Below are 225178 nucleotides of genomic sequence, written 5' to 3' on the forward strand. Positions count from 1 at the left end.
CATTGCGCCCATCGCCATGGCCAGCGAGGCCCCCAGCTTGATCCCTGCCGGCCAGCCGGGCGCCATCTGCCACAAGCCCGTGATCGCCAGCGCCACCGCTGCGGCGAACGCAGCGCACCCCGCAAACGACAGCCACAGGCGGTGGTGCACCAGCCATCCCAGGTGGAAAAGCGCCGCAGCGCTGTTCCAGGTGGGGTCTGCCATGCCCTGATCGTCAAACCGCGCAAACACCCGCAGGTAGCGACCCGCCGAAGCATCGCCCAAAGTGGCGCGGTACAGGCGCGCGGTGGAGCTCTCGTCGGGATCGGGTTGGTCAGGCGTCAGGATCACATCAACCCGCTTCGGTGAACAGTTGATCCCCCGACTGCGGCGGCGTCACACCCAGGTGCCTGTAAGCGGCCAGGGTAGCAATGCGCCCACGGGGTGTGCGCTGCAGGTAGCCCTGCTGGATCAGGAAGGGCTCGATCACATCTTCAATGGTGTCGCGCTCTTCGCCAATGCTGGCTGCGATGTTGTCCAGGCCCACTGGCCCGCCATCAAAGCGGTGGATCACCGCTTCCAGCAGCTTGCGGTCCATGGTGTCAAAACCCTGGGGGTCCACATCCAGCATCGTGAGCGCGCGGTTCGCAATGTCAACGGTGATGCGGCCATCCCCCTTGACATCGGCGTAATCGCGCACCCGGCGCAGCAGCCGGTTGGCGATGCGCGGTGTCCCGCGCGAGCGCCGGGCGATTTCAAAGGCGCCTTCGGGATCGGTGGGGGCCTGCAGCAGGCCTGCGCTGCGTTTGACGATGCGGGTGAGCTCTTCGGCGGTGTAAAACTCCAGCCGGGCCACAATGCCGAATCGGTCGCGCAAGGGGTTGGTCAGCATGCCGGCGCGGGTGGTAGCCCCCACCAGCGTGAAGGGCTGCAGATCCAGCTTGATGCTGCGCGCCGCAGGACCTTCGCCGATCATGATGTCGATCTGATAGTCCTCCAGTGCGGGGTACAGGATCTCTTCGACCACGGGAGACAACCGGTGGATCTCGTCGATGAACAGCACATCGTTGGGCTCCAGGTTGGTCAGCAGCGCCGCCAGATCCTTGGGCTTTTCCAGCACCGGTCCGCTGGTCTGGCGCAGGTTCACACCCAGCTCCTGCGCGATGATGTGTGACAGCGTGGTTTTCCCCAGGCCCGGCGGGCCAAACAGCAAGACATGGTCCAGCGCTTCGCCGCGCATTTTCGCCGCGCCAATGAAGATCTCCAGCTGCTCACGCACCTTTTGCTGGCCCACGTATTCGTCCAGCAGCTTGGGGCGCAAAGCGCGCTCGATCGCCTCCTCTTTGGGAGAAACGGCCGCAGCCGACACCACTCGGGGCGCGGGGGCGAAATCGTCGGTCTGAATGGTCAAGAGTGCACTCGCAGGATCGGTCACAACACCGGCCGTCAAAAGCGCGGCCAGGCGGCTGCCAATCATCTGCCACGCACTATACAGGCCCGCCCGCCGGGCCCGGCGTTCAAGTTGTCCCGCCGCCGTGCCGATGAATGAGGCACAGGCGGCGGTCAAACCCACCCCGGTGCCCCGCCCACCCCTGCCACGCCAAGGACACCCGCCATGAAGCCCTCCACCCTGTCACCGCACCTGCGCCGTGCAGCTGCACTGACGCTCGCCGCCCTGGTCAGCGGCCACACGCCGCTCGGCCTGGCGGGAAACCAGGCCATGGAGTCCGCCCATGCCCCCGCTGCAGCGGCGGCGGCCCACCCTGCGGCCGCAGAACCAGCGGTCCAAGGGGCACCGGCCAAGGGTTCGGACACCATCAGCAAACTCAAAGCCGTCATCGAACGCCATGCCGGCCAGACGGGGCAGGTGTCGCTGCGCATCGGCGATCAGGTGATCGCCTCCAACGCCCCTGAGGCTCACGCCCCGCCGGTCGCGGACGAGCACCATGCCCCCGCTGCCCGGGCCAAGACCCCCGTGCGTTCTCGCGCCAGTCGCGATTACATCCGTGCGCGTGCCGCCGTGCTCAGCGGGCACGCCGCGCCCGAGGCCCAGGGCGCAGCGACCGCTGGCCACGGTGAGGCCCACTGGACCTACGAAGGCGACACCGGCCCGCAAAACTGGGGCAGCATGAAGCCCGACTTCAACACCTGCGACGCCGGTCAGCGGCAGTCCCCCGTTCACATCCTGGAAACCGACGCCATGCCCGGCCCCGCCGAAGTGCTGCGCTTTGATTACCGCGCCAGTGGCGGCAGCGTCGTCAACAACGGCCACACCATCCAGGTGGATTTGCAAGGCGACAACACGCTCTACGTGCGCGGCTCCGCCTACAAGCTGATCCAGTTCCACTTCCACCACCCGGCGGAAGAAAAGGTGAACTACAAGGGCTTCTCCATGGTGGCCCACCTGGTGCACAAGAACGAACAAGGCCAGCTTGCCGTGGTGGCCATTCTGATCGATCCCGGCGTTTCCAACCCCGTGGTGGAGCAGGTCTGGACCCGCATGCCCCTGGACACCAAAGACCGCGTAGGCCTGTCGGCCGGCCTGATCGACATGAACCAGCTGCTGCCAGTCGATCAACGCTACTACCAGTTCATCGGATCGCTCACCACGCCCCCTTGTACCGAAGGCGTCTTGTGGTTGGTGATGAAGCAGCCCATGACGGTGAGCCGCGAGCAACTCAAATTGTTTGCCCACCTCTTCCCGATGAACGCCCGCCCCACCCAGGCGCTCAATGGACGGCTGGTGCGCGAAGCGATGTGAAAAGTTTCGAACATCGCCCTGGTGCAAAATGCAGAACGATCTCCATGCACACCGGTCCCCTACATGAGCATTCGTCTGCTGCAAAACTGCATCGAAAATCGCCACCTGTTCGACCCCGTTCCGGGTTTTGAGTCTCTGGACTTTCGGCACAATCCGCGACCCGGCCTGCGAGAGTTCCAGGTTTTTGACGAAATTTTTGCGGCAGGCGTGCACCGCACGGCAAATATCGTTGGTGCCGTGTCAAGCCGGTTCCATGCCAAGGGCCTGCTGAACGGCCACGACGTTAAACGCTGGATCAATGACCATCCCGGTTACGACGTTTATGTGGTCAACCCACGCCCCCAGAACATCTACCTCTGCTTCAACAATTTTGATCGTGGCCAGATCACACATCAGGACTCACAACTCCAACAGCGGTATCAGGAAGTACTGAACCTGGCAGGGGTCGACCTCGACATCGTGAACGTGGGTCGGCAACACCATGGCAACTACGGTATGTGCAGTTACTGGTTTGGGTCCGAGCGGTTCTGGACAGACATCATGGAGGCGCTTGTCCTACCCGTGATCCGGTTAAGTCGTTCACAGCTGGGAGATGATCTGTATGCGTTCCTCCACGCCCCCACCCCGTACTGGGGTGTGTCCGAGCACCGCGCCGGTGCACTGCCACACCTGCTTGAAAGGGCCACCTCGCTCTTCATCAACACCCGCTTCCAAGCCTCGGCTATCCACTACGCCCGCACACGGGAGGAGATCCTGGCCTGCTGCCTGTATCCTTTCGAGCGTGAACTCGTCGAAACCTTCGGTGATCAAGTGGACGGCTGGGACCGTTCGGGCTGCTATGACGACGCAGCGATGGCCTACTTTCGACATGCCAACCAGCACGCCATGCACGGACGCTTGGCCTACATGACCCGCTTCCCGCTGGATTTTGGCAACGGAGATCCCCGACCCCGGTTTCCATGGTTCCAGCGAAACGCAGTGACAAATACCTGAGGACGCCAACATGAACGCAAGAAGCCTTTTCAGCCTGGGGCGGAGCGTTGTGCTGGGCACCTGGCTGCTCACCGCATGCACCACAGCATTCTTTGCCCAGGAATACCCATCCCGCGGAATCCGTATCGTCGTTCCCTATAGCGCAGGCGGGAGCTCGGACGTGGTGGCACGGGTCGTCGGCGCAGAGCTTGAGCGAAAGTGGGGACAAGCAGTGACGGTAGAGAACCGTCCGGGAGCAGCCGGCAACATCGGATCCACCGAAGTTGCGCGGTCCACCCCTGACGGGTACACACTGTTGATGCAGAACGACACCATGCTGACCAACCTTGCCGTTCATGGGAAGCTTCCGTACCACCACGAAAATGACCTGACACCCATCATGCTATTGGGCATGGGGCCTCTGGCGCTGGTGGTCCACCCATCCATCAACGTCACCAACATGGCGGAACTGCAGGCAGCTCGGGATCAGGTTAACGGCCTGAGCTATGGCTCTTGCGGCATCGGGTCTCCCTCACATTTCGTGATGGAGCTGATCATGGACAAGACCGCTTTGAGCTTCACACAGGTCGGCTATCGGGGTTGCTCTCCTGCGGTCAAGGATGTTCTGGGCGGACATATTCCCATCGCGGTCGTCAGCGCAAATCTCGTTCTCCCCCACGTCCAATCAGGACGCTTGCGTGTCCTGGGTATCTCATCCGCCGAGCGAATGGCCCTTCTTCCCGATATACCAACGTTCCAGGAACAGGGTATGCATCCATTCGATATTTCGACCTGGAAGGCACTCATGGGACCCGCAGGCTTGCCCCTCAACGTGGTCAAAAAGATCACCCACGACCTCACCCGGATCATGGATATTCCTCGCGTTCAGGAACACCTCAAAAACTCGGGCATCGAGCCTTTGCGAGGAGACGCCACTGCCCTAACACATCTGATCCAGGCCGATGCGGTGAAGTACCGTGACATTGCAAGATCAGCACAGATGCAGGCCTATTGAAGCCACTTCACTTCACTTCGCCAGTGACTTGAGCGCCAGCTTGATGCCTTCGCTGACCCCCACATCCTTGGGCAGGGCTCTGAGTGCGAGCGCGGCGTCTTTTTCGCTGTAGCCCAAAGCCATCAAGGCTTGCTGGATATCGCTGGCCGCATCCCCCACGGCCGAGGCACCGCCCAGCGCGCCAAGGTCTGCGCCGAGCTTGCCCTTGAGCTCCAGCAACAGGCGCTCAGCCGTCTTTTTGCCAATGCCCGGTACTTTCACAATGCGCGCGCTGTCTTGCGCGGTCACCGCTTGCGCCAGGTCGGCCACACCCATGCCCGACAAAACCGACAGCGCTGTCCGGGGCCCCACCCCGCTGATCTTGACCAGCTGGCGAAAGGCTTCCCGCTCTTGCGCAGTGCCAAAGCCGTAAAGAATCTGGGCGTCCTCACGCACCACAAAATGCGTCAGCAGCGACACAGCCTCCCCCACCCCGGGCAAGTTGTAGAACGTGCTCATCGGCACATCCACCTCGTAACCCACGCCGTGGCAGTCGATCAGAATTTGCGGGGGATTTTTTTCCAGCAGGATGCCAGTCAACTTGCCTATCATCGGGGGGTCTTCTTTCTTTGCGCGTTCGGGCCCTGCTGATCAAGGCCCCATTCACTGGATTATCCGTTTGATCGTCAAACACACCTTCTCCCCGCCCGACAACACCCGCATGGGCCACCTGTGCGGTCCCATGGACAGCCACATCCGGAGCATCGAAGCGGCTCTCCAGGTGAAAGTCGCCCACCGGTTCGAGCAATTCCGCATCGATGGCCCCAAGGCGAGGGCCAACCAGGCCCTGGAAACCCTGCAGGCCATGTACGAGATGGCCAAAAAGCCCATCCCGGCCGAAACCGTGCAGCTCATGCTGAGTGGCGACACGGCGCTGCCGGCCGGTGGAGAAGACGCCCTGGCCATGCAGACGCGGCGCGGCGAAGTCAAAGGCCGCACCCCGGCCCAGGCCCGCTACCTTGAAAACATGTCCAGCCACGACATCACGTTCGGCATTGGCCCGGCCGGCACCGGCAAAACCTACCTCGCGGTGGCCTGCGCTGTGGACGCCCTGGAGCGCAGTGCCGTGCAGCGCATCGTGCTCACCCGCCCAGCGGTTGAGGCGGGCGAAAAACTGGGCTTTCTGCCTGGCGACCTGGGCCAGAAGGTCGACCCTTACCTCCGCCCGCTCTACGACGCCCTCTACGACCTCATGGGTTATGACAAGGTGGTCAAGGCCTTCGAGCGCCAGCAGATCGAAATCGCACCCCTGGCCTTCATGCGCGGCCGTACGCTGAACCACGCTTTTGTGATCCTGGACGAAGCGCAAAACACCACGCCGGAGCAGATGAAGATGTTCCTCACCCGCATCGGCTTTGGCTCCAAAGCCGTGGTCACCGGCGATGTGAGCCAGATTGATCTGCCCCGCACCCAACTCTCGGGCCTGATCGACGCCGAACGTGTGCTCAAGCGCGTGACCGGCATCTCCATCACGCGCCTCACCAGCGCCGACGTGGTGCGCCACCCCCTGGTCGCCCGCATCGTCGATGCCTATGACGCGCGATCCCCCCATGATGAAGACGCGCCGCCCGCGAAGCGCGCCCGTGCACCCGCCAAGAAAGCCTGATGCCATGGCACTGCCTGCCCTGAGTCTGTCCCTGCAGTTCGGCACCCTGTCGGACCCAGCTCCGCACCGCGCCGCCCTGCCCCGCCACTTCGTGACCCGCTGCATCCGCCACGCGCTGGCCGCCGACGCCGAAATCACCGTGCGCATCGTTGATACCGAAGAAGGCCAGGCGCTCAACAACGGCTACCGTCAAAAAGACTACGCCACCAACGTGCTCACCTTCGACTACGCGGTCGAACCCATGGTCATGGCCGACCTGGTGCTGTGTGCGCCCGTGGTGGCCCTGGAAGCCCGGGAGATGGGCATCCCCCTGGCACAGCACTACGCCCACTTGCTGGTGCACGGGTGCTTGCACGCCCAGGGCTGGGACCACGAAACCAGCGAAGCCGACGCCGATGCGATGGAAGCCTACGAAAGCGAGATTCTCGCCGGTCTGGGCTGGCCAGACCCCTATGCGGGCAAAGCCTGAGTGGCTTGATGGTTGCGGGTCGAACCCCGTTCGCTGGCGCTCAACGAGGGCGCAAACCGTGGGCCTCTACCTCGACGAGCAGGTCTGAGCGGCACACATCGGCCTGCACACACAGCATCTCGACGGCGCCCAGGCGCTCGCGCATCGCCGCCGTCACGGCAGGCGCATCCGCTGCGTCGCGCACATAGACCCGGTACACCAGATCAGACAGGGAGAACCCGCCATCACGCGCGATGCGGTTCGCCTCGAACAGCACCGCTTCCACGTTGTTCAACGACTCCATTGTCTGTGCGACCACGTCCCCCAGATGCAGGGTCTCATGGCCCACGATACTGGCCGTGCCCGAGACGAAAAACAGCGCCTGCCCAGGCAAATGCGCGAGTGCGGCGCGTGAAAACGTGGGGCTGCGTGGGCCGTAAACATCCGGGTAGCGGTAGGCGCTGACCTGCCGGGGATTTTCGATGGGCACCACCGGCGTGGCTCCGGCCATGAAGGCAATGGACAACGGACCGCCGCCCACACCCAGAGCGCAAGCCGCGGGCACCTGCTCGGTCACACTGCGGGCGCAGCGCTCAAAAGCATCGCCCCGACCCAGGTTGAACTGGCGGTAGCGTTCCAGCCCCGCCTGAGCGCCGTTGATGTCGGGAATGTAGTTCCACACCCGCCAAAGATGCGGCAGGCCTTGGGCGTCCAGCAATCGAAAGATTCGGGCATAGGCCAGTTCGCTGATGTGCCGCAAAGCAGCGGTCGAATCGGCCGGACCTTCGCCCACTTCTGGCAGCGCCAGCGCACCAAACAACACCCCGTCGGCCGAGCGGCTCCAGCGAATGCCCTCGCTCTCCCCGGACACCACCGGGGCATCGCTGACCCATGCTTCGTGCCACACCGACCGTGTCCCGTCCAGCAACGGCATGGATACCGCTTGCTGCGGCCAGGAGGCACCCACCGCTGGCGCCGCCACACCCAGACATGCACCACCCAGGACACGCGTCGGATCCAGCGCATCAAGCTCGGTGGCAGAAACAAAATCTAGAGACATGACAACCCTGTTGAGACGTTCGTTGCACAGCACTCGCACTTTGCGCTCTTGCGCTCAGTTCATGTGCAAAGGAATGGTGATGGGTCCATCGTTGACCAGATGAACCCGCATATCGGCGGCAAACCGGCCCGTCTGCACCGTGGGGTGCTGGGCCCGTGCCAGCCCGACGAAGTGGTTGAACAACGCCTCTCCCAGCGCCGGGGACGCCGCACCGGTGAACCCGGGCCGGTTTCCACCCTGGGTGTCGGCCGCCAGCGTGAACTGGCTCACCAGCAAAAGGCCGCCCTGCACATCGTGCACACTGCGGTTCATCTTGCCTTCGTCGTCGCCGAAAATGCGCAACTTCAGGATTTTGCTCAGCATCCGCTGCGCCAGCGCCTCGGTGTCGTTGGGCTCGACGCAAAAGAACACCAACAGGCCCGCCTCGATTTCACCGATCACCTCACCAGCGACCGTCACCCGAGCCTCGCTCACCCGCTGCAACAAAGCGATCAAATCAGGTCCCTCGCTTCGTCAAAGTGCGCCTCCACGTCGCTGGGCAGCAACTGAATGGTGGCGCGCAATCCTGGCACAGCACTCATCAAGGCCTGCTCCACACTGCCGCGCACCGCCGCAGCGCGCCCCAGCGTCCAGGAGGCTGGCATGTGCATGTGCATGTCCACAAACCGGCGCTGGCCAGCCTTGCGGGTGGCGATGTGGTCAAAGCGCACGATTTCGGTTTCGCCGCGTTTGTGTTCAAACCCCGCCAGCGTGGCCTGGATGGTTTCCATGATTTCAGGCTCCAGGGCCTCGTCCATCAGGCCCTGGGAAGAACGCCACATCAGGTGAAACCCCTCGCGCAAGATGTTGATCGCAACGCCAATGGCCACGATCGGGTCCAGCCACAGCCAGCCCGTGACCGACACCAGCGCGATACCGACCACCACCCCGGCCGAAGTCCACACATCGGTCACCAGGTGCTTGGCATCGGCCTCCAACGCAATCGACCGGTGCTCCTTGGCCGCACGGAACATCACCCAGGCGAGCAAGCCGTTGAGCGCGGAACTGGCCACGGACAAGGCCAGACCCCAGCCCACCTTCGTGATGGGCTGGGGATCGATCAGGCGGTTCACAGAGACCCAGCAAATACCCAGCGCGGCCACGATGATCAGAATGCCTTCGAAGCCCGACGAGAAATACTCGGCCTTGTGGTGTCCATAGGGGTGATCCTCGTCAGCCGGACGGGCCGCAATCGTGACCATGACCAGCCCAAAGATCGCACTGGCCAGGTTGACCAGCGACTCCATCGCATCCGACAGCAAGCCCACCGAATCGGTGACATACCAGGCGGTGGTCTTGAGCGCAATGGTGAACACCGCCACCACCGCCGAAACCATGAGCAGACGCTGGGGTGTGAGCAACCGTTTGGTAGCGGGGTTCATGGCATCGCTCTCTCGTTGCGCAGCATGGTGTTCAAGACAGCAACACCCGAGCAAACTTGCGTTTGCCCACCTGCACCACGAACGAACCTGCGTCCAGCTTCAACCCCTTGTCGGCGATCACAATGCCATCGACACGCACCCCACCGCCGTCGATGAGGCGGTTGCCTTCGCTGCTGGAAGCGGCCAGGCCCGAAGCCTTGAGCAAGGCACCAATGCCCATGGGCGCACCAACGAGGCTCACCTCAGGCAGCTCGTCCGGGACGCCACCCTTGCTGCGGTTGATGAAATCCTGCTCCGCGGCTTCTGCGGCCGCCGCGCTGTGGAAGCGGGTGGTGATCTCCTTGGCCAGGGCCACCTTGATCTCCTTGGGGTTGCGCCCCTGAACCACCGACTGCTTGAGCTGTTCAATCGCGTCGAGCGACTGGAAGGACAACAGGGTGTACCAGCGCCACATCAAGGTGTCCGAGATGCTCAAAACCTTGGCAAACATCGTGTTGGCCGGCTCGGTGATACCGATGTAGTTGTTCTTGCTCTTGGACATCTTGTCCACGCCGTCCAGGCCTTCCAGCAAAGGCATGGTCAGGATGCACTGTGGCTCTTGCCCATACTCCGCCTGGAGATGGCGACCCATCAGCAGGTTGAACTTCTGGTCGGTGCCGCCCAGCTCCAGATCGGACTTCAGCGCCACCGAGTCGTAACCTTGCATCAGTGGGTAGAGGAACTCATGCACGCTGATGGGCGTATTCGCGTGAAAACGGTCGTGGAAATCGTTGCGCTCCATCATGCGTGCAACGGTGTATTTGGACGCGAGCTGGATCATGCCGGCCGCGCCCAACGGCTCGCTCCACTCGCTGTTGTAGCGGATTTCGGTGCGCGCCGGATCCAGGACCAGACTGGCCTGCTTGTAGTAGGTTTCCGCGTTGGCTTTGATTTGCTCAGGCGTGAGCGGCGGGCGCGTGTTGTTGCGGCCCGAGGGATCGCCGATCAGGCTGGTGAAGTCGCCGATGAGAAAAATCACCTGATGACCCAGATTCTGGAGCTGGCGCATCTTGTTCAGCACCACGGTGTGCCCGATGTGAATGTCGGGCGCCGTCGGGTCCAGACCCAGCTTGATCCGCAGTGGCATTCCTGTGGTTTCCGAGCGCGACAACTTGCGTGCCCACTCATCCTGCGGGATCAGTTCATCGCACCCACGCAGGGTCACTGCCATCGCTTCACGCACACCGTCTGTCAGGACGTGGGGTGATGGAGGGGGTTTTTGCGAACTATGGTTATCTTTCTCACCGAGGCTCATGCGGGTTTTCCTGTTGCGACAGCCGATGCCTTGGCTATACTTGAAGATGGTCTTGGATTCTAGTGGCGGCGCCACTGTTTCTGCCCCCTGTCGAACGCACGGCATTGCCCAAGCGAGCCGCATGAGCGGAACTTCCGGTGGCTTTTGTGCTTCGTACACGTTTTTGCGTTGCTGGTCCGACCTGCCAGCAACCCACAGGGACTCTATTTTGCATTTTTCTCCACTTCAAACGCTGGCCAAGCTTGTTCTGGCCACGAGCCAAAGTCTTTCCAACCACCCTCGCCGTGTGCTGAGCGGTGTCGGGCTGGTGCTTCTGGGAACAGGCGTCACCGCTTTCGGCATTGCGCCCCTCGCGCCCGATGCCTCGCGCTTGCCGGTCAGCAACATCATTGAGCCCCTGCGCCTTGACGCGTTGTCTACACAGCCTCTGGGCGCAGCCATTCCCTTCACGCTGTTCCGCACCGATACCGTTCGTCGCGACGACAGCTTCCAGAGCCTGCTCAATCGCCTGGGTGTGCAAGACACCGACGCACAAGCTTTTCTGAGCAAGAGCCCAGATGCGGCACGCCTGTTCAATGGCCGCTCCGGCAAGACCGTCACCGTCGAAACCACCGATCGGGGCCAGTTGCTGAAGCTGACCGCCCGCTGGTTGCCCGATGACGAGCGCCTGTTCGAGCGGCTCACCGTCGAATCGCTCAACGGCGGGTTTGCTGCGCGCATCGAAAGCGCCGAACTGGCGGCATCGTCCAAACTCTCCAGTGGCGTGATCCGCAGTTCGTTGTTTGCTGCCACCGACGAGATCAACCTGCCCGACAGCGTGGCCATCCAGCTCGCCGAGATTTTTGCCTCAGAGATCGATTTCCGCCGCGATCTGCGCCAGGGTGACCGCTTCAACGTCGTATTCGAGAGCCTTGAAGCCGATGGCGAAACCATGCGCGCAGGACGTGTGCTCAGCGCCGAGTTTGTCAACAACGGGCGCAAACACGAAGCCGTCTGGTTTGAAGAAGCTGGCCTGAAGGGCGCCTACTTCGGGTTCAATGGTGAAAGCTCGCGCAAAAGCTTTCTCAGCTCACCCCTCGAGTTTTCGCGCGTAAGCAGCGGTTACGGCATGCGCTTCCACCCGGTTCTGGGGCGCCAGAAGGCTCACCTGGGTGTGGACTACGCAGCGCCTACCGGCACCCCTGTTCGCACCATTGCCGATGGCGTGGTGAAGTTTGCTGGCGTGCAGCGCGGCTATGGCAATGTGATCGAAGTGGCCCACAGCGGCAACAAGGTCACCAAGTTTGCCCACCTCAGCCGCATCGGCGTGAAACAGGGACAACGGATTTCCCAAGGCGATTTCATTGGCGCCGTGGGCACCACCGGTCTCTCCACCGGACCCCACTTGCATTTTGAGTTCATCGACAACGGTGCGCACCAAGACCCGTTGGCGATCGCGCGCAAGAGCGAAAACATCCCAATCAGCCCAGCGCTGCGCGCGCGCTTTGATGCCGTGGCTGTGGCACAGCGCCAGCAGCTCGATGCCGCGGCCACCCTGGTCCAGGCCAGCGCCCAGTGAGCTGCTGACCGCGGCGCGTGAGCCGGGTGGTCAGCGGGCCTGATGGGCCGTTCAAGCGCCATCCACAAAAAAAGGGAGCCTTGGGCTCCCTTTTTTTCGACCTTTCGGTCCGCGCCGGCTCAAGCGCCGGAAAGCTTGATCAGGTACTGAAGCTGGAGCCGCAGCCGCACGTGCTGTTGGCGTTGGGGTTCTTGATCACGAACTGCGCCCCTTCCAAGTCTTCCTTGTAATCGATCTCTGCGCCCACCAGATATTGGTAGCTCATCGCATCGATCAACAGTGAGACGCCGTTTTTGGTCATGGTGGTGTCGTCTTCGTTGACCACTTCGTCAAACGTAAAGCCGTACTGGAAGCCTGAGCAGCCACCGCCCTGCACGAATACGCGCAGTTTGAGATCGGGATTGCCTTCTTCGGCCACCAGATCGGCCACTTTGGCTGCAGCACTGTCGGTGAACACCAGCGGCGCTGGCATGTCGGTAGAGGTGGTTTCGGCTAGGGCGCTCATAGGGCCTCCTGAATTCGGTGAGATGCGGGGCACAAGGCTCGCCGCCTTGAACATACGGACTGTCAGCAGTGGGTCGAAAGACCCAGTAATCTACTGGGGGAATATTGAATGCTAACGCAAACGCCGAAAAATTGCATTCAGCTGTTATTTGCCGCCAGCTTCAGTGTGGGTTTATCTTCTGCCACATCACCCGTCATGGGCTTCAGCTGACCGGAAATCGTGGCCCCCTGGTGCATTTCCAGTGCACGGTACGACACATCGCCCTCGACACGGGCCTTGGGCTGGAGCTCCAGCAGGTCAAAGGCAAACACGGGGCCCTTCACATAACCATTGAGAATAACGTGGTCCGCATGGATCTGGCCGGTCACACTGGCCGACTCGCTCACGACCAGAATGCTGGGCTGCTCATCGTTGGCGCGGATATCCCCTACCACTTCGCCGTCCACGCGCAGGCCATCGTGAAAGATCACGTTGCCATCAATGCGGGTGCCTTGGGCAATCAGGCTTTTGATCGGGGGTTGTTTCTTTTTTCCAAACATGAGACTTCTCCAAACGTTGCTTGTGACTTCAGATCTTGACGGTGTACATGGTCTTGACTTCGCGCCCTTGATAAATCTTGGCGGTCACGGTTTTTACCACGGCCTGCTCAGGCACGTCCAACAGACCTTCCTGTCGCAGGTAGCCCTTGATCAGCACGGATTGCGGCTCGGGCGTCTGGGTCATTGACCACGCCTTGCCATCCATCGTGCCGCTGAAAGTGATCTCCAGCGTGCCCTTGAAATCCGGCGCATTTTTGGACGCCTGGATCATCAAGACCTGCCACTTCAGCTGGGTCGCGTCAAGGCGCTCCACCTGCAAACCTCGGATATTGAGATCCCCGCTGCCAGACCCCGGGATCAGGCGCTCAAAAAAACCCAGATCGCTTCGCAGCACCAGGTTGTCTGCCTGAAGCTGGCGTATCTGCATCACCAGCTGCTCTTGAGCTGCCTTTTCTGTTGTGAGCAGGCTCTCAGAGGTATTGGACACGGACTGGGCGCTGGTGAGATCGGCTCGCAAGCCACTCACTTCTTCGCGCAATTGCTCCAGCTCCTGCTTGGCATTGCGATCCAGTCCGGCAATGTCCTTGCCAAACTCGAACGCCCACAAGGCCAGCGCACCCGAAAAGCCGAGCACGATGGCCGCCATGAGCCAGCGAAATGGCCAAGGCAAGGCGCTGCGCACCGAAACACGTGGAGCACTGACCGACAGGCGCCGGCGCAACAGGCGAAATTTCATGCCACAGAACTTTCAGCAGAGGGCAACCAGAAAAGCAAAAACCGCCCCAAGACAAGCTTGAAGGCGGTTTTTGAGACAGGCAACAGGCGATTAACGCTTGCTGAACTGCTTGGCGCGGCGCGCAGAGCGCAGGCCAACCTTTTTACGCTCGACTTCACGGGCGTCACGGGTCACATAACCGGCTTGCGACAGCTGCGGCTTGAGCGTAGCGTCGTAGTCGATCAGGGCACGGGTGATGCCGTGGCGCACAGCGCCGGCCTGGCCGGATTCACCGCCACCGTGCACGTTCACCATGATGTCGAAGGTTTCAGCATGGTCGGTCAGCAGCAGGGGCTGCTTGGCGATCATGATCGAGGTACCACGGCCAAAGTAGGACTGGATGTCCTTGCCGTTCACGACGATCTGGCCGGAGCCTTTTTTCAGAAACACACGGGCGACGCTGGATTTGCGACGGCCGGTGCCATTGTTCCATTCACCAATCATTGCAAGGCTCCTTTAGATATCCAGCACTTGCGGCTGTTGGGCGGTGTGGGGATGCTCGGCACCACCGTACACCTTGAGCTTCTTGATCATGGCGTAACCGAGTGGGCCCTTGGGCAGCATGCCCTTGACAGCCTTCTCGAGTGCGCGGCCAGGGTGCTTGGCTTGCATGTCGCGGAAGTTGGTCGCATAGATACCGCCGGGGTAACCCGAATGGCGGTAGTAAATCTTGTCGGTGGACTTGGCGCCCGTGACACGAATTTTCGCTGCGTTGATGATGACGATGAAGTCACCGGTATCGACGTGAGGCGTATAAATGGCCTTGTGTTTGCCGCGCAAACGGAGAGCTACTTCACTGGCAACTCTTCCGAGGACCTTGTCGGTCGCGTCAATCACAAACCACTCGTGCGTCACGTCAGCTGCTTTAGCACTGAACGTTTTGGTCATGAGTTTCTCTGTATCAAAGAGGGGTTTGGCGGCTCTTTTCCACGGTCGGTGTTTCTCTGCTGGAAACCTCTTAGGTGGGGATTTGCTCGCCAGCACTTCCCGTTTAACCGGTTGACGCTGGCGCGCGCCTTCGTCGCGGAGCCTTTATATTCGCTGCGAAGCCTTCCATTGTACAAAATTTCGCGCCTGCGGTGCAAGAAATCTGTGGCGGGATCCACAAGAGCGATACCATCACCCCACCATGTTCAGTTACCGACACGCCTTTCACGCGGGCAATCACGCCGATGTGCTCAAGCACATCACCGTGATCGCCACCCTGCGCCACCTGATGCAGAAGGAGCCCAGCATCACGCTGGTCGACACCCACGCGGGCGCGGGTTTGTACCGCCTGGATGGCGACTACACCGAAACCGGCGGCGAAGCCAAGGACGGCGTGGTCAAGCTGATGGCCGCCTTCAGGGCCGAGGGTGCTGCGCCCGTCGCCAAGCCGGCCCAGGCCATTGAGGACTATCTGGACCTGATTGCGGGCTTCAACCCTTCGGGCGCCTTGCGGATCTATCCGGGTTCACCCTTTGTGATGCAGACGTTGATGCGCCACGCCTCGCGCGACCGGCTCAAGCTGTTTGAGCTGCACCCCACCGACGGGAAGACGCTGGATGGCAACATCGCCCAGCTGGAAGCGGGCAAGACCATCACCGTCGGGCGACAAGACGGTTTTGCCGGCCTGATGCCCTTGCTGCCGCCACCGCCTTCGGCCACAGGCTCCAGACGCGCACTGGTCCTGGTGGATCCCAGCTACGAAATCAAAAGCGACTACGGCAAAGTGAGCGCCAACATACAAGAAGCGCTCAAACGGTTCCCGACCGGCACGTTCCTGGTCTGGTACCCCATCATTCCCCGCACCGAGGCCCACGATCTTCCGCGGCGCCTGAAGACCCTGAGCAACCAGTCGCAGCGCCCTTGGCTGCATGCCACACTGTCCATCGGACTGGATCCAGCAGACGGACCTGATGACCGGCCTGGCCTCACGGCGAGTGGGATGTTTGTGATCAACCCACCACACACCCTCAAAGCCACCCTGCAAGAGGCGCTGCCGCAATTGTTGACCGTGCTTGGACGTGGGCGGGGCAAAGGGCAAACCCTGGACGTGGGCGGCTGATACCGCGAGGCCTCGTTCCGCGCGGCCTGTCAGGAAGGCCGCGCCAGAACCATGGTCCAGTAGCGGCCATAAGCGCTGCCTGAGCGCTGCACGCAGGCCACGGCCACGTCCTGGTACTGGCCGTTCATGATGTTGCCGCAATGGCCTGGGCTGGCCAGCCAACCGCTCATCACCGCATTGGGATCCGACTGGCCCGCTGCGATGTTCTCTCCAACCGCCCGCCACGCATACCCGGCTGAGCTCACGCGCTGAGAAACGTTGCGCCCGTCCAGTCCGGTATGGGAGAAATAGTCGTTGACGGCCATGTCCCGCGAATGGCTCTCGGCAGCGGTGAACAAGGGGCCATTCCAATTCAGCGGCCCAACAGCAGGATAGGCCGTCCCGCCACAGCTGCGCGCGCTCGCACGGGCTGCGTTGATTCGCCTCAAGAGGTCGGCCTGGAAGCCGGGCAAACCACAGAAACCGTCACTGGCCGAGGGTGCAGGTACAGGCGTTGACGTTGACACAGGCGCAGCCGACGGTGACGCACCCGAAGCCGCAGCCGCCACCGGGCTGCTCGCGACCTCGGTCGAAGGCGAGGCACTCAGGGTAACGCTGTCCGCAGCGGTGTCTGCATCGGGCGCATCGCTGCCACCGCCACAGGCGCCAAGCAGGAACAAAGGCAGCAAAACAGCAGCGGCTGGCCACGCGGGCCGAGACGAAGTTGAGAGAAGTGGGTGGATCATGGGCACCCAATCTAATCGCAGACGGTGCGCACAGCGTAAGCATTTGTTTTTTTCGCGCCTCCTCGGGCAAACCCCGATAAGCAGGCCCAGAATTAACCGACCGATCGGTCGGTTAATTGGATATACTGGATTTTTACCCGCTACCCGGGGCAGGAGTCGATCCATGTACACCCAATCGTTCAACACAAGCGAAGCGCCAGAATTGAAAGCGGTGGCAAAACCTGCCTCAGCCGCAGACGAAGCGTTGCAAAGTCAATTCGACGCCGTCATCGACGCCGACGGCAAGATCGAGCCCCGCGACTGGATGCCGGAGGCGTACCGCAAAACGCTGGTGCGCCAGATCAGCCAGCACGCCCACAGCGAAGTCGTGGGCATGCTGCCCGAGGGCAACTGGATTTCCCGGGCGCCGAGCCTGAAGCGCAAGACCATCCTGATCGCCAAGGTGCAAGACGAGGCAGGCCATGGCCTCTACCTTTACAGTGCCGCCGAAACCCTGGGCACCAGCCGAGACCAGATGCTCGAAGGCCTGCACTCGGGCAAAGCCAAATACAGCTCCATCTTCAACTACCCCACCCTGAACTGGGCCGACGTGGGCGTGATCGGCTGGCTGGTGGACGGCGCGGCGATCATGAACCAAATTCCACTTTGCCGCTGCTCTTACGGTCCCTATGCGCGCGCCATGATCCGCGTCTGCAAAGAAGAAAGTTTCCACCAGCGCCAGGGATATGAGGGCCTGCTGGTGATGATGCAGCGCGGCACACGGGAACAGAAAGCCATGGTGCAGGATGCGGTGAACCGCACTTGGTGGAAATGCCTGGCCATGTTCGGCCCACCCGATGCAGACAGCCCCAACAGCGCCCAAGGCATGCGCTGGGGCATCAAGCGCATCTCCAACGACGATCTGCGCCAGAAGTTCATTGATGCCACGGTTCCGCAGGCCAACGTATTGGGCGTCACCCTGCCCGACCCCGACCTGAAATGGAACGAAGCACGCGGCCACCACGACCACGGCCCCATCGACTGGGACGAGTTCTGGGCCACGGTCAACGGCCACGGCCCTTGCAACAAAGAGCGCCTGGCGACCCGCGTAAAGGCCCACGAGCAAGGGCAGTGGGTGCGCGATGCAGCCTTGGCCCATGCGCACAAACAGCAACAAACAGCACACAAGGAGGCCGCATGAGCACCCCCGCATTGAAAGAATGGCCTCTCTGGGAGGTGTTTGTCCGCAGCAAACAAGGTCTGGAGCACAAACATTGCGGCAGTCTGCACGCCAGCGATGCGCGCCATGCGCTGCAGATGGCGCGGGACGTGTACACCCGGCGGCAAGAAGGTGTGAGCATCTGGGTGGTGCCATCGGCCTCGATCACCTGCAGCGAACCCGACAGCAAAGACAGCTTCTTCGACCCGGCGGCTGACAAGGTGTACCGCCACCCAAGCTTCTACGAGATCCCGGACGAAGTGGGGCACATGTGATGGCGGAAACCATGATCAGTGCCCCACCCAAAGGCGCGCCAAGCGAAGCTGCCCCCATCGACTACCTGCTGCACCTGGCCGATAACGCTTTGGTGCTCGGGCAGCGCAACGCAGAGTGGTGTGGCCATGGCCCCATTCTGGAAGAAGACCTGGCCCTGGCCAACAACAGCCTCGACCTGATCGGCCAGGCACGCTTGATCTACCAACACGCTGCGGCGCTCATCAACGCCGACGAAGAGTTGACCCAGCGCTTCGCACACCTGACGGGAGCCCGCCAGGACGGCCAGATCACCGAAGACACGCTGGCCTACTTCCGCGACACCGCCGAGTTCCGCAACCACACGCTGCTGGAACTGCCGCACCACGGACCACTGGTGGGGTACGCCTTCGCGGAGCGCGACTACGCCACCACCATCGCGCGCAATTTTCTGTACAGCGCGCTCATGGTCCTCGTGTGGCAAGGGCTGCAAGCCTCAGGCGATTCACAGCTCGCAGGCATCGCAGCCAAATCCCTCAAGGAAACGCGCTACCACCTGAGCCACGCCAGCGACTGGCTGGTGCGCTTTGGCGACGGTACCGTCGAATCGCACCAGCGAGCCCAGGCTGCGGTGGATCACTTGCTGCCCTACTGTGAAGCGTTCTGGGCCCGCCACCCGGTGGAAGAAACCGCAGTGGCCAATGGCAGCGGCGTGTGCGTGGTCAACCTGCGCGACGACTGGAACGCCATCGTCAATGAAACACTGGTCGAGGCCACGCTGCAGCGAAACGACACCACGCCCCATGTGGGCTACGTGGCGCAGGGCCATGTGGGTGTGCACTCGGAACACCTCGGCTTCCTGCTGGCCGAAATGCAAAGCCTGGCCCGCGCGCACCCGCAAGGCGTCTGGTGAACGACGGCTCTGACGCCACATGACCCCCTTGACCAATCCCGACACCGATGCGGCCAGCCTGCGCGCCATTGAGGCAGCATTGGTCGATCTGACCGACCCTGAGATTCCGGTGGTCTCGTTGAGCGAGCTGGGCATTTTGCGTGGCGTGCGCCAAGGTGCAGATGGCGTGGCCGAAGTGGTGATCACCCCCACCTACAGCGGTTGCCCAGCCATGGGGCAGATTGAAGACGACATCCAGGCCGCCCTGGCCGCTGCCGGCTTGACCGCACGGATGATCACCCAGCTCTCACCCGCCTGGACCACCGACTGGATGAGCGAGGTCGCACACGAGAAGCTGCGGGCCTATGGCATCGCCCCACCGCAGTGCGGCAGCGCTGGCGACACCAGCCACGGCACCGTGAAGTTCAGCCGCCACGCAGCCCGCACGACGTCCGTGCCCTGCCCCCAATGCGGCTCGCGCAACACCACCGAGACGTCACCCTTTGGATCGACGGCCTGCAAATCGCTCTACAAATGCCTGTCTTGCCTCGAGCCTTTTGACTATTTCAAACCGATCTAGATGGCGATGAACCACCCCTGTGCCGGGCGGCTCCCGTGTCTTGCAGACCGCGTCGCGATCAGAGCCGCCGACTCTTCGCACTGCACAAGCCTGCGACGGCAGGCTTGGAGCCGCAGCGCTCTGGGGGGGGTCGCCCCTGCGCCAGCAAACGTTTCTAACACTGGAAAAAAGACATGACAAGCACAGCTCGATTCCACGATTTGTCCATTTCGCGCATCAGCCCTGAAGCCGCAGGATCGGTGGCCATCACGCTGGCTGTGCCGCCCGAGCAGCGCGAGGCCTTTGCGTTCAAGCCTGGCCAGTTTCTGACCGTGCGGGCCTGCATCGATGGCCAGGAAGTGCGTCGCAGCTACTCGATCAGCAGCCCCAGCAGCCTGCTCACCCGCCAGGGTGAACTCACCCTGGGCATCCGGCCGGTGGAAGGTGGGGTGTTTTCCAACTGGGCCGCCACTTCGCTCAGGGCCGGCGATCGGCTGGCTGCCATGCCGCCCGATGGGCGTTTCACTGTGCACAAGCCGCGCGCCCTGCACCGCGTGGGTTTTGCGGCTGGGTCGGGCATCACCCCCATTCTTTCCATCATGGCCAGCACACTGGAAGCGTCGTCCGATGCCAAGTTCACGCTGGTCTATGGCAACCGCCGCATGGACAGCGTCATGTTCAACGAGGCGCTGCAAGACCTCAAAGACCGCTACCCTGGCCGGTTGACCCTGATCCATGTGCTCTCGCGCCAGGCCCAGGAAGTGCCCCTGCTGGAAGGGCGCATCGACGCTCACAAGGTGCGCGAGCTGACCGAAACGCTGCTGCCGGTGGGCAGCATGGACGAAGTCTTCATCTGTGGCCCCGAGGCCATGATCGAAGCCACAGAAAAGGCCTTGCTGGACGCCGGCGTGCGGCCAGACCGTGTGCACACCGAGCGCTTTACCTCACCCACACTGGAGGCGCTGCCAGCGGAACAACGCAAGGCGGCGGTGCTGGGCCACCCCGCCGTTCGCGCCGAGGGCGAAGTGGCATTGACCGTGGTGCTGGACGGCAAGCCACACCAGCTGCGAATGAACAAAGACGAACACGTGCTGGACGTTGCACTCAACGCCGGTCTCGATTTGCCTTGGTCGTGCCGGGGCGGGGTATGCTGCACCTGCAGGGCCAAGGTCATGGAGGGCAGCGTCACCATGACCAAAAACTTCACCCTGGAGCCCTGGGAAACGGACAAGGGATTTGTGCTCAGCTGTCAGGCCCGACCGACCAGCGACAGCCTGGTGGTCAGTTACGACGAACGTTAGGACGACCGCTTCGACGGGACCAAAAGTCGGGACCTGTCACCCGTCTACCTGGCTTCCAGGCTTCCTGCGTCAAGCTGGAGGCCACGTCGACCAGAGGCTCAGACCGCAGCCACGCCCTGAACCTTCAATCTGACAAGACACAGAAGGTTCTGTTAACCCGTGCCGCCTCATGAGCGATCACTCTCTATCCGTTCTTTATTCCCAACTTGTCACCCAACTTGTCACCCAGCTTGAGCCCCAGCTTGACCTCATCGCCATGGGTTCTCTTGCCATCTGGCAGGGATTGAGCCAGGCGAAATCCCAGCAATTCCTTGGCGTTCAGTTTTTGAAACCATTTCATTTCTGTCTCCTATTGAATCGGGATACACGAATATGTTCACACAAGCCGCTTCAAGCGTCAACGTACTCAATCAGGCTGTGGCGATCCCCTCTGTCGAGTCACCCACCCCGCCCTGCCATTGGGCTGTCTCTGACCATGCCGGTGAGGCCTGCGCTGCACTTGGCAGCTGGGTTTCAGGGGGCAGCACACCATGACCAAAGCTTCGCCCAAGAGCCCCGAAAAATGAACAAACAAGCTTTGTGCCCAGCTGCCAGGCAAAGCCCACCAACGACTGCCGGATGGTCAGCGATAGCCAGCGTTCGTGCGGTCGCTCGCGAGAATCCATCGCCTCGCTTCGTCCATGATCGCTCGCCCCGACGGAGTCAACTGGGCATGCATGTCAACCGTCGCCACGCCTTTGTGAAAATTGTCGCGGTCCAGGTGTGCCGCTGACAAAGCCTGATCACGCTCGTCAGCGCTCAAACAACCGCTGTCCAGCAAGGTCTCCATGGCCCACGCCATACGCGCGGAGACGTAGGTGGCGTGAAAAATGCCGTCCATCGGCCGGGGGTCCGTGCGCAAGGGCGAGTCGTACAACTCATCATCCGGGTTCAGCACCAGCGTCGACTCCCGACTCATGCCGAACAGGACACTGTGACCCGATTCATGGGCAAGAACTTCCGCCACGGCCAGCCGATTTCGATGGTGAAGGGGGTTGAGCATCAGAAGCCCCCAGAACTGGTAGTGTGAGGCCCCGTCGAAGTCTATTGCCCCTCCTGCTGGGGACCGGGCCACGACCACCTCGGACAAAAAAGCAGCGATCTCGGCATGCAACCCGGGCGCGCCCAACGCAAGCAGACTCATCCCCTGGTCCAGGAGCTCACGAAAAGCATCCACCTCAGGCCCCGCGACGGGAGCGAAGATTTTCGCCCCTTCCTCCAGGCGCCAGTCCAGCGTTTGATCAAGCCTTCGAGAGGCCTCGCTTCCCCGACCCTGCACCACCATGCCCGGCCTTCGCGCACCGCACCGACTCAACTCGCTCGCCGCCAGAGCAGCATCGTCAAGCCGCTCGTCAAACAGCGTTTCTCCGAGGTGGAAATACAAACCAAATGCCGAGGGCGGCATCGCATGGCCACCCTTCATCAGTTCGATCGGATGGGCGAGGTTTCGGGATATTTCCGAAGGCTCACAGGCACGCGCAATGTGTTGCAGGCTTTGCAACAAATCTGCCTGCATCTCAGCATCAAGCCTGCGACCGCGTTGGCCACTGGGTTCAAACTGCATTCACACCTCAGAAACTCAAATCTGACAAGCCGAAGATGGCGCGCGCACAAACAACCCTGTTCAGAAGAGCTTCCTCAGGTGTTAAGTGCTTTACCCGGTTTTCTTCCGTCCGCCCCTCCCAGCTTGCTCCCCGGCTTCACATCACCTGGTTGGGTTTTTGTTCCATCGGGCGTGCATTGAGCCAAGCGGAATCCCAACAAGTCATTCACACTCAGCTTTTGAAAAAACTTCATTTGTGCCTCCTGTTGAACCTAAACTTGCACATATGGTTACACGGTCGACTTCACGCGTCAACGCGCTCAGGCACCTGGTGTATGTCACAACCCGTGCACACGCTTACACCTTTGCAGCATGGCCAGCATTGATGCGCCCTCGGGGTGTTGCGGTTCACCAAGCCACGTATGAATCCCTCCTGACGGTACCCAAAGCCTTGCGCGCGACATATGTTCTGACCGATTTCGACCGACTGTCGTCGAGCGAACTTGAGGCAGCTGTCCATCTTTATGACGGGCTGCGCGCTGCCGGACTGCGCGTTCTCAATGACCCACGGCGCTTCCGGCCACGAGCCAGCTTGCTCAAGCACCTGCACCAATTGGGTGTCAACAGCTACACCTGCCACTTGCCCGCAGCAGGTGAATGGCCCGAACGGTTTCCTGTGTTCCTCAGAACGCTGGCCAGCCACCGGGGGGTGCTGAGCGACCTGTTGCAAGACCGTGCCTCGTGTGACGAGGCGCTGGCAGGGGCCTTCCAACTGGGGTATCCGATCAGCGATCTGGTTTTTGTTGAATATGCGGCGACCCCAAACCTGCAGACTGGCGCATTTCAGAAGCTGTCGGCGTTTCGCATCGGAGATCGCATCATCAGAGCCAACACCGTGAACGACTCCCACTGGATGGCCAAAACAGGCGTCTCGGGCTTGGCCACCGACGAGCAGTACCGGCAGGAGTACCTCGAAATGACCGACTACCCGTTGCGCAGCTATGTGATGCGCGTGTTTGACCATGCGGGCATGGACTTTGGCCGCCTTGACTTCGGGAAAACAGGCGAACGATACGAAACATACGAAATCAACACCAATCCCTACATGACCATTCAAGTGGAACATCCCAACGCCGACAGGGCCGCGATGCTGGCCACCATGCTGGAACAGTTGATCACTGCGCTGGACGCCCAGTGCACGGAGGTGGGAAAAGCCTGGGTCACACTGCGTGCCTCTCGCACCCGCATTCCGCGGCTTTGAGCAACCGATGTCAACACACAAGATGACCGCCAGGTACGACACGCTGAGAACCCCTTCAAAGAAGTCAGGCCTCAAGGCCTGGCGACTTCAACGCATCACGTTTCTTGCACTTGGTGCAAGCCAATGGATGCGAGCATTTTCTGCGGGCTTGTTGATCGCGACAACGGGTTGTGCCTTGCCCCCCAGCTCGCACCAGACCAGCCCGCTCAATGCGTCGAGCTGGGCCCAAGCCAATCACCTGCCGAAACCTGCTCAAGGCGCGTACTGGCGCCACCAAGCCATCGGAAACAGGCCCGCTTCGTTCTACACCCCAGAGCATCATGCTGGCCGCCCTGCGCTAAAAGCAAAGAGCGAGCAAGGCGACAGCTTGGTGCGCTTGCCGTTGGCCATCGAAGCCAAAGCGATGGGCGTCCTGCACTTTTCCTGGTTTGTGAATGCGCTCAATCCGCTGAGCGATCTGGCCGACCGGCACCTGGACGACGCCGTGGCCCGGGTCATCATCCAGTTTGACGGCGACCGGGCAGGCTTTTCCCCACGCGATCTGTTGCTGTCAGACATGATGCAGATGGCCACGGGCGAACCGTTGCCCTATGCCACGCTGATGTATGTGTGGGACCACCGCTACCCGGTGGGCACGGTGATTCCACATGCGCGCAGTGCGCGCATCAAGACCCTGGTGATCGAATCAGGCCAAGGGCGCCTCGGACGCTGGGTCGACTTCGAGCGGAATGTCGCTGCGGACTGCGAAGCGGCCTTTGGCAAAATCCCGCAGCGCGTCAGCGGCATCGCCCTGATGACCGACAGCAACAACACCCGCCATGCGAGCGTCGCCTGGTATGGGCCACTGAGCTGGCACCCCGCCCCCGCCCAGCCCTGAGGTCACCTGCGGCTCAATCACCGCGTGGGTGGCCATCGGGACTCGGACTCAGAAGCGCCAGCCGAGACCGACACCGACCAGCACCGGGTCAACTTTGAATTTGCCGATCTCTGCGCCAGCAACGCTGACTTTGGTCCCAATCTGGACCTTCTTCACGTCGATGTTGACGTACAAATCCTTGGCCACTGGAATATCCACACCCACTTGCAAGGCCAGGCCCACGCTGTTGCGCTTGATGTCGACGCCCTCTGGCAAGTTGACCGAGCTGAAGCGCGTGTAGTTGAGACCTGCGCCCACATAGGGCTTGAACCCACCGGCATTGAAGTGGTACTGCACGGTCAAGGTCGGCGGCAGATGGCGCAGCGAGCCGATCTCGGTGGCACCAGCAGAGAGCGTGTGCTTTTGCGGCACGGTAAGGACCAGCTCAGCAGCCAGGTTTGGGCTAAAGAAATAGCTGAAGTCCACTTCCGGCAAGGTCTTGTTGTTGACCGACAGATCCAGACCCGTCGAGTCATTGTTGGCACTGTCCAGGTTCACGGCGCGCGCACGCACCAACAAATCACCGGCCTGAAAGGCTTGCGCCAGCGCGGAACCAGAAGCGAACACAGCCAGGATAACGGTGGCAACGATGTGCTTTTTCGACATGATTTTCTTCAACTTTGTCACGGGAACATTCCCGAGTCCCATTGAAAGAGAAAGGCGCGCCCATCGCTTTGCGAAAGATCAAACCGACGGTGCAACCCGCGCCTTTGAGCCCGCCACCTGACTTCGTCTTGATCCACATCAAAAGCGGGGAAGCGCCCGCCGGAATGGCTCACCGACGCTGACGTTGTTGTGGCTGCTACCGGGAATGTGCACCACCCGCGCCACCCCGGCCGCGAAGCGGCCCACCAAGGCATCGGTGCGTTCGCGCGGAATCACCTCGTCGTGTTCAGCAATGATGACGGTCGTGGGGGCCGTGACGCGCGATGCCAGCACGGCAGAGTCAAATGGATCCAGCAGCAGCCAGCGAACGGGCACCCACGGGAATCGGCCTGCGGCCACCGCGGCAATGCTGTCATAGGGCGTCACCAGAATCAGTTGCGACACCGGATGCTCGCTGGCCAGACGCATCGCGACACCACTGCCCAGACTGCGCCCCAAGACGGCGATATCGGCACCGCCTCCTCCCAATATTTGCCGCACATGCTGGTACAGCACCAGCGCATCGGCATGCAGCGCCGCCTCCGTGGGCTTCCCGGTGCTGCGTCCGTAGCCCCGGTAATGCATCAGGTACAGGGATCGGCCGGGAAACGCAGCAACCAACTCAGCCCAGGTGCCCGACACGTCTTCGGCATTGCCGCCGAAATACAGCAGGGCCGGCGCTTTCGCGAGAATGCGCACCGATATCTGCAGCTCGGCGCCCGACACCGGCAATTGCATACCGGGCACATCAAAGCGCGCGGGCTGCGGCGCATACAGCAGGGACCGCTGGAAAGCGAAGAGCCCGGCACACACCAGAAGGTACAGCAACCCGGCACCGCCCACACAACCGACCAGCAAACGCATCACTGGCCCCCCCTGCGCTGACCCACCGGGCGGATGGGCCACTCAGACATCAGACCGCCGCGAGCGCCTGTTCGAGATCGGCCATCAGGTCGTCGATGTGCTCGATACCGATGGACAGGCGGACCATGTCCTTGCTCACGCCCGCTTTGGCCAGCTCGGCTTCGTTGAGCTGGCGGTGGGTGGTGGAGGCTGGGTGGCAGGCCAGCGACTTGGCATCGCCAATGTTCACCAGGCGGGTGAAGAGCTGCAGCGCGTCCTGGAAACGGGCGCCTGCCTCGATGGCATTGGACGACTTGAGGCCAAAACTGATGATGCCGGAGGCCCGGCCACCCATGTATTTCTTCACCAGGGCATGGTCTTTGTGGTCGGGCAAACCGGCGTAATTTACCCAGCTCACCTTGGGGTGGCTTTTCAGATGGGTTGCAATCTTCAAGGCGTTGTCGCAGATGCGGTCCATGCGCAAGGCCAGCGTCTCGATGCCTTGCAGGATCTGGAAGGCATTCATGGGCGACAACGCGGCACCCATGTTGCGCAGCGGCACGACACGGGCACGCCCGATGAACGCAGCCGCGCCCAGGGCCTCGGTGTACACGACGCCGTGGTAGCTCACGTCGGGCTCGTTCAGGCGTTTGAATCGCGCCTTGTGTTCGGCCCAGGGGAACTTGCCGCTGTCGACAATCGCGCCACCGATGGTGGTTCCGTGGCCGCCGAGGTACTTGGTGAGCGAGTGCACCACGATGTCGGCACCATGCTCAAAGGGGCGGCAGAGGTAGGGGCTGGTCACCGTGTTGTCGACGATGAGCGGCACGCCAGCGGCGTGTGCCACTGCGGCCAGCGCACCGATGTCGGTCACGTTGCCCAGCGGGTTGCCGATGGACTCGCAAAACACGGCCTTGGTGCGCTCGTCGATCAGTTTCGAGAACGCGGCCGGATCGGATGGATCAGCAAAACGCACCTCAATGCCCTGTTGGGGGAAGGTGTGCGCGAACAGGTTGTAGGTACCGCCGTAGAGACGCGAGCTGGAAACGATGTTGTCACCGGCTTCGGCGATGGTCTGGATCGCTGCCGTGATAGCGGCCATGCCCGAAGCCATGGCCAGCGCACCGATGCCGCCCTCAAGCGCTGCTACGCGCGCCTCCAGAACCCCATTGGTCGGGTTCATGATTCGGCTGTAGATATTGCCAGGCACCTTCAGGTCGAACAAATCAGCGCCGTGCTGCGTGTTGTCAAAAGCGTAGGCCACCGTCTGGTAAATCGGCACCGCCACGGCTTTGGTGGTGGGATCTGGGGTGTAGCCGCCGTGAACGGCGATGGTTTCGAGTTTCATGAAGTCTCCTGATGGTTTCAACAAACGATCTGCAGCATGCGCGAGCGGTACCTGCGCCGCCTTTGATTATTCTCGCAGCAACTCCACGCGAACCACGCCGCGCGCGCGCAGACCAAGCGCTTTCATGGCGGCTTGGCTCAGGTCGATGACACGATCTTTGGTGAAGGGGCCACGGTCGTTGATGCGCACCACCACTTCGCGGCCATTGTGCAGGCTCCGCACCCGCACCCGGGCGCCAAACGGCAGCGTTCGGTGGGCCGCCGTGAGTTCGTGCATGTCGAAGGGTTCGCCACTGGCGGTGGATCGGCCCTGGAATCGGCGGCCATACCAAGAAGCACGCCCCCGCTCAATCACCTCACCCGAAACACCGGCCGGCCCCTCGTCGTCCACCGGGCTGTCCCCCTCGGGCCGTGTTTCCAGGCTTTTTGCTGCCTCCAGTTTGAGCCCAGGCTGAGCCACCTGCCCGATGGGAGGCGCCTTGTCCGGCAAAGCCCCGCGACCTGGAACGGGAACGGCACGCATGCCAGAAGGCCGATTGTTGTCCGACGGGCTGACATTGCCGGCATCGTTGGCGCAGCCGCTGAAAGCGAATACCAGCGCAGCGGCTGCCCCGGCGCAGAGTGCCCAGCGGGGCGAGGGCCAATTGATTCGATCAAGCCAGCATCTGAACGGTGTGTGTGTCATCTCTGCTCACGCTCCGAAGAGCACCCATGGACCGGCGGCATCACTAGCCCCACCGGCCACATGAACGCGGGGTCAAGTTTGCTCAAGGCGCTTGGCAATCGCGAGTGTCGCCACACTCTGATTCATGCTGTAGAAATGCAATGCGCCGGCACCGCCCTTGCGCAACTGCTCGCACAGATCGCTCACGACATCCAGACCAAAGGCCTTGATCGAAGCCGTGTCATCGCCGAAACCTTGAAGGCGCAGGCGAATCCAACGGGGGATTTCGGCGCCGCAGGCGTCGGAAAACCGCAGCAACTGGCTGGAGCTGGTGATGGGCATGATGCCGGGCACCACGGGCACCGTGGCACCGCGCTTGGCCGCTTCTTCGACAAAGCGGAAGTAAGCGTCGCTGTTGTAGAAATACTGGGTCATGGCGGCATCGGCCCCGGCCTTGACCTTGCTCACATAGGCCTGCAAATCGGCCTCGGGCGATTTCGCCTGGGGGTGGATTTCAGGATAAGCCGCTACTTCAATGTGGAAATCGCTCCCGGTTTCTTCACGGATGAAGGCCACGAGGTCGCTGGCGTAGTGGAACTCGCCACCCAGGCCGTAACCGCTGGGCAAGTCGCCGCGCAGGGCCACCAGGCGTTTCACGCCCATGGCTTTCAGTGTGGCCAATTCTGCACGCACACTGGCCTTGGTCGCACCGATGCAGGAGAAGTGCGAAGCCGCGTCCATGCCCTCGGTCAGGATTTCACCCACGGTGTCAAAGGTGCCTTGCTGGGTGGAGCCCCCGGCACCGTACGTCACCGAGCAAAACTGCGGCTTCAGGCCATACAGCTGCTGGCGAACCGCGCGCAGCTTTTCAGCGCCCTCGGGCGTCTTGGGTGGAAAAAACTCAATGCTGATGGGCAGGCCCATGGGGAAATCCTCTTGATGGGCGCTCAGGCAGATCGCCTTGCCCAGACAAAAAACTCGCGGTTGCCGTCACCGCCGGTGATGGCACTGTCGAAATAGTCACACAACGTCAATCCGTTGTCTGCGCAGGCCTGCGCGATGCGCTCCTGCACCACGGCATAGCTGGCCGCGTCCTTGACCAGCCCGCCCTTGCCGATCTGCCCGGGTTGCAGCTCGAATTGCGGTTTGACCAGCATCAGGAGCTGCCCGTCTGGTCTGAGCAAGGGCACGATCGCCGGCCAGACCAGCGTCTGGGAAATGAAGGAGAGGTCGCCGACGATCAGATCAAAACCCGCATCGTCCACACCCGCCAGCGCCAGACTCTCAATGCTCAGCTCGCGTGCATTGCATTTTTCGATGCACACCACACGCGGGTTGGCCCGCAAGACCGGGTGCAGTTGTCCTTGGCCCACGTCCACGCCCACCACCTCGGTGGCGCCGGCTTGCAGCAAGCAGTCGGTAAAGCCCCCGCTGCTCTGACCCACATCGAGACAGCGCTGGCCTGTGACATCAATGCCCGTGTGCTTCAGCGCACCTTCCAGCTTCAAGCCACCCCGGGAAACGAAGCGGGATTCACCGATATCCAGCAACTCCAGCTCCACCGTTTCGCGGAGCACTTCGCCGTTTTTGGCCACGGCCTTCCAGGGCGCATCGCCCAAACGCCAGCGCACACCCGCAGCAATCAGGCGCTGTGCCTGAGAGCGAGAAGAAGCCAGGCCACGATCGACGAGCAATTGATCAACGCGCATACAAGAACCAGACCCAAGGAAAAGAAAGCAGCAATCAACAGCAACGAACGGTCCGAAAGCCGCTCGAATCAAGGGCGCAGCGGAACCGGCTTCGCCGGGCCGCCAGCGCCGCCCCCTGGGGGGGGGGTGACGCCGAAGGCGGCGCGGGGGAGTCAGCGTGACTGCGGCGCAGGGGGAACTCAATAACGGTAAGTGTCGGGCTTGTAAGGACCGCTCTTGGACACGCCAATGTAGGCGGCCTGCTCATCCGTCAGCTCCGTCAACATGGCGCCAACCTTTTTCAAGTGCAGTCGCGCAACCTTCTCGTCCAGGTGCTTGGGCAACACATAGACCTTGCCCACGTCATACGCCTCGGGGCGCGTGAACAGCTCGATCTGGGCGATCGTCTGGTTGGCAAACGATGCGCTCATCACGAAGCTGGGGTGGCCGGTGCCACAGCCCAGGTTCACCAGACGACCCTTGGCCAGCAGAATAATTTTCTTGCCGTCGGGGAAGATGATGTGATCAACCTGAGGCTTGATCTCTTCCCACTGGTATTTTTCCAGCGAAGCGACTTCGATTTCGTTGTCGAAGTGACCGATGTTGCAGACGATGGCCTGGTCTTTCATGGCGGCCATGTGCTCGTGGCGAATCACACCTTTGTTGCCGGTGGTGGTCACGAAGATGTCGGCCTTGTCGGCGGCGTACTCCATGGTCACGACCTTGTAGCCCTCCATGGCGGCCTGCAGTGCGTTGATCGGGTCGATCTCGGTCACCCATACCTGGGCGCTCAAGGCGCGCAGTGCCTGGGCCGAGCCCTTGCCCACATCGCCGTAACCGGCCACGCAGGCGACCTTGCCGGCGATCATCACGTCGGTGGCGCGTTTGATACCGTCGACCAGCGATTCACGGCAGCCGTACAGGTTGTCGAACTTGCTCTTGGTGACCGAATCGTTCACATTGATAGCGCGGAACATCAGCGTTCCCTTGGCGCTCATTTCGTTCAAACGGTGCACACCGGTGGTGGTCTCTTCGGTCACGCCCATGATGTGGGCGCTCTTGCGGCTGTACCAGGTGGGGTCCACAGCCAGCTTGGCCTTGATGGCCGCGTACATGATGGTCTCTTCTTCGCTGCCGGGCTTGTCCAGCACCGAGAGATCGGTCTCGGCGCGCTTGCCCAGGTGCAGCAGCACGGTGGCATCGCCGCCGTCGTCCAGGATCATGTTGGGGCCTTCGCCTTCGGTGTTGGCGGGGCCGAAATCGAAGATGCTGTGGGTGTAGTTCCAGTAGTCGGTCAGGGACTCACCCTTGATGGCGTACACCGGCGTGCCGCTGGCAGCGATGGCGGCAGCGGCGTGGTCTTGCGTAGAGAAGATGTTGCAAGAGGCCCAGCGAACGGTCGCGCCCAGCGCTTGCAACGTTTCGATCAGCACGGCCGTCTGGATGGTCATGTGCAGTGAGCCGGTGATGCGAGCGCCCTTCAACGACTGCTTGGCCGCGAATTCTTCGCGGATGGCCATCAGGCCCGGCATTTCGGTTTCGGCGATCTTGATTTCTTTGCGGCCCCAGTCGGCCAGGCCGATGTCGGCGATGGCGCAGTCATTATTGAGGGCGGCAGGGATGCGTGCGTTCATGTTGGTTCGCTCCAGAGAGAGTTGAAGAATCCCTCGGCACACGAATCCAGGCGAAAAAAAGCCCATCGCACGCCAAGTGGATGAGCGTCGTTGCAATGATGTTCCGAGCCTCACGCCCCACGCCGACGTCTGTCGGGGGTGCGCTGCAACGCTCCTCGGATTGAGATATTCTACCAAAGCGCAGCGCAGCGCAGGTGTGTGCGGAAATGCGGGCCTTCCCTAGGCCTCGCTTCCGTTTCAGAATGACGCGCGGGGGATCGCGCACAGGTGCACGCTGCGACCACCAACGCAAGCGACATCCTGACCACCGGGGCCTCCTCCGCGCCTGACGGGCTGGATCCGTTGATTCGCCTGCGCGCCGCAGGATTGTCGGTATGCGCGATCACCGCCCGGCTGGATCGGGGCTTTGGGCCGAAACCGCTCATCGATCGCCATCGATCACTGCAGATCTGTTCGCCTCCATGCACAAACGATAGCGCAGTGGTGAAGCGCATGCCCGAAGGCAGATTGCATGCCACGGTCAGCGCCATCCACACCAAAGGCTGGATCGGCACCCAAGACAAGGTCCGGGGCGCCCGCTGGATCGTGTGGCAACGCCTCGGGCAAGGGCACAGAGAAACAGAACACCTACCCAATCAACGTGCAGGCTTGCGCGAACAAGGCAGTGCAACCTGTTTCTGGCCGACTGCAGAGGTATTGACCGGCGTTGGCTGAGGCTTTGCGGCTTGAGCCGTTTTTTTGGCTGCACTGCAGTCAATGTACTGGTGGGTCGGCTTGAACGCCTGGCTGCGCGGTGCCCCGTGGGCCTCCGCCGATAGCATCAGGCTGACAGCGGCCATGAGGCCGAGTAAGGACAATGGGCATAAAAAGGTGCTGGACATGATCGGCACTCCTTCAACACGACACGGCGGTGAAGAGGGCGTCCGCCGCCGCTACGGACGGAATCGAAGTGTGCGCTTTGTCACGAACAATGCCATCCCTCAAGCTGGGGAAGCGGGCCGACGGGACCCCTACTCTGACGCGGCTGCGGGTGCGGGTGCAGCGCGAGGCCCATCAGAACCCACCGAGAAGCCGGGACGCTGATCACAGAAAGCCTCCCGTCCATGGACCCGGCCAAGCGCAGGACCGAAGCCACGAGGAACAGCCCGTGCTGAGGGCCTTGAACATCAAAATGCGGGCTGCTTGCCTGTTTGTGCCGGTGTCGGGCACCCCTGCGGAGATTGGGCGCTTTCACCACCGGTTGACTCGGCTGTCAGCCATCCCGGTTCCCGGACATGCACAATGGCAAACATCAACACCGCAACCGTGGTGTCCCTTGGCGCACAGTTGCGCCTGGCACCGCCCTATTTTTCGTTCATGCAGCCCCTAGACCAATGGCCTTTGGCCTCCCGCAGCCGCATCCAAGGCGTGCTCACCGACATCGACGACACCTTGACATCCGAAGGCGCCATCACACCCGAGGCACTGAAGGCCCTGGGCGACCTGAAAGCGGCAGGTTTGCATGTCTTTGCCGTCACCGGGCGACCTGCCGGATGGAGCGAGCCGTTTGCCTTGGATTGGCCCATTGACGCCATCGTGGCCGAAAACGGCTCGGTGGCCTTGTGGCGCGGTGAAGACGGCAGCCTGCAAAAAGCCTATTTGCAAAGCGACACCGCCAGGCGCAGGAATTTTGAACGTCTGCTGCACGTGGCCAAAACCGTGCTGACCGCCCTGCCCCATGCCCGCCTGTCCACCGACAGCGCGGGCCGGGAAACCGATATTGCCGTGGACCACAGCGAATTCCAGCAGCTGCCCCCAGAGGACATCGCCCGCGTGGTGCGGATCATGCAGGCAGCGGGTCTCAATGCCACCGTGAGCTCCATCCACATCAATGGCTGGATCGGCGAGCACGACAAAGTCTCAGGCGCGCGCTGGATCATTCAGCAACAACTTGGCCGCAACCTCGACGGCGAGCGCCGCAACTGGGCCTACGTGGGTGACTCCACCAACGATGCGGGCATGTTTCACTACATGACGCACACCGTGGGCGTGGCCAACATCCAGCGCTTTGCCGACCAGCTCACCCACTTGCCGGCCTATGTGACCGAACTCGAGCGCGGCGCCGGTTTTGCCCAGGTAGCGCAGGCCATCCTCGAAGCCCGGTAACCCGGTCACCTCGACCGGGGAGCGGGCATTTCGTCGGGCCTGCGCTGGATTCTGGCCGAAGCGCTGGTGGCTGTTGCGGCGTTGCCTGTCTGGGCAACCGTTGTAAGGCAGCCCTACCGTTTGCCCTGTCAGGCCGATGCGGCGAAGCGCTGGAGCTCGGTGGCCAAGCCCTCGGATACCGCCTTGAACTGCGGTACACCGCGCAGGTTTTTTGTGCATCACCACCCATGCCCCACGCCTGCCACGCCCAGGGTCTCGGCATGATCTGCCCAAAGGCGGGGAAACGGTTCAGGGCGCCGTCGACGAAGCGGCAGCCACGGGCGAGGCAGGCGCCTCCTGGGCGGTATTGCCCGGGCGATCAAGCAAGCGGTCGGCCAGCCCCCCGCCCACCCACATGCCACCCAGCGTGACCCAGGCGGTGACAGCGAAGATGGCCCCCCCGGTCATGCCGGCGCCCACAGCGCAGCCACCGGCCAACATGGAGCCAAAACCCATCAGCATCGCACCGATGATGTAACGGGGCATGGTGTAGGCCCCATTGAAACCTTCGAGCTTGAGGTCTCCACCAACCAAAGCGCCCAAAAAGGATCCCAGGAACACGCCCGGCATCAATCCCAGCCCAAAGGTCCAGGGTTCGCCCGGCTCGGCCAAGACCCGCATGAGCCATTCAGCAGAAGGCCCACTGAAAGTCAAACCTTGTATCTGCACCGGCTCAAACGAATGGTTCATCACCTGATAGGTCCCGGCCCATGCAAGCGCCACCATCAAGCCCGTTCCCAGCCCACCGGCCCACTTCCAGAACGACCATCCGCTGTAGTAAGCAAAAAACAGCGCAGTCACCAGCCAGACAAAGGCGATCACCAAGCCGTCCCATGGCCCAGCGCCCAGCTGTGCCAACAAGCTGCGCGACGGGCCACCGTCGACCACCCACCAGCCCGAGATCACGCCCCGCAAGGGCGACAGAGCGCCGCCCAGCGAAGCCTGCGCCGTGACAGCAAACACCAGTCCCGACAGCAAGGCGCGCAAATTGCCATTGGCCGAAAGCACCAGCAAGCGGCTCGCGCAGCCCCGTGTCATGACCATGCCCGCGCCAAAAATCAAGCCGCCGATCAGCGCGCCCGACATGCTGCCGCGCGCCGACAACTGCCGCGCGGTGCTCACATCCAGATAGCCCAGGATGATGAGCAACTGCACGCCAACCACCGCTGCGCCAAAGGCCAGCAACCACACGGTCAGCTTGTCGCCAAACTTGCCATGCCAGAACTCAATCACCGCGGCACGCAAGCAAAACCGCGAGCGCTGGGCAAAGAAGCCAAAGCCCAGCCCCGCCAGCAAACCGCACACGGCCAACACCGCCGGCTCACCCCAATGCTCTACCCAGCCGACCCAGTCCATAACGGCTCCGATTATTTAAATATGCGCAAATAGACATATTAAAAGGAAACCGAGCGAATGTATTGATCCTGCGCAAGGTCGATCGAAACGGTGCAGCCACCTTGAAAAGGCAGAACGCCCGGTTGGACGGGTCCCCGCAGGGCACTCAGGCGGGGTGAAACGGCGTCTGGTACAGCCAGACCGGCTTGCCATCCACCGCCTCCAGGCGCGCAGTGGGCCGGTAGCCTGTGGCCTCGAACTCCAGGCTCACCAGCCACCGTCCTGCGGGCCATTCGCGTGCGGCCTTGTCCATGGCGCGCGCCATGCTCTCCGGCCGTTGAAACAGGTACACCATGTCAAAGGCCGACCAGTCTTCGGCCCAGATATCGGCCCGCCGCACCTGGGCAAACCGGCAACGCAACCGGCACAACAGCGTGAGCGGCCAGCTCCACTCCAGCCCCACCAGATGGGCTTGCGGGTAGACCCGGTGCAGTTCGATCAAACCTGCGCCCAGACCACAACCCGCATCGGCCACCCGCCCGCCGGCCGGCAGAGACACGGCCTCGGCCAAGCCCTGGAGGGCCAACGAAGGCGTGGGGAACAGCGGCGCATCGCGCCAGGTGTTGAGGGGGTAGAGCACCAGCAACGCCAGCAAGGGCAACAACCACGCCCAGGCGGGCCAGCCCAGAGCCGCGCCGCTGGCCCACAGCGAGAGCGGAAAACCCGCGACCATGAACACACGCCGCCAGGGCGTGCGCCCAGTCCAGGCCAATGCTGCGGACACCAGCAAGGCGAGTCCAAAGGCCACCAGGCTGCCCAAGCCCAACCCGCCCATGAGCAGCAGGTACACGGCCCAGGCCAACGCCCAGGTGAGCAATGCGGGAAGGGGCCAAATCAGTGACATGGCACCCATTGTGGCGTCAATCGGTGCGCAGCGATTGGGGTCTGTTCACACCGTTTCCCAAGTGCGAACAGACATTGGTGCGCCCGAGGATCAGGCTGCGGCTGGCGAATGCCCCAGGACCGCCTTGGCTTCCAGGAATTCACCAAAGGCCACGTCGCCCCACTCACGGCCATTGCCCGACTGCTTGAAGCCACCAAACGGCGCCATCATGTCCACCCCGGCGTTGTTGAGGATCACCTGGCCGGCCCGCAAACGATTGGCCACGCTGTGCAGGGTCGCGGTGTCGGTGCCAGAGATGTAGGCGGCCAGGCCATAGGGCGTGTCGTTGGCGATGGCCACGGCTTCGTCCAGGGTGTCGTAGCCGATGATCACCAGCACCGGGCCAAAGATTTCTTCGCGCGCCACGGTCATCTGGTTGGTCACATCGGCCAGCACCGTGGGCTTCACGAAGTAGCCCTTGTCCAGGCCTTCGGGCTTGCCCACGCCGCCGGTCACCAAGGTGGCGCCTTCGTCCAGACCGGTCTGGATCAGGCCCTGAATCTTGTTCCACTGCGCCTTGGACACCACGGGTCCGATGATGGCGCCACTGTCAGGAGCCCCCACGGTGACCTTTTCTGCGGCGGCCTTGGCCGCTGCCAAAGCCTCTGCCTTGAACGCATTGGGCACCAGCATGCGGGTGGGTGCATTGCACGACTGGCCTGAGTTGTTCATCACTGCACGAATACCGCCGGTCACCGCCTTGGCGATGTCGGCATCGGGCAGGATGATGTTGGGTGACTTGCCGCCCAGCTCCTGGTGCACACGCTTGACGGTGGGTGCGGCGGCCTGCGCCACGGCAATGCCCGCACGCGTAGAGCCGGTGAACGACACCAGATCAATGCCCGGGTGGCTGGCGATGGCCGATCCGACGCCGGGTCCGTCGCCGTTGATCATGTTGAAGACACCGGCAGGCACGCCAGCGGCGTCCATCACTTCGGCCAGAATCTGGGCCGACAGCGGGGCCATTTCAGAAGGCTTGAGCACCATGGTGCAGCCTGTGGCCAAAGCCGGTGCCACTTTGCACATCACCTGGTTCGTTGGCCAGTTCCAGGGGGTGATGAAACCGCACACGCCAATCGGCTCTTTGCGCAACAGCGTGGTGCCACGCACTTCTTCGAAGGCATAGCTTTTCAACACCGCCAGCGCCGTCTTCAGATGGGCCACGCCGATGCCCGCCTGCCCGGTCTTGGCCAGCGCGGCAGGCGCACCCATTTCCATGGAAATGGCCGCCGCAATGTCGGCGTAACGCTTCATGTATTCCTCGATCACGCGCTCCAGCAAAGCCGAACGCTCGGCCACGGTGGTCTGGGAGAAGGAGGTGAAAGCGGCCTGTGCGGCTTTCACTGCTGTGTCCACATCGGCGGCGGAACCCAGTGCAATGCGGGCCACCACGGCTTCGGTCGATGGATCCACCACGTCGTGTGCACGCAGGGTTTCTTGAGGGGCCACCCAGGCGCCGTTGATATAAAACTTGAGCAAGTCTTTCATGGGGAATGTCTCCTGGATTCGTTGAAAAAATGGGGTTCATGGGACAACACCGCAGTGCATGGCGCGGCCGAAACCACGGCCGGGCTGTGTTCCCCATCAATCAACACATCGTAAACACAATTCACCGACCGCTCAGTCGCTTTTGCTCAAACGCCTTCTGTTTTTCGGGCATTGGCGTCCACCACCACCGTGGCATCGCACCCCACCCCAGCAGCGATCCAGCGCTGCGCCAGTCGGCGCAACACCGGGGCCGCCCAATGCCACCGGGACCCCAGCAGACCCGCTGTGTCACTCAATACGCCACACCGGTACAGGGCAGCCGCCTCGTCCCAGCGCAACGCATCGCAAGCCCCCGTTCGCTTGCGGGAAATCACCTGCCCCAACGGGCAGGGCTCGGCAAGACAACATACGCCACAGCCATTGCAGGTTGCGCCCCATGCGGGTTTGGTGGGCGCAGCCACATGAATGTGGATGACTTGGTGGTCAGGCGGCGGCATAGCGGAAAAAACCTCAAGCGCCGCACACCAGTGCCTGTATGGGCGCCGAGCGGTGAAAGAACTTGGCCCAGCCGCAGGCGTTTTCACCTTGGTCATCGGCGATGCGGGTGTCGGCACCTGCCGACAACATGGTTTCGATCGTGGCCAGCGGCGCGAACTGGAGCGCGGTGTGGAACGCGGTCTGCTGCCGGTAGGCAGCGGTCTTTTGATTCACATTGCCACCCGCTTCGACAAGCGCTGCCATGCTCTCGGTGGCGCCCTCGAAAGCGGCGATGTGCATCACAGTCCAGCCATTGAGGTCGTTGTTGTGCAACGAAGCGCCAGCCTGCAGCAACTGCGCCACGGCAAGTGCTGCATCGCGCCGCAGGGCCTGGGTCAGGGGTGTCACGATCTGCTGCTGATCGTTTTCCGCTTGGTGATTGACATCCGCCCCGGCCGCCACCAGCAAACGCACCGTTTCCATCTGATTGCCAGCCGCCGCCAACCCCAGAGCGGAATGACTCGGGCGGCTCGACTGGGTGGCGTTGGCACTGGCGCCCGCCTCCAGCAACAGCGGCACCGACTCCGCATTGAAATGCAGGATCGCTTCGATCAGGAGACCGTCCAGTGCCTGCTGAGAAAAGGGCATGGAACCGCCCATCAGCACGGCCAGCCGCGCGTGGCAACTGGCTTGCACCGCCGCCTGTGCCGTGAGCAGCTGATCACAGGGTTCCGCCAATGTCTGACCGGCTTCCATCAGCGCCGCCTGCAACGCCAGGTGGTTTCCATGCGACGGATAAACCCAGCTCGCACTCGCTTTGCCCGTCTCCGGGTCTTTGCGCGCCGCTTGCACCACCAGTTTCAAGCGCACATCGCCGGTGGCAGGCACGGCCTTGGGCAACGGCAATACAAACTCACCGTTCCGCAGAACGGCGCGCCCCACCTCGCCCAGGTTCACCGTCCACGGCAGGTTTTCGCTCTGGGACAGGGTGTGAAAGCTGCCACCAGCGTCCTGGCTCAGCAGCAGCCCCACACCGGTGATCTGGCAATCGTCTGGCCCTTTGCAGGCGTTGACCGGCATGAGCTGCAGACGGTCAATGCGCACACGCAAAGTGCCCTGCTGCACCTGCGCCGTGCCCTCCAGGTGGGCGCGGTAGCGCCAGTCATCGATGAGCCAGTTGCTGATGGTGATGGGAAACGCCGAGGTGTCTCCTTCGGCGTTGAGCCCTTCGCCTGCCGGCGTGCGTACCGTGTGACCCAGTACTTTCGATTTTTCAGCACGCCCTTGCGACCAGATTTCCGTCACAAAGCGGCTGATCGCCGGTACTTCGCGCAGAACGGGCTGCACAAAATCCCAGGCAAACCAGGCAAAAACACCCCAGGTCAGCAACTGCACGCCACGGCGCACCCAGACCAGCCGGGCCAGTCGGCCGCCTCGGCCCAATTGCCCGCTCTGGGCGTCAGCGGCTTCACGGGGGCTTTCAATCGGGGCCGATCCCCAAGCCCGCTCGTCGCTGTGAAATGTCAGCTCAGTCGCCGTCCCAGGACGGGTCTGGAAATCAAATTGCCAGCTGAGATCATCCCCTTTGAGCACCAGCGTGGCGCGAAAGTCCTTGTCTTGCGTGCTGGGCAAGTCGGCCGGCAGGTTGAACTCAACCTTCACGTCCTGAACCACGATCTCGCCCGCCACCACCGAAGGCACGGTGGTCGCAGGGAAGCTGCCCTCCCACACCCGGCCGAATCCGCTTTGCGGGCCCTTGGCGGTGTCGAGCACCACGTCCAGCGTCCAGATCTGCAGGGCCAACGGCTTGCGCAGGGTGAAGTACGCCGTGGTGGGTACGCCGTGGGGCACCGGGTCCTCCTCCAGCCGCAGGCTCACACCGCCCCCGCGCAAGCGATCTCGCCACGACACGATGGTGGCCCACGCCACCAGCGCGCCGGCGACGACAAACACCGCCTTGAACCAGACCGGGGCACCCTGGTCGGGCACCAGCAGCCCCCAGACCATGGCGTTCCAGATCAGGGTGAACAGGGTCAAAAACCCGGCCCCTGAGCCGGCTCGGGTGCTGCGTTGTGATGGCTTCAAACTCAAATCGGTGTTCCTCTGTTAACGCGCCAGGACCGGCGCCAGCACACACCCAGTGTGTGTGCCCAGCCGAACCACTTCATCGGGTGTGGCCGCTGCCACAATCTGACCGCCCCCCGACCCGCCTTCCGGGCCCAGGTCGATGATCCAGTCGGCTTCGGCCATCACATCGAGGTCGTGCTCAATCACCACCACGCTGTGGCCACCGTCTACCAACCGGTGTAGCACACGGATGAGTTTCTCCACATCGGCCATGTGCAGGCCGACCGTGGGCTCGTCGAGCACGTAAAGCGTGTGCGGCGGTTTCTGCCCGCGCCGGGTCACATCGTCGCGCACTTTGCTGAGCTCTGTCACCAGCTTGATGCGTTGTGCCTCGCCTCCGCTGAGCGTGGGGCTGGGCTGGCCCAGCGTGAGGTAGCCGAGGCCCACGTCTTTCAGCAGTTGCAGCGGGTGAGCGATGTTGGGCATGGAGGCGAAGAAGTCCACCGCCTCGTCCACCTCCATCTGCAGCACGTCGCCAATGCTCTTGCCCTTCCAGCTCACGGCCATCGTTTCGGGGTTGAATCGCGCGCCATGGCAGACCTCGCAAGGCACCTTCACATCGGGCAGGAAGCTCATTTCGATGGTGCGCATGCCCTGGCCTTCACAGCCGGGGCAGCGGCCTTCACCCGTGTTGAAGCTGAAACGGCCTGGACCATAGCCGCGCGCCTTGGCTTCCAGCGTGTCGGCAAACAGCTTGCGCACGGTGTCCCAAAAACCGATATAGGTCGCAGGGCATGAGCGCGGGGTCTTTCCGATGGGGGTCTGGTCGACTTCCAGCACCCGGTCCACCACCTCGGTGCCCAGCACCTTGTCGCACCCGGCCCAGCTGGGGCGCTCGCCCGCGTCCCAGGCCTGGCGACCCGCGAACGTGCTGCGCCGGCTGACGGCCTCGGCCACGTTGGTGAGCAAGACATCACGCGCCAAGGTGGATTTGCCCGATCCGGAGACCCCGGTGACCACCACCAGGCGTTGCAGGGGCACTTCGGCGTCCAGGTTCTGCAAGTTGTGCAAATGGGCGCGTTTGACTTCAATCCAGTGGTTGCCCCGCACAGGCGCAGCCGCCGCCGCTGCCGCCAAAGCGGCCCTCGCCGCGGCGGCCTTGGCGGCTTTGCTTTGGCGTTTCTCACCTTGCTGCACCGCTGGGGTGGTTTCTGCGTCCGGGCCCTGAGCGTCTGGCGAGGCAGCATCCGATTCGTGCGACACCGCTCTTCTGTCCTGCAGCGGGTGCTTCATGGCATGCAGCAGGTAGCGACCCGTGACCGACTCGGGGTTGGCCGACAGGTCGGCCACCGTGCCTTGGGCCACCACGCGGCCACCCCGCTTGCCGGCGCTGGGGCCGATGTCGATGATGTGGTCGGCACGGCGGATGGTGTCTTCGTCGTGCTCCACCACCACCAGCGTGTTGCCCATGGCGCCCAGCTTGTGCAAGGCGTTGAGCAAGATGGCGTTGTCCCGCGCATGCAGCCCGATGGTGGGCTCATCGAGCACATAGCAAACGCCTTGCAGGTTGCTGCCGAGCTGGGCGGCCAGGCGGATGCGCTGGGCTTCACCGCCGCTGAGCGTGGGCGCACCGCGGTCCAGCGTGAGGTAGTTCAGGCCCACTTCTTCCAGGAAAGCCAGGCGGCTTTCGATTTCGGGCAGCAGGTCGCGGGCGATATCGGCCTCGCGCTGCGTGAGCACCGAGCCCTGCATCAGACTCTGCACCCAGCGCCGAACATCGTTCACGGCCATGCGCGCCACCTCCGTGATGCCCATGCCCTTCTGGTCGATCTCGGGGTTGGCGCCAAAGCGCACCGCTCGCGCCTGGGCATTGAGGCGGGTGCCCGAACAGGTGGGGCAAGGCGCGTCATCCGCCACCTCAACATCGGGCTCGGCAAAGCTCTGCTCGCGGCCTTTTTCCTTGTCGTCGCGCACCGAGTCGTCCATGACCTTGCGCTGCTCGCGGGTGAGCGCCAGCCCGGTGCCCACGCAATCGGGGCACCAGCCGTGTTTGCTGTTGTACGAGAACAGGCGTGGATCAAGCTCGGGGTAGCTGGTAGCGCACACCGGGCATGCGCGGGTGGTGGAAAACGCTTCCAGCCTGCCGATGTTCTTCGTGGACTCCCCAGTCTCCATGGCCTCGGCCAGACCGTCCAGCTCGCTCAGGATATGCACTTGCCCCTTGCCCAGCTCCAGCGCCTTACCCAGTTGCTCACGCAACCAGGCCTCTTTGCTGGGGTCCACCAGGCCATCGGCCACGGGCAACTCGATCGTGTGCTCCTTGAACCGGTCGATGCGCGGAAAACCCGTGGTGGGCAAAAACTCGCCATCCACCCGAAGGTGTGTATACCCACGCGGGCGCGCCCAGTCGGCCAGCTCGGTGTAGACGCCCTTGCGGTTCACCACCAGTGGCGAGAGCAGGCCAATGCGCTGCCCTTTGTAGCGCCGCATCACCGCTGCAGCGATGCTCTCCGGGCTTTGCGGCATCACGGCCGCTCCATCGTGCACACAGTGCTGTGTGCCCAGCTTCACATACAGCAGGCGCAGGAAATGCCAGACCTCGGTGGTCGTGCCCACCGTGCTCTTGCGCCCGCCTCGGCTGAGGCGCTGCTCAATGGCCACCGTGGGCGGAATGCCATAGACGGCATCCACTTCGGGCCGACCCGCCGGCTGCACAATGCTGCGCGCGTACGCGTTCAAACTCTCCAGATAACGACGCTGGCCCTCGTTGAACAAGATGTCAAAGGCCAGCGTGGACTTGCCCGACCCGCTCACGCCAGAAATCACGTTGAACTGCCCGCGCGGAATATCCACGCTCAAGTTCTTGAGGTTGTGCTCTTTGGCATTGATGATGCGGATCGCGTTGGGTGCCGAAGATACAGGCCGGGCTTTGGCGGGCGGCAACGCTGCGGGCGCCGCATAGCGGGCCAAGCGCCCCTCGGCCGCTTCGTGCATCTCGCCCATCGACAGCGCATATTCGCGCAGCGAGCGCGCCGTGTGGCTGGTGGGGTGCTTGCGCACTTCCTCGGGTGGCCCTTCGGCCACGATCAGGCCACCGCCTTCCCCGCCCTCGGGGCCCAGATCGATCAGCCAGTCGGCCGAGCGGATCACGTCCAGGTTGTGTTCGATCACCACCAGCGAATGGCCCGCCTCCAGAAGTCGGCGCAGGCTGCGCATCAGCTTGGCGATGTCGTCGAAATGCAGGCCCGTGGTGGGCTCATCGAACATGAACAGCGTGCCCTTTTTGGCAACGCTTTGCCGGCTGGCCGTGGTCGACTTGGCCGCCGCCGCCAGAAAGCCCGCCAGCTTCAGCCGCTGGGCTTCGCCGCCCGACAGCGTGGGCACAGGCTGGCCCAGCTTCACGTACTCCAGCCCCACGTCCACGATGGGCTGCAGGGTCCGGATCACTTCGCGGTCGTTGCTGAACAGCTGAGCGGCTTCGCTTACCGTGAGCCCCAGCACCTCGGCCACATTCATCAGGCGCCCGCCGCGCTCGATGCGAACCTCGAGCACCTCGGGCCGGTAGCGCTGTCCATCGCAATCGGGGCAACGCAGGTACACATCGCTCAGAAACTGCATTTCCACGTGCTCAAAACCCGATCCACCGCAAGTCGGGCAGCGGCCGTCACCGCCGTTGAAGCTGAACTTGCTCGCGGTGTAGCTGCGCTGGCGCGACAGCGGGGCATCGGCGAACAGCGCGCGGATGCCGTCCCATGCGCCCACATAGCTCACCGGGTTGGAGCGCGCCGTCTTGCCGATGGGCGACTGGTCCACGAATACCACTTCGCTCAGGAAGTCGGCACCGAGCAGGCGGTCGTGCGCGCCGGGCGTGTCGGTGGACTTGCCAAAGTGGCGCAACAGTGCGGGCGCCAGCACGTCTTGAATCAAACTGGATTTGCCCGAACCCGACACACCTGTGACCACCACCAGGCGCTGCAAAGGGAAATCCACCGTGACGTTTTGCAGGTTGTGCTCGCGCGCACCTTCGAGAATGAGACGCGGCGTGCTGTCGGTCACCATGCGCTTGAAACCCATGCCCACCTGCTTGCGCCCCCCCAGGTACGCGCCGGTCAGCGTGTCGGCATGGCGGATGCCTTCAGGCGTGCCGTCAAACACGATCTGCCCGCCGCGCTCGCCTGGGCCGGGGCCCATGTCGATCAGTCGGTCTGCGGCCAGCATCACAGCCGGATCGTGCTCGACCACCACCAGCGTGTTGCCGGCGTCGCGCAGCCGCAGCATGGCGCTGTTGATGCGTGCCATATCCCGCGGATGCAGGCCGATGCTGGGCTCGTCCAGCACAAACAGCGTGTTCACCAGCGAGGTACCGAGTGCGGTCGTGAGGTTGATGCGCTGCACTTCTCCGCCGCTGAGCGTGCGGCTCTGGCGGTCCAGCGTGAGGTAACCAATGCCCACATCACTCAGGTAGCGCAGCCGGGTGTTGATTTCTTCAAACAGCAGGCGCAGCGCCAGGGCCTGACCGGCCCCAGTGCCATCTGCCCCGCCAAAGGCCAGGGTGTCACCCAGCGCGCCAAAGAACGTTCGCAACCGGTCCAGCGGCAACAACATCAGGTCGTGCAGGCACAGGCCCGGCAGGGCTTCGAGTTGTGCGCGATGCCATGCCACACCGGCAGGCAGGTAGCGCTTCTCGGGCGGCAACACCGCGTCTGCGTGTGCCTTTGTGCCGATGCGCCACAACAGGCTGTCGGTCTTCAGCCGAGCGCCGTGGCAAACCGGGCATTCGGTGTAGCTGCGGTATTTGGACAAGAGCACCCGGATGTGCATCTTGTAGGCTTTGCTCTCCAGGTATTCGAAGAAGCGCGCGATACCAAACCACTGCTGGTTCCACTTGCCATTCCAGTTCGGCGAGCCCGCCTTCACCCAATGCTGTTGCTCGGGCGAGAGTTTGTTCCAGGGCGTGTCGCGGGGAATGCCCGCGGCTTCGGCGTGGCGCATCAGATCGTCTTGTGCCTCTTTCCAGGCCGGCGTCTGGAAGATCTTGATCGCGCCGCCCCGCAGGGTGAGCTTGTCGTTGGGAATCACCAGGCCGTAATCGACACCGATCACACGTCCGAAGCCACGACAGGTTTCACAGGCACCCACGGCCGAGTTGAACGAAAACATCGACGGCGTGGGATCGCTGTAGCGAATATCGCTTTCCGGGCAGTGCAAACCGGTCGAAAAACGCCAGATTTCGGGCTCGGCTGCCTCCGCTCCCTCCACCGCATCGGGCGCACCCAATACGTACACCATCAGCTTGCCGCCACCACGCTTCAGGCCCGCCTCGATGGCCTCCATCACCCGCACTTGCTCGGCGGTGCCGATGCGGAAGCGGTCGGCCACCACATCCAGCACCTTGACCGACTCGATGCCGTCGACAGGCTTCTTGACTTTAGCCTTGGCCTTGCCTTTGCCCTCGGGCTCCGGGCGCACCGCCCGTTGCACCACGCGCTCCGCCTGCACCCGGGTGTAACCGCTGGCAGACAGCCATTGTTCGATTTCTTCCGCCGTGGTGCTGGCCGGCAGCTCCACGGGGAAAGTCACCACCAGACGCGGATCGTTGAGCGCAGCGGCACGCTGGCGCAACTCGGCGTAGATCGACTCGGGCGAATCGTGCCGCACGGGCAGCGCCGTCTGCCGGTCAAACAGATCGGCACCGCGGGCAAAAAGCAGCTTCAGGTGGTCGTTCAGCTCGGTCATCGTGCCCACGGTGGAGCGGGACGACCGGACCGGGTTGGTCTGATCGATGGCAATCGCTGGTGGCACGCCATCAACCCGGTCCACGGCCGGCTTGTCCATGCGGTCCAGAAACTGGCGCGCGTAGGCGCTGAAAGTTTCCACATAGCGCCGCTGGCCCTCGGCAAACAAGGTGTCAAACACCAGGCTGGACTTGCCCGACCCGCTGGGTCCGGTCACCACCGTCAGCTCCCCGGTTCGGATATCGAGGTCCAGATTTTTGAGGTTGTGCTGGCGCGCGCCGCGGATGCGAATCTGTCCCTGTGACATGCAGAACACTTTCTAAGGTCAATTGACTGAGCCCAAACATTCTAGGCAAGCCGGTTCAACCGGCTGTCTCTGGGGATATCCCGCCGGTCATATGGAACAAACCATGGTGGATCCCTAGCCGGTAAACTGAAAAAAATAGAGGAGACATTCATGCTGAAGAACATCGTCTTGGGGCTTGCCCTGGTCGCGGCTGTGGGCGCAACTCAAGCCCAGCTGCTGATTGGGCAGACGGCCGGGTTTTCCGGGCCAGTGGCGGCGGGGGTCAAAGAGACCACCGATGGCGCCCTGCTCTACATCGACGCCGTCAACGCCAAAGGCGGGGTCAATGGGCAAAAGATCGAGCTGGTTTCACTCGATGACAACTTTGACCCCAAGATCACGGCTGAAAACGGGCGCATTCTGATGGAAGAGCGCAAGGTTCTGGCCATGTTCTTGACACGCGGAACCCCCCACAACCAAGCCTTGTTTCCGCTGCTGGAAAAAAATGGCGTGCCTCTGATCGGCCCGTCAACCGGGGCCATGGTCTTGCACGAGCCGGTCAACCCCTGGGTTTTTAACGTGCGCGCCACTTACCAGCGCGAAGCAGAAAAGTCGGTGGCCTTTCTCACATCTATCGGCTTTAACCGAATCGGCATCGTTCATGCCGATGACTCTTTCGGCAAAGACGCCATTGCCGGCGCGCAAAAGGGCTTCGACAAGGCCAAGCTCCAGCCCTCGATCGTGATCGCAGCCGATCGCGCGAAACCCGACTTCGACGCCATCATCCCGGAGCTGGTGAAAGCCAATGTTCAGGCCGTTGTGTGGATCGCATCGGGCACGGCGGTCTCCAACGGCGTGAGCGCGCTGCGCAAAGCAGGCTCGACCGCCCAGATCGTGACCCTCTCCAACAATGCTTCTTCGGGTTTCATCAAGAGTCTGGGCGAATACAGCCACGGTGTCATCGTGAGCCAGGTCTATCCCAGCGAACGTTCATCAGCCTACGCCATGGTCAACGAGGCTCGCAGCCTCGCCAAGGAGCGCAAGCTCGCAGAGATCAGCCCAGCCATGCTGGAGGGTTTTGCGGCGGCCAAGGTATTGGTCGAAGGATTGCGCCGCGCTGGCAGCAAGCCCACCCGCGCCGGCGTGGCCAAAGCTTTGGAAACCATGCGGCCATACGATCTGGGCGGTTTGAGCATTGACTACTCACCCACCGACCACAGCGGCCTGGACTTCGCCGATTTATCCATCATCGGAGAGCGCGGGAAGTTCCGCCGCTGAAGGGCAGAAGCCGGACGCCATGCGTCCATGGCATCCGGCCAACTGCTTAGCCCCTAGACCCAAATTTGGGTTGGCTCCCCTGAATAGGCGAGCGGCTCAGGCCTTCACAATCAGAACCGGCACTTTGGCGTGGGTCAACACCTTCTGGGCGACACTGCCCAGTATCAGCGCCTTGACGCCCTGGCGGCCATGCGAGGCCATCACGATCAGGTCGCATGCTTCGGCCTTCGCCGTCTCGATCACGCCTTCATAGACCACATTGCGCTCGATGGTGTCCCCGGCAAACGGGACGCCTTCGGCAGCGCACACCTTGCCCAGCGCATCCAGCGCTTTGCCTGCTGCGCTCTTGGCTTCGCTCAGGTAGGCCTGCAGGGCCACGGCCGAGGCATCGCCGATGCCGATGTAGGGGAAGGGATCGATGACATAGACGCCCACCACCTGGCCACCCTGGGACTTGGCCAGCTGCGCTGCTGTGGTGGCTGCGCTGGTGGCAAGCTCAGAGCCGTCGGTGGGAACGAGAATTTTTTGAACATGCGGATCTCCTTGTTATTGGGATTGCAAGGCCATGGGCACCAGCGCCCATCGCACCTCCAACCACAAGTCCATCGTAAGCCCAATGCAGGGAAAAGCCTTGAGCCCGATCAAGAAATGGCTTCGCCACGCTTCTGCGCGTCCACGCCCAAGACCGGGCGCACCCGGTTACCCGCGGCGATGCACGGCCGCAGGCCGGTCCGCAGATCGGTCCCATTCGCCGGCGGCAAACCAGGCATCACCGTCCATGTAGGCTCGCAGCATGGGGAGGGCGTCCAGCCCCCAGAACACCTGACCGTTCAACACCAGCGACGGCACACCAAACAACCCCAGCGCCAGGGCTTCGTCGGTGTTCGTCCGCAGGCGTTGTTTGACCACTTCACTGTCCGGCGCCAGCCAGGGGCGCGCCCGCTCTGACATGTGTTCTTGCAAACAGTCCTTCAGGGCGGCGAGCCGGTCGGGATCCGTCGCGCTGTGCCCCCCCTGCCAGACGTGGTGCATCAGCTGCTCGGTCACCCAGCGATTGGTTTCCCCAGGGCACGGCTCCATGGCACAAGCCAGGCCCAGGCGGAGCAGCGGCAAGGGGTTGAAGGGGTGCTCGGCCGGCATGTCCAGCGCCACGCCGTGGTGGTGGGCCAGCCAGCTGACCTGCCGGTAGGTCCACTCCCGCTTGCCCGGCATCTCGGCCGGGCCCAGCTGACCACGGGCTTTGAGCAGGGCCGCAAACAACACCGGCTGGTAACGCACCCGAACACTGTGCCCCTGCAATGCCTCGGGCAGGCGCTCGAAGGCCAGGTAGGCATAAGGCGAAATCGGGTCGTAGAAGAACCGAATATCGTGCAACACGGAAGAAGGCGGTGTCGGGTTGACTGGCGGAGTGGCTGCAGGTGTCGCGGTCATGGCGGTGGGGAACAGGTTGTTTCAGGCCGCAGGTTCGATCTGGCGGGCTTCGATACGCGCCCACACCTCGCGCTTTTCGGCATCGTCCAGCTGGCTCCAGACTGAAATCTCGTGCAGCGTTCTGTAGCAGCCCTTGCAGCCACCGTGCTGTTCGTCCAGTTCGCAGATCGAGACGCAGGGTGAGGGCACACCCGGCCCGGGGTGTTGGGCTAACGCATCGCGCAGATTGATCAAAGGATCCATGGATCAGGGTGCCTGGGTGGGCTCGGTGACATCGTGCACGGGTGCACGGGTCAGGGTTGTCAAGTTGTCCGGGGTCAGGCGGAACACACCGTGGGGATGACCCGCGGCCGCCCAGATCTCGGTGAAACGGAAGAGCTGGCGATCGATCAGGGTGACCAGCGAGGTGGCGTGTGCCAGTGGAGACACCCCACCGATCGAGAACCCGGTCTTGGCCTTCACAAACTCGGCGTCGGCACGCCCCAGCTTGCCGCCCTCGGCGCAGACCAGGGCCTGCACCTTCTTTTCATCCACACGCAAATCGCCCGACGTCACCACCAGCACGGCCACATCGTCCGACTTGCGACGAAAGATGATGCTCTTGGCGATCTGCCCCAGGGACACGCCCAGCGCATCGGCGGCCTGTTGGGCCGTGCGGGCGGCATCGTTCAGCATCACGGGCGCGTGCGGGTGGCCCGCGGCGGCCAGGGCATCGGCCACGCGTTGCAGCCCTGAGGGGCGTTCGGTGGCGTTCAAGTCAAGGTTTGCAGACATGGTCATGGATGGTAGCAGTGGTGGAGCGACGACCACAGCGCAGGGCCACCCCAAGCCAGGCCCAGCCCCCTCGAGGGGCAGCGACCCGCGAAGCGGCGGAGCGTGGGGGCCAAAAGACCGCAGCGAAGGGCCGCCCCAAGCCAGGTCAGCCCCCTCGGAGGGCAGCGACCCGCGCAAAGGCGGAACGTAGGGGCACAGCGACCGCAGCGAAGGGCCGCCCCAAGCCAGGTCAGCCCCCTCGGAGGGCAGCGACCCGCGCAAAGGCGGAACGTAGGGGCACAGCGACCGCAGCGAAGGGCCGCCCCAAGCCAGGTCAGCCCCCTCGGGGGGCAGCGACCCGCGCAACGGCGGAACGTGGGGGCACAGCGACCGCAGCGAAGGGCCGCCCCAAGCCAGGTCAGCCCCCTCGGGGGGCAGCGACCCGCGCAGCGGTGGAGCGTGGGGGCACACTGCTCATACGGCGCGTTTGACCATCAGCAACGCCGCGCCCATGCCGAACAAAACGCCGCCAAACACCCGGTTTTGCGCGCGCCGCGCTTTGGCGGTGGACAGCCAGCGCTGAGCGCGCGAAGCAAGGAGAGCGTAGCCGTGCATGACGACCACCTCCACCGCGACAGACGTCACCAGCAAGATGAACAGCTGCAGCCACAGCGCGCGGAGGGGATCGATGAACTGCGGCAACACCGCCACCATGAAGACAATGCCTTTGGGGTTTGTGGCATTGGTCAAAAAACCGGTTGCAAAGCGCTCGCGTGTGCTGGGCAGGTGGGGTTGGACGGGCGGCTCGGTCGCCGCCACGGCATCCAGAGACACCGGGGAACGCCACTGCTGCCAGCCCAGCCACATCAGGTAGGCCGCCCCGAGGACCTTCACGGCCGTGAACGCCACGCTCGATGCCAGCAACAGCGCGCCCACCCCGGCGCCAGCCACCAGCAGCACCAGGGCCAAGCCGAGCCCCATGCCCGCGATGGTCACGCTGGTGTGGCGCACACCATAGGCCAGACCATGGCCCAGCGACAGCACCGCAGCCGAACCCGGCGAGAGGGAAATGACCCAGGACGCGGCAAAAAAAGCCACCCAGACGTTGAGGTCCATAAGAAGCGTGTGATGAAAGTGCAAAACCGAGCGGCGCTGAACGCGGCGCTTGGGACATCAGGAAATCAGTCGATCGCCCGCTTGGCCAACAGGGCCCGCGCCACACGCGACCCTGAGGGCCGGCCCAGCTGCTCGCTGATCCAGGCGCCTGCGTCCACCAGGGCGTCGAGGTCGATGCCGGTATCAATGCCCATGCCGTGCAGCAGGTAAACCACGTCTTCGCTGGCGACGTTGCCGGTAGCGCCTTTGGCATAGGGACAACCGCCCAAGCCCGCCACCGATGACTGGAAATTCCAGATCCCCATCTGCAACGCTGCAAGCGTGTTGGACAAGGCCTGGCCATAGGTGTCATGGAAATGGCCCGACACATCGCCCAGCGCGAAGTGTTTCAAGGTCGCCTCGATCGCGGCCTTGACCTTGAGCGGCGTGCCCACCCCGATGGTGTCGGCCACATCGACCCGTTGTATGCCAATGCCCTTCATCAGGCCAGCCAGGTAGGCCACGCGCTCAGGGGCGATTTCGCCTTCGTAGGGGCAGCCCACGGTGCAACTCATGGCACCCCGAACAGCAATGCCGGCGGCCTTGGCCGCCTCCACCACAGGTGCAAAGCGCTGGATGCTCTCGGCGATGGAACAGTTGATGTTCCTCTGGCTGAAAGCTTCGCTGGCGGCTCCAAACACCACGATTTCATCGGGCTTGTCGAGCAACGCGGCCTCGAACCCCTTGAGGTTGGGCGTGAGCACCGAATAGCGCACGCCGGGCTGGCGGGTGATGCCCGCCATCACTTCGTGGTTGTCGGCCATCTGGGGCACCCACTTCGGGCTCACATAGCTCGTGACTTCGATCTCTTTCAAGCCAGCGGCCTGCAATCGGTGCACCAGCTCGATCTTGACAGCGGCTGGCACTGGCTGCTTTTCGTTTTGCAGGCCGTCGCGTGGGCCTACATCGATCAGCTTGACTCGGGATGGCAAAGACATGGAATACCTCTCAAAAATGAACGATTCAGTCGGCCGATGGCTTGCGAGAACGCACCCGCCTGACCCACAGGCGGCGGGAGATCCAGGCCACCGGCAACAACACCAGGAACCAGGGCAGCAAAATCGCAAGCAGCGTGATCAGCTCGGCCACGCTGTCCGACATCACCCGGCCAGCACCGCGCACCGCCGACCAGATCGGGTTGGCCGCCCGGCCTTGAACCAGACTCACCTCTGGGCGGAAAGAAACCTGCACGTTTTGCTGCGTGGTCTGCTGCATCAACAGCTTGAGCTGGGTCGCCTGGCTGTCCAGTTCGGCCTGGGTTTGGGACAGCGCCTGCTGCACCTCCAGCACGTCCGACAGTTTTCGGCTGGCCCCCGCCTGTACCAACAGGGCGCGCAGACTGTCGCGGAACTCGGTGCGGTTCTTGATGTGGGCCTCCACATCGACCACCTGGGCGGTCTTGTCTTCGCTGCTGGTGTTGTGCGAGGCCACCCGGCCCGCCGCCTCGAGTTTGCCCAGCAATTGCGGGGCATCCTTGGGGTTCACACGCATGTCCAGTTCGGCGCCACCGGGCTGATCCGGCAACGCCTTGCGCACGGACGACGACACCACTTCGCAGTCGAGCTGGGCGCAGGTATCGGCCACCGCTTTCCAGGCGTCGGCGATCTGGTCCGCAGGCAGCACCACCTCCAGCGCATGGCGCACCGCAATATGGCGCTGTAGCACCGCGTCACCGCCACCCTGGTCCATCGCCGCAGACAAAGCCGCAGGGGCCTCCGCCATCATCTTGCCCAGCGATTCGGCCGGCGCCGGCATCGCTGCGCTCCGCATGACAGGGCGATCAGCCCGATCCGAACAAGCGCCAAGCGCCAGAGCGAGTGCCACCCCTCCCAAAGCCCATACCGGTGGGCGTCGAAAAAAACCATTCATGGCAGGAAATCCCTTGCGCAAACGCCGCATCCCAAACAAACCCGGTGTTTCATACGCTCAGTAGCCCCGCACCGGGTCTACGATGCCCGCCACGGCCTCACCTCGCTCCAGGGCAGCGATCTTGCCCGCGATCTGGGCAATGGTCTCACTGCGCAGCGTGCGCGCAGAGGTGTGGGGTGACAGGGTGACTTTGGGGTGCGTCCAGAAAGGGTGTTCAGCGGGCAAGGGTTCTGTGCGGAACACATCCAGCGCGGCGCCTGCCAGATGGCCGCTGTCGATCAGCGACAACAGGTCTTCGTCCACCAGATGCGCGCCACGTGCCACATTGATCACATAGCCCCCGGGTTGCAGGCGAGAGAGCGTATCGCGGTTCAAAATGTTTTCGGTGTCTGGGGTCAGTGGCAACAGATTCACCAGCACGCGGCAAGACGCCAGGAAACTGTTGAGATGATCGACACCGCTGTGGCACACCACACCGTCCACCAACTTGGGACTGCGGCTCCAGCCATGCACAGGGAACTCAAAGCTGGCCAGTGCCTTGGCCACGCGTTCGCCCAACACCCCCAGCCCCATCACACCCACAGGAAAATCGGCCCGCTCACGCGGCTTGCGAAAACTCCACTGCCCTTGGGCCATGTCGGCCTCGTACCCATCCAGCTCCCGATAATGGCGGATCACAGCGTGGCAAACAAACTCGGCCATCTGCACCGACATGCCGGCGTCGTCCAGCCGAACCACTTTCGCTTGAGGCGGCAAGCGCAGCTTGAGCAAGGCGTCCACCCCGGCCCCGATATTGAACAACCCCTTGAGCGCCTGCTGCTCGTCCAAAAATACTTGAGGAGGCGCCCACACCACGGCGTGATCCGCCTGCGGGGCGCCAGGCGCCCAGACGTTGACCGTGGCTTCGGGAAACGCCGCGCGCAGGCCTTTCAGCCAGGGTTCAGGTTTGGTGCCGGTACAGCAAAAGGTGATATTCATGCGCCGAGCTTAACGAACGGTCGCTTCAGGGGGTGTCACGCGATTTGCAAGGTCAACAATTCCGAGCCTTCGGCCACCTGGTCGCCTGGCGCGTAAAGCAACTCGGCCACGGTGCCGTCGGCAGGGGCCGCGATGGTGTGCTCCATCTTCATGGCTTCCATGACCGCCAGCGCCTGGCCCTTTTTCACCACATCGCCGGCCTTCACCGCAAACGACACCACCTTGCCCGGCATGGGCGCGGTGAGGCGGCCGCCTTCAGCGGCCACTTCGCCGGCGTGGGCCAGGGCGTCGATTTCGGTGATGACGGTGGCGCCCAGATCACAAAAAACATGCACGAGCTCAGCGCGCTGCCAGGTTTGCACTGTCTGGCGCTGGCCGTTGAATTGCAGGTCAATTGTGTAGCCGCTGTCACCCGCCTGTTCGGCAAACACCATCGGCAAAGCAGCGGCTTCGCCCACGGCCAGCAACAGCTGGCCATCGTGTGCATAGGTGAGCTGGGCCTTCAGCGCTTCGCCCCGGTACTCAAAATCAAAGCGGCGCACAGTCAGGCCGTATGGCCGCCAGCCATCGGTGCGGGAGAAGGGGTCTGTGCCTTCGCCGGCGCGCTCACCCAGCAGCGTCTGGGCCACGGCGGCGGCCACGGCCATGGGTCGGCCCACCCTGTCCTGGTCGAACAGCGCCGAAGCCTCGCGGGGGATCAGGGCGGTGTCGAGTTGCGCGCTCGCAAAAGCCATGCTGCCCACCACATAGCGCAGGAACTGCACATTGGTGGACAGGCCCACGATGCGCGTTTGAGCCAGCGCAGCGTCCATGCGCGCCAGCGCTTCAGAGCGGGTGGCGCCATGCACGATGAGCTTGGCGACCATGGAGTCGTAGAAAGGGCTGATGGCGTCGCCTTCGCGCACACCGTCGTCCACACGAACGGCGCCCCGCTCAAATGTGCTGCACGCAGGCTTGCGGTAGACATCAAGCCGGCCGGTGGCAGGCAGGAACTGGTTGTCGGGCGTTTCAGCGCAGATGCGGGCCTCGATGGCATGGCCCTGGATGCGCAGCGCTTCCTGTTTCAGCGGCAGCGGCTCGCCCGAAGCCACACGCAATTGCCACTCCACCAGGTCAAGCCCTGTGATGGCTTCGGTGACGGGGTGCTCCACCTGCAAGCGGGTATTCATTTCCATGAAGAAAAACTTCATGTCTTCCGGTTTTTCGTAGCCACCAGGCTGCTCAACAATGAATTCCACCGTGCCAGCGCCCACGTAGTTCACAGCCTGGGCCGCCGCCACCGCCGCCGCACCCATTTCGGCGCGCAGCTTGTCCGTCATGCCGGGTGCAGGCGCCTCTTCCAGCACTTTCTGGTGGCGGCGCTGCACCGAGCAGTCGCGCTCAAACAGGTAAACACAATTGCCGTGGGTGTCACCAAACACCTGGATCTCGATGTGGCGCGGGCGCTGCACGTATTTTTCAACCAGCACCGCATCGCTGCCAAAGCTGTTGCGCGCCTCGCGCTGGCAACTGGCCAGCGCCGCCGCAAAATCTTCGGCTTTGTCTACCGCTCGCATGCCCTTGCCACCACCACCAGCGCTGGCCTTGATGAGCACGGGATACCCTATTGCGTCGGCCTCGCGCTGCAGCAGGGCCGGGTCCTGGTCGGCACCGTGGTAACCCGGCACCAGCGGAACGCCCGCCTTTTCCATCAGGCGTTTCGATTCGGCCTTCAGCCCCATCGCCAGAATGGCCGACGAAGGTGGGCCAATGAACACCAGGCCGGCCTGGGCGCAGGCATCGGCAAAAGCATCGTTTTCGCTCAGGAAACCATAGCCCGGGTGCACGGCTTGTGCCCCCGTGTCTTTCGCCGCCTGCAAGATGCGCTCCCATTGCAGGTAACTGTCCTTGGGCGCGCTGCCGCCAATGTGCACCGCTTCGTCACACGCGGCCACATGTTTGGCGTTGGCATCGGCGTCGGAATACACAGCCACGGTGCGCACACCCATGCGCCGGGCGGTGGCAGCCACACGGCAAGCGATCTCACCACGATTGGCAATCAGAATTTTTTTGAACATCAGGCTTCCTTAGGCGCAGCAGAAAACAAAGCGCTCATGCGGCGGAACACCACGCGCAAGAACTTGAATAACATCCAGGTCACGATCCACATCAACACCACCGCGATCACCAGCAAGATGCCGAAGGCCACCGGGTGGTTGGTGGCCAGCCAGACGGCCCCGACCACCATGCCGTCTTCCAACAGGCTCATGCCAATGTTGGTGAAGGGCTCGGGTGAGGTGTTGATGGCCGCGCGGGTGGTGGTTTTGGCGGCTTGCGACGTGGCGGCCAGACCGCCACCGAGCAAGGCGCCCACCAGTGCCATGGTGCCGCCATCGGCACCCAGCGCACCGGCGGCCAGGGCCGCTCCGGCGGGGATGCGGATCACGCTGTTGAGCATGTCCCACAACGAATCCAGGCCCGGGATCTTGTCGGCGAAAAATTCCATGAACAGCATGAAACCACTGCCCGCCAGCATGGCCGGGTGCTGCAGCACATGCAGCCCTTCAGGAAGCGGAATCCAGCCCATCGAACCCGACAAGCCCACCAGAAACACCACAGCGTACAGCCGGAAACCACTGGCCCAGCCCAGCGCCGCAGCGAGTGCGAACAAACCGGGCATGTCGAGTTGCCCAGCGGCCGCGCTCACCCCCGAGGCCACTTGTTCGCCCACGTCGTTGACCGCACCGGTGCCCACGTGCAGGCCCATGCCGTGCAGCGCGTTGACGATGGAAGTCCAGAGTGTGTCCATGGGAGGCGGGCTTTACCGGTGAATCTTCAGCGATCGAGCCAGGCGGGCTTGCGCTTCTGAAGGAAAGACATCACGCCCTCGCGCCCCTCTTCGCTGGCGCGGATGTCGGCGATGCCGGCCACTGTAGACGCGATCAACGAATCGCTGATCTCGCGCTCGGCCACGTCATGCACCAACTGCTTGCAGGCACGCACGGCGTTGGGGCTGGCGCTGGTGAGCGCCTTGAGCAACTCATCCACTTTGGCGTCGAGCGCATCAGCGGCCACCACTTCGTGCACGAAGCCGATGCGGTGGGCCTCTTGGGCGCTGAAGCGTTCGGCGGTGAGGAAATAGCGGTGGGCCGCACGCGCGCCCATGGCACGGATCACATAGGGGCTGATGGTGGCCGGGATCAAGCCCAGCTTCACTTCACTCAGGCAGTAGTTGGCGCTGTCCACGCTCACCGCCATGTCACATGCGGCGACCAGTCCCATGCCACCGGCATACACATCGCCTTGCACACGCGCAATGGTGGGCTTGGGGCATTCGTACATCACGCGCAGCATCTCGGCCAGCTTGGCGGCATCGGCGAGGTTTTCTTCGCGCGTGTAGTCGGCCATGCGGCGCATCCAGTTCAGATCGGCGCCGGCACAAAAGGCCGGGCCTTCAGAAGCCAACACGATCGCGCGTACCGCATCTTGAGCGCTCAGCTCCACAAACGCAGCGGTGAGCCCGGCGATGACTTCGTCGTTGAACGCGTTGCGGATTTCGGGCCGGCACAAGGTGATGCGGGCCACAGTGCCCGAGGTTTCTATGCGAAGCGCTTGGCTCATGATGGTGAATTCTCTGCGGTAGATTCGTCGTGCAGGAGGTAGGCAAAGTCCAACTCAGGCCCGGCATGGCCCAAAGCGGTCAATGCGGCCGTGATTTGGCCCCGATGGTGCGTGCCATGGTTGAACACATGGGCCAGCGTGGCCGCAAACGGCAAAGAGACGGGTACACCCTTCATCGTGGTGTAGTCCAGCGCCTGGTCAAACCGCGCCGCGGGCCAACCGGCGATCAGCGGCGCCCAGTTGGCAGCGCCATCCAAAAGCGTCTGCGCCAATCGCTGGCGATCGGGCTCGGCTTCCATGTCCAAAGTCACACCCTCTGGCGTCACCCCCTGAGCGAACCGGGCGTACCAGATCTGGTGTTCGCCCACCAGCAGGTGGTTCAGCGTGCCATGGATGCTTTTGAAAAACAGGCCAACGTCGCGCCGGTACTCGACCTCGGGAACGGGCGCCAGCGCCTTGAGCAAGCGAGCCGTGGCCCACACGTTGTAGCGCGCAAGACTGGCGAAATGGGCATGTGCATCCATGGTGGTTCCTCCCTGGGGCTTACATGCGGAACAAGCCAAACTTGGTCTCGGGAATCGGCGCGTTCAACGAAGCGGAAAGCCCCAGCGCCAGTACGCGGCGCGTGTCGGCCGGATCGATCACACCGTCGTCCCACAGGCGTGCCGTGGCGAAGTAGGGGTGGCCTTGCACCTCGTACTGCTCCTTGATCGGCGCCTTGAATGCGGCCTCTTCTTCGGCGCTCCATTGCCCGCCTTTGCGCTCAATGCCATCGCGCTTCACAGTGGCCAGCACGCTCGCTGCCTGCTCGCCGCCCATGACCGAGATGCGCGCGTTGGGCCACATCCAGAGAAAGCGCGGCGAAAAGGCGCGGCCGCACATACCGTAGTTGCCAGCGCCGAAACTGCCGCCGATGATGACAGTGAATTTCGGCACGGCGGCGGTGGCCACGGCGGTCACCATCTTGGCGCCGTTGCGTGCGATGCCTTCGTTCTCGTATTTGCGGCCGACCATGAAGCCGGTGATGTTCTGCAGGAACACCAGGGGAATCTTGCGCTGGCAGCACAGCTCGATGAAGTGCGCGCCCTTGAGCGCCGACTCGCTGAACAAAATGCCGTTGTTGGCGATGATGCCCACGGGCATGCCTTCGATGCGCGAGAAGCCGCAGATCAGCGTGGTACCGAAACGCGACTTGAACTCGTCGAACTCGGAGCCATCGACGATGCGGGCGATGATTTCACGCACATCAAACGGCTTGCGGGTGTCGGTGGGGATCACGCCATACAGCTCTTCGGCAGGGTACTTGGGCGCCACCGGATCAATGGTGGCGATGGGCGGCGTCTTGCGCGCGTTGAGGTTTTTCACCGCCTGGCGGGCCAGCGCAATGGCGTGCAAATCGTTTTGTGCCAGGTGATCGGCCACGCCCGAGAGGCGGGTGTGCACATCGCCGCCGCCCAGGTCTTCGGCCGTCACCACTTCGCCCGTGGCGGCTTTCACCAGCGGCGGGCCGCCCAGAAAAATCGTGCCCTGGTTTTTCACGATGATGGTTTCATCGCTCATGGCAGGCACATAGGCGCCGCCCGCCGTGCACGAACCCATGACCACGGCGATCTGGGCGATGCCCTGCGCACTCATGTTGGCCTGGTTGAAGAAGATGCGGCCGAAGTGGTCGCGATCGGGGAACACTTCGTCTTGATTCGGCAGGTTGGCACCGCCCGAGTCCACCAGGTAGATACACGGCAAGTCGTTCTGTTGCGCCACTTCCTGCGCGCGCAGGTGCTTCTTCACCGTGAGTGGGTAGTAGGTGCCGCCCTTCACCGTGGCGTCGTTGCAAACGATCATGCAGTCCACACCACTCACCCGACCTACGCCCACAATCACGCCAGCGCACGGTGCGCTGTCGCTGCCATCGCGGTCGGGGTACATGCCCAATGCCGCCAATGGGCTCAGCTCCAGAAACGGCGTGCCGGGATCAAGCAGCATCTGCACGCGGTCACGCGGCAACAGCTTGCCGCGGCCGGTGTGCTTGGCGCGCGCAGCCTCACCACCGCCCAGGGTTGCTTTCTCGATCTGGGCTTTCAGATCGTCCACCACCGTGCGCATGGCGGCGGCATTGGCCTGAAAATCGGCAGAGCGGGCGTTGAGTTGGGTTTCGAGAATGGTCATTTGAATTTTTCCAGGGTTCAGCGGATCACTGCGCCTTCAGCGCGCCACAAATACTAGCCAGCACACGCCGTGGAACCGGCTTCGACGGGCCACCAGCGGGGTCCCCCGCAAAGGGGCCGAGGATCGCGGCTCCAAGCCTGTTCGCGCAGACTTGGACAGTCCGAAGAGGCACGGCCTCTGGCAGTGTCTCGGCCTGCAAGGCGAGCGAAGCCGCGCAGGGGATTTTCACAGCTCATGCGGTTCGGTCTTCGGCCAAACCCAGCTGTTCTTTCATCGCATCGCGAATCTTGAACTTCTGGATCTTGCCGGTCACGGTCATCGGGAAATCGGACACGAAACGAATGTAACGCGGCACCTTGTAGTGGGCGATCTTGCCTTTGCAGAATTCGCGCAACACCTCGTCGGTCAGCGTCTGCCCAGGCTTGATCACCACCCAGGCGCACAACTCTTCGCCATACTTCACATCGGGCACGCCCACCACCTGCACATCTTGCACGGCCGGGTGGCGGTAAAGGAATTCTTCGATTTCACGCGGGTAGATGTTTTCGCCACCGCGAATCACCATGTCTTTGATGCGACCAACGATGTTGACGTAGCCCTCGGTGTCCATGGTGGCGAGGTCGCCGGTGTGCATCCAGCCTTCGGCATCGATGGCCTCGGCCGTCTTGGCCGGGTCGTCCCAGTAACCATGCATCACCGAATAACCGCGTGTGCACAGCTCGCCACGCTCGCCCGGCATCACGATTTCGCCAGTCTCGGGGTGCACGATCTTCACCTCCAGGTGCGGCTGCACCTGGCCCACGGTCGCCACGCGCTTGTCCAGCGGCGTGTCGGTGCTGCTCTGGCAACTGACCGGGCTGGTTTCGGTCATGCCGTAGGCGATGGTGATTTGAGACAAATGCATGTCGTCTACCACCCGCTGCATCACCGCCGTGGGGCACGGCGAGCCGGCCATGATGCCGGTGCGCAACGTGGACAGATCAAACTCCTTGAAGCGCGGGTGGTCCAGCTCAGCGATGAACATCGTCGGCACGCCGTGCAGGCCGGTGCATTTTTCGTCTTGCACCGTCTGCAACACGGAGAGCGGGTCAAAGGCGTCGCACGGGTAAACGATGGTGGAGCCGTGCGTGAGGCAGGCCAGGTTGCCCAGCACCATCCCAAAGCAGTGGTACAGCGGCACCGGAATGCACAACCGGTCGGCCGGCGTGAGCTTCATGCACTCGCCATTGAAAAAGCCGTTGTTCAGGATGTTGCGGTGCGTCAGCGTGGCGCCCTTGGGGAAACCGGTGGTGCCGCTGGTGAACTGGATGTTGATCGGGTCGGTGGGTTTCAGCTGGGCCGCCGCCTCGGCCACGCGCGGATCGCTGGCGTCGCCCCGCGCCAGCAGGCTGGAAAAACGCATCAACCCGGGCTCGTCGTCACCCTGCCCCGCCACATCGATCCACACCACTGTGTGCAGATGCGGGAGCTGCTGCGCTTCCAGACGGCCTGGTTCGCCGTGTTTCCACTCGGGCGCCAGCTCGCGCAACATGCCCAGGTAATCGCTGCTCTTGAAGCGCGGCATGGTCACCAGCAGCTTGCAGTCGACCTTGTTGAGCGCGTACTCCACCTCGCTGGTGCGGTAGGCCGGGTTGATGTTCACCAGAATCAGGCCCACTTCGGCCGTGGCCAGCTGCATCAGCACCCATTCCGTGTTGTTGTGCGACCAGATCGCCACGCGGTCGCCGGGCACCAGGCCCAGGCCGAGCAAGGCGCTCGCCAGGCGGCGGGCCTCGGTCTGCAGCGCGCTGTAAGTGAGCCGCTGCCCCTGGTGCACACTGACCAGCGCCTCGTGGTCGGGCTGGCGCTTCACCATGGCGTCGAAACAGGCGCCCAGGGTCAACTCGATCAGCGGCACATCGGTGGCGCCTCGGGCCATGCTCGTTGAGAGCGGGGCGGCGTGGGTGGTCGTCGCGGCGGTGGAACGGTTGGCTTCGGTCACAGCGGGTCTCCTCTACTGACGGTGCTTAAAAGCAGCCTGCATGAAACCATGACCGGCCGCAACCCTGCAAGCTTAGGCGCCGCTTGCGATCTTGGGCGGCCAGATGGGTTGCAAATCGCGCCACATATCTGCACACTCCCTGAATGCCCTTATCGCGCTCCGCCTCCAGCCTACGATCTGCCCCCGCCTTAACCCCGATGGCATTTGTGGCTGCCATGGCCAGAGCCTACGCGACACGGGGCCTGAATCCGGCCGGCGCCTTGGCCTTGGCACAAATCGCGCCAGATCAAGTCAACAACCCCGAAGCCCGCATCACCGCCGCCCAGATGGAAGCCATCTCAGACGCTGCCATGCGCGAACTGAACGACGAGGCCCTGGGCTGCTTTCGGCGCGCCTTGCCTTGGGGCAGCTACGGCATGCTGGCCCGTGCCTCGCTCTCGGCTCCAACACTGGGCCTGGCACTCAAACGCTGGTGCCGCCACCACGGGCTGCTGACCGACGACGTCAAACTCAGCATTCAAGCAGACGAAGCCACATCCACCGCCCGCATCGAGCTGCGCGCCGCCCACACCAGCCCGGCCCAGCCCGGCGAGTTTGGTGTGGTCTCGGTACTGCGCAACATCCTGGGCTTCGCCTGCTGGCTGGTGGACTCGCGCATTCCGCTGCTGGGCGCCCAGTTTCCATTTGAGGCGCCCAGCCATGTGGCGTCGTACCAGGTGTTGTTTGATGGCCCCAGCAGCTTCGGCCAAAGCCATGCCGCCCTGGTGTTCGACGCACGCTACCTCGCCCTGCCCATTCGGCGCGACGAAGCCGCCATGAACCAGATGCTGCAACACGCGCTGCCGCTCACCGTGCTCGCCTACCGCCGCGACCGCCTGCTGGTGCAACGCGTGCGCCAAGCGCTGTTGGCACAGCCCGAAGCCACCCGCAACGCCGAAGAACTCGCCGCCCTGCTCAACCTCTCGCCCCGCAGCCTGCACCGCCATTTGTTAGACGAAGGCGCCACGCTGCAAGCATTAAAGGACGACGTGCGCCGCACCCGCGCCATGGAACTGCTGCAACGCAGCCAGCGGCCGATCAAACAAGTGGCCCAGGCCGTGGGGTTTCGCAATGAAAAGAGTTTTAGCCGGGCGTTCAAGGGCTGGACAGGGGTGTCGCCTGGGGAATGGCGGGGGGGAGGGCAATGAAGGGATATCTGCTTCCGACCCATTGCTGATGCAGTTCGCGGGAAATTGGGTGCCGTGAAGCTGCCATTCAACGAGCGGTACCATAAACGCCTGTGGCGACGTCACCAGGCACCAGGTGGAAATCGCTGGAGCCGCGGATTGGTCGTGAAATGCGGCTGGTACATCAACTCGAACCGGTGAAAGGGCATGCAACATGAACGGAACCAAGATCGCGGCCGGCGAGCTCGGCAGGCGGCTCTGCATTGCACTGGTTGCAGTCGCCGCTTTCCAGAGTGCAAAAGCAGATGAGATCCGCATCAAGATGCTGGATACCACCGCTTCAGGGCCTCTTGCCTTTGAGCCGGGCTTCGTGAAAGCCAAGGTCGGTGACACTATCATTTTCGAGCCAATGACAAAGGGAGGACATAGCTCGGTTTCCCTGCTGGTTCCTGCCGGAGCGCATGCTTGGTCCGGTGCGGCAGACAAGGAAATGCGCGTGACGCTGGACACGGATGGAATCTACCTCTATGCGTGCGTGGCGCACAAGATGATGGGGATGGTCGGAGTCATCCAGGTCGGCAAGCCGGTCAACCTGGAGGAGGCGAACAGGGCCGCCAGCATGGAGTCGGCGAAGTTCGTCATGAACAAGGACCGATTCGAAAAGGAGCTGGCCCAAGTCAAGTAGCTGCGCTCCGCTGCATTGATGCCGAGCGACGGATCGCGACGCTGATGCGTTTCGCGATCCGCAGGTACCCTCGACAAACTCCGCCGACAGGTGTTGAAGTTGGGTACCCAAATGGCACAGCAGCCAGCGCAACACTGTGACCAGCAGAACTGGGAAAACGACTCCTGACACTTCAGCTGAGGGCTGAGGGCTGAGGGGTGGATACGGCGGAGGCGTGTTTGAAGGCACCGTGGCGGAATAGAGGCTCCAGATCGATGCTGGGCGTGATCTGGATCAGATCAAACGTGATTGGCCCAGAGTCTGTGGACGCGAGGAAAGACACTCCGTTCTCCGTCACGTGTCCCCGTGTTTGCACGTTCTGGTGGCTTCCCCTGCTTGCTGCCCCAAGGGCGGGACAAACCAAGTCTGTCTGGAAGCTACTCGTGACCATCGACGGCTTCTGGCCGTACCACGACCTTCATACATGACAGCATGGGAACTGTCCCCGCATGGCCCGACCACGGGGACGCATGGCATGTGCCAATACCGACCTGATCACGTGATGAAAACAGTTGACGAGATGCTGAACCTTGCATTGCGGACTTCCGATCAGCGCCACCAAACCAGCGCATGGATTGAGCACGCCAACTCGCCCGAAGCATTTTTCACAATGTCGGCGGCGCTGTGGCAGGCGGTCGAACGGGCCGGCACGGCCAAGGGTGTCGACGATGACTTTAAGCGCCCGACTGCCCTCTGCACCGACAACATCGCAAACGGCTGCGCAACCAGGCGTGCCGACTGCGCAGGCTGATGAAAATGGCTCTCTTGTTTGGGGCGGCTCGCGCAACCGGCCCTGAGCTGGGTACACAGAGAGCCGCTGAGCGACGGCACGACGCTGCGGTCGCGGTCACGCCGATGATCAGCGCTTGACTACCCCTTGGTTGCGCGGTCGCCTTTCGAGGTCGACCGCAGCATGCGCGACAAGGTGGCGTCTTTGTCGATGAAGTGGTGCTTCAGCGCGGCGGCAAAATGAATCACCACGATGACGGCCAGCGCCTTGCCGAACAACCCGTGTACGCCGCCGCTGAACGACTGCAGCCATTCGATCTTGGCCTGCGCCGGGAGCGTAAACAGGCCGAAGACGGAAACAGCCCTGCCACCGAAAAGAGAGCCCACAAGACCCGACACGGGCATCACGACGACACCGGCCAGCAGCATCCAGTGAGCAAACTTCGACGCCATGTCTTGCCAGGCGGGCATGTTCGACGCGGGTGCCGGGAACCCTTTGAGCAGGCGCCAAGTCACGCGCCACAGGCCGAAGATCAAGATCAACACGCCGATGGCTTTGTGGATACCGATCAAAGGCCCTTTGGCCTCGCGCGCCAGGCCGCCAAACTCAAGATAGAGGCCGAACCCAAGCATCCCCATCATCGCGATGGCAATGACCCAGTGGTTGATGCGCGAGGTTGCGCCGTAGGTCAGTTCTTTTTCCATGCGGGTTTTCCTTTTTATGTATGAACCATGAGGTGCTTCGCGGCAACGGCGCGCGCCGTTCGGCGCGCCGCGGCGCCAAGCGTTATTGGCCCGGTGGCCGAGGGAGGGCTGCGTTCAGGGCAGCTTCGGTCACACCGAGGTCTTTTGCGGCAGCGGCCGTGTCGAGCTGCCTCCCCCCGTTTTTCCTGACCGCGCTCAGCAAATCGGTTTGTGAAACCCCCAGCCTCTTGGCCGCAGCGTCAAAACCCGGGGGCGTACCTTGACCCGGCCCCCCTGCACCTGGGCCACCCGGGGCACCCGGGGCACCGATACCTTGCTTGGCATTGGTCGAAAAATTGTTCTTGGCCACCACACCGCTCAAGCAGGTCGGCAGGTTGGGGAATTTGAGCGAAGCATGGTAGTGGTAGGCCCCGTCGGGGACTTCCCGGGTGGGTCCTGTGTGTCCGTTGCAGGCGTCGAGGTTGCTTGGCACTTTGCCATCGCTGTCAACGCTGCCGTAGATCGCATAGCCATCAAACGCATACGCAAACAGGGCATCGGCTTTTTGCGCCAAGGCACAGGAAGCGTCCACATGATCGTGTTCGAACACGGTGTTGATGTCGGTGGACGTGGCATGCCAGTGGTACCAGCCGCCTGGGTCCACATGGCCTCCGCAGGTATCGAGCGCAGGCATGTGCCCGGTTTTCAGCACAGAAGGTGCGTCCGCAAAGATGGGCACGCCATCCAACGCCAACCCGACTTTGGCCACCGTGCCCAGACCGGTGGGCTTGGCGGCTTTCACCGGCGACACCGGCAACAAAACCGTCATTTCCACCGATGTATCCACCGAAGCTGAAAGACAGGAATTGTTCCCCGCGGGCTGGGCCGTGCGAGGGTCGGTGATGTGCACCTTGCCATCGGCGTCATAGAACTTGTAGCCCTGCGTTTCCAGCATGGTCAGGAACTGTTCATCAATGCGGTAGAGACCCGGTTGCTCTCCATCCCAATTCCAGATGCCGCCCTCGTCCGTGAGCGTTTCAGGGCAAAAAGGACCCGTTTTCAGGTTCTTGGGTTGGTATCTGACAACCCATTTCACACACTGGGTTGCCGCGCCGTTTTCCAGCGTGCAATCCACGGTTTCTGGCGCTTTGACCAGCGCATCTTTGCTGATGCGGGTCATGTCAACCCCGCCCGAAGCCACGCCGAACGACGCGGCCAAGGCCACTGCAATCGCGCCTTTGGCGCAAGCCTTGCGGTAGAGGGTTTTCATGGGTTCATTTCTTTGAATGGTTGATGGTTCGGGCGCAGGCTGGCGCGGTTGCCCATCGGGTCGCTTGATGCGGCGCGGGCCAAGGCGGGCATGGTCCGCGACGAATGAGTGGCACAGCGGATTTGTCTGGCTCAGATGGCATGTTTGCCGAAGTGACTCATCAGGCTATTTGCAATCTGGATAGAGATAGCCTAAAAATAAACTGTGCAGGCAATATGAAGAATGGGCGCTATCTGGCCCTTGCCTTGACCGACCCCCGCGGGGACTTGGGCGTGCTTGATCTGGCTGATCTGTCCGAATTTTTTGGGATCGGTTGAATGGCGTGAGCAAGGAGGAAGGGAAAGCTTGCTCCACCTCCCCTGGTTCTTGCACCCTGACATGCATTGAGCAACCCATGGCATTGGCTGCTTCATCGCCAAGCCATCGAGCTGGATGCTTCAAGTTCAGCAAGCGGTCGGACGACGACGCCTATGTGGCTTCAGGCCGTTCAGAGTCGGGAGCGCCACTGAGCCCCCGCGCTCGCCACAATGCAAAAATTGATGATCAAGGCGCGGTATCGCGCCCTGATCAATCACGGCGAATGGTCTTCAGCCTTTGGGCATCAACCACTCTTTTTGCCAGTTGGGCAAAGCAAAAGAGGCCTGGTGCACTTCGGCGTTGTAGTGCTTTCCCTCAAAGGCTTTCACGGGATTTCGCAAAGAAACCCCATCGCGGCTGTAGAGGAAGAAACCAAAATCAGCGCCTGGGTACAGCGGAATATGGGTGTGGTAGACGTCGATGTGCGGCAAGATTTTGGTGCGCTGCATCACCGTGACCAGGTTGTCGCCATCACCGCTGACTTCTTGCAAAAAATCGCCGCCGGTCTTTGACAGATAGATGCTGTCTGAGTCGAGAATCACGCCTGTTTCCGAAACCAGGGAAACCACTTCCGTCAGGAATTGCTCCGTGAACAGGCACGATGATGGACCCACCGGCTCGGTGAGATCGAGCACGATGAGGTCGTAGCGTTTGCCGTCCTTCACGGCCTGGCTGACAAAATTGGCGGCGTTGTCAATGATGAGCGTAACGCGCGGATCGTTGTAGTCGCCGTTGACGGCCAGGTATTCTTTCGCCAGATCCACCACACGCTGGTCGATCTCAACCATGGTGACACTCGTCACAAAATCGTGTTTGAGGCTTTCACGCACGATGCCGCCTTCGCCGCCACCTATGACGAGCACCGATGCATCTTTGCGTTCGCGCCCCAGGAGCGGCACGTGTACAGCCATCTCGTGGTAGATGAATTCATCGGCCTGGCTGGCCTGGATATAACCATCGAGCACAAGCAATCGGCCAAAGGACTGGTGATCGTAGATTTCAATCAGCTGGTACGGGCTTTGCTCAGAATGCAGAAGCTTCACCTCAACCGAGGTGGTGATGCCGTGCCCGTCAGAGCGTTCGTGCCACCATTTGAATTCACTCATGGACTTCGCCTCTTAAAATTTCTTGTACATCGACACGCTCGGCCTCAAAAGCCTCGCGCATGATTTCGATACAAACCTCTGGACTGGTGTCGCCACACATGAACACATCAAAAGCGGCGTAGCGGCTTTCAGGCCAGGTGTGCACCGATATATGGCTTTCAGCGAGCACGGCCACACCACTCACACCATCGGGCTCAAAGCGGTGCAGGTGAATGTGCAAAAGCGTGGCTCGCGATGCTTCAACACACCGGCGCATGGTCTTTTCGATGTACGCAATGTCACTGAGGTGCGACGCGCCATGCAGATCGATCAGCAGGTGAACGCCCGCGTAACGCTTACCGTTGCGGGTGATGAAGTAGTCTTTTTCCTGTGATTGCTGAGAGGCGTCTACCGCGATATCCGTCAATTCCATCCTCGTCCATTCCTTTCATGCTTGCGGCGAACTTGCCCATGGAGCATTGTCGCCAAATGATCGAGAAATTCCATGCTCGCGATACTAAAACCTTTGGCGCACCCAGAAAGCCATGGGCTACACCGGTTTCCGGGAAAGTTCCATACTGAGTCTGCAGGCGCAATCCACCCAGGTGAAACGACGACACAGGCCAAGGCAGTCTGTAAGTATGGCCCAGCTTTGCAAGCCACGCCAGGTGTGAGCCTGTTCGGCTAAAAGGGCCGCAGCCCGACGCGCACAGGGGAGGCGCGCCCGCGCTATCGGGTCGACTCACCCCGCATCGGGTGGACCATCGTTCTTCAGCTCTGCGAACTTGGCCGCCATCGTCGGGTTGCCCCGATTCAGCTTTTTGATGGTCACGTCTTGTGCTTTGTCATTCGCAAGACGAAGGTTCCGATCGGTCCCGAGCAAGGCTTCCTTCGTCTTCTGCAGGTGGTCGATCGACTTGTCGATCTCGTCGATGGCCGTCTGGAAGCGCCGGGAGGCGAGGTCGTAATTCTTCGCGAATGCAGATTTGAAGGTTTCGAGCTCGGTTTCGAAGTTGGTGATGTCGATGTTTTGCGCTTTGACGAGCGCCAGCTCCGACTTGTATTTGAGCGAGTTCAGCGCCGCGTTCCGCAGCAGCGTGATGATGGGCAGAAAAAATTGCGGCCGAACCACGTACATCTTCGGGAAACGGTGGAACACATCGACGATCCCCGTGTTGTAGAGCTCGCTGTCGGGCTCAAGCAAAGAGACCAGCACGGCATACTCGCACCCCTTCTCACTGCGGTCCTTGTCGAGCTCCTTCAGGAAATCTTCGTTTTTGTTCTTCGTCGCGGTGCGGTCGCTTTCGTTCTTCATTTCGAACATGATCGAAACGATCTCGGTACCCGCTTCGTCCGCGTCGCGAAAGATGTAGTCGCCCTTGCTACCTGTGCGTGCGTCGTTGTCTTTTTCGAAATAGGCCCTCGGAAACGCTGTCGAGCGAATGCGGTTGAACTCGGTTTCGCAGTGCTGCTCCAGGGTCTCGCCCACCATTTTGGTTGAAAGGCGGGCCTTCATGTCGCGGAGCCGCTCGATCGCGTCGTCGCGGTCCTTGATCTGTGTTTCGTACTTGTCCTTGAGCGATTTTTCGGCGAGCTGCTTCTCAAGCTCCGCCCGCTCGAGGCCGTTTTTCAGTCCGTCCCGTTCTTTTTCGACCGCAGCGACGGCCTCGTTGATCGCGAGCTTCTGTGCCACCTCGGCGGCGTCGAATCGGGCCTTCAAGCCCTGGACCTCCGCATCCTTCGTCGCGGCAGCCTGCTGCAGTGCGTTCACCAGCTTCGCCTCGGCCAGATCGGAAACGGCCCGCTTGTCATGCTTGGCCTGCTCCAGTTGGTTCGCAAGCGCGTCGCGCTCTTTTTCGACGGCCCCCAGGGCCTCGGCCACGGCGAGCTTCCGGGCGACTTCACCTGCATCGAGCATGGACTTCAGCTGCTGAATCTCCGCGTCTTTGATGGTTGCAGCTTTCTGCAGCTCGCTGGCAACCTTGGTTTCGGCCAGCTCGACGGCGTTCCGCTTGTCTTGCTCCGCCAGCTCAAGGCGATCGTGCAACTGCTGCTCAAACTCGCCGTCGCGAACCTGCTTCAGGATGTCCGCGTATCCGGCTTCATCAATTTTGAAGGCTTTGTTGCAGTGTGGGCAGATGATTTCATGCATGTCTACGGTTCTCCAGCCTTCGTCAGAATCGGCTTGTGCTTTTCAGGGTCAGCCCCGCGCCACTAGCCTTGCCATCCAGCGTTCGGCCGGCGTGAACGAATATAAACCAGACCTTCGGGGCTACAGCTTGGCCGAACGTGGCCTCCAAGCCGACGCAGCCAGCCGGGAAGCGGCATCATCACCCCCCACTGGGCATGCCCTTGGGGCCGTGAGCGGTGGTGGTGGTGACCAGCTTGCGCAGCGCCCCTGGCTGCCCAGCAGGCATCGACCCAAACGGGCCGCACAGGTGGCCATATCGGAGCCTGGTTCGACGGCAGGCCCTGGCCCAGGCGCAGGTCCTCCTACCGGTCAACCCGCCATCACTGCACGGGGCTGAGCGGTGCCAGCGCTCCGCCAGCTTGAACACCTGCATCAGGCACCGCCGAGGTCTGGGCGGTTGACGGCGTTTCCTTGTTTGGCAGCGGCAACTGGCCGGGAGTCAAAGCGACAGGCGCCTGACCTGCGACAGAGGCAATGGGCTGATCCAGTCCCATCTGCGTTAACAAACTTTGCACCACCGCATCCACCTGTACCTGCAGGGCATCGCGAACGGCGCCAGTGGTGTCGGGGTTGAGGCGCGGGCCGATCAGCAGGGCGGGCGCAGGCACCCGCTGGGCGTTGGCGCTCACGCTTTGGGCGATCACGTTGTCGAAAGTGCCCAGCGCCACCAGATCGGCTTTCAAGGAAGCATGGGCGGCTGACTTGGGCAGCAGCCGCATCATGCTGCGCTGGGCCACACCCAGTCCCGCAAAGCCCACGGCCGTCTCAAAGATGCTGTCACCCGATACATTGGGCGAGATCAGCAGCACGTGGCTGGAACCGGTGTTCAGATCGCTGATCTGCTTCATGGCGTCTTCGCGGCGGGTGGCCGACACCTGGGCGCGCTTGACCGTGGAAAACCGCCCGGACGCTTCGAGCGTGGCCACGGCCTTGTCTTCGATGCGGGTGCGCAGCCCCCAGTCGGGCACGCGGGCTTCGCCGAATTCGTTGTTGAACACGGTGGCGCCGCGCCAGGAGAGCTGAACGGTTTCGCCCACCAGGCTGACCACCGTGATGGACTTGCCGCTCAACTGGGCCTGCACCTTGGGCGTGGACACGGTGCCGCAACCCAGCAGCGCCATCGAAACAGAGGCCGCCATCGCGGCCAAAAACAAACGTCGAATCATCAGATCAAATTCCCATGAGAAGTCTTGTGGTTCAGTGCAGCGGTGAGTGCGTCCATGTGCTCAAACACGCGCGCCACGCCCAGGCCCTGAAACGCGTGCCCATGGCCCTGGGGGCAATAGCCCCACACGGTGGCGCCCGCGGCCAGGCCGGCTTGTGCGCCAGTGGCGGTGTCTTCAATCACCAGGCACCGCGCAGGCGGAACGCCCACATGGGCGGCGGCCACCAGGTACACATCAGGCGCGGGTTTGGAGCGCTGCAGGTCGTGACCGCTGAAGATGCGGTCTTCGAAATACGGCGCCATGCCGGCCATCTGGATCTGCATCACCACCTTGGCTTTGTCGGCGCCCGAAGCACAGGCGATGCGCCCTGCCGTGTGGCCATGGGCGGCAATCACCGCTTCCAGCGCGCCCGCCACGTTTTTCAGCTCGGCGCGCAAGCGCTCATCACGCCGGACATAAAAGGCCAGCATCCATGCTTCGGTCAGCGGCTGCCCGGTTTCTTGCTCGATGCGCGCGCGCTCGTCGCGCACGGCCTTGCCAATGAAAATGCGTTCGCATTCGGCTTGGCTCAGCGCCCAGCCCGCTTCGCCCAGCATCTGGCGCAGCACGCCATTGGTGATGGGCTCGCTGTCCACCAGCACACCATCGCAGTCAAACAACACCGCCTCAAATTGAACCAAGCTCAAATCAGGTCTCCATCCACATACAGCCACCGGCCGTCTTCACGTACAAACCGGCTGTGCTCCTGCAGGCGCTGGGCCCGCCCACCCAGCCGCGAGCGCGCCACGAAAGCCACCTCGGCATGGTCTTCACCCACCGACTTGTGCAGCCGAACCTCGAGCCCCAGCCATTTCACGCCAGCCTCCAGCGCCAGCGAAGCGGGTCGCGTGGAAGGGTGCCAGGTGGCCAGCAGGTAGGGCTCCCGGCCCAGAGCAAAGGCGCTGTAGCGGGAACGCATCAGGCTTTCGGCATCGGGCGCAGGGGTGTCGTGATCGAGATAGCGGCCACAACAGGCATCAAAGGCCATGGGTTGCCCCCGGCCATTCAGACGTCCACAAAGGCAAGACGAACTCACGAAGCCTTGCGGGCGGCGTGCCGCGCCTTGTGGGCTTCGAGGGTTTCGGTGGGCGCCCCGGCTTTCACCCAGGCACCAAACCCCCCGTCAATGTGCGCCACATTGCGCATACCCATGTCTTGCAAGGTTTTGGTGGCCAACGCGCTCCGCCAGCCCGCTCCGCAAAACAGCACAAACTCTTTGCTCTCGTCAGCAAACACCGGCTTGAAATAGGGCGACCCGGGATCCACCCAGAATTCCAGCATGCCACGCGGCGCCAGCAGCGCCCCCGGCACGGTGCCCTCACGTTCCAGCTCCCGCGGATCGCGGATGTCCACCACCTGCAGCCGCGCATCGGAAGCCAGACGCTCCGCCACTTGCGCGACCGAATAGGTGGTGATCTGGGCCGTGGCCTCGGCGACCAGCGCCTCGGCGCTTTTGGTGATGGGCATGGTGTGTCTTTCGGGTTTGAACAGGCAAAAGGTCGAATGACAATGGTACCGCCCACCCAGCACCCAACCCGTTTCAATCAGTGTTGCCTCCTCATGGGCGTGACAGGTTGCACAACAGAGAGGCCGCAAGAGCGGAGTGGCTAAAACGCACGATGAGCAAGCCTCACCGTAACGTGTGTCCCAAATCCAGAATGCCACCGGTCTGGCTCCGCCAGTCGGCCTACGTTGCCCCCTTGAAGGGGTGACGGGTCGCGCAGCAGGCCCGGCGCGGGGGTAGACCCACCGCCGGGCCGCCCCAAGGTGAATCAACGCCCTCGGGGGGGCAGCGACCCACGCAGTGGCGGAGCGTGGGGGCCCACCCGCTCTATTTCTTCCAGAATCGGCCCGTGAACAGCACCAGCACCGACAACAATTCCAGACGCCCGAGCAACATGGCAAAGGTCAGCACCCAGATCTGGAAATTGCTCAACACGCCGTAGTTGCTGGCCGGGCCCACTTCGCCCAGACCTGGACCGATGTTGTTGACCGTGGCCACCACAGCCGAGAAGGCCGTAACGATGTCCAGTCCGGTGAACAGCAGCACCATGGTCAGCCCCATGGTGGTGGCGCCATAAATAAGCATGAAGCCAAAGGTCGCCGTCATGACCGACATGGGCAACACCACGCCGCCCAAGGTCACCGGATTCACCACGCGGGGGTGGATGATGCGCACCAGCTCGCGCCGGGCCTGCTTGATCAGCAAGACCATGCGAACCATCTTGATGCCGCCGCCGGTAGACCCTGCGCACGACACAAAGCAGCCCAGGAACATCAGCAACACCGGCGCGAACACTGGCCAGCTGGTGTAGTCGGTTGAGGCGTAACCGGTGGTGGTCGCCAGCGACAGCACATGAAAGGCGCTCGTGCGCAAGGCCTCGGGAAAACTGTCGACCACACCATTGACCGCCAACAGGCTGGCAATCAGCGCTATAGCGGTGAGCAGCACCGCCAGGTAGGTCTGGATTTCGCGGTCCCGCAAGACCGGCATCAGCGAACGGCTGCGCACCATGATGAAGTAACGCAGAAAACTGATGCCCGCCAGCGCCATGAAGACCGTGGCCACGCCCTCGACGGCATGCGAATCAAAGTAACCCATGCTGGCGTCGTGCGAAGAGAAGCCCCCCAGCCCCATGGTTGTGCACATGTGCATGAACGCATCGGCCCAGCTCATGCCAGCCCAGCGGTAGGCCAGCATGCAAGCGGCCGAGAACACAAAATACACCCCCCACAGCCCACGCGCCGTTTCTGAAATACGCGGTGTGAACTTGGCATCTTTCATGGGTCCGGGTGTCTCGGCCTTGTAGATCTGGTAGCCGCCCAGGCCCAACATGGGCAACACCGCCACCACCAGCAGCATGATGCCCAGCCCACCCACCAGTTGCAGGAAGCAGCGCCATACGTTGACCGATATCGGCAGTGCATCCAGTCCATCCAGGGAGGTGGCGCCAGTGGCCGTGAGCGCGCTCATGGCCTCGAAATAGGCCTTGGTCCAGGTGATGTCGGGCACGATGAACATCATCGGCAATGCTGAGAAGGCGGGCAAGACGATCCACACCAGATTCACCAGCAGGAAGCCATCCCGGGCCTGCAGTTCGCGGGTGTGCCTTCGCGTCAGCGCCCACAGCGCCAGACCGCTCAAGGCCGCGAAGGCCATCGCGGCCTCCCACACAAACCGGTACTGCACGTGGTCTTCGCTCCAGGCCCAGGCCAGCGGCACGATGAACACAAAAGCGAACGCGAACAGGATGCGTGAAAAAATGTTGAGAACTGGAAACAGCGAATACATCGTTGAGCGCCTACTTGCGCCAGAAACCGGGCGTGAACAAAACGAGGAAAGACAGCATCTCCAGCCGGCCCAGAATCATGGCCAGGGTGCACACCCAGGTCTGGAAATCGGTCAGGCCGGCGTAGTTGCCGGCAGGGCCGACCTCATTGAGCCCTGGCCCCATGTTGTTGACGCTGGCCACAATGGCGGTGAAGGCCGTGTCAAACGGCATGTCGGTCAAGAGCAGAATCATGGTCAGCCCAATGATCACCCCGCCGTACACCAGCATGAACCCCAAAACGGCGAAAATCGTGCGATCCGGCACCACATGACCACCCAGGGTCACCGGATTCACCGCGCGGGGGTGGATGATGCGCGCCATTTCCCGCCGCGCCTGCTTGAGCAGCATCACCATGCGCGCCATCTTGATACCCGCCCCCGTAGAGCCGGCGCTGGTGGCCACCCCGGACAGCATGATCATGAACAGGGGCGCAAAGACCGGCCAGGTGGTGTAGTCCACGGTTGAATAGCCGGTGGTTGAGGCGACGGACACCACGTTGAACAAAGCCACCCTGAGGGCCTCCGACGGGTCGGTCATGGTGTGTTTGACCAGCAACAGGCCGGCAACGAACACACTGGCCCCAACCGATAACGCCAGCGTGCCGCGCCACTCGGGATCGTTCCAGATTCGGGACGGCTGGCGCTTGGTCAGGGCCACAAAGTACAGCGCAAAGTTGCAACTCGCCAGCAGCATGAACACGATCGCCACCCACTCCAGCGCCGGGGATTTGAAGTAGCCAAAACTGGCGTCGTGAGAAGAAAGCCCGCCCAGGCTGAGCGTGGAAAACATGTGGGTCCAGGCGTCCAGCGCGCTCATGCCCGCCAGCCAGTAACCCAGCACACAGGCCAGCGAAAGCAGGCAATACACCGTCCACAGGCCTTTGGCCGTTTCGGTGATGCGCGGCGTGAGCTTGGCGTCTTTCATGGGGCCCGTGGCCTCAGCACGAAACAGCTGACTGCCCCCCATGCCCAGCATCGGCAGAATAGCCACGGCCAGTACCAGAATGCCCATGCCGCCCAGCCATTGCAGGAAGCAGCGCCACAGGTTGATGGCGCCCGGCAGCTTGTCCAGCCCGGTGAGCACGGTGGAGCCGGTGGTGGTCAGCGCAGAGACCGCTTCAAAATAGCCATCGGTGAAGGACAGCGGCGTGGCCGTGTCGGTGCCGAAGTAAATCCAGAGCGGCAGCGCCGCAAACAGCGGCAAGACCGTCCAGGCCAGGCCCACCAGCAGAATGCCATCGCGGGCCTGCAAGTCCACGTCTTTGCCCACCCGCCACACGGCCGAGCGCATCGCCAGACCGGCCAACAGAGTCACCAGCATGGCCTCCGGGTAAGCAAGCCCGGCGCCGTCGTGCGTCCAAAGTGAGACACCCATGGGCACCAGCATGGTCAGGGCAAAAACCATCGTGATGGCACCCAGCACGGGGAAAATGCGCAGAAAAGGCATGGGGCCGGCGATCAGTGGAAAAGTCAACCGAAGAAAGTGGCGCTTACCTGGAACAGCTTTTCCACCTCGCGCACCAAGCGCTTGTTGGGGATGAAGATGATGATGTGGTCATCGGCCTCGATCAGCGTGTCGTGGTGCGGCATCATGACCACCGAATCCCGCCCCTTGCCCCGCACGATGGCACCAATACGGGTGCCCTTGGGCAGCTTGATCTCCTCGACCCGCCGCCCTACCAGCTTCGAAGTTTTGAAATCGCCGCGCGCGATGCCTTCCAGCGCCTCGGCCGCACCGCGACGCAGGCTGTGCACCGCAGCCACATCGCCCCGGCGCAGGTGCGTGAGCAGCTCACCGATGACCGTCTGGGCCGGTGAAATGGCGATGTCGATCGTGCTGCCCTGCATCATGTCGGCGTAGGCGCGCCGGTTGATCAGCGACATCACGCGCCGGGCCCCCAGGCGCTTGGCCAGCATGGCCGACATGATGTTGTCTTCGTCATCGCTGGTGAGCGCCAGGAACAGATCCATCTCGCCCACGTTTTCTTCCAGCAACAAATCCTCGTCGGCGCCATCACCATGCAGGATCAACATACTGGAGGGCAATTGGCTGGCCAGGTATTCACAGCGTGCTTTATCGCGCTCGATGAGCTTGACCTCACACTGTCCAATCAGGCTGCGTGCAAGACGCAAGCCCACCCGGCCGCCCCCAGCGATCATGACCCGCTGCACAGGTTTGTCGGTGTTGTGAATGGCGTTCAGAACGGGGCGGATCTTCTGCGCATCGGCCAGCACAAACACCTCATCGCCCGCCAGAATGCGCGTGCTCTTGGTGGCTTCCATCTCGGTATCGAGCCGGTACAACGCGACCACCCGCATCTTGGCATGGGGAAAACGGTCTTTGAACTCACCGATGGTATGACCGACCAACGCGCCCCCATGAGCCGCACGCACCACAATCAAACAAGCGCGCTTTTGAGAAAACTCCACCACTTGCAAGGCTTCGGGGTAGCTGATGAGTTGGTGGATATAACGCGTCACCGACTCTTCGGGGCAGATCACGTGGTCCACCGAAAAGCCATTCTTGCCAAGCAGCTCATCGCCTTCGACGAACTCAGGTGACCGCAAGCGGGCGATGGTGGAAGGGATGTTGAACACATCGTGTGCGATCTTGCACACCACGAGGTTTGATTCGTCAGCGGCGGCACAGGCGATCAACATGTCTGCATCGCGCGCACCCGCTTCTTGCAACACCGACGGCTGGATGCCATTGCCCACCACCCCCCGCAAATCCAGCCGGTCCTCAAGCAAGCGCAAGCGTGCCGGATCCTGGTCAATGACCGTGATGTCGTTTTGTTCGGAAACCAGGCTTTCCGCGACGCTTTCGCCCACGCGGCCAGCACCCAAGATGATGATCTTCATGGGGGTGGATGTTACCTGTGAAGTGCCCCCTGCGCCGTGGCGCTGGCGGTTCGGCGGGAACTACAAAGAGCGGGTAATGATGATTTTTTGCACGTCGCTCGTGCCTTCATAAATCTGACACACCCGCACATCGCGGTAAATGCGCTCCACCGGGAAATCGCTCACATAACCGTAGCCACCCAGGGTCTGAATGGCCACGCTGCAGACTTTTTCGGCCATCTCACTGGCAAACAGTTTGGCCATGGCGGCTTCTTTCAGGCAAGGCTGGCCAGCGTCGCGCAGGGCAGCGGCGTGCCAGATGAGCTGGCGCGCGGCTTCGATCTGGGTGGCGCAGTCGGCCAGCCGGAAGCCCACCGCCTGGTGGTTGAACACCGCCGTGCCGAAGCTCTGGCGCTCTTTGGCATAAGCCACTGCCACCTCAAACGCGCTGCGCGCCATCCCCACGCTTTGCGCAGCAATACCGATGCGCCCGCCTTCAAGACCGCCCAGCGCGATCTTGTAGCCCTCGCCTTCGGCCCCGATCAGGTTTTCTGCCGGGATGCGGCAGTTGTCAAAATTGATCTGCGCGGTGTCGCTGCTGTGCTGGCCCAGCTTGTCTTCGAGCCGCGCGACCACATAGCCGGGGGCCGTTGTGGGCACCAGGAAAGCACTCATGCCTTTTTTACCGGCGGCCTTGTCGGTCACGGCCAGCACAATCGCCACGTCACCGTTTTTGCCGCTGGTGATGAACTGCTTGACGCCGTTGATCACATATTCGTCGCCCTCTTTTACCGCGGTGGTGCGCAGGGCAGATGCGTCAGAGCCCACGTGGGGTTCCGTGAGGCAAAAAGCCCCCAGCATCTGGCCCTGGGCCAGCGGCTCCAGCCATTGCTTCTTTTGCTCGGCGTTGCCGTAGCGCATGAGAATGGCGTTGACCGGGCAGTTGGTCACCGAAATCACAGTGCTGGTGCCACCATCGCCTGCCGCGATCTCTTCCAGCACCAGGGCGAGGGTCACGTAGTCCAGGCCTGCACCGCCCAGCTCTTCGGGCACACAGATGCCGTAGGCGCCCAGGGCGGCGAGGCCTTTGTGTACCTCTTTCGGAAAATGATGCTCTTTGTCCCACTTGGCCGCGTGGGGCCAGAGCTCGGCCTGGGCAAAGTCGCGCACTGCGTCGCGGATCATGACTTGGTCTTGGTTCAACAACATCTTGTGGGTCTCGCTTCAAAAAACAGTCAAGGAACGGGCCTCGGGTCACCGGGGCTCGTGGCAGACCACCGCCAGCTTGTTGCCGTCGGGGTCTCGGAAATAGGTGCCGTAGTAGTGCGGGTGGTAATGCGCGCGCAGACCCGGTGCCCCTTCGCTGGCGCAGCCTTGGTCCACTGCCCATTGGTGCGCCATGTCCACGGCGGCTCGGGTGGGCGCCATGAAGGCGGTCATCTGGCCATTGCCCACTTCATGCGCAGCCCCATCGAACGGCTTGCAAATCACAAACAAGGGCCGCTCGCCGCTGGCGCTGTGCCAGCCCGCCCACGGCACTTCGGGCTCATGGAACCTCAGCGGGTGGCCCAGGCTTTGCATCAGCGGTTGGTAAAAGGCCCAGGCGCGCCCGAAATCGCTCACGCCGACAAACACATGGGACAACATGGCCAGCCCTACCAATGCTCGGCGCGGCGGCCATCGTGGTGCAGCAGGCGCCCGTTGTCGGCGGCCGTGACGCTGGCGATGGTCGCGATCAGGCCACGCACGCTGTCGTTCAGGCTCAGCAGCGCCTCGCCGCCACCCATATCGGTCTGCACCCATCCCGGATCCAGAGCCACCAGCGTGGCGCCTGGGTAGTCGAAGCGGGCGCTGCTCAGCGCCATGTTCAAAGCCGCCTTGCTCACCCGGTACAACCAGGCGTTGCCCGCTGCCACGCTGCCGATCTGGCTCATGCTGCTGGACAAGACCCCAAAAACGCCGCCAGCGTTTTCCACCCACGGCACCACCTGCGGGATCACCTGCATGGCCCCAAGCACATTGGTGTGCATCACACGGTCAAACGCCCGATGGGTCGGCGGCGTCAGGGCGCCTGCCCGGTCCATCACGCCAGCCACGTACAGCGCCACATCCAGCTTTTCGCCTTGCAGATCCCGGGCCAGCGCGCTCACGCTGGTGGTATCGGCCACATCCACCCGCAGCGCTTCAGCGCCCTGGGATTGCAGCTGCGCCAGATCGGCATCGCTGCGCGCCGTGGCGATCACACGGTCGCCAGCCTCAAGGTATTGGCGTGTCAGCTCAAGGCCTATGCCACGCGATGCGCCGATGATCAGAACAGTGCTCATGGGAGTTTCCGAAGGAGAAGACGCTTTTTCCAGCGCCACCGCAGAACCGGTTTTGCCGGGCCGCCTTGAGCGCACCCTTGAGAGGGTGGCGTCCAAGGCTGCGCGGGGCTGCTACATCAGTTCAACCGCCATGGCCGTGGCTTCGCCGCCGCCAATGCACAGCGTCGCCACGCCCTTCTTGCCGCCTTGGGCTTTCAGGGCGTGCAGCAGCGTCACCAGGATGCGCGCTCCGCTCGCACCGATCGGGTGGCCCAGGGCGCAGGCGCCGCCGTTGATGTTGACCTTTTCGTGGGGAATGCTGAGCTCGGTCATCAAGGCCATGGGCACCACGGCAAAGGCTTCGTTGATTTCCCACAGATCCACATCGCCCACGGCCCAGCCGGCCTTGGCCAACAGCTTTTTCGTGGCGCCCACGGGGGCCGTGGCGAACCAGTTGGGCTCCTGCGCGTGGGTGCTGTGGGCGACAATGCGAGCCAGCGGCTTGAGGCCCTGGGCTTTGGCGGTGGACTCGCGCATCAGCACCAGAGCGGCCGCGCCGTCGTTGATCGACGAGCTGCTGGCGGCGGTGATGGTGCCGCCGTCCTTCTTGAAGGCGGGCTTGAGGCTGGTGATTTTGTCGAGCTTGACCTTGCCCGGGCCTTCGTCAATTGAGACCACGCGCTCGCCGCTGCGGTCTTTCACTGTGACCGGCGCGATCTCGGTGGCAAACGCGCCGCTTTCGGTGGCGGCCTTGGCGCGGGTGACCGAGGCAATGGCGAATGCGTCTTGCTGCTCGCGCGTGAAGCTGTATTTGGCAGCGCAGTCTTCGCCAAAGGTGCCCATGGAGCGACCGGCTTCGTAGGCATCCTCCAGCCCGTCGAGCATCATGTGGTCGTAAATCTTGTCGTGGCCCATGCGGTAACCACCCCGCCCTTTGAGCATGAGGTAGGGTGCGTTGGTCATGCTCTCCATGCCGCCCGCCACCATCACCGTGGCGCTGCCGGCCATCAGCATGTCGTGGGCCAGCATGGTGGCCTTCATGCCCGAACCACACATCTTGGAAAGCGTCACAGCGCCTGCCGACATCGGCAAGCCACCCTTGAGCGCCGCCTGCCGAGCAGGCGCCTGGCCCTGACCGGCCATCAGGCAGTTGCCGAACAGCACTTCGTCCACCAGCTCGGGATTCACACCGGCGCGCTCTACGGCCGCCTTGATCGCAACGCCACCCAGATCGTGGGCTGACTGGGAGGCGAAATCGCTCTGAAAAGAGCCCATGGGCGTGCGCGCTGCACCGACGATGACGATGGGGTCGTGGGATGGGGTGGTCATGAAAGTCTCCTCAACAGGTTCAAAAAAAGCCAGACAGAATCAATAAAAAAAGGGTCAGCCCAGCAGCGCCTTGCCGGCATGGACATGGAAACGCCGCTCGCGCTCATAGGGAAACACATCGTGCACGTGGCCTGCCACGATGCGCTCTTTGTGTTGCTGCCAGAACGCAGGCTCCAGCAGATCGGCATGGTGTTTCATGAACTCGGCGCGCACGCGCGGATTGCCGAGCAAGAAGGGCGCAAAGGTTTCAGGGAACACATCGCCCTTTGCCACGCTGTACCAGATCTCGCCCGACATTTCCTCTTCTTCGTTGCGCGGCTCGGGCACGCGGCGGAAGTTGCAATCGGTGATGTATTCGATTTCGTCGTAGTCGTAAAACACGACTTTGCCGTGGCGGGTGATGCCGAAGTTTTTCCACAGCATGTCACCGGGGAAGATGTTGGCCGCCACCAGGTCCTTGATGGCGTTGCCGTACTCCACCACGGCCCGGGTCAGCTGCGCCTGGGCCGCGGGGTCATCGGCCCGTATCTGAAAAGCGTCAAAGGCCTCCTGCAGGTAGATGTTGAGCGGGATCATGCGCCGCTCGATGTAAACATGCTTGATCAAGACCTCAAGCTGGCCATCGCCATTGGTGTCAGCGATCTCCAGCTGGCTGGGCGCAAACTTCTCAATCTCTGCGATGAGCTCGTCGGTGAAGCGCTCGCGCGGAAACCCGACGAGTGAAAACTCCAACGTGTCGGCCATGCGCCCCACCCGATCGTGGTTTTTGACCAGCTGGTACTTGCCCCGAATCTGCTCGCGCGAGGTGTCTTTCTGTGGCGGGTAAAAGTCTTTGATGACCTTGAACACAAACGGGTAGCTGGGCAGATCGAACACCAGCATCACCATGCCCTTGATCCCCGGCGCGATGCGGAACGGGTCGGTGCTGTGCCGCATGTGGAACAGGAAATCGCGGTAGAACAGCGTCTTGCCTTGTTTGGCCAGCCCCAGCGCGTTGTAAAACTCGGCGCGTGGCTTGCGCGGCATCATGCCGCGCAGAAACTGCACATAAGCGCTGGGGATTTCCATGTCGACCATGAAGTAGGCGCGGGCAAACGAAAACACCAGCAACAAATCGTCTTCGCCAAACAAGGCCGCGTCGATCACCAGGCGATCGTTGCCATCGTGCAGGATGGGCAGCGCAAACGGCACCTCCTGAAACCCGTTGATGATCTTGCCCACGATGTAGGCGCCCTTGTTGCGGAAGAACAGGCTGGAGAGCACCTGGATCTGGAAGTTGGCGCGCAGCTTCACATGGTCAAACTGCCACTTCATGGCCGACAGCACCAGTTCGGCGTCGCGATCGAGGTCGTCAAAGGGCACACGCAGATCAAAGTCGCGCACCAGTTGCAACACCGAGTCCAGCATGGTGTCGGCCTTGGGGTAATAGGCCAGGTACGTGGGCTTGGCGTTGGGCGCTTCGTTTTCGATGTACTCGGTAGACACCGCCGGGCGCACAAAAATGAAATCGTTCTGAAAGTAAGCGCGCTTGAGGATCTTGGTGGTGACCGAGTTGAAAAAGGTCTCGGCCAGCTCTGGCTGGTGGTGGTTCACCAGCAAGCCGATGTAGTGCAGCTTGACCTGCTCCCACACGTCCATGGCTTGGTTCTGTGCGCCAAACTCCTTCATCAGGCGCTTGACGCACTCCTTGACCCGCAAGTCGTAGAACTCGATACGGTCCCGCTGGGCGCGCTGCTGCCCTCGCCAGTCGCAGGTTTCAAACCGGTGTTTCGCCCGAGCCGACTCGCTGCGGAACAACTGGTAGTGCCGATTGAAGCCGTCCATCATCGCCTTGGCGATGTCGTGGGCAACAGGGGAATCCAGTTGGCGCGGGAACACGGCAGCTTTTGGAAAATGGGTCAGCTGTCGCTGCGCCGCTTGGCGGCCACACCGGCTATCGCAGCCCGGTACACCGCATCCAGGCCGTTGTTGGCGTCGACGGTCATCAGCATGTCCCGCAGCAAACCGTCGCTCAAGGCGTAGACCCAGGCATGCAAGGTCAGAGACTGCCCCCGTCCCCACGCGTCTTGCACCACCGTGGTCTGCGCCACGTTCATCACCTGTTCGATGGCGTTGAGCTCACACAGGACATCCACACGATCGGCCTCTGGCGTGGCCGCGATCAGGGCCGCGTGTTCGTCGCGCACATCTTTGATATGGCGCAGCCAGTTGTCGGCCAGGCCCACCCGCGTGTCCTTGAGCGCAGCCTTCACGCCACCGCACTCGTAGTGCCCCACCACCATCAGATGTTTCACCTTGAGCTGGTCAACGGCAAACTGAATGGTCGATAGACAGTTGAGGTCGGTGGGCACCACCACGTTGGCCACGTTGCGGTGCACAAACACCTCGCCCGGCGCCAGACCCGTGATCTGGTTGGCGGGCACCCGGCTGTCGGAGCAGCCGATCCACATGTACTGCGGGCTTTGCTGCGCGATCAGGTCGGTGAAAAACGTGGGCTTCTCCCGCACCATGGCCGCAGCCCATTCGCGGTTGTGTTCAAACAGGTCTTGAAGCTTGGAGGACATGGGTATTCGGTCGCAATAGAAAGATGGGGCCCATTGTCATGCAGGGGCGCCCTGCTGCCTTCAGCAGGTCTCGGCAAAGAGCTCACGACCGATCAGCATGCGGCGGATTTCGCTGGTGCCTGCGCCAATTTCGTACAGTTTGGCATCGCGCCAGAGGCGGCCCAGCGGGTATTCGTTGATGTAGCCATTGCCGCCGAAAATCTGCACGCCCTCGCCCGCCATCCAGGTGGCCTTTTCGGCCGTCCACAGAATGACCGAGGCGCAGTCTTTGCGCACTTGGCGCACGTGCTCGGTGCCCAGCAGATCGAGGTTCTTGGCCACGGTGTAAGCGAATGAGCGACCGGCCTGCAGCACGGTGTACATGTCGGCCACTTTGCCCTGAATCAGCTGGAATTCGCCGATGCTCTGACCAAACTGCTTGCGGTCGTGGATGTAGGGCACCACGTTGTCCATCACCGCCTGCATGATGCCCAAGGGACCGCCGGTCAACACGGCGCGCTCGTAGTCCAGCCCGCTCATCAACACCTTGGCGCCCATGTTCAGGCCGCCCAGAATGTTCTCCGCTGGCACTTCGACATCCTGGAACACCATCTCACCGGTGTGGCTGCCGCGCATGCCGAGCTTGTCGAGCTTCTGCGCCGTGGAAAAACCTTTCATGCCTTTTTCAACAATGAACGCCGTGACACCGCGAGCGCCCAGCTCAGGCTCGGTCTTGGCATACACCACCATGGTGTCGGCATCGGGGCCGTTGGTGATCCACATCTTGCTGCCGTTGAGCAGGTAGACCCCGCCCTTGTCTTCGGCCTTCAGCTTCATGCTGATCACATCAGACCCTGCGCCTGGCTCGCTCATGGCCAGCGCGCCCACGTGCTCGCCGCTGATCAGCTTGGGCAGGTATCTGGCTTTCTGGGCATCGGTGCCGTTGCGGTTGATCTGGTTGACACAGAGGTTGCTGTGCGCGCCGTAGCTCAGGCCCACCGAAGCGCTGGCGCGGCTGATCTCTTCCATGGCCACCATATGAGCCAGATAGCCCATGCCGGCGCCACCGTACTCTTCAGAAACCGTGATACCGAGCACGCCCAGATCGCCCATCTTGCGCCAGGCATCCATCGGGAACTGGTCGTTCCTGTCGATCTCGGCCGCGCGGGGCGCGATCTCGGCCTGCGCAAAATCGCGCACCGCGTCGCGCAGGGCATCGACGTCTTCACCGAGCTGGAAATTGAGGCCGGGCAAATTGTTCATGGTGTTGTCTCCTGGGGTTCAATCGATGGGTTCAAAGCTTGTTCAATAGGTCTTGGGCACGGGCACCAGCGTCTGCTGCATCACCGCGCAATCCGAGCGTTTGCCGTCGGGGGCCACATGCACCACCTCGGCCGCGGCCACGATGATGCGTTTGCCCGCCTTGCTCACGCGGCCTGTGGCCTCCAGCTCGCCGGCTCCAAAGGCCGCGAGAAAGTTGATCTTGTATTCCACCGTGGTGACTTCCATGCCATCGGGTGCCACGGTCAAAGCGGCGTACCCGCCCGCAATATCGGCCAACGCACCCATGGCGCCGCCATGAAACCCGCCCTGCTGCTGACTCACGCGGTCGGAATACGGCAATGCCAGTGTGACGCTCCCGGGCGAGACGTGCAACAAGCGCACACCCAGATGTTTCATCATCCCCTGGCGGTCCAGGCTGGCCTGCACGCGTTCGCGCAAAGCGTCGTTGGTGGTGGTCGGTTCACTCATGGGTCGCTGGATTTTTGATTGACGTTTACGTAAACGTCAATTATGACCGAAGGCACGTCCAGTCGCCAAGCCCCTGAAGACCCAGGCACTGCCAGTATCCTTCTGAGTGCCATGCCCTTCTCCCTGCCCGCCCCGGTTCACAGCGAACTGACCCTCAAGAAAAGCCGCTTCATCGGCTGTGTGGAGCCCTGTGTGGGCCGCGAAGAGGCCCTCGCCCGCGTGGCCGCATTGCGCGCCGAACACCCCTCCGCCACCCACGTTTGCTGGGCGCTGATGGCGGGCGGGCACTCAGCGGCCAACGACGATGGCGAACCGGGCGGCACGGCGGGCCGACCGATGCTGGAGGTGTTGCGGCACCAGGATCTGGAAGGCGTGCTCGCCACGGTGGTGCGCTACTACGGCGGCATCCAACTCGGCGCGGGTGGCTTGGTGCGCGCCTACACCGACAGCGTGGCACAGGCCCTGCTCACGGCCGAGAAGGTGCCCGTGATTCGACTCACCACCTTGCGTTGCATGGTGCCCTATGCGCTGGAGGGCTGGTTGCGCAGGGAGCTGGACGCGCACGGCGCCCACTTGCTGGACGCACAACACGGCGAAGGCGTTGAGGTGACGCTGAGCCTGCCCGAAGCCAATGCCACTGAACTGACATCACGCATCAACGACGCGAGCCAGGGCCAGGTGGTCTGGCGCAAGACCGACCAGGGCCCTGAGACCGGCTGATTCGACTTGAAGGCTGTTCAACCAGCTCTGGACAAGAACAGCAAAACCAGGCCGAGAGTCGCCGGCACGGTTTGTACATACAGGATCTTGCGCGCCGCTGTGGCCCCACCGTAAATGCCCGCCACCCAGACGCACAAAAGGAAGAACACTTTCACCCCAAAACCTTCGACGCCCAACCACAAGCCCCACAGCATGCCCGCCGCCAGGAAGCCGTTGTACAGCCCCTGGTTGGCGCCCAGCACCTTGGTGGCGGTGGCCAGCTCTTGCGTCAGGCCAAAGGCGCGCAAGCCAGCGGGCTTGTCCCACATGAACATCTCCAGCACCAGGATGTAGAAGTGGATGAGGGCGAGCAGTGCAACAACGAGGTTGGCGGCCAAAAGCATGAGGACTCCTGAAAAACGGTCGGACAACCACCGGCTGGGCCGTTGGCAGGAGGGTCGAGTTTAGGGCGCAGCGCCAGGGCCGGCTTTTTCGGCCTTGGCCAGCAGCGCCCGCGCTTCTTTCTCGTGCACCTTCACCTCATCCAGATTGGCCACGAGGTCGGCCATCTGTTCTTCGAGCTGGCGCTGGTGATCGGCCAGCACGGTGAGGAACTTGCGCAACTGCGGACCGGTGTCGCGCGGACTGTCGTACATCTCGATGATGTCTTTGGCTTCGGTGAGCGACAGGCCCAGGCGCTTGGCCCGCAGCGTGAGCTTCAAGCGGGTGCGATCGCGCGCGCTGTAGACACGGTTTCGCCCGCCCGGGCCGGCACGCTGAGGCTGCAGCAGACCCATGTCTTCGTAGAAGCGAATGGCCCGCGTCGTGAGATCAAACTCGCGCGCGAGATCGCTGATGGTGTAGGTCGGGTTGGTGGCCATGGGCGGGGTTAGGAGCTGTCTGGTGGCGGACACCCGCCAATCGGGGTTGCTCCCTAGAATGAACCAAACAGGTTTGACGTTTACGTTAACGTCATTTCGAATCATCTTACCGGAATCCCACCCCATGACCGCACCCAGCAAAAACCAGCTCGAAGAACGGTTGCATTACCCCTTGGGGGCCACCCTGCCCGAGCCTGGCCATGCGCTGGAGGTGGCGCCCGGGGTGAAATGGATTCGCATGGCCCTGCCCTTTGCGCTGGACCACATCAACCTCTGGTTGCTGCGCGACACGATCGACGGCGTCGAAGGCTGGACCGCGGTGGACTGCTGCATCGACCGCCCCGAGTCGCGCGCGCAGTGGGAGCAGGTCTTCGAGAACGCACTGGAAGACATGCCCATCTTGCGCGTGATCGTGACGCACATGCACCCCGACCACATCGGGCTGGCGCACTGGTTGTGTGAACGTTGGACCTGCCGCCTATGGATGAGCGCCACCGACTACAACGCTGCGCGCATCGGCACTTACAGCACCAACAGTTTTGGCGGCGAGGCCCACGCCCGCTTTTTCGCGTCACACGGTATGTGCGATGCCGACAGCCTGGACCAGATCAAAAAGCGTTCCAGCTACTACCCCAACCTGGTGCCCGCAGTCCCGTCTCAATACCACCGGATCAGAGATGGTCAGACCGTCGAAATCGGTGGCCACGACTGGCAGTGCATCAGTGGCTACGGCCACGCGCCCGAACACATCGCGCTTTACTGCAGCCCACTGGGCGTGCTCATCAGCGGCGACATGGTCTTGCCCCGGATTTCCACCAATGTGAGCGTGTACGACCAGGAGCCCGAAGCCGACTCACTCACCCACTTTCTGGACTCCCTGGACAAGTACCTGCCTCTGCCCGAAGCCACGCTGGTGCTACCGTCCCATGGCAAGCCCTTCACGGGTCTGCACGAGCGCGTCCAGCAGCTCAAAGACCACCACCGCGACCGACTGCAGGAAGTGATCGATGCCTGTAGCGCTCGTCCCTGCAGTGCAATGGACATCATCCCCGTGATGTTCACCCGCGCACTCGACTTGCACCAGATGACCTTTGCCATGGGTGAAGCTGTGGCCCACCTGCACCGCCTCTGGTACACCGGCGAGCTGCGGCGCACCTTGGGCGAAGACGGCATCTACCGCTTCGGCGCAGCGGCCTGAAGCTCACTTGCCCAGCGGAACGGCGGCTTCCTTGAGCGCGCGTCGGCGCTGCACATGGTCGGGCATGACCCGCGCCACCACGTCCCAGAACTGGGGGCTGTGGTCCATGTGGTGCAGGTGGCTGAGTTCGTGCACCACCACATAGTCCAGCATGTCCAGCTTCAAGTGGATCAGGCGCCAGTTGAGCCGGATCGTGCCATCGACGCTGGCACTGCCCCAACGTGTGCCCGCGCTGGAAAGCCGCAGCCGGCCGTACTCAACCCCGAGCTGCGGCGCGAAGTGGTCGAGCCGTTCGGCAAACACCCGCTTGGCCTGGCGCATGAGCCAGGCCTGTGCTGCATCGCGCACCTGGACTTCAGATGCATTGCCCGCCAGCCCCAGGTACAGCACCGCGAGATCACCCGCCTCGGCCGGCGCTTTCAGCTCGGCACCCACCTCTGCGAACCGGTGCGCAGGGTCCAGCTGCAAGCGCACGCGCTGCCCCAGGTAGTCAAACTCAACGCCATCGGCCCACACGGTGCGGGCCTGCGCCAGGTCACTGGCGCGCTGCTGGGCTTTGTGCAGCTTCTCCAGCACCCAGCCTGACTTGTCCCGCAGCAAGGCATCCACCTCGCCCAGCGGCGTCCAGCGTGGTGCGCTGACCGTCAGGCCATCGGCACCGACCGACAAACCGATGGTGCGGCGCTTGCCCCGCTTGAATTCGTAAGCCACTTCGCTGTCGCCCAGTCGCACCTTGCGGTTGGCGCGGGGGTGGTGCCAGGTGGCGGGCTGAAACACATCCGACAGCGGCAGCGCAGGCGGCGCATGGAGGTCTCTGGGCTCGGCCCTCGGGTCAGGCGCAGAAGCGGGCAAAGGCAAGCGCTCAGGCACGGCCGCATCAGGCCCGCCCAAAAAATCGAATGCTATCTGCAACAACTGCTTCATGCCAAGGAGGAGTGGGAAACTTCGAACCAACAACAGGCAAGCCAACGAGAGGAAGCTGAGCCGAGAACGCCGCCGATCCGACTCCGCCGGTCGGCCAGCGTTGCCCCCTGGGGGGCTGAGGACCGCGGCTCCAAGCCTGCCTTCACAGGATTGGACAGGACGAAGAGGCATCGGCTCTGACGATGACGCGGCCTGCAAGGCACGCGCCTACAGAGCGGCGCGGGGGGATTCATACGCACTCGGATCCAGTCGGTGCATTTCCGCTTCGATCCAGGCCTCAACCTCGCGCATCAGCTCATCGGGCTCCCGGCCCGCACTGGGGATGGGCTTGCCAATGGAAAATTCCACCACCCCGGGCTTTTTGACAAAGGCCTTGCGCGGCCAGCACTTGGCCGACGTCACCGCGATCGGAATCACGGGCGCACCGGTGCGGATCGCCAGGCGCGTGCCGCCGCTTTTGTAGTTGCCTTTTTGGCCCCGGTCGATGCGGGTACCCTCTGGGAACATGATGACCCAGGTGCCCTGGTCGAGCAGACGCTGGCCTTGTTGTACCACCTTGACAAAGGCGCGCGCACCGTCGGCCCGGTCGATGTGGATCATGTCCATGCGGGCCATGGCCCAGCCAAAAAACGGTACCTTCAACAGCTCTTTCTTGAACACGAAGGCCAGCGGGTGGGGCATCAAGGCCGCCATGCAAAACGTTTCCCACAGCGACTGGTGCTTAACCAACAACACCGCCGGCGCCTTGGCGTCGGTTGGCAAATTCTCAAAACCGATGACCTTGTTTTTGATCCCCAGAATCACGGTGCCGCCGTCCACGGCCAGCTTGAGCCAGCGCGCGCACATCCAGTAGACCTTGGTGCTGTTCATGAACGGCGCGGCCACCACCACCGCCGTGGCCCAGGGGATCACCGTGATGGCCATGAACAGGAGGTGCAAAACAGCGCGAAGCAGGTTAACGATATACATGTGGGTCAGACGGGCAACTGGGCCCGGAAAAAATTCAAGGGTGGCAACCACCAACGTTCAAGGGGCCCCTGCGGCTGCGGTTGCAGCATCCTGAGCCAGCAACCAGTCGGCAAACGCCGAAAGGTCTTCGTGCACCTGGGTGCTGGGCGGCGCATCGATGGCGGCATCGTCGACTTCGCGCAGGTGTTCGGATTGCCCTGTCAACAACAAATGGGTGGCACAGCCCGCCGCAGCCCCGGCTTGGACATGGCGCAGCGCATTGCCCGCCACCCGCACATCTGCCAGCGGTACCCCAAAACGCTGCCCGATCTGCTCGAAGAGACCGGGCTCGGGCTTGCGGCAATGGCAGCCGTCTTCGGGGGCATGGGGGCAGAAAAACACCGCTTCCAGTCGACCGCCCACCGCAGCCAGCTGGCGGTGCATCTTGGCATGGATCGCGTTCAAAGAGGCCATGTCGAAAAGCCCCCGACCGATCCCGCTCTGGTTGGTGGCGATCACCACCCGCCAGCCGCCCTGGTTGAGCCGTGCCACCGCTTCCAGCGCGCCGGGCAAAGCCTCCCACTCGTCGGGCGACGCCACATAATCATCGCGGCTGCGGTTGAGCGTGCCGTCTCGGTCGAGGATGAGCAATTTCATGCGTGGCTCCTTGAAAATCCGTGACGGTGCGGGGCGGCCAATCAGGCCACCAGACGGGAGAGGTCGGCCACGCGGTTCATCGCTTCGTGCAGCGACTTCAGCAGACCCAGGCGGTTGGCTTTGAGCGCCGCGTCATCAGCGTTGACCATGACACCGTCAAAGAAGGCATCGACCGGACCCCGCAGCGCGGCAAGCGCCTGCAGGCTGGCCGTGTAGTCGCCTGCGTCGAACTGGGCATTGGCACCGGGCACGGTCGCCTGCATGGCGGCAAACAGATTCTGCTCGGCGGCTTCGACGAACAAGCCCGCATCCACCGCAGCGCCTTCGCCTTCGCCTTCGGATTTTTTCAGAATGTTGCCGATGCGTTTGTTGGCCGCAGCCAGGGCAGGCGCTTCTGGCAGCGAGACAAAAGATCGCACTGCGTCAAGGCAGCGGACCATGTCGCCCCAAGCGGGATGGACTGCGATCACAGCATCGACCTCTTGCGCGCTGTAGCCCAAGTCGCGCAGATAGCCCGCGATGCGCTCGTACACAAAGGGCAGCACCAGTTCCTGGGTCTTTGCAGGGTTGGGCACCAGGGCGCCGAAGGCTTTCAAGGCGGCGGCCACCAGCTCGGAAAGATTCAGCGGCAAGCCGCGTTCGATCAGTATGCGCACAACGCCGAGAGCGTGCCTGCGCAGCGCAAACGGATCTTTGTCGCCAGTCGGCAAGTTGCCAATACCAAACATGCCCACCAGCGTTTCCAGCTTGTCGGCCAGTGCCACAACCAAGCCGGTCGTGTTGCGCGGCAACTCGTCGCCGGCGAAGCGTGGCTTGTAGTGGTCTTCGATGGCGAAAGCGATGTCTTCGGTGAGCCCATCGTGGCGCGCGTAGTAGCCGCCCATGATGCCTTGCAACTCGGGGAACTCGCCCACCATGTCGGTCAGCAAGTCGGTCTTCGCCAGTTGTGCTGTGGTGTCGGCGCTTTGGGCCAACACATCGCCGCCAAGTTGCTGGCCAATGGCCTTGGCAATGGCGCGCACACGCTCAACCCGCTCGCCCTGGGTACCCAATTTGTTGTGGTACACCACTTTCCCAAGGCTTTCCACGCGGGAGGCCAGCGTCTTCTTGCGGTCCTGATCAAAGAAGAATTTGGCGTCGGCCAGGCGCGGGCGCACCACGCGCTCGTTGCCCTGAATCACAGCGCTGGCGTCGGCCGGGCTGATGTTGCTGACCACCAAAAATTGGTGGGTCAGCTTGCCCTGCGTATCCAGCAGTGGAAAGTATTTCTGGTTGGCCTTCATCGTCAAGATCAGGCATTCCTGCGGCACATCCAGGAATTCTTTTTCGAACGCACAAATCAACACATTGGGGCGCTCGACCAGGGCCGTCACTTCGTCGAGGAGGGCTTCGTCTTCAATCGGTTTGCATCCACCACCCACCTTGGCGGCGGCCGCGGCGAGCTGGCGTGCGATTTCGGCCTTGCGCTCTTCAAACGAGGCGATCACTGCGCCGTCCTTCAGCAGCGTAGCGGCGTAGCTGTCGGCGTCTTTCAACACCACGGGGTCCACCGCGGCCTCGAAGCGGTGGCCGTGGGTGCTGTTGCCCGAAGTCAGGCCCAGCACCTTCAACGGCACCACGGCACTGCCATGCAAGGCCACCAGGCCGTGCGCCGGGCGCACAAACTGAACACTGCTCCAGCCGGGCATCTCGCAGTCGGTTTCCAGCTGATAGCTCATGACCTTGGGGATCGGCAGCTTGGCCAGCGCCTCGTCCAGCGCTTTTTGCAGACCAGGGGCGAGCGCCACACCAGGCGCGATGCTGTCGTAAAAAAGGGCTTCGGCTTTGCCGTCTTGCGCGCGCTTCAGGCTGGGCACCACCGACGCGTCTGCGCCGAGCGCGCCCAGGCGCTTGAGCAGCGCAGGTGTGGCCTGACCATTGGCATCCAGGCCCACGCTCACGGGCATGAGTTTTTGTGAAACGGCTTTGTCGGCTGCGCGCTCGGCCACCGCGGTCACGTGCACAGCCAGGCGGCGCGGCGAGGCGAAGGCGGTCACCACCGCTTCGGCGCTGGCCAGGCCTTGGGATTTGAGCTGGTCGGCCAGCACGGTGGCAAACGCGTCGCCCAGCTTCTTGAGCGCCTTGGGGGGCAGCTCTTCGACAAACAGTTCTACAAGCAGGTTTTGGGTCGTCATGGTGTTCTCTTCGCTCGCTCAGGCGGCCTTCTTCTGTTCGGCCTTGGCCATCTCGGCCAGCACTTCTTCGCTCCAGGCTTTGGGGGCCATCGGGAAGCCCAGACGGGCGCGGCTGTCGAGGTAGCTGCGGGCCACTTTGCGAGCCAGATCGCGGATGCGCCCCATGTAGGCAGCGCGCTCGGTCACGCTGATGGCCCCGCGGGCGTCGAGCAGGTTGAAGCTGTGCGCGCACTTGAGCACTTGCTCATAGGCGGGCAAAGCCAGCTGCACCTCGATCAGGTGCTTGGCTTGTTTTTCGTGCTCGCCAAAAGCGTGGAACAGGAAATCGGTATCGGCGTGTTCAAAGTTGTAGGCCGACTGCTCTTTCTCGTTTTGCAGGTAGACGTCGCCGTAGCTGAGCTTGGAGCCATCGGCACGCTGGGTCCACACCAAGTCGTAGACATTGTCCACGCCTTGCAAATACATGGCCAGGCGTTCCAGGCCGTAGGTGATCTCACCGGTGGCGGGTTTGCAGTCGATACCACCCACTTGCTGGAAGTAGGTGAATTGCGTGACTTCCATGCCGTTGAGCCAGACTTCCCAGCCCAGGCCCCAGGCGCCGAGCGTGGGGTTTTCCCAGTCATCTTCCACGAAGCGGATGTCGTTCTTCTTGAGGTCAAAACCCAAGGCTTCGAGCGAGCCCAGATACAGCTCCAGGATGTTGGCCGGCGCTGGCTTCAACACCACCTGGTATTGGTAGTAGTGCTGCAGGCGGTTGGGGTTTTCGCCGTAGCGGCCGTCTTTGGGGCGGCGGCTGGGCTGCACGTAGGCGGCCTTCCACGGCTCAGGGCCGAGCGCGCGCAGAAAAGTGGCGGTGTGGCTGGTGCCGGCGCCCACCTCCATGTCGATGGGCTGGAGCAAGGCACAGCCTTGTGCGTCCCAATAGGACTGCAGCTTCAAGATGATTTGCTGAAAGGTCAACATGCGTGCGTGGCCGGGACAAGTCCCGTGCTGAGGGTAATCTGGAGAGGTAGCTGCCCGGCGCCATTCGCCGAGAGCCAAAGGGGGATTTTACGGGCCAGCCCACCGCTCCCGCTCGAGGAGGATCAGTGGGGACCCTGCGAAGGCTTGAGCCTTGACCGTCGCTTGGCAATCCAGGCCCAACCCAGCGCCACGAGACAGAGGCCCCAGATGGGCCATTGACCCCATTGAGAGGCCCAGGCCGCATATGGGGTGAGACCTGTGCGGCCTTCCACTGTGGCGGCCAGCCGGTCGCGGGTGAGGCGCGGAAGGCTGTGGGTGACGGCGCCCCGGTGATCGATGGCCGCAGTGGCGCCGGTGTTGGTCGCGCGCAGCATGGGGCGGCCCAGTTCCATGGCCCGCAGCCGCGAAATTTGCAGGTGTTGATCAATCGCTACCGTGTCACCAAACCAGCCGATGTTGCTCAGGTTGACCAGCACCGTGGGCGCACTGGACGCATCGGCAAACGAGGCCGCGAGCTCTTCGCCAAAGAGGTCTTCATAACAAATGTTGGTGGACACCCGCTGGCCGGCCAGTTCCCAGGGCGACTGCACCTGGGCGCCCCGGGCGAAATCGCCCAAGGGGATGTTCATCATCCGGGTGAACCATCGGAACAGCGGCGGAATGAATTCCCCGAATGGCACGAGGTGGTGCTTGCTGTATTGGTAGAAGCCTGGGCCCCCCCCACTGGCGCCGCCTTGCAGCCGCGTACCGTCGCGTTCACCGTCGAGTGCCTGCACAGCGCGGCGAGCCGAGTCGGCGGTGATGCCCCAGGCCGAGTTGGTGTAGCCCTGCTCGTAGTCACCCAGGGGCAAACCCATGAGCGCCGACACACCAGGCGCCCGGTCGGATACCGGCTGCCGGGCCAGCCCACCCAGCAAGGGCCCCCAGAATTCAGCCGCAGACAGCTGTTGCGGCAGCATGGGCACCGCCGTCTCAGGCGCTACGACCAGTTGTGGCGCGTCCTCGGGGTTCGCTTGCAGCGCGGCCTGGATTTGCTGGGGATACCAGCCCAGCGCCTGCACCACACCCGTGCCCGCTTCAAATTTTTCATCTTGTGCAATATTGCCTTGCAACAACCACACCTTGAGCGTCCCGCTGCTGTCTGTTCCCGATAAAGCCAAGTCGCGCAAGCGATCGGGCATGGCCAGGCTGGCCATCAGCGCCAGGCACAACAGGCCCACCAGCCCGCTCGAAATCCGGCCCGCCCACGAAGCCTGATGGGTCGGTGACCGGGCACCCAGCGTTCCCACTGCCATCCGGTGCACCAGGGCGGCCAAGGCATAGGCCAGAACCGCTGCCACCGCGCCCATGCCATAAACGCCGATCCACGGTGCCCATGCCCCCATCAAATCCACTTGTGCGTAGCCGCCCGCCCCCCAGGGGAAGCCCGTGAGCCACCGCCCCCGCACCCCTTCGGCGAGCGTCCAGGTGGCGGCAAAAAGCAAGGCCTGCCCGCCAACCGAGCGGGGCGCCCAGGCGACGGCGAGCGCCGCTGCGCCCGCATACAGCAGCGCCAATGCCCCAGCCAGTGCCAGCACCGCCAGCACCGCCATCCAGGCGGGCAAACCCCCGTAGGTGTGCAAGGAGACAAACAGCCACCAGAACGTGCAAGCCAGCCAGGCCCAGGCAAAAAGCCATCCGCGCCAGGCGGCCTGTCGCGGCCGGCTTGCATGGCGCAAACCGAGCGCCAGCACGGCGAGGGACAACATTTGCCAGCCCCCGCTGGCCTGCCCCTGGGTTGCGCCGGGCAACAACCAGACACCCGCTGGCCACGCCAGCGAGGCCGCCTGCACAGCCCCCGCGAGCAGACAGAGCAACGCCCATGCCCACGCACCGACGGGCGCAGTGCGGCTGGGCGCCGGGTCACTCAAAGGTGAAAAGGACGATGCCGGATGCAGAGAGCCAAAGAGGCTGCGCATGGGGGAACGTGGCGAAGAAGCGCGGTCACCGCAGAGCGGGACAGCCGCTCAATCGCCTGAAGCCGCCTCAGCGGGCGTGACCTTGAACCACTTCACCGCGCCACCCTTGGTGTGCAGCACAACAAAGTGCAAGCCTCCGGACTCATGGGTTTCCCCCCGCTTGGGCACATGGCCCATGTCATGGGCGATCAGGCCGCCGATGGTCTCAAACTCCTCCATGGCGAGCTTGGCCCCAAACGATTCGTTGATGCGTTCGATGGGTGTATCGCCGCTCACGCGCCAGGTGCTGTCGGCCAGGGAGTAAATGTCGCCCTCATCTTCGACTTCGTCGAATTCGTCTTCGATCTCGCCGACGATTTCTTCCAGCACGTCTTCAATCGTGATCAATCCGGCCACACGGCCAAACTCATCGATCACGATGGCCAGGTGGTTGCGGTTGCCACGGAACTCCCGCAACAAATCGTTGAGGCCTTTGCTCTCGGGCACAAAGGTCGCCGGGCGCAACAAGGCACGGATGTTGAGCTCGGGTGCGCGCTGCAGCTTGAGCAGGTCTTTGGCCAGCAGAATACCGAGGATGTTTTCGCGCTCGCCTTCGTAAACAGGGAAGCGCGAGTGGGCCGTGTCGATCACGATGTGCAGCAACTCGTCGTAGGGCGAGTCGATGTCCAGCAAGTCCATGCGGGGCGCGGCCACCATCACATCGCCAGCCGACATGTCGGCGATGCGCATCACGCCTTCCAGCATGATGCGGGATTCGGCGTTGATGATGTCGTTGTCTTCGGCCTCGGCCAGGATGCCGATCAGCTCATCGATGGAATCTGGGCCGGGGTGGATGAACTCTGCGAGCTTTTGCAGGAATCCACGTTTGTCTTCTTGCCGCAGGCTGCGCTGCGGCCCGGGACTGGGGGGGGTGTCTGCCACTGAAGGAATGCGTTGGTTGTTGTGGGCCACAGGATACCGCAAGCCCGAGATGCCGGACAAAAGCCCCCCCGCGATGACCCGGACAGCGCGGGCATTCCGGGCGACGGATCAGCCCTTCACGCGATCCCGGCTGCCCAGAACCCCCTGGCGCACCGACTGCAGGTAACCCAGGGCTTTCCAGAACTGCCGGGCCTGGGCCTTGAGGTGGTAATCGGTGATGGCCACCTTTTCGTTGAACAGCTCAATCACGCGGGAATCAAAATCCGCGGGCGGCACCCGCAGGTGGCCCTCGCTTTCGGACCCGTCGCGCTGGATCACAGCACCTGCCCTGCGGGCAATCTTCAGCATGGCCGTGTTTTCCGACAAGGCGTGGATGAACAGCTGGCTCACGCCCTCGTTTCGCGCATGCATCAAAGCGCGCTCAAACAGCTGGCGGCCATAACCGCGGCTGCGGGCCGATTTGGCCACCGACACGCCGAACTCAGCGCAACTGTTGCACTGAGGATCCACCGAAAACGCCAGGTGAGCCATGGCGATGAGTTCGAGTTTCCGGTTGAAGATGCCAAACAACTCGTCGCGAACAAAATTGAGCTGGTTCACGTAGCGCAGGATTTGCTCGTCATTGGCAGAGTAACCAAAACGCAGGTAGCGGTCATGGCTGTCCAGCGCCAGCAGGTGCGTGCGGATCCGTTCCAGATGCCCCGGCCCCATGGACCGGATGGGCACCGCCACCCCAGGCGCAGGCGCAGCAGTCGCCAACGCGGCGCCCACAGGCTGCGGCTCTGCGACGCTGGAGGCCGACAGGGACTTGAACCATTGGATGGGATTGAACATAGGGACAATTTAAGGGTTTTCCCTAGATCGGCAAGGTCAGGGGTCTCTAAAGCCGTGAAAACCCGATGGGCGGGTGACTTTTTACCGATCAACGGCCTCCAATTTGTTGCAGTGCAACAATTTGGGCGCCGAGAGAGATCAAACCGGCATCGCTGTGGTGCTCTTGACCCTGTCCATGACAAAACTGGTTTTGCAATCCTGCACGCTGGGGTGTCTCAGCAAGGTTTCCATCATGAAGCGCGAATAGGCCCCCATGTCGGCCACCATCAACCGCAGCTGGTAGTCCATCTCGCCCGTCAGAGCCACGCATTCGACCACTTCCGCCCAAGCCATCACACTGGCCCGAAACTCGTCCATCGGGTTGCGTTTGGCGCTCTCACTGTGTTTTTCCAGACGAACATTGACATAGGCCGTGAGGCCCAGCCCAACCGCCTCGGGACGAATCAAGGCCACATACCGGTCGATCACCCGTGCCTCTTCCAGGCGCTTGACCCTGCGCAGCACCGCGCTGGGTGAGAGCCCGACCGACTCGGCGATCTGGTCGTAGGTGGCTCGCCCGTCGGCCTGCAACAGCCGCAAAACGTGTCGATCAAGCTTGTCAAGTGCATACATATGTCATATTTTGCAGGATTTCAGCGAATATCGACGATCAAGCATCAAAAAACGCAGCAATCGTGATGGAGGCTCCCGATACAGTGGAGGCTGGACGGCGGCCCAAGCTCTGGTGCGCCCTTTCACAACAGGAGACAAGACCATGAACGCCACCCAGCCCACCTCGCTGACCGATCGCAACACCACCTGGGACAACCCCATGGGCACCGACGGCTTCGAGTTCATCGAATACGCCGCACCCGATCCGGTCGCCATGGGCGCCCTGTTTGAAAGCATGGGCTTCCAGGCCATCGCAAAACACCGCCGCAAAGACGTGACGCTGTACCGCCAGGGTGGGGTCAACTTCATCATCAACGCCGAGCCCGACAGCTTCGCCCAGCGTTTTGCCCGCCTGCACGGCCCCAGCGTGTGTGCCATTGCTTTCCGTGTGCAAGACGCCAAGGCCGCTTATGAGCGCGCCATTTCCCTGGGCGCCTGGGGTTACGCGCAAGACGCCGGCCCGGGCGAGCTCAATATCCCGGCCATCAAAGGCATCGGCGACTCCATCATCTATTTCATCGACCAGTGGCGTGGCAAAGATGAGGCGCAAACCGGCGACATTGGCAACATCGGCTTCTTTGATGTCGATTTCAAACCGCTGCCTGGCGCCACGCTGAATCCCATGGGCCATGGCCTGACCTATATCGACCACCTGACCCACAACGTGCACCGCGGCCGCATGGAAGAGTGGTCGGGCTTCTACGAGCGTTTGTTCAATTTCCGCGAAGTGCGCTACTTCGACATCGAAGGCCAGTCCACCGGCGTCAAGAGCAAGGCCATGACCAGCCCCTGCGGCAAAATCCGCATCCCGATCAATGAAGAGGGCAACGAAAAGGCCGGCCAAATCCAGGAGTACCTCGACAGCTATCACGGCGAGGGCATCCAGCACATCGCTATGGGCTCGACCAATTTGTACGACACGGTGGATGCGCTGCAGCTGTCGGGCATCAAACTGCTCAACACCAGCGACACTTACTACGAGTTGCTCGACAAACGCATTCCCGGACACGGTGAAGATGTTGAGGCACTCAAGACGCGCAACATCCTGGTCGACGGCAACCAGGGCGAGCTGTTGCTGCAAATCTTCAGCGAGAACCAGCTCGGCCCCATCTTCTTTGAGTTCATCCAGCGCAAAGGCAACGAAGGCTTCGGCGAAGGCAACTTCAAGGCCTTGTTTGAGACGATGGAACTGGATCAGATCCGCCGCGGCACCTTGAAGAGTTGACCGTCGAGAAAGGGCGCATGGCGTCGTTGCGAGGGCTTGCCGTGGCGCTGCCACTGTCTGCGCCATCGCGCCTCGCCCTGCACCCTTTTCGGCGGTCTTGAGTGGCGTTTCGTTTGCAGAGATTTTGGAGTTCTTATGGCCGTTGCCCCTGTTGTTTATGGCGCCAGCGAGCGCCCGCCGCGTGGCGATTACAGCCGCGCTCTTGACGATTACACCTGCCCACAAAACTGGGGCAACTACACCGAAGCGGATCACGACACCTACCGCCGCCTGTACGAACGGCAGTCCGCTTTGTTGCCCGGTCTCGCTTGTGATGCCTTTATTGAGGCCCTGCCTTCGCTGGGCATCAAGGACCGCATCCCACGGTTCGAAGAGATCAACGAGCGGCTGAAGCCCGCGACCGGCTGGGAGATCGTGGCCGTGCCCGGCCTGATCCCCGAGCGGCCGTTCTTTGACTTGCTCGCCAACCGGCGCTTCCCGGTCACCGACTGGATCCGCAAGCCCGATGAGTTTGAGTACATCGTCGAGCCCGACGTGTTTCACGATCTGTTTGGACACGTGCCCCTGCTGTTCAACCCGGTGTTCGCCGACTACGTGCAGCGCTATGGCGCGGGCGGGCTGAAGGCGCACGACCTCGGGGCCGGCGAACTGCTCTCCCGCCTGTACTGGTACACGATCGAATTCGGCATGATCCAGCAGCCCGATGGCCTGCGCGCCTATGGTGCGGGCATCTTGAGCTCGTCGGGTGAGCTGCGCCACAGCGTGAACAGCCCCGCCCCACAGCGCATCGCGCTGGATCTGGTGCGCTGCATGCGCACCCGCTACAAGATCGACGACTACCAGGCGACCTATTTTGTGATCAACAGCTTCCAGCAGCTCTTCGATCTCACCGCACCCGACTTCGCGCCACTCTACGAAGCCGTGCGCTCTGCGGGTGACATCGCAGTCGACGCAAGCAACGCAAGCGATTCCCGCATCACCCTGGGATGAAACCCCAGCGCCACGTGTGCCGTTGCTGGCACGTGGCGGTTGTCTGCGCCAGCGAGGGTCGCCGTGCTGGCGGGAAACACGATGTTGTCTGTGTGGGAGTACCAGCAAACGAAGCGGCTGTGCACTGACGCACCGTACAGCGCCTGTTCCTTAGCCGCGAGATCAACCAGCCAGGCGTTGCCGGGCTGCATCTGGCGGCCGTTGGTCAAATGGCTGAAATGCGCGAGCCAGGTGCCGTGGTGGGGCGAACCGATGGTGATCACAGCCTCGACCCGTGCCAGCGCGCGCGGATCGCTCGCCAGCCAGGCGCGCGCCGCGAGCCCGCCCATGCTGTGGCACACCAAGACAGGCGGCGCCGAGCCCAGGGCTTCGGCTTGCCGGACTGCGGTTTCAATCAGCGCCACGCCCCTGTCGATCGATCCGAACACCGGCTCCAGATTCACCGAGGTGTACGGCATGCCCAGTTGCCGCAGCGCCTGCATCCAGGGCGTCCAGAAACCGCGGTTGCACACAAAACCATGAATGAACACCGCGGCTGATCCGTCGAAAGCACCGCCGCCATGCGGTTCGCTGTCTGGTAAACGCCGCCACTGAAAGGGCTGCCGCCAGGCAAACACGGCCGGGGCCTCCCGAGCCTCTTGCCACCAGGCTTCCAGCCGTTGGGCCAGCGTTGCGCTCGGCGCAGGGTCGCTCCGGTTCACCCAGGCGGCCAACACAAACTCCAGCGCCAGGACCAGTGCGTAGACCAGCACCACCAGCAGCGCACCCGACAAAGCCCATGCCAAGGATTCGCCCCACATCCAGGCTACCCACCCCCCGGCGGCCAATACCCCCCCCAGAACCAGCGCCTGTTGCATTCGAGCCAGCGAAGAAGCGGGTCGACGATTGCTCACCTGATGAGTCGTGGCTTCGGGTGGATGTTTGAGAGGGCCATTCATCCCTCAACTATCGCACGACGGCCCGCCCTTCATGCAAGCCCGCCTAGAACGGCCACTCTACGGCGGAGGCGCCGACAGGCCTAGACTGGAGGGGTCATGAATGCCACCCCCTCGACCGCTGAAGCCATCCGCGCACAACTCGCCCGGGTCCAACACCTGCGCGATGCCGCAGGGCAGGGACCGATGGCAGCGGCCCTGCAATCTGTGAAAAGGCTTCAAGCCCAGCGCTTCAAAGGTACCTACGCCGATTTCCTGCGCGACCCGCGCTACGCGACCGCCACCCAGTTTTTCCTGGACGAGCTCTACGGCGAACACGATTTCGCCGACCGCGACCAACAATTCGGGCGCATCGCTGGTGCCATCGAACGGTTGTTTCCCGATGCGGTCGGCCAACTGGCCGTCGACTTGGCCGAGACCCATGCCCTGACCGAATCGCTCGACCACCAGATGGCCGAGCATTGGGTGACCGCTCCAGCGGCCCTGCCCCAAGAGGCCAACTACATCCGCTGCTGGCGCCTCACCGGGCGACCGGCCGATCGCACCCGGCAGCTGGCGGTGGTACTGCACATGGGCTCAGAACTGCAGCGGCTCACCCGCATGAAATCACTCTTGTTTGCACTCAAGATGATGCGACAGCCCGCACAGGCAGCCGGGCTGGGCGCCTTGCAACAGTTTCTCGAACGGGGTTTTCTCGCTTTTGCCCACATGCGCGATGCCGCGAGCTTCATGGAAGCCATCGCAGAGCGCGAGTCCGCCTGGATCGAGCACCTGTTCCATGGCGACACCCCCACCTGCCAGCAAGCGCTGTTGGCCGAGATCTCGGTACCCTGAAGGCATCGACCGTTCGGCCGATACTGTGCTTTGGGTGACAGAAACCTAGGGCCAGCCCGGTGTGCCAAGACGCGCCCAGCGGTCAGAATGTTTGCAGCCCGTTTTGTTTGCGAACCCTCTTCATCCCCCAACATGACCTTGCCCACACCCACCGACCGCCCTTGGCTGAACCAGTATCCGGCAGGCGTCCCCCACGACATCGATCCCGAAGCAGAGACTTCGCTCGCTGCCGTGATGGAAAGAAGCCTGAAAGAACACGCCGACCGCCCCGTGAGCGTGTGTATGGAGCAGTGGATGAGCTACCGGGAGCTCGATGCCTACAGCCTGTCGCTGGGCGCTTGGCTGCAGGGATTGGGGCTGAAGCCTGGCGACCGTGTGGCCGTCATGCTGCCCAACATTCCGCAGTTTCTGGTCACCATGGTGGCGGTGGTTCGGGCTGGGTTCACCGTCGTCAACGTCAACCCCCTCTACACGGCACGGGAGCTGGAGCACCAGCTCAAAGACTCGGGCGCCAACGCCATCATCGTGCTGGAAAACTTCTGCGCCACGTTGCAGGAGGTCATCGATGAGACTCAGGTGCAGCACGTGGTGGTGGCCAGCCTGGGTGATTTGCTGGGGACCGTGAAAGGCCGGTGGCTGAGTTTTGCCGTGCGACACCTGGCGAAGATGGTTCCCCCCTACCGACTGCCCATGAATGGCCCCCGCGGCGAGCGCTCCATTGTCAGCTTCACCGACGCACTGGCCCAGGGCCAGGGAAAGGCCCTGAAGCCGAGCGCCGCCAACCTCGACTCCATCGCCTTCCTGCAGTACACCGGTGGCACCACAGGGCTGTCCAAAGGTGCTGTACTGACCCACCGCAACATCATTGCAGCGGTGCTTCAAGCCGAGGCTTGGTTCACCCCGGCCTTGGGCAAGGTGGGCGATGTCCGCAACATCAACAACATCGCCGCTCTGCCGCTGTACCACATCTTCGCCCTCACCCTCAGCCTGGTGACCCTCCGCTGGGGCGCCCACCTGACCCTGATTCCGAACCCCCGGGACATCCCGGGCTTCGTGAAAACCCTCAAAAAGCGGCCCTTCCACATGCTGCCGGCTGTCAACACGCTGTTCAATGGCCTGCTGCACAGCCCCCAGTTCAGGGAGATCGATTTTTCATCCCTGGTCGTGTCCCAGGCGGGCGGTATGGCCGCCACGGAAGCCACGGCCAAGGAATGGCAAAAGGTGACGGGCTCCACCATGGTCGAAGGTTGGGGCATGAGCGAAACCTGTGCCATGGGCACCAACAACCCGGTCAACAGCACGAGCTTCAGTGGCAATATCGGTCTGCCCCTGCCAGGCATCCGCATCGCCATCAAAGACGACGATGGCAACTCTTTGCCGCTGGGCGAATCTGGCGAAATCTGCATCCACGGGCCCAACGTGATGGTGGGCTACTACAACCAGCCCGACGAGACTTCAAATGCCTTCACGACCGACGGCTACATGCGCACCGGCGACATCGGCATCATGGACACCCAGGGCTTTACACGCATTGTTGACCGCAAGAAAGACATGATCCTGGTGTCCGGGTTCAACGTCTTCCCCACCGAGCTGGAAAACGTGATCTCCTCCTGCCCCGGTGTCCTGGAGTGTGCGGCCATCGGGTTGCCCGATGAACGCCAGGGCGAAGTGATCAAGGTCTTTGTGGTTCGCAGCGATTCGACCCTCACCGAAGAACAGGTCGCGCAGCATTGCCACGACAACCTCACCGGTTACAAGCGGCCCAAATACATCGAGTTCAGGGAAGCACTGCCCAAAACCAACGTGGGGAAAATCCTGCGCCGTGCGCTGCGGCCTGAAGCCTGATCTTCGGGGCACGGCGGCCTTCAATAAAAGATCAGGCGCGGTATGTGTCTGGCGCCGAATCCGCTGGCTCCAAGTGAACCTTGTGCAAACAAAGCCCGTCGAGCGGATCGTGTGGATTCTGCCAAGGCTTTTCCGCCAAGGCCCGTCGCCCCAGCTGCAGCCCCGCGTTGGAGCGCAAATTGATCCCACGTGGCGTGAAATCAATGTCTTTCGTCTGGTCATCGCCCGCCAGGTGGGGCGCCATCAGCGCGACGACATGCATCATGGTGTTGCAGCCCCAGGCGCCAAGTTCGCGGGCGTGCTCGCTGTCGGGGACCTGTTGGGCGAGGTCGCGAATAATGTGACGCAGGCGGTGCAGTTGCTTCTGGCGTTCGATGTGCGACTCTGCCCGGCTGGCGAACTGGATGTCTTTCAGTCGGCTCTGAACGTCCGACAGGCTTTGCGGTTCGTCCCCGTGCGGCTCCCAAAGGCGACAGGCAAAGATCAGCGAATCACAGCGCGGCTTGTCGTCGAGCACCACCTCGATGGGTGTATTCGAGTACAGCCCGCCATCCCAGTAGGGATCGCCATCGATGCGCACCGCACCAAAAGCTGGCGCCAGAGCGCCAGAGGCCAGAATATGGTCGGCGCTGAGGCGTTCATGCCGACTGTCGAAATAACGCATCTGCCCGGTGCGCGCATTGACGGCTCCCACCGTGATGCGAGTGGGTGAGCGCGCCAGGTAGTCGAAGTCCACCAGCTCATTCAGCGTATCGCGCAGGGGCTGCGTATCGTAGTAGGCGGCCTTCTCGATACCCAATGACTGGCGGGGATTGAACCAGGCGGGCCAATGGGGTGCGAAGAAGCCTGGAACGCCCTGGACCACCACACCCAGGTTGTGTTGCGTTTGCGCCAGTGCGGCCATCGAGGGCCACAAGGAAAAGGCACTGTGTGCCGCCTGACGCGGTTGAATGCGCTCCCAGAACGTGCGCAGGCGGGGCAATCTCAGCTGGGGAGGGTTGCCGGCGATGAGCGCTGCGTTGATGGCGCCAATCGACGTGCCAATCACCCAGTCGGGCTCCCGGCTGCCTTCGTGCAAGGCTTGATACACCCCGAGATGAAAAGCGCCTACCGCTCCGCCGCCTTGCATCACCATCACAGTCTGCTGGGCTGGGCAAGGCGCTACCGGTGTGTTGGCCGTGACGCCTTTTGGCGACTGCGCTGGGGATGAGGGGCGTGTGCGTGTGCGTGTGGCCATGTCAAGTCACCTTTGATGTATTGGGCTTCAGGTAGTCGTGCAGAACACGGCCATAGGGCAGGGTGAGGTTGGCGATGAAGTGCAGCCCGCCCAACATCTCGCGCACCGGCAGGTCGGCGACTGGCGCATTCACGTGTGGCACCAGGTGCAACCGGGCAGGGCCCGACCAGGCGCCCTGGACCTGGATGTCCGTCAAGTTGTAGGCCACCAGCTGGGCAATGGCCAACTCGCCATCCACATGGGGAATGAGCTTGAGATTGACCTGGGTCTTCTCCATCTTGTGCAGGATGGACTCGGCGCTGCAGGCCTTCTTGCCGCCCACGTCATACAGCAGATGCTGGTGCTTGTAGCCCATGGTACCCACGGCCACCTGCACACCAGCGTAATCCAGCGTGCCGGTGAGTGTGTCGTGCGCAATGCACAGCTTGGGCAGTGCGTGTTTCTTGGGAAAGCCCCAGATCTCGCGTCCACCCGCAATGGGTGGCTCGTCATCCAGGTACATCTGGGCGGTGAAGTTCACGGGCTCGCCCTGGTACAGCGCCGGGATGATGATGCCCGACTCGGTGTAGTCGCCAAACCCGGCCGAGTCGGGCATGCGGATGAACTCGAACAACACGGTGTCCGAACCGTCCGGTTCCAGCGGTTCGGGCAACGCGGCGCGAATGGCCGCCGGGTCGCTCTTGTAGGTGATGATCAGGTACTCCCTATCCACAAAGCGGTAAGGCCCCTTGGGATAAGAGGGCGATGCCATGGGCATCGACGGCAATTGCAAAATGGCTTCGGCGTTCATCGGGGTGCGCTCCTGAACAGATGGCTCATTGGGCCGTCCAACCACCGTCGATGGGCATCACCGCGCCAGTGATGCTGGCGGCAGCATCGGAGCACAGGAAGGCCGCATAGGCCGCCACCTGCTCGATGGTGACGAACTGCTTGGTGGGCTGCGCATGCAGCAATACATCGTCAATCACCTGCCGCTCGGTCAGGCCACGGGCTTTTGCCGTGTCGGGAACCTGCTTTTCCACCAGCGGTGTCCACACATAACCCGGGCACAGCGCATTGGCGGTGATGCCCTGCGTTGCAACTTCCAGCGCCACCGTTTTGGTGAACCCGGCGATGCCGTGTTTGGCCGCCACGTAGGCAGACTTGAATGGGGACGCGACCAACGCGTGTGCCGAGGCGATGTTGAGCACCCGGCCCCAACCCCGTTCCTTCATACCGGGCAGGGCCAGGCGCGTGGTGTGGAAAGCCGCCGAAAGGTTGATCGCGATGATGGCATCCCACTTCTCCACAGGGAATTCATCGACAGGTGCCACATACTGTATGCCCGCGTTGTTCACCAGTATGTCGATCGCGCCGCAAGCACCAATGGCTTCATCCATCATGGCCTGAGTGGCCGCCGGGTCTGACAGGTCGGCACCGCTGTAACGCACCTTCACCCCGTGCAGCTGCGCCAGCTCGCCGCGCAGTTGCTCGATGGCCGCAGCCTCACCAAAACCATTGAGCACCAAGTCATGACCTGCAGCAGCCAGTGCTGTCGCAATGCCCAGTCCAATACCACTGGTGGAGCCGGTGACGAGCGCGGTTTTCCTGAGCAGGCGTGTGTGTGGATGGGACATCGGCAATTCCAATAGGCGGTTGATTGCAAGCCACATGGCCTGTTCCCTTCAGTCGCAACCGGTCACCACATCCTTACACTCGCATCACCACACCATCACACGGCTCCATGCAACTTCGGCAGGCCAGAGGCGATCCGAAGGGCTCGAGCGTCACACCACGCCAGAATGCCACCCGCTCCCGAATCACAGGGACGCGGGACGCGGGACGCGGGATGGGGGTATTTCCAGGCAACGTGCCTGTTGACCCGCCCTGTCACCACGACGCAGTGGCAACTGGCCATGCCTTTGCATGAACACCATGCCGTTCGTGCGGAGTCGCACCTGCGCCATGGCGAGGGCGTTGAATGGCAAGCAAGAACCCAGCATCTGGGCAGGCCGCGACCTGCACATAACCTTCAGGCTGCGGCTATTACAGGTCGATCCTGCTTGCAAAAAATCAGGGCATCCCCGTCGATGTCGTCGCGATGCAAGATGGTGATCACCATGGCCATCGGCAGCAGGGTGAACGAGCCGACCAGGAACCACCGCTTGAAACGTTTCAGCGTCGCTGGAAATCCGGATCAGGTGTTCAGCCCATCCCAGGCGCGGTGGAGGGCTGGGCGCCGCATCCAGTAAAGCCAGCCGAGGCGCGTAGCCACTGTCCTTGAGCGCTTGCCCGGGCGAGACCAAGGCCACCTTGGAAGTTCTTCACCCCGTGTCCATCCAGCCGTCGGCCATGCAGCAGGCGAACGCCCGCATCGGCGGGCAGCGATCTGAATCCGCCGGTATCAGTACCTTACTCGGGTTGAGTTGATGCTGCGCCCGGATCATCGATCACCTCGTCCAGGCGCTCGGAATATGCCTTCATGGCCTTGCGCAGAAAGGGGACATGCAGGCTGAAGTTCTTGCAGCCGTCACACATCATCAGGTGCAGGTTGAGCGACATTTTTTCGACCACCGACAGCTTGCGCTCCTGTGATTCGGAGACCAGGCGGGTGACTTCACGGCAGTTCAGCATGGTGCACCCCCCTGCGCAAACCAGTGGTCTTCCAGACACTCACGCAGGCGCAGTCGCGCCCGATGCAGGATGACATTCAGGTTGGTTGAGGTGATGCCCACTTCGGCGCAGACCTCGCGCGCATCGAGCCCGACGTACTCGCGCATCATGAACACCCTGGCCTGCTGGCCGGGCAGGTCCTCCAGGCACATCTCAAAGACTTTCCAGAACTGCTTTTCCTGCAGGGTTTCTGTCGGGCTGCCCCAGGTGGCAGGCCGCTCATCTGACGCCCACATACCGTGATGGTCGAACAGTTCCAGAAGATCTGCCTCCTCGTCGGTATCACCCATCAATTGGTGTGTGGATAGATGGCGCTGACGTTGCCGAAGGATATCGGTGATCTTGTTCTTCAGGATGGCAAACACCCAGGTCTTGAGGCTGGCCTTGCCAGCGTAGGCCGCCGTGTTTCTGAACGCGCCCATCAGAGCCTCCTGCACCGCGTCTTCGGCCAGCTGTGGGTCCCCCAGCTGCAGGGATGCGAACTTGACCATCTTTCCCCGCAACGCATTGAGTTCGGTCGGATCCACCGCAGGTGCCTGAGACAACACATCCAGAGAACCCGCTGGCTTCTTTGCACCCCCGCTCATGATTCGGCCTTGTTCAACAATTGGTCGCGAGCCGCGCTGTAGCGGGACACAGCGCAGGAAGCCAGAACAACCAGCACCACCTGCTCCCACGCACTGCGCCCACCGGACAAGTTGGCTTCGCCCGGTTTGATCCGGGTGCACACGCAGCCCACCGCGATGGGTTCGAAAAAAATTGTGCCAAAAAAACTGTGCATGAACGGCTCCGACTGAGGGTTGCTTCGCGGCACCTTGTGGATGCGCCAGGCCCCTCCCCGCGATTCTCCCGCAAAAGACCGGGTGCACGGAATCGCCGCACCACGGCATCCAAAAAAGGTTCAAAGCCATACCCGCACTCCATCTGTGTTGAAGGCGTTTGTCGTTGAACTGGCGTCATTCATTACAGACGCAATACGTCTCCACCGGCACATGTGCCGTATCGATGTGCCGAGGAGGGGGTTCACGAGCCCAGTGTAAGGATCGCGACAAGAAAACGACTACATCTATGCAAGCCCACTTTGTTGGCGAGCACCACCGTAAACCAACCCTCACTGAATCAGGAGATCATCATGAGCCACTCTTTCACCCGCCGAAACGCCGCCCAGATCGCCTCGGGCGCCGCCCTCGCCTTGGCCATGGGCGCCGCGCTGACGCTGGCGGCCAGTCCGGCCGCCGCCCAGAGCGCTGACAAGGAAAAGTGCTTCGGCGTAGCCCTCAAGGGCAAGAACGACTGCAAAGCCGGCGCCGGCACCACCTGCGCTGGCACCTCCAAGGTGGACTACCAGGGCAACGCCTGGTCACTGGTGCCCAAAGGCAGCTGCGAAAAGACCGCCTCGCCCACGTCACCCACTGACTTCGGTCAGCTCAAGGAGTTCAAGGAAAAAGCCTGAGCTTCTGCGCGCGACCGCCTGACCTCGGAGACATGACCATGACCCACAATGCTCCCACAGCCGGTTCCATGCCGGTCGCGTGCACCCACATCAGTCCGGCGGATAGCGGACCTTTGCCACAACGGGCCGGTGTCGGTCTCAAGCCCGAGCACTTTTCCCACATTCATGCGCACCAGCCCGACGTGGGCTTCTTCGAGGTGCATGCAGAAAACTACCTCGTGGCTGGTGGTCCCCTGCACCACCACCTCACCCGCATTCGCGAAACCTATCCCCTCAGCATCCACGGCGTGGGCCTTTCCATCGGGGGTGAAGACCCGCTGGATACCAGCCACCTGGATGCCTTGGCCCAACTGGTGGATCGCTACCAGCCAGCCCTGTTTTCCGAACACCTGGCCTGGTCCAGCCACGGCGGCGTTTTTTTCAACGACCTGCTGCCCCTGCCCTACAACCTGCCCACGCTGCAGCGCGTGTGTGACCACATCGATCAGGTGCAAAGCCGCCTGGGTCGCAACCTGCTGCTGGAGAACCCGTCCACCTATGTGGAGTTCATCGGCTCCACCTGGAGCGAGGGCGACTTCATGCGCGAGGTGATCCACCGCACCGGCTGCGGCCTGCTGCTGGACGTCAACAACGTCTATGTTTCCAGCATCAACCACGGTCGAGATCCCCAGCGATCCCTTTGCGAACTGCCCTGTCATGCAGCTGGCGAAATCCACCTCGCAGGCTTTGCGGAAGACCTGGACTCCGCCGGCGACCGTTTGCTGATCGACGCCCACGGGTCGCCGGTGGTTGAGGCGGTCTGGGCGCTATACGACACCGCGCTGTTGATCACCGGGCCACTGCCCACCCTGATCGAACGCGACAACGACCTGCCCGTGTTCGAAGTGCTCCGCCAGGAAGCCCGTCTGGCCGAACGGTACCTGGCGGCCGCTGCAACCGCCGCCGGCCACGCCAAACCCTGCCCTCGCGCCAAGATCACCCGCTATGCCCCGGCGCAGGAGCGTGTGACATGAGCACACAACATATTTGGGCACAGGCCCTGCTGGACCCCGCGCACGCCGCGCCCAACGGCCTCGCCACATGGAACCACAGCGACCCCGTCCGGCGCTTGGCCGTCCATCGCAACAACGTCGTTGTCTCGCTGGTGGACGCGCTGGCCCAGACCTTCTTGGTGACCCAGCAACTGGTGGGCGAAGAGTTTTTCCGCGCTATGGCGCAGGTCTTCGTGCGGGCCCACCCACCGCGCACCCGGGTGCTGGCCCAGTACGGTGATGCCTTGCCTGGCTTCATCGCACGGTTCCCGCCCGCCGCCAGTCTGCCCTACCTGGCCGACGTGGCGCAGCTCGAAACGCTGCGCCTGCAGGCCTTGCACGCCGCCGATGCAACGGCCATGGACCCAGCCGCTATCGCCACCCTGCTGCATGACGCGGACGCCCTGCCCAGCCTGCGCTTGCGGCTGGCCCCCAGCCTGCACCTGCTGCGCTCGCAGCACGCGGCGGTGTCGGTCTGGGCCGCGCACCAGGCCGACAGCGGCATCGCACTGGAACAAGTCGATCTCGCACAGGCGGAATCAGCCCTGATCTTTCGCAGTGGGCTGGACGTGATGGTATGGCAGGCAGACACCAGCACGGCCACCCTGGTCGAACACTTGCTGGAACACGCCGCGCTGGGCGAGGCGATCGACCACGCCTTCAGCGCCGACCCGGCCTTCAATCTCTCGCAGGCGCTGGCGCTGTTGATCCGACACGAATTGCTGGTGAGCGCACAAGGCTTACATGGAAACGTTCACTGAAGCGCGGTCCCTTTCTCGCCCCCCAACAACCCAGGAGATCAATATGAACACACACACCACATCCGGCGACGCGGCCACGGGCGGCATGGTGCCGCGCCTGACCGCGCTGATCCAGTCCGTCTGCGGTCTGATGGGACAGCTGCCCAACACCCTGCTGGCCTTCATCGCCCGCTTCTCCATCGCCGCCGTGTTCTGGAAATCGGGCCAGACCAAGATCGAAGGCCTGGCCATCGACATCGTCAGCGGCCAATTCACGCTGGGCATACCCCACCTGTCTGACAACGCGGTGTTCCTGTTCAAGGAAGAGTACAAGCTGCCCTTCCTGCCACCCGAGCTGGGCGCCACCCTGGCCGCCCTCGGTGAACACATCCTGCCCGTCTTCATCCTGTTTGGTCTGGCCACCCGCCTGTCGGCGTTGGGCCTGCTGGGCATGACGATGGTGATCCAGCTCTTCGTCTACCCCGACGCCTATGCAACCCACGGCACCTGGGCGGCCGTGCTGCTATACCTGATGGCGCATGGCCCGGGCAAGCTCTCCATCGACGCCTGGATCGCCCAGCGCAGCGTCCGCTGAGCGCTTCGCCTACACAGCACTCAATCATGGGCACGGTCTCCGGGTGGTTCGGCTCAAAGCTGGCGCGCTACCTCTCTGCAGAGATTCACCAGCACGGCAGCGCGCCGCCCATGCGGGCAGAGCGCTTGCTGGCCACCCTGCAACCGGGCGATGTGCTGCTGGTCGAAGGCCACAGCCGTTTCAGCACCGCCATCAAATTCCTCACGCAATCGACCTGGTCACACGCGGCGCTCTACGTGGGCACTGATGCCTTGAAGGGAACGGGGGCTCCCGCGGGACACTGTTTTGTGGAAGCGGACGTTGCCGAAGGTGTGCGCAGCGTGGCGACCGACCTGTTCGAGTCGTACCACACACGCATCTGTCGCCCGGTCGGTCTGACCGCGTCAGACACCGCCCTGGTGGTGGGCTACGCCGTCGCCAGTCTGGGTCACCGATACGACCTGCGCAACGTCTGGGACTTGGCCCGTTACCTGCTGCCTACGCCACCAGTGCCACTGCGCTGGCGACGGCGCATGCTGTCGCTGGGCAGCGGCGACCCGACCCGCGCCATCTGCTCCACCTTGATTGCCCAGGCATTTCAGCTGATCCACTACCCCATACTGCCGCTGGTCAGCAGCACCAGCAAAGACAGCCCGGACTGCCCGGGGTGCGTCGACGAAATCCTGCGACTGCGCCACCACAGCCTGTTTGCGCCACGGGACTTCGATGTGTCACCCTATTTCGCAGTGATCAAACCCGCGCTGGATCAGGACTTTGACTTTCATACATTGAACTGGAACAGGGACCAGCCACCGATCGAAGCCGCCTGAAGGCCGCTGTCGGACAGATGTCCCGCACAAGTCGGCGGCCGCTCTTATGATGGGCCTCGCCGCAACACCCGAACTTCATGAACGCTTCCGAACAACCCATCCTGCGCGACCTGATCCTGGTCGGCGGCGGCCACAGCCACGTGGTCGCGTTGCGCATGCTCGCCATGCAACCCGAACCAGGCCTGCGCATCACGCTGATCTGCACCGACATCGACACGCCCTACTCGGGCATGCTGCCAGGCTACATCTCGGGCCACTACAGCTTTGACGACGTGCACATCGACCTGGGTCGCCTGGCTTCGTTCGCTGGAGCGCGTTTCATCCAAGGGGAGGTTGTCGGCCTGGATCGGGCCAATCAGCGCGTGCATGTCAAGGGTCGACCCTCGGTGCCGTACGACCTGCTTTCCATCAACACCGGCTCGACGCCCAACATGCGAAAGGTCGAAGGCGCACAGGCGCACGCGGTGCCGGTCAAGCCGATTGCGCAGTTCAACCAGCGCTGGCTGAGCCTGCTGGAGCGCGTGCGGGGCCTGCGCGGCCGCTTCACCATCGCGGTGGTGGGCGGTGGCGCCGGTGGCGTGGAGCTGGTGCTGTCCATGCAGTACCGGCTGCGCCGCGAGCTGCAAAGCCTCAACAAGAGCCCAGATCTGCTGCACTTCGTGCTGCTCACGGCGGGCGAGACCCTCCTGCCGACACACAACCCCAAGGTGCGCGCGCGCTTTGCCCGCGTGCTGAAAGAGCGCCACGTGGTGGTGCACACCCGGGCTGAAGTGACGCAAGTCTCTCCCGATTGCCTGCACACACAGGACGGGCGCACCTTCGATGCCGACGAGACCCTGTGGGTCACGCAAGCCGGCGGACCGGCCTGGCTGCAAAGCACCGGTCTGGCGCTCGACGAACACGGTTTTATCCAGGTGAACGACCGGCTGCAGACGCTGGAAGACCCCAAGATTTTTGCCGCCGGTGACGTGGCGGCATTCACCGACCGTCCGCTGGAAAAGGCGGGGGTGTTCGCCGTGCGCATGGGCCCGCCACTGGAGAAGAACCTGCGACTGAGCCTGCGTGGCCAGCCCCTGGTGGCCTACGAGCCGCAACGCAGCTGGCTGGCGCTGATCTCTACCGGAGATCAGTTTGCTGTGGCCTCGCGCGGCCTAATCGGCTTTGCAGGCGCGTGGGTATGGACCTGGAAAGACTGGATCGACCGCCGCTTCATGCGCAAGTTCACCGAGCTACCGGCCATGGCGCAAGAGGCCTCCCCACGGGCCACACCCACCAGCAGCCTAGCGTTGAGCGCGGAAGAATCGCGCCAGGCCATCTCGGCCATTGCCATGCGCTGCGGCGGCTGCGGCGCCAAGGTAGGCGCCAGCATTTTGACCCGCGCCTTGGGCAGCCTGCAGCCGGTGCAGCGTGACGACGTGCTGATCGGTCTGCACGCGCCCGACGACGCCGCTGTGGTGCGCGTGCCGCCGGGCAAGGCCATGGTGCACACCGTCGATTTTTTCCGCAGCTTCATCGATGACCCTTACCTGTTTGGCAAGGTTGCAGCCAACCACGCGCTGGGCGACATCTTCGCGATGGGCGCCGAGCCGCAGTCGGCCACGGCCATTGCCACCGTACCGCCGGGCCTGGAGGCCAAGGTGGAAGACTTGCTGCTGCAGATGATGACCGGCGCGGTCGAGGTGCTCAACGCCGCGGGTTGCAGCCTGGTCGGCGGGCACACTGGCGAGGGCCGTGAGCTGGCGCTGGGCTTTGCCATCAACGGCCTGATCGACGAGGGCATGGACGGCATCATGCGCAAAGACGGCATGCGACCGGGCGACGTGCTGCTGCTGAGCAAACCCATCGGCACCGGCACGCTGTTCGCGGCCCACGCGCGGCACGCCGCCAAAGGCCGCTGGATAGCGGCGGCCCTGCAATCCATGGTGCTGTCCAACCAGGCCGGCGCTCAAATCTTGCGTGAGCACGGTGCCACCGCCTGCACCGACCTGACCGGCTTCGGCCTGCTCGGTCATCTGGTGGAGATGACCCGCCCCTCGGGCGTAGACGCCGAGCTGCAGCTCAGCGCGTTGCCCTTGCTGGACGGTGCAGTCGCGTGCGTCGAAGCAGGGATTGTGAGCTCGCTGCAACCAGCCAATGTGCGTCTGCGCCGCGCCCTGCGCAACGCCGAAGCGTTCGTGAATGATCCGCGCTATCCGCTGCTGTTTGACCCGCAAACGGCGGGCGGCCTTCTCGCCACCGTGCCGGCTGAACGGGCCGCCGATTGCATTGACGCGCTGAAGGCCGCAGGCTACGCCCAGACCGCCGCCATTGGCCGCATCAGCGTTGCGACCGATGCACTGGAGCCGGTGGTACTGCGTCCATGAGGCCGCTGCGCAAACCCGTGCCGATTGCACGCAAGCGTCAGCACTGAAAATGCGCCGACGGTGCATGAGGCTCGGGCTCGACGTCGTTTGATTGACAGGCGCCGCGACAAACAGCGCGTTGAACCCGACGGTAGGAATCCCTTGCGGCCATGACCACAATGGCCGGGAAGCATCGATCACCGGCCCCGGGCACTTCGCAAGAAGCCCCATCCAGCGCACCGACCAGCCCCAATGGCGGCAAGGGCCACAATCCGCATGTTGTCTGACACACCGGCTGCCAAGTGGCGCATCGCCTATTTCATACAGCTCATGCATATGAAGGCGCCCAATTCGCGGTCTTGGCGATCCACATTGCTCGACCTACGGAAGGTACAAAAGGATGAAAGTAGACGTTCAAAAAATGCCCGAATGCAAGGCCCTGAGTGACCGGAGCGAAGGGATGCGACACGCCATGTTGACGATGTGCGATGCGCGGGCAGATCTCGACGGTTCAAGTGTCCGATTCATCGCGATGATGAGCTCCATCGCCATGGGGAAGCCGGTGGGCCCAGGCGGGCATGGATACCTGTCGTTCGATCGAACGGCATGAGCATCGTGGCCTATGCTTGGGGCTATCTTGCTGCGCTGCTCGCTGTCGGGGTGCTCGATGGCTTGTGGCTTGGCGTCATTGCACGCAGTTTCTATCAGGCAGAGATGGCCCCTGTGGCTGCTGAAAACTTCAAATTGATACCGGCAGCGCTCTTTTACGTCCTCTACCCCGTGGGTGTTTTGTCGCTCGCTCTCACACCCGCCGTGTCGGGGTGGACAGAGGCACTCGGTCGATCAGCGTTGTTGGGGCTTGTGGTCTATGGGGTCTACGACCTCACCAACATGGCCACCCTTAAGACATGGTCACTCAAGCTGGCTTTGGTGGATGCAACGTGGGGCGCTTTTGTGACCGGCATGGCCGGGGTGATTGCTTACACAGCCATGCAGTGGGCGACCTCCTCGGCCACCAAGTAGCAGTTCGGGGATTGCCCAAGACCGCCGCTGAACCACCCCGGCCTGGCACCTCCCTCCGATCGTTCCCGCCAGGCCGTTGTCGTACCCGTCGCCCCAGGTATTTCGCTATGGCTCGATCCCTGCTTCTGCGCACGGCTCGCCGTAGCGAAAGCACCCACATTGAGAGCCAAGCCCGCAGTGGCGAGGCAATGCGCCATTCAACCGTGCTGCCTGGTACACACCCCTTGGCCTACGATGCGCCGGGCGCACACATCGGTGAAGAGGGCTGCCTACAACCCACTCTGCCAAGTGAGCATCACCGCGAAGTTTGATACCCAGAACTGATTGCGTCGATCGATGTTGAAGGTCCTATTGACGCGGTCCAGCAGGCTTGGCGCCCATAAACCCGAGATTGTGGTGTGCACCACTTTGCCCAGTCCCCCCATACCCAGAAGGCCCGTCAGCCACGCCACAGGGCATTTGCGCCTTCCAGATGCAAGATCCTTTGCTGACTTGCCCATGGCTGAATGCTCCCGAAAAAAAAACCATTCACAACCCGAGGTGGCTCACCCTGCCGGATGCGCCACCATCAAGGGGTGCCTTTCTCCACTGAGCCTTGGGCGGGGAAATGGGTGCGTGCCAGCTGGGTCACGACGGGAGCGCGGCCGGTGTCTTGTTGACCGTCTTCCAGGTCGCGAGCCGCTTGCACGATCCGTTTGTCTTTCGTGCCTGAATGGCTGTCGCTGGACCCGTCTCGCTCATGGGGTAAGCGGGGCGCCGCTTGCTGGTGGCGACGGGGCAGCGTCTGCCCCTTCTCAGGGGCCCCCCGGCTGGGCTGGGGATCAGAGTCGGGCTTGTTTGACATCAGAACACCAGCCAAAAAATCACCAGAGCAAACGCTGGAACGCCCAGTAGCCATGCGATGAAGTACTTTCCCATGATGAATCTCCTTGATGTGCGAGAAAAACGGATTGATTTGAAGCAGCGCATCAAACCAAGCCCTGGAAAACCAAGTTTGCGCCGCGAGACTGCTGGGTTTTGTAGGACATAACCTTGGCAAAGCGCAGGGCTATACCGTCAGATGGCCACATCGCCCCACCCGGGTGACGGTTCCATTGCGGCCAGCCATCGGCGTTCACGCCGCACTGCACAGTGTGGGAGCCAGCCTGCGCTTCCTTGGCCCCCACATCACACGAATCGAAACCGCAGACGGCGTGGGCAAGCTGAACGCAGCGAAGCGCTTTCAAAGCATTCCAACTTCCTGGTCCAAAACGGCTGGGACCCGATCAAACGACGCAATCGTGTGCCCGGGGAGCGTTATCAACGCGCGCCCCACGACCCGGGCAACCACCAAGCTCGCTGATCCGTTCAATCATCCATATTGCCGTTTTGGTGTAATATAAACTCCATGAACCATCCATGTGGATGTTAAGGGGAGTTTTTATGAGCAACATTACGCCATTAATCGCTGCAAGGCCCAAGACCACGGAGACCGAAAAGGTGACCGTCAACCTGGGCTTTGTGGATCTGGGCCACATTGACCTGCTGGTGGCCGAAGGCTTCTACAGCAACCGCACAGACTTCATTCGCACCGCCATCCGCAACCAGCTCCATGTCCAGCAGGAAGCGGTGCGCCAGGTGGTGTCACGCAAGGCGCTGATTTTGGGGCTTCAGCGCTTCACCCGTGCCGACCTTGAGTCGCTGCAGCGCGCGGGTGAGACGCTGGAGGTTCGGGTGCTCGGACTGGCGACGGTGGACGACGACGTGCCGCCTGAGTTGGCCAGTGCCACCATTGCGTCGGTCACGGTGCTCGGCGCCTTCCATGCCAGCCCCTCAGTGAAGCAAGCCCTGAAAGGGAGGATCCAGTGATGCTGAACCGCTCCCACCTGAAGGGCCTGCCGCAGACCGGCAACCGCGCAGCCATGCCGCCGAACATGGCCGACGCCTTGGCCCTCGTTCGCGAAGGCCGATTGCAAGAAGCCAGCGAGCTGCTCATGGGCAACAGCAGCGACGCCGCAGCGGTCAGGCCGGGGGTGACTCGAATGCAGCCCCAACCCGGCGCGCGCGTGTCCGACCTTGCCGCGCGTGGTTTCGCCAACATGCACGATGTGCTGAGCCAGCTTGACGTGCATGCAGGGAGCCCTTCGGTGGCGCCCGCTCGCTCCGCGGCTGCGCAAGCCACATCAGCGCACCGGTCAGAGCCCCGCACACAGGCCGCAGCCCCGAGCGCCAGCGAACCCGGCCGCTTTGAACGCGTGGCGTTCACTCACCACGGGGTAAGCCATCCTTACCTTCTGTACACGCCCCACACCACTGCGCCCACCGGCGGCCGGCCGCTGATAGTGATGCTGCATGGCTGCACGCAAGACGCCCAGGACTTCGCCCGTGGCACCCGCATGAACGCAACCGCCGAGGCCGCTGGGGCGCTGGTGCTCTACCCGACCCAAAGCAAAACCGCAAACGCCAACGGTTGCTGGAACTGGTTCCGGCCCGAAGATCAGCAGGCCGATGCAGGTGAGCCTGCGCTCCTGCTGGCGATGGTGCAGCACGCTAAAGACGCGCAGACCGTCGATGCCAAGCGTGTCTACGTGGCGGGCCTGTCGGCCGGCGGTGCCATGGCCGCGGTGCTGGCCCATCAGTACCCAGCTGTGTTTGCGGCCGTCGGCGTGCATTCCGGTCTGCCGCCCGGTGCTGCCACCACCATGATGGGCGCGCTCTCCGCCATGAAAAGCGGCGCCAAAGGCTGGCGTGCGCCGCGTCCGAATGGCGGGGCACAGGCCGTTCCCATGATCGTGCTGCATGGTGATGCCGACAGGACGGTACACCACCGCAACGCAGCACAATTGTTGCAGGGCGCATCAGAGGGCATCGCCACCACGGTACAGACGCAGGATGAAGGCGTGAGCAGTGATGGCCAGCGCTACACCCGCACCTGCGCAGTTGATCCGGCTGCTTCCGGCCAGGTTGTGGCCGAGCATTGGGTGCTACATGGCGCGGGCCACGCATGGTCAGGCGGCGATGCGCGGGGAAGCCACGCCAGTGCAAACGGGGTCAACGCCTCGGCCGAGATGCTTCGCTTCTTCCTGGCACACCCTCGGGTCGGCGCATGAGCCGCTTTGCTGGCACTGTCTTTCACGCAGCTTGTCCCTAACCCTGGCTGTGGCGCGATCCGGATAGCTCTGGACCGGATTGCTCGGGCAAGGGATATGGCTGCCCCGCACACCTCAAAGGGCGGCCAAGCGCTGGTTCCCGGCGGTCGTTTGATCGACAGGCTCTTGCCACACACGCGGGCTCAGCGGGCAAGAGGCGATCCGGGATATGCAGGACCGGAGTGACCCCTGGTCGAGAAATGGATGGGGTGTTGAAGGAACCGACCCTGGTCTGAGCGAGACGCCCGGGTGTTGCCACACGAGTCAATAGCAGATGAGTGGATTCAACGCCTTCGATTTGCGACCCGTTCGGTGCTCTGGCACGCGGGCCCGGAGCGACCCCGCGCTGTGTGCGCGACCTCACCGCACCTGCACCTGCGCTTCAAAAAGATAGGCACCCAAGGTCTGTTGGATCTCGGGTGCGACCGGCCGCGAGGCCTCCGGCAAACTGACGCTCACGCGCATCCCCCGCGGTCCCCCAGCGCTGACCTGCACCTGCGCACCGGCCAACGGGAACTGTTCGTTCAGCAATTGCCTCACCATGCGTGCCGCCGCATCGCAGCGCAGCTCGGGCTTGAAAATCTTGCCCACTGAGGTGACGGGAATCGCCTCGATGATGTGGAAATGTTTAGGCCAGGCGGGGCGCTCGCCTATCCGCTTCTGCGCATGGGCGTGCAACTCGGCATCGCTCACTTGGGCGCCCGGGCGCAGGGCCACAAAGCACACCGGCAGTTCGCCAGCGTACGCGTCGGGCATGCCCACGGCAGCGGCCACCGCAACGGCAGGGTGTTCGGTCATGGCGTTCTCGATCATCACGGGGTCGATGTTGTGGCCGCTGCGGATGATCAGGTCTTTGGAGCGTCCAGCGATGTAGAGGCGGCCTTGCTCATCGGTGTAGCCAAGATCGCCAGTGTTGAGCATGCCATTGTCGAAGATGCCCGCGTTGTGGTCGGGATTGCGGTATCCCGGTGACACATGAGGCCCCCGAACGCTGATCACGCCGACCTCGCCTGTGTCGCACACATCGCCCAGCAGCCCGTCGGCCCCGAGGCGGCGCACCTCCACCCTTGTGTAGGGCAAGGCCCAGCCCACCGACCCTGCAGCACCCGCACCGGCAAACGGGTCGAACGCGATCAGGCCAGACGTCTCGGTCATGCCGTAGACCTCGAACATATTGCGACCCGTCACCTGCCGGAAGCGCGCGCCCACGGCCGGTGGCAACAAGGCCGCACCGGTGATGCCGGCACGCACCGCGCTGATGTCGGCGCCTTCCAGCGGTACCTCCAGGACCGCGCCCATCGAAGTCGGAACGCCGCCCACCAGCGTGGCCTTGTATTGCGCCGCCAGACGCCAGAACCCCTGGACCATCGCCGGGGTCCTCAATCCGCCCGGCGACATCACCACCAGTTCCATGCCCGCCAGAAAGGGGGCCAGGCCGCAGGCAATGGTGCCAGCCACATGGAAGAGCGGGAAGGTGCCGGTCAGCACGTCCTCGGCGCGGAAGTTGCCCATGGCCACGCCGCCAAGTGCGGCGGTCAGCTGCCCGCGGTGCGTGTGGGCCACCAGCTTGGGTGTGCCGGTGGTACCACCGGTGTGAAAGTAGGCTGCTACATCGTTGTCTTTGCCGGGCTCGCCAAAAACCAGGTGGTCATCCGGCTGGGTCGCTACAGCGGTGTGAAAGTCGATCACCCCCTCCTCCGCCGGCGTGCCAGGTGGCGCTACACGGATCAACGTGAGGCCTGGCATGCGTTCGCGCAGTTCCATGGCTTTTGGCCAGATGTCCAGTACGGGGTGCGGACCCAGGGCCACAAGAATGCGTGCGCCGGACGCTTCCAGCAGCGCTGCAATATGCTCGACCTGCAGCAGAAAGTTGATCGGTACCGCGTAGCCGGCCGTCTCGGCACCCCACAGCGTGGCATGGGTCTCGATCAGGGAGGGCAGCATGTAGGCCACGCCGGGGCGGGGTCCGCCGACACTGGCGAACAGGTTGGCCGAGCGCCGAACCAGGCCCAGCAACTGAGCGTAATTGACGCGACGGGGCTGCTCATCGGGTGCGCCGCTCATCAACATGGTGATGGCGGTGCGCTCGGGCTGACGTGCCGCAGCGCCTGTGAACACATCCAGCACGCTGCGCTCGGGCAAACGCTGCTCCAGCGTCATCGCCGCTTCAAATTGCGCCAGGGTTTCGCGATCCAGGATGGGGCGGTCGTTCAAAATGGCCATGGATGCTCCAGAGGTTTTATCGAGTTGACGATACGCTCAAGCGAAGCGTTCACCATGGGCACATACCAGCAGAGCGAGTCTCGTGCAGCACAGCGCAGCGGTCAGGTGCCCCCTCCGCAAGCAGCTCGATCTGGCAGGTAACCCTTGGTGAGGTGTCGTGTGTGCTGGCCAGCGTTCAGGCCCAGGCACAGGGCCCGGTGTCCCGAACCGGCCGCCTACCTGTGCCGCAACGGACGCTTTTACGCGGCTGCGCGTGTTCTTCATCGTGGGCGTCAGTTGGCCAATTTTCCACCGACCAGGGCTCCGCTGCCACCGCCAGCATGCCACAGGGGACCCTCTGACCCAGGCCCGAGACCATGGGCATTCACCCGGTTCTCTATTGGAGCGGGCGCCCCATACTTGCCTTTGGCCATCTTGAAACGCGCTTTCTTGCGAGGCCCGCCGATACCAGGAGACCATTGGCGTCGTAACGGCCCAGATCACCGGTACGGAAGTGGCCGTCTTCGGCGAAGCTTTCTGTGTTGAGCTCAGGCATGTCGCAGTAACCCGCCATCTGACTTGGCGACTTCACCAGCGCCTCACAGTCGTCGGCAATGCGAGCCGCCGCATCAGCGAAAGGCCGAACCACCGTAGCGATGGATTCTTACCCGAAGGGGTCTGTTTGTTGGCGCGAATGACGGCCACGCTGCTAAGGGTGCCCGTCAGAAACAGGTTCTTGGCCGAGCGCATGGAACACCCGCCAGAACCAGCGAGTACGACCAGAACCCGGCTAAGCGCCCAAAGGGCACAAACAGCATCGGGCACTTCTGTGACGTCACAGCCCTCATCACAAAGCCCGGAAAACAAAAAAGCCCACATTGCTGTAGGCTTTAAGGACCAAGCTGGTACTTGGGTTTTGTTGGTTGCGGAGGCAAGATTTGAACTTGCGACCTTTGGGTTATGAGCCCAACGAGCTACCAGGCTGCTCCACTCCGCGTCAAGTCTAGTATTCTATCACGCTTTTTCGTCGGCGGCGGCTGGTGCAGCAGTTTCTTCTGCACGATCAACCAATTCAACCAATGCCATAGGCGCATTGTCGCCCACGCGGTATCCCATTTTCAGGATGCGCGTGTAGCCACCTGGACGCGCGGCAAAGCGTGGGCCCAGTTCGTTGAACAGTTTCACGACAACATCACGGTCGCGCAAACGGTTAAAAGCAAGGCGGCGGTTGGCAACAGTTGCCACCTTGGCCAAAGTGATCATGGGTTCCACAACGCGACGCAGCTCTTTGGCTTTGGGCACTGTGGTTTTGATGACTTCGTGCGTGAGCAGCGAGTTCATCATGTTGCGCAACATGGCGAGGCGGTGCTCGCTGGTGCGGTTGAGTTTACGTAGTCCGTGTCCGTGACGCATTTTGATTTCCTTTTCAGTTTTTTGCCTGCAGCCGTATCAGGTACTGCAAGTTCGTCGGTGCCCGATTACAACAACCGGGCACTCGGGCCTCAGTGCTTGTCCAGGCCAGCTGGTGGCCAGTTTTCAAGCTTCATACCCAAGGTCAGGCCGCGAGAAGCGAGCACTTCCTTGATTTCGTTGAGCGACTTGCGACCCAGGTTGGGGGTCTTGAGCAACTCGTTTTCGGTGCGCTGGATCAGATCACCGATGTAGTAGATGTTTTCTGCTTTGAGGCAGTTGGCCGAACGGACAGTCAACTCAAGCTCATCCACAGGGCGCAACAAGATCGGATCGAACTGTTGCGAGCTGCGCTGGGCTGGTTGGTCGAATGCCGACAACTCCACACCTTCCAGCTGTGCGAACACAGCCAGCTGCTCGACCAAAATCTTGGCAGACGCGCGAACGGCCTCTTCAGGACCGATCGAACCGTTGGTTTCGATTTCCAAAACCAGCTTGTCCAGGTCGGTGCGCTGTTCCACACGGGCGCTTTCGACGGTATAGCTCACGCGCTTGATCGGCGAGAAAGACGCGTCGAGGACGATACGACCCAGCGAACGCGACTGATCGTCGCTGCGGCGCAAGCTGCCTGGCACATAACCACGGCCTTTTTCGACCTTGATCTGCATGTCCAGCTTGGCGCCGGCAGACAGCGTGGCAATCACGTGCTCAGGGTTGACGATCTCGACGTCGTGAGGCGTCTGGATATCAGCAGCCGTCACCACGCCTTCGCCGTCTTTGCGCAAGCTCAGCGTGACTTCGTCGCGGTTGTGGAGTTTGAACACCACGCCCTTGAGGTTGAGCAACATGTTGACGACGTCTTCCTGGACACCATCGATGGAGGAGTACTCGTGCACGACCCCCGCGATCGTCACTTCGGTCGGCGCATGGCCGGCCATGGAAGACAGCAAGACCCGACGCAGGGCATTGCCCAGCGTGTGCCCGTAGCCGCGCTCGAAGGGCTCGAGTGTGACCTTGGCGCGATTCGTCGATACTTGTTCGACGTTGATGTTTTTGGGCTTGAGCAGATTGTTCAGCATTCAGACTTCCTTCATTACCCTCGGCTCGTTACACCGATAAGGCAGACGGAGCACGGCCCGGCGACCCCCAATGGGCAGCCGGGAACGAAATTAACGGGAATACAGTTCGACGATCAGCGATTCGTTGACGTCAGCAGCGAATTCGTCGCGATCAGGCGTCTTCTTGAACACGCCTTCTGCCTTGTCGATCGTCACTTCAACCCAGGCGGGGAAGCCGATCTGCTTGGCCAGTTCCAGCGCTTCGATCACGCGGTTCTGCTTCTTCGACTTCTCGCGAACGGCAATCACATCGCCAGCCTTCACGGAGTACGAAGGGATGTTCACGGATTGACCGTTGACCGTGATCGCCTTGTGCGAAACGATCTGACGCGCTTCGGCGCGGGTCGAGGCAAAACCCATACGGAACACCACGTTGTCGAGACGGGATTCCAGCAGGGACAGCAGGTTGGCACCCGTGTTGCCACGGCGGCGATCGGCTTCGGCGAAATAGCGACGGAACTGGCGCTCAAGCACGCCATAGGTGCGCTTGACCTTCTGTTTTTCACGCAATTGCAGACCGAAGTCAGACATGCGCTGACCCGAAGTACGACCATGCTGGCCGGGCTTGGAGTCAAATTTCGCCTTGTCGCTGATCGAGCGGCGAGCGCTCTTGAGCAACAGGTCAGAGCCTTCACGGCGGGAAAGTTTGGCCTTGGGGCCGAGGTAACGTGCCACGTGTTTTTCCTTGAATGATCTACCGCAACCGAAGCCCGTGGGGGCAACATTGCGAGAGCCAGTCCCTCAGTGGGATGGCGGTGGGCTTAGCAAAAATGCCACCGCAGGTGACTGCGGTGGCTCTCAAAAAAGCTTTTGATTATACCGCGCTCGCGCGGTCGGTCGCATTAGATGCGACGGCGCTTCTGTGGACGGCAACCGTTGTGTGGCACAGGCGTCACATCCGCGATGGAGGTGATGCGGATACCCAGGGCGCCCAAAGCACGGACCGACGACTCGCGACCAGGACCTGGGCCCTTGATTTCGACGTCGAGGTTTTTGATACCTTGCTCGATCGCAGCGCGGCCGGCAACTTCAGACGCCACCTGGGCTGCAAAAGGCGTCGACTTGCGTGAGCCCTTGAAACCCTGGCCACCCGAAGAGGCCCAAGACAACGCATTGCCCTGGCGATCGGTGATCGTGATGATGGTGTTGTTGAACGATGCGTGCACGTGAGCAATACCGTCAGCAATGTTCTTGCGGACTTTCTTGCGGACGCGTGCAGATGCTGCGCTGTTATGTGACTTAGCCATGGAGATCCTTCAATCCTATTATTTCTTCAGCGACTGTGCGGCCTTGCGGGGACCTTTGCGGGTCCGAGCGTTGGTCTTCGTGCGCTGACCACGCAGGGGCAGACCGCGACGGTGACGGAAACCACGGTAGCAACCGATGTCCATCAAACGCTTGATGTTCATCGTCGTCTCGCGGCGCAGATCACCCTCGATCGTGAATAGACCCACCTGATCGCGAACCTTTTCAAGTTCTGCGTCGTCGAGATCTTTGATCTTCTTGGCGTAGTCAATGCCGCAAGCTTCGCAAATTTTGCGAGCGCGGGTGCGGCCAATGCCGAAGATTGCCGTCAAGCCGATTTCAGCGTGCTTGTGCGGCGGAATGTTGATGCCTGCAATACGAGCCATGATGTTCCTCTGTTCCTAACCGATCAGCCTTGACGCTGTTTGTGACGGGGGTCGGTGCAAATAACGCGCACGATCCCGTGTCGCTTGATGATCTTACAGTTGCGGCACATTTTTTTGACCGAAGCTGAAACTCTCATAGTTTTCTCCTGAATATTCCGAAAATTCGTTACAACCCTTCAAGCCATCACGACTTGAAGTTGGCCTTTTTCAGCAGTGAATCGTACTGCTGAGACATCATGTAGTTCTGTACCTGGGCCATGAAGTCCATCGTCACCACCACAATGATCAGCAGTGAGGTGCCGCCAAAGTAGAAGGGTACGTTGTACTTCAAGATCAGAAACTCTGGCAGCAAACACACGGCGGTGATGTATATCGCCCCCACCGCAGTCAAACGCAGCAAGATTTTGTCGATGTAGCGCGCCGTTTGGTCACCAGGGCGAATGCCCGGGACAAAAGCACCACTCTTCTTCAGGTTGTCTGCTGTCTCGCGGCTGTTGAACACAAGCGCGGTATAGAAGAAGCAAAAGAAGATGATCGCAGCTGCATACATGGCCACATAGATCGGTTGTCCCGGGGACAAGGCCGAAGCGATGTCTCTGAGCCAGCGGGTTGAATCACCGGTACTCACCCAGCTGATCACCGTAGTGGGCAACAGAATGATGGACGAGGCAAAAATAGGCGGAATCACACCAGCCATGTTCAGCTTGAGCGGCAGGTGGGAGGACTGACCTCCGTACACCTTGTTGCCCACCTGGCGGCGTGCGTAATTCACCAGAATCTTGCGCTGTCCGCGCTCGACAAACACCACGAAGTAGGTGACCAAAATCACCAGCGCAATGATGAGAATCGAAGCCAGGATGTTCATGGCGCCGGTACGAACCAGCTCCAGCAACCCACCGATCGCACTGGGCAAGCCCGCTGCGATACCCGCAAAAATAATCAGCGAAATGCCGTTGCCCAGACCGCGCTCGGTGATCTGCTCACCCAGCCACATCAGGAACATGGTTCCGGCAACCAAGCTGACGACCGCTGTGAGGCGGAACATCATGCCCGGATCTATCACCAAGCCAGCTTGACTCTCCAAGGCCACTGCGATGCCCATCGCCTGGAAGATAGCCAGACCCAAGGTACCGTAGCGGGTGTAAGAAGTGATCTTGCGGCGACCGGCCTCGCCTTCCTTTTTCAGCTGCTCAAACGTGGGGACCACGTAAGTCATGAGCTGCATGATGATGGAAGCCGAGATGTACGGCATGATGCCCAAGGCGAACACCGTGAATCGCGACAGCGCGCCACCCGAGAACATGTTGAACAAACTGAGGATGCCCCCAGCCTGGCCTTTGAACAGTTGCTCCAGCTGCGCAGGGTCGATCCCGGGCACAGGGATGTGTGCGCCGATTCGGTAGACCACCAAGGCCAACAACAAGAACACAAGACGGCGACGCAGGTCACCGAATTTGCCTGTTTTGGCTAGGGTTGCGGATCCAGTTGCCACAGATTGCCTTTTTAGCGTTCGATCAGACCACCGAGCCGCCAGCGGCTTCGATAGCTTGCTTGGCACCAGCGGTTGCACCAATGCTCTTCAAATTCACAACACGGGTCAATTCGCCCGTTTTGATCACTTTGACGCGCTTGGCGATGTGGGCCACGAGCCCTGCCTGCTTGAGCACCAACATATCAACATCGGCAACCGACAGACCATTCAGGTCGGTCAAGGTCACTTCGGCGTTGAACTGCAGTTGAGCGGACTTGAAACCACGCTTGGGCAACCGGCGCTGCATAGGCATCTGACCGCCTTCGAAGCCGACCTTGTGGTAGCCACCCGTACGCGATTTTTGACCTTTGTGGCCACGACCAGCGGTCTTGCCCAGGCCAGAGCCGATGCCACGACCCACGCGACGCTTGGCGTGCTTGGAGCCTTCGGAAGGCTTGATGGTATTGAGTTCCATGTCTATAGCTCCGATCAGAGTACTTTGACCAGATAGCTGATCTTATTGATCATGCCGCGGACTGAAGGGGTGTCCTCCAGCTCACTGGTGCTGTTGACTTTGCGCAGGCCCAAGCCACGAACGGTGTCGCGGTGGGATTGCTTGGTACCAATGGGGCTACGCACCAATTGGACCTTGACGGTATTTTGAGTGGTCATGATCGTTCCAATCAGCCCAGGATGTCTTCGACAGACTTGCCGCGCTTGGCAGCGACATCGGAAGGCGTGGTCGAGTTTTTCAGTGCGTCCAGCGTGGCACGCACCAGGTTGTAGGGATTGCTCGAGCCATGGCTTTTGGCCACGACGTCGGTGATGCCCAACACTTCGAAGACTGCGCGCATGGGGCCGCCTGCAATGATGCCGGTACCCTTGGAGGCAGGCAGCATCATGACGTTGGAGGCACCGTGCTCACCCTTCACACTGTGGTGCAAAGAGCCGTTTTTGAGCGACACCTTGATCATGTTGCGGCGAGCGGCTTCCATGGCCTTCTGGACAGCAACGGGCACTTCACGCGCCTTGCCTTTGCCCATACCGACCCGACCGTCACCGTCACCGACCACGGTGAGAGCAGCGAAACCGAGAATACGACCGCCTTTGACCACTTTGGTCACACGGTTGATCGCGATCATCTTCTCGCGCAAGCCGTCGTCGTTCGCTTCGTTCTTGATGTTTGCCGTAAATTTAGCCATTTGTATTTCCCGTCCGATCAGAACTGCAGGCCGGCTTCACGCGCGGCATCTGCGAGGGCCTTGACCCGACCATGGTAGGCAAATCCCGAGCGGTCAAATGCGACCTTCTCGACACCAGCCGCTTTGGCCCGCTCGGCGATGCGTTTGCCGATCAAGGCAGCCGCTGTGGCATTGGCACCCTTGCCAGCGCCACCGATCTGGGCACGCACTTCGGCTTCGGCGGTAGAGGCCGAGGCCAACACACGGTTGCCATCGTCGGAGATGACGGTAGCGTAGATGTGCAGGTTGGTGCGGTTCACGGTCAGGCGCACTGCGCTTTGCTGCGCAATGCGGATACGCGTTTGACGCGCGCGACGCAGACGTTGCTCTTTTTTCGTCAACATGATCCTGATCCTTATTTCTTCTTGGTTTCCTTGATCACGACCTTTTCATCCGAATAACGGATGCCCTTGCCTTTGTAAGGCTCGGGAGGGCGCACAGCGCGCACTTCGGAAGCAATCTGGCCCACGCGCTGACGATCAGCGCCCTTGATGACAATTTCGGTTGGCGTAGGCGTTTCCACCTTGATACCAGCCGGCATGTCCATCACCACCGGGTGCGAATAGCCCACGGTGAGGTTGAGTTTGGCGCCTTGAGCCTGGGCTTTGTAACCCACACCCAGCAACGTCAACTTCTTTTCGAAGCCCTTGCTCACACCGTTGACCATGTTGTTCACCAGCTGACGCATGGTGCCGGACATGGCATTGGCTTCGCGAGAGTCGTTGGCGGGCACAAAAGTCATTGTGCCTGCGTTGTTTTCCACCTTGACCAGCGCGTTTTGCGCCAGTGCCAGGGCACCGAGAGCGCCCTTGACATTGATCAGGTCGCCATTGACAGCCACTTCGACCCCTGCAGGTACGGTGACTGGCTGTTTTCCAATACGTGACATTCAGTTTCTCCTCAATGTGCGCGCATCAGGCGACGTAGCAGAGCACTTCGCCACCGACACCGGTAGCGCGCGCTTTGCGATCGGTCATCACACCCTGTGGGGTCGTGACGATGGCGACGCCCAGGCCGTTTTGCACCTGGGGGATGGCGTTACGGCCGCGGTAAACGCGCAGGCCAGGACGGCTCACACGCTCAATGCGCTCGATAACGGGACGGCCAGCGTAGTACTTGAGGGAGATTTCAAGCTCACTCTTGCCTTCGACGGTCTTGACCTGGAAGCTGTCGATATAACCTTCGTCCTTGAGGACTTGGGCAATCGCAGCCTTGACTTTGGATGCTGGCATCGACACGGTTGTTTTCTCGACCATCTGCGCGTTGCGGATGCGGGTCAACATGTCGGCAATAGGATCACTCATGCTCATTTGTGGTTCTCCTAGGGCTTACCAGCTGGCTTTGGTGATGCCGGGGATTTCACCGGCAAAAGCCATTTCACGAATCTTGGCGCGACCCAAGCCGAATTGGGCGAATGTGCCACGCGGACGACCCGTGATCGCACAGCGGTTGCGCTGGCGGGTAGGGTTCGAATTGCGGGGCAGCTTTTGCAGCGCTTGACGAGCGGCATCGCGCTCTTCGTCGCTGTGCTTGGCGCTCTTTGCGATTGCCTGCAATTCTGCGTATTTCGTGGCGAACTTAGCGGCGAGTTTTTCGCGCTTGAGTTCACGTTGGAGTAGTGCTTGTTTAGCCACGCGTCACCTCAGTTCTTGAACGGGAAACGGAAACCGGCCAGAAGAGCTTTCGCTTCTTCATCTGTCTTGGCGGTCGTCGTGATGCTGATATTGAGACCACGCAAGGCATCAACCTTGTCGTACTCAATCTCAGGGAAAATGATCTGCTCTTTGACGCCGATGTTGTAGTTACCACGGCCATCAAATGCTTTGCCCGAAATACCGCGGAAGTCACGGACGCGGGGCAGAGCCACGGTCACGAAACGGTCCAGGAATTCGTACATGCGAGCGCCGCGCAGCGTCACCATGCAACCGATAGGCTGCTCTTCGCGAATCTTGAAACCAGCGATAGCCTTCTTGGCCTTGGTCACCACAGGCTTTTGGCCAGCGATTTTGGTCAGGTCGCCCACGGCGTGATCCATAACCTTCTTATCAGCAACCGCCTCGCTCACACCCATGTTGAGCGTGATCTTGGAGATGCGGGGCACCTGCATGGGCGACTTGTAACCGAATTTCTCGATCAAAGCCGGTGCAACGGTGTCGCGGTAGATGTCTTGCAAGCGTGTCATGTTCAGGCCGCCTTGATTTCTTCGCCGCTGGACTTGAAGACGCGCACTTTTTTGCCGTCAGCCAACTGCTTGATACCTACGCGATCAGCCTTACCCGTGGCGCCATTGAAGATGGCCACGTTGGACTGATGCAAAGGCATGGTTTTTTCAATAATGCCGCCAGTGATGCCCTTCATAGGGTTTGGCTTGGCATGCTTCTTGACCACATTGACGCCTTCGACGAGCAATTTGCTGTCGTCCACGCGCTGCGCGACTTTGCCGCGCTTGCCCTTGTCACGGCCTGCGATCACGATGACTTCATCGCCACTGCGAATTTTGTTCATGATGGATTCCTCAAAGGACCTCTGGGGCCAATGACACGATCTTCATGAACTTTTCAGTGCGCAACTCGCGCGTCACTGGTCCGAAGATGCGGGTGCCGATAGGCTCCAACTTGGCGTTAAGCAACACTGCTGCGTTGCCGTCGAATTTGATCAGCGCGCCGTCTGGACGGCGGATGCCCTTGGCGGTGCGAACAACAACGGCGCTATAAACTTCGCCCTTTTTGACGCGGCCACGTGGCGCTGCTTCTTTGATGGTGACCTTGATGACATCACCAACGCTGGCATAACGGCGCTTAGAGCCGCCCAGCACCTTGATGCACATCACGGACTTGGCACCCGTGTTGTCAGCAACATCGAGTCGAGTTTGCGTTTGGATCATTTGATTTAAGTCCCAACTTGAATCCCCCCAACCAACACGGCTGGAAGTGATCAGTCTTGGGCCCGTCGTTGCCAGCCAACCGCAACCCCGGAATCCGGATTTGCAGCCAACCAACTTCGGTGGGCAAGATTACATCGCTTTTTTACAGCGAAGCCACAGATTATGGCACTGCTTATCGGGCCTGTCAACAACCTTCTGTGACTATTTTTCGCACGGCTTGGAACTGGGAGGCAGGTAATGGTCGCAGAGGGAGAGGAACGCGGCCAGAGCGGGGTCCCGGCCGTGCTCTTCTGTCAACAGGGCGGCAACCGCAGGGGCCATGCTGGCGGCTTGTCGAGCGTCGAGGAACAGCGATCTCCAACGCCTGGCGAGCACGTCTTCGACGGTTTCAGCGTATTCGTGACGCACAGCGTAGCGAACCATGCCCTCGGTCAGGCCCATGCCCAGCTCGCGCTCTGCACCCGGGCAGGACAGTACGTCGTGTCCCTGGGTGCCGTAGAGGTGCAGCCCAGGTTCGGCGTAGACCGGTGTGGACGGCGTTTCACTTGGGGGAGCGCCCAACAGGCGGTGGCGGCCGGTGATGCTGCCGGGGCGACGGGGCAGCAAGCCTTCGTCAAAGCAGCGGTCCAGCACGTCTTCGGCCATGGCGCGGTAGGTCGTCCATTTGCCTCCGGTGACGGTCACCACGTTGCCGCCATCGACGACGATCGTGTGTTCCCTTGAGATGGATTTGGTCCCGGCGTTGGCATTGTCTGGGGGCGCGACCAAAGGGCGAAGGCCCACCCAGACGCTGCGGATGTCTTCGGTGCGCACCGGCCGGGTGAGCACTTGTGAGGCTTCATCGAGGATGAACGCCAATTCTTCGGCGAACGCAAGGGGCTCGCGCGGGAGGTCTTTTCGGGGGGTGTCTGTCGTTCCCAATATGAGCTTGCCCATCCAGGGCACGGCGAACAGCACCCGCCCATCGCGTGTCTTGGGCACCAGCAAGGCGTGGTGCCCGGGCATGAAGTCGCGGTCGACCACCACGTGCACGCCCTGACTGGGGCTGACCATATGGGATGGCGTGGCACCGGGCGCTGCGCCCAAAGCCTGGTTGCGCAAGGCATCGACCCAGACACCAGTGGCGTTCACGACACAGCGAGCTTTGATCGTGCAGCGGTTTTTGCCGATGCGATCACTCACTTCCAGCTGTGCCAAGCCTTTCTGCCCAGTTCCGGTCGAAGGCGGGTGAAGCGCAGTGACTTCGGCGTAGTTGAGCACGATGGCCCCAGCCTCTTCGGCCGTGCGGGCAAGCGCCAGCGCGAGTCGGGCGTCATCGAACTGGCCATCCCAGTACTTGACGCCACCCTGCAGGCCGTTCGCCTTCAGTCCAGGCAAGGCCACGAGGGTTTCGGATGCGTTGAGGAATTCGGTGCGCCCCAGACCTGCCCGACCTGCCATGAGGTCGTACAGCTTGAGCCCCACGCCATAAAAGGGGGTTTGCCACCACTTGTAGGAGGGCATGACAAACGGCAGCGGCTGTGCAAGGTGCGGCGCGATGCGCAGCACGTTTGAGCGCTCAGCCAAAGCCTCTCGGACCAAGGCAATATTGCCCTGAGCCAGGTAACGCACGCCGCCATGCAGCAGCTTGGTGGCGCGAGAAGAGGTGCCGCCCCCAAAATCATGAGACTCCAGGAGGGCCACGGAGAACCCGCGCAAGGCGGCGTCCAGGGCCACGCCCAGGCCTGTGGCCCCTCCCCCGACGACGACGAGGTCGAAGGTTTGATCTTGAGACAGGGCTTGAAAGTGGGTAGCGCGGGACATATGAATGTATGAATGCCCCCGCACCATCCAATGGCGCAGGGGCGGTTGATAAAAGACCTCAGGCGTTAGCGCACCCGACCGGCCTTCCAGGCATTGAGCAGCTCTTCATAAGCAATGGTCTCGCCTTTGGGCTTCTCGTTGGCCAGTTTCTTCCAGGGAGCGTGCTTGTCGCTCAAGTACTTGTTGGGATCCCCCTTCTTGTTGAGTTTGGGGGCGCAACGGTCCATGCCAGCGCGCTCCAGGCGGGCCATGACCTGGTCCATCTGCTCAGCCAGATTGTCCATGGCTTCCTGTGGCGTTTTCTCTGCCGTCACAGCCTGGGCCACGTTCTGCCACCAGAGCTGGGCCAGCTTCGGGTAATCGGGCACGTTGGTACCAGTGGGCGTCCAGGCCACGCGGGCCGGGCTGCGGTAGAACTCAACCAGACCACCCAGCTTGGGAGCCATGTCGGTCATGGCTTTGGACTGGATGTCGGACTCACGGATGGGGGTGAGGCCCACAATGGTCTTCTTGAGACTGGTGGTTTTAGCGGTCACAAACTGCGCGTACAGCCAGGCGGCTGCCGTGCGGTCGGCATCGTGCTTCTCAAAGAAGGTCCAGCTGCCAACGTCTTGGTAGCCGTTTTGCATGCCCTGCTTCCAATAGGGGCCATTCGGGCCAGGGGCCATGCGCCATTTCGGTGTGCCATCGGCATTGACCACCGGCAGACCCGGTTTGATCATGCCCGCAGTGAACGCGGTGTACCAGAAGATTTGCTGTGCAATCTGGCCCTGGGCCGGCACTGGACCGGCTTCGCCGAAGGTCATGCCGATGGCCTCCTTGGGCGAGTACTTCTTCATCCAGTCGATGTACTTCGTGAGTGCATAGACTGCGGCTGGGGAGTTGGTAGCGCCGCCGCGGGAAACGCTGGCACCCTCCGGGTGGCAACCGTCAGCCGATGCGCGAATGCCCCACTCATCCACTGGCTTGCCGTTGGGAATACCAATGTCGGCTGTGCCGGCCATGGACAACCATGCGTCGGTGAAGCGCCAGCCCAGTGACGGGTCCTTTTTGCCATAGTCCATATGGCCATAGATGGGCTTGCCGTCGATGGTTTTCACATCGTCGGTAAAGAACTCGGCGATGTCTTCGTAGGCGCTCCAGTTCTGTGGCACTCCCAGGTCGTAGCCGTACTTGGCTTTGAATTTGTCTTTCAGATCTTTGCGGGCGAACAAATCAGCGCGGAACCAGTACAGGTTGGCGAACTGTTGGTCGGGCAACTGGTACAGCTTGCCATCGGGACCGGTGGTGAAGCTGGTACCGATGAAATCCTTGATGTCGATGCCAGGGTTGGTCCACTCTTTTCCCTTGCCCGCCATGTAATCGGTCAGGTTCATGACCTTGCCGTAGCGGTAGTGGGTACCGATCAAATCAGAGTCGGTGATCCAGCCGTCATAGATGGACTTGCCGGACTGCATGGAGGTTTGCAGCTTTTCAACCACGTCACCTTCCTGGATCAGATCGTGCTTGACGGTGATACCGGTGATCTCCTCAAAGGCCTTGGCCAGGGTCTTGCTTTCGTAGACGTGGGTGTCGATGGTCTCGGATACCACCGAGATTTCCTTGACGCCCTTGGCCTTGAGCTTGGCCGCCGCGTCGATGAACCACTTCATCTCGGCGACTTGCTGGTCTTTGCTCAGCGTGGAAGGCTGGAATTCACTGTCGATCCATTTTTTGGCGGCGGCCGAGTCGGCCCAAGCCAGGTTGGTGCTGAACGCAGCGATGGCCGCGACAGCCAGGGCGGTATGGCGAAATCTCATGTTGTCTCCTCAGGCAAAGTGCTTCCCCGGTTGGTATCTGGAAGGCTCGGCCCCGGGGAAGCGATGGGCCGAATTCCGGAATGCAGGCGCGCCGATCAGCCCTTGCGCATCGTCAGCGCCAGCCAGGCCATGGACACGACAAAGCTGATCCAGATGCTGGGCTCTTGTTCCAAGGAGAACCATTCGGCAAACCAACCGGCCATGCCGATGAAAGCGAGGTTGATGTAAGCAGCCCCCAGCAGGCCCATGAACATGCGATCACCACGCGTGGTGGCCATGGGCAAAAATCCCTTGCGCATGACCGTGGGAGACTTGATCTCCCATACCGTCATGCCGATGAGCATCACCAAAATGCAGGTAAAAAACACGGCCACCGGCGTGGTCCAGGCCATCCAATTAAACATGTGCGTTCTCCAGTATTTTTCGAGTGCGACAACCGCAAACCCGGGTCGCCGCCGAACCGCCTCTGCCCGCCTGCCCGCGACGCCCCCTGGGAGGTCGCGCGAAGCGCGACGTGGGGGTCATACCCGCCCCATGGCGAAGCCCTTGGCGATGTAATTCCTCACAAACCAGATCACGATCGCTCCAGGCACGATGGTCAGCACCCCGGCCGCAGCCAATGTGGCCCAGTCCATGCCAGAAGCGCTCACGGTGCGGGTCATGGTCGCCACAATGGGCTTGGCGTTGACGCTGGTCAGCGTGCGCGCCAGCAGCAGTTCGACCCAACTGAACATGAAGGCGAAGAAGGCGGTCACGCCCACGCCCGCCTTGATCAGCGGCAGGAAAATGGTCAGAAAAAAGCGCGGGAAGCTGTAGCCATCGATGTAGGCGGTTTCGTCGATCTCTCGAGGGATGCCCGACATGAAGCCTTCCAGAATCCAGACCGCCAACGGCACGCTGAACAAGAGGTGGGCCAGCGCCACGGCGAGGTGCGTATCCATCAGTCCAACCGTGGTGTAGAGCTGAAAAAACGGCAGCAGGAACACGGCAGGTGGCGTCATGCGATTGGTCAGCAACCAGAAGAACACCTGCTTGTCCCCGAGGAAGCTGTAGCGTGAAAACGCATAGGCTGCGGGCAAGGCCACCGTGATGGTGATCCCCACGTTGATCGCCACATAGATCAGGCTGTTGATGTAGCCCGAATACCAGCTCTCATCGGTAAAGATGAGTTTGTAGTTGTCCCAGGTGAAGTGCTGAGGCAACAAACTGAAACTGGAAACAATCTCCTCGTTGGTCTTGAAGCTCATATTGATCATCCAGTAGATGGGCAACAAGGCAAAGATCAAATAGGCGATCAGGAAGATCGTGCGCTTTTGAAACCTGGGCTCAGTCATGACCGGCTCCTTCCTTTTCGGCCTGGCCGAGTCGTTGCATCCAGTTGTAGAGCACGAAGCAGAACAACAAAATGATGAAGAAATAGATGAGGGAGAATGCCGCCGCCGGCCCCAGGTCAAACTGGCCCACGGCCTTCTGCGTCAGGTACTGGCTGAGGAAGGTGGTCGAGTTGCCTGGCCCACCGCCCGTGAGGACGAAAGGCTCGGTGTAAATCATGAAGCTGTCCATGAAACGCAGCAGCACCGCAATCATCAAAACCCCCCGCATCTTGGGCAGCTGGATATAGCGGAAAACCGCGAACTTGCTGGCACCATCGATGCGCGCGGCCTGGTAGTAAGCGTCGGGAATGCTGCGCAGGCCCGCGTAGGCCAGCAGCGCCACGAGCGGCGTCCAGTGCCAGACGTCCATCAACAACACTGTCAACCATGCGTGGGTGGTGTTCCCGGTGTAGCTGTAATCGATGCCCAGACCTTGAAGCGTCACACCCATCAGGCCGATGTCGGTGCGACCAAAGATTTGCCAGATGGTGCCAACCACGTTCAACGGAATGAGCAAGGACAACGCCACCAGCACCAAGGTCACCGACGCTTTCCACCCGCTGGCTGGCATGGACAGCCCCAGCATGATGCCCAGCGGCAACTCCACGGCCAACACAGCCGCGGAAAACCTCAACTGGTTCCAAAGCGCGGCGTGCAGGTCTTCGTCGCGCATCACGGCAGCAAACCATTCGGTGCCGACGAATACGCGCCGCTCGGGCGAAATAATGTCTTGCACGGAGTAGTTCACCACCGTCATCAAGGGCAGGATGGCGGAGAAGGCCACGCAGATGAGCACCGGCAGGATCAGGAACCAGGCCTTCTGGTTGACCGGCTTGTTTTGAACGCTCATGGCACAAGTTCCTCATTTTTGTAGAAGCAGGTGTTCTCACCCAGCAAATGCAAACCCACGGTTTCGCCCAACGCAGGTGGCGTCACATCAGGCGCCAGGCGCACCTTGAGCATCGAACCTGCAGCATCGCAACTCACCAGCCAATAGGTCCCTATGTCTTGCACCTGGCGCACCACCGCTTGCAGTGCGCCAGGCGCATCGAGCACGTCCAATGAAAGGTATTCCGGACGGATGCCCAAGGTCAAAGCCCCCTCGGGCAAACTGCGACCGGCCCCGGCCGGCAATCGCGCGCCGGCGAGTTCCAACGCATCGCCACGCACGGTGACCGGCATGAAGTTCATGCCAGGTGACCCGATGAAATGGCCCACGAAGGTGTGCGCCGGGCGATCGAACAAGGCCTCGGGCGTGCCCATCTGAACCACCTTTCCGCGTGTCATGACCACCACCTGATCGGCAAAGGTCAGCGCCTCAACCTGATCGTGCGTCACGTAGATCAGGGTCAGCTTGAGCTCGTGGTGAATCTGCTTGAGCTTGCGTCGCAACTGCCATTTCAAATGTGGATCGATCACCGTCAACGGCTCGTCGAACAACACGGCAGAGACGTCCGATCGCACAAGACCCCGCCCCAATGAGATTTTTTGTTTTTGATCGGCACTCAGACCCGCTGCAGCCATGTCAAGCTGGTGGCTCATTTCCAGCATTTCCGCGATTTTCCCTACGCGGGCCTTGATCTGATCTGCTGGCACCTTGCGATTCTTGAGCGGGAAAGCCAGGTTTTCTGCCACCGTCATGGTGTCGTAGATCACAGGGAACTGGAACACCTGAGCGATGTTTCGCTCTTGCGGCGTGGCGCGCGTCAGGTCTTTGCCGTCGAACAGCACTTTGCCGTGAGACGGCACGACCAAGCCCGACATGATGTTGAGCATGGTGGTCTTGCCGCAGCCCGAAGGGCCGAGCAAAGCGTAGGCCCCACCATCCTCAAACGTCATTTTCAAAGGCAGCAGTGCGTAGTCGGCATCTTCCTTCGGGTTGGCTTTATAAGAATGCGCGAGATCGAGTTCGATGTGGGCCATCAGCGGCTCCCTCCTATACGTTCGGGCGCGACCAGCAAAGCCCCCGAAGCGTCAAACAGATAGACCTGCGATGGGCTCACATGCAGGGTGATGCTTGAACCCAGCTCGAAGTTGTGCACGCCCGTGAGTTGGGCCACCAGATCGCCGACCGCGGTGTGCGCATGCACAAAGGTATCGGAGCCAGATATTTCAGCCAGGTCCACCGTACCGATGAGCGGCAGATCGCCGTCACGACCCCGCTTGCGCAACGCACTGGCACGAATGCCCAGTGTCACGTCGCGGCCGGCAGGTGCCGGCAAAGTCAAGGGCACCAGTGCCCCTCCCGCGATTTGCACCCCCCCCTCTGTCACCTGTGCTGGCAACAAGTTCATGGGCGGATCGCTGAAAGCACGCGCGACGCGAATCGACTCAGGGCGGTGAAAGACCTCGGCAGTGGGACCGTATTGCAGCAACTCGCCCTGATCCATCACGGCGGTGTACCCACCCAACAGCAACGCCTCAGCAGGCTCTGTGGTGGCGTACACAACAGTCGCTCCCCCGGTGGAAAACAGCTGCGAAAGCTCATCGCGAAGTTCTTCACGCAGCTTGTAGTCCAAATTCACCAGCGGCTCGTCCAGCAGCATCAGCGGCGCGCCTTTGACCAAGGCCCGCGCCAGCGCCACTCGCTGCTGCTGCCCACCTGAAAGTTCGGCAGGCAGCCGCTCCAGAAAGACATCAATGTGCAGCTTCTCTGCCAGAGCGCGCACCTGGCGATCGATGGCTTCAGCACTTTCACCGCGGAGCTTGAGCGGCGAAGCAATGTTGTTGAACACGTTCATCGAGGGGTAGTTGATGAACTGCTGGTAGACCATGGCGATGTTGCGATCGCGCACAGGCACGCCCGTCACGTCCACGCCATCGACCAGTACCCGTCCCTTGGACGGCACATCGAGTCCTGCCATCAACCGCATCAGGCTGGTCTTGCCCGCCTGGGTTGCGCCGAGCAAAACCGTCACCGCACCCGGCACCGGGGACAAGGTCTGGGGATAGAGATGAACCGACGGCCCCACCGTCTTGCTCACGCGCTCCAAAGTCAACTGCATCGAATTTCCTGACAAAAGTCACACACGAGCCCCAAAGGGCTTTTCGTTTTTGCCATTTTAATGTTCGGTTCTGTTCCTATTTGTTCGGTATTTACCCTTAGCGGTCGAACTTTTTTTTCCGTTATGTTCGTGTTACCAAGAACTGCCAACGTCCCGCTTTATGAATCTCGCTCCCCGCCACACCCAGCTACTCGACGAGGTGCGCGCCCACGGGCCTCAAACGATCGAGGCCTTGTCAGAGCGTTTCGGCGTCACCCTGCAAACCGTGCGGCGCGATGTGCAGCGCTTGGCCGAGGCCGGGTTGCTGTCGCGTTTTCATGGCGGCGTTCGACTGCCCGGTTCAACCACCCAGAACATTGCCTACCGGCAGCGACAGGCCATGTTGTCCGAGGCCAAATCGGGTATCGCGCGGGCCATTGCCCAGCGTGTGCCCAACGGCTGCTCCCTGATCCTCAACATCGGCACCACCATTGAGGCGGTGGCCCACGAGCTCCGCAACCACCGAGGCCTGCGCGTGATCACGAACAACCTGCACATCGCCGCGCTGCTCAGCACCAACCCGGAGTGCGAAGTCATCGTGGCCGGCGGCCTGGTGCGCGCAGCGGACCAAGGGATCGTTGGGGAAGCCACAGTGGACTTCATGCGCCAGTTCAAGGTGGACATCGGCCTGATCGGCATCAGCGGCATCGAATCCGATGGCACGCTGCGCGATTTCGATTACAGGGAAGTGAAGGTGGCGCGCACCATCATTGAGCAGTCCCGCGAGGTCTGGGTCGCCGCCGACCACAGCAAATTCAACCGCCCCGCCATGGTGGAACTGGCCCGGCTGGACGAAATCGACGTGATGTTCACCGACGCCCCGCCACCGTCCCCTTTTGACGAACTGATGGTGCAGGGGAATGTGCAGTGTGTGGTCGCGGATGCAAATTCGGCCCGCAAGGGCTGAACCCGATCGAGCACCGCCTATTCTTTCTCTGCTTTCTTTGTTCCTCTTTTCTTGAGCGTTGACCCACCCCATGAGCAATTACCTGTTGGCCCTGGACCAGGGCACTTCCAGCTCCCGCAGCATCGTTTTTGACCGCGCCGGCCGCGTGGTCGCGATGGCGCAACAAGAGTTTCCGCAGATCTACCCACAACCGGGCTGGGTCGAACACGATCCGCTCACGCTCTGGAGCACCCAGCTGGACACGGCGCGCCAGGCCATGAAAGAAGCCGGCCTGAGCGCGGCGGACATTCGGGCCATTGGGATCACCAATCAGCGCGAGACCACGGTGGTCTGGAACCGCAAAACTGGCGAACCGGTGTACAACGCCATCGTCTGGCAAGACCGCCGGGCAGAAGCCGCCTGCGTGAAGCTGCGCGACGCGGGCATGAACGACACCGTGTTGCAGAAAACCGGGCTGCGCATCGATGCCTATTTCTCAGGCACCAAACTGCAGTGGATCCTGGACAACGTGGCCGGCGCCCGGGCCCAGGCGGAGCGCGGTGAGCTGGCTTTTGGCACGGTGGACAGCTGGCTGATCTGGAAGCTCACCGGTGGTGCCGTGCACGCGACCGACCACAGCAATGCGGCCCGCACGATGCTGTTCAACATCCACACCCGCACCTGGGACAGCGAACTGCTGGACGCCTTGCACATCCCAGCCAGCCTGATGCCAGAGGCCCTGCCGTCGGCCGCCGAGTTCGGCCACACCCAGGCCGAATGGCTGGGCGCGCCGATGGTCATTGGCGGCGTGGCCGGCGACCAGCAAAGCGCCCTCTTCGGCCAGGCCTGCTTCCAGGCCGGCATGGCGAAAAACACCTACGGTACCGGCTGCTTCATGCTGATGCACACCGGCGAGCGCTTCCAGCTCAGCGAAAACGGGCTGATCACCACGGCTGCGGCCCAGCCCCCCGGGGCACCGCAATACGCGCTGGAGGGCAGCGTGTTCATTGGGGGCGCCGTGATCCAGTGGCTGCGCGACGGCCTCAACGCGATCAGGTCCAGCAGCGAAGTTCAGGCTCTGGCCGAAACGGTGCCCGACACGGGCGGCGTGGTGCTGGTGCCCGCCTTCACCGGCTTGGGCGCGCCATATTGGCAACCCGACAGCCGGGGCAGCCTCACCGGCCTCACCCGCGGTACCACGGTGGCCCACATCGCGCGCGCTGCGCTGGAGAGCATCGCCTTTCAAAGCGCCGCGCTGCTCTCGGCCATGAGCCGCGATTCGGTGGCCGCCGGCGGCATCAAGGTGAATCAACTGCGGGTCGACGGCGGAGCCTGCGTCAACGATTTGTTGATGCAGTTCCAGGCCGACTTGCTGGGCATTCCGGTGGTGCGCCCCGCCGTGATCGAAACCACGGCCCTGGGGGCGGCCTACCTGGCCGGGCTGCACACCGGGCTGTACGCCGGGTTGGACGAGTTGTCGCAACAATGGCGGGCCGAACGCACATTTGAGCCCCAGATGTCCCGTGAGGTAGCCGCAGAAAAGATGGCGGCCTGGGAGCGGGCTGTGCGCCAGACCGTGGCGGTCTGAACTTGCCCGCCCTTGCCTGAAGCACCTTGGGGCGGCTTGGGGCGGCACAATGGCGGTATGAGCACCACCTCCTCCTCCCATCCTTTCATCACCTTCGTCGGCGGCGGCAACATGGCCAGCGCCATCCTGGGAGGACTGCTCCAGAAGGGCCATCCCACATCCGCCTTGCAGGTGATCGAGCCCTGGGATGCGCAACGCGCCCGCTTGGGCGAACAATTCCCCGGCCTGCGGGTGCACGAGGCCGCGAGCGACGCACTGCACGCATCCGACTTGGTGGTGTGGGCGGTGAAGCCCCAGACCTTCAAGGAGGCTGCCCTCGAGGCCGGCCCGCATCTGGGCGACGCTCTGCACCTGAGCGTCGCCGCCGGCATCACCAGCGAAAGCATGGCGGGCTGGCTGAAGACCGAGCGCATCGTGCGCGCCATGCCCAACACGCCAGCCCTGGTCGGCCTGGGCATGACCGGCCTGTATGCCCGCGATGCCGTGAGCGCAGCAGAGCGCGGCTTGGTGGAAACGGTGATCAAAACCACAGGTGAACTGATCTGGGTGAGCGCCGAAACCCAGCTCGATGCGGTGACCGCCTTGTCTGGCTCAGGCCCGGCCTACGTTTTCTATTTCCTGGAAGCCATGCGGGATGCCGGCGCCGAAATGGGCTTGCCGCCCGAGCTGGCCCAGCGCCTGGCCATGGGCACCTTTGCCGGCGCCACCGCGCTGGCGCAGCAAGCCAACGAGACGCTGCAAACAATGCGGGCACGGGTTACATCGAAAGGGGGCACCACTTACGCGGCGCTCACGTCGATGGAGGCCAGCCAGATCAAAGAAAACTTCACGAAGGCCATGCACGCCGCTCACAAGCGGGCGGAGGAACTGGGCGTGGAGTTCGGAGGGTAAAAACCCATCCGCTGCGGTGTCTTCAATCGCCCCCTGAAAAGGCTCGTCACGACCATCCCAATGGACCCGACGGATCCGGACCGGACGTGACGGCCGAGCTGGCATCGAGGATTGCCATGGCCCCGGCCGTCAAACGCCGAGCACCACCCCGAGAAACACCGTGAACCCCAGCCAGTGGTTCTGGCGGAAAGCGACGAAACAACCTTCGCGCGTGCGGCCTTTGATCAGGCGGTGGTGCCATGCCACCTGGGCCAAGGCCGCAACCAGCATCGCGCCCCACACCCATGGGTTCACGCGCCCCCACAGCGTGGCGGTCCAGACGGCCAGCCACACCAGGTAGAACCCGATCACCGCCGCCACGTCCCAGTCGCCCAGCGTGATGGCCGAGGTTTTCATGCCGATCTTGAGATCGTCGTCGCGGTCCACCATGGCGTATTCGGTGTCATATGCCAGTACCCAGAACAGGTTGCCCACCATCAGCGCCCAGGCCTGCCAGGGCACAGCGTCCCAAAACCCCGCGGGCGTCAACACCCCTCCAGCGGACGGATCGAACAGCTCCCAAGCCGGCCCAGCCGTTACTGCAGCAAACGCCATGGGTATCCCAAAACTGAACGCAACCCCCAGCACCGCCTGCGGCATGGAGACATGGCGTTTGGCATAGGGGTAGATCACGGCCAGTGCCAGACCCACAAAAGACCAGACGATGGTGGCGAGGTTGGTGGTCAGCACCAGCAGGAAGGCGACGAAGGCCAGCACCGCCCCCAAGCCCAAAGCTTCTTTCACGCCGATACGGCCACTGGTCACGGGTCGCTGCGCGGTGCGTTTGACGTGCAGATCAAATTCGCGGTCGGCCACATCGTTCACGCAGCAGCCCGCACTGCGCATGAGGACCGTGCCCAAACCGAATACCAGCGTGAGGTGCAGTCCAGGAAAACCGTCGGCCGCGAGCCACAGCGCGGCCAGCGAGGGCCAGAGCAAGAGCAACCAGCCTGCGGGACGGTTCCAGCGGATCAGGTCCAGATAGAGTTTGAGTTTGTTTTTCACACGAGTAAAAAAGCGAAGGTAGCGAGCCTATGGCTGGGCGGCTCAGAGACAGATGGCGTCAAGACCACGCACACAGGGGCGTGGTGGCGCCGCAAACATCGTGGGGCACATCCAGATACCGCCTGAAGACGGCCCCAACAAGTGTAGGGGAGGCCCGGTGTCAGGACAGCCGTTTGACGCCCGGCAGTTCGCAGGCGTAAATGGCATTGCGCAGTTCGGCGATGGCTTCGTAGCGGGTAAAGCTGCGGCGCCAGGCCAGCACCACGCGCCGTGTCGGCGCTTCGCCCTTGAACGGCAGGTAGCGCACAAACGACGAGTCACCGAAATCCTGTTCGTCTGCCGGACTGCCATTCAGCGCCGAGGTGGGCACCGACAGGCGGGGCACCAGTGTCACGCCCATACCGGCCGCCACCATGTGTTTGATGGTTTCCAGCGACGAGCCTTCGAAGCTCTTGCGGATGCCTTCGGTGTCGTTCGAAAAGCGCGCGAACTCGGGGCAGACTTCCAGCACATGGTCCCGAAAACAATGGCCGGTGCCCAGCAACAGCATGGTTTCGCGCTTGAGCTCCTCGGACGTGATGGTGGTTTGCTGCGCCAGCGGATGACCCACCGGGACCGCCGCCAGAAACGGCTCGTCGTAAAGCGGCGCCATGGCCAGGTTGGTTTCCGGGAACGGCTCGGCCAGGATGGCGCAATCGATCTCGCCCAGGCGCAGCTGCTCCAGCAGCCTCACCGTGAAATTCTCCTGCAGCATCAGCGGCATCTGCGGAGTGCGCTCGATCACCTGGCGCACGAGGTTGGGCAGCAGGTAAGGGCCAATGGTGTAGATCACCCCCAGGCGCAGCGGGCCGGCCAATGGATCTTTGCCGCGCTTGGCGATTTCCTTGATGCTCGCGGCCTGCTCCAGCACCGTTTGCGCCTGGCGCACGATCTCTTCACCCAGCGGCGTGATCGCGATCTCACTGGCATTGCGCTCAAAAATTTTGAGCTCCAGCTCCTCTTCCAGCTTTTTGATGGCCACGGACAAGGTGGGCTGCGACACGAAACAGGCTTCGGCGGCTTTGCCAAAGTGCTTTTCGCGGGCCACGGCCACGATGTACTTGAGTTCGGTCAGGGTCATGGGCGTATTGTGCCCCCCTGCGCCACAGGAATCGAATCCCCCGCGCCGCCTGCGGCGTCACCCCCAAGGGGGCGATGCGAGTGGCCCGGCAAAGCCGGTTCCACCGCATCCTTGATTGAATTCCTCGCCAGAGAGGGGTGTTTTTTTCAGGCTTTGAGGAATTCGGCCTTGGTGCCCAGCCAGCGTGCCGAATGTTTCTCGGCGGCCTCCGGGTTCTTCACCAACATCTGAGCGGCGGCTTCCCGCGCCCAGGCCAACAAATGCCCGTCGGTCTCCAGATCGGCAAAGCGCAGCATGGCGGCACCCGACTGGCGCGCGCCCATGAACTCGCCCGGACCACGGATTTCGAGGTCGCGCCGGGCGATCTCGAAACCGTCGTTGGTCTCGGCCATGGCCTTGAGCCGCTCGCGCGCCGTTTCGCTGAGGCGGCCACCCTCAGGGGGGGAGTAGATCAATACGCAGGCCGATGCCGCAGCGCCCCGCCCGACCCGGCCGCGCAACTGGTGCAGCTGGCTCAGGCCGAAGCGCTCGGCGTGTTCGATCACCATGAGTGAGGCGTTGGGCACATCCACCCCCACCTCAATCACCGTGGTGGACACCAGCAAGCCCATGTGGCCGGCCTTGAACATGTCCATGACCACCTTCTTTTCTGGTGAGGTCATGCGCGAATGCAGCAGGCCCACCAGCACGCCCGGCAAGGCTTCGCTCAGATCGGCGTGTGTCTGGGTGGCATTGGACAAATCCAGCGCTTCGCTTTCTTCGATCAGCGGGCACACCCAGTACACCTGACGGCCTTCGGCCACTTGCGCGCCAATGCGCTCGATCACGTCATCCCGCCGCTGGTCCGACATCACCTTGGTCAAGATGGGCGTTCGCCCTGGGGGCAGCTCGTCGATGGTGGACACATCGAGGTCGGCGTAGTAGCTCATCGCGAGGGTTCGCGGTATCGGGGTGGCGGTCATCATGAGCAAATGGGGCTCGAGATCAGCCCGCCCCTCGAGGGGCAACGCTGGCGAACTGGCAGAGCCAGATCCGCGGCCTGAATTGGTCTCCCCCCCATCGGTTGCGCGCTTCGCGTCGCCACTCCGCCCCTCAAGGGGCAACGCTGGCGAACTGGCAGAGCCAGATCCGCGGCGTTCTGGGCTTTGCTCAGTCAACGCCACTCCAGGCCCCATCTTGCTTCTGAGCGCCAGGCGCTGGGCCACGCCAAAGCGGTGTTGTTCGTCAATGATGGCCAAGGCAAGGTTTCGAAATTGCACCTGATCCTGGATCACGGCGTGGGTGCCCACCACCAAAGCAGCCTCGCCGCTGGCGATCAGGGCCAACATCTCGGTGCGTTGCTTCTTTTTCTGGCCGCCGGTGAGCCAGGCCACGCGTTTGCCCAATGGCGAGAGCAGCGGCTCCAGCCAGCCGATGAGTTTGGAAAAATGCTGTTCGGCGAGAATTTCCGTGGGCGCCATGAGCGCGCATTGCCAGCCGGCATCCATGGCAATGGTGGCCGCCAAGGCCGCCACCACTGTTTTTCCGGAGCCCACATCGCCTTGCAGCAATCGGTGCATGGGCACTTGGCGTGCGAGATCGCTGGCGATCTCATCGCCTACCCTGCGCTGGGCGGCCGTTAGGGAAAAGGGCAGGACGGCAAGCAACTGTTCGTGCAACCCGCCCGGCTTGGCCCGCAAGGCAGGGGCGCGTAAAGCGTCGCGCTCCCGCTTGGCGACCAGCTGCGACAGCTGTTGCGCCAGGAGCTCTTCGGCCTTGAGGCGTTGCCAGGCCGGGTGGCTGCGGTCTTCCAGCGCGTCCAGCGACACCTCGGGCCCCGGGTGGTGCAGGTAAGCCAGCGCATCGCGCAGGGTGAACAGGGGACCGTCCGCGTTGCGCACCACATCTGCCAGGCTGTGCAACAAGGCGGGCGGCACCGTCTCCGACAGGTCGGCCCGCCGCAAACCGCTGGCCACCGCCTTGCGCAGGTAGGCCTGGGGCAGCTGCGCGCTGGTGGGGTACACCGGCGTGAGTGCATCGGGCAGCTCGCCCCCGGCCGCGTGAAACGAAGGGTGCATCATCGTGCGCCCCATGAAGCCGCCGCGCACTTCGCCCCGCACCCGCACGCGCGCCCCCACGGCCAATGCGTTCTGGTGCGATGGGTAAAAGCTGAAAAACCGCAGGGTGCAGGTGTCACTGCCGTCGTCCAGGGTGACCAGCAGCTGGCGCCGGGGGCGAAAGCTCACCTCGCTGTCCACCACGGTGCCTTCCACCTGCACCGTCTGGCCTTCACGCGCATCACTGAGCTTCACGATGCGGGTTTCGTCTTCGTAACGCAGCGGCAAATGCAGCGCCAGGTCGATGTCCCGCACCAGGCCCAGCTTGCGCAGGGCTTTCTGAGGCGCAGACAACGCGGGGGCTGCGGACTTGCTGTCGATCGGGGCAGGCATGTGCGCATTGTGCCCGGCCTTGTACCCCTGCAATTGCATCGGCCAAACCCAGGGGCGACAGCGCGGGCGCGGCGCCTGCTCTAGCATCTAGACCTCACCCCGGAAGACCGCACCATGACCGAAGCCGAGCATTTTTACGAACCCGCACAGGGCCACGGCCTGCCCCACGACCCCTTCAACGCCATCGTGGGCCCCAGGCCCATCGGCTGGGTCTCGACCTGCGGCGCTGAGGGCGTGCTCAACCTGGCGCCCTACAGCTTCTTCAATGCGTTCAACTACACGCCGCCGATCGTGGGCTTCTCCAGCATCGGCTACAAAGACTCGGTGCGCAACATCGAAGCCACGGGCGAATTTGTCTGGAACCTGGTCACCCGTCCGCTGGTCGAGGCCATGAACCAGACCTGCGCCGCGGTGGGGCCCGAGGTCGATGAATTCGCACTGGCGGGCCTCACGCCCGCCGCCTCTCGCCTGGTGAAGGTGCCTCGGGTGCAGGAGAGCCCTGTGGCCTTCGAATGCCGTCTGACCCAAATGATCCAGCTGACCTCGGCGCTGGGCGAGCCCGTCGAGAGCTGGCTGATCTTGGGCGAAGTGGTGGGTGTGCACATTGCCCAGCGGCTGCTGAAAGACGGTATGTACGACACAGCCAACGCAGAGCATGTTTTGCGCGGCGGCGGCCCGGCCGACTATTTCAGCATCGGACCCGAGCAGCTGTTCAAGCTCTACCGTCCCCGCTGAGCTGACGCGCAGGCTCCTGGCCTCTGCCACAATCGGCGCCTTTCCCCAATTTTCACCTTGGAACGGGTCTGTCCGGCCCTCAAGACACATGCACCCAGCGCCCCCTCGCGACTTCACCGTCGCCGACTTTGACTTCTCCCTGCCCGACGAGCTGATCGCCCAGCACCCTGCCGCGGAACGCAGCGCGTCCCGCTTGCTGGATGGCACCGGCGATGCCCCTGCCGACCGCATCTTTCGCGAACTGCCCGATCAATTGCGCGCCGGCGATCTGCTGGTATTCAACGACACCCAGGTGGTCAAGGCCCGGCTCTTCGGCGAGAAGGCCAGCGGGGGCAAGTTCGAGATCCTGATCGAGCGGGTGTTGTTGCCTCACGAAGCCAGCGACGGCAGCGAAAACGAGGTGGTGGTGCATTTCCGGGTCAGCAAAAAGCCCCAACCCGGTGGGCTGTTGCATCTGGTGGGAGGGCTCCACGGCGGTGGATTCGACGCCACCTTCATCGACCGCTGGCCAGACGCACAGGGCCAGCTGTTTCGCCTGCGCCTGCAAGGGCCGGCCGGCGAAACGCCCTATGAGCTGATGGAGCGCCACGGCCATGTGCCGCTGCCGCCCTACATCACCCACGCAGACGACGCCGATGACGAACGCCGCTACCAGACGGTATTTGCCCGCGTACCCGGCGCCGTGGCCGCGCCCACCGCCGCGCTGCACTTTGACGAAGGGGTGCTCTCGGCGCTCGATGCACGCGGTGTTCAGCGCGCCAGCGTGACCCTGCACGTGGGAGCCGGCACCTTTGCCCCCATGAAAACCGAGCAGATCAGCGAACACGTGATGCACCACGAGCGGTACGCGATACCGCCCGAAACCGTGCAGGCCATCGCCGACTGCCGCGCGCGCGGTGGCCGGATCGTCGCGGTTGGCACAACCACTGTGCGCACGCTGGAGAGCTGGGCGCGCTCGGGCGACACCCAGGGCGACACCAACATTTTCATCACGCCCGGATTTGATTTCCAGGTGGTGGACCTGCTGGTCACCAACTTCCACCTGCCCAAGTCGACGTTGATGATGCTGGTCAGCGCCCTGGCCGGCTACGAGCATGTGATGGCCTTGTACGCCCATGCGGTCGCCCAGCGCTACCGATTCTTCAGCTATGGCGATGCCATGCTGCTCCAGCGATCGCCACCCTGATTGGCAGATGGCGTGTCGCCTGTCGCCTGTCGCCTGTCGCCCGGCATTCGCATCCTTTCTGCACGAATTGTTAAAAATGCGCGACAACCAACGGCAACAGTACCGCTCCGCAGGGATTTGTAACACCTTCATCTGGTCGAAAACTTGGCATTCCGCCTTGAGCACCGACAATAGGCGGCTGGACTGTTAGCGCTGTGGGGTTTGATTTGATCGAAATGTTGGTTCGCCTGGGCTTGGCTTTGTTTTTGTCGTTGACCCTGGCTGTGTTGATGGCCTGGGGCTGGAACAACGCCGAAGGATCCGCCCATGAATCCGAACAGGCGGCGGTCACCACCAGCGTTGCTCCCGTGCAGTAAACACCCTTCCCCAACGCTTCGACCGGGCGCTCGGCGACAATGTCGCCCATGCTCCAATTTGAACTGCTCAAGACCGAAGGCCACGCCCGCCGCGGCCGCCTCACGCTCAACCACGGCGTGGTTGAAACCCCCATCTTCATGCCCGTGGGCACCTACGGCACGGTCAAGGGCGTCATGCCCCAAAGCCTGCACGACATGGGCGCACAGATCATCCTGGGCAACACCTTCCATTTGTGGATGCGCCCCGGCCAGGACGTGATGAAAAGCTTCGGTGGCCTGCATGGCTTCGAACAATGGCACAAGCCCATCCTCACCGACTCGGGCGGCTTCCAGGTCTGGAGCCTGGGCGCCATGCGCAAGATCACCGAAGAAGGCGTGACCTTCAACAGCCCCGTCAACGGTGACAAGCTCTTCATGTCACCCGAGGTCAGCATGCAGATCCAGACCGGGCTGAACAGCGACATCGTGATGCAGCTCGATGAATGCACACCGTATGAGACCAACGGCCACCTCACCACCGAGGCCGAGGCCCGCAAAAGCATGGAGATGAGCCGGCGCTGGGCTGTGCGCTCCAAAGACGAGTTCGCCCGGCTGGAAAACCCCAACGCACTTTTCGGCATTGTGCAGGGCGGCATGTTTGAAAGCCTGCGCCAGGAATCGCTAGATGCGCTCGTGGAGATGGATTTCCCTGGCTACGCCGTGGGCGGCGTCAGCGTGGGCGAGCCCAAAGAACAAATGCTGCAGATCATGGCGCACACGCCGCACCGCCTGCCCGCCCACAAGCCACGTTATTTGATGGGCGTGGGCACGCCGGAAGACCTGGTGCAGGGCGTGGCCGATGGTGTGGACATGTTCGACTGCGTCATGCCCACGCGCAATGCGCGCAATGGCACCCTGTTCACCCGCTTTGGCGATCTGAAGCTGCGCAACGCGCGCCACAAGAGTGACCACCAGCCGCTGGACACCTCCTGCACCTGCTACGCCTGCGCGGGCACGCCATCAGGCCCCTCTGGTATCGGCGGCGTGAGCTGGGACCAGGGCGGTCGAGCCGGCTTCAGCCGCGCCTACCTGCACCACCTCGACCGCTGCGGCGAGATGCTCGGACCCATGCTCGCCACCGTGCACAACCTGCACTACTACCTCAACCTCATGCGCGAGGTGCGTGAAGCGCTGGACGGCGGGCGGTTTGAAGCGTTCCGGGCCCAGTTCAAAAGCGACAGAGCGCGCGGCGTCTAAGCACCGTTCGCAGATTCCCCAGGGTGCGGTTGGGGCAAACAACCCCAGCCATCGCAGGCGACCAGCGCGTCCCTTTGCAGGGAAGCCGGTTCAACGCGCTCCCGGCCAACCCGGACCGGGCAGCGTCGCTCGGCGCCCTTTCCTGGGGTGATCGTCAGCAGTTCAGGGGCCGCGTATCCTCAGCGGCGGCCTGAGCACCAAAACCGACACAAGGCGCCCGGTCAGCGCGCCTCCGAACCGGCGCAACCCGCGCTACCAGGCCCGTCATGGGCGCTCGCCAGCCGCGCCTGACGCATCCGCGTGGCAACGGTCTCGGCCCCCTCGAGGACAAGACGATCCCCGTCTGTCATGCCGCCAATCGATAGGGAAATCCCCAATTATTATTGCTTTGTAAAACGATACAGTCACGTTAGTAAATCGTTACACAACGAGAAATCAGGCGTTTAGACCTTGATCCAGACCATTCTTCCGCCCCAACCCACAGGAGACAAACATGACCTCAACCCAATGGCTGCGCCGCACCGCAACCTGCCTCGCCTTGACCCTTCCCGCCGCCGCGATGGCGCAAACCATCATCAAGGTGTCCGACGTTCAACCGGCTGGCTACCCCAACGTGGTGGCGCTCGAGAACATGGGCAAGAAGCTTGAGGCGGCGACCAACGGGAAATTCAAGTTCCAGATGTACCCCGGTGGTGTGCTGGGCAGTGAAAAGGAAATGATTGAACAGGCCCAGGTCGGCGCTCTGCAGATCGCCCGCATCTCCTTGGGCCCCATGGGCCCGGTGGTGCCCGACGTCAACGTGTTCAACCTGCCATTCTTGTTCCGCGATGAGGGCCACATGCGTGCCGTGATCGACGGCCCGATCGGCAAGGAAATTCTCGACAAGATCACCGCCAGCTCGGCAAAACTGGTCGGCCTTGGCTGGATGGACAGCGGCTCACGCAGCATGTACACCAAGAACGCCATCAAGACGCCCGACGACCTGAAAGGTCAAAAAATCCGCGTCATGGGCAACCCCATGTTTGTGGAAATGATGAACGCTATGGGTGGCAATGGCATCAGCATGGGCCACAACGACACCTTCAGCGCCTTGCAGACCGGCGTGGTGGATGGCGCGGAAAACAACCCGCCCACATTCTTCGCCAGCAACCAGTACACCGCCGGCCCCAAGTTTTATTCGCAAACCACCCACCTGATCATTCCCGAGCTGTTCGTGATGTCCAAGATCACCTGGGACAAGTTTTCGAAAGACGAGCAGGCGCTGGTGATGAAGTTTTCGCGCGAAGCCCAGATGGAACAGCGTGCGCTGTGGGACAAATCGGTCGGCGACTACACCGCCAAGCTCAAGGCCTACGGCATCCAGTTTGTCACCCTCGACAAAAAGCCCTTCTATGACGCAACCGCCCCGATGCGCGCGAAGTACGGCTCCCAATACGCTGACCTGATCAAGCGCATCGAAGCCACAAAGTAAGCCACCCCACAACGCCCCAGGCGCCATGCGCCCAGGGCGTTGTTGCTGCTGCACAAATCACCATGATCGAAACCATCCACCGCCTGCTGGACCGCATCTACCTGGCCTGCATCTGGATATCGGGCATCGCCATCATCTTGATGAGCCTGATCATCCCGTGGGGCATCTACGCGCGCTATGTGCTGGGGACCGGGTCCAATTGGCCGGAGCCGGTCGCGGTCTTGCTGATGGTGACCTTCACCTTCTTTGGCGCCGCTGCCACCTACCGGGCTTCGGGTCACATCGCCGTGGGTATGCTGACCGACTATTTGCCCAAGCCGCTGCAATGGCTGTGCGTCAAGGTGGTCCACGCATTGATGATCGCCATCTGCCTGTTCGTGATGGTGTGGGGCACCAAGCTCTCGATGGAAACCATGCGCCAGGCACTGGCGGAATTGCCCTGGCTGCCCGTGGGCTACACCTACCTGCCGCTGCCCATCGGCAGCGGCCTGATCCTGCTCTTCGTTCTGGAGCACGCCTTGCTGGGGCCCCAGAATCATCGCGCCGTGGTCACCTTTGACCACGACGACGTGGCTCCCAACGCACAGGCGAACTGAGATGGACATGGATACCTTGATCTTGCTGGGCAGCTTTGCCATCTTCATGCTGATCGGCATGCCCGTGGCCTTTGCGCTCGGCCTCGCAGCCCTGGTGGGTGCCTGGTGGATCGATCTGCCGCTCGACGGCGTGATGATCCAGATTGCCAGTGGCGTCAACAAATTTTCGCTGCTGGCCATTCCCTGCTTCGTTCTGGCCGGCGCCATCATGGCCGAAGGCGGTATGGCGCGCCGGCTGGTGGCGTTTGCCGGTGTGCTCGTGGGCTTCGTGCAAGGCGGCCTGTCGCTGGTCAACATCCTTGCATCCACCTTCTTTGGCGCGATCTCGGGCTCGTCGGTGGCCGACACGGCGTCCATTGGCTCGGTGCTCATTCCCGAAATGGAGAAAAACGGCTACCCCCGTTCCTTCGCCACAGCAGTCACCGTGAGCGGTTCAGTGCAGGCCATTCTGATTCCGCCGAGCCACAACGCGGTCATCTACTCCATGGCGGCAGGGGGCACTGTGTCGGTGGCCGCCTTGTTCCTCGCTGGCGTGTTGCCTGGCCTGCTGTTGGGCCTGAGCCTGTGCACCTACTGCCTGTACGTGGCACGCAAGCGCAACTTCCCCAAAGGCCGGGTCATTCCCATGCGCGAAGCTTTGCACATCTGCGCCGATGCCCTGTGGGGCCTGATGACCATGTTCATCATCCTGGGCGGCATCCTGTCGGGCGTGTTCACCGCCACGGAGTCGGCGTCGATTGCGGTGCTCTGGGCATTTTTCGTGACCATGTTTATCTACCGCGACTACAAGTGGTCTGACCTGCCCAAGCTCGTGCACCGCACCGTCAAGACCGTGTGCATTGTCATGATCCTGATCGGCTTTGCGGCCAGCTTCGGCTACATGATGACGCTGATGCAGATCCCGCTGAAAATCACGGCGGCCATGACCGCGGTCAGCGACAACCCGTTGGTGATCCTCTTGATGGTCAACGTCATGCTGCTGATGCTCGGCACCCTGATGGACATGGCGCCGCTGATCCTGATCCTCACGCCCATTTTGTTGCCTGTCATGAAAACCATTGGCGTCGATCCAGTGCACTTTGGCATGATCATGATGGTCAACCTGGGCATCGGTCTCATCACACCCCCAGTGGGCGCGGTGCTCTTCGTGGGCAGCGCAGTCGCGAAGCTCAAAATCGAGCAGGTCGTGCGCGCCATGTGGCCCTTCTTCTGCATCCTTCTCATCGTCCTGATGCTGGTGACCTTTGTCCCAGGCATCTCGCTGTGGCTCCCACGGGCGATGAACCTCTGAATTCCATGAAAACTTCCGCTCCCACCATCGAAGACGTCGCCCTGCACGCCCGCGTGTCCATCAGCACGGTCTCCAACGTTCTGAACGGCCGGGAGACCCGCATGCGTCCTGACACCCTCGAGCGGGTGCAGCAAGCCATCACCGCGCTCGGGTTTCACCCCAACCAGTCCGCCCGCAACCTCAAGACTGGACACCTCGCCATGATCGGCCTGCTGGTGCCGTCCATCGCGAATCCGTTTTTCGGCTCCCTCGCCCGCGAGATCGAGGCTGTGGCCAACGAACGCGGCTACGGCGTGATGCTGTGCAACACGCAGCGCGAAGCCGATCGCGAGCTCGCCTACGCCCAGGCCCTCATGGCACAGGGCGTGCGCGGCATGGTGATCGGCTCCGCCCTGCAAGCCCAGGAACACCTGGCCCCGCTCATCGAACGCGGCCTGGCCGTGGTCAGCTTTGACCGCACCGCTCAGGAAGCGCCCTGGAACATGGACTACGTGAGCGTCGACAACCAGCGCTGCGGAGAACTCGCCGCCGAGCACTTGCTGGCCTTGGGCCACCGCCATATCGTGTACGTCACAGCCCCCCTGCGATCGGTCAGCCGCGGCGCCCGCCTGGACGGCGTGCGAAAGGCCTGCTCCGCCGCCGGCGCCCAGCTGCACGTGCACATCGGCGACATACCCAACGGCCAAATTGAAATGGAAATGGCCGAACTCGGGCGCAGCGCCGCGATCGAGCTGCAAGCCCTCCATTCGGACGCCACTGGCTACATCGCCTTGAACGACCTGATGGCGCTGGGCCTGGTATCGGGTCTGCGGCAGTGCCACAAACGTGTACCGCAAGACATCTCCGTCATGGGCATCGACGACCTGTTTCTCGACAGCTATATGAGCCCTGCACTGAGCTCGGTCCGGCAACCCATGCCAGAACTCGCCCGGGCCGCCTTCGAGCGCGTGCTGGCCCGCATGAGCAACCCCACCGAACAAGCCCACTCACTCGTGTTCACACCCGAACTCGTCCAGCGCGAATCCACCGCGCGCCTTCCCCCCCTTTCTTAATCCGAAGCCACAGCAACATGACCACGACAACCGGAACACCTTCCCACACCACCACGTTCGTCACCGGCGGCGCATCGGGCATTGGCGCAGCCATTGTTCGGGCGCAAGCCGCCCGCGGCGACCGCGTGGCGTTCACCTACTGGTCCAGCGCCGACCAAGCGAAAGCCCTGGAAGCTGAACTGGGTGACAACGTGCTGGCCATCAAATCGGACGTGACCGATGAAGCCGAAGTGATCAAGGCCTTTGCCCAGGCCGTGGCGCGTTTTGGTCATGTGGACCACGTGGTCGCCAACGCAGGCGGCTTGCTGGCACGCGAGAAGTGCGTCGACATGACGCTGGAATTCTGGCAAAAGGCCATCAACCTGAACCTCACCAGCGCCTTCCTGACCTGCCGCGAAGCCTTGCGCCACATGGTGCCGCGCGGCTCGGGCAGCGTGGTCATCATGGCGTCGCTGGCCGGACACGACGGCGGCGGCCCGGGCGCCAGCCACTACGGTGCGGCCAAGGGCGCGCTGTTCAGCTACATGCGCGCGCTCGCCAAAGAAGTCGGGCCACAGGGCATTCGCATCAACGGCATTGCCCCCGGCCTGATCGCCACACGTTTCCACGACGTGTTCAACACGCCCCAAGGCCGCGCCGCCGGTGTCGAGCGCACACCCCTGCGCCGCGAAGGCCAGCCGGAAGACGTGGCCAACGCCACCGTGTACCTCACGTCGGAGGCCGCATCCTTCATCACCGGCGAAGTGCTGGAAATCAACGGCGGCATGGCCATGTACTGAGCCAACGCGGTGTTGCAGGCCCAGCCCGGAGCCCCGCGTCCAGCAGCCCGGACGCCCCACGCACACTTCCTCGGCGGAGTCACAACGGGGGACCACGGCACTCGCCTGTGGGCGGCCACAGAAGCGCTGTAGCATGGAGCCGTTGAGCGCGAAGCGGATCGCTCGCACCCAGCGATGTCCCTTCGGGTCAACGCTTCTCCACAACGCCACCCAAGCCCTCTTACCGTGCGCTGGATCCCTTTTCTGTTGTCCCCGCTCAAGTGGCTGCTCGCGCTGCTCATCCTCTTTGAGGAATGGGGCTGGGAGCCGCTGCAGCGCTGGTTGGCCCGCATCGCGCTGTGGCCCGGCTTTCGCTGGCTCGACACCGCCATTCGCCGCCTGCCGCCCTACGCGGCACTGGCTTTGCTGGGCGTGCCGGCCCTGACCCTGTTGCCCATCAAGTTGGTGGCACTGTGGTTGATCGCTCAAGGGCACGCGGTCTCGGGCGTGTTGGTCATCCTCGCCGCCAAAGTCGTGGGCACCGCCGTGGTGGCCCACCTGTTTGGATTGACCCAGCCCGCCTTGATGCAGCTGGCCTGGTTCGCTCACCGGCACACCCAGTGGACGCAATGGAAAGACCGTCTGCTGGCGCAGGTGCGCGCATCGCTGGTTTGGCGAACCGCTCGCGTGCTGCGGCGACAGGCCCTCAGACAATGGCATCGCTGGTCGCGCCAGCGGCCATGAACGCCCACCACAGCGACTCACCAGAACCAGCGCCATCGACACCGTTTCAGCACCCATCATCGGGGCTTGAGGCAAGCTCCGGGAAACCCTTGTGCATCTCCGCTTGACACCTATGCAGCAAGCAAGCCGCACGCAACGCGTTTAAGCTGCGGTCCATGACACAAGCCCACGTACCGCGCCACATCCTGCCCGTGCTTGTGCTGGCGCAATTCGCTGGCACCTCGCTGTGGTTTGCGGTCAATGCCGTGATGCCCGACCTGCAGCGCGAGCTGGGCTGGGCCAATGCGGCGGTGGGTGCACTCACCTCGTCGCTGCAATTCGGCTTCATCGTCGGCACATTGGTGTTTGCCTTGCTCGCCATTGCCGACCGGTTTTCAGCGCGCCGTGTGTTCCTGGTCTGCGCGCTGGCGGGCGCGGCCTGCACCGTGGGCGCCTGGGCCATGGTGCGCAACTATGAGGCCTTGATGGTCTGGCGTTTTGCCACCGGCGTGTTTCTGGCGGGCATCTACCCGGTGGGCATGAAGATCGCCGCCCAGTGGTACACCAAAGGCCTGGGGGGCGCGTTGGGCCTTCTGATCGGTGCGCTGGTGCTGGGATCGGCGAGTGCACACGCGCTGCGCGCCCTGGGCGATGCCCTGCCCTGGCCGACGCTGATGCTGGGCGTGGCAGCACTGGCCGCGGCCGGTGGCCTGCTGCTGTTCTTTGCCACACACGATGCGCCCGTCGCCCATGCCAAGGTCAGCACCTTGCAATGGCGTGCCCTCGCCTCGCTGTGGACCGACGGCCGGGTGCGGGCCTCGGTGTTGGGTTATTTTGGTCACATGTGGGAGCTTTACACCATGTGGGTCATGGTGCCGCTGATTCTGGCCACCCGCCTGCAAGGCACCGCGCTGTCGTGGACGGCATTTTTTGTGTTGGGCGCCGGCGCGCTGGGTTGTGCGGCCGGCGGCTGGGTCGCACAGCGCTGGGGCAGTGCGCGCGTGGCCGGGGTGCAGCTGAGCCTGAGCGGCCTGTCCTGCCTGGCCACACCCTGGATGCTGGGGGCGGGCGACGCGGTGTTTTATGGCTGGCTGGTGCTGTGGGGCATCACCGTGGCCGGTGACTCGCCTCAGTTTTCCACGCTCACGGCGCGCAACGCGCCGCCCCAGGCCGTCGGCAGTGTGCTCACACTCACCAACAGCATCGGCTTCGCCATTTCCATTGCCAGCATCTTGTTGTTTGTCTCGTTGAGCGAAACCGTGCCGCTGGGCTCGCTGCTGCCCTGGCTGGCGATCGGCCCGGCGCTGGGGCTGTGGGCGTTGCGGCCCCTGCTGCGCGAGGAACGCCACGCGGCTGCGCCGGCGCGGGCCTGAGCTCACGCCCGAGCCCGCTCCCGAGGTTTGAGATGGCTCAGCCCGGCGCCGGTTTTGCATCGACCACTGAATCGGGCTCGTCGCTGGCTGCGGCCACGGTTCCAGGATGGGGCACGGCGACAACGACCGTACCTGGCAGGCCCGGCTCCACCGCAGCTGCATCGTCGCGCTTGGCGTGGGCCCCGCAGCTGAAGCAGAACAGCGCAAACGCACTCTTGCGCGACTGGCAGCTGGCGCAATGGTCAAACAGGCTCAGCCCGCAATGGGGGCAAAAGTCGGTCTTGCCATCTTTCAAGTCGACAGGCCGCTCACAACCAGGACACACATTCTTGGTCAGGCGGGTCTGCGCAACGTCGTAGTCCAGCTCCTTGCGGCGCTGCGTGTCGGGCAAAGCTTCGGCCAGCTTTTGGCGCTCCAGGTAGCGCTGCAAAGCCTGGATCGCGTAGCGCCCGCCGATCACCGTGAGCACAATGCCCACGATGTAGCGCACATAGCCCCCGTAGCTGGGCAAGTACGGCACCAGCTCTACAAAGAAGGCAAACAGCGCGAAGAAGATGAAGCCCCACACAAAAGGCCATGACGACCCTTTGCGGTGTTTCTTGAACAGAAATCCTGCCAATGCCAGCAACGGCAGGGTGAGCGCCAGGCGGTAGCCAAACACCCGCAGCTCCTGCGCGCGCTGGGCATCCCCATATGCGCCACTTGCCTGATTTTGCAGCGTGCGCAATTCCGACTCTGCCCGCTGCTGGGCCTGGCTCGCATCCAGTGCCACCTGCTGCTGCTGCTGCACCGCGGACAGCGCCACGCGCTCCGCCTGGCGCAGCCCGTCCAGCTCCCGTGTGCGCTGCAACACCTCTTCGTCTTGCTCAGCCCGCTGGGTCACGCTGCGAGTGGCCAGCCAATTGTCAAAAGTTTCCCGGGCCGCGCGGTTGTCGGCGCGCGATGTTTGCACCCGCAGTTGCGCCTGATCCAGCGCGGCCTGAGCGGCTTCGGCCGTGCGTTCGGCAGATTTGATGCGCTCCTTCAGCACGGGTGTGCGCTGCGGGTCCATGAAATCTTCCAGGGTGCGCGTTTGTTCCACCTGAGGCAGATCGCCCACCACCGTGCTGCCCAGCCCGGTGAGAAACCAGGCAAACAAGAATGCCACCAGCCACAGGCCGCGGCGAAACCACTTTTCCGACAAGCGCAAAGATTTGCTCATGTTCCATCCCTATTCAAATAAATCGTTTCAGGCCGCATTGTGCGGCGTTCACAGCCCAAGGGTCTGCGGGCTGGAAGCCATGCCACTGCGCGTGAGCCAGTCCAGCACCGAATCCACGGTGACCGTCTCGATGCGGTCGGCAAAGCGCTTGGCATTCGGATGGTCGTCGAAAGCGATGTTGGCCGAGCTCAACCGGCCCCCGAGCCGCGTGAGCGCACCGATGCGCAACACGCTGGGCTGGTAGCCCTTGAATTTCAGCCAGGCCTGCGCCTGCTCGCGGTTGGCGATGCCCGGCTCCACCGCGCTCGCCAGGGTTTCCAGCGCCCACTGGTTGGACTGCTGGTAACGCGTGCTCCAAGGGTAGCTCACCAGGTTGTAAGGCCGGGCATTGAGACGCACGCTGCGCTGGGGGTCGGTCAGCAGCGTCAGCAACGGCCCCTGCAGCGCCGGAGTGGGCACCGCCCACACCGCCTCGGCGCGCCAGAGATCGTCCAGGAAAAACTCACCCAGCCCCTGCCGGTACAGCGCGGCGGTGCTGGAACCACACTGGTTGAGCTTGTGCAACACGCGCCAGGGCCCTTCCGGTGTTTTGTAGGCCCAGCCCAGGTGGGAATAGCGCAAGTGGTACTTGCTCAAGTCTTGCCCGGCCCGTCCCAAAACCACCACCCGCGCGCCGCTGCGAGCGTTTTCGGCGTCCAGCGCCTCGCTGGTGCGTTGGGCCAGCGACATGCCCTGCGTGATGCTCTGCGCGTTCAGCGGCTTCGCGTCGCAACTGCGCCCGGCGTGGGCCGCGGGTGCAGCGGCCAGCAAGGCCACCGTGGCCAGCACTGTGAGCGAATGAAAAAACTTGGCACTCATATCAAACTCCTGTTGGCGTTGTGAATCCCGCGCGCGGCTCTTTCTCGTGCAACGCAAGGGCCAGAAGTCCCGCCCATCAATAGGTCAACTGCTCGTTGTGCAACAAGGCCCGGCCCAGCTCGTTGGGAATGAAGGCCAGCACCTCGCCGGCCGCGGACAACAACACCCCCGTGCCGATGGCACTCACCACCAGCACCGTGCCCACGCCGGCGGACATGGCCGAAGCCGCCTGGCCCGACACCCGCACACTGGCCTGCGCGCCGTCCGAGGCGCGCTCCAGCAGGTAGACCGTGCCGCTGACAGTGACCTCCACCGCTTTGACCACCAGCGTCGCCCCGACCACAGAAAACGCCACTGGCACCGCGCTCACTGCGGCGCCCGCCGCAGCCACACTGCCCGTGACCGCCGACGCCGTGCCCACCACCGATGCCACCGGCAAGGCCGAGAGCACCAACGAGGCTTCGCTCTGCGCCCGCACCGGGCCGCTCACCAAAGAAAGGGCGAGCGCGCCGGCCAACAACCAGGAGGCGGGTTTGAAAATTTTTAACATGGTGGAATCGCTTTCTTGAGAGTGAAAAGTCAGGTTTTTTTGAACAAATCGAATGGGTTTGGGTGTGCTGATGTGCATCAGGCCGCGGCCTCAGTGCGGACAGCTTGGGCAGTGGCCGCAGTGGCTCCATCGGAAGAGCGCTCTGGCAAAACCTGCTGGCGGCCGATCAACTCACCGTGCATCTGAGCCTCCGCAAGGTCGGCCTCGTGGCGGTCGCGCAGGGTCTTGGCCAGCGTGAAGGCCGAGGTCACCAGGTACAACCAGCTCACGCCCAGGTAAGCCCGGTAGGTCACGTCCACATTCATGCGCAACAAGCCCCAGCCGGTCAGGCCCATGGCCACCGCAAAGCCGCCCCACACCACGAGTCGCCACATCGGTGTTTCCACCTCGCCAGACACTTGCGCCTTCTGGGTGTCCCGCACCGCCTTGGACAAGACGAACACCGTGGACAAACAGAATACGTAGCCCATCACCATGAAGGCCCGGTCCAGCGCCTCACCCGGCAGGTAGGCCAGGCCAGTGGCACACAGGAAAACGGCGATGCCGAAAGAGATCCACACCTGGAGCTGCCAGGCGCGGGTGTCGCGCATCACGATGAGAGGGGAGCGGTTTGTTGTCGTCGTAGCCATGTGAACCTCGAAGGTTTGTTGAACACGGCGCAATGATCTAGGGCGGGATCGCTCCCGGCAGCAAATTTGTGATCTTGGATTGATAGATTGGACTTTGGGTATTGAAATAGTGAACCCGGCATCGAAGCCAATGGATCAGCCAAACCCAACCCTCTGGGCATGTGCACATGCACAACCCTGCGCTGAAGTTTGGTCAGAAAGGCGTGGGCCGTATTGGGTAGCGGCCGTGAAGCGGTCTGCGAACTTGCTACAACAGCCCGGAGAGCTTCGTTCTTGGTGGCATCTGCTTTGACTGCCAGGCCGTTCGCGGCCAATGGCAGTCGCGCATGAAATCCGCCCAGTGCGCGACCAGCGCCACGCTGGCTGGGCGGGCATGCCAACCCGTCATCGGCATCGGCATCGGCACGCAGGATTTGGTACCAGGCGAGGCCGATATTGCGCCGGAACGCCTGCTGGTCGAGCGCGTCACGGAGGTGATAAGCGGTGCGGGCTTTCAGTCGGCTGAAGACCTCGATCGTGGCTTCGATCACCGTGCGTTCATTCCCCTGATGTTCCCGTTGCCCAATGCGCTGTTGCCAATCTTCCAGCTGTCGCGGCTCAAGTCACTGAATCTTGCCGAGCACTTCGCGATGGGCGGCGCTCTTGCCCTGTCGAGGGACCAATGCGTGCTCTTGCTGGGCGGTGATAACAGCCACCACGGCATGCGGGACTTCGGTCACGCCCAATCGCCCGCGCCAAGCCCTCCGTTTGATGCGTGGCTCGTCCATGCTGTTGCGCCCGAACCCGCTGAGCGGGGCAGACGTCTTCAAGAATGGAATTCGGCCCCGGTGGCACCCGCCTGCCATCCGTGCAACGAACACTTGCTGGCCCTGCATGTGATGGCAATCGCAGCGCTGGTGTGGGCTTGCTCCGGGCGAGGCATAAACCACCGCCACTTCCCGCCCAGGGCGAGGGTATGCAACGACGCCAGGGATGAAAAGGTGCGCTTTTATGTGCCTGACAGCGGCCAACACCCTTTAGATCATTGTGCGGCGCAGCCATCGAGACATGGCCTTTACTCGAAGAACGAAAACGGCTTTCGCGCCGCTGCGCCTACTCGCGTGGTGCCGCTGGGTCGAGCAGATCGTTTTGCGGATGCGATTGCTGTTCGTTGTCGATTTGCTCCAGGACGTCCTTGGTTGCCCGCGTATCAACCGGCTTTGATACGCCTGCGCCACTGCCCTCCCTCCCTGGCGTCGCATCTTTGCCGGCTTCGGTCTTTCGGGCCTCGTGCAGCTGCACGCGGTAAATGGGCTCCGGCATATCCATGCCGGCCCTCTCAAGGGCCAGCTTCACGCGGCGGATGGCTTCACTTCGAACCTGGAGGAATTCGTGAGCGCGCTGGTCAACCCAACCGTGAAAGGCCACCTGGACGTTGGAATCGCCGAGTGCGGTGATCAAGGCACGGGGTGGCGGCTTGTCCATGACACCCTCGATTCGCGTCAGTTCGTCGATGCCCAGGGACTGCGCACGGATCAGATCCTCGTTGACGCCAACGCCGATCTCAAAATCGAAACGGCGGCTTGGATTGCGCGTGTAATTGAGCGTCACACTGCCAAACACCAGCGCGTTCGGTATTCGCAGATGGTTGCCATCGAGCGTCATCAGCACGGTTGCCCGCGAAGTTAACGCAACGACAATGCCTTCATTGCCATCGATGACGACATGGTCCCGCGGCGAGAACGGCTGGCGCACGCTCATCAGGATCCCGGCCAGGTAGTTTTCAAGGATGCCCTTGAAGGCGAACCCCAGTGCAACGCCAAGCACGCCCGCAGTGCCCAGCACGGCCCCCACCAGGGCTGTCGCTTGCATGATTTCCAGCGCAATCAGAACGCCCAGTCCGAGCACGAACCAGCGCACGGTCGTTCGGGCCAGATCCTGCAAAAATGGATTCGATTTCGAAGCATGAGCGACCCATGCACGTTGCGAAATCCAACGGCCGGCAAGCCAGGCCGCCCAGACAATCAGCAGTGCAAAGATCAACAGCGGCAGGGCTGCGACGACGCGATAGGCCTCATCGAGCAATCGCTGGAAGACGGCGGTCATGTCGAATTTCATGGCGTCAGGCATCCGGTTTCTTCGCAGGTATCCAGTATAGGACTTGACCTTTCGCGGTTGAATGACCGCCAAACGGGCTTGGCCTCATTTGAATCCAAGGGGTTTTGCTGACGCGTTCCCGACCACTCTTCACTGCCTGCGTGAATGTGCCGGCGAGAACACATATTTGACATGGTTTCTCGCCGTTGAATTGCCTGGCCCTTTCCTGACGGTCAGCGGCCGGTTGCGGGCGCCCAGCCGGGCGCCCATCCGGGCGACGCAGAGGGTGTTACATGCCGGGCATGAGCTGGCCGCGAATCTCGCCGCCCTTGTTGGCCGCCGTGTGGATATTGGCGTACCACTTGCCAGCCATCAGGTCCGACACCTGGGCTGGCGTCAGGGTGGCCTGCCCTTCAATCGGGCTGGCTGCACTGCTGAATGGAACGGCGACACCGGCATTGCTGCCTGCCGCAGCCGGGCCATGGAAGTGGCCTGCCAAGGCCGGACCGGTCAAGCCAGAATAGGTGACTGTCCACTTCAAGACATTGGTATCTTTGTTGAGCGTGGCTTCTGCCATACCCGTGCCGCTGGTGGTGACGGCCGGGACCTCATTGGCCCCGGACAACTTGGCGGTCAAGCTCACCACATTGCTCGGCTGCATGGCGGTGCAGCCCGCAAGGCCCACAACCACGGCTGTCATTGTGAAACCGGTCTTCAAGACGCTTGCGAATGTCATATCCATCCCCTGTTGGTTGAACGATTTGCTGCCCATGTCATGTCGACTGAGACACCCACCGGGGAAGCGAAAATCAGTCTAGCTGTGCCGCGACAAACCCGTATCGGAGGGCTCGGGTGACCCGGCACCCGGATAGGGTCAAGCCTATAGGTATCTCCATGAAGCCGGGCGTTGTCGAACGTGTCCGGTTCCATTCAAGGCGCCTCACAAGCTACCGCCTGCATGCTCTGAGTGCGGCCACTTGGCGCCGCTGGCTGTGCTTGAACGGGTCTATTCGGGCACCGAGACTTCCATGCGAGCGGCTGACGGACGCGATGGGCAAGGGAATCCAGTGGGTTGATGCAGCGATTTCTCATGCAGCTGCCCGCTGGATGGCCGGTTCGCGGCGGCTGGACACACAGGATCTGCGTCTGCCGTGGTTCGAAGGCGCAGTCACACCTTGCCGCCCTAGGCCTGGGGAATCCCCCAACCGATCCCGCATCTGATGCCACCGACCACGGTACCCAGTGGCCGTGTGCGGCACGCGGAGTACCCGCCCGAGAGGGGCTTGGTGGCAAGCGGGATAGGTCGCCTTTCAGGGCTTCGGCCAACACGCTTCAGGTGGGGCAGCTGACGCCGATCAGGCCGTCATCCCGTCAGAATAGGGCGCAAAGTCTCGATTTCGTCGATGACGAAGTCGAAAAACGCACTGACGCGCGGTGTGCGCCGCAACTCGGGCGTGGTGAGCATGCGCCAGATCCGGGTGAGTTCGTTCACCGGGCCGAATACACGCACGAGATCATCCTCCGCATCGCCCAGGGCCATGGGCAGTGCGCCGACCCCGAGCCCCGCCTTCACCGAATAGATCAGACCCAGCACGCTGGTGCTGCGCGACGCCAGTTCTGCACCCGGTGCCACTTCGCGCAACCACTGTGACAGGCGATGCTTGGCCATGGAGTCGTCAAAGCCGACCATTGCATGGCTGGCGAGGTCTTCAATGCGCTCGGGCTGGCCGTGTTTCGCTATGTAGGCCTTGCTCGCGTAGACAGCCCAAAGGGAGTCGCCGATCTTGCGGCCCACCAGTTCGCCATCGTCGGTATCGCCCGAGCGCAGTGCGACATCGGCGTCCCCCTGGCGCAAGTCCATGTATTTGTCGCTCATCACGAACTGCACCTTGAGCGCCGGGTGTCGTGCATGGAACCGATCAAGCATGCCGGTCTGCGTGATGCGATTGACGATGGGTTCGGGGCAGGTCATGCGAATCACGCCACTGGTCTCGCCAGCCAACGTCCCGATCTGGCGCTCGAACGCGAGCACGGCGCTCTCGACCGTTTCGGCAAAAGGCAACATTTCCTGCCCAAACTCGGTCAGTCGATAGCCCATGGGGTGCCGCTGCACCAGCGACTGCCCGATCTGCCGCTCCAGCTCGGCCAGGCGACGCTGCACTGTGGACTGATCAACACCCAGCGCACGCCCGGCGGCCAGCGTGCTTCCTTGATGGGCCACGGCGAGGAAGTGCTGGAGATCGTCCCACTGAAACTTGTTTGAACCGGGCATGTTTGCGGCCCCTTCTTGCAAAGTTGCGCCTTACGGAAGCAGATTCAACGCCATAGGCTGTAGGCACATCGACACCCGCTCGATGCCCGTCCACAACCTTCAGGAGTCGTGCCATGAACACCCTCTCATTGTGTGCTTCCCGCGAACCGCGGCATAGCCCTCCCTGGCTCAAGACCTTCACGCTGGTTCTCGGCCTAGCGGCGTTCGACGCGTCCAGCGGCGCAGAGCCCAGCGTGACCGTTGCCGCGAACCATCCCAACGTGGTGTCTTACTGGAACGACATCGCCAACCGGACCGTGTTGGTGCCGTCGACCACCAATACCACGGCCGAGGAACAACGCCCGTCTTACCAAACCGACCTGGCGACAGTTCATGTGGCGATTTACGACGCCGTCAGCGCCATCGACGGCCGCTACAAGCCGTTCGCGATCCAGCCCAAGGCGCCGTCCGCAGGCGCCTCGATGGATGCCGCCGCCAGTGCGGCCGCCTATGGCGTGCTGCAGGCACTGTTCCCCAACCGAAGCACCCAGTTCCAGTCGGCCTACGACAGCCGCATGGCCACCATTCCTGACGGCGATGCAAAGGCCCGTGGCCTCGCGTTGGGCAGCGAAGTCGCTGCGGGCGTTGTGGCCCTGCGCGCCAACGACGGCCGCAGCGTAGCGTTGACGCCCTACGTGTCGGGCACCGCGGCGGGCCAATTTCGCAGCGTGGGCCCCAATCCCTTCAACCGCCAGGTGCCATTTATCAAACCGTTTTCGCTCACGCGCCTCGACCAGTTCCGGCCACCGCCGCCGCCAGCGCCGGGAAGCGCCGCGTATGCCACTGCAGTCGAAGAAACGCGGTCACTCGGTGGCGCCATCAGCGCCATCCGTACGCCGGAGCAATGGGAGATCGCGCGCTTCCACTCCGAGTTGCCCGCGTCCTTCGTGGCGCGCAACCTGGGCCGCTTTGCATCGAGCACAGCCGATGCAGTCGATGCGGCTCGGTTGATGGCCTTTCTTTATGTGGTGCACGCCGACACCATCGGCGCCTGCTTTGAGGCCAAGTACCACTACGCAGCCTGGCGCCCTGTGAGCGCGATCACCCTGGCCGGCATCGGCGGCAAAGACGCCATGCAGATCGACGCGACATGGACGCCGCTGCTGCCCACACCCAACCACCCCGAATACCCTGCCGCTCATTCCTGCACCTCAGGTGGCTTGGGCGAAGCCCTGCTGCGCTACTACGGCACCCGCAACGTCTCGTATGTGTGGGACAGCAAAGCAACCGGAACCACGCGGACCTATGTCAACACCGATGCACTGGACGACGAAAGCCAGATCGCACGAATCGCAGGCGGCATGCATTTCAGGTACGCCACGGTCGCTGGCGTTGAGCTGGGCAAGCAGGTTGCGCAATGGGTCGCAGCGCACCACTTCGGACGCCGGGATTGACGGCCATGAACGAATCTTTGAAAGGCACCACGCGCGCGCAATGGGACCGTGCAGCGCCGGGCTGGAATGCACACGGTTCACTCATCGGCGCCTGGCTCGCGCGGGCCACCGAAGGCATGCTCGGCATGGCCGGCATCGGCCCAGGCTCGCAGGTGCTCGACGTGGCCGCCGGTGCCGGCGAACAAACAATGACGATCGCGCGCCGGGTCGGCCCCACCGGCCGCGTGCTCGCCACAGACTTGTCTCCGGTGATCCTCGCACTGGCCGAAGACAACGCGCAGAGCGCCGGTTGGGCCCATGTGCGGACGCAGGTTGCCGACGGTGAAGACCTGCAAGTCGAACCCGCGAGTTTCGATGCGGTGGTCTGCCGGCTCGGGTTGATGTTTTTTGGGGATCCGCTGTGTGGCCTGATCGAGATGCACCGGGCGCTCCGCCCCGGAGGCCGCATTTGCACCATGGTGTTCTCTCAACCCGAGCACAACCCCTGCATCACGGCGTTGATGTCGATCGCCACGAAACACGCAGGTTTTCCCGCTCCCGACCCCTACACGCAGGGCGGGCTGCTCAGCCTGGGCCGACCGGGTCTGATCGATGCGCAATTCTCCGCTGCAGGCTTCCGAGATGTGGCGACGACCCGAGTCGATGCGCCGTTCAGAATGCCTTCGGTCAGGGCCTACCTGGACCTTGTTCGGACCTCGGCTAGCCCGATCCAGCAGATTCTGTGTCATTTGGACGAGGCAGGCAGAGCGCGCGCCTGGGCAGACATGGAAGAAGCGTTGTCCCACTACGCGACGCCGTGGGGCTGGGAGGGGCCCAACGAGCTGCTGCTAACAGCTGGCCGTCGTTGATTGTGATCCGCTGGCTCACCATGGATCTGATTCAACTTGCCAAGTCATTGCCGTGCGTCCTTCTCCAGGTACGGCTTGGGTGGAGGGCGTTAAATCCCCAGATGATCCCGCATCTGGTACCACAACGCCCCAATGGCCGTGAACGGCACGCGGAGCGCCCGCCCACCTGGAAAGGGGTGGTGTGGCAGACGGGAGAAGGCGCCAAAACGGGATGCGTCGCCCTTGATCGCTTCGCCCAAAACGCGGCCGATCAGGTGGGTGAAGGTGATGCCGTGGCCCGAGCAGCCTTGCGAGTAATAGATGTTGGGCGCCAGCGTGCCCACTTGCGGCATGCGCGAGAGCGTGAGCAGGAAGTTGCCGGTCCAGCCGAAATCCACCTTCACGTCTTTGAGCTGGGGAAACACTTTCTCCATTTGAGGCCGGATCAGCGAGGTGACTTCTTTCGGGTCGCGCGCGCCGTAGACCACGCCGCCACCGAACAACATGCGCTTGTCGGCCGTGAGGCGGAAGTAGTCGAGCAGGAAGTTGTTGTCTTCCACACAGTGGTCAGAGGGCACCAGTTCGTCAGCCAGGGCGCCCAGCGGCTCGGTGGTGATGATCTGGGTGCCACAGGGCATGGATTTGCTGGCCAGCTTGGGCTCCAGATCGCCGATATAGGCGTTGCAGGCCACAATCACGTAGCGGGCGCGCACGTTTCCCTGCGCAGTGTGCACGGTGGCGGGTTCGCCGCGCTCAATCTTGACCACGGCGCAGTCTTCATGAATTTTTCCACCCAGGCTTTCCAGCGCGGCGGCCTCGCCCAATGCCAGATTGAGCGGGTGGAAATGGCCACCGGTGGGGTCGATGAGCAGGGCGCTGTAGCGGTCGGTGTTGACATATTTGCGCACATCGGCCGGGGTGTCGACCATCGTCAACCCCGGGTGGCCCAGCTTTTCCCAAAGCTTCTTTTGCTCGACCAGGCCTTTGGCCTTTCGCGGGCTGATGGCAGAGAAAATGCCGCCTTCCTTCAGATCGCAATCGATGTTGTATTTGGCAATGCGCTCGCGGATCACCTGTGCGCCTTCAAACATCATGCCCGCCAGCGGCTCGGCCACGGCCTTGCCGTAGCTGCGCTCGATCACGTCGATATCGCGCGAGAAGCTGTGCACGATCTGCCCGCCGTTGCGCCCCGAAGCACCCCAGCCCACGCGCGCCTGCTCCAGGATCACCACCTTCATGCCGGCTTCGGCCAGCGCAATGCCCGCCGACAGGCCGGTGTAGCCCGCGCCCACAATGCACACATCGGCTTCGATGCTGCCCTGCAAGGGCGGGCGCGCTGGCGAAGGGTTGGCCGAATGGGCGTAATAGGAAGGGGCGTGGGACGTATCGTTTTGTGTGGCAGCGACCATGAGGCCTCCGGGAATAGAGCGGGCGGGCCATCGGCGCGACGGTGTGTCAGCGCGATGGCCTCTGAATGGTTCCCACAAGTATGGATGCAGCGGACAGCCCCAACAGATCCAGTCCACCCCTCACGCAAGCACCCACTTGTCCGGCAAATCGGTCCCGCGTTCAGCCCAGCTTGGGCGCTGGCTGTTCGTAAGCCCCAGCCGAATAGGTCAGCTCATAGCTGTGGCTGTAGATTTCCAGGATGTTGCCAAACGGATCTTCCATGTAGACCATTCGGTAAGGCTTTTCGCCGGGAAAGTATTCGCGCACGGGCATGCGCTGCTTGCCGCCGGCGGCGACGATCTTGGCGGCTAGGCCTTCCACATCGGGGTCTTGCACGCAGAAGTGGAAGATGCCGGTTTTCCAGTACTCGAAGTTGTTCTCGGGCTTCACGGCGTTGCGAAACTCAAAGATCTCCACGCCAATGCGGTCACCGGTCGAGAGGTGGGCGATGCGAAACGATCCCCAGCCGGCGCCGAAGACGTCGGTGCACATGACGCCGATGGCCGAGTCGTCTTCGCTGATGGTGGTGGGCGCCATGATCAGGTACCAGCCCATGACCTCGGAGTAGAACTTGACGGCGGCATCGAGATCGGTGACCGACAGCCCTATATGGGAGAAGCTGCGGGGATAAACCATGGACATAAAGTGCCTTGCGGTGGATGAAAACACCGAGTCTAGGCACCCGGAGGCATAACCACAATTACGCATGAGTGATGGCTTTGATAAAATTTGCTTATGCTTAATCCTCAATGGCTGCGCACCTTCTCTACCCTGGTCGAGCTCGGCAACTTCACCCGCACCGCTGAGCGGCTGGACCTGACGCAAGCCGCGGTCAGCCAGCATGTGCAGCGGCTGGAAGCGCGCTTGGGGCTGCTGTTGATCCGGCGCCCGCGCCAGCTCGAGCTGACCCCGGCGGGCCAGGCCTTGCTGGCCTATTGCGCTGAGGTCTCCGCCGCGGACCAACGCCTGCAGCAGCAGCTTTCCGCGGCCGACGGCGAACACGGCGAAGTGAGCCTGATCACCCCAGGCAGCATTGGCCTGGCGCTGCACCAGCATCTGCTCGACATCCAGCAAATCCTCCCCGGCTTGAGCATTCGCCACCGGTTTGGGCCTGACGCCGACGTGTTGGCTGCGGTGCTGGAGAACCGTGTCGAACTCGGGCTGGTGACCCTCAAGCCGACCGACGCCCGCTTGACCGTGGAGCGGTTTGCCGAAGAACCCCTGGAGCTGGTGGCGCCTTCAGGCCACGAGCTCAAGACCTGGGCCGATCTCGAGCGCCTGGGTTTCATCGACCACCCTGACGGCCAGGCCATGGCGGGGCGACTGCTGAGCCGCCGGTTCCCGGGCAGCCCAGGCCCTCACAACCTGCCGTGCCGCGGCTTCACCAACCAGATCAGCCTGATTCTGGACCCGGTGGCCAGAGGTCTGGGCTTCAGCGTGTTGCCACGTTATGCGCGCCTGGCCTACTCGCAACCCGAGCGCATACAGGTGGTCGAAGGCGCGCCGCAGGTGGTGGACACACTCTGGCTGCTGTACCGCGCCGAATGGCCGCTCTCGACGCGTGCACAGACGGTGCTGCAGCGCCTCAAGCCGCACTTCACTCCCGCAGTTGTCTAGGTGTAGCGAAGCTCTGCATAACCCGCGTCGTGCGCGGCGTGGCTTTTGCGGGATGAGGCGCGAGGCGCGAATTCCAAGGCGAGCCTGGACGGCTGGCCTGAATTCGCAACAAAGCGCATCGCCCGCAAAATCACGGCCCGCAAGGGTTCAGCTCAAAACGGGCATCACGGGGGTTATGCAGATGGCATGGACGTCTCCACCTACACCGCTGCTCAGAGCGTAAGCCCATGACCCAATGGAGGTTTTGGTCTCGCGGCAACGCCATCAAAGTGCCAAAGTGGAGGTTCGTCGCAACCACTTGAGAACCGGAGGTCCCACCATGCAATCTACCGCAACGCTGCCAGTCATCGGAATGGATATTGCCAAGAATGTGTTCCAGCTCCATGTCGTGGACGCTGAGACCGGCGAGATCGAACGACACAAGCTCAGGCGTGATCGGGTGACCACCTTCTTTGTCAATCGCCAGAGATCACTGGTCGCGCTGGAAGCCTGTGGCGGTGCTCACCACTGGGCCAGAACGCTGCAGTCTTTGGGGCATGAGGTCAAGCTGCTTCCAGCCAAGCATGTCCGTCCCTTTGTCCTGCGCGACAAGACGGATGCCCGTGATGCCCAAGCCATCTGGGTGGCGGCTCAACAATTTCACATCAAGGCCGTTCCGGTCAAGAATGAACAGCAACAGGCGTGTCTGACCCTGCACCGGATGCGCGCTCAACTCATGAAGGTGCGCATCATGCAAACCAACGCGTTGCGTGGCTTGCTCTACGAGTTCGGCATCGTGCTGCCAGAAGGGCATCGTGTGCTGCTCAAGCGCATTCAGGACGAACTGGCCAAGGCCCAGGAGCAGGCGCGACTGCCGGAGGTGGTGGTAGTCAGCGTTCAGGATCAACTTCGTCGCATCGACAGTCTGCAAGACGATATCGACCAACTGGATAAACGACTGGCCTCCATGGTCAAGCAGAACCAGCACATGCAGGCACTGCAAGCTATTCCGGGCATCGGTCCGTTGACGGCGACAGCCTTGGTTTCTACCGCGACTGACCTGTCCAGCTTTGAGTCAGGCAGACAGTTTGCCGCCTGGTTGGGTCTGACACCCCGACAGACTGGCACCGGCGGGAAGACCAGGCAGCTGGGGATCTCCAAACGCGGTGACCCTTATGTGAGGACCATGTTGATGCACGGCGCCCGCGCCGTCATTGCCAGGAGCCAGCGAAGCGGCTGGATCGAGAGGCTGTTGCTGCGCCGCCCATACAGCGTGGTGGTCGCCGCGCTGGCCAACAAGCTGGCTCGAACGGCCTGGGCAGTCCTGGTCAAAGGCAAGGCTTTCGACCAGGTGAAATGGAATCCGGTTGACCTCGCTGCAGCCTGAGACCACCACGATGAACTGAACACACCAAACGCCAAGAAGCCGTTTTGAAGGAGAGCACGCAGGAAGCGATGTGATGGGTCAACAGGTCAAACCTGGGTGGGGGCAATCCGATAGGGAAGCAGGGCTTCAAGCCCGATATGCAGACAGGAGCCACACCCGCGAATGCCATCAGGGCCAGCAGGACGAACACCCTGCACCAACAGGCCGAATGTAAGACTGCAAACCCTTCAGACCTTCACGCCGCCGAATCTTGCTCTTCTGGAGACGTCCATGTAAGAGCTTCCCTAGGGTCTCGCTGCGGTCGAGTCCAACGCGGCAAGACATCCCGGCAACCGACAAGGTTCGTCAAATCAACGACCATGGCGCACACAAGGAAACCCCATGACCGCACAAACCCGCGCTTTCGCCACCCACTCCGCCACCGAGCCCCTGGGCCTGTTCAGCTTCGTGCGCCGCGACCCGCGGGCCGAGGACGTGGCCATTGACATCCTGTTTTGCGGGGTCTGCCACACCGACATCCACCACTCCCGCGACGACTGGGGCCGAGCCAACTACCCCATGGTGCCGGGCCACGAAATCGTCGGCCGCGTGACCGAGGTGGGCGCCGGCGTGAGCCGCTTCAAGGTGGGCGACCTGGTGGGCGTGGGCTGCATGGTCGACTCTTGCCAGCATTGCGGGCCTTGCGGCAAGGGCTGGGAACAGTATTGCGACAGTGGCTCCACCTTCACCTACAACGGCGTCGACCGGCAAGATGGCTCACCGACCTACGGCGGCTACTCCGAGCGCATCGTGGTCTCGCAAAACTTCGTGCTCAAGGTCCCTGAAAACCTCGACCCTGCGGCCGCAGCACCCTTGCTCTGCGCCGGCGTGACCAGTTTTTCGCCGCTGAAGCACTGGAACGTGGGGCCCGGCAGCAAGGTCGGCGTGGTTGGGCTGGGCGGTCTGGGCCACATGGCGCTGAAACTGGCCAAGGCCATGGGCGCCGGGGTGACCCTGTTCACCCGCTCCCCTGGCAAAGAAGCCGACGCCCGAGCACTGGGCGCGGACCACATCGTGCTCTCGACCCACCCCGACCAGATGACAGCTGCGACCAACCAGTTTGACCTGATCGTGGACACCGTTCCCTATGCGCACGACCTGAACCCTTATGTGCCCACCCTGGCCGTGGGCGGCACCATTGTGTTGGTGGGCTACCTGGGGCCAGTCGAGCCCGCGCTGAACACCTCGCCGATGGTGCTCAAACGCAAATCCGTGGCCGGCTCGCTGATCGGCGGCATTGCCGAAACCCAGGAGATGCTGGATTTCTGTGGCCAACACGGCATCACCGCCGACATCGAGATGATCAAGATTCAGGACATCAACGCGGCCTACGAGCGCGTGCTCAAGAGCGATGTGAAATACCGCTTTGTGATCGACATGGCGTCGCTCAAAGAAGGCGCCTGACGCCCACCGGGCCCCGCAAAAAAAGACGGGGGCAAGAAAAAACCCGCCTCTCTTGCGAGAAGCGGGCTTTCATTTTTGGTGCGGCTGGCAGGAATTGAACCCACGACCCCTTGGTTCGTAGCCAAGTACTCTATCCAGCTGAGCTACAGCCGCCAAGCCTTCGATTCTATGCTGGAAACGGGTAATTTCTGGGCGCTCACCACTTCTTTTTTCTCGAAGCCAATCCCCTTGCCAGCGAATGGTCTCCTTGAAACCGGCCCGGGCTATCATCTGGCTCATGTGCATCCTGCATCGCGCCCTCCCCCACGCCACCCCGGTTCTCCGGACGGTGGCGTTGCGCGCCTGCAAGGTCGGCACGCCATCGGGCCAGCAGGCGGGCAAGACGGGGCAGCTCTGCTCCGGTCTCGCAGCAGACCACTGAGCCCGGCGACCAACCACCCCCATCTCCTTTGCGCAATTCAGGTCTCCGGGCACCCACTCCGCGCTGACCCTGTGCTCCGCCCCTTTTTGATTCAGGCGGGCCACCATCGCATTGGAATAGACCATGAACACCCCCGTTATTGAGCGTGTGCTCACCGAACTCGACCACGCCCGCCTGAGCAAGATCGCAGGCGCGCACCCCACGCAGCTGCCCGATGCCGTGCTGGAGCCTCTGCAAGATTTGCTGATTGACGCGAGAACCGTCCCGGCACGCGAAGTGCGCAGCGACATCGTCACGATGTACGCCCAGATGCAGGTGCGCCTGAACGGCAGCGAAGCGCTGAGCAAGATCGCATTGTGTTACCCGGACGACGCAGAGCCCGCCAACGGCTTCGTCTCAGTGCTCTCGCCCATGGGCCTTGCCCTGTTGGGGCTGCGCCTCGGTCAGACCGCGCAATGGCTCGGCCCCACCGGCGACACCATGGCCGCCCAGGTAGAGGCCATTCTTTTCCAGCCCGAAGCCTCGGGTGACTATGTGACCTGAGCAGACCTAATCAGCGCGGGCCTGGCAGCCAAGGGTCAGGCCAGCAAAGCACTCACCCGATGGTGCAGGCCATCGGGCGTGACCGAAACGGCTTCGGAGGGCGCGCCCACATGCAAGCCCACCCGGCTGAACAGGCCACGCCGGAACGGTCGCACCATCGCGACCTTTTCGCCATCGATCTCTTCCACCCGGCTGAAGAACGAACCCCAGAGATTGGTGAGGGCCATGGGCACGACCGGCACGACCAGCCCAGTGGCCTGCGCGCGCTCCAAAATTTTCATGATGCCGCCCTTGAAGGGTTGCAGGCTGCCGTCGCGGGTGATGCCGCCCTCGGGAAATATCGCCAGAAGATCGCCTTCGCGAAGCACCTGCGTTGCGGCGTCAAAGGCGGCCTCATAGGCAGCGGGGTCTTCTTTCTGCGGCGCGATCGGAATCGCCTTGGCCAGCTTGAACAGCCAGCCCAGCACCGGCACCTTGAAAATGCGGTGGTCCATCAGAAAGCGGATCGGGCGCGGGCTGGCCGCCATGAGCAGCACCGCGTCCACGAAGCTCACGTGGTTGCAAACCAGCACGGCCGCGCCGTGCACCGGGATGTGCTCATCGCCCTGGATCTTGAATCGGTACACCAGACGGGAAGCCACCCAGGCAACAAAACGCAGCAGGTATTCCGGCACCAGCATGAAGATATAGAACGCCACCACCGCATTGGCCAGCCCCACAAACAGAAACATCTGGGGAATGGTGAAGCCGGCCTGGAGCAAAGCGCCGGCCAGCAGCGCACTCGCGATCATGAACAGCGCATTGAGGATGTTGTTGGCCGCGATGATGCGTGCGCGGTGGGTGGCCTGGCTGCGCATCTGGATCAGCGCATACATGGGCACGCTGTACAGCCCGGCAAACAAGCTGAGCAAGGTCAGGTCGGCAAGGACACGCCAATGCAGGGGTTCGCCGACAAAGCTGGCCAGGGTCTGGCTGCCCGTCGAGGGCAAGCCGCGTGTGGCGAAGTAGAGGTCCACTGAAAACAACGTCATCCCGATCGCCCCCACGGGGACCAGGCCGATTTCGACATGGCGCCGGCTCAAGACTTCGCACAGCAGCGACCCGGTGCCGATACCCACGGAAAAAACCACCAACAACAGCGATGCCACTTGTTCGTCGCCGTGCAGCACGTCTTTCGCAAAGGCCGGAAACAGGCTCAAAAACACAGCCCCAAAGAACCACATCCAGCTGATGCCCAGCACCGAGCGGAACACCACGGGCGTTTCGTGCGCGAGCTTCAGGTTGGACCAGGTTTCGGTGATCGGATTCCAGTTGATCCGAAGCCCCGGATCCATGGCCGGCGACGCAGGAATGAACTGCGATGCGACACGACCCAGCAACGCGAGGGCAATGCAGCTGATGCCCACGTAGTGCGCGCCCACTTCGGGAAGCGCCACGATCAGACCGCCCGCGACCTGGCCCAGCAAGATCGCCACAAAGGTGCCCATTTCCACCATGCCGTTGCCGCCGGTGAGTTCGCGCTCGCTCAGGTGTTGCGGCATGTAGGCGAATTTGACTGGGCCAAACACGGCCGATTGCAGGCCCATCATGAACACGCAGCCCAACAGCAGGGGCATGCTTTGCACCCAGAAGCCCCAGGCCGCAACCACCATGATGCCGATTTCGGCCCACTTCAGGCCATTGATCATGAGGCGGCGGTCCAGCTTGTCAGCGAGCTGCCCGCTGGTGGCGGAAAACAGCAGGAAGGGCAGGATGAACAAGGCCCCGATCACCAGGCCGGCCATGTCGGCAGGCAGCCACGAGACCTGCAGCTGGTAAGTGACCATCACGGTGAACGCGAACTTGAACAAGTTGTCGTTGGCCGCTCCCAGAAACTGGGTCCAGAAGAACGGGGCAAAACGGCGCTGGCCCATGAGTGCGAACTGACCGGTTTCTTGCGTTGGCGCTGGGTCGCTGGCCTGGGATGCGCGCGCGGTGTCGGCGCTGGTGTTGGCATGGCTCATATCGGGGGACTCCTCTCCTGTTTTATCAACGTTCATTGCCCGGCCGACGTTGTTGCGGTGTGCGCATTCTGACGCAAGGCGCGAAGCACCGGTATCGCGGCCATGGCCGCTGCCAGGTGCTTGAGGGTGTGGCCGCCAATCGCCTGGCCCGTGGCCTCGAAGATGAAGTGGTCGCCCAGCTCCAGCACTTTCGCAAGGGCATACAGCGCGATCAGGCTGCCGATGGAGATGCCCATCGCCGTGGGCAAAGGGCGGCGCGAGGCGGCCCATGCGAGAAACGCCATGCCACCGAACTGCACGACCACCCAGGGCAACGGGTTGGCGTGTGTGTATGACATCGCCGCCGAAAGCGAGGCCAACACCAGTACCGCCATCACCGTGTTGCGAGCGGTCTGGGCTCCGACCCGCTCCGCCATGGCCAGACCCAACGCCCCGGCGAACACAATGGCCATGCCCAGACGGTCCAGAGCCAGGCGGAGTTCATCGGGGGCCCAGTGGTAGACGGCCGATCCGAAGCTGGTGAACACCAGTCCACCGAAAAAGACCAGCAAGGCCAGTTGGGTGCTGGGGTGAGGCGGTTGGGTTCGCCGAATCTCCATCTCCCACAGACCCCAGGCGCCCACAAGCAACAGGGGCACGTTGCTGAGCACATCGAATGCATGGGGAATGCCCCACCTGACACGGGTATCGGCAAACGGGTGGCCATGCAGCTCAGGGCTCCAGGTCAGTTGCGCCAGAACCATGGGGCCCAGCAGCACAGCGGCCATCCAGGCCACCATCGCGATCCAGCCGCCAATACACAAGCGGCGCTCGGTGGGCGTGAGAGGCATGGCATCGGCCGGGCGGTTGGCCGCTGGACTCAACGGGGGGAAGGGTGAAAAGGACATGGGGGTTCTCCGGTGCACAAGCTTGAATGGGCTGAAGTGTGCTGGGGCCCGCCGCTTCCAGGAGGCTTTTTCCTATACAGTTGGCAACCACAGACCCATAGGTATCGTTTACCGATACCCGGGTGGCTTAGGAACCCGTTCCTTTGGGGGCCGCTGGTTCCCTGCCTTCCTCAACTTTTTTGGCGACGCCGTTCCATGAGCACCACCACCGACCTCGTCATCGCCATCAAGAAAGAGCTGAAGGCGGCCCAGATGACCTATGCCGATCTGGCCAAGTGCCTGGACATGGCTGAATCCAGCGTGAAGCGCATGTTGGCCAAGGGGGACATGTCGCTGTCGCGGGTGGACGACATTTGCAGGGCACTGAAGCTGGACTTTGCGGAGCTCGCCCGCCGGGTGGCCGACGCCCAGCCGCTGATCTCCGAAATGACCCAGGAGCAGGAGCGCGCGGTCGTGGCCGACAAGAAGCTTTTGCTGGTGGCCATTTGCGTCTTGAGCCAGTGGACGCTGGAGCAGATCACCGGGCGCTACCGATTGACCGAAGCCGAGTGCGTGAAGTACTTCGCCCAGTTGGACCGCATCGGGATCATCGAGCTGCGCCCCCTCAACCGCTACCGCCTCAAGCTGGCCAAAACTTTCCGCTGGCGGGCGCACGGGGCGGTGATGAACTACTTTCGGGAAAACGCTGTGCTCGACTATTTTTCGGGTGGCTTTGGCGGGCATGGGGAAGGCCTGCTCATGGTGCACGGCTCTATCAGCCGGTCGCTGGCGCCCACATTTCTGGAGCGCCTGCAACGGGTGGCGCAGGACTTTGCCCAGCAACACCAGGCCGATCAGAAACTGGCGGACAAAGACCTCGAGGGCTACACCCTGGTGCTGGGCATGCGGGGCTGGGAATTCGGCGCATTCACGCTGCTGCGCCGCTGACGCTCCACCAAGCCTGACGCCAAGCGCAACGGCGTCTACTCGCCCGACTTCTCCCTCACGGATCGACCTCGGCACGAACCTCTTCTGAGGCGGGCGCGGATCCGCCTGTCTGCCTGTCCGTATGCCTTCAAGGCCGTCGCCGGCGCCTGTCCCCCGGCCTCCATTGAGCACGCCTCAACCCGGGTTTCCACCGATGTTTCGTTTTGTCGAATACCTTAACGTATACATTGTTTGATCTCAAGCCCAGAGTCATCTGGCCTTCCAGGATCGACGCCGAGTTGACCGCCCTAGGTGCGGGCTGACCCGCCCCGAGTGCGTGCCGGCCACCCAACAGTGCGCACGCTTCGATTCCTGACTCTATGCAACGCAACCGCTTAAGGACCACCATGAATTCAACAACCTACACGCCGTTGGGTGCCAGCGGCCTGAAGGTATCGCGGCTATGGCTGGGCACCATGACCTTTGGGGATCGCACGGACGAACCCGAGGCCGCACGCATTGTCGGTGCCGCCATCGATGCCGGCATCAATGCGATTGATACCGCCAACTCCTATGCACAAGGCGAGTCCGAGCGCATCACCGGGCGGTTGATCGCGCAGCGCCGCGACCATTGGGTGCTGGCCACGAAACTGGCCAATCCCACTGGTGAGGGGCCCAACGACAGTGGCACTTCGCGGCGCCACGTGGTGCAGGCAGCGAATGCCAGCCTGCAGCGCCTGGGCACCGACTGGATCGACTTGCTGTACCTGCACCGCGACGATCAAAGCACGCCCATGGAGGAAACCGCCAGCGCGATGGGCCGGCTGATAGCCGACGGCAAGATCCGCTACTGGGGCGTGTCGAACTTCCGCGGCTGGCGCATCGCCCGCCTGGTCGAGACCTGCCGCGCGATGGGCGTGCCGCCCCCCATCGCCTGTCAGAGCCCTTACCACGTGATGGCGCGCGGCATCGAAGTTGAAGTTCTGCCTTGCTGCTCGCATCACGGTCTGGGCGTGGTCGGCTACAGCCCGCTGGCGCGCGGTGTGCTCAGTGCAAAGTACCAGGTCGATGCACCGCCGCCCCCCGGATCGCGCGCGGCAAACAACGATCGGCGCTTGATGCAAACCGAGTTCCGCCGCGAATCGATGTTGCTCGCAGAGCAGGCTGCAACTTATGCGCAGCAGCGTGGTGTGCCCCTGAGCCAACTTGCGCTGGGCTGGGTGCTCAACAACCGATTGATCAACAGTCTGATCGGCGGGCCGCGCACGCTGTCGCAGTGGCAGGACTACCTGAGCGCGATCGGCCAGCCCTTCAGCGCCGAAGACGAAGCCTTTTTCGATTCGCTGGTGCCGGCAGGCCATGCATCGACACCCGGCTACACCGACCCGCAATACCCGGTAACCGGACGGGTGCCGGCTGTCGGTGGCAACGAAAGCTAAAGCCACTGCCGCCACAAGCTCTTCAGCGCAGCATGACCCCATCGACGGGAACCTGCATGTGAGCGCAGCGATGGAACTGGGGAGCCTATTCGCCAGGATGCAGCGCCTACCTTTCCCATGCAATCTAAGGCAGATTCTCAACGGCGACTCCCCACACATCCTAGGGAAATCACCCATACATCTGAGCAAAACATTTGTTAACGTATACATTAATGAATCCACAGATCGCACCCATCTCGCAACCCGGTCTCGACACTGAGCTCACCGCCGTGGGTGTTGCGCTGACCCGCCCCGAATGTGTGCTGGCCACCCAATCGGGCGCGCTGTACACCGCCGACTGGCGCGGCGGCGTTTGCCAGATCGCTCCCGACGGCACCGAAACCCTGTTCACCGGCACCATGCCCGATGGTTTGACCGCCCGCCCCAACGGCATTGCCTTGCTCGTCGATGGCAGCTTTCTGATGGCGCAACTGGGCGACAGCGATGGCGGGGTGTACCGCCTGACCCGCGAGGGGCAAATCGCGCCCTGGTTGATGCAGGTCGACGGGATCGACTTGCCACCGAGCAATTACGTGGTGCAAGACGCCGCTGGCCGCACCTGGATCACGGTCAGCACCCGCTTGACCCCACGCGCCGCCGCTTACCGCGGCGATGTGGCCGATGGCTTCATCGTTTGCGTGCAAGCCGACGGCAGCGCCGCCATCGTGGCCGATGGCCTGGGTTACACCAACGAAGTGGCCCTGCACCCCAGCGGGCAATGGCTGTACGTGAACGAAACTTTTGGGCGCCGCCTTTCCCGCTTTCCCGTGGCGGCCGATGGCGCGCTGGGCGAGCGCGAAACCGTGACCGAATTTGGCGCGGGCACCTTCCCCGACGGCCTGGCGTTTGACGAAGACGGCTTCGCCTGGATCGTGAGCATCGTCAGCAACCGGCTGATCCGCGTGGCGCCCGATGGCGCTCAACAGATCTTTCTCGAAGACAACGAACCCGAGCACTTGGCCTGGGTGGAGGCGGCGTTCCAAAGCGCCACCATGGGCCGCCCCCATCTCGACGGCATCCGCAGCCAACGCCTGCGCAACATCTCCAGCATCGCCTTTGCCGGCCCCAACCGCCGCACCGGCGTGCTGGGTTGCCTGCTCGGCAACAGCCTGCAAACCTTGACCATGCCCGCCGCCGGCGTGGCCCCCTTTCACTGGAATTTTCCATGAGCCTACCAATCGCTGCCACCTCTTTGGTGGACACCGCCTACGACTTGATCCGGCGCCGTATTCTCGACAACGTATGGCCGCCAGGCCACCGCGCGCTGGAGCAAGAAGTGGCGCTGGCGCTGGGCATGAGCCGCACGCCGGTTCGCGAAGCGCTGGTGCGCTTGGAAAACGATGGTTTGGTGGAAGTGGTGCCGCGCCATGGCATGCGCGTGTTGCCGGTTTCGCCCACCGATATGCGCGAGATTTACGAAATCCTGACCGCGCTGGAATGCATGGCCGCAGAGATCGTGGCCCGCCGCAAGCCCAGCGACGCAGAACTGCAGCCCTTGATCCAGGCCACGGCTGACATGGATCAAGCCCTCGCGGAAGACGACCTCAATGCCTGGGCCGCCGCGGACGAACGCTTTCACGCGGCCCTGATCGAGCTCTCAGGCAACCGCCAGCTCGCCGCCACGGTCTGGAACTACTGGGACCGCGCCCACCGCGCCCGCATGTTCAGTTTGCGCCTGCGGCCCAAGCCTGTGAATTCGACCCAGGAGCACACGGCGCTGGTAGACCGCCTGCGCGATGGCGACGCCGCCGGCGCTGCCCAGGTCAACCGCGAACACCGCGAACGCGCCAGCCGCGAACTGCTGGTGATTTTTGAGCAATTCAAGCTCGCACAGATGTAACCCCAAACACCATGAAACAACTCTCTATTGCGGTATTGCCCGGCGATGGCATCGGTCCCGAAGTCATGGACAGCGCCTTGCAGGTGCTCCAAGCGGTCGGAACCCGAATCGACCGCCAGTTCGTCACCCAGCACCACCCCGCTGGCGCGCAAAACTATGTGGACACCGGTGAATCGCTCCCCGAGTCCACCCTGGCGGCCTGCCGCGCCGCCGATGCCATTCTGTTTGGCGCCATGGGCTTGCCCCACGTGCGCGGCGCCGACGGCACGGAAATCATTCCCCAACTCGACATCCGGTTTGCGCTCGACCTCTACGCCGGCGTGCGCCCGGTGCGCACCTGGCCGGGCTTGCCCGTGCCCCTCTCAGACCCGCGCGCCACAGCGATCGATCTGGTGTTGGTACGCGAAAACACCGAAGGTCTCTTCTATGCCCGCGGTCGCGGCGTTGTAGAAGCTGACGCCGTGTACGACACACAAAAAATCAGCCGAGCAGGCACCACGCGCATCGTCGATTTCGCCCTGAAACTCGCCGAAGACCGGGCCAAGCTCGGCAAGCCCGGCAAGGTCACCAACGTGGACAAGGCCAACGTCTTTGCCTCGATGGCCTTCTGGCGCCAGATCTTCGAAGAACGCGCCAAGCTGCACCCCAGCGTCCAAACCGAAAACGCCTATGTGGATGCCATGGCGCTGAACCTGGTGCTCAAGCCCTGGCAATACGACGTGCTGGTCACCGAAAACATGTTCGGCGACATCCTGTCCGACCTCATCGCCTCGCTCGTGGGCGGCATGGGCATGGCGCCATCGGGCGACATCGGCGACCACCACGGCCTGTTCCAGCCCGCCCACGGCACCGCGCCCGACATCGCCGGCCAAGGCATTGCCAACCCGACCGCGATGATTCTCTCGGCCGCCATGATGCTCGACTGGCTGGCCATTCGCCAACAAGACGACGCGCTCGCCGTGGGCGCGCGCACCATCGAAAACGCAGTGCAAGCAGCCTTCGTCAGCCAATCGGTTCGCCCCCGAGAGTTCGGCGGTACCAGCGGCACGGCAGACATCACCCGCGCGGTGCTGGAGCGGCTGTGAGCCAGCGCATCGCCATCGTTGGAGCCGGGTACTTTGCACAGTTCCATGTGCAGGGCTGGCAAGCGGCGGGGGCCACGGTGGTGGCACTGTGCGACACCGACTTGACCAAAGCCCAGGCCATGGCCACGCGGTTTGGAGTTGCCGAGGTGTTCAGCGACGCCGCGACCATGATCGAAGAACTGAGCCCCGACGTGGTCGATGTCGTGCTGCCCCCCGGCGCCCAAGCTCCGGTGGTTCGCGCCGCACTGGCTAAGGGCATTGCGACCGTGTGCCAGAAGCCCTTTGGCGTCGACATTGCACAAGCAACGGCCCTGACCGAAGAAGCGGAGCGTCTGGACACGCCTCTGGTGATCCACGAAAACTTCCGTTTCAGCCCCTGGTATCGGGAGTGCAAGCGTTTGATGGATGCGGGTCATTTTGGCCGGGTACACGGCATCACGTTCCGGCTGCGCACAGGCGACGGTCAAGGCCCGAATGCCTACCTCGACCGCCAACCCTATTTCCAGCAGATGCCGCGCCTGCTCATCCGGGAAACCGGCGTGCACTACGTGGACACCTTCCGCTACCTGATGGGCGACGTGGTCGCGGTGACCGCCCGCCTGCGCCGCCTCAACCCGCACATCGCGGGCGAAGATGCCGGCTTGGTGATTTTCGAGTTTGCAGACCAACGCCAAGGCCTGTTCGATGGAAACCGCCTCAACGACCACACAGCCGACAACCCGCGCACCACCTTGGGCGAAATGTGGCTCGAAGGGGAACGCGGCGTGATGCGGCTGGATGGCAACGCCCGGCTCTGGTGGAAGCCCCATCACGGCACCGAAAGCCAGCACGCCTACGAAGGCACCACCGAAGGCCCGCATGGCGGCGCATGCACCGCATTGCACGCCCATGTGCTGGCCCATTTGAACAACGCTTCCCCGTTGCAAAACAGCGCCCGGGACTACCTGGAAATCTTGCGCATCGAGGAAGCCATTTATCACTCACACGCCAGTGGACGCAGGGTCTTGCTGGCGGATTTTCAACCCCAAGACCCCGCCAACTGAAGGAGACAAACATGAAAGCCATTCGATACACCCTGATCGCCGCTGCGGCCACGCTGAGTTTCTCGGCCGCCCAGGCGCAGACCGTGCTGAAGTTCAGCCACACCGACCAGCAATCGGGCGCCCGCCAGGCCGCCGCCGAGGTATTTGCCAAGAAGGTGGAAGAGCTCACCCAGGGCCGCTACGTGGTGCGCACCTTCTGCTGCAGCCAACTCGGCAACGATCCCAAGAACATCGAGCAGCTCGCGCTCGGCGGAATCGACTTCACGGTGTCGGCCACCGGCTCCTATGCGACCCATGTGCCCACCCTCAACCTGACCATGTTGCCTTTCCTGGTGGACAACTACCAGCAAGGCTGGAAGCTCTACGACGAGAGCAAATGGCTCAAGGCCCAGTTCGACAAGGCACCCGAAAAAGGTTTCCGTTTTCTGTCCACCTGGGAAGCCGGTTTTCGCAGCATGACCACCAAGGAGCCGCTGAACTCGCCCGAGGATGCCAAGGGCAAGAAGCTGCGCACGTTCCCCAACGAAATGATGCGCTGGACACTGGAAGCCATGGGCTTCAACATTCAGATCATGCCCTTGCCCGAGGTCTACCTCGCCATCCAGCAGGGCGCGGTGTCAGGCCAGGAAAACCCGATCGACACCATCTTCTCGAACAAGTTTTATGAAGTGGCGCCCAACGTCACCCTGACCAACCACGTCTACAGCCCGATCCCGCTGGCGGTCAGCGAAAAAACCTGGCAGAAATTCTCGGAAGCCGATCGCAAAGCCGTCACCGAAGCCGCGCAGATTGCCGCCAAATTCAGCCGCGAGCTGATCTCGGGCAACGACGCCAAACAGCTGGCCGAAATGACCAAAAAAGGCGCCAAGGTCAACGCCAAACCCGATGTGGAAGCCTTCCGCAAGGCAGTGCAACCGGTGTATGGCCAGGCCCGTGAGAAGTTTGGGGCCGATGTCGACGCTTTCCTCAAAGACGCCGAAATGGTGCGGGCCAGCGTCAAGTAAACCGCCATGACACACGCCCCCCTGCTCGGCCCGCAGTCTCCCGCACCCCTGCCTCTTCGCTTGCTCGGTCGCCTGGTCGACTGGACGGTGATTGCTATCGGCGCGACGATGGCCACGATGGTGTTTTTCAACGTCAGCCTGCACATCATCAACAAGGACCTGGCCTGGGTCACAGAGTTTGGCGAGCTCCTGCTGGTCTGGGTCACTTTCCTGGGGGGCGCGTGTGCCGTGCAACGGGGCTCTCACATGAGCATCACCGAGTTCATCGACAAACTCAATCCAGCGCAGCGCCGGTGGGCCGATGCGGTGGTGCAAACCATTTGCCTGGGCATGCTCGTGGTGCTCACCTATTACGGCTGGAACCTGGTGGAAGTCAACTGGGGCAACCAGCTCACCGTGCTCGGCTGGCCTGTGGCTATCCAGTACATGGGCATGGCCGTGGGCAGCAGCTTGATGCTGGTCTTCATGTGCTGGGACCTCTGGCAAATCCTGGCGGGCGTGCCCCGCGATCAACGCTACCCTGCTTCGGAGTAACCCCGTGCTAGCCCTCACACTTTTTGGCGTCTTCTTCCTGATCGCGCTGGCAGGGGTTCCCCTGCTCTTCTCCATACTCGTGACCACCGTGGGCATCATCTGGGCCCAGAACCTCGGTCACCCGATGGAGACCATCTTCCTGTCCTTCATCGGCGGCGTGGAACCCTTCATCTTGCTGGCGGTGCCACTGTTTGTCTTCGCCGGCGAGTTGCTCGCGCAAGGCGGTGTGGGCAAGCGCATTGTGGAATTCGCCCGCGTGCTGTTCGGGTGGTTGCCCGGTGGCCTGGGCGTGGTCACGGTCATCAGCTGCACCATGTTTGGCGGCGTCTCCGGCTCAGCCATTGCCGACACAGCTGCCATTGGTTCGCTGGTGATCCCCTCCATGATTGCAAGGGGGTATTCGCGTGGCTTTGCGGCCGCCCTGCTGGCCGTCGCGGGTACCATTGCCCTGCTGATGCCGCTGTCGATTCCGTTCCTGATATACGCCTTCATCTCAGGCGTGTCCATGCGCACCCTTTCAATGGCCGGCCTGCTGCCCGCCATCGCCTCGGCCATTGCGCTGATCGTGGTGTGCATGTGGCACGGCAAAAAGTCGGGTTGCGACACGGGTGAAGACCGCTCGACGCTGAAGGAAATCTGGACCGCCACCCGCGACGCTGGCCCCGCGCTGTTGATGCCCATCATCATCATCGGCGGCATCTGGACCGGTGTGTTCACGCCGAGTGAGTCCGCCGCCATTGCCGTGTTCTACGGCCTGATCGTGTCACTGTTCTATTACAAAGACCTGTCCTGGCGCCGCATCCCCCAGCTGCTGCTCAACGCGTTCATCACCAGCGCCACGGTCATGCTGGTGATTGGTGCCACGGGCGCTATGGCCTGGTTGATCACCGTCGAGCAGGTGGCGGTGCAAATGGCCGCATGGATTCAGGTGGTGGCCACCGAGCCCTGGATGTTCCTGATGCTCTTCAACGTCTGCCTGTTGCTGCTGGGCATTTTCATCGAACCGTTGCCCGCCATGTTGCTGTCGGCGCCGCTGTTCCTGCCGCTGGCCAAACACTTTGAGATGGACATGGTGCACATCGGCGTCGTGATGACGGCCAACCTGGCCATTGCGTTGTACACCCCCCCGGTGGGCGGCACGTTGTTCGTCGCCGCCAAACTGGCCAAGGTGGGCATTGGGGAAATCACCAAACACCTGTGGCCGCTCATGGCCGCCACATTCACCGTGGTGCTCCTGATCACCTACATTCCTGCGCTATCGACCTGGCTGCCCCGCCTGATCCAGTCGATGTCCAACTGACGTCCGATTCCGAGAACCGCCCCATGCAAGCCCTTGTTGTTGATTTCCACATCCACCCCGGTTTTGAAGACGCTTTTGAGACCGCCATTTGCGACAACGCACGCAGTTCGCTGGAGCAGGAACCGGGATGCCACATGTTTGATGTGTGCCGTGACCCGGCCGATCCGGGTCTGTTCTTCCTGTACGAGCTCTACACGGATGAAGCGGCTGTGCAAGCCCATCTGGAAGCACCGCACTTCAAAAGCATGAGCGAACTCACCGCCACCTGGGTGGCCTCCAAGCGCGTCCAGCGCTTGCGGCGCCTCTGAGAACGGGGATAAAAAGCGGTCGAAACAAGACCGTTTAGCCCCTGCGGCTTGGCCTTGGCCGCAATGGCTGGCATGATGCTGGGTTTGACCGACGCGATCCAGCATTTATTCATGAGCGAACAAGCCTCCGACACCCCAGACCCGATCGCCCCCACCGAGGCGTCGCCAGAGCCCCAAGACCAGCCAACAGGCGAGGCGAGGCCGCCCCGTCCTGCAGGTCGCCGCAACAACAAGCCGAACAACGCCGGCAGCGGTCGCGGGGGTGCACGCAACAACGCGGCGCCGGCGGCCCGCCAGCACCCTGTGCTCGATCAGTTGGCCACCCTGTACCCGGCCCTGTTTGGCGAAACGCTGCTGCCACTCAAGCGCGGCATCTTCCAGGACCTGCTCGCCGCCCAGCCCGAAGCGCTGGACAAAGACGGGCTGAAAGCCGCCCTGGCCCTGCACACGCGCTCCAGCCGCTACCTGACTGCTGTGGCTGCGGGACTGCAGCGCCACGATCTGGCGGGTGAACCGGTGGAAATCCTGGCGCCTGAGCACGTGCACCACGCGCTGATCGAAGTGTTCCGCCGCCGCGGCGCGCGCAGCCGCGAAGACCTGCGCCCCAAAATGCGCCAGCGCATTGCAGCCGCCTTTGAGGTCTCAGGCCTCTCGCGCGACGCCTACCTGGAGCTCGTTTCGGGCAAGGACGAAGAAGTCAACCAGATCACCGCCGACGCGGTCGAGGCCGCAGCCAGTGGCATCGCACGCGACGAGGCCTTGCTGCGCACCTTTGAGGCCAGCGGCAAAAATCTCAACGAGTTCGCGGACATGTACGGCTTGCATGTGCTCGACGCCAACCGCACGCTGGAACGCGCCAAGGCCCGGCGCGACCAGTCGGCTCCGGTGACATGAAGCTCGCCAGGCCCGGCGGCCCTCAGGCCGCCGGCATGGTGAACACCGTCAGCACGCCGGTGTAACCGTACAACTGCTGATGGGCGATTTCGCCATTGGCAAAAAACCCCACCAGCGGTACATCGCCCAACGCGCGGCGCACGGTTTGCAGTTCAGCACTCGGTGAACCGAAGTGGGGCCCTCCCCGACCTGAGCAGCTCACGTACACCGCCCCGGCGATGCGCAGCGTTAGAGCGGGAGCGGTGCTGTCGAGTTCGGCGGCGCCCAGCGCTGCTGCCGCCTCCACGCTGATCTCTTCGGGCTCCAGCTCTTCGCGAATCTCGGCGCACACACGCATGAGGTCGGCCCGCGCCGCCTGCACATGGCGCTCACAAAACGCCATGTGGGTCCCCACCGGCGGCTGGTCCGCAATGGCCACGCCCTTTCGGCCGGGATCGAGACCGATCAGGTGGCGCACCGTGACTTCGGGCCCGAATTGTCCTCGTGCATGGCGCATGCCTGGCGAAGCGGCGTCATCGGGCATGTGCTGGGGTTGCGTCAAGCCCACCAGGGTGCTGCGCAATTTGGGCATCGCCTGCTCCGGCTGCTCCAGTGAAATGCCCAACTCTTTCACCAACACATCCAACGCGGGCTGACCATCGAGGGACAGGACCAGGTTGCCGTCAACCGCGGTGATCTCGTGTTCCGGCCCGACCGGCTGTGCGCCCTGGGTCACACGAGAGATCAGCTGCACCCCAGGGCCAAAGGCAACACCGCTGAGCCCTCCGAAAAACACGCCTCCAGCCGCGCCTTGCCCGCGCAGGTGGCCGGCGCTGCTGGTGGCGAACTGCACGTCAACGGTGCGGCTGCCCGCCAGTCCGCCGAAAACATAGCCCGATGCGGTGCGTTGCGCGATCTCCGCGATGAGCTCGGGCAGATCGGGGGTTCGACCATCGGCATGCACCAGCGCGGTGTGTGCCACAAAGCCCTCATTGCCTTGGCCGCTCACGGCCAACGGGGCCACGCCGCTGAACACCCGGTACTGATCGGGGCTGAGGTCGCACAACATGATGGCCATGGCCGGCTCATCGAAGTACTCCACATTGTTGGCCGCGATGCCCACACCCACGGTTCCCGCCCAATCCGTCACCTCGGGCAGCTCGGCACTCAGGTGTTCAAGAATCGCCTGCGCATCGGTCGCGTAGTGATCGGTCACGTAGATCAGGCCCAGCGATGGCGAGGCTGCATAGTCCGGCAGGGCCATCAGGGCGCGCAGCTGGGCCAGGACCAAAGCGGCGGCCATGCGCCATTGAGGGTGGGTGGCGTGGGCGTATGGGAATCGTTTCATGCAGCATGGAGATGATGCCGGCTGATGGGATCAGGCCAGCATCAAGGGACACGTTAAGACTTGGAGGCGCGGCGGCCAGATGCGGCCTTGGCCGCAGGTTTCTTGCGGGCACTGCCCACGGATTTTTTGCCGGCGGGACGAGGCACAGGTGCCGACGCCGATTTCCGCGCGGGTTTGGGCGCCGTTGCGGGCGCTTGAAAGCCTGGGAAAAATACCGCCGGCAAGGGCCAGTCGCCCATGGACAGTGGCTGAGCCGTTGCGGCTTTGGGTGCACTCTTGCTGGCCACTTTCGGCGTGGCTCTGGTGCGGGGTTTTTCCTTGGCCTTGACCTTTGGTGCCGGCTGAGCGGGCTTTGTCGCGCCGCTGCCCGTCACGGCGCGCGCGGCGGCCTTGCCCATGCCCGCTGCCATGCCCACATTGCGCGCCACCGTGCCCGTGACCTTGCCGGCCACGCCCGTCGCGGTTTTCACGGCCTGCTCGGTCAGCCCCGACGCCACATGCCGCGTGGTGTCCAGCGTGGTCTGCTTGGCCACATCTTTCATGGCATTGGCCGCGATGTTCTGGAACTGCTGTGACAAAGCACCCCACCATTGCACCGGGTCGACCACCCCGCCTTGAGGCCCGGCCTTCGCTGTTGCCCCATCCGGAGCCATGGAGGGCGCACTGGCCACAGGTGCAGGTACAGGCGCTGGGGCCGCCTCGAATGGCATGGGCGCAGGGGGCAACCCATAGGTGCGCGGAGGCACTTCCAGACCGGCAAAGGTGGTGGTGGGCGGGGGTGCAGGAGGCTGCCCGGTGAAGCTGGAAACAGTTTCCGCCGCCTTGATCTTCAGCGCATTGGCTACATCACCCAGGCTGAAATTCATCTGGTGCAAGGTCGCCAGTGTCATTTTCTGGACTTCCAGCGCCTGGATCGTCGCGCTCAGCGCCTTGGTGTTCTGGTCCAGCCAGAAATGCACCGCCTTCAGTTCTTCGATGCGCTTTTCCAGGTCTTCGACGTTGACGGTGGGCGCAACCCAGTGACTCAGGTTGGGCAGCTGGGGGAGGCTGTTGCCCAACCCCTGTGCCATCCCCCCCGCCGCTTGGCCGGCCAGGCTCTGCAAAAACTCAAAGCCGGGGACAAATTTGCCGAAACCGCTGCCGGACGTGTCGCTCATGGATGTCTCCTGGTGGATCTTCTTGAAAATCGCGCTGTTCAGTCGTCCACACCATACCGTGGGGCACGCCGTTCGCGCAAGGATGCCACACCTTCGTGTACATCGGGACCGGCAAAACCCATGAATTCCAACGCCAGCGAAGTATCAAACGATGGACCCGCCTGGCGCAGCCAGTTGTTGAGCGAATACTTGGTCCAGCGGATGGCAGTCTGGCTGCCACTGGCCAGACGGTCGGCGACCTCATAGGCCTTGGGGAGCAAATCGGCCTCCTCCACCGCCAGCGACACCAGACCGATGCGCTCGGCCTCTTCACCGGTGATGGGATCGCACAACAGAAGGTAGTACTTCGCTTTGGCCAGCCCGCACAGCAGCGGCCAGACGATCGCGGCGTGATCGCCCGCGGCAACACCGAGCCGGGTATGCCCATCCACGATCTTGGCACTTTTGGCGGCAATCGAAATATCGGCCAGCAAGCCGGCCACCAGGCCTGCGCCCACCGCTGGACCATGCATGGCGCTCACGATGGGTTTGTCGCAATTGATGACGTTGTAAACCAAATCCCGGGCCTCTTTCCAGACCCGGGTGCGCACCTCAAAATCGGTGGCCATGTCCTGCACCAGCGCCAGGTCACCGCCGCCGGAGAAGCCCAGGCCACTGCCCCGCAACACCGCGCAGCGCACGCTGTCGTCCCGGCCCACATCACGCCAGATTTCGCTCAGTTCCCAATGCCCTTCATGCCCGGCCGTGGGCAGCTTGCCATTGCCACCGGGCCCATCGGCCCGCATCTGGATATCGAGCACGCTGGGCACGCCGCCCACCAGAGGGCCTCGGCGGGCAATGTTCAGGGTCTGGTAACGGCTGTAGTCAACGGTTGGCATGGAAGTGTCTCCTGGAGATGGCCTGCAGTGCGGATCTGCGGCTTGTTTGAATCGACCCACACCATTCTGCCGTGCACCCGCTCGGAACTGCCGATTGACCTGCATCAAGCCCCGCCACCAGGCAACAGCGCAACATGGAGGCATGGGTGATCAATCAACGACACCTCGATACCAGGAGCCCACATGAACCCACCGATTTCAGACACCTTTTCCCAGCAGCTTCAAGGCATGCGCACGGCCCTGCTGGATCAGCTGCGCAGCCAGCGAGGCGGTGAGATCAACCGCGCCGAAGCCGCCGCCGAAGCGCGGGACCAGCAAAGCGACGACTGGTCCAAAGCCGATGCCGATCGCGACCTGGCTGCGGCACTGGAGGAGCGCGAGTCGGCCGAACTCGTGGCGATCGACGAAGCCCTCAAACGCGTGGCCGACGGCAGTTTTGGGCTGTGCCTGGACTGCGGCATGAGCATTCCAAATGCCCGGTTGCACGCCAACCCCACCGCGTTGCGCTGTGTGGCCTGCCAGGAGAAGCTGGAGCTCGCCCATGGCAGCGCAATGCCGGCCGGTTATTGAATGCCCTGTTTTTTCACCTTGAACTTCTATAGATTGGAACCCAACCCATGACCACTTTCCACGCCATTGTCTGGATGGACCACAGCCAAGCCCATGTCCTGATGTTTGACCGGGAACACGTCGAAGCCGAGCGCATCAAGGCGCGCAGCCACCACACGCCCAAGCACGGGCATGTGGGTGCCGACAAGGATTTCTTTCAGCAGATCGCAGGTGCGCTGATCGACGTCACGGAAGTGCTGTTGACCGGGCCAGCGAACGCCAAACTGGAGTTCCGCGACTTCTGCAAACACCAGGCGCATGCGGTGGACAAAGCCATTGTCGACGTGGTGACCACCGACCACCCGAGCGACCCCCAGCTTGTGGCCATGGCGCGCCAGTATTTCCTCAAACACGACCAGCTCGCCGAAGACCCTTCGAAACGCTGAAATTCGGGGCAGGCCGCCCGGCTTGTCCAAGGTTCGTCCGGGCGCCAGCAAGGCCGTTGTGCCAGCGGCTTCCCAGCCCCTGCTTCTTGGTATGCTGCGCGCATGAACGAAGACACGCCCAACCAGGCGCTGCACACCCGCAGCCTGTTCCATTTCGCCTTCCACGTCCGGGATCTGGACGACGCCCGGCGCTTCTACGGCGAGGTGCTGGGTTGCTCGGAGGGGCGCAGCACCGACACCTGGGTGGATTTCGACTTTTTCAGCCACCAGATTTCGCTGCACCTCGGTGAGCCCTTCCCCACCACACGCACCGGCCGCGTCGGAGACCACATGGTGCCCATGCCCCACTTTGGCCTGGTGTTGCTGCTCCCACAGTGGCGGGCTCTGGCCCTTCGGCTGGAAACGGCGGACGTGGACTTCGTGCTGCAGCCTCAGGTCCGGTTCGAAGGCCTGCCAGGCGAACAGTGGACCATGTTTTTTTGCGACCCCTCGGGCAATCCGATCGAGGTCAAGGGCTTCGCCTCACTGGATCAGGTCTACGCAGCCTGAAGGCTGGCGCACAAAGCCCGACCTGGGCGGCGGGGCAGCCCGATCCAAGCGCCCCGGGGCCATGGTGTTCAGCTGTTGGGCGCTGCGATTTTCTGATCGATCGCACCAAAAAGGCTCAGGCCATCTTTGCCCTTCATTTCGATACGGATGGTATCGCCGAACTTCATGAATTCGGTCGAGGGCTTGCCGTTGAGAATGGTCTCGATGCAGCGTTTCTCGGCGATGCAACTGTAGCCCTTGGGCCATTCCGTTTTGCCATCGGCGCCGGGCACGCCCTTGTTGCTCACCGTACCGCTGCCCACGATAGAGCCGGCGCGCACATTGCGGGTCTTGCCGATGTGGGCAATGAGCTGTCCAAAGTGGAAGGTCATTTCAGGGCCGGCGTCGCACATGCCGACCTTGCGGCCGTTCCAGGTGCTCTCCATGGTGAGGTGGACACGCCCGCCCTGCCAGGCATCGCCCAGCTCGTCGGGCGTCACCGCCACAGGGCCGAAGGCGCTGGCGGGCTTGCTCTGGAAGAAGCCAAAGCCCTTGGCCAGTTCGGCCGGGATCAGGTTGCGCAGGGATACATCGTTGACCAGCATCAAGAGGCGCACACCCTCCAGCGCCTGCTCTGGCGTACAGCCCATGGCCACATCACCCGTGACCACAGCGACCTCAGCTTCGAAGTCGATACCAAAGTCTTCGCTGGGCACGATCACGTCGTCGCGGGGGCCGATAAAATCGTCACCACCGCCCTGGTACATCAGGGGATCGGTGTAGAACGTCTCGGGCACTTCGCTGTTGCGGGCGGCGCGCACCAGTTCCACATGGTTGATGTACGCCGAGCCGTCAGCCCACTGATAAGTGCGGGGCAACGGCGCCATGCACTGCGCCGGATCAAACGGAAAAGCGTGGCGCGCCTTGCCCTGATTGAGGGTCACGTACAGATCGTGCAACTGAGGCGAAATGAAGTTCCAGTCGTCCAGCGCCTGCTGCAGCTTGCTGGCGATGCCCGTCGCATAATGAGCGGTTGACAGGTCGCGCGACACCACCACGAGTTGTCCGTCGCGCGAGCCGTCTTTGTAAGTGGCGAGTTTCATGCAAGTCTCCTGCTGCCCACCAAGGGCGGTGTTGTTCTGGATTTTGCACGGATCGACCCCCCTGAGGGGCACTCTGTGCAAAACCGCCCGTGTTTATGATTACGAATAGTGAAATTGGTTAACCTATCCGTAAGCTCGGATTTTAGACCAAAGTCCGTTCACGCGTGAAGTTGCTCGCGAACGGCCCCCTCTTTTCTACTCCACCTCCATGCCCGCCACTCAGCCCACCTCCGTCCGCCGCACCGTGTCCAGCGCAGCGTCCGCCAAGCCTGCTGGCAGCGAGAGCCTGCGCGCGGGCATCCAGTCGGTGGAGGTGGGGTTCGAGCTGCTCAACGCATTGTCCAACGCATCCGGCGCGCTCATGCTGCGCGACCTGGCCGCCGCCGCGGGCATGAGCGCGGCCAAAGCGCACCGGTACCTGGTCAGCTTCCAGCGCATGGGGCTGGTGATCCAGGACCCGGTCAGCACCCGATACGACCTCGGCCCGGCTGCACTGCGCATCGGCCTGGCCAGCTTGAGCCGTATGGACGCCGTCAAGCTGGCCCGGGAGCGCATGGCCGATCTGCTGACGCAGACCGGCCACGTACTCGCCATCGCCGTGTGGGGCAACCAGGGGCCCACCATGGTTCACTGGGTAGAAGCCATGCAAACCGTCCCGGTCACTTTGCGCCTGGGCGACGTGATGCCCTTGCTGACCTCGGCAACCGGCCGCTGCTTCGCCGCCTTCATGGGATCCGAAGGGCGCGACGCCCAGCGCATCTTGCCCATGATCAAGGACGAACTCACCCGGCTGAAGAAACTGCCCCCGGGCGGCCCCTCGCTGCCCGACGTTCCCCTGTCCATGGCCGAAGTCGATGCAGTGCTGGCCGAAGCCCGCCAGCAAGGACAGGCCCGTGTGGTGCACAGCCTCCTGCCCGGCGTGGCCGGGTTCTGCGCACCGGTGTTTGATGCCCAGGGGCGATTGGCCATGGGCATCGTGGTGCTGGGCTCGGTGGCCACGCTGGATACCCGGTGGGATTCGGCGCCGGCACAAGCCCTCTTGAATTGCGCCCGACAGCTCAGCGCTGACCTGGGTCACCAGCCCCAACAACCGGGCACAGACGCATGAGCTCCCGCATTTCGCGTGCGATCGGATCCGCGCCCGCCAAACCGGTGCTGGCGGGCTTGACCGCCCTGGTATTGGCCGGTCATTGGTTTGCATTGGGCGGTCAGTTGCCAACCTGGTGGGGCGAGGGAAACAAATCGAGCGATCCGACATCGCTGTCCAACGCTGACACACCCGCTGCCGCAGCCCGGGCCGCCGGTCTTCCGCCTCCGCCCGCACCCGAGGCCCCTGCTGCTCAAGTGGCCATCAGCACGGTGCGCTGGATCGTGCCCGCGCCGCCGCCTGCACCACCAACACCCGCCCCTCCGCCACACAAAAAAGTGTCGAAGAAACCTGCGCCGCCGCCCGAGCCGCCTGAACCCGACGACACAGCGGCCGTCGAAGCCTTGATAGACGACACACCCACCTTCGAGCTGCCGGCCGAACCGATGCGGGGCCTAGAGGCGCTTGTGCCCACCGAGGTGAGCGAGCCAAGCGATGCCACCCCAGACCAACCCGCCCAGCCGTCCGAGCCCGGTGACAACACCACCGCGAAAGCGGCCCCCTCTGCGAGCGATGAAGCCAGCAGCGGCCCAGCCGCCGCCGCGCCACTGCCGCCCGCCCGACTGCCCCCCAGCGCCAACCTGAGCTACGGCGTGGCCGGCCAAATCAAGGGATTGAATTACCAGGCGGGAGGGGAACTGAGGTGGCGCCAAGACGGCTCCACCTACGAAGCCCGCCAGGAGGTGAGCGTCTTCCTCCTGGGCAGCATCGTCCAGACCAGTACCGGTCAGGTGAATGCCGCCGGGCTGGCGCCCGACCGGTTCAGCGACAAACGCCGCAAAGAAAAGTCGGCGGAGTTCGATCGCAAGACCCAGAGCATCCGGTACAGCAACAACGCCAGGGTCGACACGCTGCTGGCAGGCGCCCAGGATCAGGTCTCCATCAGCCTGCAGCTCGGCGGTTTGCTCAACGCCAACCCCCAATACACCGAGGGTCAGACACTGAGCCTGCCCGTCTCGGGTGCCAGCTCCACCGAAACCTGGAGCTTCGACATCGGCCCGGAAGCGACCCTGGATCTGCCGGCCGGACCCCTCCTCACACGGGTGCTCACGCGCCAGCCGCGGCACAAGGGCGACAAGACGGTCCAGATATGGCTGGCCCCCACACTGGAAAATTTGCCGGTGCGTATCAGAATCTCGGAATCCAACGGCGACTTCCTTGATCAGCTGCTGGACGAGATGCCCTCGCTCTCTGCGGGCACTCCGGCCTCCTGAGCCCGGTGCCAACACACTTTGCCCTGGGCTTAAGGGCTGAAAAGTGCCCAAAAACACACGCATCTTGAAACTTCAGGCTTGCGCACCATATAAATCTTCATCAGGCCTGCAGTTTGTACCGCGGTTGCCGATATAAAGACCATAGGACCAAGGGTTTCACTTCTACAAGGAATTTCCATCATGAACATGCTTTACGATTCGGATGCCTTTGCCGTGATGCACATCCTCGCCAACGCCGTCGCGGAGGGCGAAGTGCCCACGCAGGCCGGCCCTCAAATCCCGCGCCACGGTTTTGAAATCGTGGACAAGCGCGTCGGAAAAGAGGTTTACCTCGATGGCTCCTGGGCCGAAATGTTCCAGATCCAGATCACAGCCTGGCAAGAGAACACCCCCTCGCAGGAAGAGGTGGAAGACACCCTGGAAGGCTACGCCACGCTGGCCCAAACGCCGATGGTGGTGCACTGAGGACTGGCCCGCCCCTGCGCCGGCCCGATGCTCGAGCCGCCACCCCCTCAATGGGGCCGTGCTGTCGGCCCGGCAAAGCCGGTCCCGCGGCACGCTGAAGCTGGAACCATCTCACACTATGCGCCCGGCTCATGCCGGGCTTTTTTACGTCAGGCGTCGCCTGCTCCACCAGTGGTAAACCGGTTCCGCGAGGATCAACACGGCCACAAGGCGGCAAACCTGGAATGCCGTGACCACCGGCACGCCCAGCTGCAACACCTTCGCTGTGATCGACATCTCTGCAATACCGCCCGGTGAAGTGCCCAGAATCATGGTGGCCGGGTGCAGGCCCGTCAACTGAGCCAATCCCCAGGCAAAGGCCGCGCACAGGCCCATCATCACCAGGCTCGCCACGCCAACCGACGCCAGCCAGCGAGGAGCCGTGTGAACAAAGGCCGGCGTGAACCGCACGCCCAGGCTCGCCCCGATCAGCAGCTGCGCACTTGCGCTCAGCCAGCCGGGTATCGCACTGAATTGCACATCGGCCAAGGTGAACAAGAGCGTGACCATCAAAGCCCCCATAAACCAGGGGTTGGCGCGCCCTAGACGCTGCATCACCAGCGCCCCCACCAGCGTCAGCAGGCCCAGCGACACCAAACCGACGGGATGTACTTCACGCACCCCCAGCGTGGACAAATCCAGTGGGGCCACACCCCAGATTTGCATGGCGAAAGGGATGGTGACCGTGACCAGCAATACCCGAAGGCTGTGGGCCGCGGCCACCAGATCGGTGCGCGCGCCCTGGCGCTCAGCGATCAAGGTCATCTCCGAGGCCCCCCCGATCGCCCCTGAGAAATAACTGGTGATGCGCAGCTGTTCCGCACTCACGCCGGCCAGGCGTCCCGCGTGCAACCGGCGCAGCCAGGCACCAAACCCCAGGCCCAGGCCCAGCGCCCAGATCACCCCCAACACCACGGCCCACCACAGGCCGGCAATCAGCGCACCGACCTCGGGCGTGAAATACAGCCCCAGCGCCGAGCCAATCACCCATTGGCCTGTGTTGCGCAGCGGTGTCCAGCTCTCGGTCGGCACACCCACCATGGACACCAGCGACACCACCACCAACGGCCCGATCATCCAGGGAATGGGCGTGTGCAACCCAACACACGCCAAGGCAGCGCCGAGCGCGATCAGCAAAGTGGACAGCACGCGCCACCATGACGCGGGGGGAGAAAAACGAACCAACATGGGCGTAGGAATTGGCAAAGTGCCGGAGAAAGCTGAGCCGGGTAGTATCACCAGATGCACTGTCGATTGGCTGTCACGCTCATCACGTCCCTGTCTCTGGCTGCCTGCAGCCTGTGGCAACAAACGGTCACGCCCACCGAGCTGCCGCCCGCCATGATCCTCTTGCTGGGTGAGCAACACGACGCCGATGCCCACCAAACCCTGCAGCGAAAGGTGGTCATCCAACTCGGGCGCGAGGGACGGCTCGAGGCCGTGGTACTGGAAATGGCGGAACAAGGCCGCGACACGCGCGGACTTCCCGCCCGCGCCACTGAGGCCTTGGTGCGCGAACGCCTGCAATGGGACGACGAGGCCTGGCCCTGGCGCCGCTACGGGCCGGTCGTGATGTCGGCCGTGCGGGCCGAGGTACCCGTGGTCGGTGGCAATTTGCCGCGCGCTGCCATGGTTGACGTCATGCGGGACCCTTCACGGGACGCCGCGCTGGACGACAAGGCCCGGGCCCGCCAGACCGAAGACATCCGGCTCAGCCACTGCGGACTGCTGCCCGAGTCTCAATTGCCCGGCATGGTGCGTATCCAGATCGCACGCGATCAGGCACTGGCCGGGACGGTCGCTGGCCTGGTGAAAACCGGCCACAGCGTGGTGCTGATCGCTGGCGCTCGGCATGTGGCGCGCGATCTGGGCGTTCCGCGCCACTGGCGCCCCGCGCTGCGGGCAGAGGCACACGTGGTGCTCATGCAGGCCGGCGGCGACACCACGGCGCCAGCCGAAGGGGCCGATGTGGTCTGGGCCACACCCGCCCTCCCCGAAAAAGACCATTGCGCCGACCTGCGCGCCCGCTGGGCCCGCTGAGTGCGCCCAGAAGCCTGGACAAGCCGCCGTCAGCGCCCTTCCAGCCAAAGCCAGGCCATACCCAGCAAGGCCACACCCAGCAGGGCCATACCGATCTTGACCCAGCTCTTGGGGTACTCACCCGCCACCTGTCCGGTGGCGCCATTGATCACCACCTGAAAATCGCGGGACCCGTATTGGTACCCCACCAGCCAGATGGGCAACAAGACATGCTTGAAAGTCTGGCCGTCGAACCGGGCATCCACCTGCAGACTGCGGTGGGTGTCGGCATGGATGTCCTGCGCGCACATCTGACGAACAGCGCTCACCATGCGCTGACGCCCCTGCTCGGCCGCGCCGACCAGATCCAGCTGGTAACGCTCCACTGTCCAGCCACTCAGGTAGCCGGGGTCATAGGGTTTGAGTCGATCGGTCGTGGTGGGAAACGGCTCGACCGCTTGCACCAAGTGGGGGTGGACGCCACGTGAACCGCACACCAGCGTGTCATCAAAAAAATGGTCGATCCGGCCCGACACCTGGCGCCAGCGGACCTCGCGTTTGTTCTGGCTGTTCTTGTAGTACGTGCCTGCCTCGGCGGTGTAGGCCGCGCTGACCTGCGCATCAAAGGTCCAGTACGGCAGGTAGACCCCGTGCAGCGTGTCGGTCAGCGCTTTCTGGTTGAGGTTGTTCGGCGCCCACCAGCGCGAGCCATACCACTGGCGCACGCGGTCGCGTGCGCCCGGCTCGTCCACAGCAAACGGCAACAGGGTCTCGGGCCGGATGATGTCGCCGGTTTCTTCAAACGGCACCAGCGCGGTCGAGCCACAAAAATCGCAGGCCTTGCCTTGCTGCACAGCCGAGAACACGCTGATGGCCTGGCAATGCCGGCACCGCACCGGGCGGCGATCGTCTTGCCAGCCACGTGCGCTGTCGGGCACCGCCTTGAGCGCGGCCACCAGATCGTGCTCGACCACCTCACCGCCATCTTTCAACGTATAGGGCGATTCGGTGCCGCAATAGGCGCACACCAGCGCCTGCTTGGCAGGGTTCCACTGGGCTTCGCCCCCGCAGGCCGGACACGCCAGCTTTTGCTGCGCCGACAGCTCGCTCAGCTGCATGGCGGGCTCAGCCTTTCAGGAACTCATCCAGCGCCGCATGTGGAATGCGCCACTGGCTGCCGATCTTGCGGCCCTTGAGCGTCCCGGCTTCCAGCTCCTGCATCACATCGGCCGGGGTCACCCCCAGGGTCTGCGCCACCTGCTCAGGCGTGAACACCGTCAAAGGCCCGGGCGCACCAGCGACCGGAGCCGCCCCGGGGACGAACCCCGGCTGTGCCTGCGGTTGTGCCCCTGCGCCGCCTTGCAACATCGCTTGACCCATGGACAACCCAGCGGCCATTTCCGCACCTATGCCGGCTGCGCCCGCCTTGCCTTCGGCCAGGGCATTGCCCATGTTGTACTTCACGTAGTCGTTGAGGTTGCCGATCGCCGTCATGGCACCACGCTTGTCAATGGCCTGCTCCAGCTCGGGCGGCACCGACACGTTTTCCAGCACGAATGCGGTGAGTTCCAGCCCGTACTTCTCACGCATCACGAAATTGAGCGGCTCCAGCAAAGCCGAGCCCAGTTCACCGTAGCGCGTGGCCACATCCAGAGCCGGCACCTTGGCCGTGGCCAGGGCTTCGCTGAAGACGCTGACGATGCGCGAGCGCATCACGTCGTTGAACTCGTCCAGTCGGAAATGGTGGTCGGTGCCCGCGATCTCTTTCAGGAACAGCACGGGGTTCACGATCTTGAAATCGTAGGTGCCGAAAGCGCGCATGCGGACCACGCCGAAGTCGGCGTCCCGCATCATCACCGGATTGGACGTACCCCATTTGTTGCCCGTGAAGACCCGGGTGGTGACGTAGTAGACGTCGGCCTTGAAGGGCGTCTGAAACTTGTATTTCCAGCCCAGCAAATCGCTGATGATGGGAATGTTTTCCGTCTTGAGCGTGTGTTTGCCCGGGCCCAGGGTGTCGGCGTACTGGCCCACATACACAAACTGCGCCACCTGCCCTTCGCGCACGATCAGCTGCGCCTCGTTCTTGATCTGCTTGTCGTCATCCGGGAAGCGGTAAGACAGCGTGTCGCGCGAATCGTCCACCCACTCGATGACGTCGATGAACTGGCGGTTGATGAAATCCATGAGGGCCATGTGCTGCTCCAGAGGTTCAGGGAATAGGAGGGAGAAAACGGTCAGCGAGCATCGTACCAAGTTGGCTGCCACAACACATGACACCGGCAGCCTGCGACAATGCGCAGGCCATGCAACACACCTACGTTCTTACCCTCTCCTGCCAGGACCGCCCTGGCATCGTGCACGCTGTATCGGGCTTCCTGCTCGATCGCGGCGGCAACATCGAAGAAGCTGCGCAGTACAACGACCACGCCACCGGCCTGTTCTTCCTGCGCGTTCAATTCACCTGCAACCAGGTCACCGAGGACGATCTGCGCCTGGGCCTGAAGCTGTTTGCCGAGCCCTTTGCCATGCAATGGAGCCTGCATCCTCTGGCCGAACCGATGAAGACCGTGATCTTCGTCAGCAAGGACGGCCACTGCCTCAACGACCTCATGTTCCGCTGGAAAAGCGGTTTGCTGAGGCTGGACATTCGCGCCATCGTGAGCAACCACCGGGATTTTTACCAGCTCGCTGCCGGCTACAACGTGCCGTTTCACCACATTCCGCTGACGGCAGCCACCAAAGCCCAAGGCGAGGCCAAGCAGCTGGAGATCATCCGCAGCGAAGGCGCTGAGCTCGTGGTGCTGGCGCGCTACATGCAAATTTTAAGCAACGACCTGTGCCGCGAACTCTCCGGCAAAGCCATCAACATCCACCACAGTTTTCTGCCCAGCTTCAAGGGCGCCAAGCCTTACCACCAGGCGCATGACCGTGGCGTGAAGCTCATCGGTGCCACCGCGCACTACGTGACCGCCGATCTGGACGAAGGCCCCATCATTGAGCAAGATGTGGCCCGCGTGGACCACACCGATGGCGTGGAAGATCTGACGGCCTTGGGCCGCGACACCGAGGGCCAGGTGCTGGCACGCGCCGTCAAATGGCACAGCGAGCACCGGGTGCTGGTCAACGGTCACAAGACTGTGGTGTTCAAGTGAACAGGGCGCCCCCAGGTGCAACCCCGCGGGTTGCCTCCCCCACTGGGGAGATACACGTCCGCTTGGGGCGGACGTGCGCATCGCGCCTGGGTCGGACCACCGCTCTCGGTGCCCTTGAGGTGTCGACATGACGGTCCGCATTCCGCCCATCCAGTGCCTGCTGACTTTTGAGGCGCTCGCCCGCTTGCGCAGCGTCACCCAAACCAGCGAGGAGCTGTGTGTCACGCCCAGTGCCGTGAGCCACCGCATCAAACAACTGGAACAGATTCTGGGCACCAAGTTGTTCGGCCGGGCAGATTTTTCACTCACCACCGAGGGCTGCGAATACCTGGCGCATGTGCGGGAAGGCCTGGCCACGCTGCAGAAATTTCCCAGTCACGCGGCCACGCCGGGCCGCCGCAAGCTGCGTCTGGCGGTCACCCCCACTTTTGCGCGCTCCATCCTGCTGCCACGCCTCAAACAGTTCAGCGAGGCTTACCCCGAGATTGACATCACGCTCCAGGTCAGCATTCCCCTGCTTGATGTCGTCGCCGAAGACGCCGACCTGATGATCCGCTTTGGAACTGGTCGCTATGCGGATGTGGAGCACGTCTGCCTGATGAAAGACGACGTCACGCCGCTGGCGTCACCCGCCTTTGCCAGGGAAAACGGGCCGTTCGAAACCCCCGAAGACCTGGAGGGCGTGCCGCTGCTGCGCAGCCCGCTGGAGCCGTGGCGCACCTGGTTTGCGGCCCACGATCTGGACTGGCCGGAGCCGGTAGAAGGCTCACAGTTCAACGACGTAGGGCTGATGTGCGACGGCGCGGCCGCCGGCATGGGCGTGGCACTGGTGCGATTGAAGCTCGCAGCGCCCTGGCTCGAGCATGGAACCCTGGTACCCCTGTATGAACGCCATGTGCCCAGCCCGCATGCCCACTACCTGTGCTGGCGCACCGGCACCATGGACCGCTGGGAGTGCGCCGCCTTCTCAGAGTGGCTGAAGAAGTCGATCGCCTGAACGGCGTCAAGCGGGGCCCAACGGCCCCGCAATCGTTTGGGTTGACGCGCCAACAACCGGTCACTCAATGGTCAAACGCTGACCCGCAACCGCCACTTTTTTTGGCAGCGTCAGCTGCAACACGCCATGGTCAAACTTGGCCTTGGATGCCGTATCGTCGATGTCTGCGGGCATCTGGAAGCTGCGCGTCAAGGCACCGTAGTAGCGCTCGTTGCGCAACACCTTTTCACCTTCTGTCTTGCGGTCTTCCTGCTTCACTTCGGCACGCAACGTGACCACATTGCCCTCGACTGTGACATGGATATCTTCCTTGGGAACGCCTGGCAACTCCGCCAACACGGTGAAGGCCGCGGGCGTTTCTTTTACATCCACCTTGATCTGCGCGGGCAGCGAATCGCCGTGCAGCGGTTTGACGTAAAAACCGGGTGCCACATCTTTGAAAAAATCGTCGAGCAAACCAGAACGGGCAATCAAATGGTTCATGATGAAATCTCCTGAAAAGTCATGGAACGAAGGCCAGTCCCATTCGTCTGGTCTGGGCCTGGGAGGGGCGCTTGCCGCGCCGCCATGGAATTCAATTAGTGCCGTGAAACGCGATTTCAAGACCCCGTTTTTTGAGCGGCGTCAGGAATCTCTTGCACAGGGTGCTGCAAGTTTCTTCAACACCGATCGCGTGGCTTCCCCTAAACTGAAATACTTCCCAGCCGCAGGTCTCGCCATGAACGCCCCAGCCACTCCGACCCAGGTCACCCAAATCGAACGCACACAACGCCAGGCCGACGTGGTGAGCGCGCTGCAAGCGCTGCTGCCCTCACATGCCTTGTTGTGGCAGGTGGAGGACACCGTGCCGTATGAATGTGACGGATTGACAGCCTACCGCCAACGCCCGCTTGTCGTGGCGCTGCCAGAAACCGAGGCGCAAGTGGCCGCGGTGCTCAAGACTTGCCATGCGCTCCAGGTGCCAGTGGTCGCGCGTGGCGCGGGCACCGGCCTCTCGGGCGGTGCCATGCCCCACGCCATGGGCGTCACCCTCTCCCTGGCCAAGTTCAACCGCATCCTGTCCGTCGATCCGCGTTCACGCACGGCGGTGGTGCAAAGCGGTGTGCGCAACCTGGCGATTTCCGAGGCTGCAGCGCCCCATGGCCTGTATTACGCACCCGACCCCAGCAGCCAGATCGCCTGCACCATCGGCGGCAACGTGGCAGAAAACGCCGGCGGCGTGCATTGCCTGAAATACGGGCTGACCGTGCACAACGTGCTGCAGGTGCGCGGCTACACCATTGAAGGTGAACCCGTCACGTTTGGCAGTGGGTCTATGGATACCGCCGGGCTCGACCTGCTCTCCCTCATCATCGGCAGCGAAGGCATGCTGGCCGTGACCACCGAAGTCACCGTCAAGCTGGTGCCCAAACCCTTGCTGGCGCGCTGCATCATGGCCAGCTTCGACGACATACAGAAAGCCGGCGATGCGGTGGCCTCTGTGATCGCCGCAGGCATCATTCCCGCCGGGCTGGAAATGATGGACAAACCCATGACCGCCGCGGTGGAAGGTTTTGTGCATGCCGGCTACGACCTCAATGCCGCGGCCATCCTGCTCTGTGAGAGCGATGGCACGCCAGAAGAAGTGGAAGAAGAAATCGGGCGCATGAGCGACGTGTTGCGGGCCTGCGGTGCCACGGCCATCACCGTCAGCAAAGACGAGGCCGAACGGCTGCGTTTTTGGAGCGGACGAAAAAACGCCTTCCCGGCCAGCGGGCGCATCAGCCCTGATTACATGTGCATGGACTCCACCATCCCGCGCAAGCGCCTGGCCGATATCCTGATCGCCATCGGCGAGATGGAACAAAAGTACCAACTTCGCTGCGCCAACGTCTTCCATGCGGGCGACGGCAACCTGCACCCATTGATCCTGTTCGATGCCAACGATCCCGATCAATTGCACCGCTGTGAACTGTTCGGGGCCGATATCCTGGAAACCAGCGTGGCCATGGGCGGTACCGTCACGGGCGAACACGGCGTGGGCATCGAAAAGCTCAACAGCATGTGCGTGCAGTTCTCCCCCGAGGAAAACGAGCAGATGTTTGCGGTGAAACGCGCTTTTGATGGCCGGGGCCTGCTCAACCCGGGCAAAGTCATCCCCACGCTGCAACGTTGCGCCGAGTACGGCAAGATGCTGGTGCGCGGCGGTCGACTTTCATTCCCAGAAATACCCCGTTTCTGACTGTCATATTTCGCACCTAGCGGCGAAGTGGCTGGGGTACAGTTGGGTGAGATGAGTGCTTACCGCCCCCTCCAGACCCCAAATGACGCCCCTGGCGAAGGGCAAGCGGCCTTGCGCGCGCGCATGCAGGCCATGGAGCAGGAGCTGGAAACCTTGCGCCAGGAAAACCAGCACTTGCGGCGCCACTACGCCAGCCACCTTGATTCGATCGAAGGGGCGCTTCGCGCTGAGCTCCCCCGCACGCTGCCACCCAAGGTCCACGCTTTCGAGGGCAAAGGCGACCAGGCGCTGGCATCACAGCTGGACTACGAGGCGCTGCTGGCGGCCATGTCGTCGGTTTTTCCGATCGGCATTTTTCGCACCGATGCCAACGGCGTTCTGACCCACATCGACGGCTCGCTGCAACGCATTTTTGAGCTCGCACCATCCGAATTCCAGAACTATGGCTGGTTCCAGCGTGTACACCCTGAGGACGTGGACAGTGTCAAAAAAGCCTGGGCCGATGGCATCCTGAACGGCACACCGCTCAGCCTAGAATTCCGCTTGCTGTATCCGGACGGCCGCATCGCCCATGTGCTGGCGCGCAACTCACCCGTGCTCGGCGAGCAAGGTCAGCTTGAAGCCCAGCACGGTTTTCTGCAAGACATTTCCTCGCTGCGCGCCCTGCAGGCCGAAGCCCGCATCAAAGACGAGCTCAACCGCCAGATCATCGCCAGCAGCCCCGATTGCACCAAAGTGCTGGATCTCCAAGGCCATGTGGTCCAGATGACGGCACAAGGTTGCAGGCTGATGGAGGTCGACGATTTTGAGCAAGTCAGGGGCTCCGAATGGAGCACCTGGTGGAAAGGCGAAAGCCACACCATGGCACGCGAGGCCATCGAGGCCGCCGTGAAGGGCAAGAGCGCGCGATTTGTGGCGGCTGGAGAAACCTTCAAAGGCACACCCAGATGGTGGGACACCGTGGTCACACCGATCAGCGGTGTCGACGGCCAGCCCGTCATGTTGATGGCCGTCACCCGGGACGTCACCGACCTGTACCAGCATCAAGAGGAAATCCAGACGCTCAACGCCAGCCTGGAAGACCGCGTTGTCGAACGCACGCAGGCCCTGGCCGACGCCAACCGACAAATCAGCGATGCCCTGGAAATGGCCCAACGCCTCTACAACCAGGCGCCCTGTGGCTACCACTCCATCGATGCCCAGGGTGTGATTATCCGCATCAACCAGACAGAACTCGACTGGTTCGGCTTCACGTTGGATGAAGTGGTGGGCAAGAGAAATGTCCGCGAGTGGATAAGGCCCGACCAGGTCCCTGGCACGATGGAGCGCCTGGAGCGCCTGATGCGCAAGGACACCCTGGAACCCGCCGAAGTATGCATGGTTCGTCGCGACGGGCGTGAATTCTGGGTCTTGATCGGCAGCACAGCGGTTTACGATGAACACGGTGTCTTTTTGCACACCAACAACACACTGGTGGACATTTCCGGGCGCCACGCCGCTGAAGCAGCCTTGGCATCGCAGCGCAGCTTCCTGCAAACCATCACCAACAGCGTTCCGGTCCAGATCGCCTTTTTCGACCATGAGATGATCTGCCGCTTCGCCAATGCCAGTTACGCGCGCTGGCTGGGTGGCGACCCGCAAAACTTGCTCGGCAAGCACCTGAGCGAGATCGCCCACCCTGAAAACTACCAGCAGGGCTTGCCATTCCTGAAAGCAGCGCTGGCGGGAACATCACAACGCTTCGAAGGCGAGCGTGTCTTTCCCGATGGCCAGACTTTCTACGCCACAGTGGAATACACCCCGTTCATTGAAAACGGCGAAACACAAGGCATCTTCATTCAGATGCTGGATATCTCCGAGCGGCGCGAGGCCGAGATGCGGGTGACAGCGGCCAACCAGCAACTCAGCAAGGCGCTGTCGCTGTCACAAAACCTCTACAACGAGGCCCCGTGTGGATACCACTCGCTGGACGTCAACGGTGTCTATGTCTCCATCAACGACATCGAATTGCGTTGGCTGGGCTATACGCGCGAAGAGGTGGTGGGCCACAAGAGCTTCCGGGATTTCATTCTGCCCAGCCGTGAAACCCTGCTGGAAGACCGGTTGAATCGGCTGGTCCACGACGGCGTGCTCGAGAACGCCGAATACGAGATGCAGTGCCGCGACGGGTCGACCTTCCCCGCGCTGCTGTCGTCGTCGGCCGTTCGCGATGCCCAAGGGCGATTCGTGCGCAGCAACACGACGGTGATCGACATCTCCGCGCGCAAAGCGGCCGAGACCGCCCTGCGCGAAAATCAGCGTTTCCTGCACACGATTGCCAACCAGATTCCGGGCATCGTGGCTTACCTGGACACCCAGCTGCGTTACCGGTTTGCCAACGTCGAGCACACGCGCATTTACGGGCTGGACTCGGAAGCCATGATAGGCTTGCACATCCGGGAGTGCATGCCTGAAGAGATTTGGCCCGACATTGAACCCCGGCTCAACGCGGCGCTGGGCGGTGAAATTCAACGCTACGAAGCCTGGCGAAAGAATGTGGCCGGGGAGACCATGTATGTTCGGGCGAGCTACCTGCCCGATATTCACAACGGAGTGGTGCAGGGCCTGTTCATACAGGGCATCGACATCACCGAAACCAAGCAGGTCGAAGAACGCATCAGCCACTTGAACGACGAGCTGGAGACCCGTATCCAGGAACGCTCAGTGGAGCTCCTGGAAAGCGAACAGCGTTTCCGCCTGATGGTGGACAACCTGCGGGACTACTGCATCTTCTTTCTGGACGCCCAAGGCGTCATCACCGACTGGACCGACAGCGCCCAGCGCATGGAAGGCTATTCGCCCACCGAGGTCGTGGGTCGCCACTACCACACGCTGTTCCGCCGCAAGAAGCCTGACGAGGCATTGGCCAGCGCCGAGCGCATGCTCCGCATTGCCACCTCGCGCGGGCAACACGAACTGCACGCCTGGCACGAGCGAAAAGACGGATCCCGCTACTGGTCTTACTCGGTGCTGATCGCCTTGCGCGACGACACCGGTGAGTTGCGCGGTTTTGCCAAGATCAACCAGGACATGAGCGATGCCAAGCGCCTGGACGACCTCATGCGCAACATCAACGAAGAGCTGGAGAACCGCGTGTCGGAGCGCACCGAACAATTGCTCGCGGCCAACAAGGACCTGGAATCGTTCTCGTATTCGGTGTCACACGATTTGCGCTCACCTTTGCGGCACATTTCCAGCTTTGTGAGCTTGCTGGAAGAACACCTGGCCGAGCGGGGCGACGAGACCACCCAACGGTACCTGTCGACCATCGCCACATCCGCCCGCCACATGAGCCAGCTGATCGACGGCTTGCTCGCATTCTCCAGACTGGGACGCTCAGCCGTGAGTCTCGCCCCGGTGGATTTCTCGATGCTGGTGGATGCGGTGGTGAACCAGATTGACCACGATACCCAGGGACGGGTCGTGGATTGGGTCATTGCTCCCGATCTGCCTGTGGTGCAGGGCGATGCCCTGCTGTTGCGCGAGGTGTGGGCCAACCTGCTGGGCAATGCCTTCAAATACACCCGCCCGCGGGAGCGCACGCGCATCGAAGTCACCTGGAGTGTTGACCCGGCCGTGGGCTACACTTTTTCTGTCGCCGACAACGGCGTGGGCTTTGACATGCAATATGCTCAAAAGCTATTCGGTGTCTTCCAACGCATGCACAGAGCTTCTGAATTCGAGGGCACCGGCATCGGTTTGGCGCTCACGCGGCGCATTTTGGAACGACACGGTGGTAGCATTTGGGCTGAAAGCGAAATACACCACGGGAGTATTTTCCACTTCTCCCTGCCCTTCGACGGAGTCAGTCTGGGCGGTCTTCCGCACGACACCTAACTTATCTTGCTGGAACCATGAACACCAACGCCGACGCCATCCTGCTGGTCGAAGACAATCCCGATGATGCCGAGCTCACGAAACTGGCCTTGGCCCGCCATGGGCTCGACGGGCGCGTCACTCATGTGTCCGACGGCATGCAGGCCCTGGATTACCTGTACCGCCGCGAGGCCTTCAGCAACCGCACGGGGGGCAACCCGGTCTTGATCTTGTTGGATCTCAAGATGCCGTTGCTCGACGGCATCGGCGTGTTGCGGGAGATCAAGGGTTCGGATCAACTGAGCAATATTCCGGTGGTGGTACTGACTTCCTCGACCGAACCGAGCGACCTGCAGCGCGCATACGATGCCGGCACCAATGCCTACATTGCCAAACCCACAGAATTCGCGCAGTTTCTGAGCGCCATGAAACACGTGTGCGAATTCTGGATCAACATCAACCAGCCTGCGCCCCAAGCCGCCACGGTAACGCCACGCCACTCGGGCTTCGCCGATCTCAACTGACCGGTCGACAAGACCGTCGGCGCCCTACCAGGTGTCAATGAAACGCCCGCCCGAAGCGGGTTTGATCCGGGCCCCCATCAGTCCGCGGGTTATCCAGGCACGCGTTTGCGCCGGATCGATCACCGCATCGATCTCCAGCGTCGCCGCCATCTGATCAGCCGCCCCATTGGCCACTTGCTGTGCGAGCAGGCTTTGGAACAAGGCCTCCCGCTCCCGCCCTTCAGGCAATGCCTCCAGCTCCCGCCGAAAGCCCAGGCGCACCGCACCTTCCAGTCCCATGGCGCCGAACTCACCCGTGGGCCAGGCCACGGTGAACACGGGGGCGTGAAAACCGCCGGCCGTCATGCCCATGGCACCCAGGCCATACCCTTTGCGCAACACCACACTGAACACAGGCACCCGCAAGGCCGCAGCCGTGACAAACATGCGGCTCACATGGCGCACCTGGGCCCGCGCCTCGATGTCGGGTCCCACCATGAAACCCGGCGTGTCCACAAGGCTCACCAAAGGCAGGCCATGGGCGTTGCACAGCTGCATGAACCGTGCTGCCTTGTCGGCCGCGTCGGCATCGATGGCGCCTCCCAGGTGATGGGGGTTGTTGGCCATGAGCCCGACAGGCCGGCCCTCGATGCGGGCCAGTGCGGTGTGAATGCCGAGGCCGAATCCAACCCGCAACAGCATCAGACTGCCCACATCCACCAGGCCCTCCAGCACCACCTGGCTGTCATAGACCCGCAACCGGTTCTCCGGCACAGCGTCGCGCAAAGCTTCGCTGTCGGGCGCGGTCCAGTCCGACAGTCGCCCCTGAAAAAATGACAGGTAGTGGCGCGCGGCGGCCACCGCCTGCGCTTCGCCGTCGACCAGCACATCGATCACACCGTTGGCGGCTTGCGCGCCAGCCGGGCCTATGGCCTCTGGCCTGAAGACCCCCAGCCCCCCACCTTCGACCATGGCCGGTCCACCCATGCCGATGTTGCTGGTGCGGGTGGCGATGATCACATCGCTGCAACCGAGCAAAGCGGCATTGCCCGCAAAACATCGCCCCGCCGCAATACCCACCACAGGCACCTGCCCCGACAGGCGGGCGTAGGCCGCGAAGGTGCCCACATGCAAGCCGGCGACGATGGGCATGTCGGTGTCACCGGGCCGCCCACCCCCACCTTCGGCGAACAACACCACTGGCAATTGCTGCTCCAGAGCGATCCCCAGCAGCCGGTCGGTTTTCTGGTGGTTGCGCATGCCCTGGGTGCCAGCCAGCACCGTGGCGTCGTAGGCCATCACCACTGTGCGTGCTTTTTCTTCGCCAAAAATGCGCCCGTTCACCGAGCCGATCCCGGTCACCATGCCATCGGCAGGTGTGTTGGCGATCAGGTCATCTTCACTGCGCCGCAGCCGTTGCGCGGCAATGGCCAACGCCCCGTACTCGAGGAACGAGCCGTCGTCACACAGATCGGCAATGTTTTCACGTGCGGTGCGCAGGCCCAGGGCGTGGCGTTTGGCCACGGCTTGCGGGCGCGCGGCGTCCAGGGTTCGGGCCTGACGGGCTTCCCAGCGCTGGCGGTCTTCGCGCGGCCCAGTGGCAGCTTGCACCGGCACATCGGCGGCTTGTGCCGCGAGAGATGCCTGGGTGGCCGGCCCCAGGCTGAGCAGGGCCACGCCTGCGTCCACCGCCTCACCCGACTCAAAGAAGCGCTCCAGCACACAACCCGCCTGATCGGCCCGGATTTCGTGCTCCATCTTCATGGCTTCCAGGATCAACAGCAGGTCACCGGGATGCACCGAGTCCCCCGGTGCCACCAGCCATTCAACGATCTGCGCCTGCAAGGGCGCACGCACACTGTGGTTTTTGCTCATGTGCGCATTGTGGCCACAAGGGCGCCGAGCTCCGTCATGCGGGTGACAGCGCTCGGCAGTTCAAGCGGTCAAACGCCCACTCAAAGTGCTGGCAAACCGGCAAAAAGCTCCACGTTGCCACCGGCTGCGGTGGTGTTGATGGTCAAAGTTTGTTCGGCACACAGGCGCCACAAACAACCCAGCAAAGGCTCGGTGATCAGGGGCACCACCGCGCCATCGCGGGCGGCCATGTGGCGGTTGAGTTCGGTGCCGTAGGCGGGCTGGGCCACGATCGCGTCAATGGCTTCGCTGCTGGCCAGGGCCACAGCCCCGGCCTCAAACGGTGTATCCAGCACATGCACGGCTGCGGCCGGAAGCCCTGCGCTCACCCATTGGCCCAAGGCCTCCCGGACAGCCTCACGGGCTTCGCTCGGCACCGCCACCACCAGGGGGTTGCCACCGGCCAGCGCACCCAACCACTGCGCCAAGGTGGCGCTATCCACACGGTCGGAAATGGCGGCCACCACGCCCCGTGGGTGCAGGCGCAGGTCGTTGCTCTCACCCGTGGGGCCCGGCAGCACGCGATCGGCCAACTGCTGCCTGGCAGCCGCTGCCAGCGGCTTTGCGCCCAGCTTCTCGAGCCAGTCGCACCGCTGCTTCAGCGTGCTCTTCAACCAACCGCTTTTGCGCACCGCCAAAGCGGGGCTTTGTACGTTCACACCCTGGCCATCGCCGTGCAATTTTTGCGCGGCAGGCACGGCTTGCGATTCGTGCACAAAGCGCTGCAGGTAGTGCGGGCCACCCGCCTTGGGGCCTGTGCCTGACAGGCCCTCGCCTCCAAAGGGTTGCACGCCCACCACGGCCCCAATGATGTTGCGGTTCACATAGATGTTGCCCACATGTGCCGATGCGGCCAAAGCCTGCGCACGGCTGTCGATGCGGGTCTGGATACCCATGGTGAGGCCATAGTTCAGGGCATTGATGCGCGCAATGAGCTGGGCCGGGTCGCCCGTCCAGCGCACCACTTGCAAGACCGGTCCAAAGATTTCAGCCTTGACCTCGGCGATGTCCTTCACTTCGAACATCTGCGGTGAAATCATGTGCGGCTGTTCGCTGGACAGCGCTGCATCCACGGGCACATTCAGCAACGATTTCGCTTCCCCATGCAAGCGCTGGACGTGGCGCTGGATGTTGTCAAACGCTTCCTTGTCAATCACCGGGCCCAGGTCGGTGGTGAGGGCGCCCACGCGGCCCACACCCAGCTCTTTGGCGGCGCCTTCGATCATTTCGATCATGCCGTCGGCCACCGATTCGTGAACGCACAGCAGGCGCAATGCCGAACAGCGCTGCCCGGCACTTCGGAAGGCGCTTTGCATCACGGCGTCGGCCACTTGCTCGGGCAAAGCCGAGCTGTCGACCAGCATCACATTGATGCCACCGGTCTCTGCGATCAAGGGTGCCACCGGTCCCTCTTTGGCCGCCAGTGCGCGCTGGATGATTTTGGCCACTTGCGTAGAGCCTGTGAACACCACGCCCGCCACGCCCGGCTGTGCCACCAGCGCGGCGCCCACAGTCTCTCCAGGGCCGTGCAGCAACTGCAGCGCGTCGGCGGGAACACCGTTTTCATGCATCAGTTTCACGGCCATCATCGCGATGGCCGGGGTCTGCTCGGCAGGTTTGGCCAGCACGGTGTTGCCGGTGGCCAAGGCCGCGGCCACCTGGCCACAGAAAATGGCCAATGGGAAATTCCAGGGGCTGATACACACCCAAGGACCCAGCGCCGAGAGTTGAGGCGAAGGCGCCATGATGCGTTCGGCTTCGTTGGCGTAGTAACGGAAAAAGTCAACGGCCTCACGCACTTCCGAAATCGCATCGGCCCATGTCTTGAAGGCTTCCTTGACCAGCATGCCGCACAGCTCAGGCAGCTGCGCTTCCATGGCGTCGGCCGTCTTGCGCAAGGCTTGGGCACGCGTAGCCACCGGCACAACACTCCACGCCTTGAAGGCTTCATGGGATGCCTCAGCCGCTGCGCCGACTTGCGCCACGTCAAAGAAGGGCACGATTGGCACCGTGGTTTTTTCCAACGCATCCAACAGCGGCCGGCGCATGGACACCACCGCCATGTCCAGGCCCATGCTGTTGCGGCGTGAGGCGCCGAACATGTCGACGGGCAGGGGCATGGCCGGTTCAGGGCTCAGGCGCAGCGGTGTGTTGAACAAAACATCCATGCTCACGGACTCATCGGCCAACTGGTTGACAAACGAAGAGTTCGCCCCGTTCTCCAACAAGCGGCGCACCAGATAGGCCAGCAAGTCGCGGTGGGCGCCCACGGGTGCATAGACGCGGCAGCGGATTTTGGAATTCTTCAACACCTCGCGGTAAACACCCTCACCCATGCCGTGCAGGCGTTGCAATTCAAACGGGAAAGCCACCCCGCCGGAGCCCCGCTCTGCCATCTGAAGAATGGCCGCAATGGTGCCGGCATTGTGCGTCGCAAATTGCGGAAAAATGACATCGGAAGCCGCAAACAATGCTCGCGCACAGGCGAGGTAGCTGACATCGGTGTGGTGCTTGTGGGTGAACACCGGGTAGCCCGGCAGACCCAGCTCCTGGGCGCGTTTGATTTCGGCATCCCAATAGGCGCCCTTGACCAAGCGGCACATCAGCTTGACCTTGTGGCGCCGGGCCATCTGGGTCAGGTGTTCGATCAGCTCGACGGCGCGCGTTTGGTAAGACTGCAAGGCCAGACCGAAGCCTGCCCACTGGGGAACGCGGTCGGCGACCTGAGCGATCAAGGCTTCGAACACGTCGAGCGAAAGCTCCAGGCGGTCCACTTCTTCCGCATCGATTGTCAGGTTGAGGTTGGCCTTGGCCGCGGCTTCACACAGCGTCCACACGCGGGGCACAAGCTCGCTCATCACACGCTCGTATTGCAGATCTTCGTAGCGCGGGTGAAGCGCGCTGAGTTTGATGGAGATGCCATCGTTGTGCGCCGGCGAGCCGCTCGCATTGGCCGTGCGCGCGATGGCGGCAATGGCATGCTGGTAACTGGCCAGGTAGCGCAGGGCGTCGGCATCGGTGCGAGCACCTTCGCCCAGCATGTCGTAGCTGAACCCAAGATTGGGTTGTTTCTTGCGCGCTGCGGTGGCTTCTTTCATCCCCTCTTCGATGGTCTGTCCCAACACAAACTGGCGCCCCAGCAACTGCACCGCGCGCAGCGTGGCGGCCACCACCGACTTGGCGCCCATCTTGGTCATCAGGCTGGACTCTCCTTCCGAGCCGGGCAAGAATTTTTTGGACAATGCAATGGCCGACGACGACAGCCGCGCCATGGTCGAGTCCGCCGCCCCGTCAAAGTCGGCGCGCCCCAATTGATCGGCTGTCAGCGCGACAGCGGTTTCGGTATCGGGCACTCGCAACAATGCCTCTGCCAGCCGCATCAGGGCCAGGCCCTCAGCACTGGAGATAGGGTATTCCTTGAGCAAGCTCTCCATCGCCCAGAAAGGGGGCGGGTTCTTGCGCACCGATTGCACCCAGGGCGTGGCCATCTGGGCTGCTGCTGCCCAGTCCATCGCCCCCTCCAACGCCAGCAAGCGGCTGGACAACACGCCATGCTCTGGCAAATAAGGGAAGGGCAAACGGTCAACTTGGCGGGACATAGAAGCTCCTGGTTGGCGGCTGATTGGTGAATATCGAGATGATCTAGCTTTATTCGGTGAATAATTCACCAATATTTCAGAAATAGCGAAACAATCCACTACCCATGAACACAACCACCGCTCCACCTGGCTTGGTTGGGCTCGACCGCATCGACTTGCGCATCCTCTCGGTGCTCCAGACGGACGGCCGCATTGCCAACCTGAAGCTGGCCGAAGCCGTGGCGCTGTCCCCCACTGCGGTGCTGGCCCGCACCCAGCGCCTGCAGCGCGATGGCTACATCCTAGGGTACGAAGCCCGCCTGAATCCGCTCAAACTCGGTTTGGGCATGACGGTTTTTATCGAGGTGCTGCTGGACCGCACCACCCAGAATGTGTTCGAAGCATTCAAGGCGGCCGTGCAGGTGCGCAGGGAAATCATGGAATGCCACATGGTGGCCGGTGGCTTCGACTACCTGCTCAAAACCCGCATGGCCGACATGGATGCTTACCGGGCGTTCGCCGGTAGCGTCTTGTGGCAACTGCCCGGGGTGCGCGAAACCCGGACCTACGCCGTGATTGAAGAGGTTAAAAGCTCGTCGCAGCTGCCACTTTGACAAACCGCGCCGCCTTGACAAAAATGGCGCTACCCGACACCACAGGAGGAACACCTTGATCACAAAACGCACACGCCCTCACGCTCTCGCCATCCTGACACTTTTGGTCGCAATCTCGGCGCCGGCACTGGCCCAGAGTGTCCTGCCCGGCTTGTGGGCCATTGAAAACAAGGTCGGCGGCAACCCGGAAATGGAAAAGGCCATGGCACAGATGCAGGCCCAACTCGCCGCCATGCCGCCTGCGCAACGCAAACAAATGGAAGCCATCATGGGCAAGAGTGGTGTCAGCATGGCCTCCAGCGGCGCCATGTCGGTCAAAGTCTGCATGACCGCCGAGATGGTCGAGCGCCAGCAATTGCCCACCCGGACCCAGGGTGACTGCACCAGCAAGATCGATTCGCGCTCCGGCAACACGCTGAAGATCAGCTTCACCTGCAGCAACCCCGTGTCCAGCGGGCAAGGCATCTACACCTTTGATGGCGACAAGGCCTACACCATGAAAATGGCCATCAAGAGCCAGGAAGGTGGCCAGACGCGCAACATGACCATGGACGCCAAGGGCCAATGGCTGTCCGCCGATTGCGGCAGCGTCAAACCCGTCACCTTGCCCACGCAGTAAGGGACCCGGTGCCGCAGGGCCAATGCCCGCGCGCCACCTCAGCCCTTGGGCGGTCGTGTGCCGAAAACTCCCCGGCCCACACGCACCATCGTCGCACCGGCCGCCACAGCGGCGTCCAGGTCATCGCTCATCCCCATGGACAGCGTGTCCACGCCGCTGCCCATTTGCCGTTGCAAATCGTCAAAGACCGCCTTGCAGCGCATGAACAAGGCCCGCTGAGCCTCAAAGCCCGGCTCAGGCTCGGGGATACACATCAGGCCGCGCAACGTCAGGCGGGGCAACTCGGCCACCGCCGCGGCCAGCGCGGGCAGTTCGGCCGGCGTCACGCCAGACTTGTTGCTGCCCCCGTCCACATTGACCTGCAAGCACACCTGCAGGGGTGGCAAACCTTCCGGCCGTTGCTCGTTCAGGCGCTGGGCAATTTTCAAGCGATCCACGGACTGCACCCAGTCAAAGTGTTCGGCCACCAGACGCGTCTTGTTGCTCTGGATAGGCCCGATGCAGTGCCACTCCAGCGCGACCCCGGGGTGGCTGGCGCGCAGGGCCAATATCTTGTCCACCCCTTCCTGGATGTAGTTTTCGCCAAACGCACGCTGCCCCACCGCCACCGCTTCGGCCACGGCGTCGGCGCCGAAAGTCTTGGAGACCGCCAGCAGGGTGACAGCCGTCACATCGCGTCCCGCCGTTTGGCACGCAAGCGCCACCCTCTGACGCTGGGCTTGGAGATTGTCTTCAATCGTCGTCATAATCACTTAGTTACACCAACATTGCATGGGAACCCGGGATGGACATCACGCAACTGCTCGCCTTCAGCGTCAAGAACAAAGCATCGGATTTGCACCTCTCGGCAGGCCTGCCGCCCATGATACGGGTGCACGGAGACGTGCGCCGGATCAACGTCGAACCGCTGGACCACAAAGGTGTCCACAGCATGGTGTACGACATCATGAACGACAGTCAGCGCAAGCAATACGAAGAGTTCCTGGAGTGCGATTTCTCGTTTGAAATCGAAGGTCTGTCGCGTTTTCGCGTCAATGCGTTCAACCACAACCGCGGCGCCGGCGCGGTGTTTCGAACCATTCCGAGCAAAATCCTGTCACTGGAGCAGCTCAACGCCCCCAAGATTTTCGGCGACCTCGCGCTGCGTCCACGCGGCATGGTGCTGGTCACGGGCCCGACCGGCTCGGGCAAATCGACCACGCTGGCCGCCATGGTCAACCACCTGAACGAGACCGAGTACGGCCACATTCTGACCGTGGAAGACCCGGTCGAATTCGTGCACGAGTCCAAGAAGTGCCTGATCAACCAACGCGAAGTCGGTCCACACACCCTGTCCTTTGCCAACGCCCTGCGCTCGGCCCTGCGGGAAGATCCCGACGCCATTCTGGTGGGTGAGATGCGCGATCTGGAAACCATTCGACTGGCCATGACGGCCGCGGAAACCGGTCACCTCGTGTTCGGCACGCTGCACACCTCCAGCGCTGCCAAAACCATTGACCGCATCATTGACGTGTTCCCGGCAGAAGAAAAAGACATGGTGCGCGCCATGTTGTCGGAATCGCTGGTAGCGGTGATCTCACAAACCCTGTGCAAGGTGAAAGATGGCAGCGGCCGGGTCGCAGCGCACGAAATCATGATCGGCACCAGCGCCATCCGAAACCTCATCCGTGAGGCCAAGGTCGCGCAGATGTACTCGGCTATCCAGACCGGCAACAGTGTGGGCATGCAGACACTGGACCAGAATCTCTCGGAGCTCGTCAGACGCAACCTGATCAGCCCGGCCGAGGCCCGCAGCAAGGCCAAGATTCCGGACAACTTCCCTGGGTAGAAGCCCACCCCTGCGCCCAGCCTGCCGCGCGGCCTGTCACCCCCCCCAAGGGGGCAGCGCTGGCAGCCCGGCAAAGCCGGTTTTGTGGCGCTCTGAATGGGGACAGTTCGTGTCCCTCGTATTGAATTGAGAAGGTAGGACTCCATGGAACGCGATCAGGCATCAAAATTCATCAATGATCTGCTCAAGCTGATGGTCAGCAGGGGTGGCAGTGATCTGTTCCTGACCGCGGAATTCCCGCCCGCCATCAAGGTCGACGGCAAGGTGGTGAAGGTGTCTCCCCAGCCCCTCAACGCGGTGCACACCCTGTCGCTGGCGCGCGCCATCATGAACGACAAGCAGGCGGCGGAATTCGAGCGCACCAAGGAGTGCAACTTCGCCATTTCGCCACCCACCGTGGGTCGCTTCCGGGTCAGCGCCTTCATCCAGCAAGGCAAGGTCGGCATGGTGTTGCGGACCATTCCCGCCACGCTGCCCACCATCGACAAACTGGGGCTGCCCCAGGTATTGAAAGACGTGTCGCTGAGCAAGCGCGGTCTGTGCATTCTGGTGGGCGCCACAGGCTCAGGCAAGTCCACGTCGCTGGCGGCCATGGTCGACTGGCGCAACGAACACACCTTCGGCCATATCATCACCATCGAAGACCCGGTCGAATTTGTGCATCCCCACAAAAACTGCGTGGTGACCCAGCGCGAAGTGGGACTGGACACCGACAACTGGGAAGCGGCTCTGCACAACACGCTGCGCCAGGCACCCGACGTGATCTTGATGGGCGAGATCCGCACCCGGGAAACCATGGAACATGCGATCCAGTTCTCGGAAACCGGTCACCTCTGCCTGGCCACCCTGCACGCCAACAGCGCCAACCAGGCGCTGGACCGCATCATCAACTTCTTCCCCGAAGAGCGCCGCCCGCAACTGCTGATGGACCTGTCGCTCAACTTGCGCGCGCTGGTTTCCCAGCGGCTGGTGCCGCGCCAGGACAACAAAGGGCGTTTCGCAGCGGTGGAGATCATGTTGAACTCTCCCCTGATTTCCGACCTGATCTTCAAAGGCGAAGTGGCCGAGATCAAGGAGATCATGAAGAAGAGCACCCAGATGGGCATGCAGACCTTCGACCAGGCCTTGTTCCACGCGTTTGAAGCCAATCTCATCACGCTGGAAGACGCTCTGCGCAACGCCGATTCGCTCAACGACCTGCGCCTGCAGATCAAGCTCAACAGCCAGCGTGCCAAAACACAGGATCTGGCGGCGGGCACCGAGCACCTGACTATCGTCTGACCCCCCCGCGCCGGCTTCGCCGTCACCCCCCAGGGGGCAACGCTGGCAGACCGGCAGAGCCGGACCCGCGGCGTGAATGAGACCCACCCCCATCGCTGCTCACTGCGTGTGCAGCTCCGCCCCTCTAGGGGCAACGCTGGTCGACTGGCAAAGCCAGATCGACGGCGTTCTGGGCTTTTGAGGCACGACTCTCCGGAGAATGGGTACGCCTCTTCGGATTCCGGACTTGCGTCTGCCGTGTGGCCGGAATGAGCAGCGAAGCAGCGAACGGATCAAGGAGGGCGGTGTCTGAGCCCGTTCGATGCGAGCAGCGCAAGGAACCCCCAAGGGAACCGGACTTCGGCTCGCCTTTTCTTTGGGCGAGGCAGTAGAAAATCACTCGCCCGCCGGGGTGAAACACGGCTCGCCATGCTTGAAGCCCCACTTCAACCGCGCAAAAGAAAACTGACGGAGAATAAAGGCCATGAACACCATCGCTGAACGCTCCTACGAATCCGTCCCATCCCGTCGTGTGGCCTTTCTGGGCCTGGGTGTCATGGGCTTGCCCATGGCCGGGCATCTGGCCAAAGCCGGTCATTCGGTGACGGTATACAACCGCTCACCCGCCAAGGCCGAGGCCTGGTGCAAGGAATTTGGCGGCCAGCACAAAAACACCCCGCGCGAAGCGGCCATGGGCGCCGACATGGTCTTTGCCTGTGTGGGCAACGACGACGACTTGCGCGCGATCACGCTGGGCGCCGATGGCGCGTTTGCCGGCATGCAACCGGGCAATGTCTTTGTCGACCACACCACCGCATCGGCCAACGTCGCACGCGAACTCTACGGGGCGGCGAAAACGTTGGGGCTGGCATTCATCGATGCACCGGTTTCTGGCGGTCAGGCCGGCGCTCAAAACGGCGCGCTCACCGTCATGTGCGGCGGCGATGCGACCGCCTTCGAGCAAGTCAAGCCTGTGGGCATGGCCTTTTCCAAAGCATTCACCCTCATGGGCGAAAGCGGCGCAGGCCAGCTCACCAAGATGGTCAACCAGATCTGCATCGCCGGCCTGGTCCAAGGCCTGTCCGAAGCCATCGCTTTCGGACAAAAATCCGGTCTGGACATGGAGCAGGCGCTCGCGGTGATCGGCAAAGGCGCGGCGCAAAGCTGGCAGCTCGACAACCGGGGCAAGACCATGGCATCCGATCACTTCGAATTCGGTTTCGCGGTCGACTGGATGCGCAAGGATCTGGGCCTGGTGCTCGAAGAGGCCAAGCGCAATGGCGCGCGCCTGCCTGTGACCGCCCTGGTCGATCAGTTTTATGCCGATGTGCAGGCCATGGGTGGCCAGCGCTGGGACACCTCCAGCCTGATCAAGCGCTTGCGCTGAGCCCTTCACAAACAAACTGTTCTCCAAAAAAAACGGCGCCCAAGGCGCCGTTTCTTTAGGATGCCGCGGGTGTCCGCTTATTTGATGGCCATGCGGGCCAGCTCTTCTTCACTCAGGATCTCAAACACACGCACCACGCGCTGGGCGCCCTTGGTGGTGCGTGCCACGTCGGTAGCCTGATCGGCCTCCCGTTGTGTCACACGGCCCATGAGGTACACGGTCGCACGTTCGCTGACCACTTTGAACGAGTTGGCAGACAGCTTCTTGGTGTCGACCAGGCCGGCTTTGACGCGACCAGTGAGCAACGTGTCGGCGGCTTTTTCCGTGAAAGTCGGGCTGTTGGTAATCCCCAGTTCGTTGTAAACCATATTCACGTTGTCGATCGCCTTGACCGTGTCGGCGGCCAATTGGCGGTCACGCTCATTGGCCACTTCACCGGTGAGCAACACGCGCCGGTTGTAGCTGGTCACGTTGATGCGGGCACGGCCACCAAACGTATCGCCCAGGCGATTGGCTGCGCGCAGTTCGATGCCCTGGTCATCGAGCTGGGCGCCAGAGGTGCGTCGATCGGTGGCCACCATGGCACCGGTGAGGGCGCCACCCACCATCAGCGGGGCACAAGCGGACAAGACAGCGCCCAGTGCGGCCGTGCCCAGCACCAGGCGGGTCCATCGTGCGAATCGGTCAATTGAGGTCATGCGGGGTTCTCCTGTTCACTGTTCAAAGAATCGGGCAGGCCCAGCAACTGGGCATCTACACCGTCACAAATGCAGTGCAACACCAGGTGGTGCACTTCCAAAATACGTGGCGTCTGATCGCTGGGCACACAGATGTGCACATCGGTATCACGCAACTGCTGCGCCAGGCGGCCACCGCGGGCACCGGTCAGGGCCACCACCGTCATGTCGCGTTCATGCGCTGCCTCGACCGCGGCCAGCACATTGGCCGAATTGCCGTTGGCCGACAACACCAGCAGCACATCACCCGCATGCCCCAGGGCACGGACCTGCCGTGCATAAACGGCTCGCCCATCAAAGTCGCTGGTGATGGCCGTGAGCACGACGGCGTCGGAACACAGACACAAAGCCGCCAGCTCGGGACGTTCGCGCTCATAGCGCCCGATAAAACTGGCCGTGAAAAGCTGCGCCGCCGAAGCCGAGGGCCCATTGCCGCAAGACAAAACCTTGCCGCCCCCCGTCACACTGGCCAACACCGCTTGCGTCGCGGCCTCGACTTCCGGGGCAAGACTCTGGGCGCACTGGTATTTCAGGTCGGCGCTGTCAATAAACTGTTGCTGAATACGTTGCAGAAGCATACGGGAATCATAGCCCGGGAGGCTGTGTCAAAAAGTGGCTGATGCATCAAAAGCGGCGCGGATCCATTCCAGACGGGCCCCGGGCGCTGACCCGTCGGGTGCCAGCCGCCCCTCCACCAGCACCACATCAAAGCGGCATGGCGGTTCTGATCCCAGTGTCAGCAAAAAGTGCCGCGCGGCCAAAATGATGCGTTGCTGCTTGATCACCGTGATGCTGCCCCCAGCGCCACCGCGGGAGGCCCCTGCGCGCTGGCGCACCTCGATAAAGACCAACGTGCCGTCGGTCTCGCGCATAATCAAATCGACCTCGCCACCGCCCCGCCCCGGCGTCTTGAAGTTGCGCTGAACCAGGCGCAGGCCTTGGCGTTGCAGATGGGCCAGTGCCAACGCCTCGGCAGCGTCGCCTCGCCGTTTGGTCGTCGCTTTGGCAGCGTCAGATGGACGGGCTTGCGACGCCAATGCCGGGGAAGCCGCAGGCGCAGGTGCCTTGTTGAACAACGAACCGTTTCGGAAAAAACCCATTGTCTGTCAGCCCTCCGTCCCTTTTGATCGCCGCACGCGAAAGCGCCGCGCACCAGCATTATCCGCAGGGCACGCTGTACATGGTGGCCACGCCCATCGGCAACCTGGCCGACATCAGCCTGCGTGCGCTGCATGTGCTCTCGCTGGTGGACACGGTGGCTTGCGAAGACACGCGCCACACCGCGGGCCTGCTGCAGGGCTACGGCTTGCACAAGCCGCTCCTGGCGGTACACGAACACAATGAAGCCGAGGCCTCGCAGACCGTGGTGCAGCGGTTGCAAGCCGGGCAGCGGGTGGCTTATGTGAGCGATGCGGGCACCCCGGGCGTGAGCGATCCGGGCGCCCGTCTGGCCCAGGCTGTGGCGGCAGCAGGCCTGAGGAGCGTGCCACTGCCGGGTCCAAGCAGCATCACGGCGCTGCTCAGCGTGTCCGGCCATGCAGGCTGGGACGGTCAGTTTGTATTTCGCGGCTTTCTGTCGCCCAAGGCGGGCGAACGCCAGCGGGATGTGCAACACCTCGCACAAGATCCCCGAGCGGTGGTCCTGCTGGAAGCGCCCCACCGCATCGAGGCATTGGCCAAAGACCTGGCCATTCTGGGAGAGCGCACCCTCACTGTCGGCCGCGAGCTCACCAAACAGTTTGAAGAAGTGGCCCAAATGCCCGCGATGGCCTTTGGTGCATGGCTGCGCGATGGCGCCCACCGCACCCGGGGTGAATTTGCGCTGATGCTGCACCCGCTCGACACCGGAGGCACCGACGCCTCGGGCCCCGATCAGGAGAGTTTGCGCACCCTGGATCTGCTGTTGGCGGAGTTGCCGGTGAAAACCGCGGTGCGCCTGTGCGCCGAGATCACCGGCCAACCTCGAAACGCCTTGTACCAGGCGGCATTGGCCCGAAAGGCCGAAAGTCAGGCCCAAACACGGGACGCGGGCGAGGACACCGCCGAAGACTGAGCCCCCCTCAGTGACTGCCAGGTTTGGAAACGCTGGCGTCGTCAACCACTTCGGTGGCCTGAACGTCCACCACATCGCCGGGTGGCTCCTGGCGTGCCTGACCCGGCCAGACGCCCTGGGTGTAGCGCTGCGACTGCTCGCGCATGCGGGTGAACATCACCACAGGGGCCGGTTTGCGCCCCGTGATCAGCGACCACAGGGAAACGGCCACCACAACCACCAGAGCGGCCAGCAAGAAGCTGATCACAAAGACCGAGGCTGCAATCAACAGCACCAGCTTGAACAGGCCATTGATCACGCGACCCAGAAAATTCGACAAATCGTTCATACAGAAGAGAGCCTTGGCAGGCACTGAGAGTTCCTCGATGACCGGCCCAATGCCGACGAGGGTGCGGGTACGGCCCGTGCGCGCAACGCCATCAGCGTCCTGCGAGCACGGGCTTGTCACCCCACACAACTGAGGCCATTGTCACCTGTTGCAAGGATCCAGGGAACCCATGCGATCGGCTTTTGCCGGGTGTTTGTCTGCCCTGTCCTCCAGGGACCTTGCGCACGGGCCCTAGCGGGGGGGCCTGCGAGCACCGCAGGGCAGAAAACTCCTGTGCCTTTTCCTGGGCTCAATACAGCGCCATTTGGGCTCATGCGTCATCGCGAAGACGACAGGGGCTGCTATGCTGAAACCATGCCAATACGGCCTCTGCAATGCCCACCATGAATCGCATCTACCAGTACTTTTTCCGCGGCCTCATCACTTTCCTGCCCTTGGCGCTCACGGTGTACGTCCTGTTCCTCTTTGTGCGCTGGACCGAAAACACCGCCATGGCCATGGTTCGCCCCCTGATTGGCGACTTTTACCTGCCTGGGCTGGGCATTGCGCTGGGCGCAGCGCTGATTCTGGCGCTGGGCTTCCTGGTATCTCTGCCCATCACCTCGCGCCTGTTTTCATGGGTCGAACTGCCTTTCACCAACCTGCCGGTGGTCAAAAGCATTTACTCGTCCCTGAAGAATTTCGCCGACTACTTCTCCCCGCACGACCAGGATGCACAGCAGGTGGTGTTGCTCCAGATGCCTGGGCAAGAACTCGGCATCGTGGGTCTGGTCACCCGCCAATCGCTCAAGGGGCTGCCACCGGGGCTGAGCGATCTTGACAACCGCGTGGCGGTGTATTTGCCCATGGGGTACATGATTGGCGGTTACACCGTGTTTGTGCCACGCAGCTGGACCTCGCCCATTGACATGTCCGTCGAAGAAGCCATGCGCTCGGCACTCATTGCCTTCATGGCATCCAGCAAAGGAGAAAAGTCAGCATGAGCATTCGCAACCTAGACGCCCTGTTCGCACCCCGTTCGGTCGCGGTGTTTGGCGCTTCAGAGCGTCCAGCAAGCGTGGGGGGCACGGTGTGGCACAACCTCAGCACCGAATTCACCGGGCGCCTCTACCCCGTCAACCCCAAATACAGCGCGCTCGGTGGCGTACGGGCTTTTGCCAACGTGAAGGCGCTGCCCGAGGCGCCCGACCTGGCCGTGATCTGCACCCCTGCTGCAACGATAGCTCCGATCATTGCCGATCTGGGCGCTCGCGGCACACGCGCCGCCATTGTGGTCACCGCCGGGCTGGACAAGGCCCAGAAACAGGCCATGCTCGATGCCGCACGGGTGCACACCTTGCGCATCCTGGGGCCCAACTGCATTGGCATGCTGGCGCCCCATCTGGGCCTGAACGCCAGCTTCTCACACATCGGCGCCAAGCCGGGAGACCTCGCTTTTGTCTCGCAGTCCGGCGCCTTGGTCACCGCCATGCTGGACTGGGCCGGATCGCGTGGCATCGGCTTTTCCCACTTTGTTTCGCTCGGGGAGCACGCCGATATCGACTTCGGCGACATGCTCGATTTCCTCGGCAGCGATCCCAAGACCCGCGCTATCCTGCTCTACATCGAGAGCGTGGAAGAGAGCCACAAATTCATGTCGGCTGCCAGAGCCGCAGCGCGCAACAAACCGGTGATCGTGGTCAAGGCCGGCCGCTCTGCCGCGGGGCAGGCGGCCGCTGCATCCCACACGGGGGCGCTGGCGGGCTCTGACGCGGTGTTTGATGCAGCCATTGCACGGTCAGGCATGTTGCGGGTGACTTCGTTGCAAGACCTGTTTCTGGCCGCCGAAACCCTGGCCCGTTTCCGCGACGGGCCATCGGGTGGGTTGATCGTGCTCACGAACGGCGGCGGTGCCGGGGTGATGGCAGCCGATGCAGCGGCCAGCGCCGGCGTTCCGCTGCCCGACTTGAGCGCCGATATGCTGTCGCGCCTCAACGCGGTGCTGCCATCCAACTGGTCACGCGCGAACCCGGTGGACATCATCGGTGATGCGCCAGCGCAGCGGTACGTAGATGCCTTGAAGGCACTCGCTGCCGACCCGCACAGCGATCACGCCGTGCTCTTCATACAGGCCCCCACCGCCATCGTGCCGAGCACGCAGATTGCGCAGGCGGTGTTGCCGCACGCGATC

Annotated in this window: 223 protein-coding genes, 2 tRNA genes, 2 pseudogenes and 1 riboswitch (2 of these 228 only partly in view); of the genes and pseudogenes, 86 read left to right on the plus strand and 141 right to left on the minus strand. The window is 62.6% G+C overall.

Annotated elements, in window-relative coordinates; genetic code table 11:
- On the minus strand, nucleotides 1-330 hold the 5' end (the start) of the coding sequence (locus tag E5678_RS13780) for an SPOR domain-containing protein (RefSeq protein ID WP_136179053.1). 1056 nt of this gene lie to the left of the window's left edge; only the first 330 of its 1386 coding nucleotides appear in the window; its start codon is at nucleotides 328-330; its stop codon lies off the left edge, out of view.
- A 1-nt stretch (nucleotide 331) separates the two neighbouring features.
- Nucleotides 332-1390: a Holliday junction branch migration DNA helicase RuvB gene (gene ruvB, locus E5678_RS13785; protein WP_136180785.1), complete on the minus strand. Its 1059-nt coding sequence runs from the start codon at nucleotides 1388-1390 to the stop codon at nucleotides 332-334.
- A 204-nt stretch (nucleotides 1391-1594) separates the two neighbouring features.
- Between ruvB and E5678_RS13790 the strand changes: the two genes are divergently transcribed.
- From E5678_RS13790 to E5678_RS13800, 3 genes are all read left to right on the plus strand, one after another.
- Entirely contained in the window at nucleotides 1595-2740 is a 1146-nt protein-coding gene (locus E5678_RS13790; RefSeq protein ID WP_136179054.1) for a carbonic anhydrase family protein, read from the plus strand.
- Nucleotides 2741-2803: 63 nt separating this feature from the next.
- The gene (locus tag E5678_RS13795; RefSeq protein WP_136179055.1) at nucleotides 2804-3733 is read left to right on the plus strand and encodes a hypothetical protein; all 930 of its coding nucleotides are present in this window, start codon (nucleotides 2804-2806) and stop codon (nucleotides 3731-3733) included.
- Between the two features lie 10 nt (nucleotides 3734-3743).
- Nucleotides 3744-4727, plus strand: coding sequence for a tripartite tricarboxylate transporter substrate binding protein (locus E5678_RS13800; protein WP_136179056.1), 984 nt, complete (start codon nucleotides 3744-3746; stop codon nucleotides 4725-4727).
- A gap of 12 nt (nucleotides 4728-4739) precedes the next feature.
- Here the strand turns inward: E5678_RS13800 and ruvA are convergent, their stop codons facing one another.
- Nucleotides 4740-5318, minus strand: coding sequence for a Holliday junction branch migration protein RuvA (gene ruvA, locus E5678_RS13805; protein WP_136179057.1), 579 nt, complete (start codon nucleotides 5316-5318; stop codon nucleotides 4740-4742).
- A 67-nt stretch (nucleotides 5319-5385) separates the two neighbouring features.
- Between ruvA and E5678_RS13810 the strand changes: the two genes are divergently transcribed.
- Both E5678_RS13810 and ybeY read left to right on the plus strand, forming a co-directional pair.
- A complete protein-coding gene (locus tag E5678_RS13810) occupies nucleotides 5386-6372 on the plus strand; it encodes a PhoH family protein (RefSeq protein ID WP_136179058.1) in 987 nt (328 codons plus the stop codon).
- A gap of 4 nt (nucleotides 6373-6376) precedes the next feature.
- Nucleotides 6377-6841, plus strand: coding sequence for an rRNA maturation RNase YbeY (gene ybeY, locus E5678_RS13815; RefSeq protein ID WP_136179059.1), 465 nt, complete (start codon nucleotides 6377-6379; stop codon nucleotides 6839-6841).
- A gap of 40 nt (nucleotides 6842-6881) precedes the next feature.
- Here ybeY and E5678_RS13820 read toward each other — a convergent pair whose 3' ends face one another.
- From E5678_RS13820 to tyrS, 4 genes are read right to left on the minus strand one after another with little or no spacing between them, the layout of a single operon-like run.
- Nucleotides 6882-7880 (minus strand): hypothetical protein, encoded by a 999-nt coding sequence (locus E5678_RS13820; protein ID WP_136179060.1) that lies wholly within the window; start codon nucleotides 7878-7880, stop codon nucleotides 6882-6884.
- Nucleotides 7881-7934: 54 nt separating this feature from the next.
- The gene (dtd, locus tag E5678_RS13825; protein ID WP_136179061.1) at nucleotides 7935-8375 is read right to left on the minus strand and encodes a D-aminoacyl-tRNA deacylase; all 441 of its coding nucleotides are present in this window, start codon (nucleotides 8373-8375) and stop codon (nucleotides 7935-7937) included.
- On the minus strand, nucleotides 8372-9301 hold the full coding sequence (locus E5678_RS13830) for a cation diffusion facilitator family transporter (RefSeq protein ID WP_136179062.1): 930 nt from the start codon (nucleotides 9299-9301) through the stop codon (nucleotides 8372-8374). Before E5678_RS13830 ends, dtd begins: the two co-directional genes overlap by 4 nt.
- Before the next feature lie 31 nt (nucleotides 9302-9332).
- Nucleotides 9333-10595 carry a tyrosine--tRNA ligase gene (gene tyrS / locus E5678_RS13835; protein ID WP_136179063.1) on the minus strand — a complete coding sequence of 421 codons (1263 nt, stop codon included), beginning with the start codon at nucleotides 10593-10595 and terminating at the stop codon, nucleotides 9333-9335.
- Nucleotides 10596-10803: 208 nt separating this feature from the next.
- Between tyrS and E5678_RS13840 the strand changes: the two genes are divergently transcribed.
- A complete protein-coding gene (locus tag E5678_RS13840) occupies nucleotides 10804-12153 on the plus strand; it encodes a M23 family metallopeptidase (RefSeq protein WP_247596778.1) in 1350 nt (449 codons plus the stop codon).
- A gap of 139 nt (nucleotides 12154-12292) precedes the next feature.
- Here the strand turns inward: E5678_RS13840 and erpA are convergent, their stop codons facing one another.
- The 5 genes from erpA to rplM all read right to left on the minus strand — a co-directional run bounded on the left by erpA (nucleotide 12293) and on the right by rplM (nucleotide 14860).
- The gene (gene erpA / locus E5678_RS13845; RefSeq protein ID WP_136179065.1) at nucleotides 12293-12658 is read right to left on the minus strand and encodes an iron-sulfur cluster insertion protein ErpA; all 366 of its coding nucleotides are present in this window, start codon (nucleotides 12656-12658) and stop codon (nucleotides 12293-12295) included.
- 137 nt (nucleotides 12659-12795) lie between these two features.
- On the minus strand, nucleotides 12796-13197 hold the full coding sequence (locus E5678_RS13850; protein ID WP_136179066.1) for a polymer-forming cytoskeletal protein: 402 nt from the start codon (nucleotides 13195-13197) through the stop codon (nucleotides 12796-12798).
- Nucleotides 13198-13225: 28 nt separating this feature from the next.
- Nucleotides 13226-13933, minus strand: coding sequence for a DUF6776 family protein (locus E5678_RS13855; RefSeq protein WP_136179067.1), 708 nt, complete (start codon nucleotides 13931-13933; stop codon nucleotides 13226-13228).
- Between the two features lie 90 nt (nucleotides 13934-14023).
- The gene (rpsI, locus tag E5678_RS13860; protein ID WP_136179068.1) at nucleotides 14024-14416 is read right to left on the minus strand and encodes a 30S ribosomal protein S9; all 393 of its coding nucleotides are present in this window, start codon (nucleotides 14414-14416) and stop codon (nucleotides 14024-14026) included.
- 12 nt (nucleotides 14417-14428) lie between these two features.
- Nucleotides 14429-14860, minus strand: coding sequence for a 50S ribosomal protein L13 (rplM, locus tag E5678_RS13865; protein ID WP_136179069.1), 432 nt, complete (start codon nucleotides 14858-14860; stop codon nucleotides 14429-14431).
- A 241-nt stretch (nucleotides 14861-15101) separates the two neighbouring features.
- On the opposite strand from rplM, the gene rlmJ reads away from it, so the two are divergent.
- Nucleotides 15102-16019, plus strand: a complete 918-nt coding sequence (rlmJ, locus tag E5678_RS13870) for a 23S rRNA (adenine(2030)-N(6))-methyltransferase RlmJ (RefSeq protein ID WP_136179070.1) — start codon at nucleotides 15102-15104, stop codon at nucleotides 16017-16019.
- Nucleotides 16020-16048: 29 nt separating this feature from the next.
- Here the strand turns inward: rlmJ and E5678_RS13875 are convergent, their stop codons facing one another.
- Nucleotides 16049-16744, minus strand: a complete 696-nt coding sequence (locus E5678_RS13875) for a CAP domain-containing protein (RefSeq protein WP_136179071.1) — start codon at nucleotides 16742-16744, stop codon at nucleotides 16049-16051.
- 163 nt (nucleotides 16745-16907) lie between these two features.
- On the opposite strand from E5678_RS13875, the gene paaA reads away from it, so the two are divergent.
- The 5 genes from paaA to E5678_RS13900 all read left to right on the plus strand — a co-directional run bounded on the left by paaA (nucleotide 16908) and on the right by E5678_RS13900 (nucleotide 20946).
- On the plus strand, nucleotides 16908-17924 hold the full coding sequence (gene paaA / locus E5678_RS13880) for a 1,2-phenylacetyl-CoA epoxidase subunit PaaA (protein WP_136179072.1): 1017 nt from the start codon (nucleotides 16908-16910) through the stop codon (nucleotides 17922-17924).
- Nucleotides 17921-18217 carry a 1,2-phenylacetyl-CoA epoxidase subunit PaaB gene (gene paaB, locus E5678_RS13885; protein ID WP_136179073.1) on the plus strand — a complete coding sequence of 99 codons (297 nt, stop codon included), beginning with the start codon at nucleotides 17921-17923 and terminating at the stop codon, nucleotides 18215-18217. The genes paaA and paaB overlap by 4 nt, the downstream gene beginning before the upstream one ends.
- Before the next feature lie 11 nt (nucleotides 18218-18228).
- The gene (gene paaC, locus E5678_RS13890; RefSeq protein ID WP_136179074.1) at nucleotides 18229-19107 is read left to right on the plus strand and encodes a 1,2-phenylacetyl-CoA epoxidase subunit PaaC; all 879 of its coding nucleotides are present in this window, start codon (nucleotides 18229-18231) and stop codon (nucleotides 19105-19107) included.
- Nucleotides 19108-19126: 19 nt separating this feature from the next.
- A complete protein-coding gene (gene paaD / locus E5678_RS13895) occupies nucleotides 19127-19666 on the plus strand; it encodes a 1,2-phenylacetyl-CoA epoxidase subunit PaaD (RefSeq protein ID WP_136179075.1) in 540 nt (179 codons plus the stop codon).
- A 173-nt stretch (nucleotides 19667-19839) separates the two neighbouring features.
- Nucleotides 19840-20946: a 2Fe-2S iron-sulfur cluster-binding protein gene (locus E5678_RS13900; RefSeq protein WP_136179076.1), complete on the plus strand. Its 1107-nt coding sequence runs from the start codon at nucleotides 19840-19842 to the stop codon at nucleotides 20944-20946.
- A gap of 184 nt (nucleotides 20947-21130) precedes the next feature.
- Here the strand turns inward: E5678_RS13900 and E5678_RS22325 are convergent, their stop codons facing one another.
- The 3 genes from E5678_RS22325 to E5678_RS22330 form a co-directional block, all read right to left on the minus strand.
- Nucleotides 21131-21286 (minus strand): hypothetical protein, encoded by a 156-nt coding sequence (locus E5678_RS22325; RefSeq protein WP_168708568.1) that lies wholly within the window; start codon nucleotides 21284-21286, stop codon nucleotides 21131-21133.
- A gap of 282 nt (nucleotides 21287-21568) precedes the next feature.
- Complete coding sequence (locus E5678_RS13905) at nucleotides 21569-22549, minus strand: HEXXH motif-containing putative peptide modification protein (RefSeq protein ID WP_136179077.1); 981 nt, start codon at nucleotides 22547-22549, stop codon at nucleotides 21569-21571.
- A gap of 74 nt (nucleotides 22550-22623) precedes the next feature.
- The gene (locus E5678_RS22330) at nucleotides 22624-22782 is read right to left on the minus strand and encodes a hypothetical protein (RefSeq protein WP_168708569.1); all 159 of its coding nucleotides are present in this window, start codon (nucleotides 22780-22782) and stop codon (nucleotides 22624-22626) included.
- Between the two features lie 338 nt (nucleotides 22783-23120).
- Between E5678_RS22330 and E5678_RS13910 the strand changes: the two genes are divergently transcribed.
- Both E5678_RS13910 and E5678_RS13915 read left to right on the plus strand, forming a co-directional pair.
- Nucleotides 23121-23789, plus strand: coding sequence for a hypothetical protein (locus tag E5678_RS13910; protein ID WP_136179078.1), 669 nt, complete (start codon nucleotides 23121-23123; stop codon nucleotides 23787-23789).
- A 7-nt stretch (nucleotides 23790-23796) separates the two neighbouring features.
- Complete coding sequence (locus E5678_RS13915) at nucleotides 23797-24666, plus strand: DUF3047 domain-containing protein (RefSeq protein ID WP_136179079.1); 870 nt, start codon at nucleotides 23797-23799, stop codon at nucleotides 24664-24666.
- Nucleotides 24667-24714: 48 nt separating this feature from the next.
- On the opposite strand, the gene E5678_RS13920 is transcribed toward E5678_RS13915, so the two are convergent.
- The 8 genes from E5678_RS13920 to E5678_RS13955 form a co-directional block, all read right to left on the minus strand.
- A complete protein-coding gene (locus tag E5678_RS13920; RefSeq protein ID WP_136179080.1) occupies nucleotides 24715-25311 on the minus strand; it encodes an OmpW family outer membrane protein in 597 nt (198 codons plus the stop codon).
- Nucleotides 25312-25449: 138 nt separating this feature from the next.
- Complete coding sequence (locus tag E5678_RS13925) at nucleotides 25450-26214, minus strand: alpha/beta fold hydrolase (protein WP_136179081.1); 765 nt, start codon at nucleotides 26212-26214, stop codon at nucleotides 25450-25452.
- A gap of 49 nt (nucleotides 26215-26263) precedes the next feature.
- The gene (locus E5678_RS13930) at nucleotides 26264-27541 is read right to left on the minus strand and encodes an aminotransferase class I/II-fold pyridoxal phosphate-dependent enzyme (protein ID WP_136179082.1); all 1278 of its coding nucleotides are present in this window, start codon (nucleotides 27539-27541) and stop codon (nucleotides 26264-26266) included.
- A gap of 66 nt (nucleotides 27542-27607) precedes the next feature.
- The gene (locus E5678_RS22815) at nucleotides 27608-28063 is read right to left on the minus strand and encodes a septal ring lytic transglycosylase RlpA family protein (protein WP_136179083.1); all 456 of its coding nucleotides are present in this window, start codon (nucleotides 28061-28063) and stop codon (nucleotides 27608-27610) included.
- A gap of 234 nt (nucleotides 28064-28297) precedes the next feature.
- Entirely contained in the window at nucleotides 28298-29128 is an 831-nt protein-coding gene (gene metF, locus E5678_RS13940; protein ID WP_136179084.1) for a methylenetetrahydrofolate reductase [NAD(P)H], read from the minus strand.
- Nucleotides 29129-29151: 23 nt separating this feature from the next.
- Complete coding sequence (locus E5678_RS13945) at nucleotides 29152-29913, minus strand: TlyA family RNA methyltransferase (RefSeq protein ID WP_136179085.1); 762 nt, start codon at nucleotides 29911-29913, stop codon at nucleotides 29152-29154.
- Between the two features lie 179 nt (nucleotides 29914-30092).
- The gene (gene ahcY / locus E5678_RS13950) at nucleotides 30093-31526 is read right to left on the minus strand and encodes an adenosylhomocysteinase (RefSeq protein WP_136179086.1); all 1434 of its coding nucleotides are present in this window, start codon (nucleotides 31524-31526) and stop codon (nucleotides 30093-30095) included.
- A 75-nt stretch (nucleotides 31527-31601) separates the two neighbouring features.
- Nucleotides 31602-31689, minus strand: a riboswitch (S-adenosyl-L-homocysteine riboswitch).
- Nucleotides 31690-32161: 472 nt separating this feature from the next.
- Nucleotides 32162-32407 carry a hypothetical protein gene (locus E5678_RS13955; RefSeq protein ID WP_136179087.1) on the minus strand — a complete coding sequence of 82 codons (246 nt, stop codon included), beginning with the start codon at nucleotides 32405-32407 and terminating at the stop codon, nucleotides 32162-32164.
- Nucleotides 32408-32882: 475 nt separating this feature from the next.
- Here E5678_RS13955 and E5678_RS13960 point away from each other — a divergent pair, with 475 nt between their 5' ends.
- A complete protein-coding gene (locus E5678_RS13960; RefSeq protein ID WP_136180786.1) occupies nucleotides 32883-33671 on the plus strand; it encodes an HAD family hydrolase in 789 nt (262 codons plus the stop codon).
- A gap of 288 nt (nucleotides 33672-33959) precedes the next feature.
- Here the strand turns inward: E5678_RS13960 and E5678_RS13965 are convergent, their stop codons facing one another.
- The 6 genes from E5678_RS13965 to uvrA form a co-directional block, all read right to left on the minus strand.
- Nucleotides 33960-35066 carry a YeeE/YedE family protein gene (locus E5678_RS13965; protein ID WP_136179088.1) on the minus strand — a complete coding sequence of 369 codons (1107 nt, stop codon included), beginning with the start codon at nucleotides 35064-35066 and terminating at the stop codon, nucleotides 33960-33962.
- Nucleotides 35067-35211: 145 nt separating this feature from the next.
- A complete protein-coding gene (locus E5678_RS13970) occupies nucleotides 35212-35949 on the minus strand; it encodes a class I SAM-dependent methyltransferase (protein WP_348770348.1) in 738 nt (245 codons plus the stop codon).
- Nucleotides 35950-36039: 90 nt separating this feature from the next.
- Complete coding sequence (locus E5678_RS13975) at nucleotides 36040-37476, minus strand: aldehyde dehydrogenase family protein (RefSeq protein WP_136179090.1); 1437 nt, start codon at nucleotides 37474-37476, stop codon at nucleotides 36040-36042.
- 146 nt (nucleotides 37477-37622) lie between these two features.
- The gene (locus tag E5678_RS22915) at nucleotides 37623-37850 is read right to left on the minus strand and encodes a hypothetical protein (RefSeq protein ID WP_348770349.1); all 228 of its coding nucleotides are present in this window, start codon (nucleotides 37848-37850) and stop codon (nucleotides 37623-37625) included.
- 136 nt (nucleotides 37851-37986) lie between these two features.
- Complete coding sequence (locus E5678_RS13985; protein ID WP_136179092.1) at nucleotides 37987-40044, minus strand: ankyrin repeat domain-containing protein; 2058 nt, start codon at nucleotides 40042-40044, stop codon at nucleotides 37987-37989.
- Between the two features lie 15 nt (nucleotides 40045-40059).
- Entirely contained in the window at nucleotides 40060-46062 is a 6003-nt protein-coding gene (gene uvrA / locus E5678_RS13990) for an excinuclease ABC subunit UvrA (protein WP_136179093.1), read from the minus strand.
- Nucleotides 46063-46212: 150 nt separating this feature from the next.
- Between uvrA and E5678_RS13995 the strand changes: the two genes are divergently transcribed.
- Nucleotides 46213-47319 carry an ABC transporter substrate-binding protein gene (locus E5678_RS13995; RefSeq protein ID WP_136179094.1) on the plus strand — a complete coding sequence of 369 codons (1107 nt, stop codon included), beginning with the start codon at nucleotides 46213-46215 and terminating at the stop codon, nucleotides 47317-47319.
- Nucleotides 47320-47415: 96 nt separating this feature from the next.
- Here E5678_RS13995 and E5678_RS14000 read toward each other — a convergent pair whose 3' ends face one another.
- From E5678_RS14000 to E5678_RS14065, 14 genes are all read right to left on the minus strand, one after another.
- Nucleotides 47416-47841 carry a universal stress protein gene (locus E5678_RS14000; protein ID WP_136179095.1) on the minus strand — a complete coding sequence of 142 codons (426 nt, stop codon included), beginning with the start codon at nucleotides 47839-47841 and terminating at the stop codon, nucleotides 47416-47418.
- A gap of 177 nt (nucleotides 47842-48018) precedes the next feature.
- On the minus strand, nucleotides 48019-48750 hold the full coding sequence (locus tag E5678_RS14005) for a 2-hydroxychromene-2-carboxylate isomerase (protein WP_348770350.1): 732 nt from the start codon (nucleotides 48748-48750) through the stop codon (nucleotides 48019-48021).
- Between the two features lie 21 nt (nucleotides 48751-48771).
- On the minus strand, nucleotides 48772-48993 hold the full coding sequence (locus E5678_RS14010; protein ID WP_136179096.1) for a DUF1289 domain-containing protein: 222 nt from the start codon (nucleotides 48991-48993) through the stop codon (nucleotides 48772-48774).
- 3 nt (nucleotides 48994-48996) lie between these two features.
- Complete coding sequence (locus E5678_RS14015; RefSeq protein ID WP_247596779.1) at nucleotides 48997-49530, minus strand: YbaK/EbsC family protein; 534 nt, start codon at nucleotides 49528-49530, stop codon at nucleotides 48997-48999.
- 447 nt (nucleotides 49531-49977) lie between these two features.
- Nucleotides 49978-50619 (minus strand): LysE family transporter, encoded by a 642-nt coding sequence (locus E5678_RS14020; RefSeq protein ID WP_136179097.1) that lies wholly within the window; start codon nucleotides 50617-50619, stop codon nucleotides 49978-49980.
- A gap of 65 nt (nucleotides 50620-50684) precedes the next feature.
- Nucleotides 50685-51596, minus strand: a complete 912-nt coding sequence (locus E5678_RS14025; RefSeq protein WP_136179098.1) for a hydroxymethylglutaryl-CoA lyase — start codon at nucleotides 51594-51596, stop codon at nucleotides 50685-50687.
- A 25-nt stretch (nucleotides 51597-51621) separates the two neighbouring features.
- Nucleotides 51622-52413: a DUF4349 domain-containing protein gene (locus E5678_RS14030; RefSeq protein ID WP_168708570.1), complete on the minus strand. Its 792-nt coding sequence runs from the start codon at nucleotides 52411-52413 to the stop codon at nucleotides 51622-51624.
- 171 nt (nucleotides 52414-52584) lie between these two features.
- Nucleotides 52585-53505: a glyoxylate/hydroxypyruvate reductase A gene (locus E5678_RS14035; RefSeq protein ID WP_136179100.1), complete on the minus strand. Its 921-nt coding sequence runs from the start codon at nucleotides 53503-53505 to the stop codon at nucleotides 52585-52587.
- A 35-nt stretch (nucleotides 53506-53540) separates the two neighbouring features.
- Nucleotides 53541-55562, minus strand: a complete 2022-nt coding sequence (locus E5678_RS14040) for an acetyl/propionyl/methylcrotonyl-CoA carboxylase subunit alpha (RefSeq protein ID WP_136179101.1) — start codon at nucleotides 55560-55562, stop codon at nucleotides 53541-53543.
- Nucleotides 55562-56293: a DUF4126 domain-containing protein gene (locus tag E5678_RS14045; protein ID WP_136179102.1), complete on the minus strand. Its 732-nt coding sequence runs from the start codon at nucleotides 56291-56293 to the stop codon at nucleotides 55562-55564. The genes E5678_RS14040 and E5678_RS14045 overlap by 1 nt, the downstream gene beginning before the upstream one ends.
- A 26-nt stretch (nucleotides 56294-56319) precedes the next feature.
- Nucleotides 56320-57105 (minus strand): enoyl-CoA hydratase/isomerase family protein, encoded by a 786-nt coding sequence (locus E5678_RS14050; RefSeq protein ID WP_136179103.1) that lies wholly within the window; start codon nucleotides 57103-57105, stop codon nucleotides 56320-56322.
- On the minus strand, nucleotides 57102-57629 hold the full coding sequence (locus E5678_RS14055; protein ID WP_136179104.1) for a DinB family protein: 528 nt from the start codon (nucleotides 57627-57629) through the stop codon (nucleotides 57102-57104). Before E5678_RS14055 ends, E5678_RS14050 begins: the two co-directional genes overlap by 4 nt.
- Before the next feature lie 19 nt (nucleotides 57630-57648).
- Nucleotides 57649-59271, minus strand: a complete 1623-nt coding sequence (locus tag E5678_RS14060) for a carboxyl transferase domain-containing protein (RefSeq protein ID WP_136179105.1) — start codon at nucleotides 59269-59271, stop codon at nucleotides 57649-57651.
- A gap of 232 nt (nucleotides 59272-59503) precedes the next feature.
- Nucleotides 59504-61189: an AMP-binding protein gene (locus tag E5678_RS14065; RefSeq protein WP_136180789.1), complete on the minus strand. Its 1686-nt coding sequence runs from the start codon at nucleotides 61187-61189 to the stop codon at nucleotides 59504-59506.
- Nucleotides 61190-61467: 278 nt separating this feature from the next.
- Between E5678_RS14065 and E5678_RS14070 the strand changes: the two genes are divergently transcribed.
- The 3 genes from E5678_RS14070 (at nucleotide 61468) to E5678_RS14080 (ending at nucleotide 63893) form a co-directional block, all read left to right on the plus strand.
- Nucleotides 61468-62439, plus strand: a complete 972-nt coding sequence (locus tag E5678_RS14070) for an AraC family transcriptional regulator (protein ID WP_348770351.1) — start codon at nucleotides 61468-61470, stop codon at nucleotides 62437-62439.
- A gap of 193 nt (nucleotides 62440-62632) precedes the next feature.
- The gene (locus E5678_RS14075; RefSeq protein ID WP_136179107.1) at nucleotides 62633-63103 is read left to right on the plus strand and encodes a plastocyanin/azurin family copper-binding protein; all 471 of its coding nucleotides are present in this window, start codon (nucleotides 62633-62635) and stop codon (nucleotides 63101-63103) included.
- A gap of 541 nt (nucleotides 63104-63644) precedes the next feature.
- Entirely contained in the window at nucleotides 63645-63893 is a 249-nt protein-coding gene (locus E5678_RS14080; RefSeq protein ID WP_136179108.1) for a hypothetical protein, read from the plus strand.
- A 119-nt stretch (nucleotides 63894-64012) separates the two neighbouring features.
- On the opposite strand, the gene E5678_RS14085 is transcribed toward E5678_RS14080, so the two are convergent.
- Nucleotides 64013-64576, minus strand: coding sequence for a cytochrome b (locus tag E5678_RS14085; RefSeq protein ID WP_136179109.1), 564 nt, complete (start codon nucleotides 64574-64576; stop codon nucleotides 64013-64015).
- Between the two features lie 82 nt (nucleotides 64577-64658).
- A complete protein-coding gene (locus E5678_RS14090) occupies nucleotides 64659-65825 on the minus strand; it encodes a YHYH protein (RefSeq protein WP_136179110.1) in 1167 nt (388 codons plus the stop codon).
- 140 nt (nucleotides 65826-65965) lie between these two features.
- Here E5678_RS14090 and E5678_RS22335 point away from each other — a divergent pair, with 140 nt between their 5' ends.
- Nucleotides 65966-66142 (plus strand): hypothetical protein, encoded by a 177-nt coding sequence (locus E5678_RS22335; RefSeq protein WP_168708571.1) that lies wholly within the window; start codon nucleotides 65966-65968, stop codon nucleotides 66140-66142.
- Nucleotides 66143-66412: 270 nt separating this feature from the next.
- Here the strand turns inward: E5678_RS22335 and E5678_RS14095 are convergent, their stop codons facing one another.
- The 18 genes from E5678_RS14095 to E5678_RS14180 all read right to left on the minus strand — a co-directional run bounded on the left by E5678_RS14095 (nucleotide 66413) and on the right by E5678_RS14180 (nucleotide 84762).
- Complete coding sequence (locus tag E5678_RS14095; protein ID WP_136179111.1) at nucleotides 66413-67288, minus strand: polyamine aminopropyltransferase; 876 nt, start codon at nucleotides 67286-67288, stop codon at nucleotides 66413-66415.
- Nucleotides 67281-67700, minus strand: coding sequence for an adenosylmethionine decarboxylase (speD, locus tag E5678_RS14100; protein WP_136179112.1), 420 nt, complete (start codon nucleotides 67698-67700; stop codon nucleotides 67281-67283). Before speD ends, E5678_RS14095 begins: the two co-directional genes overlap by 8 nt.
- A 309-nt stretch (nucleotides 67701-68009) precedes the next feature.
- Nucleotides 68010-69419, minus strand: coding sequence for a DUF2130 domain-containing protein (locus tag E5678_RS14105; protein ID WP_136179113.1), 1410 nt, complete (start codon nucleotides 69417-69419; stop codon nucleotides 68010-68012).
- Nucleotides 69420-69778: 359 nt separating this feature from the next.
- Nucleotides 69779-70624, minus strand: a complete 846-nt coding sequence (locus tag E5678_RS14110; protein WP_136179114.1) for a hypothetical protein — start codon at nucleotides 70622-70624, stop codon at nucleotides 69779-69781.
- The gene (locus E5678_RS14115) at nucleotides 70624-71304 is read right to left on the minus strand and encodes an HAD family phosphatase (protein WP_136180790.1); all 681 of its coding nucleotides are present in this window, start codon (nucleotides 71302-71304) and stop codon (nucleotides 70624-70626) included. Before E5678_RS14115 ends, E5678_RS14110 begins: the two co-directional genes overlap by 1 nt.
- A gap of 2 nt (nucleotides 71305-71306) precedes the next feature.
- A complete protein-coding gene (locus E5678_RS14120) occupies nucleotides 71307-71651 on the minus strand; it encodes a YchJ family metal-binding protein (protein WP_136179115.1) in 345 nt (114 codons plus the stop codon).
- Nucleotides 71652-71695: 44 nt separating this feature from the next.
- Entirely contained in the window at nucleotides 71696-72130 is a 435-nt protein-coding gene (locus E5678_RS14125; protein WP_136179116.1) for a rhodanese-like domain-containing protein, read from the minus strand.
- A 364-nt stretch (nucleotides 72131-72494) separates the two neighbouring features.
- Nucleotides 72495-73955 carry a potassium transporter TrkG gene (locus E5678_RS14130; RefSeq protein ID WP_136179117.1) on the minus strand — a complete coding sequence of 487 codons (1461 nt, stop codon included), beginning with the start codon at nucleotides 73953-73955 and terminating at the stop codon, nucleotides 72495-72497.
- Nucleotides 73956-73965: 10 nt separating this feature from the next.
- On the minus strand, nucleotides 73966-75441 hold the full coding sequence (locus E5678_RS14135) for a potassium transporter TrkG (RefSeq protein WP_136179118.1): 1476 nt from the start codon (nucleotides 75439-75441) through the stop codon (nucleotides 73966-73968).
- 23 nt (nucleotides 75442-75464) lie between these two features.
- Nucleotides 75465-76856, minus strand: coding sequence for a Trk system potassium transporter TrkA (gene trkA / locus E5678_RS14140; RefSeq protein ID WP_136179119.1), 1392 nt, complete (start codon nucleotides 76854-76856; stop codon nucleotides 75465-75467).
- 60 nt (nucleotides 76857-76916) lie between these two features.
- Nucleotides 76917-78044 (minus strand): acyl-CoA dehydrogenase family protein, encoded by a 1128-nt coding sequence (locus E5678_RS14145; RefSeq protein WP_136179120.1) that lies wholly within the window; start codon nucleotides 78042-78044, stop codon nucleotides 76917-76919.
- Nucleotides 78045-78089: 45 nt separating this feature from the next.
- Nucleotides 78090-78482 (minus strand): VOC family protein, encoded by a 393-nt coding sequence (locus E5678_RS14150; protein WP_136179121.1) that lies wholly within the window; start codon nucleotides 78480-78482, stop codon nucleotides 78090-78092.
- Nucleotides 78483-78490: 8 nt separating this feature from the next.
- Nucleotides 78491-79159, minus strand: coding sequence for an SDR family oxidoreductase (locus E5678_RS14155; protein ID WP_136179122.1), 669 nt, complete (start codon nucleotides 79157-79159; stop codon nucleotides 78491-78493).
- 111 nt (nucleotides 79160-79270) lie between these two features.
- Complete coding sequence (locus tag E5678_RS14160; RefSeq protein WP_136179123.1) at nucleotides 79271-80467, minus strand: acetyl-CoA C-acyltransferase; 1197 nt, start codon at nucleotides 80465-80467, stop codon at nucleotides 79271-79273.
- 54 nt (nucleotides 80468-80521) lie between these two features.
- Entirely contained in the window at nucleotides 80522-82345 is a 1824-nt protein-coding gene (aceK, locus tag E5678_RS14165; protein WP_136179124.1) for a bifunctional isocitrate dehydrogenase kinase/phosphatase, read from the minus strand.
- Between the two features lie 20 nt (nucleotides 82346-82365).
- Nucleotides 82366-83031 (minus strand): carbonate dehydratase, encoded by a 666-nt coding sequence (can, locus tag E5678_RS14170; RefSeq protein ID WP_136179125.1) that lies wholly within the window; start codon nucleotides 83029-83031, stop codon nucleotides 82366-82368.
- Nucleotides 83032-83091: 60 nt separating this feature from the next.
- Entirely contained in the window at nucleotides 83092-84273 is a 1182-nt protein-coding gene (locus E5678_RS14175; protein WP_136179126.1) for an isovaleryl-CoA dehydrogenase, read from the minus strand.
- A 42-nt stretch (nucleotides 84274-84315) separates the two neighbouring features.
- Nucleotides 84316-84762 carry a PaaI family thioesterase gene (locus E5678_RS14180; protein ID WP_247596780.1) on the minus strand — a complete coding sequence of 149 codons (447 nt, stop codon included), beginning with the start codon at nucleotides 84760-84762 and terminating at the stop codon, nucleotides 84316-84318.
- 111 nt (nucleotides 84763-84873) lie between these two features.
- Here E5678_RS14180 and E5678_RS14185 point away from each other — a divergent pair, with 111 nt between their 5' ends.
- Nucleotides 84874-85482, plus strand: a complete 609-nt coding sequence (locus tag E5678_RS14185) for a YigZ family protein (RefSeq protein WP_136179127.1) — start codon at nucleotides 84874-84876, stop codon at nucleotides 85480-85482.
- A 17-nt stretch (nucleotides 85483-85499) separates the two neighbouring features.
- On the opposite strand, the gene E5678_RS14190 is transcribed toward E5678_RS14185, so the two are convergent.
- Both E5678_RS14190 and E5678_RS14195 read right to left on the minus strand, forming a co-directional pair.
- Nucleotides 85500-85865, minus strand: coding sequence for a DUF1304 domain-containing protein (locus tag E5678_RS14190; protein WP_136179128.1), 366 nt, complete (start codon nucleotides 85863-85865; stop codon nucleotides 85500-85502).
- Between the two features lie 60 nt (nucleotides 85866-85925).
- Nucleotides 85926-86342, minus strand: coding sequence for a MerR family DNA-binding transcriptional regulator (locus tag E5678_RS14195; protein ID WP_136179129.1), 417 nt, complete (start codon nucleotides 86340-86342; stop codon nucleotides 85926-85928).
- Between the two features lie 124 nt (nucleotides 86343-86466).
- On the opposite strand from E5678_RS14195, the gene E5678_RS14200 reads away from it, so the two are divergent.
- Nucleotides 86467-87540, plus strand: coding sequence for an MBL fold metallo-hydrolase (locus tag E5678_RS14200; RefSeq protein ID WP_136179130.1), 1074 nt, complete (start codon nucleotides 86467-86469; stop codon nucleotides 87538-87540).
- 3 nt (nucleotides 87541-87543) lie between these two features.
- Here the strand turns inward: E5678_RS14200 and E5678_RS14205 are convergent, their stop codons facing one another.
- The 9 genes from E5678_RS14205 to E5678_RS14245 all read right to left on the minus strand — a co-directional run bounded on the left by E5678_RS14205 (nucleotide 87544) and on the right by E5678_RS14245 (nucleotide 97531).
- Nucleotides 87544-88464, minus strand: a complete 921-nt coding sequence (locus tag E5678_RS14205) for a SprT family zinc-dependent metalloprotease (RefSeq protein ID WP_136179131.1) — start codon at nucleotides 88462-88464, stop codon at nucleotides 87544-87546.
- A gap of 207 nt (nucleotides 88465-88671) precedes the next feature.
- Nucleotides 88672-89433 (minus strand): lysophospholipid acyltransferase family protein, encoded by a 762-nt coding sequence (locus E5678_RS14210; RefSeq protein WP_136179132.1) that lies wholly within the window; start codon nucleotides 89431-89433, stop codon nucleotides 88672-88674.
- Between the two features lie 57 nt (nucleotides 89434-89490).
- The gene (gene gmhB / locus E5678_RS14215; protein WP_136179133.1) at nucleotides 89491-90069 is read right to left on the minus strand and encodes a D-glycero-beta-D-manno-heptose 1,7-bisphosphate 7-phosphatase; all 579 of its coding nucleotides are present in this window, start codon (nucleotides 90067-90069) and stop codon (nucleotides 89491-89493) included.
- A gap of 41 nt (nucleotides 90070-90110) precedes the next feature.
- Complete coding sequence (gene glyS / locus E5678_RS14220; protein ID WP_136179134.1) at nucleotides 90111-92243, minus strand: glycine--tRNA ligase subunit beta; 2133 nt, start codon at nucleotides 92241-92243, stop codon at nucleotides 90111-90113.
- 18 nt (nucleotides 92244-92261) lie between these two features.
- Entirely contained in the window at nucleotides 92262-93206 is a 945-nt protein-coding gene (gene glyQ, locus E5678_RS14225) for a glycine--tRNA ligase subunit alpha (protein ID WP_136179135.1), read from the minus strand.
- 122 nt (nucleotides 93207-93328) lie between these two features.
- Entirely contained in the window at nucleotides 93329-95164 is a 1836-nt protein-coding gene (gene lnt, locus E5678_RS14230) for an apolipoprotein N-acyltransferase (protein WP_136179136.1), read from the minus strand.
- Between the two features lie 48 nt (nucleotides 95165-95212).
- Nucleotides 95213-96085, minus strand: a complete 873-nt coding sequence (locus E5678_RS14235) for a transporter associated domain-containing protein (protein WP_136179137.1) — start codon at nucleotides 96083-96085, stop codon at nucleotides 95213-95215.
- A 108-nt stretch (nucleotides 96086-96193) separates the two neighbouring features.
- Nucleotides 96194-96796, minus strand: a complete 603-nt coding sequence (locus E5678_RS14240) for a GNAT family N-acetyltransferase (RefSeq protein ID WP_247597036.1) — start codon at nucleotides 96794-96796, stop codon at nucleotides 96194-96196.
- A gap of 261 nt (nucleotides 96797-97057) precedes the next feature.
- A complete protein-coding gene (locus tag E5678_RS14245) occupies nucleotides 97058-97531 on the minus strand; it encodes an Lrp/AsnC family transcriptional regulator (RefSeq protein ID WP_136179139.1) in 474 nt (157 codons plus the stop codon).
- Between the two features lie 142 nt (nucleotides 97532-97673).
- On the opposite strand from E5678_RS14245, the gene hppD reads away from it, so the two are divergent.
- Together hppD and phhA are read left to right on the plus strand one after the other, a co-directional pair.
- Nucleotides 97674-98795, plus strand: coding sequence for a 4-hydroxyphenylpyruvate dioxygenase (hppD, locus tag E5678_RS14250; protein ID WP_136179140.1), 1122 nt, complete (start codon nucleotides 97674-97676; stop codon nucleotides 98793-98795).
- A 135-nt stretch (nucleotides 98796-98930) separates the two neighbouring features.
- Nucleotides 98931-99785, plus strand: coding sequence for a phenylalanine 4-monooxygenase (gene phhA / locus E5678_RS14255; RefSeq protein WP_136179141.1), 855 nt, complete (start codon nucleotides 98931-98933; stop codon nucleotides 99783-99785).
- Here phhA and E5678_RS14260 read toward each other — a convergent pair.
- Complete coding sequence (locus tag E5678_RS14260) at nucleotides 99707-100678, minus strand: permease (RefSeq protein WP_247596781.1); 972 nt, start codon at nucleotides 100676-100678, stop codon at nucleotides 99707-99709. The genes phhA and E5678_RS14260 overlap by 79 nt on opposite strands.
- Before the next feature lie 141 nt (nucleotides 100679-100819).
- Between E5678_RS14260 and E5678_RS14265 the strand changes: the two genes are divergently transcribed.
- Both E5678_RS14265 and E5678_RS14270 read left to right on the plus strand, forming a co-directional pair.
- A complete protein-coding gene (locus tag E5678_RS14265; RefSeq protein WP_247596782.1) occupies nucleotides 100820-101554 on the plus strand; it encodes a hypothetical protein in 735 nt (244 codons plus the stop codon).
- 132 nt (nucleotides 101555-101686) lie between these two features.
- Entirely contained in the window at nucleotides 101687-103399 is a 1713-nt protein-coding gene (locus tag E5678_RS14270; RefSeq protein WP_136179143.1) for an AMP-binding protein, read from the plus strand.
- Between the two features lie 31 nt (nucleotides 103400-103430).
- On the opposite strand, the gene E5678_RS14275 is transcribed toward E5678_RS14270, so the two are convergent.
- The 6 genes from E5678_RS14275 to E5678_RS14305 form a co-directional block, all read right to left on the minus strand.
- Entirely contained in the window at nucleotides 103431-104534 is a 1104-nt protein-coding gene (locus tag E5678_RS14275) for a patatin-like phospholipase family protein (RefSeq protein ID WP_247597037.1), read from the minus strand.
- 103 nt (nucleotides 104535-104637) lie between these two features.
- Nucleotides 104638-105426, minus strand: a complete 789-nt coding sequence (locus tag E5678_RS14280) for an acetoacetate decarboxylase (protein WP_136179145.1) — start codon at nucleotides 105424-105426, stop codon at nucleotides 104638-104640.
- A gap of 25 nt (nucleotides 105427-105451) precedes the next feature.
- Nucleotides 105452-106252 carry a 3-hydroxybutyrate dehydrogenase gene (locus E5678_RS14285; RefSeq protein ID WP_136179146.1) on the minus strand — a complete coding sequence of 267 codons (801 nt, stop codon included), beginning with the start codon at nucleotides 106250-106252 and terminating at the stop codon, nucleotides 105452-105454.
- Nucleotides 106253-107027: 775 nt separating this feature from the next.
- Entirely contained in the window at nucleotides 107028-107249 is a 222-nt protein-coding gene (locus E5678_RS14295) for a zf-HC2 domain-containing protein (RefSeq protein WP_136179148.1), read from the minus strand.
- The gene (locus E5678_RS14300) at nucleotides 107243-107875 is read right to left on the minus strand and encodes a sigma-70 family RNA polymerase sigma factor (RefSeq protein ID WP_136179149.1); all 633 of its coding nucleotides are present in this window, start codon (nucleotides 107873-107875) and stop codon (nucleotides 107243-107245) included. Before E5678_RS14300 ends, E5678_RS14295 begins: the two co-directional genes overlap by 7 nt.
- A complete protein-coding gene (locus E5678_RS14305) occupies nucleotides 107872-108069 on the minus strand; it encodes a hypothetical protein (protein ID WP_136179150.1) in 198 nt (65 codons plus the stop codon). The genes E5678_RS14300 and E5678_RS14305 overlap by 4 nt, the downstream gene beginning before the upstream one ends.
- A 351-nt stretch (nucleotides 108070-108420) precedes the next feature.
- Between E5678_RS14305 and E5678_RS14310 the strand changes: the two genes are divergently transcribed.
- From E5678_RS14310 to E5678_RS14340, 7 genes are all read left to right on the plus strand, one after another.
- On the plus strand, nucleotides 108421-108741 hold the full coding sequence (locus E5678_RS14310) for a DUF2282 domain-containing protein (protein ID WP_136179151.1): 321 nt from the start codon (nucleotides 108421-108423) through the stop codon (nucleotides 108739-108741).
- A 38-nt stretch (nucleotides 108742-108779) separates the two neighbouring features.
- A complete protein-coding gene (locus tag E5678_RS14315) occupies nucleotides 108780-109754 on the plus strand; it encodes a DUF692 domain-containing protein (protein ID WP_247596783.1) in 975 nt (324 codons plus the stop codon).
- Entirely contained in the window at nucleotides 109751-110533 is a 783-nt protein-coding gene (locus E5678_RS14320) for a DNA-binding domain-containing protein (RefSeq protein ID WP_136179152.1), read from the plus strand. The genes E5678_RS14315 and E5678_RS14320 overlap by 4 nt, the downstream gene beginning before the upstream one ends.
- An 85-nt stretch (nucleotides 110534-110618) precedes the next feature.
- Nucleotides 110619-111107 carry a DoxX family protein gene (locus tag E5678_RS14325; RefSeq protein ID WP_136180794.1) on the plus strand — a complete coding sequence of 163 codons (489 nt, stop codon included), beginning with the start codon at nucleotides 110619-110621 and terminating at the stop codon, nucleotides 111105-111107.
- 26 nt (nucleotides 111108-111133) lie between these two features.
- On the plus strand, nucleotides 111134-111916 hold the full coding sequence (locus tag E5678_RS14330) for a YiiX/YebB-like N1pC/P60 family cysteine hydrolase (RefSeq protein ID WP_136179153.1): 783 nt from the start codon (nucleotides 111134-111136) through the stop codon (nucleotides 111914-111916).
- A gap of 77 nt (nucleotides 111917-111993) precedes the next feature.
- Nucleotides 111994-114279 carry a selenide, water dikinase SelD gene (gene selD, locus E5678_RS14335; RefSeq protein WP_136179154.1) on the plus strand — a complete coding sequence of 762 codons (2286 nt, stop codon included), beginning with the start codon at nucleotides 111994-111996 and terminating at the stop codon, nucleotides 114277-114279.
- Nucleotides 114280-114864: 585 nt separating this feature from the next.
- Nucleotides 114865-115281 carry a DUF2177 family protein gene (locus E5678_RS14340; protein ID WP_136179155.1) on the plus strand — a complete coding sequence of 139 codons (417 nt, stop codon included), beginning with the start codon at nucleotides 114865-114867 and terminating at the stop codon, nucleotides 115279-115281.
- 568 nt (nucleotides 115282-115849) lie between these two features.
- On the opposite strand, the gene E5678_RS14345 is transcribed toward E5678_RS14340, so the two are convergent.
- Nucleotides 115850-116125: a hypothetical protein gene (locus tag E5678_RS14345; protein ID WP_136179156.1), complete on the minus strand. Its 276-nt coding sequence runs from the start codon at nucleotides 116123-116125 to the stop codon at nucleotides 115850-115852.
- Between the two features lie 578 nt (nucleotides 116126-116703).
- Between E5678_RS14345 and E5678_RS14350 the strand changes: the two genes are divergently transcribed.
- Together E5678_RS14350 and E5678_RS14355 are read left to right on the plus strand one after the other, a co-directional pair.
- Complete coding sequence (locus E5678_RS14350; protein ID WP_136179157.1) at nucleotides 116704-117129, plus strand: CopG family transcriptional regulator; 426 nt, start codon at nucleotides 116704-116706, stop codon at nucleotides 117127-117129.
- Nucleotides 117129-118370 (plus strand): PHB depolymerase family esterase, encoded by a 1242-nt coding sequence (locus tag E5678_RS14355; protein WP_247596784.1) that lies wholly within the window; start codon nucleotides 117129-117131, stop codon nucleotides 118368-118370. The genes E5678_RS14350 and E5678_RS14355 overlap by 1 nt, the downstream gene beginning before the upstream one ends.
- 399 nt (nucleotides 118371-118769) lie before the next feature.
- Here the strand turns inward: E5678_RS14355 and E5678_RS14360 are convergent, their stop codons facing one another.
- The 26 genes from E5678_RS14360 to E5678_RS14490 form a co-directional block, all read right to left on the minus strand.
- A complete protein-coding gene (locus E5678_RS14360; RefSeq protein WP_136179158.1) occupies nucleotides 118770-120632 on the minus strand; it encodes an AMP-binding protein in 1863 nt (620 codons plus the stop codon).
- A gap of 899 nt (nucleotides 120633-121531) precedes the next feature.
- Nucleotides 121532-121608: transfer RNA gene (locus E5678_RS14370), tRNA-Met, on the minus strand.
- Between the two features lie 17 nt (nucleotides 121609-121625).
- On the minus strand, nucleotides 121626-122024 hold the full coding sequence (gene rplQ, locus E5678_RS14375) for a 50S ribosomal protein L17 (RefSeq protein WP_136179159.1): 399 nt from the start codon (nucleotides 122022-122024) through the stop codon (nucleotides 121626-121628).
- A gap of 89 nt (nucleotides 122025-122113) precedes the next feature.
- Nucleotides 122114-123100, minus strand: coding sequence for a DNA-directed RNA polymerase subunit alpha (gene rpoA / locus E5678_RS14380; protein WP_136179160.1), 987 nt, complete (start codon nucleotides 123098-123100; stop codon nucleotides 122114-122116).
- A gap of 90 nt (nucleotides 123101-123190) precedes the next feature.
- A complete protein-coding gene (rpsD, locus tag E5678_RS14385; RefSeq protein WP_136179161.1) occupies nucleotides 123191-123814 on the minus strand; it encodes a 30S ribosomal protein S4 in 624 nt (207 codons plus the stop codon).
- 167 nt (nucleotides 123815-123981) lie between these two features.
- Nucleotides 123982-124386: a 30S ribosomal protein S11 gene (gene rpsK, locus E5678_RS14390; RefSeq protein ID WP_136179162.1), complete on the minus strand. Its 405-nt coding sequence runs from the start codon at nucleotides 124384-124386 to the stop codon at nucleotides 123982-123984.
- Nucleotides 124387-124404: 18 nt separating this feature from the next.
- Nucleotides 124405-124770 (minus strand): 30S ribosomal protein S13, encoded by a 366-nt coding sequence (rpsM, locus tag E5678_RS14395; RefSeq protein WP_136179163.1) that lies wholly within the window; start codon nucleotides 124768-124770, stop codon nucleotides 124405-124407.
- 23 nt (nucleotides 124771-124793) lie between these two features.
- Nucleotides 124794-124907 (minus strand): 50S ribosomal protein L36, encoded by a 114-nt coding sequence (rpmJ, locus tag E5678_RS14400; protein ID WP_084236402.1) that lies wholly within the window; start codon nucleotides 124905-124907, stop codon nucleotides 124794-124796.
- A gap of 47 nt (nucleotides 124908-124954) precedes the next feature.
- Nucleotides 124955-126262, minus strand: coding sequence for a preprotein translocase subunit SecY (secY, locus tag E5678_RS14405; protein ID WP_136179164.1), 1308 nt, complete (start codon nucleotides 126260-126262; stop codon nucleotides 124955-124957).
- Nucleotides 126263-126284: 22 nt separating this feature from the next.
- Nucleotides 126285-126716: a 50S ribosomal protein L15 gene (gene rplO, locus E5678_RS14410; protein WP_136179165.1), complete on the minus strand. Its 432-nt coding sequence runs from the start codon at nucleotides 126714-126716 to the stop codon at nucleotides 126285-126287.
- A 14-nt stretch (nucleotides 126717-126730) separates the two neighbouring features.
- Entirely contained in the window at nucleotides 126731-126913 is a 183-nt protein-coding gene (gene rpmD, locus E5678_RS14415) for a 50S ribosomal protein L30 (RefSeq protein ID WP_136179166.1), read from the minus strand.
- Between the two features lie 11 nt (nucleotides 126914-126924).
- Nucleotides 126925-127443, minus strand: coding sequence for a 30S ribosomal protein S5 (rpsE, locus tag E5678_RS14420; RefSeq protein WP_136179167.1), 519 nt, complete (start codon nucleotides 127441-127443; stop codon nucleotides 126925-126927).
- Between the two features lie 17 nt (nucleotides 127444-127460).
- Nucleotides 127461-127826 (minus strand): 50S ribosomal protein L18, encoded by a 366-nt coding sequence (rplR, locus tag E5678_RS14425; RefSeq protein WP_136179168.1) that lies wholly within the window; start codon nucleotides 127824-127826, stop codon nucleotides 127461-127463.
- Nucleotides 127827-127837: 11 nt separating this feature from the next.
- The gene (gene rplF, locus E5678_RS14430; protein ID WP_136179169.1) at nucleotides 127838-128371 is read right to left on the minus strand and encodes a 50S ribosomal protein L6; all 534 of its coding nucleotides are present in this window, start codon (nucleotides 128369-128371) and stop codon (nucleotides 127838-127840) included.
- A gap of 25 nt (nucleotides 128372-128396) precedes the next feature.
- Complete coding sequence (gene rpsH / locus E5678_RS14435) at nucleotides 128397-128792, minus strand: 30S ribosomal protein S8 (protein ID WP_136179170.1); 396 nt, start codon at nucleotides 128790-128792, stop codon at nucleotides 128397-128399.
- Nucleotides 128793-128810: 18 nt separating this feature from the next.
- Nucleotides 128811-129116 (minus strand): 30S ribosomal protein S14, encoded by a 306-nt coding sequence (gene rpsN / locus E5678_RS14440; RefSeq protein WP_136179171.1) that lies wholly within the window; start codon nucleotides 129114-129116, stop codon nucleotides 128811-128813.
- A gap of 8 nt (nucleotides 129117-129124) precedes the next feature.
- Nucleotides 129125-129664 carry a 50S ribosomal protein L5 gene (gene rplE / locus E5678_RS14445; protein ID WP_136179172.1) on the minus strand — a complete coding sequence of 180 codons (540 nt, stop codon included), beginning with the start codon at nucleotides 129662-129664 and terminating at the stop codon, nucleotides 129125-129127.
- A gap of 2 nt (nucleotides 129665-129666) precedes the next feature.
- Nucleotides 129667-129987: a 50S ribosomal protein L24 gene (rplX, locus tag E5678_RS14450; protein WP_136179173.1), complete on the minus strand. Its 321-nt coding sequence runs from the start codon at nucleotides 129985-129987 to the stop codon at nucleotides 129667-129669.
- Nucleotides 129988-129997: 10 nt separating this feature from the next.
- A complete protein-coding gene (gene rplN, locus E5678_RS14455) occupies nucleotides 129998-130366 on the minus strand; it encodes a 50S ribosomal protein L14 (protein ID WP_066091782.1) in 369 nt (122 codons plus the stop codon).
- Nucleotides 130367-130567: 201 nt separating this feature from the next.
- Nucleotides 130568-132169 carry a glycerol-3-phosphate dehydrogenase/oxidase gene (locus E5678_RS14460; RefSeq protein ID WP_247596785.1) on the minus strand — a complete coding sequence of 534 codons (1602 nt, stop codon included), beginning with the start codon at nucleotides 132167-132169 and terminating at the stop codon, nucleotides 130568-130570.
- A 65-nt stretch (nucleotides 132170-132234) separates the two neighbouring features.
- Nucleotides 132235-133968, minus strand: a complete 1734-nt coding sequence (locus E5678_RS14465; RefSeq protein WP_136179175.1) for an ABC transporter substrate-binding protein — start codon at nucleotides 133966-133968, stop codon at nucleotides 132235-132237.
- A 95-nt stretch (nucleotides 133969-134063) separates the two neighbouring features.
- On the minus strand, nucleotides 134064-134372 hold the full coding sequence (locus tag E5678_RS14470) for a DUF2160 domain-containing protein (RefSeq protein ID WP_136179176.1): 309 nt from the start codon (nucleotides 134370-134372) through the stop codon (nucleotides 134064-134066).
- Nucleotides 134373-134489: 117 nt separating this feature from the next.
- On the minus strand, nucleotides 134490-135302 hold the full coding sequence (locus tag E5678_RS14475; RefSeq protein ID WP_136179177.1) for a carbohydrate ABC transporter permease: 813 nt from the start codon (nucleotides 135300-135302) through the stop codon (nucleotides 134490-134492).
- Nucleotides 135295-136191, minus strand: a complete 897-nt coding sequence (locus E5678_RS14480) for a sugar ABC transporter permease (protein ID WP_136179178.1) — start codon at nucleotides 136189-136191, stop codon at nucleotides 135295-135297. The genes E5678_RS14475 and E5678_RS14480 overlap by 8 nt, the downstream gene beginning before the upstream one ends.
- A complete protein-coding gene (locus E5678_RS14485) occupies nucleotides 136188-137264 on the minus strand; it encodes an ABC transporter ATP-binding protein (protein ID WP_136179179.1) in 1077 nt (358 codons plus the stop codon). Before E5678_RS14485 ends, E5678_RS14480 begins: the two co-directional genes overlap by 4 nt.
- Nucleotides 137264-138346, minus strand: a complete 1083-nt coding sequence (locus E5678_RS14490; RefSeq protein WP_136179180.1) for an ABC transporter ATP-binding protein — start codon at nucleotides 138344-138346, stop codon at nucleotides 137264-137266. The genes E5678_RS14485 and E5678_RS14490 overlap by 1 nt, the downstream gene beginning before the upstream one ends.
- Before the next feature lie 160 nt (nucleotides 138347-138506).
- Here E5678_RS14490 and E5678_RS14495 point away from each other — a divergent pair, with 160 nt between their 5' ends.
- The 3 genes from E5678_RS14495 (at nucleotide 138507) to proC (ending at nucleotide 141750) form a co-directional block, all read left to right on the plus strand.
- Nucleotides 138507-139292: a DeoR/GlpR family DNA-binding transcription regulator gene (locus E5678_RS14495; protein ID WP_136179181.1), complete on the plus strand. Its 786-nt coding sequence runs from the start codon at nucleotides 138507-138509 to the stop codon at nucleotides 139290-139292.
- 70 nt (nucleotides 139293-139362) lie between these two features.
- Nucleotides 139363-140859: a glycerol kinase GlpK gene (gene glpK / locus E5678_RS14500; RefSeq protein WP_136179182.1), complete on the plus strand. Its 1497-nt coding sequence runs from the start codon at nucleotides 139363-139365 to the stop codon at nucleotides 140857-140859.
- Between the two features lie 57 nt (nucleotides 140860-140916).
- Nucleotides 140917-141750 (plus strand): pyrroline-5-carboxylate reductase, encoded by an 834-nt coding sequence (proC, locus tag E5678_RS14505; RefSeq protein WP_136179183.1) that lies wholly within the window; start codon nucleotides 140917-140919, stop codon nucleotides 141748-141750.
- A 129-nt stretch (nucleotides 141751-141879) separates the two neighbouring features.
- Here the strand turns inward: proC and E5678_RS14510 are convergent, their stop codons facing one another.
- From E5678_RS14510 to recG, 3 genes are all read right to left on the minus strand, one after another.
- Nucleotides 141880-142794, minus strand: coding sequence for a 4-hydroxybenzoate octaprenyltransferase (locus E5678_RS14510; protein WP_136179184.1), 915 nt, complete (start codon nucleotides 142792-142794; stop codon nucleotides 141880-141882).
- 160 nt (nucleotides 142795-142954) lie between these two features.
- Complete coding sequence (locus E5678_RS14515) at nucleotides 142955-143914, minus strand: hydrogen peroxide-inducible genes activator (protein ID WP_136179185.1); 960 nt, start codon at nucleotides 143912-143914, stop codon at nucleotides 142955-142957.
- Nucleotides 143915-144060: 146 nt separating this feature from the next.
- Entirely contained in the window at nucleotides 144061-146343 is a 2283-nt protein-coding gene (gene recG / locus E5678_RS14520) for an ATP-dependent DNA helicase RecG (RefSeq protein WP_136179186.1), read from the minus strand.
- A gap of 114 nt (nucleotides 146344-146457) precedes the next feature.
- Between recG and E5678_RS14525 the strand changes: the two genes are divergently transcribed.
- The 11 genes from E5678_RS14525 (at nucleotide 146458) to E5678_RS14570 (ending at nucleotide 157120) form a co-directional block, all read left to right on the plus strand.
- Entirely contained in the window at nucleotides 146458-147078 is a 621-nt protein-coding gene (locus E5678_RS14525; RefSeq protein ID WP_136179187.1) for a flavin reductase family protein, read from the plus strand.
- An 88-nt stretch (nucleotides 147079-147166) separates the two neighbouring features.
- A complete protein-coding gene (gene queA / locus E5678_RS14530) occupies nucleotides 147167-148264 on the plus strand; it encodes a tRNA preQ1(34) S-adenosylmethionine ribosyltransferase-isomerase QueA (protein ID WP_136179188.1) in 1098 nt (365 codons plus the stop codon).
- A gap of 215 nt (nucleotides 148265-148479) precedes the next feature.
- A complete protein-coding gene (locus E5678_RS22340) occupies nucleotides 148480-148620 on the plus strand; it encodes a hypothetical protein (protein WP_168708572.1) in 141 nt (46 codons plus the stop codon).
- Between the two features lie 48 nt (nucleotides 148621-148668).
- Nucleotides 148669-149856 carry a tRNA guanosine(34) transglycosylase Tgt gene (gene tgt / locus E5678_RS14535; protein WP_136179189.1) on the plus strand — a complete coding sequence of 396 codons (1188 nt, stop codon included), beginning with the start codon at nucleotides 148669-148671 and terminating at the stop codon, nucleotides 149854-149856.
- Between the two features lie 493 nt (nucleotides 149857-150349).
- Nucleotides 150350-151327 (plus strand): TRAP transporter substrate-binding protein, encoded by a 978-nt coding sequence (locus E5678_RS14540; RefSeq protein WP_136179190.1) that lies wholly within the window; start codon nucleotides 150350-150352, stop codon nucleotides 151325-151327.
- 62 nt (nucleotides 151328-151389) lie between these two features.
- Nucleotides 151390-151923 (plus strand): TRAP transporter small permease, encoded by a 534-nt coding sequence (locus E5678_RS14545; RefSeq protein WP_136179191.1) that lies wholly within the window; start codon nucleotides 151390-151392, stop codon nucleotides 151921-151923.
- A 7-nt stretch (nucleotides 151924-151930) separates the two neighbouring features.
- Nucleotides 151931-153214, plus strand: a complete 1284-nt coding sequence (locus tag E5678_RS14550) for a TRAP transporter large permease (RefSeq protein ID WP_136179192.1) — start codon at nucleotides 151931-151933, stop codon at nucleotides 153212-153214.
- Nucleotides 153215-153219: 5 nt separating this feature from the next.
- A complete protein-coding gene (locus E5678_RS14555; RefSeq protein WP_136179193.1) occupies nucleotides 153220-154266 on the plus strand; it encodes a LacI family DNA-binding transcriptional regulator in 1047 nt (348 codons plus the stop codon).
- A gap of 17 nt (nucleotides 154267-154283) precedes the next feature.
- Nucleotides 154284-155045: an SDR family NAD(P)-dependent oxidoreductase gene (locus E5678_RS14560; RefSeq protein ID WP_136179194.1), complete on the plus strand. Its 762-nt coding sequence runs from the start codon at nucleotides 154284-154286 to the stop codon at nucleotides 155043-155045.
- Between the two features lie 246 nt (nucleotides 155046-155291).
- A complete protein-coding gene (locus tag E5678_RS14565) occupies nucleotides 155292-155768 on the plus strand; it encodes a hypothetical protein (protein ID WP_247596786.1) in 477 nt (158 codons plus the stop codon).
- Nucleotides 155769-155923: 155 nt separating this feature from the next.
- On the plus strand, nucleotides 155924-157120 hold the full coding sequence (locus E5678_RS14570; protein WP_136179195.1) for an MFS transporter: 1197 nt from the start codon (nucleotides 155924-155926) through the stop codon (nucleotides 157118-157120).
- Between the two features lie 37 nt (nucleotides 157121-157157).
- Here E5678_RS14570 and E5678_RS14575 read toward each other — a convergent pair whose 3' ends face one another.
- From E5678_RS14575 to E5678_RS14610, 9 genes are all read right to left on the minus strand, one after another.
- Complete coding sequence (locus E5678_RS14575; protein WP_247596787.1) at nucleotides 157158-158321, minus strand: zinc ribbon domain-containing protein; 1164 nt, start codon at nucleotides 158319-158321, stop codon at nucleotides 157158-157160.
- Nucleotides 158322-158369: 48 nt separating this feature from the next.
- The gene (locus E5678_RS14580) at nucleotides 158370-159179 is read right to left on the minus strand and encodes a DUF2145 domain-containing protein (protein WP_136179196.1); all 810 of its coding nucleotides are present in this window, start codon (nucleotides 159177-159179) and stop codon (nucleotides 158370-158372) included.
- Between the two features lie 76 nt (nucleotides 159180-159255).
- Nucleotides 159256-159729 (minus strand): hypothetical protein, encoded by a 474-nt coding sequence (locus tag E5678_RS14585; RefSeq protein ID WP_136179197.1) that lies wholly within the window; start codon nucleotides 159727-159729, stop codon nucleotides 159256-159258.
- Nucleotides 159730-159806: 77 nt separating this feature from the next.
- Nucleotides 159807-160358, minus strand: a complete 552-nt coding sequence (locus E5678_RS14590; RefSeq protein ID WP_136179198.1) for a YiaA/YiaB family inner membrane protein — start codon at nucleotides 160356-160358, stop codon at nucleotides 159807-159809.
- A complete protein-coding gene (locus E5678_RS22650; RefSeq protein WP_247596788.1) occupies nucleotides 160319-160888 on the minus strand; it encodes a hypothetical protein in 570 nt (189 codons plus the stop codon). The genes E5678_RS14590 and E5678_RS22650 overlap by 40 nt, the downstream gene beginning before the upstream one ends.
- A 72-nt stretch (nucleotides 160889-160960) precedes the next feature.
- On the minus strand, nucleotides 160961-161167 hold the full coding sequence (locus tag E5678_RS22655) for a hypothetical protein (protein ID WP_247596789.1): 207 nt from the start codon (nucleotides 161165-161167) through the stop codon (nucleotides 160961-160963).
- Between the two features lie 283 nt (nucleotides 161168-161450).
- Entirely contained in the window at nucleotides 161451-162455 is a 1005-nt protein-coding gene (locus E5678_RS14600; RefSeq protein WP_168708573.1) for a mechanosensitive ion channel family protein, read from the minus strand.
- 268 nt (nucleotides 162456-162723) lie between these two features.
- Nucleotides 162724-163134 (minus strand): CHRD domain-containing protein, encoded by a 411-nt coding sequence (locus E5678_RS14605; RefSeq protein ID WP_247596790.1) that lies wholly within the window; start codon nucleotides 163132-163134, stop codon nucleotides 162724-162726.
- A gap of 663 nt (nucleotides 163135-163797) precedes the next feature.
- Nucleotides 163798-164706: a LysR family transcriptional regulator gene (locus E5678_RS14610; RefSeq protein ID WP_136179201.1), complete on the minus strand. Its 909-nt coding sequence runs from the start codon at nucleotides 164704-164706 to the stop codon at nucleotides 163798-163800.
- A 113-nt stretch (nucleotides 164707-164819) separates the two neighbouring features.
- Here E5678_RS14610 and E5678_RS14615 point away from each other — a divergent pair, with 113 nt between their 5' ends.
- Both E5678_RS14615 and E5678_RS14620 read left to right on the plus strand, forming a co-directional pair.
- Nucleotides 164820-166139, plus strand: coding sequence for a vanadium-dependent haloperoxidase (locus E5678_RS14615; RefSeq protein WP_136179202.1), 1320 nt, complete (start codon nucleotides 164820-164822; stop codon nucleotides 166137-166139).
- A 5-nt stretch (nucleotides 166140-166144) separates the two neighbouring features.
- On the plus strand, nucleotides 166145-166987 hold the full coding sequence (locus E5678_RS14620; protein ID WP_247596791.1) for a class I SAM-dependent methyltransferase: 843 nt from the start codon (nucleotides 166145-166147) through the stop codon (nucleotides 166985-166987).
- A gap of 89 nt (nucleotides 166988-167076) precedes the next feature.
- Here the strand turns inward: E5678_RS14620 and E5678_RS14625 are convergent, their stop codons facing one another.
- Both E5678_RS14625 and E5678_RS14630 read right to left on the minus strand, forming a co-directional pair.
- Complete coding sequence (locus tag E5678_RS14625; protein WP_136179203.1) at nucleotides 167077-168375, minus strand: FAD-binding oxidoreductase; 1299 nt, start codon at nucleotides 168373-168375, stop codon at nucleotides 167077-167079.
- Nucleotides 168376-168535: 160 nt separating this feature from the next.
- Complete coding sequence (locus E5678_RS14630) at nucleotides 168536-169057, minus strand: lactoylglutathione lyase family protein (protein WP_136179204.1); 522 nt, start codon at nucleotides 169055-169057, stop codon at nucleotides 168536-168538.
- Between the two features lie 93 nt (nucleotides 169058-169150).
- On the opposite strand from E5678_RS14630, the gene E5678_RS14635 reads away from it, so the two are divergent.
- The 3 genes from E5678_RS14635 to E5678_RS14645 all read left to right on the plus strand — a co-directional run bounded on the left by E5678_RS14635 (nucleotide 169151) and on the right by E5678_RS14645 (nucleotide 172841).
- Nucleotides 169151-170032 (plus strand): LysR family transcriptional regulator, encoded by an 882-nt coding sequence (locus E5678_RS14635; protein WP_136179205.1) that lies wholly within the window; start codon nucleotides 169151-169153, stop codon nucleotides 170030-170032.
- A 319-nt stretch (nucleotides 170033-170351) separates the two neighbouring features.
- Complete coding sequence (locus E5678_RS14640) at nucleotides 170352-171398, plus strand: IS110 family transposase (RefSeq protein WP_136179206.1); 1047 nt, start codon at nucleotides 170352-170354, stop codon at nucleotides 171396-171398.
- Between the two features lie 381 nt (nucleotides 171399-171779).
- The gene (locus E5678_RS14645) at nucleotides 171780-172841 is read left to right on the plus strand and encodes an NAD(P)-dependent alcohol dehydrogenase (RefSeq protein ID WP_136179207.1); all 1062 of its coding nucleotides are present in this window, start codon (nucleotides 171780-171782) and stop codon (nucleotides 172839-172841) included.
- A gap of 76 nt (nucleotides 172842-172917) precedes the next feature.
- Here E5678_RS14645 and E5678_RS14650 read toward each other — a convergent pair.
- Nucleotides 172918-172994 (minus strand) — tRNA-Arg (locus tag E5678_RS14650).
- A 391-nt stretch (nucleotides 172995-173385) separates the two neighbouring features.
- On the opposite strand from E5678_RS14650, the gene E5678_RS14655 reads away from it, so the two are divergent.
- Nucleotides 173386-173805 (plus strand): GreA/GreB family elongation factor, encoded by a 420-nt coding sequence (locus E5678_RS14655; RefSeq protein ID WP_136179208.1) that lies wholly within the window; start codon nucleotides 173386-173388, stop codon nucleotides 173803-173805.
- Nucleotides 173806-173840: 35 nt separating this feature from the next.
- On the opposite strand, the gene E5678_RS14660 is transcribed toward E5678_RS14655, so the two are convergent.
- Together E5678_RS14660 and E5678_RS14665 are read right to left on the minus strand one after the other, a co-directional pair.
- Nucleotides 173841-175718 (minus strand): MFS transporter, encoded by a 1878-nt coding sequence (locus E5678_RS14660; RefSeq protein WP_247597039.1) that lies wholly within the window; start codon nucleotides 175716-175718, stop codon nucleotides 173841-173843.
- A 122-nt stretch (nucleotides 175719-175840) separates the two neighbouring features.
- Nucleotides 175841-176695, minus strand: coding sequence for a hypothetical protein (locus E5678_RS14665; protein WP_136179210.1), 855 nt, complete (start codon nucleotides 176693-176695; stop codon nucleotides 175841-175843).
- A 195-nt stretch (nucleotides 176696-176890) separates the two neighbouring features.
- On the opposite strand from E5678_RS14665, the gene E5678_RS14670 reads away from it, so the two are divergent.
- The 11 genes from E5678_RS14670 (at nucleotide 176891) to E5678_RS14720 (ending at nucleotide 187087) form a co-directional block, all read left to right on the plus strand.
- A complete protein-coding gene (locus E5678_RS14670; RefSeq protein ID WP_136179211.1) occupies nucleotides 176891-177622 on the plus strand; it encodes a helix-turn-helix transcriptional regulator in 732 nt (243 codons plus the stop codon).
- Between the two features lie 386 nt (nucleotides 177623-178008).
- Nucleotides 178009-179040, plus strand: coding sequence for an aldo/keto reductase (locus E5678_RS14675; RefSeq protein ID WP_136179212.1), 1032 nt, complete (start codon nucleotides 178009-178011; stop codon nucleotides 179038-179040).
- A 212-nt stretch (nucleotides 179041-179252) separates the two neighbouring features.
- Nucleotides 179253-180248 carry an SMP-30/gluconolactonase/LRE family protein gene (locus E5678_RS14680; protein ID WP_136179213.1) on the plus strand — a complete coding sequence of 332 codons (996 nt, stop codon included), beginning with the start codon at nucleotides 179253-179255 and terminating at the stop codon, nucleotides 180246-180248.
- The gene (locus tag E5678_RS14685) at nucleotides 180245-180919 is read left to right on the plus strand and encodes a GntR family transcriptional regulator (protein WP_136179214.1); all 675 of its coding nucleotides are present in this window, start codon (nucleotides 180245-180247) and stop codon (nucleotides 180917-180919) included. The genes E5678_RS14680 and E5678_RS14685 overlap by 4 nt, the downstream gene beginning before the upstream one ends.
- Nucleotides 180920-180930: 11 nt before the next feature.
- Nucleotides 180931-182004 (plus strand): isocitrate/isopropylmalate dehydrogenase family protein, encoded by a 1074-nt coding sequence (locus E5678_RS14690; RefSeq protein ID WP_136179215.1) that lies wholly within the window; start codon nucleotides 180931-180933, stop codon nucleotides 182002-182004.
- Nucleotides 182001-183047 carry a Gfo/Idh/MocA family oxidoreductase gene (locus E5678_RS14695; protein WP_136179216.1) on the plus strand — a complete coding sequence of 349 codons (1047 nt, stop codon included), beginning with the start codon at nucleotides 182001-182003 and terminating at the stop codon, nucleotides 183045-183047. The genes E5678_RS14690 and E5678_RS14695 overlap by 4 nt, the downstream gene beginning before the upstream one ends.
- Before the next feature lie 11 nt (nucleotides 183048-183058).
- On the plus strand, nucleotides 183059-184051 hold the full coding sequence (locus tag E5678_RS14700; protein ID WP_136179217.1) for a TRAP transporter substrate-binding protein: 993 nt from the start codon (nucleotides 183059-183061) through the stop codon (nucleotides 184049-184051).
- Nucleotides 184052-184057: 6 nt separating this feature from the next.
- Nucleotides 184058-184585, plus strand: a complete 528-nt coding sequence (locus E5678_RS14705; RefSeq protein ID WP_136179218.1) for a TRAP transporter small permease — start codon at nucleotides 184058-184060, stop codon at nucleotides 184583-184585.
- 4 nt (nucleotides 184586-184589) lie between these two features.
- A complete protein-coding gene (locus E5678_RS14710; protein ID WP_136179219.1) occupies nucleotides 184590-185885 on the plus strand; it encodes a TRAP transporter large permease in 1296 nt (431 codons plus the stop codon).
- Nucleotides 185886-185908: 23 nt separating this feature from the next.
- Entirely contained in the window at nucleotides 185909-186193 is a 285-nt protein-coding gene (locus E5678_RS14715; protein ID WP_136179220.1) for a putative quinol monooxygenase, read from the plus strand.
- Nucleotides 186194-186304: 111 nt separating this feature from the next.
- A complete protein-coding gene (locus tag E5678_RS14720) occupies nucleotides 186305-187087 on the plus strand; it encodes a ProQ/FINO family protein (RefSeq protein ID WP_136179221.1) in 783 nt (260 codons plus the stop codon).
- Between the two features lie 22 nt (nucleotides 187088-187109).
- Here E5678_RS14720 and E5678_RS14725 read toward each other — a convergent pair whose 3' ends face one another.
- The 3 genes from E5678_RS14725 to E5678_RS14735 are packed head-to-tail and all read right to left on the minus strand — an operon-like array spanning nucleotide 187110 to nucleotide 190449.
- Complete coding sequence (locus E5678_RS14725) at nucleotides 187110-188414, minus strand: FIST N-terminal domain-containing protein (RefSeq protein WP_136179222.1); 1305 nt, start codon at nucleotides 188412-188414, stop codon at nucleotides 187110-187112.
- Nucleotides 188415-188467: 53 nt separating this feature from the next.
- Entirely contained in the window at nucleotides 188468-189571 is a 1104-nt protein-coding gene (locus E5678_RS14730) for a PhaM family polyhydroxyalkanoate granule multifunctional regulatory protein (RefSeq protein WP_210731921.1), read from the minus strand.
- Between the two features lie 38 nt (nucleotides 189572-189609).
- Nucleotides 189610-190449, minus strand: coding sequence for an enoyl-CoA hydratase/isomerase family protein (locus tag E5678_RS14735; RefSeq protein WP_136179223.1), 840 nt, complete (start codon nucleotides 190447-190449; stop codon nucleotides 189610-189612).
- A 183-nt stretch (nucleotides 190450-190632) separates the two neighbouring features.
- Between E5678_RS14735 and E5678_RS14740 the strand changes: the two genes are divergently transcribed.
- The 3 genes from E5678_RS14740 (at nucleotide 190633) to E5678_RS14750 (ending at nucleotide 191993) form a co-directional block, all read left to right on the plus strand.
- Nucleotides 190633-191019: a TraR/DksA family transcriptional regulator gene (locus E5678_RS14740; RefSeq protein ID WP_136179224.1), complete on the plus strand. Its 387-nt coding sequence runs from the start codon at nucleotides 190633-190635 to the stop codon at nucleotides 191017-191019.
- A gap of 47 nt (nucleotides 191020-191066) precedes the next feature.
- On the plus strand, nucleotides 191067-191444 hold the full coding sequence (locus E5678_RS14745; protein WP_136179225.1) for a hypothetical protein: 378 nt from the start codon (nucleotides 191067-191069) through the stop codon (nucleotides 191442-191444).
- Between the two features lie 102 nt (nucleotides 191445-191546).
- Nucleotides 191547-191993, plus strand: coding sequence for a VOC family protein (locus E5678_RS14750; RefSeq protein ID WP_136179226.1), 447 nt, complete (start codon nucleotides 191547-191549; stop codon nucleotides 191991-191993).
- Between the two features lie 68 nt (nucleotides 191994-192061).
- Here E5678_RS14750 and E5678_RS14755 read toward each other — a convergent pair whose 3' ends face one another.
- The gene (locus tag E5678_RS14755; protein WP_136179227.1) at nucleotides 192062-193075 is read right to left on the minus strand and encodes a fumarylacetoacetate hydrolase family protein; all 1014 of its coding nucleotides are present in this window, start codon (nucleotides 193073-193075) and stop codon (nucleotides 192062-192064) included.
- A 208-nt stretch (nucleotides 193076-193283) separates the two neighbouring features.
- Here E5678_RS14755 and E5678_RS14760 point away from each other — a divergent pair, with 208 nt between their 5' ends.
- From E5678_RS14760 to E5678_RS14770, 3 genes are all read left to right on the plus strand, one after another.
- A complete protein-coding gene (locus E5678_RS14760) occupies nucleotides 193284-194183 on the plus strand; it encodes an IclR family transcriptional regulator (protein ID WP_136179228.1) in 900 nt (299 codons plus the stop codon).
- Nucleotides 194180-195436 (plus strand): DUF3108 domain-containing protein, encoded by a 1257-nt coding sequence (locus E5678_RS14765; RefSeq protein ID WP_136179229.1) that lies wholly within the window; start codon nucleotides 194180-194182, stop codon nucleotides 195434-195436. The genes E5678_RS14760 and E5678_RS14765 overlap by 4 nt, the downstream gene beginning before the upstream one ends.
- A gap of 180 nt (nucleotides 195437-195616) precedes the next feature.
- Entirely contained in the window at nucleotides 195617-195901 is a 285-nt protein-coding gene (locus E5678_RS14770) for a DUF3567 domain-containing protein (protein ID WP_136179230.1), read from the plus strand.
- A 144-nt stretch (nucleotides 195902-196045) separates the two neighbouring features.
- Here E5678_RS14770 and E5678_RS14775 read toward each other — a convergent pair whose 3' ends face one another.
- On the minus strand, nucleotides 196046-197128 hold the full coding sequence (locus E5678_RS14775; protein WP_136179231.1) for an AbrB family transcriptional regulator: 1083 nt from the start codon (nucleotides 197126-197128) through the stop codon (nucleotides 196046-196048).
- Nucleotides 197129-197182: 54 nt separating this feature from the next.
- Between E5678_RS14775 and E5678_RS14780 the strand changes: the two genes are divergently transcribed.
- Complete coding sequence (locus E5678_RS14780; RefSeq protein ID WP_136179232.1) at nucleotides 197183-197980, plus strand: ChaN family lipoprotein; 798 nt, start codon at nucleotides 197183-197185, stop codon at nucleotides 197978-197980.
- A 29-nt stretch (nucleotides 197981-198009) separates the two neighbouring features.
- On the opposite strand, the gene E5678_RS14785 is transcribed toward E5678_RS14780, so the two are convergent.
- Nucleotides 198010-199077, minus strand: a complete 1068-nt coding sequence (locus tag E5678_RS14785; protein ID WP_136179233.1) for a zinc ribbon domain-containing protein — start codon at nucleotides 199075-199077, stop codon at nucleotides 198010-198012.
- Between the two features lie 7 nt (nucleotides 199078-199084).
- Nucleotides 199085-200155 carry an SPFH and helix-turn-helix domain-containing protein gene (locus E5678_RS14790; RefSeq protein ID WP_136179234.1) on the minus strand — a complete coding sequence of 357 codons (1071 nt, stop codon included), beginning with the start codon at nucleotides 200153-200155 and terminating at the stop codon, nucleotides 199085-199087.
- Nucleotides 200156-200265: 110 nt separating this feature from the next.
- Here E5678_RS14790 and purU point away from each other — a divergent pair, with 110 nt between their 5' ends.
- The gene (gene purU / locus E5678_RS14795; RefSeq protein WP_136179235.1) at nucleotides 200266-201114 is read left to right on the plus strand and encodes a formyltetrahydrofolate deformylase; all 849 of its coding nucleotides are present in this window, start codon (nucleotides 200266-200268) and stop codon (nucleotides 201112-201114) included.
- Nucleotides 201115-201241: 127 nt separating this feature from the next.
- Nucleotides 201242-202111: a LysR substrate-binding domain-containing protein gene (locus E5678_RS14800; protein WP_136179236.1), complete on the plus strand. Its 870-nt coding sequence runs from the start codon at nucleotides 201242-201244 to the stop codon at nucleotides 202109-202111.
- A 60-nt stretch (nucleotides 202112-202171) separates the two neighbouring features.
- On the opposite strand, the gene E5678_RS14805 is transcribed toward E5678_RS14800, so the two are convergent.
- Nucleotides 202172-202594: an Hsp20/alpha crystallin family protein gene (locus tag E5678_RS14805; RefSeq protein WP_136179237.1), complete on the minus strand. Its 423-nt coding sequence runs from the start codon at nucleotides 202592-202594 to the stop codon at nucleotides 202172-202174.
- 235 nt (nucleotides 202595-202829) lie between these two features.
- Here E5678_RS14805 and E5678_RS14810 point away from each other — a divergent pair, with 235 nt between their 5' ends.
- The 3 genes from E5678_RS14810 to E5678_RS14820 are packed head-to-tail and all read left to right on the plus strand — an operon-like array spanning nucleotide 202830 to nucleotide 208711.
- Nucleotides 202830-204332 carry an FAD-linked oxidase C-terminal domain-containing protein gene (locus tag E5678_RS14810; RefSeq protein ID WP_136179238.1) on the plus strand — a complete coding sequence of 501 codons (1503 nt, stop codon included), beginning with the start codon at nucleotides 202830-202832 and terminating at the stop codon, nucleotides 204330-204332.
- Nucleotides 204333-204383: 51 nt separating this feature from the next.
- Nucleotides 204384-208208: a PAS domain S-box protein gene (locus E5678_RS22660; RefSeq protein ID WP_136179239.1), complete on the plus strand. Its 3825-nt coding sequence runs from the start codon at nucleotides 204384-204386 to the stop codon at nucleotides 208206-208208.
- Between the two features lie 17 nt (nucleotides 208209-208225).
- Nucleotides 208226-208711, plus strand: coding sequence for a response regulator (locus tag E5678_RS14820; protein WP_136179240.1), 486 nt, complete (start codon nucleotides 208226-208228; stop codon nucleotides 208709-208711).
- 24 nt (nucleotides 208712-208735) lie between these two features.
- On the opposite strand, the pseudogene E5678_RS14825 reads toward E5678_RS14820, so the two are convergent.
- Both E5678_RS14825 and E5678_RS14830 read right to left on the minus strand, forming a co-directional pair.
- Nucleotides 208736-210550: pseudogene (locus E5678_RS14825) on the minus strand (carboxyl transferase domain-containing protein); the annotation flags it as partial.
- 770 nt (nucleotides 210551-211320) lie between these two features.
- A pseudogene (locus tag E5678_RS14830) lies at nucleotides 211321-214203 on the minus strand (L-glutamate gamma-semialdehyde dehydrogenase); the annotation flags it as partial.
- Nucleotides 214204-214307: 104 nt separating this feature from the next.
- Here E5678_RS14830 and E5678_RS14835 point away from each other — a divergent pair.
- Both E5678_RS14835 and E5678_RS14840 read left to right on the plus strand, forming a co-directional pair.
- Nucleotides 214308-214796 carry an Lrp/AsnC ligand binding domain-containing protein gene (locus tag E5678_RS14835; RefSeq protein ID WP_210731922.1) on the plus strand — a complete coding sequence of 163 codons (489 nt, stop codon included), beginning with the start codon at nucleotides 214308-214310 and terminating at the stop codon, nucleotides 214794-214796.
- Between the two features lie 55 nt (nucleotides 214797-214851).
- A complete protein-coding gene (locus E5678_RS14840) occupies nucleotides 214852-215415 on the plus strand; it encodes a DUF3617 domain-containing protein (protein ID WP_247596792.1) in 564 nt (187 codons plus the stop codon).
- A 38-nt stretch (nucleotides 215416-215453) separates the two neighbouring features.
- On the opposite strand, the gene E5678_RS14845 is transcribed toward E5678_RS14840, so the two are convergent.
- A complete protein-coding gene (locus tag E5678_RS14845) occupies nucleotides 215454-216161 on the minus strand; it encodes a YggS family pyridoxal phosphate-dependent enzyme (protein ID WP_136179243.1) in 708 nt (235 codons plus the stop codon).
- A gap of 38 nt (nucleotides 216162-216199) precedes the next feature.
- On the opposite strand from E5678_RS14845, the gene E5678_RS14850 reads away from it, so the two are divergent.
- The 3 genes from E5678_RS14850 (at nucleotide 216200) to E5678_RS14860 (ending at nucleotide 219890) form a co-directional block, all read left to right on the plus strand.
- Nucleotides 216200-217243 (plus strand): type IV pilus twitching motility protein PilT, encoded by a 1044-nt coding sequence (locus E5678_RS14850; protein WP_136179244.1) that lies wholly within the window; start codon nucleotides 216200-216202, stop codon nucleotides 217241-217243.
- A 144-nt stretch (nucleotides 217244-217387) separates the two neighbouring features.
- Nucleotides 217388-218524, plus strand: a complete 1137-nt coding sequence (locus E5678_RS14855) for a PilT/PilU family type 4a pilus ATPase (protein WP_136179245.1) — start codon at nucleotides 217388-217390, stop codon at nucleotides 218522-218524.
- 463 nt (nucleotides 218525-218987) lie between these two features.
- Nucleotides 218988-219890 (plus strand): NAD(P)-dependent oxidoreductase, encoded by a 903-nt coding sequence (locus E5678_RS14860; protein WP_136179246.1) that lies wholly within the window; start codon nucleotides 218988-218990, stop codon nucleotides 219888-219890.
- A gap of 77 nt (nucleotides 219891-219967) precedes the next feature.
- Here the strand turns inward: E5678_RS14860 and E5678_RS14865 are convergent, their stop codons facing one another.
- The 3 genes from E5678_RS14865 to E5678_RS14875 are packed head-to-tail and all read right to left on the minus strand — an operon-like array spanning nucleotide 219968 to nucleotide 221727.
- Nucleotides 219968-220588 (minus strand): BON domain-containing protein, encoded by a 621-nt coding sequence (locus tag E5678_RS14865; protein ID WP_136179247.1) that lies wholly within the window; start codon nucleotides 220586-220588, stop codon nucleotides 219968-219970.
- Nucleotides 220585-221205, minus strand: a complete 621-nt coding sequence (locus tag E5678_RS14870) for an SIS domain-containing protein (protein WP_136179248.1) — start codon at nucleotides 221203-221205, stop codon at nucleotides 220585-220587. The genes E5678_RS14865 and E5678_RS14870 overlap by 4 nt, the downstream gene beginning before the upstream one ends.
- Before the next feature lie 27 nt (nucleotides 221206-221232).
- A complete protein-coding gene (locus E5678_RS14875; RefSeq protein ID WP_136179249.1) occupies nucleotides 221233-221727 on the minus strand; it encodes a YraN family protein in 495 nt (164 codons plus the stop codon).
- Here E5678_RS14875 and rsmI point away from each other — a divergent pair.
- On the plus strand, nucleotides 221727-222680 hold the full coding sequence (rsmI, locus tag E5678_RS14880) for a 16S rRNA (cytidine(1402)-2'-O)-methyltransferase (RefSeq protein ID WP_136179250.1): 954 nt from the start codon (nucleotides 221727-221729) through the stop codon (nucleotides 222678-222680). The genes E5678_RS14875 and rsmI overlap by 1 nt on opposite strands.
- Before the next feature lie 7 nt (nucleotides 222681-222687).
- On the opposite strand, the gene E5678_RS14885 is transcribed toward rsmI, so the two are convergent.
- Nucleotides 222688-223008, minus strand: coding sequence for a hypothetical protein (locus E5678_RS14885; protein WP_136179251.1), 321 nt, complete (start codon nucleotides 223006-223008; stop codon nucleotides 222688-222690).
- Nucleotides 223009-223391: 383 nt separating this feature from the next.
- On the opposite strand from E5678_RS14885, the gene E5678_RS14890 reads away from it, so the two are divergent.
- Both E5678_RS14890 and E5678_RS14895 read left to right on the plus strand, forming a co-directional pair.
- Nucleotides 223392-223991 carry a DUF502 domain-containing protein gene (locus E5678_RS14890; RefSeq protein ID WP_136179252.1) on the plus strand — a complete coding sequence of 200 codons (600 nt, stop codon included), beginning with the start codon at nucleotides 223392-223394 and terminating at the stop codon, nucleotides 223989-223991.
- Nucleotides 223988-225178, plus strand: the 5' portion of a protein-coding gene (locus E5678_RS14895) for a bifunctional acetate--CoA ligase family protein/GNAT family N-acetyltransferase (RefSeq protein ID WP_136179253.1). The gene runs 1488 nt beyond the window's last position; 1191 of the gene's 2679 nt are visible here — the first part of the coding sequence; the start codon lies at nucleotides 223988-223990; its stop codon lies beyond the right edge, outside the window. The genes E5678_RS14890 and E5678_RS14895 overlap by 4 nt, the downstream gene beginning before the upstream one ends.

It is taken from the genome of Hydrogenophaga sp. PAMC20947 (assembly GCF_004795855.1).
Classification (GTDB): Bacteria; Pseudomonadota; Gammaproteobacteria; order Burkholderiales; family Burkholderiaceae_C; genus Hydrogenophaga.

Excerpts from the sequence above, each read along its gene's own strand:
- E5678_RS14605 (WP_247596790.1), bottom strand. The coding sequence starts at position 163,134 with ATGACAGCCGTGGTTGTGGGCCTTGCGGGCTGCACCGCCATGCAGCCG.
- E5678_RS14020 (WP_136179097.1), bottom strand. The coding sequence starts at position 50,619 with ATGGACCTCAACGTCTGGGTGGCTTTTTTTGCCGCGTCCTGGGTCATT.
- E5678_RS14245 (WP_136179139.1), bottom strand. The coding sequence starts at position 97,531 with ATGTATGCACTTGACAAGCTTGATCGACACGTTTTGCGGCTGTTGCAG.
- E5678_RS14300 (WP_136179149.1), bottom strand. The coding sequence starts at position 107,875 with ATGAGCGGGGGTGCAAAGAAGCCAGCGGGTTCTCTGGATGTGTTGTCT.
- E5678_RS14720 (WP_136179221.1), top strand. The coding sequence starts at position 186,305 with ATGAGCGAACAAGCCTCCGACACCCCAGACCCGATCGCCCCCACCGAG.
- E5678_RS14610 (WP_136179201.1), bottom strand. The coding sequence starts at position 164,706 with ATGCCCGGTTCAAACAAGTTTCAGTGGGACGATCTCCAGCACTTCCTC.
- E5678_RS14475 (WP_136179177.1), bottom strand. The coding sequence starts at position 135,302 with ATGACTGAGCCCAGGTTTCAAAAGCGCACGATCTTCCTGATCGCCTAT.
- paaC (WP_136179074.1), top strand. The coding sequence starts at position 18,229 with ATGATCAGTGCCCCACCCAAAGGCGCGCCAAGCGAAGCTGCCCCCATC.
- rplR (WP_136179168.1), bottom strand. The coding sequence starts at position 127,826 with ATGTTGACGAAAAAAGAGCAACGTCTGCGTCGCGCGCGTCAAACGCGT.
- E5678_RS22815 (WP_136179083.1), bottom strand. The coding sequence starts at position 28,063 with ATGCGTGCCGTTCCCGTTCCAGGTCGCGGGGCTTTGCCGGACAAGGCG.
- rplQ (WP_136179159.1), bottom strand. The coding sequence starts at position 122,024 with ATGCGTCACGGACACGGACTACGTAAACTCAACCGCACCAGCGAGCAC.
- E5678_RS14580 (WP_136179196.1), bottom strand. The coding sequence starts at position 159,179 with ATGAGTGCCAAGTTTTTTCATTCGCTCACAGTGCTGGCCACGGTGGCC.
- E5678_RS14515 (WP_136179185.1), bottom strand. The coding sequence starts at position 143,914 with ATGACCCTGACCGAACTCAAGTACATCGTGGCCGTGGCCCGCGAAAAG.
- tyrS (WP_136179063.1), bottom strand. The coding sequence starts at position 10,595 with ATGAGCCTCGGTGAGAAAGATAACCATAGTTCGCAAAAACCCCCTCCA.
- E5678_RS14360 (WP_136179158.1), bottom strand. The coding sequence starts at position 120,632 with ATGGCCATTTTGAACGACCGCCCCATCCTGGATCGCGAAACCCTGGCG.
- E5678_RS14770 (WP_136179230.1), top strand. The coding sequence starts at position 195,617 with ATGAACATGCTTTACGATTCGGATGCCTTTGCCGTGATGCACATCCTC.
- rpmJ (WP_084236402.1), bottom strand. The coding sequence starts at position 124,907 with ATGAGAGTTTCAGCTTCGGTCAAAAAAATGTGCCGCAACTGTAAGATC.
- E5678_RS14095 (WP_136179111.1), bottom strand. The coding sequence starts at position 67,288 with ATGAGTGAATTCAAATGGTGGCACGAACGCTCTGACGGGCACGGCATC.
- E5678_RS14155 (WP_136179122.1), bottom strand. The coding sequence starts at position 79,159 with ATGAGCACTGTTCTGATCATCGGCGCATCGCGTGGCATAGGCCTTGAG.
- E5678_RS14760 (WP_136179228.1), top strand. The coding sequence starts at position 193,284 with ATGCCCGCCACTCAGCCCACCTCCGTCCGCCGCACCGTGTCCAGCGCA.
- E5678_RS14715 (WP_136179220.1), top strand. The coding sequence starts at position 185,909 with ATGCAAGCCCTTGTTGTTGATTTCCACATCCACCCCGGTTTTGAAGAC.
- E5678_RS14480 (WP_136179178.1), bottom strand. The coding sequence starts at position 136,191 with ATGAGCGTTCAAAACAAGCCGGTCAACCAGAAGGCCTGGTTCCTGATC.
- E5678_RS14665 (WP_136179210.1), bottom strand. The coding sequence starts at position 176,695 with ATGTCCTTTTCACCCTTCCCCCCGTTGAGTCCAGCGGCCAACCGCCCG.
- E5678_RS14085 (WP_136179109.1), bottom strand. The coding sequence starts at position 64,576 with ATGGAAAAAGAACTGACCTACGGCGCAACCTCGCGCATCAACCACTGG.
- uvrA (WP_136179093.1), bottom strand. The coding sequence starts at position 46,062 with ATGTCACAGGGACAGATTCGCATCCGCGGCGCGCGCCAGCACAACCTC.
- paaB (WP_136179073.1), top strand. The coding sequence starts at position 17,921 with ATGAGCACCCCCGCATTGAAAGAATGGCCTCTCTGGGAGGTGTTTGTC.
- E5678_RS14820 (WP_136179240.1), top strand. The coding sequence starts at position 208,226 with ATGAACACCAACGCCGACGCCATCCTGCTGGTCGAAGACAATCCCGAT.
- E5678_RS22340 (WP_168708572.1), top strand. The coding sequence starts at position 148,480 with ATGTTGGTTCGCCTGGGCTTGGCTTTGTTTTTGTCGTTGACCCTGGCT.
- rplM (WP_136179069.1), bottom strand. The coding sequence starts at position 14,860 with ATGACCAAAACGTTCAGTGCTAAAGCAGCTGACGTGACGCACGAGTGG.
- rplX (WP_136179173.1), bottom strand. The coding sequence starts at position 129,987 with ATGAACAAAATTCGCAGTGGCGATGAAGTCATCGTGATCGCAGGCCGT.
- E5678_RS14700 (WP_136179217.1), top strand. The coding sequence starts at position 183,059 with ATGAAAGCCATTCGATACACCCTGATCGCCGCTGCGGCCACGCTGAGT.
- E5678_RS14320 (WP_136179152.1), top strand. The coding sequence starts at position 109,751 with ATGAGCACACAACATATTTGGGCACAGGCCCTGCTGGACCCCGCGCAC.
- E5678_RS14855 (WP_136179245.1), top strand. The coding sequence starts at position 217,388 with ATGGAACGCGATCAGGCATCAAAATTCATCAATGATCTGCTCAAGCTG.
- E5678_RS14330 (WP_136179153.1), top strand. The coding sequence starts at position 111,134 with ATGGGCACGGTCTCCGGGTGGTTCGGCTCAAAGCTGGCGCGCTACCTC.
- lnt (WP_136179136.1), bottom strand. The coding sequence starts at position 95,164 with ATGCGCAGCCTCTTTGGCTCTCTGCATCCGGCATCGTCCTTTTCACCT.
- E5678_RS14465 (WP_136179175.1), bottom strand. The coding sequence starts at position 133,968 with ATGAGATTTCGCCATACCGCCCTGGCTGTCGCGGCCATCGCTGCGTTC.
- ruvA (WP_136179057.1), bottom strand. The coding sequence starts at position 5,318 with ATGATAGGCAAGTTGACTGGCATCCTGCTGGAAAAAAATCCCCCGCAA.
- glyS (WP_136179134.1), bottom strand. The coding sequence starts at position 92,243 with ATGACGACCCAAAACCTGCTTGTAGAACTGTTTGTCGAAGAGCTGCCC.
- E5678_RS14460 (WP_247596785.1), bottom strand. The coding sequence starts at position 132,169 with ATGTCCCGCGCTACCCACTTTCAAGCCCTGTCTCAAGATCAAACCTTC.
- rpsH (WP_136179170.1), bottom strand. The coding sequence starts at position 128,792 with ATGAGCATGAGTGATCCTATTGCCGACATGTTGACCCGCATCCGCAAC.
- E5678_RS13920 (WP_136179080.1), bottom strand. The coding sequence starts at position 25,311 with ATGTCGAAAAAGCACATCGTTGCCACCGTTATCCTGGCTGTGTTCGCT.
- queA (WP_136179188.1), top strand. The coding sequence starts at position 147,167 with ATGCACCCAGCGCCCCCTCGCGACTTCACCGTCGCCGACTTTGACTTC.
- E5678_RS14785 (WP_136179233.1), bottom strand. The coding sequence starts at position 199,077 with ATGCAGCTGAGCGAGCTGTCGGCGCAGCAAAAGCTGGCGTGTCCGGCC.
- E5678_RS14310 (WP_136179151.1), top strand. The coding sequence starts at position 108,421 with ATGAGCCACTCTTTCACCCGCCGAAACGCCGCCCAGATCGCCTCGGGC.
- E5678_RS14600 (WP_168708573.1), bottom strand. The coding sequence starts at position 162,455 with ATGAAATTCGACATGACCGCCGTCTTCCAGCGATTGCTCGATGAGGCC.
- E5678_RS14750 (WP_136179226.1), top strand. The coding sequence starts at position 191,547 with ATGAACGAAGACACGCCCAACCAGGCGCTGCACACCCGCAGCCTGTTC.
- metF (WP_136179084.1), bottom strand. The coding sequence starts at position 29,128 with ATGGGCCTGCCCATCAGCATTGAGTTTTTTCCACCCAAGACGCCCGAG.
- E5678_RS22660 (WP_136179239.1), top strand. The coding sequence starts at position 204,384 with ATGAGTGCTTACCGCCCCCTCCAGACCCCAAATGACGCCCCTGGCGAA.
- E5678_RS14865 (WP_136179247.1), bottom strand. The coding sequence starts at position 220,588 with ATGACCTCAATTGACCGATTCGCACGATGGACCCGCCTGGTGCTGGGC.
- E5678_RS14635 (WP_136179205.1), top strand. The coding sequence starts at position 169,151 with ATGCTTAATCCTCAATGGCTGCGCACCTTCTCTACCCTGGTCGAGCTC.
- rplE (WP_136179172.1), bottom strand. The coding sequence starts at position 129,664 with ATGACACGCTTGCAAGACATCTACCGCGACACCGTTGCACCGGCTTTG.
- E5678_RS14340 (WP_136179155.1), top strand. The coding sequence starts at position 114,865 with ATGAGCATCGTGGCCTATGCTTGGGGCTATCTTGCTGCGCTGCTCGCT.
- E5678_RS14125 (WP_136179116.1), bottom strand. The coding sequence starts at position 72,130 with ATGCCCATCACCAAAAGCGCCGAGGCGCTGGTCGCCGAGGCCACGGCC.
- E5678_RS14835 (WP_210731922.1), top strand. The coding sequence starts at position 214,308 with ATGAACACAACCACCGCTCCACCTGGCTTGGTTGGGCTCGACCGCATC.
- E5678_RS14210 (WP_136179132.1), bottom strand. The coding sequence starts at position 89,433 with ATGTATATCGTTAACCTGCTTCGCGCTGTTTTGCACCTCCTGTTCATG.
- E5678_RS14550 (WP_136179192.1), top strand. The coding sequence starts at position 151,931 with ATGGATACCTTGATCTTGCTGGGCAGCTTTGCCATCTTCATGCTGATC.
- E5678_RS14670 (WP_136179211.1), top strand. The coding sequence starts at position 176,891 with ATGAGCACCACCACCGACCTCGTCATCGCCATCAAGAAAGAGCTGAAG.
- E5678_RS14545 (WP_136179191.1), top strand. The coding sequence starts at position 151,390 with ATGATCGAAACCATCCACCGCCTGCTGGACCGCATCTACCTGGCCTGC.
- E5678_RS14680 (WP_136179213.1), top strand. The coding sequence starts at position 179,253 with ATGAATCCACAGATCGCACCCATCTCGCAACCCGGTCTCGACACTGAG.
- E5678_RS14690 (WP_136179215.1), top strand. The coding sequence starts at position 180,931 with ATGAAACAACTCTCTATTGCGGTATTGCCCGGCGATGGCATCGGTCCC.
- E5678_RS14105 (WP_136179113.1), bottom strand. The coding sequence starts at position 69,419 with ATGCATGAAATCATCTGCCCACACTGCAACAAAGCCTTCAAAATTGAT.
- E5678_RS14790 (WP_136179234.1), bottom strand. The coding sequence starts at position 200,155 with ATGGCCCTCATGGATTTCATCAACCGCCAGTTCATCGACGTCATCGAG.
- E5678_RS14810 (WP_136179238.1), top strand. The coding sequence starts at position 202,830 with ATGAACGCCCCAGCCACTCCGACCCAGGTCACCCAAATCGAACGCACA.
- rpmD (WP_136179166.1), bottom strand. The coding sequence starts at position 126,913 with ATGACCACTCAAAATACCGTCAAGGTCCAATTGGTGCGTAGCCCCATT.
- E5678_RS14010 (WP_136179096.1), bottom strand. The coding sequence starts at position 48,993 with ATGGATCCTTTGATCAATCTGCGCGATGCGTTAGCCCAACACCCCGGG.
- E5678_RS14160 (WP_136179123.1), bottom strand. The coding sequence starts at position 80,467 with ATGACCACCCCATCCCACGACCCCATCGTCATCGTCGGTGCAGCGCGC.
- E5678_RS14325 (WP_136180794.1), top strand. The coding sequence starts at position 110,619 with ATGGTGCCGCGCCTGACCGCGCTGATCCAGTCCGTCTGCGGTCTGATG.
- E5678_RS13800 (WP_136179056.1), top strand. The coding sequence starts at position 3,744 with ATGAACGCAAGAAGCCTTTTCAGCCTGGGGCGGAGCGTTGTGCTGGGC.
- E5678_RS14775 (WP_136179231.1), bottom strand. The coding sequence starts at position 197,128 with ATGTTGGTTCGTTTTTCTCCCCCCGCGTCATGGTGGCGCGTGCTGTCC.
- E5678_RS14860 (WP_136179246.1), top strand. The coding sequence starts at position 218,988 with ATGAACACCATCGCTGAACGCTCCTACGAATCCGTCCCATCCCGTCGT.
- E5678_RS14080 (WP_136179108.1), top strand. The coding sequence starts at position 63,645 with ATGAAAACAGTTGACGAGATGCTGAACCTTGCATTGCGGACTTCCGAT.
- E5678_RS14190 (WP_136179128.1), bottom strand. The coding sequence starts at position 85,865 with ATGCTTTTGGCCGCCAACCTCGTTGTTGCACTGCTCGCCCTCATCCAC.
- E5678_RS14850 (WP_136179244.1), top strand. The coding sequence starts at position 216,200 with ATGGACATCACGCAACTGCTCGCCTTCAGCGTCAAGAACAAAGCATCG.
- E5678_RS14035 (WP_136179100.1), bottom strand. The coding sequence starts at position 53,505 with ATGAATATCACCTTTTGCTGTACCGGCACCAAACCTGAACCCTGGCTG.
- E5678_RS14295 (WP_136179148.1), bottom strand. The coding sequence starts at position 107,249 with ATGCTGAACTGCCGTGAAGTCACCCGCCTGGTCTCCGAATCACAGGAG.
- E5678_RS13960 (WP_136180786.1), top strand. The coding sequence starts at position 32,883 with ATGCAGCCCCTAGACCAATGGCCTTTGGCCTCCCGCAGCCGCATCCAA.
- E5678_RS22330 (WP_168708569.1), bottom strand. The coding sequence starts at position 22,782 with ATGAAGTTTTTTCAAAAGCTGAGTGTGAATGACTTGTTGGGATTCCGC.
- E5678_RS14490 (WP_136179180.1), bottom strand. The coding sequence starts at position 138,346 with ATGCAGTTGACTTTGGAGCGCGTGAGCAAGACGGTGGGGCCGTCGGTT.
- E5678_RS14285 (WP_136179146.1), bottom strand. The coding sequence starts at position 106,252 with ATGTCCCATCCACACACACGCCTGCTCAGGAAAACCGCGCTCGTCACC.
- rplF (WP_136179169.1), bottom strand. The coding sequence starts at position 128,371 with ATGTCACGTATTGGAAAACAGCCAGTCACCGTACCTGCAGGGGTCGAA.
- E5678_RS14280 (WP_136179145.1), bottom strand. The coding sequence starts at position 105,426 with ATGAACGCCGAAGCCATTTTGCAATTGCCGTCGATGCCCATGGCATCG.
- E5678_RS14315 (WP_247596783.1), top strand. The coding sequence starts at position 108,780 with ATGACCCACAATGCTCCCACAGCCGGTTCCATGCCGGTCGCGTGCACC.
- rpsI (WP_136179068.1), bottom strand. The coding sequence starts at position 14,416 with ATGATTGGTGAATGGAACAATGGCACCGGCCGTCGCAAATCCAGCGTC.
- gmhB (WP_136179133.1), bottom strand. The coding sequence starts at position 90,069 with ATGAAATTGCTCATCCTCGACCGAGACGGCACGCTCAACCGCAGCCGC.
- E5678_RS14630 (WP_136179204.1), bottom strand. The coding sequence starts at position 169,057 with ATGTCCATGGTTTATCCCCGCAGCTTCTCCCATATAGGGCTGTCGGTC.
- E5678_RS14615 (WP_136179202.1), top strand. The coding sequence starts at position 164,820 with ATGAACACCCTCTCATTGTGTGCTTCCCGCGAACCGCGGCATAGCCCT.
- paaA (WP_136179072.1), top strand. The coding sequence starts at position 16,908 with ATGTACACCCAATCGTTCAACACAAGCGAAGCGCCAGAATTGAAAGCG.
- E5678_RS14575 (WP_247596787.1), bottom strand. The coding sequence starts at position 158,321 with ATGAGCAAATCTTTGCGCTTGTCGGAAAAGTGGTTTCGCCGCGGCCTG.
- E5678_RS14620 (WP_247596791.1), top strand. The coding sequence starts at position 166,145 with ATGAACGAATCTTTGAAAGGCACCACGCGCGCGCAATGGGACCGTGCA.
- glpK (WP_136179182.1), top strand. The coding sequence starts at position 139,363 with ATGAGCAATTACCTGTTGGCCCTGGACCAGGGCACTTCCAGCTCCCGC.
- E5678_RS13900 (WP_136179076.1), top strand. The coding sequence starts at position 19,840 with ATGACAAGCACAGCTCGATTCCACGATTTGTCCATTTCGCGCATCAGC.
- rlmJ (WP_136179070.1), top strand. The coding sequence starts at position 15,102 with ATGTTCAGTTACCGACACGCCTTTCACGCGGGCAATCACGCCGATGTG.
- E5678_RS14755 (WP_136179227.1), bottom strand. The coding sequence starts at position 193,075 with ATGAAACTCGCCACTTACAAAGACGGCTCGCGCGACGGACAACTCGTG.
- E5678_RS14625 (WP_136179203.1), bottom strand. The coding sequence starts at position 168,375 with ATGGTCGCTGCCACACAAAACGATACGTCCCACGCCCCTTCCTATTAC.
- E5678_RS13850 (WP_136179066.1), bottom strand. The coding sequence starts at position 13,197 with ATGTTTGGAAAAAAGAAACAACCCCCGATCAAAAGCCTGATTGCCCAA.
- glyQ (WP_136179135.1), bottom strand. The coding sequence starts at position 93,206 with ATGTTGACCTTTCAGCAAATCATCTTGAAGCTGCAGTCCTATTGGGAC.
- speD (WP_136179112.1), bottom strand. The coding sequence starts at position 67,700 with ATGGAATTGACGGATATCGCGGTAGACGCCTCTCAGCAATCACAGGAA.
- E5678_RS14345 (WP_136179156.1), bottom strand. The coding sequence starts at position 116,125 with ATGTCAAACAAGCCCGACTCTGATCCCCAGCCCAGCCGGGGGGCCCCT.
- E5678_RS14145 (WP_136179120.1), bottom strand. The coding sequence starts at position 78,044 with ATGTTGTTGAACCAAGACCAAGTCATGATCCGCGACGCAGTGCGCGAC.
- rpsK (WP_136179162.1), bottom strand. The coding sequence starts at position 124,386 with ATGGCTAAGTCACATAACAGCGCAGCATCTGCACGCGTCCGCAAGAAA.
- E5678_RS14040 (WP_136179101.1), bottom strand. The coding sequence starts at position 55,562 with ATGTTCAAAAAAATTCTGATTGCCAATCGTGGTGAGATCGCTTGCCGT.
- E5678_RS14205 (WP_136179131.1), bottom strand. The coding sequence starts at position 88,464 with ATGAAGCAGTTGTTGCAGATAGCATTCGATTTTTTGGGCGGGCCTGAT.
- can (WP_136179125.1), bottom strand. The coding sequence starts at position 83,031 with ATGTCCTCCAAGCTTCAAGACCTGTTTGAACACAACCGCGAATGGGCT.
- ahcY (WP_136179086.1), bottom strand. The coding sequence starts at position 31,526 with ATGAACGCACGCATCCCTGCCGCCCTCAATAATGACTGCGCCATCGCC.
- selD (WP_136179154.1), top strand. The coding sequence starts at position 111,994 with ATGAACGCTTCCGAACAACCCATCCTGCGCGACCTGATCCTGGTCGGC.
- proC (WP_136179183.1), top strand. The coding sequence starts at position 140,917 with ATGAGCACCACCTCCTCCTCCCATCCTTTCATCACCTTCGTCGGCGGC.
- E5678_RS14270 (WP_136179143.1), top strand. The coding sequence starts at position 101,687 with ATGACCTTGCCCACACCCACCGACCGCCCTTGGCTGAACCAGTATCCG.
- E5678_RS13955 (WP_136179087.1), bottom strand. The coding sequence starts at position 32,407 with ATGTCCAGCACCTTTTTATGCCCATTGTCCTTACTCGGCCTCATGGCC.
- E5678_RS22325 (WP_168708568.1), bottom strand. The coding sequence starts at position 21,286 with ATGAAATGGTTTCAAAAACTGAACGCCAAGGAATTGCTGGGATTTCGC.
- E5678_RS14730 (WP_210731921.1), bottom strand. The coding sequence starts at position 189,571 with ATGAGCGACACGTCCGGCAGCGGTTTCGGCAAATTTGTCCCCGGCTTT.
- E5678_RS14055 (WP_136179104.1), bottom strand. The coding sequence starts at position 57,629 with ATGGATGCACATGCCCATTTCGCCAGTCTTGCGCGCTACAACGTGTGG.
- E5678_RS14130 (WP_136179117.1), bottom strand. The coding sequence starts at position 73,955 with ATGTATTCGCTGTTTCCAGTTCTCAACATTTTTTCACGCATCCTGTTC.
- E5678_RS14780 (WP_136179232.1), top strand. The coding sequence starts at position 197,183 with ATGCACTGTCGATTGGCTGTCACGCTCATCACGTCCCTGTCTCTGGCT.
- E5678_RS14585 (WP_136179197.1), bottom strand. The coding sequence starts at position 159,729 with ATGTTAAAAATTTTCAAACCCGCCTCCTGGTTGTTGGCCGGCGCGCTC.
- E5678_RS14805 (WP_136179237.1), bottom strand. The coding sequence starts at position 202,594 with ATGAACCATTTGATTGCCCGTTCTGGTTTGCTCGACGATTTTTTCAAA.
- E5678_RS14685 (WP_136179214.1), top strand. The coding sequence starts at position 180,245 with ATGAGCCTACCAATCGCTGCCACCTCTTTGGTGGACACCGCCTACGAC.
- rpsM (WP_136179163.1), bottom strand. The coding sequence starts at position 124,770 with ATGGCTCGTATTGCAGGCATCAACATTCCGCCGCACAAGCACGCTGAA.
- E5678_RS14885 (WP_136179251.1), bottom strand. The coding sequence starts at position 223,008 with ATGAACGATTTGTCGAATTTTCTGGGTCGCGTGATCAATGGCCTGTTC.
- E5678_RS13905 (WP_136179077.1), bottom strand. The coding sequence starts at position 22,549 with ATGCAGTTTGAACCCAGTGGCCAACGCGGTCGCAGGCTTGATGCTGAG.
- E5678_RS14870 (WP_136179248.1), bottom strand. The coding sequence starts at position 221,205 with ATGCTTCTGCAACGTATTCAGCAACAGTTTATTGACAGCGCCGACCTG.
- E5678_RS14485 (WP_136179179.1), bottom strand. The coding sequence starts at position 137,264 with ATGGCCCACATCGAACTCGATCTCGCGCATTCTTATAAAGCCAACCCG.
- E5678_RS13790 (WP_136179054.1), top strand. The coding sequence starts at position 1,595 with ATGAAGCCCTCCACCCTGTCACCGCACCTGCGCCGTGCAGCTGCACTG.
- E5678_RS13820 (WP_136179060.1), bottom strand. The coding sequence starts at position 7,880 with ATGTCTCTAGATTTTGTTTCTGCCACCGAGCTTGATGCGCTGGATCCG.
- E5678_RS14745 (WP_136179225.1), top strand. The coding sequence starts at position 191,067 with ATGACCACTTTCCACGCCATTGTCTGGATGGACCACAGCCAAGCCCAT.
- E5678_RS13970 (WP_348770348.1), bottom strand. The coding sequence starts at position 35,949 with ATGTCACTGATTTGGCCCCTTCCCGCATTGCTCACCTGGGCGTTGGCC.
- rplO (WP_136179165.1), bottom strand. The coding sequence starts at position 126,716 with ATGGAACTCAATACCATCAAGCCTTCCGAAGGCTCCAAGCACGCCAAG.
- E5678_RS14495 (WP_136179181.1), top strand. The coding sequence starts at position 138,507 with ATGAATCTCGCTCCCCGCCACACCCAGCTACTCGACGAGGTGCGCGCC.
- E5678_RS14195 (WP_136179129.1), bottom strand. The coding sequence starts at position 86,342 with ATGGCCACCAACCCGACCTACACCATCAGCGATCTCGCGCGCGAGTTT.
- E5678_RS13975 (WP_136179090.1), bottom strand. The coding sequence starts at position 37,476 with ATGAAAGACTTGCTCAAGTTTTATATCAACGGCGCCTGGGTGGCCCCT.
- E5678_RS14200 (WP_136179130.1), top strand. The coding sequence starts at position 86,467 with ATGACCGCACCCAGCAAAAACCAGCTCGAAGAACGGTTGCATTACCCC.
- E5678_RS14590 (WP_136179198.1), bottom strand. The coding sequence starts at position 160,358 with ATGGCTACGACGACAACAAACCGCTCCCCTCTCATCGTGATGCGCGAC.
- E5678_RS14765 (WP_136179229.1), top strand. The coding sequence starts at position 194,180 with ATGAGCTCCCGCATTTCGCGTGCGATCGGATCCGCGCCCGCCAAACCG.
- E5678_RS13925 (WP_136179081.1), bottom strand. The coding sequence starts at position 26,214 with ATGCGTTTGCTGGTCGGTTGTGTGGGCGGTGCCGGGTTGCTGTACCTT.
- E5678_RS14045 (WP_136179102.1), bottom strand. The coding sequence starts at position 56,293 with ATGGACACACTCTGGACTTCCATCGTCAACGCGCTGCACGGCATGGGC.
- purU (WP_136179235.1), top strand. The coding sequence starts at position 200,266 with ATGCAACACACCTACGTTCTTACCCTCTCCTGCCAGGACCGCCCTGGC.
- E5678_RS14240 (WP_247597036.1), bottom strand. The coding sequence starts at position 96,796 with ATGGGGCCGGGGCATCTGGAACGGATCCGCACGCACCTGCTGGCGCTG.
- E5678_RS14175 (WP_136179126.1), bottom strand. The coding sequence starts at position 84,273 with ATGAACAATTTGCCCGGCCTCAATTTCCAGCTCGGTGAAGACGTCGAT.
- E5678_RS14015 (WP_247596779.1), bottom strand. The coding sequence starts at position 49,530 with ATGACCATGTCTGCAAACCTTGACTTGAACGCCACCGAACGCCCCTCA.
- E5678_RS14555 (WP_136179193.1), top strand. The coding sequence starts at position 153,220 with ATGAAAACTTCCGCTCCCACCATCGAAGACGTCGCCCTGCACGCCCGC.
- E5678_RS14075 (WP_136179107.1), top strand. The coding sequence starts at position 62,633 with ATGAACGGAACCAAGATCGCGGCCGGCGAGCTCGGCAGGCGGCTCTGC.
- E5678_RS14740 (WP_136179224.1), top strand. The coding sequence starts at position 190,633 with ATGAACCCACCGATTTCAGACACCTTTTCCCAGCAGCTTCAAGGCATG.
- E5678_RS14640 (WP_136179206.1), top strand. The coding sequence starts at position 170,352 with ATGCAATCTACCGCAACGCTGCCAGTCATCGGAATGGATATTGCCAAG.
- E5678_RS14265 (WP_247596782.1), top strand. The coding sequence starts at position 100,820 with ATGAATGCCACCCCCTCGACCGCTGAAGCCATCCGCGCACAACTCGCC.
- E5678_RS14185 (WP_136179127.1), top strand. The coding sequence starts at position 84,874 with ATGCCCTTCTCCCTGCCCGCCCCGGTTCACAGCGAACTGACCCTCAAG.
- E5678_RS13915 (WP_136179079.1), top strand. The coding sequence starts at position 23,797 with ATGTCAACACACAAGATGACCGCCAGGTACGACACGCTGAGAACCCCT.
- E5678_RS22335 (WP_168708571.1), top strand. The coding sequence starts at position 65,966 with ATGTTTGCCGAAGTGACTCATCAGGCTATTTGCAATCTGGATAGAGAT.
- E5678_RS14050 (WP_136179103.1), bottom strand. The coding sequence starts at position 57,105 with ATGAGCCAAGCGCTTCGCATAGAAACCTCGGGCACTGTGGCCCGCATC.
- E5678_RS14065 (WP_136180789.1), bottom strand. The coding sequence starts at position 61,189 with ATGGCCCGAGGCGCCACCGATGTGCCGCTGATCGAGTTGACCCTGGGC.
- E5678_RS14090 (WP_136179110.1), bottom strand. The coding sequence starts at position 65,825 with ATGAAAACCCTCTACCGCAAGGCTTGCGCCAAAGGCGCGATTGCAGTG.
- E5678_RS14180 (WP_247596780.1), bottom strand. The coding sequence starts at position 84,762 with ATGAGTGAACCGACCACCACCAACGACGCTTTGCGCGAACGCGTGCAG.
- erpA (WP_136179065.1), bottom strand. The coding sequence starts at position 12,658 with ATGAGCGCCCTAGCCGAAACCACCTCTACCGACATGCCAGCGCCGCTG.
- E5678_RS13930 (WP_136179082.1), bottom strand. The coding sequence starts at position 27,541 with ATGAAACTCGAAACCATCGCCGTTCACGGCGGCTACACCCCAGATCCC.
- E5678_RS14735 (WP_136179223.1), bottom strand. The coding sequence starts at position 190,449 with ATGCCAACCGTTGACTACAGCCGTTACCAGACCCTGAACATTGCCCGC.
- E5678_RS14355 (WP_247596784.1), top strand. The coding sequence starts at position 117,129 with ATGCTGAACCGCTCCCACCTGAAGGGCCTGCCGCAGACCGGCAACCGC.
- E5678_RS13830 (WP_136179062.1), bottom strand. The coding sequence starts at position 9,301 with ATGAACCCCGCTACCAAACGGTTGCTCACACCCCAGCGTCTGCTCATG.
- rplN (WP_066091782.1), bottom strand. The coding sequence starts at position 130,366 with ATGATCCAAACGCAAACTCGACTCGATGTTGCTGACAACACGGGTGCC.
- E5678_RS14030 (WP_168708570.1), bottom strand. The coding sequence starts at position 52,413 with ATGCCGGCGCCGGCCGAATCGCTGGGCAAGATGATGGCGGAGGCCCCT.
- E5678_RS14060 (WP_136179105.1), bottom strand. The coding sequence starts at position 59,271 with ATGACCATTCTCGAAACCCAACTCAACGCCCGCTCTGCCGATTTTCAG.
- E5678_RS14660 (WP_247597039.1), bottom strand. The coding sequence starts at position 175,718 with ATGGGCCAGCGCCGTTTTGCCCCGTTCTTCTGGACCCAGTTTCTGGGA.
- E5678_RS14645 (WP_136179207.1), top strand. The coding sequence starts at position 171,780 with ATGACCGCACAAACCCGCGCTTTCGCCACCCACTCCGCCACCGAGCCC.
- E5678_RS13945 (WP_136179085.1), bottom strand. The coding sequence starts at position 29,913 with ATGCGCGTTGATCAATTGCTCGTCGATCGTGGCCTGGCTTCTTCTCGC.
- E5678_RS14560 (WP_136179194.1), top strand. The coding sequence starts at position 154,284 with ATGACCACGACAACCGGAACACCTTCCCACACCACCACGTTCGTCACC.
- E5678_RS14845 (WP_136179243.1), bottom strand. The coding sequence starts at position 216,161 with ATGACGACGATTGAAGACAATCTCCAAGCCCAGCGTCAGAGGGTGGCG.
- E5678_RS14470 (WP_136179176.1), bottom strand. The coding sequence starts at position 134,372 with ATGTTTAATTGGATGGCCTGGACCACGCCGGTGGCCGTGTTTTTTACC.
- rpoA (WP_136179160.1), bottom strand. The coding sequence starts at position 123,100 with ATGCTGAACAATCTGCTCAAGCCCAAAAACATCAACGTCGAACAAGTA.
- E5678_RS14525 (WP_136179187.1), top strand. The coding sequence starts at position 146,458 with ATGACCGAAGCCGAGCATTTTTACGAACCCGCACAGGGCCACGGCCTG.
- E5678_RS13855 (WP_136179067.1), bottom strand. The coding sequence starts at position 13,933 with ATGAAATTTCGCCTGTTGCGCCGGCGCCTGTCGGTCAGTGCTCCACGT.
- E5678_RS14110 (WP_136179114.1), bottom strand. The coding sequence starts at position 70,624 with ATGATTCGACGTTTGTTTTTGGCCGCGATGGCGGCCTCTGTTTCGATG.
- paaD (WP_136179075.1), top strand. The coding sequence starts at position 19,127 with ATGACCCCCTTGACCAATCCCGACACCGATGCGGCCAGCCTGCGCGCC.
- E5678_RS14135 (WP_136179118.1), bottom strand. The coding sequence starts at position 75,441 with ATGCCTTTTCTGCGCATTTTCCCCGTGCTGGGTGCCATCACGATGGTT.
- E5678_RS14800 (WP_136179236.1), top strand. The coding sequence starts at position 201,242 with ATGACGGTCCGCATTCCGCCCATCCAGTGCCTGCTGACTTTTGAGGCG.
- E5678_RS14570 (WP_136179195.1), top strand. The coding sequence starts at position 155,924 with ATGACACAAGCCCACGTACCGCGCCACATCCTGCCCGTGCTTGTGCTG.
- E5678_RS14890 (WP_136179252.1), top strand. The coding sequence starts at position 223,392 with ATGAATCGCATCTACCAGTACTTTTTCCGCGGCCTCATCACTTTCCTG.
- E5678_RS13875 (WP_136179071.1), bottom strand. The coding sequence starts at position 16,744 with ATGATCCACCCACTTCTCTCAACTTCGTCTCGGCCCGCGTGGCCAGCC.
- E5678_RS14875 (WP_136179249.1), bottom strand. The coding sequence starts at position 221,727 with ATGGGTTTTTTCCGAAACGGTTCGTTGTTCAACAAGGCACCTGCGCCT.
- E5678_RS14120 (WP_136179115.1), bottom strand. The coding sequence starts at position 71,651 with ATGGCCTTTGATGCCTGTTGTGGCCGCTATCTCGATCACGACACCCCT.
- E5678_RS14655 (WP_136179208.1), top strand. The coding sequence starts at position 173,386 with ATGAACACCCCCGTTATTGAGCGTGTGCTCACCGAACTCGACCACGCC.
- E5678_RS14675 (WP_136179212.1), top strand. The coding sequence starts at position 178,009 with ATGAATTCAACAACCTACACGCCGTTGGGTGCCAGCGGCCTGAAGGTA.
- E5678_RS14275 (WP_247597037.1), bottom strand. The coding sequence starts at position 104,534 with ATGGTGATGCAAGGCGGCGGAGCGGTAGGCGCTTTTCATCTCGGGGTG.
- E5678_RS14725 (WP_136179222.1), bottom strand. The coding sequence starts at position 188,414 with ATGAAACGATTCCCATACGCCCACGCCACCCACCCTCAATGGCGCATG.
- E5678_RS13795 (WP_136179055.1), top strand. The coding sequence starts at position 2,804 with ATGAGCATTCGTCTGCTGCAAAACTGCATCGAAAATCGCCACCTGTTC.
- E5678_RS14540 (WP_136179190.1), top strand. The coding sequence starts at position 150,350 with ATGACCTCAACCCAATGGCTGCGCCGCACCGCAACCTGCCTCGCCTTG.
- E5678_RS14150 (WP_136179121.1), bottom strand. The coding sequence starts at position 78,482 with ATGTTGTCCCATGTGTTTGTCGGCGTGAGCGATTTCGGGCGCGCCTGG.
- hppD (WP_136179140.1), top strand. The coding sequence starts at position 97,674 with ATGAACGCCACCCAGCCCACCTCGCTGACCGATCGCAACACCACCTGG.
- tgt (WP_136179189.1), top strand. The coding sequence starts at position 148,669 with ATGCTCCAATTTGAACTGCTCAAGACCGAAGGCCACGCCCGCCGCGGC.
- E5678_RS14705 (WP_136179218.1), top strand. The coding sequence starts at position 184,058 with ATGACACACGCCCCCCTGCTCGGCCCGCAGTCTCCCGCACCCCTGCCT.
- ybeY (WP_136179059.1), top strand. The coding sequence starts at position 6,377 with ATGGCACTGCCTGCCCTGAGTCTGTCCCTGCAGTTCGGCACCCTGTCG.
- rpsE (WP_136179167.1), bottom strand. The coding sequence starts at position 127,443 with ATGGCTAAATTTACGGCAAACATCAAGAACGAAGCGAACGACGACGGC.
- E5678_RS13995 (WP_136179094.1), top strand. The coding sequence starts at position 46,213 with ATGCTGAAGAACATCGTCTTGGGGCTTGCCCTGGTCGCGGCTGTGGGC.
- E5678_RS14070 (WP_348770351.1), top strand. The coding sequence starts at position 61,468 with ATGGCCAGAGCCTACGCGACACGGGGCCTGAATCCGGCCGGCGCCTTG.
- E5678_RS14025 (WP_136179098.1), bottom strand. The coding sequence starts at position 51,596 with ATGTCTTTGCCATCCCGAGTCAAGCTGATCGATGTAGGCCCACGCGAC.
- recG (WP_136179186.1), bottom strand. The coding sequence starts at position 146,343 with ATGCCTGCCCCGATCGACAGCAAGTCCGCAGCCCCCGCGTTGTCTGCG.
- trkA (WP_136179119.1), bottom strand. The coding sequence starts at position 76,856 with ATGAAGATCATCATCTTGGGTGCTGGCCGCGTGGGCGAAAGCGTCGCG.
- E5678_RS13965 (WP_136179088.1), bottom strand. The coding sequence starts at position 35,066 with ATGGACTGGGTCGGCTGGGTAGAGCATTGGGGTGAGCCGGCGGTGTTG.
- E5678_RS14005 (WP_348770350.1), bottom strand. The coding sequence starts at position 48,750 with ATGACCGCGACACCTGCAGCCACTCCGCCAGTCAACCCGACACCGCCT.
- phhA (WP_136179141.1), top strand. The coding sequence starts at position 98,931 with ATGGCCGTTGCCCCTGTTGTTTATGGCGCCAGCGAGCGCCCGCCGCGT.
- E5678_RS14305 (WP_136179150.1), bottom strand. The coding sequence starts at position 108,069 with ATGCACAGTTTTTTTGGCACAATTTTTTTCGAACCCATCGCGGTGGGC.
- E5678_RS14350 (WP_136179157.1), top strand. The coding sequence starts at position 116,704 with ATGAGCAACATTACGCCATTAATCGCTGCAAGGCCCAAGACCACGGAG.